The 230,686-nt window shown below is 54.2% G+C and carries 200 protein-coding genes, 8 tRNA genes and 1 other RNA gene (1 of these 209 cut by a window edge); 65 read left to right on the top strand and 144 right to left on the bottom strand.

What is annotated here, in order from left to right:
- Nucleotides 1–2,009, bottom strand: partial view of a tetratricopeptide repeat protein gene (locus RDV48_07940; GenBank protein ID MDQ7822707.1) — the 5' portion only. 340 nt of this gene lie to the left of the window's left edge; the window shows 2,009 of its 2,349 coding nt (coding positions 1–2,009); the start codon lies at nt 2,007–2,009; the stop codon falls past the left edge of the window.
- The gene (locus RDV48_07935; GenBank protein MDQ7822706.1) at nt 2,006–2,254 is read right to left on the bottom strand and encodes a S4 domain-containing protein; all 249 of its coding nucleotides are present in this window, start codon (nt 2,252–2,254) and stop codon (nt 2,006–2,008) included. Before RDV48_07935 ends, RDV48_07940 begins: the two co-directional genes overlap by 4 nt.
- Nucleotides 2,255–2,354: 100 nt before the next feature.
- Here RDV48_07935 and RDV48_07930 point away from each other — a divergent pair, with 100 nt between their 5' ends.
- Nucleotides 2,355–5,162: a fused MFS/spermidine synthase gene (locus tag RDV48_07930; GenBank protein ID MDQ7822705.1), complete on the top strand. Its 2,808-nt coding sequence runs from the start codon at nt 2,355–2,357 to the stop codon at nt 5,160–5,162.
- Nucleotides 5,163–5,167: 5 nt separating this feature from the next.
- On the opposite strand, the gene RDV48_07925 is transcribed toward RDV48_07930, so the two are convergent.
- The 23 genes from RDV48_07925 to RDV48_07815 all read right to left on the bottom strand — a co-directional run bounded on the left by RDV48_07925 (nt 5,168) and on the right by RDV48_07815 (nt 32,025).
- A complete protein-coding gene (locus RDV48_07925; GenBank protein ID MDQ7822704.1) occupies nt 5,168–7,519 on the bottom strand; it encodes a pilus assembly PilX N-terminal domain-containing protein in 2,352 nt (783 codons plus the stop codon).
- Nucleotides 7,520–7,548: 29 nt separating this feature from the next.
- On the bottom strand, nt 7,549–8,442 hold the full coding sequence (locus RDV48_07920) for a hypothetical protein (protein ID MDQ7822703.1): 894 nt from the start codon (nt 8,440–8,442) through the stop codon (nt 7,549–7,551).
- A gap of 27 nt (nt 8,443–8,469) precedes the next feature.
- Nucleotides 8,470–8,889 (bottom strand): prepilin-type N-terminal cleavage/methylation domain-containing protein, encoded by a 420-nt coding sequence (locus RDV48_07915; protein MDQ7822702.1) that lies wholly within the window; start codon nt 8,887–8,889, stop codon nt 8,470–8,472.
- Between the two features lie 60 nt (nt 8,890–8,949).
- Entirely contained in the window at nt 8,950–10,260 is a 1,311-nt protein-coding gene (locus RDV48_07910; protein MDQ7822701.1) for a thymidine phosphorylase, read from the bottom strand.
- Nucleotides 10,247–11,089 carry a purine-nucleoside phosphorylase gene (locus tag RDV48_07905; protein ID MDQ7822700.1) on the bottom strand — a complete coding sequence of 281 codons (843 nt, stop codon included), beginning with the start codon at nt 11,087–11,089 and terminating at the stop codon, nt 10,247–10,249. Before RDV48_07905 ends, RDV48_07910 begins: the two co-directional genes overlap by 14 nt.
- Nucleotides 11,090–11,138: 49 nt before the next feature.
- Nucleotides 11,139–12,317, bottom strand: coding sequence for a phosphopentomutase (locus RDV48_07900; GenBank protein ID MDQ7822699.1), 1,179 nt, complete (start codon nt 12,315–12,317; stop codon nt 11,139–11,141).
- Nucleotides 12,318–12,396: 79 nt separating this feature from the next.
- Entirely contained in the window at nt 12,397–13,632 is a 1,236-nt protein-coding gene (locus tag RDV48_07895; protein MDQ7822698.1) for an endonuclease Q family protein, read from the bottom strand.
- On the bottom strand, nt 13,632–14,132 hold the full coding sequence (gene nrdR, locus RDV48_07890) for a transcriptional regulator NrdR (protein ID MDQ7822697.1): 501 nt from the start codon (nt 14,130–14,132) through the stop codon (nt 13,632–13,634). Before nrdR ends, RDV48_07895 begins: the two co-directional genes overlap by 1 nt.
- Before the next feature lie 124 nt (nt 14,133–14,256).
- Nucleotides 14,257–15,405: a cell division protein FtsZ gene (gene ftsZ / locus RDV48_07885; GenBank protein MDQ7822696.1), complete on the bottom strand. Its 1,149-nt coding sequence runs from the start codon at nt 15,403–15,405 to the stop codon at nt 14,257–14,259.
- A gap of 56 nt (nt 15,406–15,461) precedes the next feature.
- Nucleotides 15,462–16,700, bottom strand: coding sequence for a cell division protein FtsA (gene ftsA, locus RDV48_07880; GenBank protein ID MDQ7822695.1), 1,239 nt, complete (start codon nt 16,698–16,700; stop codon nt 15,462–15,464).
- Between the two features lie 93 nt (nt 16,701–16,793).
- Nucleotides 16,794–17,144 (bottom strand): small basic family protein, encoded by a 351-nt coding sequence (locus RDV48_07875; protein ID MDQ7822694.1) that lies wholly within the window; start codon nt 17,142–17,144, stop codon nt 16,794–16,796.
- A gap of 3 nt (nt 17,145–17,147) precedes the next feature.
- On the bottom strand, nt 17,148–17,915 hold the full coding sequence (locus RDV48_07870; protein ID MDQ7822693.1) for a DUF881 domain-containing protein: 768 nt from the start codon (nt 17,913–17,915) through the stop codon (nt 17,148–17,150).
- Between the two features lie 64 nt (nt 17,916–17,979).
- Nucleotides 17,980–18,807: an FtsQ-type POTRA domain-containing protein gene (locus RDV48_07865; GenBank protein MDQ7822692.1), complete on the bottom strand. Its 828-nt coding sequence runs from the start codon at nt 18,805–18,807 to the stop codon at nt 17,980–17,982.
- Nucleotides 18,808–18,878: 71 nt separating this feature from the next.
- On the bottom strand, nt 18,879–20,300 hold the full coding sequence (gene murC / locus RDV48_07860) for a UDP-N-acetylmuramate--L-alanine ligase (protein ID MDQ7822691.1): 1,422 nt from the start codon (nt 20,298–20,300) through the stop codon (nt 18,879–18,881).
- Between the two features lie 41 nt (nt 20,301–20,341).
- The gene (murG, locus tag RDV48_07855) at nt 20,342–21,445 is read right to left on the bottom strand and encodes an undecaprenyldiphospho-muramoylpentapeptide beta-N-acetylglucosaminyltransferase (GenBank protein ID MDQ7822690.1); all 1,104 of its coding nucleotides are present in this window, start codon (nt 21,443–21,445) and stop codon (nt 20,342–20,344) included.
- 17 nt (nt 21,446–21,462) lie between these two features.
- Nucleotides 21,463–22,761, bottom strand: a complete 1,299-nt coding sequence (ftsW, locus tag RDV48_07850; protein MDQ7822689.1) for a putative lipid II flippase FtsW — start codon at nt 22,759–22,761, stop codon at nt 21,463–21,465.
- The gene (murD, locus tag RDV48_07845) at nt 22,758–24,125 is read right to left on the bottom strand and encodes a UDP-N-acetylmuramoyl-L-alanine--D-glutamate ligase (GenBank protein MDQ7822688.1); all 1,368 of its coding nucleotides are present in this window, start codon (nt 24,123–24,125) and stop codon (nt 22,758–22,760) included. The genes ftsW and murD overlap by 4 nt, the downstream gene beginning before the upstream one ends.
- A 15-nt stretch (nt 24,126–24,140) precedes the next feature.
- The gene (gene mraY / locus RDV48_07840; GenBank protein ID MDQ7822687.1) at nt 24,141–25,097 is read right to left on the bottom strand and encodes a phospho-N-acetylmuramoyl-pentapeptide-transferase; all 957 of its coding nucleotides are present in this window, start codon (nt 25,095–25,097) and stop codon (nt 24,141–24,143) included.
- Between the two features lie 16 nt (nt 25,098–25,113).
- Nucleotides 25,114–26,523, bottom strand: a complete 1,410-nt coding sequence (gene murF / locus RDV48_07835; GenBank protein ID MDQ7822686.1) for a UDP-N-acetylmuramoyl-tripeptide--D-alanyl-D-alanine ligase — start codon at nt 26,521–26,523, stop codon at nt 25,114–25,116.
- A 5-nt stretch (nt 26,524–26,528) separates the two neighbouring features.
- The gene (locus tag RDV48_07830) at nt 26,529–28,031 is read right to left on the bottom strand and encodes a UDP-N-acetylmuramoyl-L-alanyl-D-glutamate--2,6-diaminopimelate ligase (protein ID MDQ7822685.1); all 1,503 of its coding nucleotides are present in this window, start codon (nt 28,029–28,031) and stop codon (nt 26,529–26,531) included.
- A gap of 42 nt (nt 28,032–28,073) precedes the next feature.
- Nucleotides 28,074–29,816 carry a penicillin-binding transpeptidase domain-containing protein gene (locus RDV48_07825; GenBank protein MDQ7822684.1) on the bottom strand — a complete coding sequence of 581 codons (1,743 nt, stop codon included), beginning with the start codon at nt 29,814–29,816 and terminating at the stop codon, nt 28,074–28,076.
- Nucleotides 29,817–30,632: 816 nt separating this feature from the next.
- Nucleotides 30,633–31,586, bottom strand: coding sequence for a 16S rRNA (cytosine(1402)-N(4))-methyltransferase RsmH (gene rsmH / locus RDV48_07820; protein MDQ7822683.1), 954 nt, complete (start codon nt 31,584–31,586; stop codon nt 30,633–30,635).
- On the bottom strand, nt 31,576–32,025 hold the full coding sequence (locus RDV48_07815) for a division/cell wall cluster transcriptional repressor MraZ (protein ID MDQ7822682.1): 450 nt from the start codon (nt 32,023–32,025) through the stop codon (nt 31,576–31,578). Before RDV48_07815 ends, rsmH begins: the two co-directional genes overlap by 11 nt.
- 618 nt (nt 32,026–32,643) lie before the next feature.
- Between RDV48_07815 and RDV48_07810 the strand changes: the two genes are divergently transcribed.
- Genes RDV48_07810 through RDV48_07795 form a run of 4 tightly spaced genes read left to right on the top strand, consistent with a single transcriptional unit; the run spans nt 32,644 to nt 36,452 of the window.
- On the top strand, nt 32,644–33,822 hold the full coding sequence (locus tag RDV48_07810; protein MDQ7822681.1) for a sodium:calcium antiporter: 1,179 nt from the start codon (nt 32,644–32,646) through the stop codon (nt 33,820–33,822).
- Between the two features lie 37 nt (nt 33,823–33,859).
- Entirely contained in the window at nt 33,860–34,780 is a 921-nt protein-coding gene (gene nadA, locus RDV48_07805) for a quinolinate synthase NadA (protein MDQ7822680.1), read from the top strand.
- 29 nt (nt 34,781–34,809) lie between these two features.
- Nucleotides 34,810–35,652: a carboxylating nicotinate-nucleotide diphosphorylase gene (nadC, locus tag RDV48_07800; GenBank protein ID MDQ7822679.1), complete on the top strand. Its 843-nt coding sequence runs from the start codon at nt 34,810–34,812 to the stop codon at nt 35,650–35,652.
- Nucleotides 35,653–35,663: 11 nt separating this feature from the next.
- Nucleotides 35,664–36,452, top strand: a complete 789-nt coding sequence (locus RDV48_07795) for a biotin--[acetyl-CoA-carboxylase] ligase (GenBank protein MDQ7822678.1) — start codon at nt 35,664–35,666, stop codon at nt 36,450–36,452.
- Here RDV48_07795 and RDV48_07790 read toward each other — a convergent pair.
- The 20 genes from RDV48_07790 to RDV48_07695 form a co-directional block, all read right to left on the bottom strand.
- A complete protein-coding gene (locus RDV48_07790; GenBank protein MDQ7822677.1) occupies nt 36,439–37,458 on the bottom strand; it encodes an L-threonylcarbamoyladenylate synthase in 1,020 nt (339 codons plus the stop codon). The genes RDV48_07795 and RDV48_07790 overlap by 14 nt on opposite strands.
- 15 nt (nt 37,459–37,473) lie before the next feature.
- Nucleotides 37,474–38,550, bottom strand: a complete 1,077-nt coding sequence (ispG, locus tag RDV48_07785; protein MDQ7822676.1) for a flavodoxin-dependent (E)-4-hydroxy-3-methylbut-2-enyl-diphosphate synthase — start codon at nt 38,548–38,550, stop codon at nt 37,474–37,476.
- Nucleotides 38,551–38,590: 40 nt separating this feature from the next.
- Nucleotides 38,591–39,718, bottom strand: coding sequence for a M50 family metallopeptidase (locus tag RDV48_07780; protein MDQ7822675.1), 1,128 nt, complete (start codon nt 39,716–39,718; stop codon nt 38,591–38,593).
- Between the two features lie 63 nt (nt 39,719–39,781).
- Nucleotides 39,782–40,939, bottom strand: a complete 1,158-nt coding sequence (locus RDV48_07775; protein MDQ7822674.1) for a 1-deoxy-D-xylulose-5-phosphate reductoisomerase — start codon at nt 40,937–40,939, stop codon at nt 39,782–39,784.
- A 43-nt stretch (nt 40,940–40,982) separates the two neighbouring features.
- Nucleotides 40,983–41,813 carry a phosphatidate cytidylyltransferase gene (locus RDV48_07770; protein MDQ7822673.1) on the bottom strand — a complete coding sequence of 277 codons (831 nt, stop codon included), beginning with the start codon at nt 41,811–41,813 and terminating at the stop codon, nt 40,983–40,985.
- Nucleotides 41,814–41,820: 7 nt separating this feature from the next.
- Nucleotides 41,821–42,627 (bottom strand): isoprenyl transferase, encoded by an 807-nt coding sequence (locus tag RDV48_07765; protein ID MDQ7822672.1) that lies wholly within the window; start codon nt 42,625–42,627, stop codon nt 41,821–41,823.
- Nucleotides 42,628–42,816 carry a hypothetical protein gene (locus RDV48_07760; GenBank protein MDQ7822671.1) on the bottom strand — a complete coding sequence of 63 codons (189 nt, stop codon included), beginning with the start codon at nt 42,814–42,816 and terminating at the stop codon, nt 42,628–42,630.
- Nucleotides 42,813–43,370 (bottom strand): ribosome recycling factor, encoded by a 558-nt coding sequence (frr, locus tag RDV48_07755; GenBank protein MDQ7822670.1) that lies wholly within the window; start codon nt 43,368–43,370, stop codon nt 42,813–42,815. Before frr ends, RDV48_07760 begins: the two co-directional genes overlap by 4 nt.
- Before the next feature lie 5 nt (nt 43,371–43,375).
- The gene (gene pyrH, locus RDV48_07750; GenBank protein MDQ7822669.1) at nt 43,376–44,086 is read right to left on the bottom strand and encodes a UMP kinase; all 711 of its coding nucleotides are present in this window, start codon (nt 44,084–44,086) and stop codon (nt 43,376–43,378) included.
- A gap of 1 nt (nt 44,087) precedes the next feature.
- On the bottom strand, nt 44,088–44,681 hold the full coding sequence (gene tsf / locus RDV48_07745; protein MDQ7822668.1) for a translation elongation factor Ts: 594 nt from the start codon (nt 44,679–44,681) through the stop codon (nt 44,088–44,090).
- Nucleotides 44,682–44,731: 50 nt separating this feature from the next.
- A complete protein-coding gene (rpsB, locus tag RDV48_07740) occupies nt 44,732–45,532 on the bottom strand; it encodes a 30S ribosomal protein S2 (protein MDQ7822667.1) in 801 nt (266 codons plus the stop codon).
- 264 nt (nt 45,533–45,796) lie between these two features.
- Nucleotides 45,797–47,197, bottom strand: coding sequence for an ATP-dependent protease ATPase subunit HslU (hslU, locus tag RDV48_07735; GenBank protein MDQ7822666.1), 1,401 nt, complete (start codon nt 47,195–47,197; stop codon nt 45,797–45,799).
- Nucleotides 47,154–48,257 (bottom strand): hypothetical protein, encoded by a 1,104-nt coding sequence (locus RDV48_07730; GenBank protein MDQ7822665.1) that lies wholly within the window; start codon nt 48,255–48,257, stop codon nt 47,154–47,156. Before RDV48_07730 ends, hslU begins: the two co-directional genes overlap by 44 nt.
- Nucleotides 48,258–48,284: 27 nt before the next feature.
- Nucleotides 48,285–51,977, bottom strand: a complete 3,693-nt coding sequence (locus RDV48_07725; GenBank protein MDQ7822664.1) for a GAF domain-containing protein — start codon at nt 51,975–51,977, stop codon at nt 48,285–48,287.
- A gap of 14 nt (nt 51,978–51,991) precedes the next feature.
- On the bottom strand, nt 51,992–53,305 hold the full coding sequence (gene miaB, locus RDV48_07720) for a tRNA (N6-isopentenyl adenosine(37)-C2)-methylthiotransferase MiaB (protein ID MDQ7822663.1): 1,314 nt from the start codon (nt 53,303–53,305) through the stop codon (nt 51,992–51,994).
- Nucleotides 53,305–54,732, bottom strand: a complete 1,428-nt coding sequence (locus RDV48_07715; protein ID MDQ7822662.1) for a S41 family peptidase — start codon at nt 54,730–54,732, stop codon at nt 53,305–53,307. Before RDV48_07715 ends, miaB begins: the two co-directional genes overlap by 1 nt.
- 87 nt (nt 54,733–54,819) lie before the next feature.
- On the bottom strand, nt 54,820–55,047 hold the full coding sequence (locus RDV48_07710; GenBank protein ID MDQ7822661.1) for a hypothetical protein: 228 nt from the start codon (nt 55,045–55,047) through the stop codon (nt 54,820–54,822).
- 13 nt (nt 55,048–55,060) lie between these two features.
- Complete coding sequence (locus RDV48_07705) at nt 55,061–56,233, bottom strand: hypothetical protein (protein ID MDQ7822660.1); 1,173 nt, start codon at nt 56,231–56,233, stop codon at nt 55,061–55,063.
- Between the two features lie 67 nt (nt 56,234–56,300).
- A complete protein-coding gene (gene raiA, locus RDV48_07700) occupies nt 56,301–56,867 on the bottom strand; it encodes a ribosome-associated translation inhibitor RaiA (protein ID MDQ7822659.1) in 567 nt (188 codons plus the stop codon).
- A 267-nt stretch (nt 56,868–57,134) separates the two neighbouring features.
- The gene (locus RDV48_07695; protein ID MDQ7822658.1) at nt 57,135–58,088 is read right to left on the bottom strand and encodes a hypothetical protein; all 954 of its coding nucleotides are present in this window, start codon (nt 58,086–58,088) and stop codon (nt 57,135–57,137) included.
- Nucleotides 58,089–58,403: 315 nt separating this feature from the next.
- Here RDV48_07695 and RDV48_07690 point away from each other — a divergent pair, with 315 nt between their 5' ends.
- Nucleotides 58,404–59,186 (top strand): alkaline phosphatase family protein, encoded by a 783-nt coding sequence (locus RDV48_07690; GenBank protein ID MDQ7822657.1) that lies wholly within the window; start codon nt 58,404–58,406, stop codon nt 59,184–59,186.
- A gap of 7 nt (nt 59,187–59,193) precedes the next feature.
- Here RDV48_07690 and RDV48_07685 read toward each other — a convergent pair whose 3' ends face one another.
- The 4 genes from RDV48_07685 to RDV48_07670 form a co-directional block, all read right to left on the bottom strand.
- Nucleotides 59,194–60,606 carry a serine/threonine-protein kinase gene (locus RDV48_07685; GenBank protein MDQ7822656.1) on the bottom strand — a complete coding sequence of 471 codons (1,413 nt, stop codon included), beginning with the start codon at nt 60,604–60,606 and terminating at the stop codon, nt 59,194–59,196.
- 83 nt (nt 60,607–60,689) lie between these two features.
- The gene (locus tag RDV48_07680; GenBank protein MDQ7822655.1) at nt 60,690–62,198 is read right to left on the bottom strand and encodes a zf-HC2 domain-containing protein; all 1,509 of its coding nucleotides are present in this window, start codon (nt 62,196–62,198) and stop codon (nt 60,690–60,692) included.
- Nucleotides 62,199–62,261: 63 nt separating this feature from the next.
- The gene (locus RDV48_07675; protein ID MDQ7822654.1) at nt 62,262–62,867 is read right to left on the bottom strand and encodes an RNA polymerase sigma factor; all 606 of its coding nucleotides are present in this window, start codon (nt 62,865–62,867) and stop codon (nt 62,262–62,264) included.
- A gap of 92 nt (nt 62,868–62,959) precedes the next feature.
- Nucleotides 62,960–63,814, bottom strand: a complete 855-nt coding sequence (locus RDV48_07670) for a flavodoxin family protein (GenBank protein MDQ7822653.1) — start codon at nt 63,812–63,814, stop codon at nt 62,960–62,962.
- Between the two features lie 133 nt (nt 63,815–63,947).
- On the opposite strand from RDV48_07670, the gene RDV48_07665 reads away from it, so the two are divergent.
- Both RDV48_07665 and RDV48_07660 read left to right on the top strand, forming a co-directional pair.
- Nucleotides 63,948–64,805: a metallophosphoesterase gene (locus RDV48_07665; protein ID MDQ7822652.1), complete on the top strand. Its 858-nt coding sequence runs from the start codon at nt 63,948–63,950 to the stop codon at nt 64,803–64,805.
- A 201-nt stretch (nt 64,806–65,006) separates the two neighbouring features.
- Nucleotides 65,007–65,387 carry a hypothetical protein gene (locus RDV48_07660; protein MDQ7822651.1) on the top strand — a complete coding sequence of 127 codons (381 nt, stop codon included), beginning with the start codon at nt 65,007–65,009 and terminating at the stop codon, nt 65,385–65,387.
- Between the two features lie 77 nt (nt 65,388–65,464).
- Here RDV48_07660 and RDV48_07655 read toward each other — a convergent pair whose 3' ends face one another.
- From RDV48_07655 to RDV48_07645, 3 genes are read right to left on the bottom strand one after another with little or no spacing between them, the layout of a single operon-like run.
- A complete protein-coding gene (locus tag RDV48_07655) occupies nt 65,465–65,860 on the bottom strand; it encodes a secondary thiamine-phosphate synthase enzyme YjbQ (GenBank protein MDQ7822650.1) in 396 nt (131 codons plus the stop codon).
- A complete protein-coding gene (locus RDV48_07650; protein ID MDQ7822649.1) occupies nt 65,857–66,687 on the bottom strand; it encodes a metal ABC transporter permease in 831 nt (276 codons plus the stop codon). Before RDV48_07650 ends, RDV48_07655 begins: the two co-directional genes overlap by 4 nt.
- A complete protein-coding gene (locus RDV48_07645; GenBank protein MDQ7822648.1) occupies nt 66,684–67,466 on the bottom strand; it encodes a metal ABC transporter ATP-binding protein in 783 nt (260 codons plus the stop codon). Before RDV48_07645 ends, RDV48_07650 begins: the two co-directional genes overlap by 4 nt.
- 111 nt (nt 67,467–67,577) lie before the next feature.
- Here RDV48_07645 and RDV48_07640 point away from each other — a divergent pair, with 111 nt between their 5' ends.
- Nucleotides 67,578–68,774: an HRDC domain-containing protein gene (locus tag RDV48_07640; GenBank protein ID MDQ7822647.1), complete on the top strand. Its 1,197-nt coding sequence runs from the start codon at nt 67,578–67,580 to the stop codon at nt 68,772–68,774.
- The gene (locus tag RDV48_07635; GenBank protein MDQ7822646.1) at nt 68,771–70,513 is read left to right on the top strand and encodes a glycosyltransferase family 39 protein; all 1,743 of its coding nucleotides are present in this window, start codon (nt 68,771–68,773) and stop codon (nt 70,511–70,513) included. Before RDV48_07640 ends, RDV48_07635 begins: the two co-directional genes overlap by 4 nt.
- On the opposite strand, the gene RDV48_07630 is transcribed toward RDV48_07635, so the two are convergent.
- The 4 genes from RDV48_07630 to RDV48_07615 all read right to left on the bottom strand — a co-directional run bounded on the left by RDV48_07630 (nt 70,510) and on the right by RDV48_07615 (nt 75,081).
- The gene (locus RDV48_07630) at nt 70,510–71,610 is read right to left on the bottom strand and encodes a zinc ribbon domain-containing protein (protein MDQ7822645.1); all 1,101 of its coding nucleotides are present in this window, start codon (nt 71,608–71,610) and stop codon (nt 70,510–70,512) included. The genes RDV48_07635 and RDV48_07630 overlap by 4 nt on opposite strands.
- Before the next feature lie 111 nt (nt 71,611–71,721).
- Complete coding sequence (locus tag RDV48_07625; protein MDQ7822644.1) at nt 71,722–72,264, bottom strand: hypothetical protein; 543 nt, start codon at nt 72,262–72,264, stop codon at nt 71,722–71,724.
- Between the two features lie 190 nt (nt 72,265–72,454).
- The gene (locus RDV48_07620) at nt 72,455–73,750 is read right to left on the bottom strand and encodes a hypothetical protein (GenBank protein ID MDQ7822643.1); all 1,296 of its coding nucleotides are present in this window, start codon (nt 73,748–73,750) and stop codon (nt 72,455–72,457) included.
- Between the two features lie 38 nt (nt 73,751–73,788).
- On the bottom strand, nt 73,789–75,081 hold the full coding sequence (locus tag RDV48_07615) for a hypothetical protein (protein MDQ7822642.1): 1,293 nt from the start codon (nt 75,079–75,081) through the stop codon (nt 73,789–73,791).
- Nucleotides 75,082–75,249: 168 nt separating this feature from the next.
- Between RDV48_07615 and RDV48_07610 the strand changes: the two genes are divergently transcribed.
- From RDV48_07610 to RDV48_07595, 4 genes are read left to right on the top strand one after another with little or no spacing between them, the layout of a single operon-like run.
- Complete coding sequence (locus RDV48_07610) at nt 75,250–75,705, top strand: DUF2141 domain-containing protein (protein ID MDQ7822641.1); 456 nt, start codon at nt 75,250–75,252, stop codon at nt 75,703–75,705.
- Between the two features lie 54 nt (nt 75,706–75,759).
- Nucleotides 75,760–76,686 (top strand): ankyrin repeat domain-containing protein, encoded by a 927-nt coding sequence (locus tag RDV48_07605; protein MDQ7822640.1) that lies wholly within the window; start codon nt 75,760–75,762, stop codon nt 76,684–76,686.
- Nucleotides 76,687–76,738: 52 nt separating this feature from the next.
- On the top strand, nt 76,739–78,514 hold the full coding sequence (locus tag RDV48_07600) for a PocR ligand-binding domain-containing protein (GenBank protein ID MDQ7822639.1): 1,776 nt from the start codon (nt 76,739–76,741) through the stop codon (nt 78,512–78,514).
- Between the two features lie 15 nt (nt 78,515–78,529).
- A complete protein-coding gene (locus RDV48_07595) occupies nt 78,530–78,967 on the top strand; it encodes a response regulator (GenBank protein ID MDQ7822638.1) in 438 nt (145 codons plus the stop codon).
- Nucleotides 78,968–79,040: 73 nt separating this feature from the next.
- Here the strand turns inward: RDV48_07595 and RDV48_07590 are convergent, their stop codons facing one another.
- The 9 genes from RDV48_07590 to yqeC all read right to left on the bottom strand — a co-directional run bounded on the left by RDV48_07590 (nt 79,041) and on the right by yqeC (nt 90,842).
- Nucleotides 79,041–80,048 carry an ornithine carbamoyltransferase gene (locus tag RDV48_07590; protein MDQ7822637.1) on the bottom strand — a complete coding sequence of 336 codons (1,008 nt, stop codon included), beginning with the start codon at nt 80,046–80,048 and terminating at the stop codon, nt 79,041–79,043.
- Nucleotides 80,049–80,266: 218 nt separating this feature from the next.
- Nucleotides 80,267–80,614: a transfer-messenger RNA gene (gene ssrA / locus RDV48_07585) on the bottom strand.
- Between the two features lie 45 nt (nt 80,615–80,659).
- Nucleotides 80,660–83,236: a response regulator gene (locus RDV48_07580; protein ID MDQ7822636.1), complete on the bottom strand. Its 2,577-nt coding sequence runs from the start codon at nt 83,234–83,236 to the stop codon at nt 80,660–80,662.
- Nucleotides 83,237–83,333: 97 nt separating this feature from the next.
- On the bottom strand, nt 83,334–84,317 hold the full coding sequence (locus tag RDV48_07575; GenBank protein ID MDQ7822635.1) for a type II secretion system F family protein: 984 nt from the start codon (nt 84,315–84,317) through the stop codon (nt 83,334–83,336).
- 3 nt (nt 84,318–84,320) lie between these two features.
- Nucleotides 84,321–87,020 carry a pitrilysin family protein gene (locus tag RDV48_07570; GenBank protein ID MDQ7822634.1) on the bottom strand — a complete coding sequence of 900 codons (2,700 nt, stop codon included), beginning with the start codon at nt 87,018–87,020 and terminating at the stop codon, nt 84,321–84,323.
- A gap of 33 nt (nt 87,021–87,053) precedes the next feature.
- Nucleotides 87,054–88,607, bottom strand: a complete 1,554-nt coding sequence (locus tag RDV48_07565) for a 5'-nucleotidase C-terminal domain-containing protein (GenBank protein ID MDQ7822633.1) — start codon at nt 88,605–88,607, stop codon at nt 87,054–87,056.
- Nucleotides 88,604–89,410, bottom strand: a complete 807-nt coding sequence (gene yqeB, locus RDV48_07560) for a selenium-dependent molybdenum cofactor biosynthesis protein YqeB (protein ID MDQ7822632.1) — start codon at nt 89,408–89,410, stop codon at nt 88,604–88,606. Before yqeB ends, RDV48_07565 begins: the two co-directional genes overlap by 4 nt.
- Nucleotides 89,411–89,440: 30 nt before the next feature.
- Complete coding sequence (locus RDV48_07555; protein MDQ7822631.1) at nt 89,441–89,986, bottom strand: nucleotidyltransferase family protein; 546 nt, start codon at nt 89,984–89,986, stop codon at nt 89,441–89,443.
- The gene (gene yqeC / locus RDV48_07550; protein ID MDQ7822630.1) at nt 89,916–90,842 is read right to left on the bottom strand and encodes a selenium cofactor biosynthesis protein YqeC; all 927 of its coding nucleotides are present in this window, start codon (nt 90,840–90,842) and stop codon (nt 89,916–89,918) included. The genes RDV48_07555 and yqeC overlap by 71 nt, the downstream gene beginning before the upstream one ends.
- Nucleotides 90,843–91,048: 206 nt before the next feature.
- On the opposite strand from yqeC, the gene RDV48_07545 reads away from it, so the two are divergent.
- Both RDV48_07545 and RDV48_07540 read left to right on the top strand, forming a co-directional pair.
- On the top strand, nt 91,049–92,134 hold the full coding sequence (locus tag RDV48_07545; GenBank protein MDQ7822629.1) for a type IV pilus twitching motility protein PilT: 1,086 nt from the start codon (nt 91,049–91,051) through the stop codon (nt 92,132–92,134).
- 24 nt (nt 92,135–92,158) lie between these two features.
- Complete coding sequence (locus RDV48_07540) at nt 92,159–93,232, top strand: ATPase, T2SS/T4P/T4SS family (GenBank protein MDQ7822628.1); 1,074 nt, start codon at nt 92,159–92,161, stop codon at nt 93,230–93,232.
- On the opposite strand, the gene RDV48_07535 is transcribed toward RDV48_07540, so the two are convergent.
- A complete protein-coding gene (locus tag RDV48_07535; GenBank protein ID MDQ7822627.1) occupies nt 93,204–94,874 on the bottom strand; it encodes a glycosyltransferase family 39 protein in 1,671 nt (556 codons plus the stop codon). The genes RDV48_07540 and RDV48_07535 overlap by 29 nt on opposite strands.
- Before the next feature lie 267 nt (nt 94,875–95,141).
- On the opposite strand from RDV48_07535, the gene RDV48_07530 reads away from it, so the two are divergent.
- On the top strand, nt 95,142–96,527 hold the full coding sequence (locus RDV48_07530) for an HAD family hydrolase (GenBank protein MDQ7822626.1): 1,386 nt from the start codon (nt 95,142–95,144) through the stop codon (nt 96,525–96,527).
- A 4-nt stretch (nt 96,528–96,531) separates the two neighbouring features.
- On the opposite strand, the gene RDV48_07525 is transcribed toward RDV48_07530, so the two are convergent.
- The 16 genes from RDV48_07525 to RDV48_07450 form a co-directional block, all read right to left on the bottom strand.
- Nucleotides 96,532–97,791 carry a tetratricopeptide repeat protein gene (locus RDV48_07525; protein ID MDQ7822625.1) on the bottom strand — a complete coding sequence of 420 codons (1,260 nt, stop codon included), beginning with the start codon at nt 97,789–97,791 and terminating at the stop codon, nt 96,532–96,534.
- Between the two features lie 32 nt (nt 97,792–97,823).
- Nucleotides 97,824–98,087 (bottom strand): hypothetical protein, encoded by a 264-nt coding sequence (locus tag RDV48_07520; protein MDQ7822624.1) that lies wholly within the window; start codon nt 98,085–98,087, stop codon nt 97,824–97,826.
- Nucleotides 98,088–98,171: 84 nt separating this feature from the next.
- Nucleotides 98,172–100,832 (bottom strand): valine--tRNA ligase, encoded by a 2,661-nt coding sequence (locus RDV48_07515; protein MDQ7822623.1) that lies wholly within the window; start codon nt 100,830–100,832, stop codon nt 98,172–98,174.
- A gap of 1 nt (nt 100,833) precedes the next feature.
- The gene (locus RDV48_07510) at nt 100,834–102,384 is read right to left on the bottom strand and encodes an HD domain-containing protein (GenBank protein ID MDQ7822622.1); all 1,551 of its coding nucleotides are present in this window, start codon (nt 102,382–102,384) and stop codon (nt 100,834–100,836) included.
- On the bottom strand, nt 102,384–103,676 hold the full coding sequence (locus RDV48_07505; GenBank protein MDQ7822621.1) for an HD domain-containing protein: 1,293 nt from the start codon (nt 103,674–103,676) through the stop codon (nt 102,384–102,386). The genes RDV48_07510 and RDV48_07505 overlap by 1 nt, the downstream gene beginning before the upstream one ends.
- A gap of 44 nt (nt 103,677–103,720) precedes the next feature.
- Entirely contained in the window at nt 103,721–104,986 is a 1,266-nt protein-coding gene (clpX, locus tag RDV48_07500) for an ATP-dependent Clp protease ATP-binding subunit ClpX (GenBank protein MDQ7822620.1), read from the bottom strand.
- Nucleotides 104,987–105,162: 176 nt separating this feature from the next.
- Complete coding sequence (clpP, locus tag RDV48_07495) at nt 105,163–105,762, bottom strand: ATP-dependent Clp endopeptidase proteolytic subunit ClpP (protein ID MDQ7822619.1); 600 nt, start codon at nt 105,760–105,762, stop codon at nt 105,163–105,165.
- 57 nt (nt 105,763–105,819) lie between these two features.
- Nucleotides 105,820–107,178, bottom strand: a complete 1,359-nt coding sequence (tig, locus tag RDV48_07490) for a trigger factor (GenBank protein ID MDQ7822618.1) — start codon at nt 107,176–107,178, stop codon at nt 105,820–105,822.
- A gap of 208 nt (nt 107,179–107,386) precedes the next feature.
- Nucleotides 107,387–107,461: transfer RNA gene (locus tag RDV48_07485), tRNA-Gly, on the bottom strand.
- Between the two features lie 27 nt (nt 107,462–107,488).
- Nucleotides 107,489–107,572: transfer RNA gene (locus tag RDV48_07480), tRNA-Leu, on the bottom strand.
- An 83-nt stretch (nt 107,573–107,655) separates the two neighbouring features.
- A tRNA-Lys gene (locus RDV48_07475) sits at nt 107,656–107,728 on the bottom strand.
- A gap of 31 nt (nt 107,729–107,759) precedes the next feature.
- Nucleotides 107,760–107,831 (bottom strand) — tRNA-Lys (locus tag RDV48_07470).
- 18 nt (nt 107,832–107,849) lie between these two features.
- Nucleotides 107,850–107,922 (bottom strand) — tRNA-Arg (locus RDV48_07465).
- Between the two features lie 41 nt (nt 107,923–107,963).
- Nucleotides 107,964–108,037 (bottom strand) — tRNA-His (locus RDV48_07460).
- Nucleotides 108,038–108,082: 45 nt separating this feature from the next.
- A tRNA-Arg gene (locus tag RDV48_07455) sits at nt 108,083–108,155 on the bottom strand.
- A gap of 24 nt (nt 108,156–108,179) precedes the next feature.
- Nucleotides 108,180–108,253 (bottom strand) — tRNA-Pro (locus RDV48_07450).
- A 138-nt stretch (nt 108,254–108,391) separates the two neighbouring features.
- Between RDV48_07450 and hypA the strand changes: the two genes are divergently transcribed.
- On the top strand, nt 108,392–108,778 hold the full coding sequence (gene hypA / locus RDV48_07445; GenBank protein ID MDQ7822617.1) for a hydrogenase maturation nickel metallochaperone HypA: 387 nt from the start codon (nt 108,392–108,394) through the stop codon (nt 108,776–108,778).
- Complete coding sequence (gene hypB / locus RDV48_07440; protein ID MDQ7822616.1) at nt 108,768–109,439, top strand: hydrogenase nickel incorporation protein HypB; 672 nt, start codon at nt 108,768–108,770, stop codon at nt 109,437–109,439. Before hypA ends, hypB begins: the two co-directional genes overlap by 11 nt.
- Here hypB and RDV48_07435 read toward each other — a convergent pair.
- Together RDV48_07435 and RDV48_07430 are read right to left on the bottom strand one after the other, a co-directional pair.
- Nucleotides 109,428–111,296, bottom strand: coding sequence for a diguanylate cyclase (locus RDV48_07435; protein ID MDQ7822615.1), 1,869 nt, complete (start codon nt 111,294–111,296; stop codon nt 109,428–109,430). The genes hypB and RDV48_07435 overlap by 12 nt on opposite strands.
- 24 nt (nt 111,297–111,320) lie before the next feature.
- A complete protein-coding gene (locus RDV48_07430) occupies nt 111,321–111,962 on the bottom strand; it encodes a hypothetical protein (protein MDQ7822614.1) in 642 nt (213 codons plus the stop codon).
- 192 nt (nt 111,963–112,154) lie between these two features.
- On the opposite strand from RDV48_07430, the gene RDV48_07425 reads away from it, so the two are divergent.
- Nucleotides 112,155–113,252: a serine/threonine-protein kinase gene (locus tag RDV48_07425; GenBank protein ID MDQ7822613.1), complete on the top strand. Its 1,098-nt coding sequence runs from the start codon at nt 112,155–112,157 to the stop codon at nt 113,250–113,252.
- A 3-nt stretch (nt 113,253–113,255) separates the two neighbouring features.
- Here RDV48_07425 and RDV48_07420 read toward each other — a convergent pair whose 3' ends face one another.
- The 6 genes from RDV48_07420 to RDV48_07395 form a co-directional block, all read right to left on the bottom strand.
- Complete coding sequence (locus RDV48_07420) at nt 113,256–115,121, bottom strand: radical SAM protein (GenBank protein ID MDQ7822612.1); 1,866 nt, start codon at nt 115,119–115,121, stop codon at nt 113,256–113,258.
- On the bottom strand, nt 115,114–115,470 hold the full coding sequence (locus tag RDV48_07415) for a hypothetical protein (GenBank protein MDQ7822611.1): 357 nt from the start codon (nt 115,468–115,470) through the stop codon (nt 115,114–115,116). The genes RDV48_07420 and RDV48_07415 overlap by 8 nt, the downstream gene beginning before the upstream one ends.
- Before the next feature lie 147 nt (nt 115,471–115,617).
- The gene (locus RDV48_07410) at nt 115,618–116,598 is read right to left on the bottom strand and encodes a hypothetical protein (GenBank protein ID MDQ7822610.1); all 981 of its coding nucleotides are present in this window, start codon (nt 116,596–116,598) and stop codon (nt 115,618–115,620) included.
- A gap of 140 nt (nt 116,599–116,738) precedes the next feature.
- Entirely contained in the window at nt 116,739–117,770 is a 1,032-nt protein-coding gene (locus RDV48_07405) for a hypothetical protein (GenBank protein ID MDQ7822609.1), read from the bottom strand.
- Between the two features lie 48 nt (nt 117,771–117,818).
- Entirely contained in the window at nt 117,819–119,108 is a 1,290-nt protein-coding gene (locus tag RDV48_07400; GenBank protein ID MDQ7822608.1) for a type IV pilus twitching motility protein PilT, read from the bottom strand.
- Between the two features lie 23 nt (nt 119,109–119,131).
- The gene (locus RDV48_07395; protein ID MDQ7822607.1) at nt 119,132–120,217 is read right to left on the bottom strand and encodes a PilT/PilU family type 4a pilus ATPase; all 1,086 of its coding nucleotides are present in this window, start codon (nt 120,215–120,217) and stop codon (nt 119,132–119,134) included.
- A 112-nt stretch (nt 120,218–120,329) separates the two neighbouring features.
- Here RDV48_07395 and RDV48_07390 point away from each other — a divergent pair, with 112 nt between their 5' ends.
- From RDV48_07390 to murB, 3 genes are read left to right on the top strand one after another with little or no spacing between them, the layout of a single operon-like run.
- The gene (locus RDV48_07390) at nt 120,330–121,688 is read left to right on the top strand and encodes an Ig-like domain-containing protein (protein ID MDQ7822606.1); all 1,359 of its coding nucleotides are present in this window, start codon (nt 120,330–120,332) and stop codon (nt 121,686–121,688) included.
- Between the two features lie 10 nt (nt 121,689–121,698).
- The gene (locus RDV48_07385; GenBank protein ID MDQ7822605.1) at nt 121,699–122,064 is read left to right on the top strand and encodes a hypothetical protein; all 366 of its coding nucleotides are present in this window, start codon (nt 121,699–121,701) and stop codon (nt 122,062–122,064) included.
- Between the two features lie 14 nt (nt 122,065–122,078).
- Nucleotides 122,079–122,975 carry a UDP-N-acetylmuramate dehydrogenase gene (gene murB, locus RDV48_07380; GenBank protein ID MDQ7822604.1) on the top strand — a complete coding sequence of 299 codons (897 nt, stop codon included), beginning with the start codon at nt 122,079–122,081 and terminating at the stop codon, nt 122,973–122,975.
- On the opposite strand, the gene RDV48_07375 is transcribed toward murB, so the two are convergent.
- Complete coding sequence (locus RDV48_07375) at nt 122,968–124,509, bottom strand: transglutaminase-like domain-containing protein (GenBank protein ID MDQ7822603.1); 1,542 nt, start codon at nt 124,507–124,509, stop codon at nt 122,968–122,970. The genes murB and RDV48_07375 overlap by 8 nt on opposite strands.
- Before the next feature lie 17 nt (nt 124,510–124,526).
- A complete protein-coding gene (locus RDV48_07370) occupies nt 124,527–128,345 on the bottom strand; it encodes a hypothetical protein (protein MDQ7822602.1) in 3,819 nt (1,272 codons plus the stop codon).
- 343 nt (nt 128,346–128,688) lie between these two features.
- On the opposite strand from RDV48_07370, the gene RDV48_07365 reads away from it, so the two are divergent.
- Nucleotides 128,689–129,423, top strand: a complete 735-nt coding sequence (locus tag RDV48_07365; GenBank protein MDQ7822601.1) for a M48 family metalloprotease — start codon at nt 128,689–128,691, stop codon at nt 129,421–129,423.
- Here the strand turns inward: RDV48_07365 and RDV48_07360 are convergent.
- On the bottom strand, nt 129,417–130,646 hold the full coding sequence (locus tag RDV48_07360; protein ID MDQ7822600.1) for a tetratricopeptide repeat protein: 1,230 nt from the start codon (nt 130,644–130,646) through the stop codon (nt 129,417–129,419). The genes RDV48_07365 and RDV48_07360 overlap by 7 nt on opposite strands.
- Nucleotides 130,647–130,826: 180 nt before the next feature.
- Here RDV48_07360 and uvrB point away from each other — a divergent pair, with 180 nt between their 5' ends.
- The 3 genes from uvrB (at nt 130,827) to RDV48_07345 (ending at nt 135,719) form a co-directional block, all read left to right on the top strand.
- Nucleotides 130,827–132,887 (top strand): excinuclease ABC subunit UvrB, encoded by a 2,061-nt coding sequence (gene uvrB, locus RDV48_07355; GenBank protein ID MDQ7822599.1) that lies wholly within the window; start codon nt 130,827–130,829, stop codon nt 132,885–132,887.
- A 114-nt stretch (nt 132,888–133,001) separates the two neighbouring features.
- Entirely contained in the window at nt 133,002–134,450 is a 1,449-nt protein-coding gene (locus tag RDV48_07350; GenBank protein MDQ7822598.1) for a hypothetical protein, read from the top strand.
- A 66-nt stretch (nt 134,451–134,516) separates the two neighbouring features.
- Complete coding sequence (locus RDV48_07345) at nt 134,517–135,719, top strand: radical SAM protein (protein MDQ7822597.1); 1,203 nt, start codon at nt 134,517–134,519, stop codon at nt 135,717–135,719.
- Here the strand turns inward: RDV48_07345 and RDV48_07340 are convergent, their stop codons facing one another.
- Both RDV48_07340 and RDV48_07335 read right to left on the bottom strand, forming a co-directional pair.
- On the bottom strand, nt 135,720–137,621 hold the full coding sequence (locus RDV48_07340) for an N-acetylmuramoyl-L-alanine amidase (GenBank protein MDQ7822596.1): 1,902 nt from the start codon (nt 137,619–137,621) through the stop codon (nt 135,720–135,722).
- Nucleotides 137,622–137,732: 111 nt separating this feature from the next.
- Nucleotides 137,733–139,028 carry a PTS transporter subunit EIIC gene (locus tag RDV48_07335; GenBank protein ID MDQ7822595.1) on the bottom strand — a complete coding sequence of 432 codons (1,296 nt, stop codon included), beginning with the start codon at nt 139,026–139,028 and terminating at the stop codon, nt 137,733–137,735.
- A gap of 265 nt (nt 139,029–139,293) precedes the next feature.
- Here RDV48_07335 and RDV48_07330 point away from each other — a divergent pair, with 265 nt between their 5' ends.
- Both RDV48_07330 and RDV48_07325 read left to right on the top strand, forming a co-directional pair.
- Entirely contained in the window at nt 139,294–139,476 is a 183-nt protein-coding gene (locus RDV48_07330; GenBank protein MDQ7822594.1) for a hypothetical protein, read from the top strand.
- Nucleotides 139,477–139,549: 73 nt separating this feature from the next.
- The gene (locus tag RDV48_07325) at nt 139,550–140,686 is read left to right on the top strand and encodes a hypothetical protein (protein MDQ7822593.1); all 1,137 of its coding nucleotides are present in this window, start codon (nt 139,550–139,552) and stop codon (nt 140,684–140,686) included.
- On the opposite strand, the gene RDV48_07320 is transcribed toward RDV48_07325, so the two are convergent.
- A complete protein-coding gene (locus tag RDV48_07320; protein MDQ7822592.1) occupies nt 140,681–141,946 on the bottom strand; it encodes a radical SAM protein in 1,266 nt (421 codons plus the stop codon). The genes RDV48_07325 and RDV48_07320 overlap by 6 nt on opposite strands.
- An 83-nt stretch (nt 141,947–142,029) precedes the next feature.
- On the opposite strand from RDV48_07320, the gene RDV48_07315 reads away from it, so the two are divergent.
- Nucleotides 142,030–142,590, top strand: coding sequence for a YkgJ family cysteine cluster protein (locus tag RDV48_07315; protein ID MDQ7822591.1), 561 nt, complete (start codon nt 142,030–142,032; stop codon nt 142,588–142,590).
- 2 nt (nt 142,591–142,592) lie between these two features.
- Here the strand turns inward: RDV48_07315 and ftsY are convergent, their stop codons facing one another.
- Nucleotides 142,593–143,543: a signal recognition particle-docking protein FtsY gene (ftsY, locus tag RDV48_07310; GenBank protein MDQ7822590.1), complete on the bottom strand. Its 951-nt coding sequence runs from the start codon at nt 143,541–143,543 to the stop codon at nt 142,593–142,595.
- 40 nt (nt 143,544–143,583) lie between these two features.
- Nucleotides 143,584–145,812, bottom strand: coding sequence for a tetratricopeptide repeat protein (locus tag RDV48_07305; GenBank protein ID MDQ7822589.1), 2,229 nt, complete (start codon nt 145,810–145,812; stop codon nt 143,584–143,586).
- A gap of 188 nt (nt 145,813–146,000) precedes the next feature.
- On the opposite strand from RDV48_07305, the gene RDV48_07300 reads away from it, so the two are divergent.
- Both RDV48_07300 and RDV48_07295 read left to right on the top strand, forming a co-directional pair.
- Nucleotides 146,001–146,414, top strand: a complete 414-nt coding sequence (locus tag RDV48_07300) for a hypothetical protein (GenBank protein ID MDQ7822588.1) — start codon at nt 146,001–146,003, stop codon at nt 146,412–146,414.
- Nucleotides 146,415–146,436: 22 nt separating this feature from the next.
- Nucleotides 146,437–146,847 carry a hypothetical protein gene (locus RDV48_07295; protein MDQ7822587.1) on the top strand — a complete coding sequence of 137 codons (411 nt, stop codon included), beginning with the start codon at nt 146,437–146,439 and terminating at the stop codon, nt 146,845–146,847.
- 36 nt (nt 146,848–146,883) lie between these two features.
- Here RDV48_07295 and RDV48_07290 read toward each other — a convergent pair whose 3' ends face one another.
- The 7 genes from RDV48_07290 to RDV48_07260 all read right to left on the bottom strand — a co-directional run bounded on the left by RDV48_07290 (nt 146,884) and on the right by RDV48_07260 (nt 156,155).
- Nucleotides 146,884–147,576 (bottom strand): hypothetical protein, encoded by a 693-nt coding sequence (locus RDV48_07290; GenBank protein ID MDQ7822586.1) that lies wholly within the window; start codon nt 147,574–147,576, stop codon nt 146,884–146,886.
- Between the two features lie 23 nt (nt 147,577–147,599).
- The gene (locus tag RDV48_07285) at nt 147,600–148,118 is read right to left on the bottom strand and encodes a transcription termination/antitermination NusG family protein (GenBank protein MDQ7822585.1); all 519 of its coding nucleotides are present in this window, start codon (nt 148,116–148,118) and stop codon (nt 147,600–147,602) included.
- Nucleotides 148,119–148,130: 12 nt separating this feature from the next.
- Nucleotides 148,131–149,372 (bottom strand): nucleotide sugar dehydrogenase, encoded by a 1,242-nt coding sequence (locus RDV48_07280; GenBank protein MDQ7822584.1) that lies wholly within the window; start codon nt 149,370–149,372, stop codon nt 148,131–148,133.
- Between the two features lie 75 nt (nt 149,373–149,447).
- Entirely contained in the window at nt 149,448–149,597 is a 150-nt protein-coding gene (locus RDV48_07275; GenBank protein ID MDQ7822583.1) for a type II toxin-antitoxin system VapC family toxin, read from the bottom strand.
- A 188-nt stretch (nt 149,598–149,785) separates the two neighbouring features.
- Nucleotides 149,786–152,149, bottom strand: a complete 2,364-nt coding sequence (locus tag RDV48_07270) for an HNH endonuclease signature motif containing protein (GenBank protein ID MDQ7822582.1) — start codon at nt 152,147–152,149, stop codon at nt 149,786–149,788.
- Between the two features lie 283 nt (nt 152,150–152,432).
- Entirely contained in the window at nt 152,433–152,993 is a 561-nt protein-coding gene (locus RDV48_07265) for a Uma2 family endonuclease (protein ID MDQ7822581.1), read from the bottom strand.
- Between the two features lie 171 nt (nt 152,994–153,164).
- Nucleotides 153,165–156,155, bottom strand: coding sequence for an IPT/TIG domain-containing protein (locus tag RDV48_07260; protein MDQ7822580.1), 2,991 nt, complete (start codon nt 156,153–156,155; stop codon nt 153,165–153,167).
- A gap of 246 nt (nt 156,156–156,401) precedes the next feature.
- Here RDV48_07260 and RDV48_07255 point away from each other — a divergent pair, with 246 nt between their 5' ends.
- Entirely contained in the window at nt 156,402–156,734 is a 333-nt protein-coding gene (locus RDV48_07255) for a nucleotidyltransferase domain-containing protein (GenBank protein ID MDQ7822579.1), read from the top strand.
- Nucleotides 156,735–156,740: 6 nt separating this feature from the next.
- On the opposite strand, the gene RDV48_07250 is transcribed toward RDV48_07255, so the two are convergent.
- Entirely contained in the window at nt 156,741–159,437 is a 2,697-nt protein-coding gene (locus tag RDV48_07250) for a hypothetical protein (GenBank protein MDQ7822578.1), read from the bottom strand.
- 129 nt (nt 159,438–159,566) lie between these two features.
- Nucleotides 159,567–161,003, bottom strand: coding sequence for an exopolysaccharide biosynthesis polyprenyl glycosylphosphotransferase (locus RDV48_07245; protein MDQ7822577.1), 1,437 nt, complete (start codon nt 161,001–161,003; stop codon nt 159,567–159,569).
- Between the two features lie 136 nt (nt 161,004–161,139).
- Here RDV48_07245 and RDV48_07240 point away from each other — a divergent pair, with 136 nt between their 5' ends.
- Both RDV48_07240 and RDV48_07235 read left to right on the top strand, forming a co-directional pair.
- Nucleotides 161,140–161,415, top strand: a complete 276-nt coding sequence (locus RDV48_07240) for an AbrB/MazE/SpoVT family DNA-binding domain-containing protein (GenBank protein ID MDQ7822576.1) — start codon at nt 161,140–161,142, stop codon at nt 161,413–161,415.
- Nucleotides 161,400–161,675: a hypothetical protein gene (locus RDV48_07235; GenBank protein ID MDQ7822575.1), complete on the top strand. Its 276-nt coding sequence runs from the start codon at nt 161,400–161,402 to the stop codon at nt 161,673–161,675. Before RDV48_07240 ends, RDV48_07235 begins: the two co-directional genes overlap by 16 nt.
- Nucleotides 161,676–161,683: 8 nt before the next feature.
- Here the strand turns inward: RDV48_07235 and RDV48_07230 are convergent, their stop codons facing one another.
- From RDV48_07230 to RDV48_07215, 4 genes are all read right to left on the bottom strand, one after another.
- On the bottom strand, nt 161,684–162,922 hold the full coding sequence (locus RDV48_07230; protein MDQ7822574.1) for a glycosyltransferase family 4 protein: 1,239 nt from the start codon (nt 162,920–162,922) through the stop codon (nt 161,684–161,686).
- Complete coding sequence (locus RDV48_07225; GenBank protein MDQ7822573.1) at nt 162,894–164,558, bottom strand: alginate lyase family protein; 1,665 nt, start codon at nt 164,556–164,558, stop codon at nt 162,894–162,896. Before RDV48_07225 ends, RDV48_07230 begins: the two co-directional genes overlap by 29 nt.
- Nucleotides 164,555–166,660, bottom strand: coding sequence for a bi-domain-containing oxidoreductase (locus RDV48_07220; GenBank protein MDQ7822572.1), 2,106 nt, complete (start codon nt 166,658–166,660; stop codon nt 164,555–164,557). Before RDV48_07220 ends, RDV48_07225 begins: the two co-directional genes overlap by 4 nt.
- Nucleotides 166,661–166,741: 81 nt before the next feature.
- On the bottom strand, nt 166,742–167,845 hold the full coding sequence (locus RDV48_07215; protein ID MDQ7822571.1) for a radical SAM protein: 1,104 nt from the start codon (nt 167,843–167,845) through the stop codon (nt 166,742–166,744).
- A gap of 122 nt (nt 167,846–167,967) precedes the next feature.
- Here RDV48_07215 and RDV48_07210 point away from each other — a divergent pair, with 122 nt between their 5' ends.
- From RDV48_07210 to RDV48_07185, 6 genes are all read left to right on the top strand, one after another.
- Nucleotides 167,968–169,356: a hypothetical protein gene (locus tag RDV48_07210; GenBank protein MDQ7822570.1), complete on the top strand. Its 1,389-nt coding sequence runs from the start codon at nt 167,968–167,970 to the stop codon at nt 169,354–169,356.
- A 44-nt stretch (nt 169,357–169,400) separates the two neighbouring features.
- Nucleotides 169,401–169,856: a hypothetical protein gene (locus RDV48_07205; GenBank protein ID MDQ7822569.1), complete on the top strand. Its 456-nt coding sequence runs from the start codon at nt 169,401–169,403 to the stop codon at nt 169,854–169,856.
- A gap of 4 nt (nt 169,857–169,860) precedes the next feature.
- Nucleotides 169,861–170,457: a type II secretion system protein gene (locus RDV48_07200; GenBank protein ID MDQ7822568.1), complete on the top strand. Its 597-nt coding sequence runs from the start codon at nt 169,861–169,863 to the stop codon at nt 170,455–170,457.
- Nucleotides 170,458–170,492: 35 nt separating this feature from the next.
- Complete coding sequence (locus tag RDV48_07195; protein MDQ7822567.1) at nt 170,493–171,125, top strand: Uma2 family endonuclease; 633 nt, start codon at nt 170,493–170,495, stop codon at nt 171,123–171,125.
- Between the two features lie 87 nt (nt 171,126–171,212).
- Nucleotides 171,213–172,127 (top strand): phosphoglycerate dehydrogenase, encoded by a 915-nt coding sequence (locus RDV48_07190; protein MDQ7822566.1) that lies wholly within the window; start codon nt 171,213–171,215, stop codon nt 172,125–172,127.
- A complete protein-coding gene (locus RDV48_07185) occupies nt 172,124–172,786 on the top strand; it encodes an HAD hydrolase-like protein (protein ID MDQ7822565.1) in 663 nt (220 codons plus the stop codon). The genes RDV48_07190 and RDV48_07185 overlap by 4 nt, the downstream gene beginning before the upstream one ends.
- 152 nt (nt 172,787–172,938) lie before the next feature.
- Here RDV48_07185 and RDV48_07180 read toward each other — a convergent pair whose 3' ends face one another.
- Complete coding sequence (locus RDV48_07180) at nt 172,939–174,060, bottom strand: XRE family transcriptional regulator (GenBank protein ID MDQ7822564.1); 1,122 nt, start codon at nt 174,058–174,060, stop codon at nt 172,939–172,941.
- A 234-nt stretch (nt 174,061–174,294) separates the two neighbouring features.
- Between RDV48_07180 and RDV48_07175 the strand changes: the two genes are divergently transcribed.
- From RDV48_07175 to RDV48_07160, 4 genes are all read left to right on the top strand, one after another.
- The gene (locus RDV48_07175; protein ID MDQ7822563.1) at nt 174,295–175,824 is read left to right on the top strand and encodes a hypothetical protein; all 1,530 of its coding nucleotides are present in this window, start codon (nt 174,295–174,297) and stop codon (nt 175,822–175,824) included.
- A gap of 51 nt (nt 175,825–175,875) precedes the next feature.
- Nucleotides 175,876–176,250 (top strand): hypothetical protein, encoded by a 375-nt coding sequence (locus RDV48_07170; GenBank protein MDQ7822562.1) that lies wholly within the window; start codon nt 175,876–175,878, stop codon nt 176,248–176,250.
- A gap of 84 nt (nt 176,251–176,334) precedes the next feature.
- Entirely contained in the window at nt 176,335–176,703 is a 369-nt protein-coding gene (locus RDV48_07165; GenBank protein MDQ7822561.1) for a hypothetical protein, read from the top strand.
- Nucleotides 176,703–177,284: a hypothetical protein gene (locus tag RDV48_07160; GenBank protein MDQ7822560.1), complete on the top strand. Its 582-nt coding sequence runs from the start codon at nt 176,703–176,705 to the stop codon at nt 177,282–177,284. The genes RDV48_07165 and RDV48_07160 overlap by 1 nt, the downstream gene beginning before the upstream one ends.
- Before the next feature lie 216 nt (nt 177,285–177,500).
- On the opposite strand, the gene RDV48_07155 is transcribed toward RDV48_07160, so the two are convergent.
- Entirely contained in the window at nt 177,501–179,834 is a 2,334-nt protein-coding gene (locus RDV48_07155) for an HNH endonuclease signature motif containing protein (protein MDQ7822559.1), read from the bottom strand.
- A gap of 709 nt (nt 179,835–180,543) precedes the next feature.
- Between RDV48_07155 and RDV48_07150 the strand changes: the two genes are divergently transcribed.
- The 3 genes from RDV48_07150 (at nt 180,544) to RDV48_07140 (ending at nt 181,550) form a co-directional block, all read left to right on the top strand.
- Nucleotides 180,544–180,732 (top strand): hypothetical protein, encoded by a 189-nt coding sequence (locus tag RDV48_07150; GenBank protein ID MDQ7822558.1) that lies wholly within the window; start codon nt 180,544–180,546, stop codon nt 180,730–180,732.
- 263 nt (nt 180,733–180,995) lie between these two features.
- Nucleotides 180,996–181,253 carry a DUF4258 domain-containing protein gene (locus RDV48_07145; protein ID MDQ7822557.1) on the top strand — a complete coding sequence of 86 codons (258 nt, stop codon included), beginning with the start codon at nt 180,996–180,998 and terminating at the stop codon, nt 181,251–181,253.
- Nucleotides 181,254–181,316: 63 nt separating this feature from the next.
- Nucleotides 181,317–181,550, top strand: a complete 234-nt coding sequence (locus RDV48_07140; GenBank protein MDQ7822556.1) for a YgiT-type zinc finger protein — start codon at nt 181,317–181,319, stop codon at nt 181,548–181,550.
- Nucleotides 181,551–181,800: 250 nt separating this feature from the next.
- Here RDV48_07140 and RDV48_07135 read toward each other — a convergent pair whose 3' ends face one another.
- Nucleotides 181,801–182,589, bottom strand: a complete 789-nt coding sequence (locus RDV48_07135) for a hypothetical protein (protein ID MDQ7822555.1) — start codon at nt 182,587–182,589, stop codon at nt 181,801–181,803.
- Nucleotides 182,590–182,619: 30 nt separating this feature from the next.
- Here RDV48_07135 and RDV48_07130 point away from each other — a divergent pair, with 30 nt between their 5' ends.
- From RDV48_07130 to RDV48_07060, 15 genes are all read left to right on the top strand, one after another.
- Nucleotides 182,620–183,912: an ATP-binding protein gene (locus RDV48_07130; protein ID MDQ7822554.1), complete on the top strand. Its 1,293-nt coding sequence runs from the start codon at nt 182,620–182,622 to the stop codon at nt 183,910–183,912.
- A 160-nt stretch (nt 183,913–184,072) separates the two neighbouring features.
- Nucleotides 184,073–184,261 carry a hypothetical protein gene (locus RDV48_07125; GenBank protein ID MDQ7822553.1) on the top strand — a complete coding sequence of 63 codons (189 nt, stop codon included), beginning with the start codon at nt 184,073–184,075 and terminating at the stop codon, nt 184,259–184,261.
- 193 nt (nt 184,262–184,454) lie between these two features.
- Nucleotides 184,455–184,718: a hypothetical protein gene (locus RDV48_07120; GenBank protein ID MDQ7822552.1), complete on the top strand. Its 264-nt coding sequence runs from the start codon at nt 184,455–184,457 to the stop codon at nt 184,716–184,718.
- On the top strand, nt 184,715–185,122 hold the full coding sequence (locus RDV48_07115; GenBank protein MDQ7822551.1) for a PIN domain-containing protein: 408 nt from the start codon (nt 184,715–184,717) through the stop codon (nt 185,120–185,122). Before RDV48_07120 ends, RDV48_07115 begins: the two co-directional genes overlap by 4 nt.
- Before the next feature lie 351 nt (nt 185,123–185,473).
- Nucleotides 185,474–186,391, top strand: coding sequence for a cytosolic protein (locus tag RDV48_07110; protein ID MDQ7822550.1), 918 nt, complete (start codon nt 185,474–185,476; stop codon nt 186,389–186,391).
- 451 nt (nt 186,392–186,842) lie between these two features.
- Entirely contained in the window at nt 186,843–187,268 is a 426-nt protein-coding gene (locus RDV48_07105) for a helix-turn-helix transcriptional regulator (protein ID MDQ7822549.1), read from the top strand.
- A gap of 165 nt (nt 187,269–187,433) precedes the next feature.
- Nucleotides 187,434–187,655 carry a hypothetical protein gene (locus RDV48_07100; protein ID MDQ7822548.1) on the top strand — a complete coding sequence of 74 codons (222 nt, stop codon included), beginning with the start codon at nt 187,434–187,436 and terminating at the stop codon, nt 187,653–187,655.
- Nucleotides 187,656–187,690: 35 nt separating this feature from the next.
- A complete protein-coding gene (locus RDV48_07095) occupies nt 187,691–187,861 on the top strand; it encodes a hypothetical protein (GenBank protein MDQ7822547.1) in 171 nt (56 codons plus the stop codon).
- 543 nt (nt 187,862–188,404) lie between these two features.
- Nucleotides 188,405–189,241, top strand: coding sequence for an Rpn family recombination-promoting nuclease/putative transposase (locus RDV48_07090; protein ID MDQ7822546.1), 837 nt, complete (start codon nt 188,405–188,407; stop codon nt 189,239–189,241).
- 344 nt (nt 189,242–189,585) lie between these two features.
- Complete coding sequence (locus tag RDV48_07085) at nt 189,586–189,846, top strand: AbrB/MazE/SpoVT family DNA-binding domain-containing protein (protein MDQ7822545.1); 261 nt, start codon at nt 189,586–189,588, stop codon at nt 189,844–189,846.
- The gene (locus RDV48_07080) at nt 189,827–190,231 is read left to right on the top strand and encodes a PIN domain-containing protein (GenBank protein ID MDQ7822544.1); all 405 of its coding nucleotides are present in this window, start codon (nt 189,827–189,829) and stop codon (nt 190,229–190,231) included. Before RDV48_07085 ends, RDV48_07080 begins: the two co-directional genes overlap by 20 nt.
- A 125-nt stretch (nt 190,232–190,356) precedes the next feature.
- Entirely contained in the window at nt 190,357–191,310 is a 954-nt protein-coding gene (locus tag RDV48_07075) for an Rpn family recombination-promoting nuclease/putative transposase (GenBank protein ID MDQ7822543.1), read from the top strand.
- An 18-nt stretch (nt 191,311–191,328) separates the two neighbouring features.
- Nucleotides 191,329–191,547 (top strand): hypothetical protein, encoded by a 219-nt coding sequence (locus tag RDV48_07070; GenBank protein MDQ7822542.1) that lies wholly within the window; start codon nt 191,329–191,331, stop codon nt 191,545–191,547.
- A gap of 114 nt (nt 191,548–191,661) precedes the next feature.
- Nucleotides 191,662–192,420 carry a methyltransferase domain-containing protein gene (locus RDV48_07065; protein ID MDQ7822541.1) on the top strand — a complete coding sequence of 253 codons (759 nt, stop codon included), beginning with the start codon at nt 191,662–191,664 and terminating at the stop codon, nt 192,418–192,420.
- 260 nt (nt 192,421–192,680) lie between these two features.
- Nucleotides 192,681–194,339, top strand: a complete 1,659-nt coding sequence (locus RDV48_07060; protein ID MDQ7822540.1) for an IS1634 family transposase — start codon at nt 192,681–192,683, stop codon at nt 194,337–194,339.
- 27 nt (nt 194,340–194,366) lie between these two features.
- Here RDV48_07060 and RDV48_07055 read toward each other — a convergent pair whose 3' ends face one another.
- The gene (locus RDV48_07055) at nt 194,367–194,855 is read right to left on the bottom strand and encodes a GNAT family N-acetyltransferase (protein MDQ7822539.1); all 489 of its coding nucleotides are present in this window, start codon (nt 194,853–194,855) and stop codon (nt 194,367–194,369) included.
- Nucleotides 194,852–195,133, bottom strand: coding sequence for a hypothetical protein (locus RDV48_07050; GenBank protein ID MDQ7822538.1), 282 nt, complete (start codon nt 195,131–195,133; stop codon nt 194,852–194,854). Before RDV48_07050 ends, RDV48_07055 begins: the two co-directional genes overlap by 4 nt.
- A 144-nt stretch (nt 195,134–195,277) precedes the next feature.
- On the opposite strand from RDV48_07050, the gene RDV48_07045 reads away from it, so the two are divergent.
- Nucleotides 195,278–195,544, top strand: coding sequence for a sigma factor-like helix-turn-helix DNA-binding protein (locus RDV48_07045; GenBank protein MDQ7822537.1), 267 nt, complete (start codon nt 195,278–195,280; stop codon nt 195,542–195,544).
- A 39-nt stretch (nt 195,545–195,583) separates the two neighbouring features.
- Here the strand turns inward: RDV48_07045 and asnB are convergent, their stop codons facing one another.
- From asnB to RDV48_07020, 5 genes are all read right to left on the bottom strand, one after another.
- Complete coding sequence (asnB, locus tag RDV48_07040; GenBank protein ID MDQ7822536.1) at nt 195,584–197,485, bottom strand: asparagine synthase (glutamine-hydrolyzing); 1,902 nt, start codon at nt 197,483–197,485, stop codon at nt 195,584–195,586.
- A 64-nt stretch (nt 197,486–197,549) separates the two neighbouring features.
- Complete coding sequence (locus tag RDV48_07035; protein ID MDQ7822535.1) at nt 197,550–198,281, bottom strand: DUF4276 family protein; 732 nt, start codon at nt 198,279–198,281, stop codon at nt 197,550–197,552.
- Complete coding sequence (locus tag RDV48_07030) at nt 198,209–199,411, bottom strand: AAA family ATPase (GenBank protein MDQ7822534.1); 1,203 nt, start codon at nt 199,409–199,411, stop codon at nt 198,209–198,211. The genes RDV48_07035 and RDV48_07030 overlap by 73 nt, the downstream gene beginning before the upstream one ends.
- Nucleotides 199,412–199,540: 129 nt before the next feature.
- A complete protein-coding gene (locus tag RDV48_07025) occupies nt 199,541–200,986 on the bottom strand; it encodes a DUF3696 domain-containing protein (GenBank protein MDQ7822533.1) in 1,446 nt (481 codons plus the stop codon).
- Between the two features lie 79 nt (nt 200,987–201,065).
- The gene (locus tag RDV48_07020; protein ID MDQ7822532.1) at nt 201,066–202,214 is read right to left on the bottom strand and encodes a glycosyltransferase; all 1,149 of its coding nucleotides are present in this window, start codon (nt 202,212–202,214) and stop codon (nt 201,066–201,068) included.
- 219 nt (nt 202,215–202,433) lie between these two features.
- On the opposite strand from RDV48_07020, the gene RDV48_07015 reads away from it, so the two are divergent.
- Entirely contained in the window at nt 202,434–204,092 is a 1,659-nt protein-coding gene (locus RDV48_07015) for an IS1634 family transposase (protein MDQ7822531.1), read from the top strand.
- 202 nt (nt 204,093–204,294) lie between these two features.
- Here the strand turns inward: RDV48_07015 and RDV48_07010 are convergent, their stop codons facing one another.
- From RDV48_07010 to RDV48_06900, 23 genes are all read right to left on the bottom strand, one after another.
- Nucleotides 204,295–205,218 (bottom strand): class I SAM-dependent methyltransferase, encoded by a 924-nt coding sequence (locus tag RDV48_07010; GenBank protein ID MDQ7822530.1) that lies wholly within the window; start codon nt 205,216–205,218, stop codon nt 204,295–204,297.
- Nucleotides 205,219–205,248: 30 nt separating this feature from the next.
- Nucleotides 205,249–206,100 (bottom strand): hypothetical protein, encoded by an 852-nt coding sequence (locus RDV48_07005; protein ID MDQ7822529.1) that lies wholly within the window; start codon nt 206,098–206,100, stop codon nt 205,249–205,251.
- A 503-nt stretch (nt 206,101–206,603) separates the two neighbouring features.
- A complete protein-coding gene (locus tag RDV48_07000; GenBank protein MDQ7822528.1) occupies nt 206,604–208,721 on the bottom strand; it encodes a peptidoglycan bridge formation glycyltransferase FemA/FemB family protein in 2,118 nt (705 codons plus the stop codon).
- A 6-nt stretch (nt 208,722–208,727) separates the two neighbouring features.
- Nucleotides 208,728–209,606, bottom strand: coding sequence for a polysaccharide deacetylase family protein (locus RDV48_06995; GenBank protein MDQ7822527.1), 879 nt, complete (start codon nt 209,604–209,606; stop codon nt 208,728–208,730).
- 3 nt (nt 209,607–209,609) lie between these two features.
- Nucleotides 209,610–210,560 carry a glycosyltransferase gene (locus RDV48_06990; protein MDQ7822526.1) on the bottom strand — a complete coding sequence of 317 codons (951 nt, stop codon included), beginning with the start codon at nt 210,558–210,560 and terminating at the stop codon, nt 209,610–209,612.
- Entirely contained in the window at nt 210,553–212,448 is a 1,896-nt protein-coding gene (locus RDV48_06985) for a hypothetical protein (GenBank protein ID MDQ7822525.1), read from the bottom strand. Before RDV48_06985 ends, RDV48_06990 begins: the two co-directional genes overlap by 8 nt.
- Nucleotides 212,441–213,325 (bottom strand): NAD(P)-dependent oxidoreductase, encoded by an 885-nt coding sequence (locus RDV48_06980; protein MDQ7822524.1) that lies wholly within the window; start codon nt 213,323–213,325, stop codon nt 212,441–212,443. Before RDV48_06980 ends, RDV48_06985 begins: the two co-directional genes overlap by 8 nt.
- 59 nt (nt 213,326–213,384) lie before the next feature.
- On the bottom strand, nt 213,385–215,154 hold the full coding sequence (locus tag RDV48_06975) for an ABC transporter ATP-binding protein (GenBank protein MDQ7822523.1): 1,770 nt from the start codon (nt 215,152–215,154) through the stop codon (nt 213,385–213,387).
- A 273-nt stretch (nt 215,155–215,427) separates the two neighbouring features.
- Complete coding sequence (locus RDV48_06970; GenBank protein MDQ7822522.1) at nt 215,428–216,483, bottom strand: hypothetical protein; 1,056 nt, start codon at nt 216,481–216,483, stop codon at nt 215,428–215,430.
- Between the two features lie 75 nt (nt 216,484–216,558).
- A complete protein-coding gene (locus tag RDV48_06965; protein ID MDQ7822521.1) occupies nt 216,559–218,685 on the bottom strand; it encodes a DUF4910 domain-containing protein in 2,127 nt (708 codons plus the stop codon).
- Between the two features lie 88 nt (nt 218,686–218,773).
- The gene (locus RDV48_06960; GenBank protein ID MDQ7822520.1) at nt 218,774–219,043 is read right to left on the bottom strand and encodes a phosphopantetheine-binding protein; all 270 of its coding nucleotides are present in this window, start codon (nt 219,041–219,043) and stop codon (nt 218,774–218,776) included.
- 40 nt (nt 219,044–219,083) lie between these two features.
- On the bottom strand, nt 219,084–220,370 hold the full coding sequence (locus RDV48_06955) for a DUF4910 domain-containing protein (GenBank protein ID MDQ7822519.1): 1,287 nt from the start codon (nt 220,368–220,370) through the stop codon (nt 219,084–219,086).
- Nucleotides 220,371–220,385: 15 nt separating this feature from the next.
- The gene (locus RDV48_06950) at nt 220,386–221,138 is read right to left on the bottom strand and encodes an imidazole glycerol phosphate synthase cyclase subunit (protein MDQ7822518.1); all 753 of its coding nucleotides are present in this window, start codon (nt 221,136–221,138) and stop codon (nt 220,386–220,388) included.
- On the bottom strand, nt 221,125–221,754 hold the full coding sequence (gene hisH / locus RDV48_06945; protein ID MDQ7822517.1) for an imidazole glycerol phosphate synthase subunit HisH: 630 nt from the start codon (nt 221,752–221,754) through the stop codon (nt 221,125–221,127). Before hisH ends, RDV48_06950 begins: the two co-directional genes overlap by 14 nt.
- On the bottom strand, nt 221,738–222,880 hold the full coding sequence (locus RDV48_06940; protein ID MDQ7822516.1) for an N-acetyl sugar amidotransferase: 1,143 nt from the start codon (nt 222,878–222,880) through the stop codon (nt 221,738–221,740). Before RDV48_06940 ends, hisH begins: the two co-directional genes overlap by 17 nt.
- A gap of 57 nt (nt 222,881–222,937) precedes the next feature.
- Nucleotides 222,938–223,987, bottom strand: a complete 1,050-nt coding sequence (gene pseI / locus RDV48_06935; GenBank protein ID MDQ7822515.1) for a pseudaminic acid synthase — start codon at nt 223,985–223,987, stop codon at nt 222,938–222,940.
- Complete coding sequence (pseH, locus tag RDV48_06930; protein MDQ7822514.1) at nt 223,977–224,522, bottom strand: UDP-4-amino-4,6-dideoxy-N-acetyl-beta-L-altrosamine N-acetyltransferase; 546 nt, start codon at nt 224,520–224,522, stop codon at nt 223,977–223,979. The genes pseI and pseH overlap by 11 nt, the downstream gene beginning before the upstream one ends.
- Nucleotides 224,523–224,533: 11 nt before the next feature.
- Complete coding sequence (locus RDV48_06925) at nt 224,534–225,268, bottom strand: TIM barrel protein (GenBank protein MDQ7822513.1); 735 nt, start codon at nt 225,266–225,268, stop codon at nt 224,534–224,536.
- A 40-nt stretch (nt 225,269–225,308) separates the two neighbouring features.
- Nucleotides 225,309–226,160 (bottom strand): glycosyltransferase family protein, encoded by an 852-nt coding sequence (locus tag RDV48_06920; protein MDQ7822512.1) that lies wholly within the window; start codon nt 226,158–226,160, stop codon nt 225,309–225,311.
- Entirely contained in the window at nt 226,161–227,318 is a 1,158-nt protein-coding gene (gene pseC / locus RDV48_06915) for a UDP-4-amino-4,6-dideoxy-N-acetyl-beta-L-altrosamine transaminase (GenBank protein MDQ7822511.1), read from the bottom strand.
- A complete protein-coding gene (gene pseB / locus RDV48_06910) occupies nt 227,318–228,289 on the bottom strand; it encodes a UDP-N-acetylglucosamine 4,6-dehydratase (inverting) (GenBank protein ID MDQ7822510.1) in 972 nt (323 codons plus the stop codon). Before pseB ends, pseC begins: the two co-directional genes overlap by 1 nt.
- Before the next feature lie 13 nt (nt 228,290–228,302).
- Nucleotides 228,303–230,198 carry a hypothetical protein gene (locus RDV48_06905; protein MDQ7822509.1) on the bottom strand — a complete coding sequence of 632 codons (1,896 nt, stop codon included), beginning with the start codon at nt 230,196–230,198 and terminating at the stop codon, nt 228,303–228,305.
- A gap of 2 nt (nt 230,199–230,200) precedes the next feature.
- Nucleotides 230,201–230,509 (bottom strand): hypothetical protein, encoded by a 309-nt coding sequence (locus RDV48_06900; protein MDQ7822508.1) that lies wholly within the window; start codon nt 230,507–230,509, stop codon nt 230,201–230,203.
- Nucleotides 230,510–230,686 lie beyond the last annotated feature (177 nt).

Genomic DNA, 230,686 nt, shown 5'->3' with positions numbered 1-230,686 from the left:
GCTTTCTTCCCGTCATGGCGGGCCCTGATGGAGAGCATCCCCATGGAAGTATAGGCTTCGACACTGGGCACGTCACGGTACAGGCTCATGTAGGTGGCCATGAGCCTGTACGCTGCCCCATAACGCTCCTCCCGGGCATAGCATGCGCTCTGCCTGAGGAGAAGCAACGGATGATCGGGGAAAATCCACAGGGCAGCCGCAAGAAGCTTTGATGCCTCATTGTTTCTCCCGAGAGCCATGAGATAATCAGCCTTTCTTATGTACCCCCTTACATCATCGGGATCGGCCTCCCGCATCCTGTCCAGGAGGGCAAGGGCTTTCCCCGTGTCCTTTTGCTGCCAATAGAGCTGGGAAAGCATGTAAAGCAGGTGGCCGTTTTCCTGATAACAGGCAAGGAGCTCCTCAATGAGCCTTATCTGCTCGCTCCGGTCCCGGGGCGCCATATTGAGCACCTCGCCGCTTATCCAGTTGATCCGGTAATTCCTCACATCCCTGAGGGGAGAAGAACTCTTGATGAAAAGGCCTCCCGCTGACTCCACATAAACAAGCTTCCAGTCGCTCCCCGCGATGAGCTTCCGAAAGAGAGGGGAATCCCTGTCGATGAGGACCATATCAAAGGGATAGCTCTTTTCTATCAGGGAAAATTTCTCGCCGGCCACGGCCATGCCGTAGATGAAGAAGAAGGCGGGGTTGAAAAGTATGACCGGCCTCCCGTCGATGAAAACCTTCACCCGGGGATAAAGGGCATATTCAAGAAAATAGCCCTGGCTGTAAAGGTTGAATATATTCCCCCCGAGGCGGTGCGCCTCCATGAATTGCACTGCACCGTAAGAGAAGCGTGATTTCTTTACGGTGAAGCCGAGATCCCTGCTGGCAATGGCGCTTCGCGCCCAGAAGAAAGAGAAAAGGAAGGTACCTGCAATAAGAAAGGCCGCCAGCAGCGTCCTTGCCGCCCTCGTGTGGCCTTCATAACAGGAGCACCAGCACACCACAAGGGAAGGCGTGAGAAAGAGGGCAAAATCACTGACGAAGCGGCTGTGCATGATGAAAGCGGAAAAGCCGGCAATGAAAAGAAGCATGTCGGAAAGCCTCAGCCTCCCGGGGCGGGCGGAGGCGCCGATGACCCAGAGGAGCGTGAATAAAAGCACAAGGTTCTCCCTTCGCCTGAAAAACGAGAGGCCCATGTCGGAGGCATCAATGCTCAGGGTATAAGGAATCCACTCGGCAATCCTGCCCAGGGAAATCACCTCCTCGGCGCGGAAAAGGCCGATTATCCCATAGGTCCACTGCCACAGGGGGGAGATGAAGTTCACCAGAGCCACCACTATGAAAAGTATGAGAAGGCTGAAAGCCCTCGTTCCCCTCCTGAGAGGGCTCACAAGGGCCTCCCTTAAGGGAGTGCCGCTTCCCAGGGCATTGCGCGCCTCTCCCCCGTATTCCTCGATGAGAAAAACCGCCACGAGCAAGGGCCCTTCAATAAAGGATCCATGCATGTTCACCCAGAGCACCTGGAGAAAGGGGATACAAAGAAGAGCCCTGCGAAAGAGCCTTCCCGGAGGGAGGCCAAGCACATAAAGATAAAAAGCCACAAGGACCAGGCCGACCAGGTGAGGCCTTTCCACCACGCGGAGCGACACGACAAGGAATCCCAGCAGAAGAAGAGGGAGAAACACGGGCCAGAGCTCCCTGTCCCTGCCGCCGACCCTGTTTTTGCAGGCGAGGTAGAGAAAGAGCATCAGAAGACCGGCGCCAAGAATCTTGGCGATGACGATACCGGTGAAGCCGGCCAGCGAGTGCACATGGTACGCCGCGATCTGGAAAAGCCAGTAAATATTGGCCCAGGGCTTCCCCTGGAAGGTGAAGGTGAAAATGTCCCTGTCCATGAAGCCGAACTCCGTGAGAGCCTTCCCGGCGGCGATATGGCCGAAGATATCATAGTCCAGGATCTTCTTCGCCCCTGCAAAAAGCACAAAAAGAAAAAGCACTCCCCCGTAAAGGAGGCGTTTCATGGCACACCCTCCTCGAAAAGCATCAGGACTCCTTCATCGGGATACCTTTCCACCACGACTCCCTTCCCAATCTCCACCTCGAGAGAGGAGGAAGTGACCTTCTGCCCGTCCACTTTGACCATGCCCCTGGAGATGAGCTGGCGGGCCTCTCTCTTGCTGTCCGCCATTCCGGCGGCGACAAGAAGCCTCACGATCCATACCGAATCGCCAGGGGCTTCATCTCTGAAGATATGGACAGTACGCATAGAGAGAAGTTACCCCCCCGCGGCAAAAATCCCTCCTCGGGGCCGGTCATTGACGGAGCGTCATAAAAAGGCTATAGTGGATAAATGAGGTGACGCCCCAATGAGCCTGAGAGCCGGCCGTGGCATCGTGCTCTTCTTCTTCCTGTCGGGAGCCCTGGGCCTCGTGTACGAGGTGGTCTGGACACGCCTCCTTCTTCTCATTATAGGGAGCACCGTATATGCCGTCAGCACCGTCCTCACTGTCTTTATGACAGGCCTTGCCCTGGGGAGCTTCTTTGCGGGGAAGGCGGCCGACAGAAGCTCCAGGCCTCTTTTCATCTACGGCTGCATCGAGGGGATTCTGGGCATCTATATGCTCCTGCTGCCGGCAATCCTCGGGGCTGCCGAGAACCTCTACCTCCATGCCCTGCCTCCGCTGGCACAAGATGGTTTCCTTCCCCTGAGGATCCTTGTCTGCTTTATGGTGCTCCTTGTCCCCTCATCGCTTATGGGGGCCACCCTGCCTCTTGTGACCCGCTTTTTCACTGAGAAGAGAGAAAATATCGGCTTCACCGGGGGAACCCTCTACGCCCTCAATACGGCGGGAGCCGTGGCAGGAGCTTTTGCAGCAGGCTTTATCGCCATCCCGTACGGAGGCGTCCAGATGACGCTCACCGCAGCCGCCCTGGCAAACCTCCTCATATTTCTGGGAGTCATCATCCTCAGATTCCCGGCACAAGAGGCAGGAGAACATCAGGAAGAGCACTGTCCGGGAGATGAGGAGCGCCATGAACTGCCATGGCCTGCCCATGGCGCCTTCATGGCGGGGTTTGCCATCGCAGGCTTTACTTCCCTCATTTATGAGAATATCTGGACCAGGCTTCTGGGAATGATTTTCGGGAACACTGTCTACGGCATGAGCACCATGCTCACCGCATTTCTTGCAGGCATTGCCCTGGGAAGCGCCCTCATGGCGCGCTGCATTAAAAGGCTGAGAAGACCCTTTCTTGCCTTCGCCGTTCTAGAAGTGGCGGTGGGCTTTGCGGTCCTCGGGGGCTTTCCCCTTATCAACAGCCTCCCCTCCTTTTTTCTCTCCCTCTATCACCACACTCCCTCGGCATGGGCTCTCCATATGGCGTTGAAATTTCTGGGAGCGCTCCTCTTGATGCTTCCTCCCACGCTCTGCGCCGGTGCCGCCTTTCCCCTCGCGGCAGTCATTCATGGGAGGGAACCGAAGAGACTCGGCACTTCAATCGGCACGGTGTACGCGGTGAACACGGCGGGCGCAATCGCGGGAGCTTTTGCAGGAGGCTTTCTTATGATACCTTTGTGGGGCATTCAAAACGCCCTCATACTCACCTTGTCTCTCAACATACTCACAGGGCTTGCCCTCATCGCCATAAGCCCTGACACCCGGGAAAAACAGAAGGCGATCCTCATCGGCACCCTCACCCTTGCGGCGGCGCTGGGGACGCTTTTTCTTTCCGGCATCGACAGGGCAGTGTTCACCACGGGAGTGTATTATGCCCCTTACCGGATTTCCGCTCAACTGAGAGAGAGAAGGATCACCCTCAGCCAGTATGCGGCGGGACTGAAGTTCGCCTATTTCCGTGAGGGACGGGACGCCACCGTGGCAGTGATAAGAGAAGGAAAAGACCTCGTGCTGAAGGTGAACGGCAAGGTTGACGCCTCCACCTTCGAAGCGGACCTGAAAACACAGATTACAATAGGGCACCTGCCCCTCCTCCTTCACCGCCAGCCCCGGAAGGCCCTCCTGATAGGCATGGGAAGCGGCATTACCCTTGGCTCGGCCCTGACCCATCCCCTGGAGCGTCTCGACTGCCTTGAGATCTCCTCAGAGGTGGTGGAGGCTGCCCGGTGCTTCTCCGACTTCCATCATCACGCCCTTGATGACAGGCGCCTCAGGATAGTGGTAAATGACGGCAGAAACCACCTTCTTTCCACAGACGAACACTATGACGTCATCATTTCAGAGCCTTCGAATCCCTGGGTTTCCGGGGCATCATCGCTCTTCACCAGGGAGAGCTACGAGCTGATGCGCTCACGCCTCTCTCCGGGAGGAATAGCATGCCAGTGGGTCCAGGGCTATCACATGGAGCCCCGGCTCTTCAGGATGCTCGTGGCAACTTTCAGCACGGTCTTTCCCTCGTCGTCCCTCTGGGATCTCGGAGGGGATACCATCCTTATAGGATCCAATGAGGAGGTGCCTTTTGATTACTGCCGCATGAAAGAGTGCCTCCACAGCAGGGAGATTTCAGAAGACCTTGCAAGGATCGGCATAAAAAGCCCCCGCGACCTGTTTTTTCCCTATATTCTTGACGGGGAGTCCATGAAACGCTACCGCGAGGGCACGGCCCTCAATACCGATGACAGGCCCCAGGTGGAATTTTTTGCGCCCCGCACCCTCTATGTGAGCTTTCAGAAAGCCATACAGGCAGGGCTCCTTGCCGGGAGGAAGGAACCGCTTTTTATCCCGATGATCGTGACGGGCGGGCCCTGGGAGGAAGTGCCCCTCGCGGCAAAAAAGGAGAGCGGCATCACCGTTGAGCGCGAGGGATACCTTCAGTCTGTCGCCCTCGAGAGGTTCCGCAGAGAGGAAAAGCCCCTTTTTGAGCTCACCACGCTGAGGCCTGTCCTGGTGATGAAAAAAGAGGGAAAGACCATTGAAGTTTTTGCAGGCCCGGGACCATTCCCGGAAAAGGGAAAAAAAACCAAAAAAGAAGGCACCATATCCATGGGAGGCCACAAGGCCTCGTGGCGGCTGGAGGACTCTTCCGGAGAGCCGGTGCTCAGCCTCACCTGGCGCTGCCCCGCTGCCCGTCTCTACTTTCTTGCCGAGATAAGGGCCCCCGGCAGCGCCCCGGAAGCTCTCGAGGTGCTTTTGCACTCGATCTCATGCCACCGCTGAGCTCCCTACTGCGTCCACGTGCTCCAGAAGGCCCTCTTGGTGTTTATCCCCGAGAGGCCCTGGAAAAGGGTCTGCAGATAATCAGGGTCATAGGTGAAAGAGACATCCTTGGAATCGGCAATCGTGAGGTTTCCCCCCTGGGAGCCCGGTGGATTCGAGGACATGGGATCGGTCCCGTACGTCACCAGGAAGCCCTGCACTTTAAGAGCGCCGCCGCCGGAAGTGACGCGGAGGTCCCTCTCGCTCACGATGACCCCCTTGATGACGCAGTCAGAAAAGCTCAGGTCGCGGAAGCCGCTCTGCGTGAGCCTGTAATAGTGTGTTGACAGTCCCCAGGTGGACTCCGTATAGGCATCAGAGTAATTTTTCTGCAGGAAGCTCTTGACGAGCTCCTTGGCCTCGGTATCGCTGAACTCACAGGCCTTGAGGTAGTCAATGACCGATTTGCCGTTACAGTTATAAGAATTGCCGCTCGGCAGCGTAAAGCTGTAATTGCCGCCGGAAGTGAAGAAGTTGGGATCGGAGTTCATCTTGGTGTCAGAGAGCCACTTGGTGATGGTGGCCAGCGTGTCCTTGGTATTCCCGATGCCTATGTTATACTGCTGGTTGCAGTATTTCGAATAGGCCGCCCATGAGGTCTTGATGGCACTGTTGATGGCATCGGCTTCCACGTCGCCGCCCGATATCTCCTTGATGCGGATGTCGGACTTGCTGTACATGGCAAGGCCGCTCGCCGATCCGGGCTGAAGCTGGCTCTCTCCCTGGAACACGAGGTTCCCGCTCGAGAGAATGCTCCCCGACCCTGAAATCTCCCCCTCCACCACGATGCTCCCCTTCACGGAGCTGTCTCCGATGGTGATGAGGCTGGGCGAAACATCCTCGGTTTTGGTATCATCAACAAGGCCCACCTTGGGGCGAGTGGTGTCTGAAAAGGTGTAGCCGCCGGCCGCTGACGAGTAATTCGCCGCCAGGGTATAAAATCCATAGGCGTCGGCACCGTCGATCTGCGTAGAAGCTACTCCTACAGGGGCGTCGTTGATCTTGACCAGGTAATCTATCTTGCTCATCTTGGAGGACTCATACTCTCCTCCCTTGCTGTCGTTGTAAACAATAAGGTGCTTGGAATCACCGTTATAGATATTCACCCCGTTATACTGCCAGTTCGCGCTGTCATAATAAACAGGCGTGAGAGAGTTGTTGTTGAGCTTTTCAAAGAGCTGGGAATATTCCAGTTCGTTGGTCGTGGCGTTCACCGGGGGCTGGTAGGGGACATAGGCGAGATTATAGGTGCCCGGCGTGGTCTTGCTCTCAAGATACATGTAGGAGCCGGCGAGGAGGAAATCGTTCACCGAGGATTTCCAGGAATTGCCGCTCAGGTAGGAATTGGAAAACTTGTCCCAGTTGATGTCGCTCCTGATGGAGTTCATCCGCTCGGCCTGCGTGGTGCTGTTCACGCTCTGCGCCTTCACCCCGTAATTCCAAAAGGCGCTGTTGTAATAGTTGAGGCCGGCGGTCACCTGGCCCTTGTTCACGTAGGTGTTGTTGCAGGTGATGGAGGAGCCGCCGTCCACGCGGTAGATGTAATTGCCGCCGGAGACGGCGCTGTTCCCGATATGGACGTTCACGGTGTTCATGCTCCTCACGTTGACACCCTGGCCGTACTTGTCATTGACCCAGAACTTGTACTGGCTTCCCTGGAGGTCCACATCCAGGTCCTGCCCCACGATAAAGGCGCTGTCAATGACGGAGCTGAAATCCTTCTGCAGGAAAACCTCCACGTAGCGGGCCACGCTGCCGCACCGCCCCTCGACTATCACATGGGTATAGCCGGCAGGGACCTCCCGGAACGGCCTCCATGTCCCCCCCGTATAGGCATAGGAATAGTGTGATGACGTGAGGCCTGTGGTGAAATGGTTGGTGGAATAATACCTGATAAAGGGGCCGCTCACCTGGGAGGCATCATAGGGGACAGGCGACGAGGGAGCAGAGCTACCGGGGCCGAAGGCGATATAGAACTCGCTGCCCCCGTCTATGACCCCCTTGATCCCCGCGAAGCTGCCCGTGCTGATTTTTGTCACCACGAGCTTCCCGGTGCTGTCGCCGTCAGCATAGGGATAGGTTGCCGCATCATTGACATAGACTTCCTGGGTGGTCCAGTTCTTGTTGGTCCGGAGCATCCTCTGCGCGTAGGCGATGCCGCTCTCGGCCGCAAAGAAGGCATTTTCCCTGTCGCGGTAGCTGGCACCGAGCTTCATGGAATTTCTCCCCGTCACCACAAGAAGCGTGGCGATCATGATGATAAAGGAGAGAAGGAGCATCGTGGTGATGAGCACCACTCCCTGCCATTTCTTCTTCATCCGAACCGCCTCCTTGCCATGCGGGCGCGCTAGTTGCTTCCCGCAGAGCTCTCGTTGATATAGGGAACGACCTTGGAATTTATCTGGACTGACAAGGTGGGAGGAAACCCGTAAAGATCCTGGGCATTGTCCTTGACAGAGATTCCTGACTCAAGCACCTTGAAGCACCGGAGGGTGAACTGAAGCTCCGGGGCGCCAAGGCTCAAATCACCCCTGGCTGTTGAGGGATCACAGTAGTTCGTGGCGAATACAAGCACATTTCTTGCAAGGATATAACTGGATTTCACATAGGAGGCATAGGCCCCCTCGAGGGTGGAGACCGATGCGAGGCTGTCGGTGGGCGTCAGATGATTCTTCACGATTGTCGAGGTAAGAAAAGAGAGCTCATAGCCCTTGTGATCGGGGAGGTCTTCCTCCCAGTAAAGCTCTTTCTTGATAAGGAGCTTATGAGGACAGAAATACTGCGATGATGACGGCACATCAGGGCTGCAGGTGCCGCTTCCCGTATGGTCGCCCGAGCGAAGGCAATAGTAGAGTATCCAGCGGAAATATAGTGGGCTGACCGCGGTAGTATCCACATCAATGTCAGCTGTCTCATCGGAGTTTTTGGCTGCCGAGGCGAAGCAGATCCACGGCACATAGGCTCCCCCGCCGATGTCGGAAGTGCCGGCCGTGGCCGTGCTGATATTGGTTGCTCTCATCTCCCTGTTCATATCAAAGACAGCCCTTCTTATCTCGGTCTCCACGGCATACCGCGACTCCACGTTTCTCCAGCTCCTGGTGCCGAAGTTGATGATAGACAGCAGGATCAGGGTGAGAAAGCCGAAGATGGCTGTCGCTATTACGAGCTCCAATAGCGTCGTCCCTGCCTCAATCCTTGCTGCCTGGATCCTTTTTGTTCTCTCTGATGGCCTAGTGCACACGCCGCCTGTCCTTTTTCAACGACTCTTCTAGTCCTCATAAACGTACCGCACGATATCAGCGGCAAACATACCATAGCCCTGTGCGTAAAATTCGCCTGCACCGGTGTTGCTCCGCGCTCCCTTCTCCCACCAGTATATCCTGCATGAAACGCGGAGCAGCCTGCTGTCGGCATCTACGGGCTCGGAACGGATATTGTAGTAGAACGGCATCTTGTTTATTGTTTCTGTCTGGTTCACCTCTCCAGCCGATGAGACATTCCCATAGTTATTCCATAAATACTTGTTGAGGGCCATCTCGCCGATAGCCATGCCTGTCGTGAGGTCAACGCCCTTCTGGACCGAGTTAAAGAGGAAGGTGAATATGCCGATGATCAGGAGAAGGCACGTGGAGAGAATAAAGACTGCCACCATAAGCTCAATGATGCTGAAGCCCCTTTTCGCCGCCACGCCTTAAGCCCCCCCTTTCCCTTAATTATAGCAGAAAAAAACCTTCACTTACAAGGAAGCCTATGACCCAATGGTAGCAAGAATAAGGGGCGGCGCCTCCACTGGCTGATCTAGAACGATAAAGCATTCCAGAAGGGATTCCCTCACCTCCTCTATGCTCTTCTCCGAGGCTCCGTGGACTGTCACGATACTTTCACCGCTGGTAATTTTGTCGCCAATGCGCCTGTGGATGACAAGCCCCACGGAGGGATCGATTGAATCCTCTTTCCTGACCCTTCCCGCACCGAGATCGCGGGCAATGATCCCCATTTTCATCACCTCAATGGCACCCAGGTAACCTTCCTTCTGAGCAGGGATATCACGTATCACCCTGGCCCGGGGAAGCAGAGATGTATCGTCAAGTACGGCATCCTTTCCTCCCTGGGCTTTTATCACCTGTCTCATTTTTTCCAGGGCGGCACCCCGTTGCAGCAGATCGGCCGCGTGGCTCCTCGCTTCTTCAAGAGTGCTGTCCACGCCTGCCATCTGGAGCAGGTGGGCAGAAAGCTCAAGGGCCACCTCGCGGAGGGGCGAATCCCTGCGCCCCCCCTTCAGGATCTCTATGACTTCCTTTACCTCAAGGGCATTGCCGATATGGGAGTTAAGCGGCTGGTTCATGTCGGTAATGACGGCCCTGGTATGCTTTCCCGCGAGCGTCCCAATGTTCACCAGAGCCCGCGCAAGGGCCCTGGCATCGTCAAGGGTCGTCATAAAGGCGCCGCTTCCCACCTTCACATCCAGAAGGATGACGTCGGCGCCGGCGGCAAGCTTCTTGCTCATGATGCTCCCGGCGATAAGGGGGATGCTGTCCACGGTGGCAGTCACATCGCGGAGGGCATACATTTTCTTGTCGGCAGGAGCGAGATCCCCCGTGGGGCTTATGAGGGCTATGCCAATCTCCTTGACCTGACTGATAAACTCCTCCTCGGTGAGGCCCGTTCGAAAGCCCGGTATGGATTCCAGCTTGTCAAGAGTGCCGCCCGTATGGGCCAGGCCCCGCCCCGACATCTTCGCAAAGGGGATGCCTGCCGCCGAAATTATGGGGCCTATCAGGAGGGTCGTCGTGTCGCCCACGCCGCCCGTGCTGTGCTTGTCCACCTTCCTCCCGGGGATCGAGGCGAGATTGACCTTGTGGCCCGAATCGGTCATTGCCTGGGTAAGATCCTTGGTCTCGGCATCATCCATGCCCTTGAGACACACTGCCATGAGAAAGGCGCTCATCAGGTAATCAGGAATGTCGCCCTTTGAGAACCCCTGGATCATGGACTCTATCTCGCTGCAGGAAAGGCAGCCGCCTTCCTTTTTTTTCTTGATTATGTCATAAGGCTTCATTGCGGGCAACCTCCTTGATTTCCTTGAGGACTGACCTGATGAGGCTCTTGAAAACAGGCTTCACCATCTCGGCGGCCTGGAGCACCTCTTCATGATCGGCTCCCTTGCCGGGGATAAACACATTGGTGATGCAGGAGATGCCAAGCACGTTGAGGGAGGAATGGGCCGCCACTATCACCTCGGGCACAGTGGACATTCCCACGGCATCTCCCCCTATCTGACGCATGAACCGAAGCTCGGCAGGAGTCTCGTAATTGGGCCCGTGAAGGCCCACAAAGATTCCTTCACGGAGCTGGATCCCTATTTTGGATGCCACCTCTTTCGCCAGCTCCCTCAGCTCAGGCGTATAGGCGCGCGAGAGATCGGGAAACCGGGGCCCGAGCTCCGGATCGTTTGGTCCCACAAGGGGGCTAGTGCCGGTGAGATTGATATGATCGGCAATGAGCATGAGCTCCCCGGCGCGGAACTGAGGGTTTATCCCCCCCGCGGCATTGGTGACCACAAGGGTATGGACGCCGAGGGCCTTCATGAGACGTACTGAAAAGGTCACCTTTTCCATGGGGTACCCCTCGTAGAAGTGGGTTCTCCCCTTTTGGACCACTACAGGCCTTCCCTCAAGCGTGCCAAGGATCAGGATCCCTTCATGGCCAGCCACCGTTGAGACGGGGAAGTGGGGGATCTCCGCGTAGGGAATCTTGGCCACGGCCTCCACTTCATCGGCCAGCTCGCCAAGCCCCGAGCCGAGAATCATGCCGAATTGAGGGGAAAACCCGGTCCGGGACTTGATAAATGCAAGGCTTTCATTCACTCTCTTCCTAAGGTTCTCCATAATTCTGTTCCTTTCTGTCAATCTCGAAAATAGGGCCCCGGGAAATTCCTTATCGGCCCAGGAGACTGGCAAAGCTCACTCCCGCAAGATCCGACGGAATCCCGAAAAGCTCCAGAATGGTGGCGGAGATATCGGCAAAAGAATTCCTGGTGCCCAGGTGCTTTCCGGGCGAGAGCTTCTTTGAATACCAGAGAAGGGGCACATGCTCCCTCGTGTGATCGGATCCCTTAAAGGTGGGATCACAGCCGTGATCGGCAGTGATTATGAGGGCGTCATCATCGTCCATCGCCTCAACGATCCTGGGAAGAAAGGCATCCATATCCCTGATGGCCTGGGCATATCCCAGCGCATTCCTCCTGTGGCCGTAAAGCATGTCAAAGTCCACCAGGTTTGCAAATATGATGCCCTGTCCAGGCCTCTCCCTGAGGATCTTCTCGACGGTGACAAGGCCGTCGTGATTGTTGCCGGTATGAAGCGAATCGGTAAGGCCCTGGTGAGAGAAAATATCCTCAATCTTTCCCACGCCGAATACCTGCATTGACTGGTCCTTCAGCAGGTCAAGCAGGGTCTGCCCTGGGGGCTTCAGCGCAAAATCCTTCCTTCTTTCGGTCCTTTTAAAGGCCCCCGGTGATCCCATGAAGGGACGGGCTATCACGCGGCTCACAGGGTGGTCGCCCGTGAGGATCCGCCGGGCGATTTCACAGTAGCGGTATAGCTCATCGGGAGGGACCACTTCCTCGTGGGCGGCCACCTGGAACACGCTGTCGGCAGAAGTATAAATAATGAGCTTCCCTGTTTTCATATGCTCCTCTCCCAGGGAGGCGATTATCTCCGTTCCCGAAGCAGCGTAATTTCCCAGGGTCCCCCGGCCCGTTCCCTTTTCAAAAGCCTTGACGATCTCGGGCGGGAATCCGTCGGGGTAAGTGGGAAAGGCTTTTTCCGTGATGATGCCGCAGATCTCCCAGTGCCCCGTCGTGGTATCCTTGCCGTTGGAAAGCATAGGGAGCTCGGCGTAAAATGCCTCGGGGGCATCAGAAGGGGGAATTCCCTCAATCGGGTGGATATTTCCCAGCCCCATCCTCTGAAGATTCGGCACCGTGAGACCCCCCACGGCGCGGGCCAGGTTCCCGAGGGTGTCGCACCCTTCATCGCCATAGCGGTCGGCATCCGGCATGGCACCGCATCCCATGCTGTCGGCAACAACGATTACGGCTCTTCTCAGTTTCAAGGCGTCCTCCTTTGTGTCTTCTCGCTCCCCCCTCACCACGGCTCTTCAGCCACCCGTGAGAGGTTTTTTCCTTCAAGCCTCAGGTATCAAATGAAAAAGTGAGCTGCAGGGAATGGCTCTTTGCCCCCCTTACTTTTCCATAGTGGCCTCCGCCTCCGGAGACAAGCTCTTGAGAGCCTTCGCGGGCTCTCACTATATCGGCTGCAAGGGAGAGCCCCACCACCCTCACGAGTTCGCGCTTCTCCGCCGTATGGAGCACCGCCATCTCGCTCCCGAAATGCTCTATGAGCCGGGCCATCAGAGCGCTTTTAAGGCCGGGGACAAGCTCCAGGGGGATCTGGTGGTGATAGGGGGGGCGATGGTCTGGATGGCGTGGTTCCTGGAAATCGCCGATCTCCCGGGCCCTGTCAAGCACCCCTTTCGCGAAGGAGCCACCCCTGGCGCCGCAGAGGGGGCAGGAGAGTATAGGAGGAGGACCGGTGGCCACCTGCCGGCATGAGGTGCAGTAGCTGCGGTGGTATCTCCCCAGGCGGGGATCCAGGCCAAAATTTGCCACAAGGGACCTCCCCTGGACGCGGCGGAAGGCAAGCACCATTTCCTGGAAGGTAGGCGCCTCAATGGCCAGAATGTTGTATTCTCTCCCTATTCTGCCCGCCGAATGAGCATCAGAGTTGGAGAGAAAGCATACCTCAGCAAGCTCTTCAAGCATGTCTGCGATACTGGAGTCGGCAGAGAGGCCAAGCTCGATGGCAGCCACGCTCTCATGACCTTCCTCAGGGAAGAGCTCTGAGAGCCTGCGGCATGCCCTGCCATAGACGCTCTTATGAGGAGTAAAGGCATGGGCCGGCACGTGGATACCTCCCGTGGCTTTTATCACTGCATTGAGCTCCCGTGCAGGAATACCGCAGCTCTGGGAGGAGAGCTCAATGTTTTTGATATGGCGCCTCATCAGAGCGCTGAATTCCTTCATCTGCCGCAGGTAAGGGAAATAGGCGATATGATGGGAGACGCCGCCGCCATCCTCAACACACTCCACTTCCGCCCCCAGGATGACCGTCACCCGATCTCGGTGAATAAGGCCGCCTTCAGGGAGCTCGCAGACGACTCCCTTTCCTATGAGGCCATCGATGTCGGAGAGCACGCCCGGCGAGGCGCAGTCAACCACTCCCACCATGTCGATGCCCTTGCGGCGGTAACACTCCTCAATGAGAGCGGAAAAGGTGAGCTTCCGGGAGGCCGTCACCTTGACGGGCCTGCCTTCCGAGGTGCTCCCTATGTGGACATGAAAGTCTGCGAAATAGTGTTTCATCGGCATCAGGACCGGGTAGCCGCCTGTTCGCTCTCTCTCGGGCTCTCGGGAGCCTTCTTGGCAGTCAGGGTCCCCACAAGTTCCAGGAACCCCGTGATATCATCAAATTCCTTGTAGACTGACGCGAACCTCACGTAAGCCACGTGATCGAAATCCTTCAGATACTCCATGATCTGGTGACCTATGACTTCCGTCGAGACCTCCCTCTCCTGGGAGTTCTTTATCTCCCTCTCTATCTGCGATACAATCCTCTCTATCTCCTCCATGCCTATGGGACGCTTCTCACAGGCTTTCAGGATGCCGTTGAATATCTTGGACCGGTCAAAGCGCTCCCTGCGCTCATCCTTCTTGATGACAAAAAAGGCGGGGTCCTCAATGCGTTCATAGGTGGTAAACCTTGAACTGCATGAGAGACACTGCCTCCGCCTTCTTACCGTCGTATTGTCGTCAGTGACTCTGGAATCCAGGACCTTGCTCTCGAGGAAGGCACAATAAGGACATTTCATCTTTATCCTCCACTAGAGCTCTTATACTCATGAGCATTTCCGACGGCATCCTTATCACCTTGGATAGTTTATAAGGTGCGCCAGTACACATCTAGAGAAATCCAATTCACCGGGTCACTGGCCTTTATGTTCTGCGCCTCCTCAGGATCGCGGGAATCTCAAGCTCGTCAGCAGATCCCATCTGAGGCTTGAACTCTGCCCGCTCTCCCCTTATCTCCTGGCCTGCTTCGGGCTTTCTTTCTTCCCTGCCCATGGCGAAGCCTGTGGCAAGAACCGTTATCTTGATCTCATCCTGGAACTTCTCGTCAATCACCGCGCCGAATATGATCCGCGACTCGGGATCTACGGCATTGGCAATGATCTCTGCCGCCTCATTCACTTCAACAAGTGAAAGATTAGGACCGCCGGTGATATTGAAGAGCACTCCCTTGGCGCCGTCAATCGTGGTCTCCAGAAGAGGGCTTGAAATGGCGGCTTTTGCAGCCTCCTGGGCCCTGTGGTCGCCCGATCCTATTCCGATGCCCATGAGGGCTGAGCCGGAGTTCACCATGATGCTCTGTATGTCGGCGAAATCGACATTGATGAGGCCGGGAATGGTGATTATGTCCGAAATCCCCTGGACGCCGTGGCGGAGCACGTCATCGGCGACTCTGAAAGCTTCCACCAGCGATGTCTTCTTGTCCACCACGTGGAGAAGCCTGTCATTGGGTATCGTGATGAGGGTGTCCACTTTCTCGGTGAGCTCCTGGATCCCTCTCTCGGCGCTCTGCATACGCATCCTGCCTTCGAAAGTGAAGGGCTTGGTAACCACTGCCACCGAAAGTGCGCCCACCTCACGGGCGAGCTCTGCCACCACCGGTGAGGCGCCCGTTCCCGTGCCGCCTCCCATGCCCGTCGTGATAAAGACCATATCGGCTCCCTCGAGGCTCGCAAGGACCTCGCTCCGGTTCTCTTCAATGGCCTTTCTCCCGATCTCGGGATTCGCTCCGGCGCCAAGTCCTTTGGTGACGTTGCTGCCGATGTGGATGCGCTGATCGGCCTCGCAGAGAAAAAGGGCCTGGGCATCGGTGTTTATTGCAATAAACTCCACGCCCTTGAGCCCCACCTGAATCATGCGGTTCACGGCATTGCACCCCGCGCCGCCGACACCGACAACCTTTATCCCGGCAAACTGTTCAAGAGTGGTTTTCTTGTCCACTTTCTCCTTTGCCTGTGTAGTTCCTTTCCCTAGTGACTGCGCGAGCTTGTCAAGCCCCGCCGATGCTGTTTTCATATCCTGACCCTTTCCTCCATTCAAGACAGAACCTCCCCTCGTTGCACTATGATTTTTTAAAACACTTCATGAAGCCATTGCAGTACTTTCTGGAAGATGTCACCCACCTTGGACTGTGAGACACGCTCAATGCTCCTGCTCTTCTTCCTGGAGCCGTAAAGCACAAGACCCATTGCCATTGCGTAGGCAGGGTCCTTCATCACCTCCGGCATCATCGCCGAAACCGCCATCGGCCTGCCGATGCGCACGGGAAGCTGGAGCGCGTTCTGCGCAACACCGGCAATCCCTTCTATGGCAGCACATCCTCCCGTGAGGGTCACACCGGCGAGGTGGATACCGGACTTGGTCACCTTTCTTATTTCCTTCCTGAGCCATTCAAAGATATCCATGAGGCGGCCCTCGATGACTTCGGCGAGCTCCATGCGGGACACGCTTGGCGGATCGACAGAGCTGAGGGAGATTACCTCGATCTGCTCGTCCTCCTTCACAAGCTCCATGCTTGCACATCCCTTGCTCACCTTGATGCGCTCGGCCTCCTGCTGGGGAATTCTGAGCACGATCACGATATCGTAGGTGATATTCGAGCCGCCGATGGGAAGGATTGCGGTGTGCACCAGGCTGTTGTGCTTGAAAATCGCCACATCGGTGGTGCCCCCTCCGATATCCACCAGGACAATGCCCAGTTCTTTTTCTTCCTCGGAGAGCACCGAGAGGCCCGTAGGTATCGACCCCAAAACGATCCCGTTCTCTTCTATCTCAAGCCCTGCTCTCTGAACGCTCTTGTTGATATTCTCCAGAAAGGTCATCATCCCCATGATGATATGGGCATCAACCTCAAGGCGCATCCCTGACATTCCCACGGGGTTTTTCACGCCGTCTGTGCCGTCGATCATAAAGCTCCGGGGAATCACGTGGATGATCTCTCTGTCATTGGGTACGCCCACAAGCCTCGCCGCCTCTATGACACGGCGGATATCCCCTTCATTGATCTCCTTGTCAGAGCTCCCGATGGTGACCACGCCGTGGCTTCCCATCGAGGAGATGTATTCGCCCGTGACCCCGACATAGACGCAGTTGATGTGAAAACCGGCCATCTTCTCGGCCTCTGAGACCGCCGTCTCAATTGACTTCGCCGCCTCGTCTATGTCAACCACGGCGCCTTTTTTGAGTCCCTTCGAGGGACAGGCTCCCTTCCCGAGGATTTCAATGGACTGATCAGGAGCCACTTCACCGATCACGCAGCGGACATTGCTCGTACCAATATCAAGACCAACTACTATGTCGTGCTTTGCCACTCTCCATTCCTCCTGAAGCTAGAGAATTTCTCCATCGCTCATGAAATTTCCTGTTCCCGGGCACCGGTTATTACCGGCATCCGGGGCGGCGCTCTAGGCTGTTTCTCTCTTGCCGCCTGCGAGTATGTCCCTGCGGATATAGCCGAGATTGTTGAATACCCTTACGCCGAAAGTTATCACGGCGGCGAGATAGAGATCAATGCCCACGCGGTCGCCGATCCATGTGAGAAAAGCGGCCAGAAGGGCATTGGTGAGAAATCCCGACACAAAGATGTTCAGGTGGAACTTCTCTTCTATGCCCGCCCTCACGGCGCCCAGCACAGAGTCAATTCCCGCGATGAGAGAGACGGAGATATACTTGGAATAAGCATAAGGCGGGGAAAAATTGGGAGGCAGAATCGTGCCGATCACTACGCCCACAAAAAGGCCCATCAATATCCACATTGCTTATTCCACCTCTGACTTTACTTTTGCATAACGGAGCATAAGGCTCCCCTTGAACTCCGGCACATCGACGGTCTCGTACCTGTTTATCCTCAGGGTGACCCCATGCTGCATGGCGGGGGCCATATAATCCATAAAGCCTCCCGGAGTCCTCAGCGCCCCCTCCATGTCCTTGGAAGGGCCTATGGCAGCCACCTTGTAAGGCGCCGCGATGCGGACAGAGTTGATAAGCACCGTGGGGCCGACGCAGCGGATTGCCGTCGTGGTCACGATCCTTTGATCGTTTATCGAGACGGCCTCGGCACCCGAGGCCCACAGCTCATTGACAAGAGTGTCAAGATCCACATCGTGAATGATGAAATAGAAGGGATCATCCTTCGGGGAGGGACTCTTGGGGGAGTCATTGAGCTCCACCACTATCCCGGGCCCCTTGACCGGCAGAAAACCTGCTTCCATGCGGGCTGTCTCCAGCTGATTCTTCATTGCCTTGAGGACATCTTCCTCTTTCCCTGCGGCAGACTCAAACTCTTCAAGCCTTTTCTTCTTGTCGGTGAGATCGCTCTCCAGCTTGTTGCGCTGGCGTTCAAGCTCATTCACCATCTTGATGAGATCGGTCCTCTGGTTGTAAAGGGGGAACCCCTCCTTTTTCTGTAACCTGAAGAGGAGGGCCATCATGATTCCCAGGACCACGCAGGCAAAAGCAACGGGGATCTCCCACTGCTCCCTTGACCGTATTTTTTTCTCTCTCGCGCTCTGAGATTCTTTCTCCATAGGTTATTATGCCACAGTGAGCACCGTATACCAGTATTGGTTGCTCACTGTTCTTTCTCTGTGCCTATTCTCCTTCTTTTTTCTCATCGGGAGGGGAAGCGGGGCGCCTGAGCTTGACTACCGGCTCCTTGTAACGGAGGTCGATATATTCAAGCTGCTCAGCCTTTCCTTCCATCTGCGCGAGAATCTTGGAAAAAAGGTCCAGCTTATCCTTGACATTGTCGAGTGTGTCCAGCTTCCCCTCTATGACGTCTTTTCCGAGAGGGTAGCGAAAAGATATCTGGGAGTTCTCCTCGATGGTAAGATCGATAAGCTGCCGGTTCATCTCGGGAGTAAGCCATGTGTAGAATTTCAGGATCGTATCGACTTTGCCGCTGTCAATCCTTCCCCCCACCACCAGTTTCTCGTTTATCAGCATCCTGGGAAAGTCTTTTTTTCTGTCCCCCTCAAGGACACAGAGGACCACGCCGTCATCATCAATGGCATACCACTTTTCAGGCTCATCGGTGAAAGCCGATGCAGCCACCGGGGTGCGCTCCTTCACTTCAATTTTCACGCCGCCGGGAAGCACCTTGGCTATTTTCACGCTCTTCACCCAGAGAATCCTGGCCATCCTGTCATGGTAGGGCCTCTCATCAAAAATGAGAATCTGCGAGCCCCATGGGAACTGGGTCTCCTTCAGGATATCCTCGCCCGATATCCGCTCAATACCGGCCACCTCAATGGATTTGAGCTTGAAGAAATCAGAGGAGAGGAAAAGGAGCTGAGCGGCAAGGAAAATGAGCACAAGAAAAACCTTGCGGGCTGTCTGTCCTGTCCTGCCCCGCTTCCTGGGCTTCTCCTGGGGGCCTCCCCTCATGGAGCCGGGAGGTGTTTTTCTTATATCAACCATGGGCGTCTCTTTATAGAGTAAACTTTAATAGGGCTTCAACACAGGACGAAGGCAAGGCATGTCGCCGATTCTTACCCCGTGGCAGCATACTGAATATGCCTCATATTGAGCCTCTCGCAGAGCTTCTCCGCAACACGGCATATGTCTCCTGCCCCAAGAGTGATGACAAGATCGCCCGGTGCGGCGAACTGCGCAAGATAAGCAATCACCTCATCATTCTTCGGTATGGAAAGGACCTCCACATGAGGGGCTCTCTGCGCGATATACTCCGCAAGGGTTTCCCCCCTCATTCCCACTATAGGCTGCTCACCGGCAGAATAGATATCGGTGACAATGAGCACATCGGCGTCATTGAAAGCGCCGGAGAACTCATCAAAAAGGAAGCGGGTTCTAGAATAGCGATGAGGCTGAAAGACGGCAATGACACGCTTTCCCCACCCCGTCCTCGCGGCATGGAGGGCCGCCTTGATCTTTGAGGGGTTATGGGCATAGTCATCGACGACAAGTACGCCGGAAGCTTCCCCCAGTATCTGGAAACGGCGCTGCACCCCGGGAAAGGCGTGCAGTGCCTTCCGGATTCCCTCAAAGGAAAAGCCCAGCTCCAGGCCGATAGCTATGGCGGCAAGGGCGTTCTGAACATTGTGGCGTCCCGGCACCCTGAGATGCAGATTCCCAAGAAGCTTCCCCTTGAAGCTTATCTTCGAGGTGGAGCAGAACTCCGCAAGGGTGATTTCCTCGGCGCGGATATCGGCATCGGGGGAGAGCCCGTATGATATCTTTCTTCTTCCCACTGAAGGATAGAGGTTTCTCACGTTTTCATTGTCGATGCAGAGCACCACGTTCCCGTCCCCGGGGAGCCTTTCGATAAAGGCCTTGAAATTCTCTATAATTTTCTTCATCGTGAGGTCATAGTCATAATTACAGGCCACGTACGGCATGACATTGAGGTTCACGTCGGAGTCTATGCTGGTGATGACCGCCATCCTTGGGCTGAGGTGCAGAAAGGAGGCATCGCTCTCGTCGGCTTCGGCCACAAGATAAGGATCGTGGCCAAGCCTCGCGTTTGAGCCGATGTCATTCAGCTCTCCGCCGATGACCACCGTGGGATCAAGCCCGTTCTGCTCAAGGACCGCGGCAATCATCGAAGTGGTCGTGGTTTTCCCGTGAGTTCCCGCAACGGCGATTCCGTAGACACTCTGCATCAGAAAGCCCAGCATCTCGGCGCGCTGCACCACTTTAATCTGCCTCCTCCTGGCTTCGACAAGCTCCGGATTCTTCTCCGGAATGGCGGAAGAGACGACTACCACGTCAGCGCTTCCTATATTCTGGCCTGAATGGCCTATAAAGCATGATGCACCGAGATCTTCAAGCTTCCTCATCATCGATGACGGCCTGATATCAGAGCCTGTCACCCTGTATCCCTTTTCCAGGAGGACTCTGGCGATGCCGCTCATCCCGATACCGCCAATGCCTATAAAGTGAACTTGCCTCATGGAAAACTCCTTTCAAAGGCTCACGAGTCCAAGCGAAAATATTAAGCCTTCTGATTCGACAGAAAAATATCCAATACCTTCAAAATTTCATCTAAAGCTTCAGGTTTTCCCAGTGCTTTACTGCGCTCCGCCATCGAGCGCAATGCCTCAGGATCCCTCATGAGCTTCCCGAGAAGGGGGGAAAGCTCTTCTTTCACCTTGTCATCGGCAATCATGAAAGCCGCTCCCTGCTCTTCAAGCCAGCGCGCATTCTTTACCTGGTGGTCTTCCGCTGCATAAGGGTAGGGGATTATCAGTGCAGGAATTCCCCGCGCCGTCACTTCGGCAATGGTGGTGGCGCCGGCACGGCACACCACCAGGTCACAGGCCGCATAGGCATCGTGGATGGCGCCCAGAAATCCCATGGCCCGGTAAAAAAGTTTTGCACCCCTGAGCAACTCGGCGGCCCGTGACGAGACTTCCTCATAGTTTCTCTCACCGGTAAGATGGATAATGCTCCATTCCTGGCCTTTCCAGCCCTCCAGGGCTTTTAGAATTCCCTCATTGATGCTCTTTGCCCCCTGGCTTGCTCCTGTCACAAGGATACAGGGCCTCCCGGGAGGGATCTCAAGGCGCCGCCTTCCCTCCTCCCTGCTTACCTCGAGGATCTCCTCACGGACAGGATTTCCCGTAAGGTGTGCCTTCCCTGGAGGAAGATAACGCTCCGTCCCCTGGAAGCTCGTGCAGACTTTCCTGGCAAAACGGGCGAGGAAGCGGTTGGTTTTCCCCGGGATGGTATTCTGCTCCAGCAGCACTGCAGGGACCCTGCAGATATGAGCGGCCATGACAACGGGGGCGCTCACATATCCCCCCGTTCCTACCACAAGGCGCGGTTTTTCCCGCAGCAGCACCTCAATGGACTGCAGGAAGCCGAGGGAGGTTATGGCAAGTGCGGCCCCCGCCTTGAAGGGATTCGACGAGAGGCCCCTTGAAAGAATATATTCCAGGGGCAGTCCTTCCTGGGGAACGCGGGTAGCTTCAAGACCGTGGCGGGTGCCCAGGAAAAGTACTGAAAGCCCTTCATGCCTTTTTTTCAGGGCTTTGGCTACGGCGAGGGCGGGAAAAAGATGGCCTCCCGTCCCTCCCCCTGTCACAATGACCTTCATTCCGGCATTCACGCTCCTTACTGCGGAGCCTGGACTACTTCCTTCTCCTCCTGTACCGCGCTTTCAGGGACAGGAGGCAGCTCTTCGGCGATCTCACCTTCCGATGCCTCTCTCTCAGCGGCTTCGCTCACATGAGCCCCGGCTTCCTGCTCAGCTGCCGGCTCATGGCGGGGCAGCGCCTCCGTTTCCCCCCTGGCGGAGATGGGGACTCTGGCCGTGCGCCTGGGGCAGTATTGCGATATGTTTACGAGCAGTCCCATAAGGGTAAGGCACGTGAGGAGCGATGATCCTCCAAAGGATATGAAGGGCAGAGGGATTCCCGTGCAGGGGAGCATTCCTATCACGACTCCCATGTTCATGAAAGCCTGCAGGGCAATGACAAAAGTGCATCCCGCGGCCAGAAGCTTGAGATAGGGATGAGATGCCGCATAGGCGACCTTGAAGCCCCGGTAAAGAAGGGCCGCGAAAAGGATTACCACGGCGAGAGTTCCCAGCAGTCCCAGTTCCTCCCCGATGATTGCAAAGATAAAGTCCGTGTATTGTTCGGGAAGGTAGAAGAATTTCTGCCTGCTCTGCCCGAGGCCCAGCCCCCCGATTCCGCCTGAGCCCAGGGCAATGAGGGACTGGATGATATGGTATCCAGACCCGAGGGGGTCGGCCCAGGGGTTGATGAAGGAGAGAAAGCGCTTGACCCGGTAGCCTTCATCCAGAATCCTTATGCCCACCACCATGACGCCCGACACGGAGAGCGCCACAAGGTGCTTTAACTGGGCCCCTGCCATGAAGAGCATGCCCATCATCGTGGCGCCTATGACCAGGCTCGTGCCCAGGTCGGGCTCTTTCTCAATGAGCACGATAATGATTCCAGCAAAGCCGATCACGGGGAGAAGCCTGATAAATTCCGTAATTTTCTCATTTCTCCTGGAGAGGTAATCGGCAAGGTAGATCACAAAGAAAACTTTCGCTATTTCGGCTGGCTGGAAGGTGAAAGAGCCGAAGCCCATCCACCGCCGCGCTCCCATCGTTTCGTGGCCGATACCGGGGATAAGCACAAGAACAAGAAGGATTATTGAGAAAAAGACCCCTATGAGGCTCGCTCTCCTGAGCTTGAAGAGGTCAACCCTGCCTGCCGCAAAAAAGCATGCCGATCCCAGAAGAGCCCATATTATCTGGCGCTTCAGGTAGAAAAAGGGATCATTGTTGCACTCTTCAAGCACCGAAGAGGTGACTGAGCTTGCGCTGAAGACAATGATAACCCCCAGGATGAGCAGGGTGTAAGTGAGAAAGACGATAAGCAGATCCGGACTCTTCTTCAAGGGTACTCAACCTCCATTTTCTTGACTAGCTCTTGAAACAAATCCCCCCGGTGCTCTGCCGACGAGAACATGTCAAAGCTCGCGCATGCCGGCGAGAGAAGCACCACGTCGCCAGGTGATGAGGCTTCGAAAGCTTTCTTTACCGCTTCCGGGAACGAGGCTGAGCGGGTAATGCTCTTCATCCCCGCCATGGCGGAAGCCTCTGCTATCTTTTCGGCGCTTTCTCCTATCACCACCAGGTTTTTGACCCTCCGGGCTATCCTGCGCCCCAGGTCACTGAAATCCATGCTTTTATCCTTACCCCCTGCAATGAGGGTTATGGGCTCCGTAAAGCTTTCCAGGGCTGCCATGACGGCCCCGGGATTGGTCCCTTTGGAATCATCATAGAATTTCACCCCCCTTACGGTTGCAGTATATTCAAGACGATGAGAGAGCGGCGTGAATGCTCTCAAAGACGAAAGCACGCTGTCGCCGCTTATTCCTGCAATCATTGCCACCGTGAGCACTGCAAGGACATTAGAGAGATTGTGGCCTCCCTTGAGAGGCACCTCATCGCGGGAGAACAGCAGCTCTTCGACCCCGCCGCCGCGGAACCAGAGGGAGCCGTCCCTGCAGAAGGCCCCTCTCTCCACCTCGCCGCTGGTGCTGAAAAAATAGCGCTCTGCCCTCACTTCCCGGGCAATGTCACGGAGAGAGGCGTCATCGAAATTCAGCACGGCATAATCACCTGGGCCCTGGTTTTCAAAAAGCCGCGCCTTCGCCCTTACGTATTCGTTGAAGGTCCTGTGCCTGTCCTTGTGGTCATCGGTGATGTTCAGGATGACTCCTATCCGTGGGCGGAACTGTGCTATTGTCTCCAGCTGAAAGCTGCTCACCTCGGCCACAATCCAGGACACCTCGTCATGGGCTGCAACCTCGGCCGAGAGGGGAACCCCGATATTCCCCGCAAGAAGAGAGGAGACGCCCCCCTCCTTGAGAATCCGGTGAATGAGGCTCACTGTCGTTGACTTGCCATTGGTCCCTGTCACGGCGATCAGCGGGGCCTTTGCAAACTGCCAGGCCAGCTCAATCTCCCCGATGACGGGCACGCCTTGTTTCCTGGCTGCCTCCAGCACGGGGTGATAGATGGAGACGCCGGGGCTTATGACGATGAGATCCTTCCCTTCATAGACTTTTTCGGTGTTGCCGCCGTATTCAGCGACAATGCGGTCTTCCGGGAGGCCCTCAAGGAATCTCTCAAGCTCTTCCCTGGGCTTTGCATCGCTCACAAAGACAAGGGCACCCCTCCCGAGGAGCACTTCGGCCAGAGCCCTGCCGCTTCGCCCAAGGCCCATGATGCTTACCCTTTTCCCTGCGTAATCCATTATCATCCGTTCCTTTTACATTCTATAAATCCATACTCCAAGGGCCGCAAGCAGCGCCCCCGCTATCCAGAACCTGGTGGTCACCTGCACCTCGTGCCACCCTCCCAGGGCAAAATGATGGTGGATCGGGCTCATCCTGAAGACCCGCTTCCCCTTGGTCATCTTGAAATAAGTGACCTGTATCACCACAGAAAGGGCCTCCACGACGTACACTCCCCCCATGATGAAAAGAAAGAGCTCTGTTCCCGTGAGAATCGAGAGCGTTGCAAGGGCCCCTCCCAGTGCCAGGGAGCCCGTATCGCCCATGAATATCCTCGCGGGGAAACAGTTGAAGGCCAGAAAACCCAGAAGGGCGCCGCCAAGAGTGATGCAGCCGGCAAGAAGATCAAGGCGCTTCATGGCGAAGCAGAAATAGCTGTAACCCGCGAGGGTGACAATGACGCTCCCCGCTGCGAGGCCGTCCAGGCCGTCGGTGAGGTTTACGGCGTTGACACACCCCGTCATGACGGCGATGCAGAGAGGATAGATAAACCACCCCGTATCCACCCATCCCGCGAAGGGAACAAGTATCTTTCCGCCAAGAGGGGAATACTCCCTCATCAGCCAGGCGATACCAATACCGAGAAGAATATGGATGAAGAGCTTGTCCCTTGCCCTCAGGCCCAGGGAGCGCCCCTTTTTTATCTTGATGAAATCATCAAAAAATCCGGCGGCGCCGTTTATCACTATGAAGGCTGCAAATATTCCGTATTCCCAGGTGAGGGGATGAACCCAGAGAAGTGACATGATCACCACAAGAAGCACCACGAGCCCTCCCATGGTGGGAGTGCCGCTCTTGGAAGCGTGATCCTGGGGCCCTTCCGGCCGAATCTGCTGACCCCACTGGAGCTCCTTGACCTTCCTGATATAAAAGGGCAGCAAGCCCGCCGAGAGGAGGAAGCTCAGGAAAAAGACGCTTATCGCTCCTGCCATTGAAACTCCTCGGTTCTTAAGGACTGGCGCTCAGGGAGGATTTCTCATGGCCCCCCCGCCTCATGACATGTTCAACTATCTCTTCAAGCTTCATGAGCCTGGATGCCTTGACAAGCACGGCATCACCGCGTGACAGAATCCCTGCGAGCATCGCGCCGGCCTCATCCTTGCTCTCATACCAGAAACAGCGCCCCGAAGGCATTCCTGACCGGAGCGCCTCTTCATGGATGAGCTTCCCCAGGTCGCCGAGGGTCACGAGGTAGTCGATGCCTGCCTCTCTGACCATCCTTCCTGTGGCACGGTGTGCTTCTTCGGCTATCCCGCCAAGCTCGCGCATATCGCCGAGAACGGCAATCCTCCTCGTGACGCCGGGGAGAAGAGCCAGGGTCCTGATGGCATATTCCATTGAGCGGGGGCTCGCATTGTAGGTGTCATTTATCACGATGACGCCCTGGCCGGTGACCAGCTTCTCCATTCTCTTGCCCGTGATTTTTGAGCTGTTGAGAGCCTCCTGTATCTGGCCGGGAGGCACCTGGTGAAGAAGGCCGACGGCCACGGCCGCCATGGTGTTATAGACATTGTGGAGGCCAAGGAAAGGAATGCTGAATTCAAGCTCGCCGCCGCTAAAGGACGCCACTTTTACATTGAAGCCGCCGGAGCTCTGAGGCCTGCACTCAAGCATGCGCAGCGACGCCTTCTGGTCCTCGCCAAAGGAGTATTTGTTTCCAGGGAATTTCCCGGCAAGGTGGTCATACCAGCGGTCATCACGGTTGAGCACTGCCGCCCCATCGGGGGGAAGGGCAAGAAGAAGCTCCCCCTTCGCGTCTGCAATGGCTTCATAGGACCCGAGGAGCTCATAGTGAGCCTCGCCTATAATTGTAATGACGCCGACATGGGGCTTCACAATCCCGGCGAGCTGAGCTATCTGGCCCTTTCCCCTCATTGCAAGCTCTATCACCAGCATCTCGCTCTTTTCATCAAGCTGCATCACGGTATGGGGGACGCCTATCTCGTTATTGTAGTTCGCCTCAGTCCTGAGGGTGCGGTATCTTCTCGAGAGAACCTCATGGATGAGATCCTTGGTGGTGGTCTTTCCGTTGCTCCCCGTCACGGCCACGACGCGGACAGGAAATTTTTCCCTGTAGCAGGCGGCAATCCGGTGATAGGCAAGAAGGGTGTCTTCCACCGGTATTATCTTTCCCTGCCCATTGCCCTCCCCGGCCGGCTCCGATGAGAGAGCCGCCACGGCACCCTGCCCGAGGGCGCTCGCGATGAACCTGTGACCGTTGAAATTCTCTCCCGATATGGGGATGAAAAGCTCGCCAGGCCTTATGCTTCTAGAGTCCGTCGAGATTCCGACCACGTCGGCATCACTGAAGGCCCCATGGTCATTGCCGAGCATGGCAAGAAGTTCGTACAACCTCATTGGCTTCACTTTGCGCACTGCTCTCCTTTCTCGTCACGGGAGACGAGTTCTTTGAAGAATTCATGGACCACTTCGCCGTCATCAAAATGGATGGTCCGATCCCTGAAAATCTGGTAGTTTTCATGGCCTTTGCCGGCGATCACCACCGTGTCGCCGCGGCGCGCCATGCCCAGGGCCTTGAAGATGGCCTTCCTCCTGTCAGCTTCCTGCTCGTAGGATTTCCCTGCAAGCCTCACGCCCTCCTCGATATCGGCGATTATCATGCCGGGCTCCTCCGTGCGCGGGTTGTCAGAAGTGATGATAATCCTGTCTGAGAGGGTCGCGGCAATGCCTCCCATGAGGGGGCGCTTTGTCCTGTCCCTGTCACCGCCGCATCCGAAGACAGTGATGAGAGAGCCTGAGGTGATCTGCCTTGCGGTGGTGAGCACGTTCTCGAGGCCGTCGGGCGTGTGGGCATAGTCAACGATGACGGCGAATTCCTGGCCTGCCCTGATAAGCTCGAAACGGCCTTTTACACCGTGAAACTCCCTTGCCGCCGAAGCGAGCTCCGCGGGGGGCACGCCCAGCGATGAGGCTGCCGCAATGGCAGCCAGGGAGTTGGAGACATTGAATCCTCCCGAGACAGGGATCGTGACGGGAATGATACCCTCAGGCGCCATAAGCTGATAGCTGAGCCCTTCAAAAGTGACCTGGGGATCGCGGGCATGGTAGAGGGCTTTCTTATCGCGCACTCCATAGGTGAGAGCCGGCACCGAAAGATGCTCCGCTATGCGTTTCGAGGAAGGATCGTCAGCATTGAGGATCGCGGCCTGATCCTTCTCCCTTCCGTCGAGGGCGGTGAATATCTTGAGCTTGGCCTGGAAATACTCTTCCAGGTTCCTGTGAAAATCAAGGTGATCCTGCGTGAGGTTCGTGAACACAGCCCTGTCAAAAACGCAGCCCTCGACTCGGTGGAGCTCAAGGGCATGGGATGAGACCTCAAATACGGCGCACTCGCAGCCATGGTCCACCATGGAGGCAAGGGTTGCCTGGAGATCGAGGGACTCAGGAGTGGTCACTTTAGAGGTGGTCTTGAGGGAGCCTATCTTGGTGAATAGGGTGCCGATAAGGCCCGTTTTCACCCCGCACGCGGTGAGCATCATCTCAATGAGCGAAGTGGTGGTGGTCTTGCCGTTTGTGCCCGTCACTCCGATAATCTTGAGCTTCCTTGAAGGATGGCCGTAAAACTCGGCGCTCATGAGGGCAAGAGCCCTCCTGGAATGGGGCACGACGACTTTCACCACCCCATCGGGGAGCTCCATGGGCTTCTCCAGGCAGACAGTCTTTGCTCCTCTTGAAAGGGCATCGGCGATAAAGTCGTGGCCATCGGCCTTAAAGCCTTTAATACAGCAGAAAAGGCAGCCCGGAAAGGCCTGCCGCGAATCATAAGCTATCCCCGTCACATCGATTTCTCGAGACCCCACCACGTGTGAATCCGCGATGGAGTGCAGCAGTTCTTTCAGCTTCATCTGCAATGCTCCATGCACTCGCTCCCCGCCATCGAGGGGCTCCTATTGCTTTTTCGCTTCCTCATTCTTTCCGATCTCCTGAGGGAAACTCGGCGGGACTCCCAGGCGCCAGAGAGTCTCTTTGGCCACATCGGCAAATATCGGGGCCGCTACGACACCACCCCAGTAAATATCCGAGGGATGCTCCACCTTGACGAGAATGACAATCTTCGGATCCTCGGCGGGAACAAAGCCCACAAATGAGGCAACGTATTTGCCTGACACATAGTTTCCGTTTTCCACGACGTTGGCAGTGCCTGTCTTGCCTGCACAGAGATACCCTGGCACCTTTGCCCGCTTTCCCGTCCCTTTTTCCACGACATTCTGGAGAATCTCCTTCATCTTGAGGGTCGTCGCCGGCTTGATGGGTCTGGATTTCACCTCAGGCTTGAAATCCCTCACCACGTTTCCCTTGGAGTCAATGATCTGCTTTATAATGTGGGGCTTCATCTGTACGCCGTTGTTGGCAATGGCCTGCACGGCTGAGGTAAGCTGCACGGGGGTAATGGCGATCCCCTGCCCGAACGCCATGGTGGCGCAGTTTATCTCGGTCCAGTCCTTGAGGGGCAGCAGAAGTCCCTCGGTCTCGCCGGGAAGCTCAACTCCGGTGAGGGAGCCGAAACCGAATTTCCTGAGGTAGTTGAAGTAGGTCTTGCAGCCAATCTTGAGGCCGATGGCTGCAGAGCCGGTATTGAATGAATAGGTGATGATCTCCTTGATGTTTTCCGTGGCGCCGCCGCCAAAACCATCATTGGCATTCTGGAGCGTCCATCCTCCCACATCGATGGAACTGCCGCAGGGTATTTGATCCTCCATCTTGACCTTGCCGCTGTCCAGTGCAGATGCGGCAAGGATCACCTTGAATGTGGAGCCTGGCTCATAGGCATCGCAGACGCAGGCATTCCTGGTGAGCTTCATATAATCATTGCTTCTGGGATCGAAGGACCTCACATCGGGCTTTGTCGTAAGGGCGAGTATCTCGCCAGTCTTTGCATCCATGACTACGACAGAGCCTCTTTTTGCCCGGTGCGCCTTCACTGCCTTGTCAAGTATGCTCTCGGCTATATACTGGATACTTTCATCGATGGTGAGGACGATATTATAGCCGGGGATAGCCTGCACCATCGAGGTGACCCCGCCGGGAATGACTCTTCCGTCGCGGTCCATCTCAGTCTCCATGATGCCGGGTATTCCCTTGAGATATTTATCCAGAGAGGCTTCAATACCGTCAAGGCCTTGATCGTCAATTCCCGTGCATCCAAGGATGTGGAGGCCGAGATGCCCCTTGGGATAAAATCTTTTCCCGTTGGATTCCCTGAGAAGAAAAATTCCTTCGATCTTCAGTGCCATCACCCTCCGTGCCGCATCGTCAGTTACCTTCCTCTCTATCCATGCAAAGGTGGAAGGTATCGAGAGCCTGAGCTCAAGCTCCTTGCGGTCGCAGCCAAGGATGCCTGATATAAGAAGGGCAGCTTTCTTGTGATCTTTGATCTTGGAGGGATCGGCGGCAAGGGAGGGAAGGGAGATGCTGTTCGCCAGGGGCTCAAACTTCCTGTCCAGGATTGTGCCGCGCAGTGCAGGAATCTCAATTTTCCCTATGTGCTGGTTATCGGCCAGAGCCTTGTAACGGTCGCTCTGGAATGCCTGTATGGTGACAAGCCGGTAGGCGAGGCAGACAAAGAGCAGGGCTGTCATGTAGAAGAGAAGTACCAGTCTCTTTCTTACCTTGATATTCCATCCTATCACGAAAAACCTCCCTCTTGGCCTTCACACCCTGATCCCACCGGTGAGCCTTCGGTGACTCACGAAAGCTCGCTGCTGGGTACAGAGCCGGCCTGAATTTCATGCTCCATGAATGACGAACGAGGGTGAGTTCTTCACCCCCTTCGTGGGTAGCCTTTTATTCTGTTGAACGGTTTTGTGCTTTGGGAGACGGGGGAGCGATGTACCCTCCTTCGCATCCCCCGTCTTACCCTTTACTTGCTGTCCACGGTGGCCTCAGAGAATTGTTTCCAGCCACCTTTTTTCCAGATTAAGATTACCATTCGTAGTCCCCTCTCCGGATCGAAGGGTTTCCTGGTCTTTGGTCAAACGGCCCAGCTTAACCATGCCACCTTCTCTCTTCGATCCTGAATCTTCCTGGAATCAGTTTTTCGGAATCTTTTCTACCGCAACAACATCCTCCAAGGAAGTCCGGGCCACTGGCTGACGCATGTCGAGTACCAGTCTCACAGGGGGTTGTGACATTCCCAATTGGGTCCGAGCAATGGCTTCAATACGCTCCAGAGCATTAAGTCTATTGACTTCAAGCTTCAGTGACAACCGCGACCGTTCTAAAGTAGACTTTGTTTCCTTTAGCCGGCAAATTTTGTACTGGCAGCTTACGATCTGGGCGCACAGACAGAGATACATAATGAGCATGGCGGCCACTCCCACGAGACCTGCGACATACATTGACACCGTAAGCGTTGAGACACCACGGTTTCTGTCGGCCATTGTCCCATGGCATGACCCTCTCTTAACCCTATGTAATTGTTCGTTTTTGCGGGAGACGGCTAGCAATTACTTATTTACCTCCTTAATCTCTACCTTTACAGCCCTTAATTTCGCCGAACGGGCTCTTGGATTCCGTGCCACCTCCTGTGCTTTTGGCACAAGAGGCTTCCTCGTCAGTATGGACAGTCTCTTCTTTGGAAGACCCACCTCGTGTTCCGTGAAGGGCTCCGATACCTCTCTTGAGAGTTCCCGGAATTTTGTCTTCACCATACGGTCCTCCAGGGAGTGATAGGAGATGACCACTATCGTTCCTCCGGACCTTGTCACACGTATTGCTGCTTCGAGTCCCTCGTGTAAGCACTGCATTTCGCGGTTTACTGCAATCCTTAAGGCCATGAACACTTTCGTGGCAGGGTGCAGCGTTCTTTTTCGCCGCTCCCCAGGGACGCACGCTTCGACACAACGTGCCAGTTCCAGAGTCGTGTGTATGGGCTGGTGCCTGCGGATCGTTTCGATCCTTCGGGCAATCCTCCGCGCCCACCGTTCATTTCCATACTCCCAGAAGATCCTCTCCAACTCTTTTACCGAGAGCCTGTTGACCAGATCAGAGGCTGTGGTACCCAGTTGACTATTCATTCTCATATCTAGTCTCGCCTCTGCTCGGAAACTGAATCCCCTTGCGATACTGTCCAGTTGATGCGAGGACACTCCCAGGTCAAAAAGGACTCCATCCACCTCCTTTATCCTTTCGCGCTCGAGGATCTCTTCCAGCTGTGCAAAGTTTGCATGCACGATTCTCACGGTACTGATTCCATGGAATTTTCCGGTTATCTCCTCGACTGCCTCGGGGTCCTGATCAATCCCGACCAGCATGCCATCTGGTCCTAGAACTTCCAGGATTCTAAGTGAATGACCACCTCCTCCTATGGTGCAGTCTACATAAATCCCTCCCCGTCGGGGAGAGAGGTACGCCAGGACTTCGTCGGGCATCACCGGGACATGGAACGGGTTAGAGTCCATACTTTTCATAGACCTTTTGGGTCTGGTCTATGAAATTCTCCTGCTCTTCCTGTTCCTTCCATCTCTCGGTGCTCCAGACCTCAATGTGGTTGATGGCTCCTATCAGTGTCACCTTTGCATCCCTTATGCCAGCTATCTCCTTTAGCTTCTGAGGGATGAGCACCCTTCCCTGGTTCTCCATTACACAGGAAACGGCAGAGGAGACGAGGAGCCGCAGCCACTTCTGGCCCGCAACATCCGTTTGAGAGATTTTCGATGATACCTCATCGATAAGCTGATTGAACTCCGTCTCGGGCATGATCCAGATGCTGTCTGCATTGACACTCCGGAGCAGATAGAACTTGTCGCCGAGAGAAGTCCGAAATTTGGAGGGGATAATGAGGCGGCTTTTATCATCAAGGGTATGTTCGAATTCACCTGTGAATTTCGCCAAACCCACAATGCGCTACCTCCCTCCACATTACTCCACCTGATCTTCTCCTATGATACTACCATGGAGTCAACCCTGTCAATACCCCTCACGCCATGAATGCCGCGCCACCATGGATATTCATGATGGTCAACCACCATATCTTGACAAATCATGCCGGGATGGACTCTATATTTTGTACTGAAGGCAATTTCATGCATGCAGAATCTGCATGCGGTGCTATAATAATTTTCAATAAATTGGGCTGCACTATTTCCATATATTGCTCGGGTGGAGCAAAATGGAGTATGTCTGTGCCCCATATAATTTGATTTTATTTCAATAAACAAGCAAATCCACCATTAGTGCCGTTTTTCTGCTCAATGGCTCACTGATATCATAACTTTTGGTTGTTTAATGGCAATAAAGGCTTTAAATCCATTTATAATGAGGATTAATAAGGTTCTGCAGATCATGGAAGGCATGGCCGGAACAGGGGGACACGCCATGCTCGAGAAGGATAATTTTGTTCATGGAAAAAACCATGGGTCACAAGAAGGCTCAGGATTCTTGATGGCGAATCTTATCCCTCTGCGGCTGTCGCATTGCGGAAAATATGCGGAGCAGGCCTGGAGCACGAGGTGCCCTGTGATAAAAAAATGGTTCTGGATACTCTTTTTCATCGCACTTCCCTTCCCTTGGATTTATCTGAAACTGACGGGACTCGACGAGCACTCCCTCCTGGTGGCAATTCTCTCGGGAACAGCCATTGTGTCGGCATCTTTCATACTCTCCTGGATCGCGGAGGTGGCCCAGAAGGATATCCCCCAGGCCCTCGCAATTGCTGCAGTGGCCCTCATTGCCGTGCTGCCGGAATATGCCGTGGACATGTATTTTGCATGGATGGCAGGGAAGGATCTCCATTACTGTCCCTATGCCCTCGCCAACATGACCGGGAGCAACCGCCTCCTTATCGGTGCAGGGTGGGCTTTTGTGATGCTCATATACTATTTAAAGACAAGAAAAAAAGAGATCGAGCTCACCAGGGAGCACACCCTTGAAATCAGCTGCCTTCTCATTGCTTCCCTCTATGCCCTCATCATCCCCTTGAAAGGCAACCTGTCCCCCATAGATGCCGTCTTCTTCATACTTCTCTTCTGCTTTTATATCTACCATGCCACGCGCTGCAAAGTGGTGGAGCCAGAGATAAGCGGTCCCCAGGAAGCTCTCGCTGACCTTGCTGATACCCCGAGGAAGCTTTCCCTCGCCGCCCTTTTTCTCTATGCGGGCTTTACCATCTTCATATCTGCGGCGCCTTTTGCGGAAAGCCTCATCCACACGGGCAAGATTTACGGGATTGACGAGTTCATCCTGGTCCAGTGGGTTGCCCCCCTCGCTTCCGAGTCGCCGGAGTTCATCGTGGCGGCCCTCTTCGCCTTCAACGGCCACCCCACGGCAGGCTTCGGATGCCTGGTATCCTCAAAGGTGAACCAGTGGACTCTCCTTGTGGGGATGCTCCCGCTGGTCTTTGCCATTTCCGCAGGCCATCCCGGCGCCATGCCTCTTGATGCCCGGCAGAGCGAGGAGATACTCCTTACGACCGCGCAGTCACTCTTTGCAATCGCTATAATCCTGAATCTCAGGTTCAGCATCTGGGAGGCCCTCATCCTTTTCGTGCTCTTCACGACGCAGCTCTTTATCCCCCATCCTTTTATCCGCCATATTTACTCGATTGCCTACCTCGTCCTCGCCATACTGATGGTGGTGCTGGACCGCAGCAAAAGGGAGAGCCTCAAGTTCTTCGACCCCAGGGTCTGCGGGCGGTGAACAGGGAGTATCTCCGGAAGGACAGAATAGTATCTCTATGAACGATTCACCAGACGAAAAGCTCAAGGAAAATATCCTGGCCCTCAAGCATGAGCGGAACGCCATTATCCTGGCCCATCTCTACCAGCGCCCCGAGGTTCAGGATATTGCCGACCACGTGGAGGACTCGCTGGGGCTTTCCCGCATAGCAGCCTCCACCACGGCGGATACCATAGTATTCTGCGGAGTGCATTTCATGGCCGAGACGGCGTCGCTTCTCAACCCCAAAAAAGCGGTGCTCCTTCCCGATCCTGATGCAGGCTGTCCCATGGCCGACATGATAACCGTAGAAAAGCTGCGGGCATTTAAGGAAGAGCACCCTGGCGCCCCTGTAGTCTGCTACATCAACTCCTCTGCCGAGGTCAAGGCCTTAAGCGACATCTGCTGCACCTCATCAAACGCCGCCGATATCGTGGAGAGTCTTGAGAATGAAGAGCTCCTCTTCATCCCTGACCAGTCACTGGGCGCCTGGGTTGCCTCAAAAACCAGGAAAAAAATCCATCTCTACCCGGGGTACTGCCTTACCCACCATCGCCTTTTTCCCGAGGACATAGAAAAGATGAAAACGCTCCATCCCCGCGCAGCGGTGATGGGCCACCCGGAGTGCACCGGGGAAGTGCTCAGGCTCTGCGATTTCGTGGGGAGCACCTCGGCGATGCTCAAATACGCCGCCACCTCTCCCCATGATGAATTCCTCGTGGGAACCGAAAGCGGCATCCTGCACCGCCTCCGGAAAGACAACCCCGGCAGGCAGTTCCATCTCCTCAGTGACAGACTGATATGTCCCAACATGAAGCTCATCACCCTGGAGAAGATCCTCTGGGCACTCCGCGCCATGGAGCCCCGGATCACTGTCCGGGAAGAAGTGAGGGAAAAAGCCCTTTCCACGATAAAAAAAATGCTCAATGCAAAAAGATAAAGACCACTCTGAAAAAAGGAGCTCTCACCATGTTCTTGAACAGCCAGGTGAAAAAATTTCTCAAGCACTCACTTGACGAAGATCTCGGGAGCGGAGACATTACCTGCGAACTCCTGATACCGGCCTCAAGCCGCGCAAAGGCGGAGATCTATTCCAAGGCGCGGGGGGTTCTGGCCGGCGTTGAACTGCCGGGCATGCTCTTCAGGCTCCTCGATGAGCACTGCATCTATCTGCCCCAGAAAGAGGACGGAGCACTTCTCTCTCCCGGCCAGCTGATCGCTTCAGTGGAGGGGAGCGCCCGGGCCATCCTGAGCGGCGAGAGAACATCCCTTAATTTCCTCCAGCACCTCTCGGGCATTGCCACCATCACCAGGACCATCACGGATATGCTGGGGAATACCTCTCTCTCCATCCTGGATACGCGGAAGACCATTCCCGGAATGAGAAGCCTGGAAAAGTACGCCGTCCGCGCAGGAGGAGGGAAAAACCACCGCATGGGCCTCTATGACGGGATAATGATAAAGAACAACCACTTGAAGTTCTCCTCCCTTGCCGGGGCCGTGACCAGGGCAAAGAGAGGAGCACCGCCCCTTATGAAGGTGGAAGTGGAGGTGGAAACCCTCGAGCAGGTGAGAGAAGCTCTTGAGGCCGGGGCCGAGATGATAATGCTTGACAACATGGATACCGCCCTTATGAAGGAAGCCTGCGCCCTCATCGCGGGAAGGGCTCTGATAGAAATCTCAGGGAACATCACCGAGGAGCGGCTCCCGCAGCTGAGAGAGCTTGCCATAGACTTCATCTCCATGGGAAGGCTTACTCATTCAGTGAAAGCCCTGGACATCTCCCTCAGAATCACGGAAGTCACCCCTTAAGGAGTACCGCTATGACCAGCGACGGGACAGGCGCCATAAGCCCGGGGCCCGTGAGGTTCTGGGGTGAGCGGATCCATTACTTCAAGGAAGTCACCTCTACCAACCTCCTGGCAAAGGATTATGCCTCCCGCGGAGAAGGCCACGGCTCCGTAATCCAGGCGGAAGCGCAGACTCAAGGATTAGGGAGGAGAATGAGAAAGTGGCACTCTCCTCCGGGTGGTCTCTGGTTTTCCCTTATCCTGAGGCCCCAGAGCCCTCCCAAGGGCCTGGCGCTCCTCTTTTCTCTCTGGATAATCGAGTTTCTCGAGGCGCAGTTTTCTCTGGGACTCCACCTTTACTGGCCCAACGACATATACTGCGAGGGCCGGAAAATGGGGGGAATCCTGCTTGAGGCCACTCACAACGGCGGGGCTCCCCTGTGGATTATTGCAGGAATAGGGATAAACATCAACAACAGCGGGGCAGGCATTCCTGCAGAGTGCGGCGCCACGTCACTTTCCTCCCATACCGGGGCGGTCCATCCCCTGAGGCCCTTCCTTGAAGACCTCCTGGTGCATCTGGAGTGGAATTTCGAGACTGCCCTTAAGAGAGGTTTTCCGGCTTTTCGTGATGCCATTGAGGATCACTGCCCCCTCCTCAAAAACATGGTGGAGATCCAGGAAATAAAGGGGGCACGGAAGGTAAAGGCACTCGGAATAGGCGACGAGGGCCAGCTGGTGATAGAAAACCGGAGCAAAGAGCGGGAGGAGATCTGGTCCTGCGAGAGGGTGAGACTCCTTGAAGGGCCTACTCAACCTTGATGACTTCGCTTGCCATTCTCTCGAGGCGCTCCATGAGCGCCCAGCCTATCCCCTCGCGGGAGATGCCCTCAACGAGGACCACCTTGGTGTTCTCCTTTTCAAAGGAACGCAGGCATGAGAAAAAATTCTTCGCGATAACTTCCAGGTTGCCCCGGGGGCCCATGACTCTCGTGCAGGGCTCATTGCCGATATGGGCGGCGCTGTTCTCCGTGATAAGGAGCCCCACCTGGCTTCCCTGGGGAAGGTTGGCGATGAGGGTTTTCATTCTCCTCAGCACTTTTTCCGATTCGCCCTCCACGAGGATAATTTTCATATCCCTGGATATCTTGTCGGCCTTCGAAAACCTGTCATCATCGGAGAGCATGGGGGCATACCCCAGAACTTTGGTAATCTGCTCATGGGTGATGAAACCGCTCCGCGTCAGCCTGAAAGGGCTTGTGGTGACGTCAATGATGGTGGACTCTATGCCCAGAACCTCCTCATCACTTCCCGTGACAATGGCATCTATTATCCCCCCGAGCTCATCGATCACATGGGCTACCGTAGTCGGTGAAAAACGGCCGGAGACATTTGCGCTTGTGGCCACCACCGGTACTTCGGCCTTCCTGAAGAGGGCGGATGCGAGCGAATTCCTGGGCACTCTTACTCCCACTTTCCTTGAGCCTGCCGTGATGAGATCGGGAACATTTTCGGCCTTTTCAAGAAGGAGCATAAGGGGGCCGGGAAGGAACTTGCGTGCAAGGGCCTGAGCCTCCTCCGGCACAGATTTCACATAAGGAGTCACCATCTCGAAGGCGGGAAGATGAAAGGCCATGGGGTTGAAGAATGACCGCCCCTTGGCCTGGAATACCTGTTTCACGCTCTCCAGGTTCCCGGCACTGACGCCGAGGCCATAGACTGTCTCAGTAGGGAAGGCTACAAGCCCCCCTCCTCTCAGGATGGCCGCCGCTTCTTCCAGATCCTGGTCATTCTGGCCTCTGCGGATCTCAAATATTCTGGTATCCATAGGCACCTCGCAGGCTCATGGCCCGTTCTTTTCCGCCTGAAGACTTTCCAGTTCTTCCATGAGGGCGGCAATGAGATGATTCTCTTTCACCTTGCGCACGATTTTTCCTCCACGAAAGAGGGCTCCTTCCCCTTTCCCTCCGGCAATCCCTATATCGGCCTGTCGGGCTTCGCCGGGTCCGTTCACCACACACCCCATCACTGCTATCTTTACCTCCATGGGGGCCATGGCATGAAGGCGCTCTTCAAGATCCCTCACAAGGCGGGGAATGTCTATCTGTGTCCTGCCGCAGGTTGGGCACGAGACAATGGTGGCCCCCCGCTTCCTGAGCCCCAGCGCTTTCAGGATCTCATAGGCCACCTTCACCTCGTCGAGGGGGGTAGAGGTAAGGGAGACCCTTACCGTGTCGCCAATACCCCTCATAAGAAGTGACCCTATCCCCAGAGCCGATCTCACCAACCCCGCCATGGCGGCCCCGGCTTCAGTGACGCCGATATGAAAGGGATAGGGGGACCTTTGGGCCAGCAGTTCATGGACCTCGAGAAGGAGGGCGATGTCAAAACACTTCACCGAGATGACGATCTCGGTGAAGTCAAGGGCTTCAAGCCTTTTCACCTCCAGGAGGGCGCTTTCGGCAAGGGCTTCTGCCGTAATTCCCCCATGCTTCCTTATCAGGGCCTTCTCAAGAGAGCCCTCATTGACGCCTATCCTTATGGGGACCCCACGCTCACGGGCCCGCTTCACTATCCCGGCCAGATGCTCCTTGTGGGGGAAATTGCCGGGGTTCAGGCGGAGCTTGTGGACTCCCCGCTCGAGAGCCTCAAGGGCAAGGCGCCAGTCAAAATGGATATCGGCCACCACAGGGATGGACGAGCGGGATATGATTTCCCCCAGAGCCCTGGCCGCTTTCATATCCGGCACTGCCACCCTTACCAGCTCACAGCCTTCTGCGGCAAGACTGTGGATCTGGTCCAGAGTAGCCTCCACTTCGTGGGTGGGAGTCTTGGTCATTGACTGGACAAGCACCGGCGCCCCCCCGCCGATGGGTACGCCCCTCACATAGACCGTGCGGCTCTCTCTTCTTTTTTCCATGACGGAAGGTCCCCCTTCGCTCTCTCACGGCGCCTGGAGGTTACTTAAAGAAACTCACGCCCTGGATAATTCTGATTATGTCATTGTAGGTGAAAAAAAGCACCACCATGATGAGAATGATAAAGCCCACGAGGTGAACGTACCCCTCTTTCTCCTGGTTGAAAGGCTTGTTCCTGATGCCGCTGATGATGAGGATCAGGACCCTCGAGCCGTCAAGGGCAGGGAAGGGAATGAGGTTGAAACAGCCGATGAGGACATTTATCATGCCGAGAAAATAGAGGAGGAAGCTGAACCCCTTGCGGTACATCTCGAAGAACATCTGCCCTATCCCCACGGGTCCCGCCGAGCCCTCCGTCACTTCCTTGGCCTTCATCTTGCCCTTGAAGATGAGGTAGAAGGCATAGAAAGGGGCCACGGTAAAGCGAGCCATCTGGTCCACGCTGTCGGTGATGACGGTGCCGAAGGGCTTCCTCTCAAAACGCATGTCAATCGCCTTCGTATCAGGGGAAAAGCCGATGATGCCGATTTTTTCCTTGGTGCCGGGCATAAGGATCGTCGTGACGGTCCTGGTGAAGGTCATTTTCGAAGGCCCCTCGCCCCTCTCAATCTCAATGCTTATCTCCTTTTCCGGGTTCTTGTGGATGGTGTCAATCATCTCGTAGGCATCCTTCACCTTCTGCCCGTTGATGGCTACGATATAGTCGCCAGGCTCGAGACCGATCTTCTGGGCAGGCGACCCCTCGAGGATCTTGCCCACCTTGGGTTTCAGGTATATCTCTCCCACGCCGTATACAAGCCCGACCGTCAGGAAAATAAAAAGGGCGGTGATATAGTTCATGAGGGGGCCTGAAGCCACGATCTTCACCCGCTCCCAGACCGTCTTGTTCTGGAAGTTCCCCGTGTCTTCCGGGTTATCGCAGGGCGTATCCTCGCCCTCCATCCTCACATAGCCTCCCACGGGGAAAAGCCTGAGGGCATACTCCGTCTCCCCTCTTTTCCTGGAGAAAAGGCACGGCCCGAACCCGAGGGCAAACTCATGGACCTTCACTCCCACCCTTTTCGCCATGATGAAGTGACCCAGTTCATGAATGAATATGATAAAGCCGAAGCTCAATATCACCACAAGGAGGCCGACCCAGTTTGCAAGAAGCCAGTGGACTATCGTCACGTCATACACCCCTTTCAGGAATTACTACGATTGTAACAGAAAAACGGAAATTATGCAAATAGCCTAAGGGAGTTTTTTGGCCACGCCGAGGGCCTCCTGCCGGGCCTGCCTGTCGGCTTCGATGATATCCTCGAGGCCGGGCTCTCTCACCGGGGCATGCCTTTCCATGGTGCGCTCGATAATGACCGGGATATGGGTGAAAGAGATAAGGCCCTTGAGGAAAAGCTCCACGGCCACTTCATTTGCCCCGTTGAGCGCCACCGGGAGCGTGCCCCCCTCCCTGAGAGCGTCATAGGCAAGCGAGAGGCACCTGAAGTTCTTCAGGTCGGGCTCCTCAAAGGTGAGCTTCCCGATCTGGGCAAGGTTGAGCTTCTGCCACCTCATGGGCATTCCCTCGGGATAGCCCAGGGCATACTGAATGGGGAGCCTCATATCAGGCGGCGAGAGCTGCGCAAGCACCGAGCCGTCGCAGAACTCAACGAGGGAATGGATGATGCTCTGGGGATGGATCACCACCTCAATCTTTTCAATGGGCACGGAAAAAAGATGAAAGGCCTCAATGACTTCAAAGCCCTTGTTCATGAGCGTCGCGGAATCGACGGTGATCTTGCTCCCCATCATCCATGTGGGATGGGCAAGGGCCATTTCCCTTGTGACATTCCTGAGCTGCCTCGCGGTGAAGCCCCTGAACGGCCCGCCTGACGAGGTAAGCAGTATTCTTGCCACCTCGCGCCCCTGCGCCCGGAGGCACTGAAAAATGGCAGAATGCTCGCTGTCCACGGGGATGAGCGTCACTCCTCTTTCCCTGACCCTTTCCATCACAAGACTTCCTGCTGCTACGAGTGCCTCCTTGGTGGCAAGGGCAAGGGTATGACCTGCCTCTATGGCGGCAAGGGTGGGTCGGAGCCCCGCGATGCCCACGGCAGCCACAAGGACTACGTCATTTTCAGGGAGGCCCGCTATTCTTGCCACTCCCTCGTCGCCCGACGATATCCTTAGCGCCGAAAGCCCCGGGCATGCCACAAGGCGGGACCATGCCTCTCTCTCCACAATGGCTGCCTCGGGAGGGTGGAAGCGCTCAAGCTGGTCCCTGAGGGTCTGCCAGCTTTTCTGCGCGGCAAGGCCGGCCACGGCGAATTTTTCACTGAAGTGACCGATTACCTCGAGGGCCTGCCTGCCAATGGAGCCCGTTGAACCTATGATGCTGACCTTTTTTTGCATGAAACCCCGCTTCTTATCCGCAGGTCTCTTTGATAAGCCTCTCTCAGAGGAAATGCACGAAGTACTTGAAATAGAGGTACGCCACCGGAGAGGTGATGAAAAGGGAGTCAAACCTGTCCAGGATCCCCCCGTGGCCGGCCACGATGTCGCCCGAATCCTTCACGGAAACATCCCTCTTGAGCGTCGATTCCCACAGGTCGCCGAGCATGGCAAAGATGCTTATCACAATGCTCAGCACGATACAGTGAAAGAGGGGTATGCCGGAGAAAAATCCCCAGGTGCCCGAGAAAAGAAGGGCAATGATGATGCCTCCTATGGCGCCTTCTATGGTCTTGCCGGGGCTTATCGAGGGGCAGAGCTTGTGGCGCCCCAGGAACTTGCCCACGAAAAAGCTCCCGATATCGGTAAAGGAGGTGGCAAAGACAAGGAATACCACGTAGAGGGCGCCGCGCTCTATGTGGTATGGCCCCAGCATCGCCGGCTCATCCATTCCCCTCAGGTGGATGATGAAAGAGAAAAGCCACCCGATGTAAAGATATCCAAGAAGGGTGACGCCGGCATCGAGAAATGACGAGACATGGGATTCCTTGCGGAAGATAAAAATGAAGAGCGTATAGATTATCAGCACAGTGAGCACCACAAGGGACTTTTCCTCGTTGAGGAAAAAGGCGGTGAAATAGAGGATGATCCCGCAGAGAAGGCCCGTAATCTTGGATGGCCTTATCCCCTTGCGGTACGCAAGGTTATAGAACTCGTTAAGGCCAAGGATCCCGATGATGAGCACTTCAAGGGCCATTGCCCAGGTGCCCATCATCACCAGCAGAAAAGAGCCCACTATGAGAAAAGCGCCTACGATTATCCTCTTTAAAAACATCAGCCGTTCAAAGCCTCGATGAAGAAGTCTTGCAGGGGTGAGCCTGCACCGTCGAACCGCCGAACCGCCTCTCCCGTTTCTGGTAATCCAGTATCGCCGTAAGGAGCTCACGGGGGGTGAATTCCGGCCAGTAGCTTGAGGTGAACCAGAGCTCAGAATAGGCAATCTGCCAGAGCAGAAAATTGCTTACGCGCATCTCGCCGCTCGTTCTGATGAGCAGGTCTGGATCGGGAAGGCCCGCCGTGAGGAGATACCGTGAGAAGAGCTCCTCTGTGACTTCGGAAGCCCTTACGGCCCCAAGGGAGAGGTCCCTGGAAAGGGCAAGGGCTGCCTTCATGATCTCTGAGCGGGAGCCGTAGTTCACGGCAAGATTCAGCACAAGCCTGTCGTTGCCCCTCGTGAGCTCTTCCGTCTTGCTGAACTCGTCGCTGAGGGACGGCGGGAGTTCATCAATGTTTCCAATTATCCTGAACCTTACTCCGTTCTTCTGAAGATGGTTCCTTTCTTTCCTGCTGTAGTATTCAAAAAGGGAGAGAAGGACCCCTACCTCGTCTTCGGACCTTTTCCAGTTTTCACAGGAGAAGGCATAGGCCGTGAGCACGCCGATCCCGAGCTTCACGAATGTTTCCACGATTGTCTTGAAGACCTTCGCCCCTGCGCGGTGGCCCATGAGGGGGGGGAGGCTGCGGGATTTCGCCCATCGCCGGTTGCCATCCATGATGATGGCAATATGGCGGGGCATGGCGGTTCTGTCAAGCTTTTCCAGTAATGCCTCGAAAGAGAGCTCTCTGCCATGAAGCGTTTTCACTGCCATCTATTCGTAATCCTCATAGGCGACAAGCACCACGAGCCCCTCTTCTTCTTCGCGCTCTGCGATTATCCTGAGCCATCCCTTGCCGAATGCTGCCCTGGGGGGCTTTACCACGATTATTCTGTAGGGGTAAAGGGAGCGCTCGCGGAGCAGTTTCATGCCTTCAGTATAAGAAAAGCCGATAACGCTCAAATCTCCATTATCTCTCTCTCTTTATGGGAAGCCATCTCATCAAAATCCTTGATGTACTTGTCGGTGATCTTCTGCACTTTTTCCGTGGTCTTCCTTGCCTCGTCCTCAGAGGCGGTGCCGGCCTTTTCAAGCTTCTTCAGGTCGTCGTTCACCTCGCGCCTTATATTGCGGAGCGACACCTTTCCTTCCTCTGACTTCTTCTTGACGACCTTGACAAGGTCTTTCCTCCTCTCTTCGGTGAGGGGAGGGATGGCGAGGCGGATGGCATTGCCGTCATTGACGGGATGAATGCCTATATCGGATTTCAGGATTGCCTTTTCTATGGCACCAAGGAGAGTCTTGTCCCATGGCTGTATCACCATGCTCCTTGCATCGGGCACTGCAATGTTTGCAAGCTGGTTGAGCGGCATGGGCGAGCCGTAGGCATCGGCCTGGATCCTGTCAAGGAGCGCCGGCGTGGCCCTTCCCGTCCTGATGCCTGAAAGGTCCTTCTTGAACACCTCAATAGACTTCTGCATTTTTTCTTCCATCGTTTTCAACAGAGCCGGATCTATCACAATTATCCCTCCTTCACCAATGTGCCCATCTTTTCACCTGTGAGCAGCCTCTTCACGGAGCCGTACTCCCTGATGTTAAAGACATAAATGGGAAGCTTGTTGTCCATGCAGAGAGAGACAGCCGTCGAATCCATCACCTTGAGGCCCCTCTGGAGCACTTCCAGGTAGGTGACCTCTTCAAATTTTTCAGCATCATCATATTTATGGGGGTCCTTGTCATAGACCCCGTCAACAAGCGTCGCTTTAAGGATGGCCTGCGCACCGATCTCAAGCGCCCTGAGTGCTGCCGTAGTATCGGTGGTAAAATAGGGGTTTCCCGTGCCGCCGGCAAATATCACCACGCGGCCCTTCTCAAGGTGCCTGAGTGCCCTCCTCAGGATAAAGGGCTCTGCCACCTGCTTCATCTCAATGGCTGACTGGATTCTTGTCGTGACCCGGTTCTTCTCAAGGGCCTCCTGGAGTGCAAGAGCATTGATAACCGTGGCAATCATGCCTATGGTATCGGCAGTGGTGCGGGCCATGTCGCCTGCCTCCCTCCCGCGCCAGAAGTTTCCCCCGCCTATCACCACGGCGATTCTTACCCCCAGCTCCACCACGCCCTGCACTTCCCTGGCAATCTGCCCGATAGTGTCCTTGTCAAGGCCGAACCCTTTCGTGCCGCAGAAGGCCTCACCGCTGAGCTTTAACAGTATGGTGTGAAAACGAGATTCCATGCTACTCTCCAAGAACATACCTGACGAAGCGGTTTACCGAGATGTTTTCGCCGAGCTTTGCAATCACATCCTGGATAAGATCGGATATCTTCCTGTCCTCGTCACGGATATATGCCTGCTCAAGCAGGCATACAGTCCTGAAGAACTTTTCCAGCTTTCCTTCCACCACTCTTTCCAGGATGTTTGCGGGCTTGCCTTCGTCCTGAGCCACTTTCTTGATGACTTCCTTCTGCTTCTCAATGACATCCGGAGGGATCCTGTCCCGGGAGATGTACTGGGGCCCCTGGGCGGCTATCTGGAGAGCAATCTCCTTGGCCAGGTTACCGAAGAGCTCGTTTCGTGCCACGAAATCGGTCTCACAGTTTATCTCAAGTAAAACTCCTATCTTGTTCATGTGGACATAGGCTTCGATCTTGCCCTCCTTGGTGACTCTGTCCTTCTTCTTCTCAGCCTTCTCAATGCCTTTCTGCCTGAGTATCTCCTGGGCCTTTTCCATGTCGCCCCCTGCCTTCACCAGGGCGTTGCGGCACTCCATGACTCCTGCCCCGCTCTTTTCCCGTAATTCCTTTACTGCTTCAGTTGATATCGCTGTCATTGCTTCTCCTCCTTATATGAATGGAACCTGCCGTCGGCTTCCAGGCGCTCCTATGCCACCGGCTCTTCCTCTGGTGTCACTATCTGGGCTTCCGATGAAGCCACTTCCCCGGGCTCTCCCTCTGCCGAGGGCTCGGCCCCCTCTTCCTCCTGTACTCTCAAGGCTTCAATCTCGGCCTTTGCTTCCATCACCGCGTCGGCGATCTTGCTGCACAGCAGCTTTACCGCCCTGATAGCATCATCATTACCTGGTATGGGATAATCTATCTCATCAGGATCACAGTTCGTGTCCACGATTCCCACGATGGGAATTTTAAGCTTTCTTGCCTCGGCCACTGCAATCCGCTCTTTCCTCGGGTCAATAATGAAGAGAGCGCCGGGGGGATCTTCCATATGCTTGATGCCGCCAAGAAATTTCTCAAGCTTCTTCATCTCGTCCATCTTTCGCTTGACTTCTTTCTTCGGGAGCACCTCGAAGAGGCCTTCCTCTCTCTCCCTCTCAAGCTCCTTGAGCCTGTTGATCCTGTTCTTTATGGTCTTGAAATTGGTAAGCATGCCCCCCAGCCAGCGCTGGTTCACGAAAAACATGCCGCACCGCGAGGCATCCTCAAAAACGGCCTCCTGGGCCTGCTTCTTTGTCCCCACGAAGAGAATGGACTTCCCTCCCTTGATCACTTCCTGGATAAAATTGTAGGCCTCCTTGACCTTTACCACCGTCTTCTGGAGATCGATGATGTAGATGCCGTTGCGCTCGGTAAAGATATACCGGGCCATCTTGGGATTCCATCGCCTTGTCTGGTGCCCGAAGTGCACCCCTGCCTCAAGCAGTTGCTTCATTGAAATAATTGCCATTTTTTTCTCCTCTTTTCTGGTTTTGGTGCCTCCGCTCCGTCCCCCCGTGCCGCCCCGGGGAAGTGCTCCCAAGGGACCCGGACACGTATCAGAAGCGTGTGAAATTACCCCCTGCCGCTCCTTCAGGAAGAATGGCATCAAGGGATTTTAGACTGTCATTACCTCCCTGCTCTTCTCACCTCCTTCCTCATGGGCTCTCTCTTTATTCCTGCAGTGTTGCTTGAATAAACGTCACTATTTCTCCCTGGCGGCGAAAAATCCTCTCTACAGGATATACCTGCTCAGATCCTTGTCTTTCACTATGTCCTGAAGCTCATGGCGGACATACTCGCCGTCAATGGAGATTTTATCTCCCCCGTGCTCTGACGCGCTGAAGCTCAGGTTTTCCAGGAGCTTCTCCATGATCGTGTGAAGCCTTCTCGCGCCTATGTTCTCCGTCTGCTCGTTCACCTGCTCCGAGAGCCTGGCGATTTCATCGATTCCTTCATTGGTAAAGTCCACTTCCACGCCCTCTGTCAACAGGAGCTCCCTGTACTGCCTCACGAGGGCGTTCCTGGGCTCCGTGAGAATCTTGACAAAATCCTCTCTCGTGAGGCTCTTGAGCTCAACCCTTATGGGGAAACGGCCCTGGAGCTCCGGGATCAGATCGGAGGGCTTGCTCACGTGAAAAGCTCCCGCCGCGATAAACAGGATGTGATCGGTCTTCACTGGCCCATACTTGGTGTTCACCGTTGAGCCTTCCACGATGGGGAGAATATCGCGCTGCACCCCCTCCCTTGAGACATCGGGGCCGTATCCCTTCTCTCTTCCCGCGATCTTGTCAAGCTCGTCGAGGAAGATTATGCCGTGGCGCTCGACCTTCGAGATGGCCTCCCTCTTCACCTCTTCCATGTCAATGAGCCTCTGCGCCTCCTCAAAGGCAAGGATCTTCTTGGCGTCGGCCACCGTGACCGTCCTTTTCTTTTTCCGCTTGGGCAGGAGGCCCCCCAGGATGTCCTGGAAATTCACCCCCATCTCTTCCATGCCCGAGCCGGAAAAGACCTCTATCACCGAGGGAATGCCTTCCTCAATCTCTATCTCTATGGTCACCTCGTCAAGCTCCCCCGATTCGAGGCGGTCCTTGAGGCTGCCTCTCTCTTGTTCGAACTCTTCGCCGCGGTCTTCTGCCTGGTGGGTGTTCTGACCGGGCGAAGGGATGCCCATGCCGCCGAGAAGCACCGAGAGAGGCGACGTGCCTTGCTCCTTTTTAAAGCGCGGCTTCATGATGTTGAGAATCCTCTCCGTAGCGAGCTCTTTCGCCCTCTCTTCAACAGCAAGCCGCCGCTCTCTTTCTACCATGCGCACCGAAGCCTCGACAAGGTCCCGTATCATAGATTCCACATCGCGTCCCACATATCCGACCTCGGTGTACTTGGTCGCCTCAATCTTGATGAAGGGGGCCTGCGTAAGGCGGGCAAGCCTCCTCGCAATCTCCGTTTTCCCTACGCCCGTGGGCCCTATCATGAGGATATTCTTGGGTATCACTTCATCTCTCAGGTCTTCAGGGAGCCTTTCCCTCCTGTAGCGGTTTCTCAGCGCAATGGCCACCGACCGCTTCGCTTCCTGCTGGCCTATGATGAACTTATCGAGTTCCTCCACTATTATCCGGGGTGTCAATTCTTCCACGACCCTGTTCCTCCTTGCTCCGGTTAAAGAGAATCTTTTTTATCTCCTTTTTCTCCAGTAAGACTTTCGCCCCGCTCGGCGTCATGAACTGGAGCCCCCCCTTGAGGGAGAGAAAGCCCTTCAGCTTCTTGTCTTTTTTGGTAATCATGGTGTCAAGCCCGGAAGCCTCCCCAATCTCAATTGAGCTGATGTCACCTACCAGGCACTTGACGCTCTTGTCAGGCGCCTCCATGGTGATGTCGCCTTCCAGCACTTTGCCCCACACGGTCCGCCCGTCGGCAAGAACGAGGACATCAACTTCCTTGAGGGCTGCTCCCTCTTTCTTCTCCACAAGGAGCTCGTCGGTAATCCTGGACTGCTCGTCGGTGATGCGGGGGATGGGGAATCCTGCCGAATACTCCAGCAGGTTCGCCTGGAAACGGGCGCCGTCAACCTGATCAGGCCAGAGAAGGGGCTTGAGGATGACACGACCTTTCCCTTCTTCCCTGATTGCCGATATGGCGGCAGGCTTTATCAGCTCTGTCTTGAGAAGGGCCTTGACGGCTCCCCCTGAGTTCACGGCGCTGTAATTTCCCTCGCTTACCTTCATCACAAAAACCACGGCTCCCGTCACCCCCGACAGCACGGGGTGCTCGCCGAAAGGCTGGCCCAGTATGGCGATTCCCGGATGCTTCCTGCCTCCGTATTCACCGTCCATCTTCTTGCTCATTGCCGCAGCCGTGATGGGCAGCTCCTCCATCCCGAAATATTTTGCAAGGCGGGAGTCATAAAACCATACGGTGCCCCCCTCGTCGCGGACCCATTTCATGAGCACATCACCGAGCTCGGCCGTCATTTTCTCGGGCATGACCTGGATCACCAGTATCTTTGCCATGGCGGGCTCTCTGGCAAGGCGGCTGATATCGGCCACGTTCCTGTCCATGACCACGAAGACGCCGCACTCCTTCTGGGAGTGGAGCTTTTTCTTCAGCGAGTCAGGAAGCTGGGCCCATGCCCTTCCGGCGGAAAAGAGTGCCAGCACCATCAGTATGCCGAGCAGTGTCGTGCCTCTTTTAATCATTTCATTCCTCTGCCTCCGTAAGTGATTTTATGCCACGGGAAGGGTGAAAAAGAACCGCGAGCCCTTTCCCTGGGTGCTCTCAACCCATACCTTCCCGCCCTGGGCCTCGGCAAGAATCTTGGTGATGTAAAGGCCCAGGCCTGTCCCGGCAATCCTCCTGGTCATCGAGCTGTCAACGCGGTGGTAGCGCTCAAAGACATTCTGAAGCTCATGCTCGGGGATGCCAATGCCCTCATCTTCAGCACAGACCCTTACAAAGCCGTCGTCAACGGCAAGACTGAGAGCGACATGCCCTCCCTGGGGAGAATACTTGATTGCATTGCTCACAAGATTGTTCAGAATCTGCTCGACCTGGTCAATGTCGGCACGGACATAAGGCATGTTCTGGCCGCCGTCAATAGTGATGGCATGCTTGGAAGTATTCATCTGGTAAAGATCCTTGACCTTCTTCAGAAGGATCAGCACGTTGAAATTCTCAGAACGGGTGATAAGCTTTCCCACTTCCATCTTGGTGAGGTTCAGAAGGTTCTCAAGGAGCCTGGTGAGCCTGTCAATCTCAGAGTTTATTATCATGAAAAACTCTTTCTGCGTATCCTTGTCAAATTTTCCCCCATGCTTGATGAGGGTCATGGCATAGCCCTTGATGGCGGCAAGGGGCGTCCTGAGGTCATGGGCCACGCTCGCAATGAAATCAGACTTCATCTGCTGGAGCATCTTCTCTTCCGTCACATCGCGGAATACTATCACCTCGCCGGTGAGATCGCTCTCCACGGAGAGAAGCGAGTGGGTGGCTTCTATGTACTTTTCCTCGCCGTTCTTCGTGACTATGCTCCCCTTGTTCTTGATGCCCCTGGACATGGACTCTTCAGACCTCAGCATCTGGATGAGGGGGCAGTTTGACTCGCACTGGTCGATTCCCGAGTGATCCTTGCCATGGAATAAATCGGGGCAGGATTTCCCGATCATTTCCTCTTCACTCCAGCCCGAGATGGTGAGGGCGGCTTCGTTACAGGCCGTTATCTCCCTCTTCCAGTTGAGGGTTATCACGCCGTCGCCCATACTGTTCAGAATAGCCTGCATCTTGTTCTTCTCCAGGATGGCATTGCTGTAGAGAGTGATATTCTGGATGCCCAGGGCCATCTGGTCTGCAAGGAAAAGGAGCAGCTTCTTTTCTTCGGCACGGTATTGATAGGAACGGTAATTGCCGAGCATGATCACGCCGGCGATTCCCTCCTGCATCTCCAGAGGGGCCACTATGATCGACTCTATCTGCATCCTGGAGAGAAAGGAGACTTCTTCGGGAACTGTCGGATAGGCGAAGACCTTTTTTCCCTTGAGCACTTTCTCGAATATCCCTGAAAGGGCGCCGCTGTGCCAGTTCATCTTGAACTCATGGCTCAGGCCATGGGCAGCTCTGAGCATGAGGTGCGTGCTTCCCTCGACCATGATCACGCAGCAGAACTCCTGCCCCATCAATTCGGCAGCGAGCTTCACCGTGCGGTCGAGCTTCTCCTGGACCGGGTCTCCCGAGATGATGGAGGTGATGATCTGGTGGATGGAGGAGAGCTCTCTCGCCCTGGTGGTGCTCTCCTGGTAGAGGCGCGCGTTTTCAATGGCGCCTGAAATCTGGTGCGTGAGGGCCGAGATCATGTGGAGCTCGTCGTCCCTGAGCTTGCCCCCGCCGCAGGTGAGGGTAAGAACGCCCATGGTCTTCTCCTTGGCCACCAGAGGCCAGATATACATGGCCTTCACCCTGGGGTCAACGCCGATGTCCCTGAGAGAGGCCAGCTCCTCCTGCTCCTCGAGAAAGAGGGGCTTTTTCTTCTGGAGGAGGCTCCGCATGACTTTGGGAGGGATATCCTCTATGCGGATCTCGAAAAAGCGCTCCTGGGCCTTCTTCATCCCCCTGCTCGCGGCGAGCTCAAAGACGCCTTTCTCTTCGTTTGAGAGGAACAGGTAGATGGCTCCCAGAGGGGTGCTCAGGATCTTCATGAGCTTCCTGAGGGCTTCGTCCAGAATGGTGTTCAAGTCCAGGGTGCTTGCAATGGTCTTTGAGATCTCGTAGAGCGTGGAAAGCTGGTTGTTTGCCTGCTGGAGCTGCCCGAGGGACTCACTCAGGCTCACATTGGCCGATTCAAGCTCCTCGCCTTTCTTCATAAGCTGGACCCGGTTCTTTTCGAGCAGATCGTTCTTATCGCGCATCTGGCTGATATAGTCCCTGATCTTCTCGGCGAGCTGGGCATTCTCTATGGCAAGCGCAGCCCTTGATGATATCATGACAAGGGTCTTGATGTCATCGTCAGAGAAAGCCCTTTCCCGGTGCTTGGTGCCTACGTTGATAACGCCGAGCTTCTTGTTTTTCACCATGAGGGGAACGCAGAGGAGCGATTTGAGCTCTTTCTGGCCGTCGGGCGAGGGGATGAAAACGGGGTCGTTGCTGGTGTCCCTTATACTGTAAGGCTTTCCATGCTTTATGACCCATCCCGCCACGCCTTCCCCCACTTTCATGCGGGGGACGCCGAAGGGCTTCCCGTCCTGGCTCCACGAGGCTCTCACATAAATCTCCGATTCGTCTTCCGTGAGCAGCATGATCTGCACTCTTTCCGCTTCAAGCAGGCGCGCCACGGTTTTGATTATCATGTCAAGGGCATCCTGGATATGGGCCGTCGTGTCCATGATATTTGATACCCGGTAAAGGGAGGCAAGCGCTTCAAGGCGCTTTTCATATCTGCCTGCGCTGAGGTACTTGTGGAGAACAGAGGAGATGTGAAGACCAAGGATGCGGTAGAACCCTTCACGGTTGTGGCCCATGAACTCCTCGGAGGGCATCTCAAGATACATGGTGCCCAGGACTTCCTCGGGGACCCGCAGGGGGACACAGACAGAGGGGCGCATTTTGACAAGCTTCTTGTGCTTGCAGGAGACCTTGTGGGGCATGATGATCACGGGCGCCATGGTCTTTATGGCAGTGCACTTATCCAGATGAGGCATTGAACAGAGGCGCTCCCTCTCTTTCCTGGGGGCATCCCTCAGTTCTATTATGCATTCGCTCACCGCCAGCATCTTGGCCACTGCCCTTTCGAGGTGGCGCACGAACTCGTCCCTGGACTTCACCTCGGCGGTGAAATCCATGATCTTCGTAATGGTCTCGTACTCCCTGGTCTGCCGGTCCTTTTCCTTGAACTCGAGCGCTCTCTTGATGCTCTGGGCGCTTTTCGAGCATACGATCGAGAAGAGCTGGATCATTCTCTCGTCAAACTTGTCGGGTTCCTCGGAGATGATGCTCACGACGCCGAGGAAGTCGCCCCTGAGGATCAAGGGCATGGCCATCAGGGACTCTTTGCTGCCGTCAGTCTTGAGGAGCCTGCCCACCCGGTGATCTGAGGCGATATCAGTGATCACAAGAGGCGCGCGCTCTTTGGCGACCCACCCTTCCACGCCATCGCCGTAGGGAAGGCTGTGCGTTTTAAAGCTCATCATGCCGAGGCCGGAGTATGCCTCAAGCTCAAGGCGGCCGGCATCGGGGTAGAAGACCATAAGGTAGCAGGAAGGCACATCCATTGTCTCGGCAATTATCCTGGTAATCTCCGGGAGCATGGCAGCAGAATCAAGAGTGGAGAGAATGTTCAGGTACTCCTCGGTGATGAGATATACCTTTTTTCTCAACTCGAGCTCTTTGTATTCTCTGAGCTTGCCTGCATCATCAGGGGTTGATGCCATGGTGTGCGCCCCTTTTAGAGTTTTTCTCCCATGAATCCCCATGTATAGGCTTTTTTGAGCTTAACCTGCACTATTTCGCCAATCAAATCGGGAGTTCCTTCAAAATTTACCACCTTATTTCTCCTCGTTCTCCCGGTAAGGACCGATTTTTTTTTCCTGGAGATGCTCTCCACAAGCACTTCCTCATGGGCTCCCTCATGGGTCATGTTTTTGAGGAGAGAGATATCATTCTGCTTCCCTACAAGCTCATGGAGCCTTTCCATCCTCACCGGCGGGGGAACGGCATCCTTCATTTTCACTGCAGCGGTCCCCTCCCTTTCTGAATAGGCGAACATAAAGGCGCTGTCAAAGGCCATTTCCTCAACAAAGGCAAGAGTGTTCCTGAAATGCCCCTCCTCCTCGCCGGGGAATCCCACGATGATATCGGTGGTGAGGCTGAGGCCGGGAATGGCCCCGCGCAGGCTCGCCACGAGGTCTCTGTACATAGCGGTTGTATAGGTTCTTCCCATACGCCTCAGGACCTTGTCATCGCCTGACTGCAGGGGGAGGTGGAGGACCTCGCATACCTTGTCCAAAGACGCGAGCTTTTCTATGAGACCGGCGGAAAAATTTGCCGGGTGAGGCGAGGTGAAGCGTATTCGGGAAAGGCCCTCCAGGCGGTTCACTTCCTCGAGCAGGCCTGCAAAGCCTATGCCTGAAGGGAGATCACTGCCGTATGCATTCACATTCTGCCCCAAGAGCGTCACTTCCTTGCCCCCCGCGGCGGCAAACTCCTTGACCTCCCCTATTATTGCAGAGGGCTCGCGGCTTGTCATGGCACCCCTCACCCTCGGAACAATGCAGAAGGTGCAGTGGCAGTTGCACCCCTCACTGACAGGTATCCAGGCGGAGAAAGCATTCGAGCGCAGGGGGCGGAGGGACTCGAAATCCATCGCCCTCATCTCGCAGGCATTGTAGCGCAATCCCGTCGTTCTCACGTAATCTATGGCCTGGGGAAGCCTGTCAAGATTTCGCGTGCCGAGGACCACGTCCACGTGGGCAAAGCGCCTGAGAAGCGATTCACCATCCTTCTGCGCCAGGCACCCCGTCACGATAATGAGGGGGTCCAGGATGCCTCCCTTGAGGCGCTTGTAATGGCCAAGCCTCCCATAGACCTTCTCATCGGCGTTGTTTCTCACAGAGCAGGTGTTGAGCACGATGAGGTGCGCCTCTTCGGCTGCCCCGGCGGGAGCATACCCCATGGAGTGGAGGAGCGCCGCAAGCACTTCCGAGTCATATTCATTTTTCTGGCAGCCATAGGTCTTGAGGTAATAGCGCAGCCCATCCATCAAAGGTTCTGTCCCTGCTTTTTATCCAGATAGAGCACTGCGCTCCGGAGCTGGGTGTCATCCTTTCTTCCCACCTGCTTGGGCTCCATCGTGACGGTCACGTCGGGGGCGATACCCTTTTTGTCAATATTGCGCCCCTTGGGAGTATAGTAATGAGCCGTCGTGATCTTGAAGGCGCCGCCGCCCGGAATTGGGAGAATCTGCTGCACCGATCCCTTTCCGTAAGTCTTGGTGCCCATGAGAATGCCCAGGCCGTCATCCTGGATGGCTCCCGCCGTTATCTCCGAGGCGCTCGCAGAGAATTTGTTGACCAGGACCAGAAGCGGCAGGGAAACGCGCTGTGAGCCGTCAGAGCGGTAGGCGTTCTTCGCCCCGGTCCTTCCCATCACGGAGACCACTACTCCTCCCGGCTCGACAAACTTGCTGCACACCTTCACCGCCGCGTCAATATAGCCTCCCCCGTTATTGCGCAGGTCCACGATAAGGCCTTTCACCTTTTTCTCCTCAAGCTTGTTGAGGGCTTTGGCAAACTCATCTCCCGTGTCCTCGCCGAAGGTCCTGATCCTGATATAGCCGTATTTTCCCTGGAGCACCTTGCAAGAGACGGAGTGGATCTTGATATTTTCCCTCTGGAGGGAGAATTTCAGAAGCTGCTTCACTCCCGGCCTCTTGATGGTGAGCACCACGGTCGTGCCGATAGGTCCCCGCATTTTGCTCACCGCCATGTCAAGTGCCATGCCCTTTGTGCTCACGCCGTCGACAAAAACAATGGCATCCTGGGACTGAAGGCCTGCCTTGAAGGCCGGCGTCCCCTCAATGGGCTCAAATACCGTGAGAGCGTTGTTGTGCTCCTTGTCGAGCTCGACATAGATGCCTATTCCGCCGAACGAGACAGACTGCATCTGCTCCATAAGCGTGGTATATTCCTTGGGAGTCATGATAATGGTGTAAGGGTCGTTGAGGCCAAGAAGGATTCCCTGGATGGCGGCATACCAGAGCAGGTCATTGTTCATCGGGGGGCTGAACTTCTCTATCTCCTTCTCAAGTGAATTGAAGCTTGTCACCTTGAAAGATGTGGAGGGAGCTGCCTTTGCAGTCTTTAAAAGCCTGTTCACCTCTTTTTCGCAGCTCTTCTGGAGCACGGCGTCTTCAACGGCCACGACATACTGAGTCTTGAGATACATATATGCCGTCTTGAAGAGCCTGAAATCGGGAGAAAAACCGAGCTTCGAGGGATCCTTGAGATACCGCTCATAGGAGGGAAGGAGCAGTTCCTCTTTTTCATCCTTCTCCACTTTCTCACCCACCAGCATCGGCAGGGGATGAGAAGCCGCCGCCGGGAGGGGAGAGAAGCACAAGGCAATAAGCATCACTGCCAGAAGTGCCATCGGGAGAGCCTGTCGGAAAACCTGCTTGAATAAATACATAGTCTCACCTTTCTTTTCAGTTAGTGCGCTCAGTTGCTGCCCGTCAGCGACAGGCAGCACTGTTGGAATACCTGCCCTGCTGCCGAGCTATGCAAGGGCCGTTGTATCAATCACGCCGCCGCCGGAGCAGCCGCTGCACATGAGAAAGCCTTTCCCTTCACATTCTCCACAGGGAATATACTTCTTTCCCCTGCATTCGGGGCAGCTTTCATCTCCCTCTCCACGGCAGCGGAAGCATACCATGATTCCCTCGCCGCCACAGGCTCCGCAGGGCGCGTGTCCCTTCCCTTTACAGTAATTACAGATCACCTGCATAATAAATTCCTCCTCATCGGACCTTTCCTTTTTCGCGCAAAATTTTCGCAAGGATCCACAGACCTCCCGTGATGAGGGAATGTCCTCCGAGAAGGATGGGCATGGAGGCATTCCCTGCCTGGAAGGTAAACTCTCTCACAAAATCATCCCTGATGGCGCCGTATTCTCCCAGGTCAGACAGATAACGGTCTTCCTTTGCCACCTTTCTGCCCCCATGGGCGAAGAGCACACGGCTGTCCAGTATGGCTCCATCGGCAACAGAAGAAATAGCGCTGAAGAACCTCTCAGCGCCGCCATCTTCAATAAAACTGCCCAGAAGAGAGCGCACTTCACCGCGCTCAATGCGCCCTCTCGCCTTCATTCCCCTCTCCTCGGAAAAAAACCGGATCCGGCACTTTGCAGAGGCCTCAAGCTCCATGATGGTCCGGGGGTTGATTCTCCCTGCCACAATGAGCTCTGCTTCCTTGTTCTCAAGCAGGGAGAGTATCTTCTCTATGGTGCCCTTTACGGGAAGCTCACTTCCCGCCGCCTGGCCGACTCTCTCTCCGGAAAAGGGATAAAGCGAGAGCATTGCCACGTCAACTGGCGTATCTATGTCAAAAAGGGTGCCAAGCGTTTGCGGCAGGGGCCTGCAGGGAAGCCTCCCCTCTTCACTGAGAAGGTAGGCAAGCAGATTGTCCATTCTGGGCATTCTTATGGACTGTACGATCTGTGCAGGAAAAAAGGCCACGAAGTCTGATGAAAAGAAATTGTTGGTACAGAACATGGGAGCGCCCTCAGAGAGCGCGTGACAGATTGTTAAAATCTCCCCGTCTTCAAGAAAAAGCCCCGCTCCCCCGCCAAGATAAAAGATTTTCTCCATGCCGTGGGCCTCAATAATCTCCGTGAGCAGTCTGCCAAAATGGAATTCCCCCCTCACCTCGAAGGGGTGGACAGTGACAGGGAGTCCTTCCATGGAACGGGCAAGTCCGCCGTCATTTGTGGCAAGAATCATGGGCCCCACGGCGCTGCAGCGCATGAATTTCGCAAAATTATCATAAATGGCGGCATGCCTGGCTTTTCTTACCAGGGCTTCCCTTGAGCCACCCCCCGGGGGCGTGCCTTCAAGAATGACAAGAGATACTGGAGAGGCTCCCATGGCCCTTATCGGCTCTCTTTCCTCAAGCTCTTCCCTACTCAAGAACAAATCAGCCACAGTTCCTTATTCTGTCACCCCATCTGTGGCTGAAAGAGAAAATCGGTCAAGGGGGCACTCACCCTATGACAGGGTCCACCATGCCATAGCCCTTGGGACGCTTGTAGACCACATTTACCCTTGAATTTTCCGAATTCACGAAGACAAAAAAACCGTGACCGAGGGATTCCATCTCCATTATGGCCTCTTTCACATCCATGGGCTTGGGATTGAATCTCCTTATGACCTGAATCTCCTCATTGAGGCTTTCTTCGGTGAACTCTTCCCTTTCATCCATCACCACCGGGGGAGTTTCAGGCTTGGCAATCTCGAATTCTCCTGCCGTCCCTGCGGCACGGGGCTTTCTTATCTGTTTCTCCTTCTGGCGCTTTATCTGTTTCTCCAGTTTGCTTTCCACGTTGTCAATCGAGGCGTACATATCACCTGTGCGCCCTTCGGCTCTCATTACGTAGCCGCTCGTGTGGATCATAACCTCTACAATATGCCAGTTACGCTCGGTGCTGAAGGTAATATCGGCAGAAAGTATGGAATCTGAAAACTTCAGGACCTTTGCAAGGCGCTTCTCGGCATACTGCCTGAGCGCATCAGTCACTTCCACGTTTTTTCCCTTGACCGTGAGCTGCATGAATCATTCCCTCTCTTTCAGAATTAAATCGCACGCGCCAAAAAACCACCTCATCTACTGCCTGCCGCAACGTCTGTAACCGGCAGGACGCTGCAGATTGCTTCTCCTGGCAGTAAAGGCGGTTTTCACTTACAAGCTTAAAATAACATAATATCACGACAAATGTCAATATTCACAGTCAGGTCCTGTCAGGGGCTGAGGCCGCTCCCCACCAAGAGAAAAGACCGGGATGACCCGGTCTTTGAGCTGCTCCTTCAGCGATAATTCCTATCCTGACTGAGGCTGGGTTTTGAGAGGCGGCGAAACCCCGGGAATCGCAGGGGGACCCGTGGAGTTCTGTGCCGCGGGTGCGCCGAGGGGGCCCGCCACTCCCGGTTTCTGGTCCCCATGACTGCCGGTGAAAAGGTTTTTCACCGCTACCGCCTTGTTCTTGATAAAATTCCCCACTTTTTTTGCTACGGAAGCCAGGGCGTGGCGGGATGCAAAGAGGAGAGCGCCCAGCTGCACCACCATTGCGGCGATTGCCACCGCGGGGCCTCCGCCCATGCCTGCCGCTGCGGTGAGAGCGCTCCCAAGGGTGGACATCCCTCCGGTGATGATATTGTCCTTGGCTATTTTTATCAGGTCATCAATCTTGACATTCTGCATTTCCTGTCCGCCGTCTGCCGTGGGTACGGGAACGTGAATATATTCCTGCCCTCTCGCCTTGAGGCCCTCGTAATAGCCCTTCATATCAAAGGCCTTTTTCACGCCATCGGCGCCTGCAAGCGTTCCTGCCACGCCGCCGGCGATGGCCGCCGGCCCTGCCCAGGCGGCCGGTGCCGAGCCCATGAGGTTCATCAGCCCGAAGGAGCCGCCTACCGTGGCAAGCCGCGAAATTAAATCTTTCCCTTTCGCCACTTTGAGACCCGCCGAAGAGTCGGCAATCTCTGGCTTGGTTCCCGGAGGGAGCGCCTGATCCTTGACCTGCGTCACGAGATCCGTGATCTCCTGCTGATTGGTGACTACGGCGCCCTTGGGAATAAACTGCACGTCATAGCCGTCTATCGGTTTCTTGCCGTCGGGACCGGCGACGAGCATGTTTTTCGGGATGATTACGGGCACGTTGAGCTGAACTACATCCGCCTGCTCAAGATGAGCTTCCTCCTGTGGCGCGGCGGCAGCTGGCCCTCTTTCCGGTATTTGAGGCATCGAAGGTCCGCCAACTTGTGATATTGACATAGGCATCCTTCCTTTCAGGGCATTCTCTGCAGAGCACAAGGCATCAGACGGTAAAAGGCGATATCTCTGCTCTCTTATTTTACAATGATTTCCTCTTTTTAGCAAGCTGAAGGGCTTCCCATGAGGCGCTCTCATCTTCCGTGGAGGAGAGGACAGAAACCCCGATGGAATGAGCCTGGCTCCTTACCGGGCCGAAAGGCTCCCCTCGAGGCGCTCATGTTAAAAAAATGTTAAAAGATGGACACCGTTGCAGGAGAAGGGGATGCCCGCCAAGGAATATGTCAATGGGCCCTCAAGAGATGCCCTCCGGAGGAAATGATGCTCCCGCGCCCCATGAAGGATATTGCCCCGACGATGTGCAGGATTGCAGGGATAAGGCTCCCTTCAGGCTGTGAAGGCACTGCCATTGAGCCCGTGGTGGAGGAAATAGGCCGCCCTTCGAGCCTCTGCCTCCTGGTGATTGATTCCCTGGGCATGGCGCTCTGGAAGCGCCTGGAGGCGGCCGCTCCCCATCTGACCTCCATGGCCTCCCGGGGGCTTGTGGTGCTTGAAGCAGAGCCCCCTCCCACCACCGCCGTCAATCTCGCCACCATGGCCACCGGGGTGCAGGCTTCCTCACACCGGGTGAAAAAGAAAGAAGACCCGCTCCTCGCTGAAACAATTTTTGATGTCATGCAGAAATGCGCCCTTAAGACAGCCCTCGCGTCTCAGAGAGAAGGCGTCCTGGCAGCGCTCTTCACGGGGAAGACCACATGGCAGTGGTGCCCTTCATCACTCCGTGATGAAGCGGTTCTTGAGCTTGTATTGAAAGAGATGAAAGCCCGGAGGCCCGATTTCCTCTGGATGCATTTCGTTGAAGTTGACAGGGCCGCCCACCGCCATGGCCCCGAAAGCCCCGAGTGCGAGGAAGCCCTTGCATCGACTGACCGGCTTCTCGGTGAACTGACGGCAGGCCTTGCTGCTTTTTCCTGCGCGCTCCTTGTCGCCGCCGACCATGGCCACCATGGGGTCCCCGAGGGGGCTCAGAAGGGAATTCACGACGGATCGGATCCCCATGACATGGCGGTGCCTCTCGTGTGGAGAAAAGCGCCCACGTAAAAGGCCTTCAGGGAGCAAGCTTCTCGATCTGCAAGGGCTCATCTATGAAAATTGAGGGGACTTCCTTGCCTCCCAGCCACACAGGCTGTATAGTGCCTTTCACCCTTATATGCCTTCCCTTGTATTCATTGGTGAAATAGCCCTCCGGATCATTGCGGCAGCCGAATTTGTCATATTTCTCCTGGTAGATGATCACGGCGAAGTCCTTCTCAAAGCTCATGTTGAAGTGGAGATATATGTTGTTGTTGGAGGTGAGAAAGACCTTCACAACGATCCCCTCCACAATCTTCTCCTTGCCGTAATATGCGCGGGCTTCAGTCCAGCTCACAATCTTCTGGGCCCGGGGCCAGTGCATGATTCCAAGGATCAGAAGGGAGACAATGGCTCCAATCAGCACGCCGACAAGCAAGGTCACCGTTTTCCTCTTCAAGTCGCCTTCGCGGAGGAGCTCGGCGGTGTCAATGAACTTTACCTCAATTTTCTGGGAGTCGGCATGCGTTGCTCTGACCTTCTTCGCTTCTTCAAGCGACATGGTATCCTGGACCACCACTGCCCTGCTGTCATGGCTCTCGTCTTCGATAGGATCGCTTCTGCGGAGGGCAAAACGCATCTCGGCAATGGACTGGAAGCGCTCGTCAGGATTCATGGCGAGCGCGCGGTGAACTACTGCGTCAAAGGCGTCCGAAATCCTGGCATTGAGGGATTTCACCCCGGGAAAGTCAAAAGGCTCTCTGTCAATGCACTTCCCGTTGGTGAGGATGAAATGGAGGGTTGCGCCAAGAGTGTAGATGTCTGAGCGCTGATCTGTCTGAGCGCCTCCATAGTGCTCCGGCGACGCCGTAATCATGGAGCCCATGTGATCGGTATCCTGGGTCTTCCCCTCTTTGAAGGTCCTCGCGATGCCGAAATCAATGAGCTTGATCTTCCCGGTCTTCTCGAGCATGATGTTTTTGGGCTTCAGGTCGCGATAAATGACAGGGGGCTTCTGGCAGTGAAGAAACTCAAAGATGTCCATGAGCTGAAGAGCCCAGTCCCTCACCACTGACTCCGAGAGATAGATGTCGGAGCCGATGGGGACTTTCCTGTCAAGGCTCATCCCCTCGATATACTCCATCACCAGATAACAGAAGCCGTCCTCATCGAAAAGGTCAAAGACCTTCACTATGCCAGGGTGGTCAAGGCGCTCAAGCATTGACCTCTCCTGCGTGAGGGACATCACCTTCTTCGCATCTATGGCTTCCACTTCTTTGATAATATAGCGCTCAGCATCCCTGTAAGCGAGATATATGATTCCCATCCCGCCCGTGGTAAGATACCTTGTACGGTACGTTCCCTTCAGTACCGTATTTTCCATCAGCACCATCACGGGGAGGCCGTCTTTTTCCTTTTTCCCGTCAGGGGCCGGCACGCGAAAGCCCATAGCACTCTCTCCAGTCTGGTATGCTCTGGAGTATACAGTTCTCTGTCGGAGGATTCTGCCCTCCTTGAGGGCCGGGGATTTTCCTAGTAGGTGACGGCATGCTCCTCTATCTTGAGGGTATCTCTCTCGCGCTTGAGGCTGAGGCGCTCAGCCACGCCTCTGGCCACCTTTTCCCTGAGGGAGCGTGAGAGTTCTTCCGTGGAGCGGATGGAGACTTCTATTTTCTTTACCGCGAAGGCTTCTTCATTCTCGGCAGGAATGACCTTGACGGAGATGAGGGCTTCATTCTTTCCGCAGAGCTGATCAAGATATGCCTGGCCCCTGAGGGTGAGCTCATGCTCGAGCTTTTCCCGCTCACCGGCCCTTGCCATGCTCCTGTCATGTCCTGCAATGGCCCCTTGAGGTGCCTGAGGCTTCTGTCCCTCCATTCCCTGCATGGGGGCGGCCATGCCTCCTCCCATACCGCCGGGACCCGTCATTCCTCTCCCACCGCCGCTGCCACGGTTACCACCGCAAGCACCGCCGCCGGGGCCCATCATGCCGCCGCCGCCTGACTCTCTGGGGCCTCCATAACCATCACCGGCCGCGCACTGTTCAGAGGACCGGTCCAGCTTTTCATCGCGGGCTTTCTCTTCCTTGGCCCTCTCAGACATAAGCTTGTCGTGCTCCTCGGTCATCGTCGCCGGCGGGGCAGGCTGCTGCTTATTGGCAATAACGGCGCCCGGGCCTGCTGAAGGCTCGTTCTGCCCCGGCGCGGACCCGTAAAACCACTTGCCCTTATCAGGCAGAGCAGCCGGCTGGCTGACGGACTGCTTGCGGGCACCGGCCGACGCGCTCACCACCAGCGAGCGCTCCTTGGTAAGCGCTTCACCTTCTATGAGGCCCTCCACGGGTTCCTTCTCCTTCAGAGCATCGTGACGGGAAGAGCTCTTTTTTGAAGCCGCCGATGACTGGGGCGCCTGGCCCCTTTCCTCATTACGGAAAACCATGGCGGTCTGCTGCGGAGCAACAAGCGGCGAGATCTCCGCTGATTTCCTGAGCATCATGTCATTGAAAAGAACGTGGAGCACACCAACAAGCAGCAGGACCGCTGCAAGAGCCGATAAAATCGAGTAGCGGGGTTTTGCGGCAAAAAATGCCGCGATGCGCTGGAAAATCCCGCTTTGTTTCGGGGGGCCATAAAGCCTGGCCACCGCCTCCCTGAGGGGAGCCGGCAGGGAGACTTTGTAAGCCGGGCTTTTCTCTTCATCGCCGAGGGAGGCCACCTCTTTCAGGAGACTCACGGCCTTCTGGCAATCGCCGCACTTCTCCACGTGAGAGGTAATGGAAGCCCTGTCGCCTGCCGCAAGCCCCCCGGGATTCTCTACGAAATCCACCAGAAGGCCCTCATCAGGACATGGTGCCATCCTGCTCTGCGGGAAGCGGGCTCCCTCTCTGATGAGGCCGATGTGCTCGCCAAGAAAAGCCGCCTCCTCGCGGCAGGATTCACACTCTTCCATATGGCGTGCTATTTCACCGCTTTCCTCCGCGGAGAGCTGCTCCTCGACATAAAGCACCAGTTTTTCTGACAGTTCGGGCTTCTTACAGGTCATGGACTCCCGCCTCCTCCAGGCTCTTTCCTTCCTTCACATGGTCGCATCTCCCCGGAAAAAATTTCATGGGAACCCTACTTTTTTTTCAGTGACCTTTCTCAGCTTGAGAAGGCAGCGCTTCAGCCTTGAACAGAGTGTCCCCAGAGGAATGGCAAGCTCTTCGCAGATCTCCTCATATGATTTGTCCTGGAAAAACCGGAGCCTTATCACGGACTGGCACTCGTCGGAGAGCCCGGGGATCGCCGCAAGCACGGTCTCCACCCCTTCCTTCTTCATATAGGCCTCTTCAGGCGTAGGCCCCCCCTCAACGGCCACCACCTGCGGCTCATCAAAGGAGGTGCGCTCCGAATCCAGGGAGACGCTCCTGTCCTCTTTTCCCCTTTTCTTGGCAAGCTTCTTCCTGAGGAGCGACACACACTTGTTCTTCGAGAGGTGGGTGAGAAAAGTGGAAATCTGCGCTTCGCCACGGTAATGGGGAAGGGATCGCACGAGCTCCATGAAGACTTCCTGCACGACATCCTCAGCCTCTGCGGGGCCGAATCCCCACTTCGGCCATGACACGATATGCCTGACCCTTGAGTAATGAAGCCTGTAAAGGACCTCCCAGGCCTTCTGATCACCTTCAATGCACTGTTTTACGAGTTCCTGCTCTGACAGATTCTTCTCCATGAGACACTCCCTGTGAGGGCTTGCTGAGTGATATTTGAGAAATGCCGGGGAAAATCCTCCAGATGGTGCGCATTTTCACTTTCCGCAGGGAACTACGAGGGTCGCGCGAAACAATGGTCCATCTGGCGGTACGCCTTTCTCGCCCCGAGAATATCCCGGCTCCTTGAGCGGAACCCCCTCTCGGTGCCTTTTATCCACCCTTCTATATGCCTCTCCATTGAGAGAGGCGACCATCGAGAGGGACTGTCCATGGAGGGATTAAAATGCATACGGCCATCTTTCTCGTCGTAAGTGCCCTGAAGGGCGCAGAGCGGGCATTCGGCAACATCCCTGCTCCTTATGAGAAAGAAGGTGCCCTTGCAGAGGGGGCAGTGCATTGCCTCACGGGGCGGGGGGCTCAAGGCTTTCCCGTCAAGAAGCTCTCCCATCAAGGCAGCCCTCTCCATGACAGCGCGGTGCAGAAGGACCTCTCCAGGGCCGGGAGCATAGGCCGCAAAGGAATCCAGGAGCTCCATGCCGAGGGCAAGAGGCACCATATTGAGGAGCGGCAGCGAGAAGGGCTCCCAGTCTCTCACGCCCGCCACGGCAACCGTGGCAGCCCTCTTGCCCGCAAGAGAGCTGCGGACCCTTGTGCTCATCATGAAGAGCCTGTCCGTCATCAGCTTGAGCACCCCTGCCGGCGCCAGCACATAGGTAGGTGCGCCGAGGATCACTGCCCCGGCGTCAAGAAGGCTCTCAAGGAGGAAAGCCATGTCATCATTGATATGGCAGGGAGCACCTTTGAAAATACAGGCCATGCATCCCTCGCATGGGTGGAGCGCCATGTCGGTGAGCCTTATCAGAGTGACCTTGTCACCCCTTTCATGGGCTTTTTTCAAGGCCTCTTTGACAAGAATCTCGGTGTTTCCCAGTTTTCGTGCCGAGCCTATTATTCCCAGGTAATTCATACCGGTCACCCCTCAGTTCCCTCGGGACGGGAATCATATGCCATGGCGCTCTATTCTCCATGGCGGCTTCCCGCTCCTGGATGCCGCACCCTGCTCTTGATGACCGTGGTATAATAGGGAAAAGGGAGGTGCCATGGCACTGTGCAAGGCCTTCACCAGGAAAAAAATCGTGAAAGGGATTCTTGCCTTCACCGCTCTTCTCATTGCGGGAGCTGTTTTTATCACCTGTGTCGAGCCCTTCAGCCTGCAGATCACCCGTCATGAGCTCATCTGGGAGCAGCTCCCCGAGGGCCTTGAGGGCCTTACCTTTACCCATCTCACCGACTTTCACCATGGGAAGGTCATACCACTCGGCTATATAAAAAAATGCGTGGCCCGCTCCAATGCTCTCTCGCCCGACCTGGTGTTTCTCACCGGTGACTATGTATCAAGGGCCCCGGAGTATATCGCGCCTTGCATCGAAGCCCTCAGCTCACTGAAAAGCCGCTACGGTGTTTTTGCCGTCCCGGGAAACCATGATTACTGGACCGATATCGCTACCACCAGAAAGGAATTTGCACGCACGGGCATCCATCTCCTCGTGAACCGGAGCGACACCGTCACCATAAAGGGAGCTTCTCTTGCCGTCATAGGCCTCGATGACCTGTGGGCCGGCATCCCCGATATGAAAACGGCGGCAGCGGGAGTGAGCGGTCCAGAGAAAAAAATCCTGCTGATGCATAATCCTGATCTCTTTGAAGAGTATGCCCCCCTGGGCTTTGACCTCATTCTCTCAGGCCACACCCATGGAGGCCAGGTGAACATCCCCTTCATCGGCCCCCCGATAACGCCCTCCCGTTTCGGCGCCCGGTATGCGGCAGGTCTTTACCGGAAAGACAAAAGCACACTCTATGTCAACAGGGGCATCGGCATGGTATCCCCTCCCATCCGTTTCTTCTGCAGACCGGAACTGGCTTTTTTCACCATCAGAGGAAAGCCTGCCTCGCGGTAAGGCTCTTACTGTCTCGCCCAAAACTCCGCCACTCCCCGCAAAGAAGGCCGGAATTTCCCGCCGTGACAGGTGTTCAGCCATCTTTGTCCGGATATTAACAATTTGGGATTAAAAGTTAACTCCAGGGAAAAGACATCACGCCATGATTTTTGCTATACTTAACATCGTGAACCTAAGGAGAATGAAGAAAGGGGTATCGCAATGAACCTCAACAAAATAGGATTCTGGGCCGTATCGATGACCGCATTCCTGGTGAGCTTTATCACGGCTCTTGACCATCTCTCGAGCCAGGGGCTCCTCCCCCAGTCGTCAAAATGCGCGGTCATCACGTGGAGCATCATACTCCTCTCGATAGGAATCACGATAAAGCTCCTCTCGGTGAGCGAGAGGATCAACACCCAGCTCCAGGAGATGAAAGAGGAGCTTGCGAGCTCCCAGTGGCAGCTCAATGCCCTCTACCTTGAGCAGGCCCAGCAGGACAGCCTTATCACGCCGGCTGTCAATACGCGCTTCCAGAAAGCCGCATCAGGCGGCAAGGTAATCCCCTTCCCTGCAAGGGCGGCAGGAAGCCGGGGCTTCTAGCGCAGGATCGCCATCCACGACAAAAAGGCATCACTGATGCCTTTTTTATTTTCCCCGGAGTCTGGCGGCACCCAGGCTCAAGAGGCGACAAACGTAAGGAAGACCTTTCTTGTCCGGGGGCCATCAAACTCGCAGAAGAAGACTCCCTGCCAGGTCCCCAGGACCAGATCGCCATCGCTGATAAGAAGCGTCTCTGAAGACCCGAAAAGGCTGGCCTTGATATGGGAGTCCGAATTCCCCTCACTGTGGCGATAGTAATTGGATTTGGGCACCGCCTTGTCAAGGTGGGAAATGAGGTCCTCCACGACGGCAGGGTCGGCGCTCTCATTGATGGTGACCGCTGCCGTGGTATGGGGCACAAAAACCACGCAAATCCCCTCCTGTATCCCTGATTTCTGTACCTCGCTCCTTATCCATCCTGTGATATTGATAAGCTCCGTCCTGTGATGGGTCGTGACAGAATGATATTTCATGAGTCCTCCTTTTTTCTCTGCCCTTTTATTCTTCTCGGCGAAACAATGGTCGCCGCAAAAAACATGGCGGTGGCAAGTATTACAATAGTTGCTCCTGAAGCAGTATTGAGCATGCAGGACAGAACAAGGCCTCCCACCGAAGCGCTGACGCCAAAAACAACCGAGAGAACCATCATGAGCCTGAAATCATCGGCAAGCTGATATGCCGTTGCTGCAGGGGTGATGATGAGAGCCGATACAAGCACAATCCCCACGACCTTGATGGAAGCGACAATAGTAAGGGCGGTGATGGCAAGGAGAAGAAAGTAGAGCCTTTTCTGCGGAATCCCCACCACTTCCGCCATTTCGGCATCAAAGGAGATGAATTCAAGCTCCTTGAAAAAGAACCCTACAAGGGCTATGACAAGACCCCCTATCACGAGGGTAATGGCAATATCCTCACCTGTCACGGCCAGAATGCTCCCGAAGAGATAGCCGAAAAGATCGACATTATACCCCTTGGTGAGGCCGATGAAAAGGATTCCCGCTGCCATGGTGGCCGAGAAAAAAATCCCGACGGCCGTGTCCTCCTTGAGCTCCCCCTTCCTTGCCACGACCCCTATGGCAAGGGCTGTGGCCACACAAAAGACCACGGCCGCAAGAACGGGATTCACTCCTAAAAGGAATCCCAGGGCCACCCCTCCAAAGGAGGCGTGGGAAATGCCGGCTCCGATAAAGGACATCCCGCGGAGCACGATATAGACCCCTATGACGGCACAGAGGGCGCCTATGATGGTTCCCGCGAGCAGGGCGCGCTGCATGAAGGTATAGTGGAGCATTTCACTCATCGGCGCTCCTCCACTACCATGTGGGGGACTTTCCCATGGTGGAAGAATACGGCGTCACAGCCGTACATGTCCTCAAGGGTGTGGGAGGTAAGGACATCCTCCGGTTTCCCGTGCATGATGAGCCTCCTGTTGAGGCACGCCACGCCATCAACAAAGTTTGCCACCACTCCCACGTCATGAGAGACGAGAAGTATCGTCATCTTTTCACTATGGAGCGTGCTCAGAAGCTCATAGAGGTTGAAGGTGGTCACCTGGTCCACGCCGCTGGTAGGCTCGTCAAGAAAAAGGATGGTGGGCTCGTTAGCCAGGGCTCTTGCAATAAAGACACGCTGGAGCTGCCCCCCCGAAAGCCTTGAAAGGGGAACCCTGGCGAGGGGGGCAATTCCCACCTTTTCCATCGTTTCCCTTACTATTTCCCGGTCCTCTCTGCCCGGCCTCCTGAAGAGGCCGATCCTTCCATAGCGGCCCATGAGCACCGCGTCCTCCACGCGCACAGGAAACCTCAGGTCAACAGAGACGATCTGTGGCACATAGGCAAGATTGTGGCGGAGCGCTCCCAGGTGGCGCGGCTCACGACCCAGCACCTCGATGGTCCCCGACGTGGGCTCCATAAGGCCGAGTATCAGCCTGAGCAGCGTTGACTTCCCCGCGCCGTTGGGACCGATAATGGCAAGAAAGCTCCCTGCCTGGATATCCATGGTGATATGCTCAAGGATAGACCTGCCCTTGATTGAAAGGTCCACGTCGCGCAGTCTGATAACCGTGCTGCCATTTTCCATAACATTCCTTATTGTAGCACACCTTTCCCCCCGGCGCAATAATTCCTCAGTGCTTTACAACTCTCTGAAAACATGTTACTATTTCGGAAAACACTCTCCCTTGCAGCATATATGTCATCTATTGAAGAGCCAGTGCCCGAGTGCACTTACATCACCACCAAGACCGGTCTTGAGGCCGTGGAGCGTTCCCTGGAAAAAGCTGAGAGCGCGGCGCTTGATACGGAAGCCGACAGCCTTCACCATTACCATCAGAAGGTCTGCCTTATTCAGCTCAACGTGGAGGGCTCCATATTCATTGTCGATCCGCTCGCCAGCATTGATCTGTCGGAATTCTTCACGTTGCTCTCGCAAAAGCGCCTGATACTCCATGGCGCTGACTATGATCTCAGAATTCTCCGCAGGGACTTTGGTTTCTCACCGGCACAGGTCTTTGACACCATGCTGGCCCTGCAGCTTCTCGGCTACGAAAACCTCGGCCTCGCCTCGCTTGTGGAGCATCACTGCGGAGTGCGCCTCTCCAAGAGCGGCCAGAAGCTCGACTGGTCAAAGCGCCCCCTTTCACCAAGAATGCTCCTTTATGCAGGAAACGACGTGCGGTATCTTCCAGAGCTCTCGGCAAAGCTTGAGCAGGAGCTCAGGGTGGCCGGGCGCCGCCAATGGCACCGGGAGTGCTGTGAGCACCTCCTCTCCATATCGTTCCCTCCTGCACGGGATCCGGAAAAAGCCTGGCGTATCAAGGGCTCCTCGGCCCTCTCCGGCAGGGAGAAAGCCATGGTGAAAACGCTGTGGTTCTGGAGAGAGCACGAGGCGAGCAGGGCCGACGTGCCCTGCTTTAAAATTCTTAACGACGAGCAGTTACTTGCCCTGGCCCTCTGGGCTGCAGGTGTCGAATCCTCATCACCGGGCGGCTACCCCCTTCTTCCGCGATCGCTGAAAAGCCCCAGAAGGCTCACCTCTCTGGAAGAGGCAATAAGGAAAGCGAAAGCCCTCTCACCCCGCGAATGGCCCCGGCCTCTCAAGAAAAAGCATGGAATCCAGAGAAACGTGGACGGCGAGAGCCTCGGAAGGCTGAAAGAGGTCCGTGACACCATTGCCCTGAGCTTCGAGCTTACACCTTCAATACTTGCTCCTCAGAGAGCCCTCTCACTGATTGCTTCAGAAAAGCCCTCCACGCGCGAGGAAATGAGCAGGATCAGCGGCCTGCTTGACTGGCAGGTGGAGATTCTCTACGAGGAGTTCCACAGGGCCCTGACGGGCGAGGGGAGGAAAGAGCGGAGAGCTCCCAGAACCACCGGGAAAAGGACATGAGAAAGGCTGTTGCCCTTGCGCTGCTGCTGGCGGGAGTGCTCTATCTTACCACCTGTGCCGGTATCCTTCTCTTTACCAGAGGCGGCTCCTGGCATGGCGGCCCCTTCACGATAAAGATTCACCACCTCTGGGTGCCCATCGAGCTGGCGGTGCTCCTTGCCGCTCTGGCTGTCACTGTCCTTATCGGGCCCTTCAGGAAAGGCTTCAGGGAGGAATGGAAAAGGGCCCTTGGGAGGTTCAGGGCCGGGGAGGGCCCCTCGTTCACCATTTTCAAAGGGAAAAGAATCATTGTGCTCTTATTCCTGCTCATGGCCCTGGGAGTGAGAGCCTACAAGCTGGATGTCCTTCCTCTGGAATTTCATAAAGCGCGGCAGTACAACAATGCGCTTATCGCCAGATCGCTCTACTGCGGCCTCTGCCCTCCCGGCATGGAGCCCTGGAAAAAAAACTTTTTCCGCGTCAATGAATTCTTCATTGAGCCTCCCCTGATGGAGCTCCTGGCTGTGGGCGGATATTTCGTGCTGGGGGGGGAGCACCTCGCGCTCCCCGGGCTTCTCAGCGCCCTGCTGTGGCTTGCGGGAAGCTGGTTCCTTTACAGGTCAATTGAAAGACTCGCCGCCAGGGCCGGAGCCCTGGCGGGAACCGCCTATTACCTCTTTCTGCCTTTTGCCATCCGGTCAAGCCGCTGTTTCATGCCCGATCCACTCATGACGGTGCTGGTTATCATTTTTATCTATTATCTCACCATGTACCTCGAATCAGGGAGCAGGAGAAGCCTGCTCCTCGCCACCCTGTGGGCCTCCCTGGCCGTCTTTGCAAAATGCGTCTGCATTTTCACGGTAAGCGCCGCTTTTGCCGCGGTGCTGCTCTTCAGGGAAAGAAAAGCCCTGGCCGACCTGGTGAAGCCGCTTGTCCTCTTCACGGCAGGCGTCACGCTCCCTCTGGTGCTCTACGGGACCGTGTTTCTGGGAGAGAGCGCAAAAGGGAAATTCTTCGGGCGCTTCTTCCCGGCTCTCATTGCAAAGCCCTCTTTTTACATCCAGTGGTTCCAGATGCTCGAGCTGGTAGTGGGAATACCTTTTATCGCCGCAGGGCTTCTGGCCCTGTTCATTGCAGGAAGGGGGCCAAGGGCACTCCTCGGAGGGCTTATCGGGGGATACGGGCTCACATGCCTCTTTTTCAGCTACCACTCAATCACCCATGACTACTACCACATGCTGGCCATTCCCCTCATTGCCCTTGCACTCGGCCAGGTCACGGGGTTTCTTTTTACCTATCTTTCTGAGCTTCTCGCGCCGCGCACATTACACACGCTTGCTGCGGCACTGCTTATAGTCCTTATCGGGGCTGGAACACTCGAAGGGGCATCATCGGCCTCGAGAGCCGAAGGGGCGAGAAGAGTGGCCATGTACGAGAGAATCGGCGAGATGGTGAACCACAGCAGGAACACCATCATCCTGGACAGCTCCTACGGGCTCCCCCTTAAATTTCATGGATGGATTGAGGGCACGGCCTGGCCGACCTCCCAGGACTTTGTGTATATGGCCCTTGAGAAGACCGCTCCCGCCTCTGTGAAGGACTTCCTTTTCATGCTTATTGAGAGAGAGCACGCCGATTACTTCATCATCACATCCCCCGGGGAGCTTGAAAAACAGAAAGGCCTCAGGGAGCTCATCGAAAAAACCTGCTCCGCCGAGACCATTACCGATTCATTTCTCATTTACCGGATAAGGCGCTAGTCTTCCTCCTCACCGAGCACAGTCTCCTCGCGGGTGAACTGCTCAATATGCTCTTCACCGGACACTTCCATATTTTTCATCATGGCCGCTCCCTGGGAGAGCATCTCGCCGAAACGGGTCTGGGCGGTGAGTATATGCTGTCCGCCGTTCATCACAGCGGTCCAGCCGTCAAAAAGATACTTGGGAACCCTGCGATCGGTGAACCTGATGAGCTGGTCAAGGCCGCCCAGCACCTCGTCAATGCCGTCGATCAGCACCCTGCCTACCTCGGCAACGCTGTCCTTGAGGGACTGATCAATGCCGAGCTGGGGGAGCTGTTTGCCAAGGATTATCTCCACCTGGGGCTTCACCAGCGAGAAAAGATCAACCACTTCCTGCACATGGGCCACGAAGACCTCATCAGGGACCTCACCGGCCTTCACTTTTTCCAGTTCCTCATAGATGGCCATGAAGACCGTGGGGATCGATACATTCCCCGAGAGAAGGTCCTTGGCCTGCTTTGTGGATTCCCCGGGCGAGAGCGGCACCTGGTACCCCCCCCCGATGACGCGGAATTCCATGCCGCACTTCTGGCAGTATTTTACCTCGGGAGGATTTTTGGTGCCGCACTGGAGGCAGCTTTTCTTGGAAATCTCGGCATTGAGAGCGCCGAATTGCTCATAGGAGCTGTAGAGCACGTCCGTTGCCTCCTGGCATGCCTTGATCCCTTCATCGAGATGAAATTCCTTGCCGTCCTTGAAAAAGAGGTCCATGTCCTCAAGAGCTTCCTTATGCCTGACAAGGGCCTTCTGCGCCTTTTCCACGGCGCCCTTGAAAAGGAGAGACTCTTCAGGATAGGCGGCCATCTGCTCCATGCTTGCCATGAGAGGGGTAAGGCGCATCTTCATGAGGTTTATCTGCCGGGAAACCTCATCGGCGTTCCCTTTCCCCTCCTTCAGCAGCAGGCGGGCCCTGATGAGATCGGAAAGAAAAGGGGATCGTGAAAGGGGCGGCCCCACTTCCACCACTTCGGCCTCCTGGGGGCTTCCCTCGACCCAGGTGCTTCTCAGGCTCTGCAGAAATGATGCGCCTTCTTGTGATTCTTTCTTCTCCGCCATAAAAAACGATTTCCCCCCCTCGCCTTCGGAGAGGGGAGGAAATCTTTAACCTCCTGTATTCACTTTTTCCTTACGTCACGCTGCATTATCCCTTATACGATGGGCAAGAAACTAGGCATACTGTTGGTTATAACCAACTCCAAGGAAATTCCCCAGGTCATTCTGGCAGTGATGGCACTTGTCACCAAAGGGCGGGGGTGGGCCTTGATGCTCATACTGCCCAGGCTGTCCCTGCTGAACGTACTGAGGCGCTCCGCCGCCGCCGGTTGAGGCTGCCGCAGCCGCTCCGCCGGGGCCTGCCGAAGCTGCCGCCGAAGCGCCGCCCGGGCCTCCCGCAGAGGCTGCCGCCGAGGCGCCGTGAGGGCCTGCCGAAGCAACCGCCGAAGCACCCTGGTTGTGCTGCTGATTCTGCTGATTCTGCTGAGGCTGCTGCTGCTGCTGGTTGGGATTCTGCCCCTGCATCACCTTCATCATCATCATCATGATCATCATCATCAGCTGCATCATCTGCTGCATCTGCTGCGGGCCACCCATCTGGCCCATCTGCTGCTGCTGGCCTATGCCATATGGGCTCATCATGGAATTAGTCTGGTCACCGCCAAACATGCTCTGAGGCGTAAGCGCGTTCATTGATCCCCAAAAATTGATTCCCATCGTTTTTTCTCCTTTCATATAGGTTCCCTCTTCGGGAACTGATTCCCTTCTTCTCTACTTACATTATCCCATTTTTTGCCTGTCAGTTAAGTGACCGACTTGTAAAAATTGTAAAAATCATGTAAATATTTTTTTTCATGATGTTTACAATTCTCTCCATGACAATTATCGCAGAAACTGCAAGGGAGAGTCACGGCACCACTTCCTCCACGTAAGAGGCTGTCGAAGATGCCGGCACGGTGGCATAGCCTGCTGATGCCGTAATTTCAGTGGAGGTGAACTGGCCATTGCCGTCAGGCACCACAGGGGTCACGCGCACCCGCGGGGCAGAAGTCGGAATCATGGCTTGAGCCGCTGCCGCGGCCCATAGAATATATACCGTGCGGTTATTCGCCACAAACCTTACGCAGGTAATGCCTGTACCGGCGCTGAAGAGGCCGCTCTCAGTGAAGTTGTCCACTTTTTCTATCAGCTTCCCGCAGGCATAAAAGGAGGGGCGCTTTGTGCCGGACAGATCGAGAAGGGCCGCCCACTGCAGCTTGGCTGGCTGGGTGCTCAAAGCCTGGAGCTCCGTCACGATGATGGTTTTGATGTTGCTGTTCGCAAGCGCATAGGCGTAAGATTTTATCAGCATGTTTGCCTGTTCCGTAAAGGTGGGCTGCGGAGAGGTGTTATACTCGACGCTCATATCGGCCTCGGTGATGTACACAGGCTTTGAAAGAAGATTTCTCGAGGCAAGGTACGCCTGGAGGCTGTCCATCTCGAGAAGGTACTGGTAGTCATGGTAGCTGATGGCATCAAAGTAAGGAGTGCCGCCATTCTGGACCAGCCTGTCAAAGGTCTTGTTATTGTTCCCCACCGGCGGCTGGCTGAGCGCCCCTGCAAAAAGCCTTGCGCCGGGCGAGGCGCTCTTCACGGCGGCAAAGCACTTCTCCATGAAATCAAGGTACATGGCGTCGGTGAAACCGCTCCAGCGGGTGCTCTGCGTGTCAATCTCGTTGCATATCTCAAAATCCTGGAGGGGATAGAGGAGTCCAGGCATGTCATTGACTCCGTCGCCGTCGTAACGCTCCACTATAGTGCCGAGGGCGCTCGAGAAGGTGCTGGATGAGACCCAGGTGCTTCCCGTCCTGTTGGGATCGATAATGAAGTAAGTAAGGATGGAATAGGCCTGGTTGGCCGTCACCTGGCTGTCCAGGAAGTCAAAGGTGAAAGACCCTGAGGGAAAGATGGAGATAGCAACCCGCTTCCTGTGCACGCCAAGGGCGACAAGGCTCTGGAAGTCACTGCTTTCAGGGCCGCCGCATCCAAATTTTGACGTGCCCGACCACACCGGCGGTGTGGGTGTCACTGTAGGCGACGCCTGAGGAGAATAAGAGGAATAATAGCCGCCTGCGGCACTTCCGCCGCCTCCGCCGCCTCCGCAGCCCGGCAGAATGAGGGCAAGCGCAAGGAGCAGGAGCAGGCAGAGGCTTCTTTTCATCATGGTATCCTTTCTTTGCTGGCGGCTTCACGGAGCATCGGTCATAACCCCGGGTTATTGTATTCCAGGGAATCGGGAACGACAAATCCACTATCCCTTCCATTATACCACAGCAGGCACTCACTGTCACCGCGTGCATTCCATGGGATGCAGTAAAGCCTTACCAGCGACGACGGCATTGAGGAAAGAGACGATACCGAGACCCAGTACCCCTGGGAGGAGCCTGTCATGGAAGAGATCTGCTCCTTTTCGGAAACACCGGGATTGAGAGTCACCGACAAGCCTGAGGCCAGATCCTGGCACACGACGCGGTATCCTCCCCGCGCCTCATAATTATCAGCTCTTGCAATCCTTTCCTTCAGATAGACAAGTGAGGTCCCGTCAGGAGAAAAGAGGGGCCATGGATTGAGAACAGGACCCTGATCGATGACCTTCGCCTTCCCCGTGAGGGTATTGACAAGAAAAAGGGCTCCATCCCTCTCGCCATAACAAAGGTATTCTCCATTGGGAGAAAAAACCGGCTGCACCGGGTCATCGGGAAGCTTCACGCCGCTGCGGATCGCCGAGGCGGCAAAATCAAAGAGCTTGCAGCCCTGGGGCCTTGTCTCCATGACGGCAAGCGAATCATTGGGGGCAACAGTGACGAAAAGGGAACCCTTCACAAGGGGGGTAAGCTTCAGTTCCTTCCTGTACGGCATTTTATAAAGCATGCCATTGAGAAAGACAAAGAGCAGGTCGCTGGTGAAGTGGCCGTATACTCTCAGGCCAAGGGAGAGATCGCCTTTCATGATGAACTTCTCCCATACTATCTTTCTGGCCCCCACGTCATAGAGGACGAGAGAGGCCTCCCCCTCGTAGCGCTCCTCTGCCACCACCATGTTCCTGACCCTGAAGCAGAGAAGAAACTTTCCATCCTTTGAGACTCTGAAGCTGTTGCCTGTGGAGACTACTTTCCCCTCCGGCGTCATATAGGCATGTGAGCCCGGGAACAGCTCCTTGAGGCCGGTCATCGCCCCGCTTTCAAGGTTCAGAATAAAAGCCGTGAGCTTCCAGGTCTTCTCATCGATCTTGTAGAGGAGGACCTTCCCTTTGCCCACATTGCGCGGGGCCTGTTCCTGGCCAAGATAACTCTGTGACGTCACCCCTGCCTGGGAGGTGGGAAGAGTGACCAGAAGCCTTCCCGGGCTGCCGGGATTTTCCACGACAATGACTTCTGTCTTTGCCTTTCCAGGCCTGAGGACCACAAGAGGATTTCCGTAGACCGGGGATGCCCCCGGAGCAATCAGAAAAAGCAAGGCAAGAGCCATAAGGATTCCGCTCTTTCCGTTCACCATGACCACTCCTTTCACTGCGGGAGCCCTGAGGTCCCTCCTTCTTTATTCCTGACAAATCATTGAATCCCTTTTGCCGCAGCCCCGTGCATGGAGAGGTTATGAAGGAGAGAAGGATTTTGTAAAGAAAAGATATCTGACGGTGAAAAGAAATCGAGGCGAGGTGATTCCATGAGAATGCGAGGCGGAGCTATCTTCATGCTCATTTTCCTTCTCTGCCTGGCAACCCTGGCAGCCCTGGCGGCCGACAGGCAGGAGGGCAGCATCACTATCAACGCAGAGGGTTTCCGGAACGACAAGGGAGAGATGAAAGGTGCGCTTTTTTCATCGGCCGACGGCTTCCCTTACGAAAGCGGCAAGGCACTCAAGACCTTTTCGGCTCCCATATCGGAAGGGCATGCCACCGCAACCATTGATGCAATCCCCTATGGCACCTATGCGATAAGCCTTTATCATGATGACGACTCAAGCGGCAAGCTCGAGCGCGGCGCCTGGGGAAAACCCAAAAAGGGCATCGGGATATCGAACAACCCCCCCAAGCGCAACCGCGCGCCCCGCTTCGACGAAGGGCAGTTTACCCTGGGGGAGCCCCGGAAGAGCCTCCCGATCACCATGATATATTACTAGGGCAGCGCTCCGGGTGACGACGCCCTGCAGGTACGCCAGGAAAGCAGGTAATATATGAAATTTATTCTGGTTATCCTTCTCTGCATGATGGGGATCCTCAATGCATCCTGCGCACCGCCCCCCACCACGGGCACTCCTTCGCCGCCTCCCTCCCCCGTGAGTGCCGTAACGCCTGCTGATGCCCCCCCCCAGGCATCCCCTGATATGGCCGCGGTCATGAGAGATGCAGTCGCGAAAAATGACCTGGAAACACTCAAGAGCCTCCTTGCCCGGGACAAGCGCTGCGCCTCCGCAAAAAACGCCTTTGGCTGGACGGCCCTCCACGAGGCTGCCCTATCGAACAATGTGGAGGCGGCAAGGCTTCTGCTGGAGGCAGGCTCTCCCCTTGAGGGAGCCTGCAGGGGGGGAGACACTCCCCTTCTCACGGCGACCACGGCAGGCCACAGAGAGGTCAGCGCGCTCCTCATGGAAGGAGGCGCCAATATCAAGGCGAAAAACGACAAGGGCTACACGGCTCTCCATAACGCCACCCACATGCTGGACAGCTCTCTCGTTGAATCACTTATCTCCAGGGGTGCCGATACAAGGGCTTTCACCAAGAAAGGTCTAACCCCCCTTCATGATGCGGCATACCACGGCAATGTGGCTGCCGTCAGAGTGCTTCTTGCAGAAGGCTCGCCCATAGATGAGGAAGACGGCTACGGATGGACAGCCCTCCACTGGGCTGCCCATGACGGCCACAATGACGTGGTAAAGGTGCTTGTCGAAAAAGGAGCAAAGCTCAACCTCAAGGACAGGTCAGGCTGGACAGCGCTCCATAAGGCCGCCTACGCGGGAAACGTGGAAGTCGTGGAATTGCTTGCCACTTCAGGTGCAGAGATTAACCCGAAGGACAAGAAAGGAAAGACGCCCCTCTTCTATGCCGCAAAAAAAGGGAACAAGGAGGCGGCGGCTCTCCTTAAAGCCAAGGGGGGCAGATAGGCCGTTTTGTTGCAGGGCTGAAGACGTCATGCTATAATGGAACATAGCAGCGATGCTCCGCGACTGGAATAACGAAAGTGAGGGAAGCGTGGGCGAAGATCCGCCGGTTTATTCCATAAAAGAGATCATCAATCTGGAGAAGCTCCGGGAGATTTTTGAAGCCTTCTCAAAAGCCACAGGATTCACTACGGGATTTGTCTCCTATCCAGGGCAGGAGCTTCTCATCTCCACAGGATGGCGGGATATCTGCACGAAATTTCACCGCACCACCCATGAATCCCTCAGGCACTGCAAAGACAGCAACATGGAGCTCACCGAGAAGCTCAAGAATCTTAAGGAAACCAATATTCTTCCCTGCGGGAACGGCCTCGTTGACGGCGCGACACCTCTCATCGTGAACGGAATCCACCTTGCAAGCCTTGCGACGGGGCAGGTTTTTTTCGAGAAGCCAGACATTGAATGGTTCAATGAGCACGGGAAGGCTCTGGGCTATGATATGGAGAGGTATCTCAGGGCCGTCGATGAAGTCCCCGTGGTCTCTGAAAATCAGTTCAGGGAAGTCCTTGCCTTTCTGTCGGAGCTGGCGTCTTTTATCGTGGAATACGGGATCGCGAACCTGCGCCTCAAGGAATATACCATAAAGCTTGAAAAGGAGATCACGGAGCGCCTCAGAGCAGAAGAAGCCCTTAAGGAGAGCCAGTCAAGATTCATCTCCCTCTTCACTTCGATGAATGAAGGGGTGGCTCTCCACAGGATTATCCAGAACGAGGAGGGCATCCCTGTTGATTACAGGATTCTCGTGGTCAATCCCGCTTTTGAGAGAATCACCGGCATCCCGAAAGAGGAAGCCGTGGGAAAATATGCTTCAGAGCTCTACGGGACTGGCAATCCCCCCTACCTCAATGAGTACAGCAAAGCTGCTCTCACCGGTGAGCCTGCCTCTATGGAAGTCTTCTTCGAGCCCTTGGGAAAACATTTCAGGATATCGGTGTCATCGCCCGAAAAAGGCATTTTCGCCACCATTTTTGAGGACATCACCAGGAGAAAGAAGGAGCAGGACGAGCTCAGGAGGCTCAATGACGAGCTGGAAAAGATGGTGGAAGAGCGCACCGAAGAGCTTATGCTTGTCAACAGGGAACTTGAGTCCTTTTCCTATGCGGTTTCCCATGATCTGAGGTCACCTCTGAGAAGCATCGACGGGTTTGCCACCATACTCCTTGAGGAATACCGCGACAGGCTTGATGAAACGGGGAAAGACTACTTTCTGCGGATACAGAAAGCGAGCAAGAGCATGGGCCAGATCATCGAGGACCTTCTCTCCCTCTCACGGGTCACCCGCGGCACTCCCCTGTTAAATACCGTGTATCTGAGCGACCTTGTCAAAACCATTGCAGAGGAGCTTAAAAAAAAGGATCCCCACCGTCATGCACAGTTCATCATTGAAAAGGATCTCACTGCACAAGGTGATCACCGCCTTTTTCCCATTGCCATAGAAAATCTTCTGGATAACGCGTGGAAATTCACCGAAAAAAAGCCCGAAGCGCTCATAGAATTCGGGAAAACCCTCAAGGACGGGAAAACCACCTATTTCATAAGAGATAACGGCGCCGGATTTGACCAGTCGCAGGCCCACAGGCTCTTTAACCCCTTTCAGAGGCTCCATTCCCAGGATGAATACAAGGGAAGCGGCGTGGGGCTCTCGACAGTGAAGCGAGTCATCCAGCGCCACGGCGGGCGCATATGGGCCGAAGGAAAAACCGGCGAGGGAGCGGTATTTTATTTTACCCTCAACGAAAAGCACGAAGCACTCAACAAGGCACATCAATGAAGAAAGGGTGAACTCATGAAGTACGGCAGCATTCTGATTGTCGAAGACAACAGCGATGACGAGTACCTCACCGTGCGGACCCTCAAAAAGCACAACCCTTCGAGGGATCTCATCGTAGCCCGTGACGGCGAAGAGGCCATGGACTATATCTTCGGCACGGGGAAATATGAAACCAGTGACAGCCGCACCCTTCCTCACCTTGTGCTGCTTGACCTGAAACTGCCCCGTACCGACGGGTTTGAGGTCCTCAGAAAAATCAGGCGCGACGACAGGACCAGGCTTCTCCCCGTCGTGGTGCTCTCATCTTCCGGTGAGGAAGATGACATACTGAGGAGCTATGAGCTCGGAGCGAACAGCTACATTGAAAAGCCCACGGACTTCAGCCGCTTTGAAGAGATCATCATGTCTCTTGCAACGTACTGGTGCTGCCTTAATATAGCCCCTCTTTTATGATATCTCCCGGCGCCCCGCAGAGGCAAAAAAAGGGCGGAATTTCTTCCGCCCTTTTTTTTCATAGAAGCTGTGCTTAGCGCATCGTGAGCGCCATGATGGCTTTCTGCACATGGAGACGGTTTTCAGCCTCATCATTGACGATTGAGAGAACGGGATCATCAATAAGCGCGTCGGTGACTTCCTGTCCACGCTTGGCAGGCAGGCAATGCATGTATTTGGCGCGCTTGCTTGCATTCTCGAAATGCTTGTGTGAAATACACCAGTCTTGCTTGAACTTATCCCTGTTCTTCTCATGGAGCTCGGGATTTCTCGCCCATGATTTGCAGTAGATGATATCGGCGCCCTGGCAGGCCTTCCAGATATCATGCTCCACCGTGACGGACCCGCCCGATTCCTGGGCAGCTTTCTTGGCAAAATTGAAATATTCAGGATCAATGTCATAACCCTCTATATCAGGGTAAGCAAGCACGATATTCATCCCGAGAATTCCTGCGGCAGCTGCCATGGTCTGCGGCACTCCTGCTGACTTTGCCCGCTCGTCATAAGCCCAGCCCATGACTATCTTCTTGGACTTGTAGCTGTCGCCGAACTTCTCTTTCATCGTCATGATGTCAGCCATGATCTGGCAGGGGTGCTCCTTGTCATCAAGGGCATTGATGATGGGAATAGTGGCATATTCAGCAATAGCCCGCAGCACATTCCTCGCATCTCCATATTCATAAGTGTCGGTACCCATCTGTGTCTTCAGGTTATAGAGGCGGATCATGAAGCCTTCGATGAACCGGCTCACCATCTCGGCCGTATCTCTCCATGATTCCTTGTTCTTGAGCTGGAGCTGATCCGGTGAATAATACTGGGCATGGCCGCCGAGCTGGGTCATGCCTGTTTCAAAGGAAATCCTGGTCCTCGTTGAAGGGGATGCAAAGAGCATTCCCAGTGTTTTGCCTGCAAGCAGGGGGTGAGGTTCGCCGACAGCCACGCGTCTCTTCAGATCGAAGGCAAGCTCGAATATGGTCTCAAGCTCTTCCTGTTTGAAGTCCATGATGCTGATGAAGTCCCTTCCCTTGAGATTTGTTTTCATTCTCTGTCCTCCTTATTGATTATTTGTGATTTTGCAGGCTGCCCTGCAATTAAAAAATCGTCTGATAAGAGGTAAAGGTGTGAGCTTTGCCCTTGATCTCCCTTAGGTTATACACAAAAGCCCTACATTCCTCTCTGAGGTGCACAGAATGCCATGGTATTTCTGACAGGAACCATGGGCGAAAAAAAGAGCCCCTTTCCGGGGCTTCTTTTTTTTCATGATGGAGGTGGCGGGAATTGAACCCGCGTCCGAAAAGATCCCCACAGAAGCTTCTACGCGTGTAGCCTGTGTTTTGTTTTTCGGGACGTACGCCTCCCCCAGGCAGGATGCGCAAATCCCAATCCTCTTTTTTGGTTCCCCCGCGTGCCAGGGGCCTTCACGCAGAGTATCCGGCTGTTTTGACGCCCAGTCTGACCCCGCCGGCAAGGCCAGGTGGACGTAACCACACTAGGCGGCTAAAGCGTATTCGTTGTTGTTGTGTATTCGTTTCCGCTCGTTTAACGAGAGCACGGAACTCGACGCGCCACTTCTGCCAGAATGCTCCCCGTCGAAGCCAAGTCACCCCCTTTTCGCCTTCCATTATACCACGGAACCCTTGCGGATAGCAAGAATCATCCCTTCAGGTCAAGATAGAGGGCCATGAGCTCCGTCGAAGGGGAGATATTGAGCTCCCTCTTCAGGATCTGGGTGCAGAACTGGTACTGCTTGATGGCAAGCTCTTTCTGGCCGAGGGCCTGGTAGCACTTCATCACCATCATATGGATATCCTGGCGGCAGCTGTCATGGGTGAGGATCTTCTGGCTGTAGTCGAGGGAGACCTCGTATTTCTTCACCTTGAAGAAATGGTTTGCAAGCCTCACCAGGACGTCAATATACATTTTCCTGATGTTTTCCCGGTATTCGATGGCCCAGTCAGAGAAGTAGCCCTCAAGAAACTCCCCTACATAGAGTGCTTCCGATTTCTGGAGCTGGGCAATGCCCGCCTCCTCCTTGCCCTCGTCAAGGTAACGGGACCCGAGCTTATAGAACTGCTCGAACTCCTTGAGATCGATGTAGTGCTCCGCCTCGGTGTTGAAGCGGTAGAACTCCTTTTCGTGAAGGATATAGTTCACCTTCTGATCGCCGACGAACTGCTGAAAAAGCTGCCTTATCTGGTAGAGGGCCGTATGAAGGCTCTGGCGGGACTTCTTGGGAGGAGAGTCGGGCCAGAAGGCATAGAGAAGCTTCTCTTCCGGCACGTCCTCGTTCCACCGTGAGAGAAGATAGGCCAGCACATATTTGGATTTCTTGGTCTTCCACTCCTCGTCCTTGATGAGGCTGTCGCCGCTTGCGAGCCTGAACTTCCCGAGGCAGTAGCTCCTCAGCACGGGGATCACAGGCTTGCCGGAAATGTTGGAGAGGGCCGTCTGAGCCTGCTCGCGGACCTTTGCCGCGGGGTCATCGAGCATCTGGCGCAGAAGAGCCTGAGCCTGCCCGGTGGCAACCTTTTCCAGAATCTCGATGAGAAGCACTCTGTTTGACTCAACGGGTGACTGCACAAGGCTCTCCAGCTCCTTGGTGGTCTGCTGGCCCAGGGTGACCACCAGCTCCATCACGGCTTCCTTTTCCACCTCGAGCATCAGGGCGTTTATCAGAAGGGGAAAGGCACGCTTCCTTTCGATAAGAAGGGTGTCATAGTCATTATAGTGCTTCACAAGGCTTATAAGGCTCCGGAGGGATGTGGCAAACTTGGCCCTGAACTCCGTGGAGCGCCCCGCATTCTGCGAATATATGCCGGCAAGGTAGAGATCGGCCAGGGTCATCTTCTGGTGATCCTCCCAGAGTTCGAAGGTCTCCCGGGCCCCCCTGAATTTCTCTTCGGCCTCGGCCCAGCGGCCCTCCTCGCCAAGGACGAGCCCGAAGGTGCAGAAGGCCGATCCTTTCGAGAGCTTTCCCATCTTCTCGGCAAGGGAGATATTTTTCTCTGCAAGGCCCCGGGCCCTTGTAAGCTCACCCATTTCAAGGGAGAGGCGGGCAATGCCGTCAGCGGCCTCAAAGCTGAGGATGTCAGCCATGTCCTCCTCCATCTGCAGGCTTTCCTCGTAAGCCTGGAGCGCTATCTTGTGCTGCCCGAGCTCCCTGAAGGTATGGGCCAGGTTGATGAGGGTCTTGCGCCGCTTCTGGCGGGAGAGCTCCTCTTCACGCTCCCGTTCCTCGTCGGCGGGATCTATCTCGCCCCTCTCTTCGAGGCCCTCGGCCTCCACGAGGGGGGTCAGGGCTTCGACCACGCGGGGATCAAACTGCGTGCCTCCATGGCGGGAGATTTCCGCCAGGGCCTCGGCGGGAGAGAGGGGATCGCGGTGCGGCCTCGCTGAGATGAGGGCGTCGTAGGCTTCCGCGACGGCTATTATTCTCGATTCAATGGGGATATCGTCGCCTTTCAGCGCTGCAGGGTAGCCTTTGCCGTCATAACGCTCATGGTGATGGAAGAGAATCATCACTATCTCCTGGAGGCCCGGCACCACTGCAAGAATCTCCCGTGCAGCCTGGGGATGGCGCTGCACCGTGGCAAGCTCCTCCGCCGAAAGGTTCCCCTTCTTATGGAGAATCGACTGCTTCACCTCTATCTGGCCCAGATCGTGAAGGAGCGCCGCCGTCTCCAGGATCAAGGTCCTCTCCCTCGGATAGCCCATTTTTTTGAAAATCTGGAGCGAAAGTGTTGCGACTCTCTTTGAGTGCCCGCTGTAGTAAGGATCCCTCTCCTCAAGAAAGAAGGCAATCTTTTTCATTGTCGCAAGGAGCTCGTCCCTTGTGCGGCCCTCTTCACCGGCCGGGGTGCCTTTATGGAGGGTCTCTATGCTTTTTCTCACGCTTTTCAGGAATTCCTGGGCGTCAAAAGGCTTATACAGGTAATCATCAACGCCGAGCTTGATGGCCCTCACAGGATCTTCCTCGCTTGCATAGCCGGTCATGATGATGCTCCGGAGCTCCGGCTGGGATTTGCGAAGCGCCGCCAGGGTCTCCAGGCCGTCCATCCCGGCCATCCTTATATCACAGATGAGAAGGTCAAAGGAGCTCTCCTTGATCTTCTCGATGGCCTCAAAACCATTGGCTGCGGCAATCACGTCAAAGCCTTCATCCTCCAGCACCACGGTGACCGTATCCCTCATCGAGGGATCATCATCAACTACCAGAATCTTTGCATTCACCGGCGAACCTCCTCATCTTGTCAACATAATGCCACCCATCAACTTCTTCGTGCCTGCCCTCAGCCCCTTCTCGCAGGCACCTATCCACTCAGGAACATCACCTGATACGGTAGAACATGTCAAATATTTTCATATACTGCCTGATAACGACATACCCCACGTAGCCGCCGGCCATGAGCAGCACCAGCACCGGGAGTATCACAAAAAACCTCTTCATTGTGTGGTCAAGCTGCTCGTCAAGGATATCGGCACTCTTCAGCAGCATCGTCGCCATCGTGCCGGTCTCCTCCCCTGTGGCAATGAGCTGGAGCGCCAGGGGCGGGAAAAGGCCCGACTGCCTGAAAGCCTGGGAGAGCGGCGTCCCCCTGTCAATGGCGGGGGCGATCTTCCTGAACCGGCCCGCCAGGAGCATGTTCCCGCAGGCAGACGAGGCGGCGGTGACGCACTGGTTCACGTTGATCCCCGATTCATAGAGGTTTGCAAAAGCCCGTGCAAAGCGGGCCACGGCAAATTTTTTTATCACGCCTCCGACGAGAGGGGTGAACACAAACACCGAATCACAAAAGCTCCTGAAAGCCCTGGAAGAGGCAAGCACGGTATGGAGCACCGCAAGGGACGCCACAAGGGCATAAAAAGGGACAAGGACCGTGAGGATCACGCGGAAATAGGTGGAAGCCTCGCCGGTGAAGAGGTAGAACAGCGGCGGAAGGAGAACGCTCCCGTGAAAGATGAGAAGCGGGTAGATCATGCTGCTCATGAAGCTCATCCTGAAGGCCTGCACCTTTTCAAGGAAGAAGGCCAGCTCCCTCAGTTTTTGATCCAGGAACCCTCCCGTTTCACCGACCCGCACCATGGCGATCACAAAGTCATCCCTTATGCCGGGGAGCTCTGAGAGGCCGTCAGAGAGCCTCCCTCCCTTGGCGACAAAATCAGCCATGGCAAGGGCAAAGCGCCGCTGGCCCCGGGAGAGGGCATTGGTGCCGATTGTCTCGAGAGACTTCACGATCGGCACGCCTGCTTTCAGCATGGTGGCCATCTGGGTGAAAAAGGAGATCTGGTCCTTCAGGGAAAGATGCAGCACTTGTTACTCCTTGGAAGTTCCTGCCATGACCGTGACACTCCGGTCAAGATGAATGTACTCTCTCGCCACCTTCATGAGGTCCCGGGCACTAATGGTTCCGTAAAGCCGGGGAAGGCGCTCGACATAATCGGCGCCAAGACCGAAATATTCAATATCGGCAAGCACCTCGGCCATCCTGCTGTTTGTCTTGAGTGCGACGGCGAAACCGTTCACCAGAGTGCTTCTCGCCTCCTGGAGCTCCCTGTCGCCGACAGGCTTGTTCTGCATTTCCTCAATGACCTTTTTGACCGCCCCAAGGGATGGGGCAACATTTTTTTCATGGGTCCCATACATGACCAGCCATGGCGCCCTGCCGGTGCCCTCAACCTGGAAGCTGAAGACACCGTATACCAGGCCGCGCTTTCCCCTCAGCTCCTTCCCAAGGCGGCTTGTGAGCGTATTGCCGCCCAGGATGGCATTGAGAAGCTCAAAGGCGTAATAGTCAGGGGAGCGGCGGGCCAGGCCGATGCTCCCCAGCACCACTGAGACCTGGGATTTTCCCTTCATGGGAATCACTTTTGTCCGGGATGCGGCAGGATCTGCCACGGAAGGAATTGAGAGGGGCGGTGCCTCTCCGGCTGCGTTCCAGCTTCCCCAGTGCTTTTCCACAAGCGCCTTCGCCTCGCCCGGAGTCACGTCTCCTACGAGAATAATGACAGTCCTGTCGGGGCGGTACCAGGTCCTGTGGAAAGCTTCAAGATCCTCCCTGGTGATATTCCTGAGGGTCTCCTTGTATCCCTTTACATTGGCGCGGTAAGGATGGCCCTCAGGGTAAAGCAGCTCGCGGAAGGCGATCTGGGCCTGGGACTGAGGGTTGTCGGCCTGCTTTTCAAGCTGAGCCTCCACCTCATGGCGCACTTTCTCGAATTCCTCCGCGGGAAATAAGGGAGCCGACACCTCAAGGGAAAGCAGCTCCACTGTCCTGGCCAGGTGCTCCTTGAGGGTCCAGGCAGAGATCCTTGTCACCTCACGCTCTCCCTGAAAGGAGATGCTTATACCTTTGAGGTCGGTCTCATCAGCAATCTCGTGGAAGGTGCCCGAAGCCCCCCCCCTCTCGAGCATTGAAGCTGTGAGGTACGAGAGCCCTTCCTTCCCGGAAGGATCGGCAATGCTGCCGGTCCGGATGTAGCCGCCTAAGGTCACCGTGGGAATGGCATGGTTCTCCTTCACGATGAGAACGAGTCCATTGGGGAGCACCACGCGGGAGAAGGGAAATTTTCCCTTTGATTCCGTGTGCTTTCCGCTGCCCTCCAGGGCCTTCCCCTGGCCTGAGCTCTTCTCGAGGGGAGTGTGTGCCGCATAGCGAAGATGTTTTTTCCCTTCCCGGGAAGTCCCGTCCTGGCCGCCGATATTACCCCGGGCGCAGTAGAGACCGGAGGACCTCAGGGCGGGATCAAGGTAGCGCAGAGCTGCCTTTTTCACTTCCGGCTCACTCACGCGCTTTACCCCCTCGAGAAAATCGTCAAAGTACCGGTACGTATAGATTGCCTCGTACCATGCAAGGTATTCCGCCTGGGTGGTCGTGCTCTCCCGTGCCCGGTAAAAAGAAGCTTTTACGCCGTTCACCGCTTTTTCAAGCTCCCGGGGCCTGAGAGGCTCATTCTGAAAGCGCTCCAGCGCATCAAGAATGGCCTTTTCCACTTCCTCAGGGGACTTCCCGGGAGCTACCGCTGCCACTATCGAGTACATGCCGGGATCGACGTTTTCCCAGAGGGAAGCGCCCACGCTTGAGGCAAGCCCGCGCTCCACAAGAGCCCTGTAAAGCCGTGAGCTCTTCCCCCCCGCGAGGATCGCGTCAACGACGGCAAGGGCATGCATATCCCCGCTCTTTACCGGGGGAGCGGGAAAGGCCAGCTCCACATAGGAGGTCGTCCCCTCCTTTTTGACAGTCACGCGCTTCTCCCCCATGGACCGAGGCTCTGTGGCGCGGACTCTGGGCACCAGAGGCCCTGGAGGGAGGCTCCCGAAATGACGCTCCACGAGAGCCTGGGCCTCTTTCGCCTTCACGTCTCCCACAATGGTGAGCACCGCGTTGCGAGGCGAATAGTAGGTTCTGTAATAGGCCGTCACATCATCCTTGGTAAGGCCTGCCACGTCGCTCTTGAAGCCGCCTACGGGCCACATATAGGGATGAGCCTCAAAGTGGAGGGCCTGCACCTCGTTCCCCAGGATCTCCAGGGGCGAGTTCTCGTCTCCCTCCAGTTCTGAGAGCACCACCGTCTTCTCCTTGACAAGGGCTTTGCCGTCGATGATGGTGCCGGTCATCCTGTCGGCCTCGATGGCGAGCGCCGTCGGGAGTCCATGGACGGGGAGCGTCTCATAATAGCCTGTCACATCGTAGGTGGTGAAGGCATTGTATTCGGCACCCAGCACATCAAGGATCCTGGTGATGGTCCCCTCGGGATAGTGCCTGGTCCCCCTGAACAGCATATGCTCCAGCAGGTGAGAGATCCCCGTGGTGCCAAGTTTCTCGTTGCGCGATCCCACGCGGTACATCACAAAGAGCGCAGCCACAGGCGCAGAGTGATCCTCTCTCACAATAACGGTCAGGCCGTTCCTGAGGGTCGCTTTCACCGTCTTCTCAGCAGCGGGGGCGCCCCGGGCGGCATCACCAAGGAACAGCAGAATGAGAGAGAGCACGAGCACTCTGACAGCATGTTTCATTGGATGTTCCCCTTTCTTTCCCTCATTGCGGTGCTACTTCACTATCCTCACGCGGTTTCCCTGAGGGGCCGTGATGGTTTTGTGCCTCTTCACATACTCCTCGAGGACATCCCGTGCCACCCCTCCGAAGGTAAAGTTCCTGCCCTCCTTGAGGCCCTCGAAATCGCCGGTGGTATAATAGAGAAAATCAACGGTGGCAAAACGGTACTTCTTCTCTTTCACCAGAGGGGAGCCGCCGATGACAGGATCAATGACCCTCTCGCCCTTCTCCTTATTCCTGTCGTAAGTGAAGGTCATGCCCGAAACCTGCACATACTTGGGATTGGTGATGAAAAACTCTATGGCGTCAAGGATCTGTTTTCCTGTAAGCTCCAGGGTCACGATGTAATTGTCAAAGGGAAGGACGGTAAATATGGCTCCCCTGGTCACAATGCCCTTGTAAATAGGGGCCCTTACGCCTTCCGTATTGTAAAGCACCACGTCGGCGCCGTATTTTTCCCTCACCGCGTCAGTGACCACGTTCCCAAGGACTGTATCTCCATATCCCTTGGGTGCCACATTGAGGAGATCGACCTCGGCGCGCCCCACCACTTTCTCCATGAGTGGCTTTACCTTCACATAATAGGGCTCGAGGAGCTTCTGCACCGAGGGATCAGGGATGATTTCCTTGTCAATGACGGCGTTCAGCGCGTGATCAGTAGTCCATGAGAGCATTCTGCCCGTATCTCTGTCAACGGTGAAATGGAACTCGCCCAGGTATTTCCCGTTATAGCCTGCCTGCACGATAGGGATGTTGTTCACCACCTCGGTGCTGGCCAGGGCCGTGTGGCTGTGCCCGCCTACGATGAAGGAGATGCCCTCGAGCTTCGGCGCGAGCTGCCTGTCCACTTCAATTCCCAGGTGGGAGAGGATTCCCACGACCTTCACGCCCTGGTCCCGGAGGGCTTTCGCATACATTGCCACCGGCTCCTCAGGCGGGATAAACTGAAGCCCCTCGATATTGAGAGGGTTGCACATCCGCGGCGTCGAGGGGCTCACAAGGCCGATGATCCCTATTTTCATCCCCGAGCGCGTCACCACGACATAAGGCTGCGTCCTGGGAAGGGGCCTGCCATTGGCTTTCTGCACGAGATTGGCGCATACCACGGGAAACCTGAGGCGGCTGAGCTGCTCATCAAGCTTTTTCATTCCCCAGTCGAACTCGTGGTTTCCCAGGGCCATGGCATCGTAGCCCAGGTAATTCATGTACTTGGCCACGGGCTGCCCGAAAAATATATTGGAGATGGGAGTGCCCTGGGAAATGTCGCCGGCGTCAAGGAGGATGACCTTCCCCGGATTTTTCTTTCTCAGCTCCTTGACCCTGGTGGCGATAAAGGCCGCGCCGCCCACCTTGCTCTGCTGGGAAAGGCGCCTGTCCTCAAGAGGCAGAAGGCTTCCATGGAAATCGTTGGTATGGAGGATCACGAAGCTCACAGGCCTCTCTGCCCGGGCCCTGCCGGCAGAGGCACCCATGAAAACCAGGAGCGCCAGGATAAGAAGCCTGGCTGAGATATGGTGCATAGTGTGACTTGTCTGCGAATCTTTCATAATAACCTCCTGTCATTGATAATAGTCCACTGAAAATGCGAGAAAATCGCCTCCAGCACGCTCCCCCCTATGGCACGGGCCTTGTCGGAGATGAGGCTTACGTCCACATCGAAGCGGCCGTCAAGGTCTCCAAGTTTTTCCCCCCTTCTCACCGCAAGTCCTTCTTTCAGGAGCCCCCTCACCACGCCGTCAAAAGAGGCTTGAAGCCCTTCCTTCCCCACGCGGGCAAGCTCATCACCGGCGCTCACCCTGTCTCCTATGGCGACGCAGGGCTTGAAAATACCGTCACAGGGCGCCCGGAGCACGCGCTCTGCAGCCCTTCCCTCGAGCTCACCGGGAACTCCCGTGTCGGCGATTGCCTTCCCCTTCCGGTATTCCCTTCCAAGCATCATTCCGCGCTGTGTCTCAATGACCACGTGGGCATCCCTCCCTGCCTCTATCTCAGGCCCTATCCCGATAACCAGGGGGGCATCGCCGAGAGACATCGAGGGCTTTTTCTTGAGCATCCTTCCGTCTATGAGGATGGAGGGCCTGAGCTCCCCGAGGGCCAATCCCCCGGGATCGACGATCACCGGGATATGGGAGCGCCTGGCTTTCAGGGGAAGCTTTTCAAGGCGCGCCGTGACGCCCTCCACAGTCCACTCACCCGCATAGACCGCCTCCGCGAAGCTCACGGTCCTTCTCACCATCCTTGGCTCCGGAAGCTCCAGAATCACCGGCCTGAAGCGGCACATGAAAAGCCGGTGGGCCACGCCGGTTGCCAGGTCACCGCCGCCCCTCATGACCACAAGGGGAGTCCCCATCGGTATCGCCTCCTTCTCGGGAAATTGTGGTTATCCCTGCCCTTTCAGGCATAAATCCCCTTCCGTATCAATGTCAATGAGCACTCCCCTGTCAGAGGTCACATATTCCACCAGCAGCTCACCATGCCTTTCAATCACTGAAATCCCCCCCCTGTCGCCTTCCAGCGCGGCAAGAGAGGGATAGAGGGACCTGGAGAAAAGGACCGGGTGCCCCCTCACCCCTTCATGGAGGGGGACAAGGAGGGAGCTCTCTGACTTTCTCCAGAAGCCTATCATCCCGTTGATGGTGGCCACCTCAATAAAGGGCTTATCAGCCAGAGCGACAAGGACCGCGGCGGAACGGGGTGAAAGGCTCGCCATACCGCACCTTATTGAGCTTCCCATCCCCTCACGGTACTCCCTGTTCACCACTACCTTTGTCTTGCCAGCACAGAGCCCAAGGCTTTCCCTGATGGATTCCTGGTGGTGGCCCAGCACGAGAATCACCTCGCCGGCCTCTGAAGCCTCATACTTTGTGAGGGCCTGGGAAACCATGGGCCTTCCCTCTATGGGGACAAGCTGCTTGGGTCTGCCCATCCGCCTGCTCTCTCCGGCGGCAAGAAGGATCACCGAGATAAGGCTGCTCTTTTGTTCCATTGGATGCCTGCTCCCTGCCATCTGGATTCATGAAGCACCAGGAGCCCCCCGGCGGATCGCTGCCGAACAGGGGGCCTCTGAAAAATACCGCTACCGGGGGTCGCAGGGAGCGCACTTCTTCTCTCAGGGCCTCGGCCCCTGCAAGCTCCTGCCTGGTGCTGATTTTATTCAAGATGAGCACCCTTTTTCCCTGGGAAGCCCTCTCAAGGTAACCGCCATTCCCGAGAAGGAGACGGCCGAGAAGGGGCAGATCGATACATGACGACCCTGACGCGAGGCTCCTGACAATCTCCGGCCTGTGGACCGTCCTGTGGCTCACTTCCCTGCCAAGGACATCAAGAGCCATGACCACCAGAACCGTTGTCTCAATCCCTGAAAGAACCGGCTCGTGATCCCTGTAACCTTTCAGGGATTTTCCCCTGCTCCCGTCAGCTTCCGAGATAAGGGCGTCAAGGCCCGGAAGAGCTGCAAGTGCCGCCATGGTGGGAGGCGGAACTCCCTGGAGCTTCCCCTCTTTCTCACAGAGGCCTAAGGAAATATGGCCATAACGGGCCAGAAGGCCCTGAAGAAATGCCTCCAGGTCTGCGGGGGCCCTGTCAAGGGTCACCACATAAGGCGACTGCTCCTCCGAAGGGTACCATATCCTCGTCGTAGTCGTCGTGATGACCTTTTTCCCCGAACGCTGAAGCTCCCGGGCAAGCTGAAACATGAGATGAGTTTTCCCCCCGCTCCCGGTGAGGGCAATTGTCTCTTTTGAATGCAGCTCTAGGATATCGGCAAAGCTCTTTGATGGCATGGCGAAACAGCCTTTCCTGCTGAGATTCTGCCTGCCGGGGGAGCGCTCCTTTTTCCTGTGCCGCTCTTCTCAGGGTCGCCGGGCTCCTCTTCCTCGGCCGGCCTGAAATGATAAAATCTTCCGCGGCAAAAAAAAGGTAAAGAGTGGCGGGTATAGAAAAAGAATGATTATTCTCTGTAGAAGCTTTATCATTAAGGAGTGGGATCATGGAGCTTGATGATGAAATAACGCAAGAAATGACCATAGAAGACCTCCTCCACATCATGGTGGAAAGAGGCGCATCGGATCTCCATCTCAAGACAGGGAGCGCCCCCATGATCAGGGTTGACGGAGAGCTTACGCCCGTCACTTACGAGGTGCTCACTCCCGACGTGGTGAGAAGGATGATTGAGAGCATTCTCTCTGATGAGCAGAAAGCACGTTTTGTCGCGGAGAAGGAGCTGGACCTCGCTTACAGCGTCCCGGGTCTTTCACGCTTCAGGATAAATGTCTATCTCCAGCGGGGCACATGGGGCACGGCCGTGAGAGTCATCCCTTCAAGGCCCTTCACCATCGATGAGCTCAAGCTCCCACCGCTCTTGAAGGATCTTGCCATGAAGCCCCGCGGCCTCATTCTTGTCACGGGTCCCACGGGAAGCGGCAAATCAACGACCCTTGCCTCCATGATCAATCACATCAACGAGAACCGCCGGTGCCATATCGTATCGGTAGAGGATCCCATCGAGTTTCTCCACAAGGACAAGAACAGCGTCATCAGCCAGCGCGAGGTGGGCGCCGACACCCACTCTTTCTCCCATGCCCTGCGCCATGTGCTGAGGCAGGACCCCGATGTGATTCTCATCGGCGAAATGCGAGACCTTGAAACCACACAAATCTGTATTACCGCTGCAGAGACGGGCCATTGCGTCTTCGCCACCCTGCACACAAGCAGTGCACCTACCACTGTAGATCGCGTCATCGACATTTTCCCGCCCCATCAGCAGCAGCAGATCAGGATGCAGCTCTCAGTGACCATCGAGGGCATCCTCTGCCAGACCCTCCTGCCCAAGGCAAAGGGAAGCGGCCGCGTCATGGCCATGGAAATCATGCCTGTCACGCCGGCGGTGAGAAACATCATCCGCGAAGGGAAAAGCCACCAGATACCCAACATCATCCAGTCAGGCGCCCAGTACGGGATGCAGTCCCTGGACATGGCCCTCAGGAACCTTTACCTCCAGGGGCTTGTCACTTTTGAGGACGCCCTGGCCAAGGCCGCCGTGCCTGAGGAATTTGCCCGCCTTGTAGGACGCTAGAAAAGCGAGAAAGGGAGAAAGAGCATGCTTACCCATGAGGATCTCTTCAGGCTTATGATGGAGAAACGGGTCCTTGAGGCCCACCTGGTACCGGGAAGCCCGATCATGCTGAGAGATAAGACAGGCGATCTCTCGCCTACCGATGCCAATATCCTGAGCCCCGGCGATACCAAGAAATTCGTCAGCGACATGATGAATGACAATCAGAAGAATGAATTCATCCAGAAGAACGAGATTGACTTTGCCATCAGTGTCCCCGGCCTTTCACGGTACAGCATCAGCATTTTCATGCAGCGCAACTCCATCTCCGCCATAATAAAGACTGTCCCGCCCGCGCCGCCCACCTTCGAGGAGCTGGGACTCCCCGATGTCTTCAAGAGCATCTCCACCAGGGTCCAGAGAGGCCTCGTGGTCATCTGCGGACCCAAGGGGAGCGGCAAATCCCACACCCTCGCCGCGATGATAAACTACATCATCGAGAACAGGAGCTGCAAGATAGTCACCCTGGAGAACCCCATCAAGTTTCTCTTCAAGAACAAAAAGGGGATTATCTGCCAGAGAGAGGTCGGCATCGACGTGAAAAACCCTCTGGACGCTCTCGACTCCATTCAGCATCTTGGCGCCGATATCATCATCGTGAACGAGATCTCCTCCTACGAGACCGCAAGCCGCATCCTCACCCTCGCGGCAGGCGGCTACCTTGTCTTTGTCACCGCCATAGCACCTTCCGTTCAGGTGATCCTCGAGACCATCATAGACCTCTACCCGGCGAATCTCCATGATCAATGCAAGACCTACCTGGCAGTGGGCTTCGAAGCCGGCGTCTCCCAGGTGCTCTGCAAGAAGGTGTCAGGCGACGGCGTGATACCCGCCTTTGAAATCTGTATCGCCACGCCGCCTGTCAAAGTGTTCCTCAAGGAGGGCAAGATTCCCAATATTTACCAGATTATGGCCTCATCGGGAAGGGAAGCCGGCATGACCACCCAGGAGCATACCCTCAGGTCGATGATCAAGAAAAACATCATCACCCAGGAAGAAGCCTTCTCCAGGGCAGTGCGGCCCGAGGAGCTCAGGAAAATCCTGGCGCTCCCCTTCTAGGAAGACGCCGGCATGCCTTGCAGGTGATGGTCCCCTTGAAGCTTCTGCAGAAGGTAAGGTAAAATATCTTCACCGTCTTCCCATGTTTCTTCATCTCCAGGGCCTCACTTGAGGTGACGGACTCGAAGTTCTGCGAGAAGAGCTCCACCATGTTCTCCCGCTCGTAAGTGGGAAACCTGTCCACATAGATGGCATCCATCCCCTCGAGCCCGCGATAGTTCTCCCATTTCTGGTATTCCCTTCCCTGGAGGTTCCATGGCGAGTAGATGTGCACATAGTCCCCCATGTAATAGGTGAGAGCGCTTGAAAGGCTGTAATTGTCCGTCATGATGAATACCTTCTCAGGCCCTCCCCTGGCCTTCTGGAGCTCCCTGAGATGCCCTGCAAGATCCTCGTAAGCGTACATCTCAATCAGGCCGTTTCCGCGGTCCTGCGCTTCCCCTACCGGTGATGTCTTTGCACAGAGGGCCATGAGGCTCTTCGGGGAGAGAGCGCAGAAATAGAGGAGCCCCGTAAGAGCGAGAAGGACGGCACACATCAGCATGATAAAGCCTTTCCCCACATATTTCATGACGCCCGGCGCCTGCCTTGTAAAAATCTCCTCGACGAGAAGCGCTGCGCTTATGGTCGCGGTAAGGGCACCGGCAATGGGCCAATACATCTCCACATGCTCAAACATGCTCACAGAGAAGAAAAACAGAAAGATGGGGAGCGAAAAGGAAGCGCAGAAAAGATGGTCATCTCTTCCCTCGCGCACTCCCGCGAGAAGTGAGCGGAAAAGGGCAAAGAGGGAGAAGAAGAAAAAGAAAGGCGACAGGGAAAAGGCCTGCATCAGCAGGAAATTAGCAAAAGAGGCGGGATCGGGCGAGAGGGGAAAATGGTGGCGGGCCACCAGCTGAAAATCAAAGTTCTCCCAGTGATGGAGGGAATTCCAGATAAGAAAGGGGGAGAATAGCAGCAGGGCACCTGCCATGGAAAGATAGAACCCCTTGCGGGCAAGCTGCGGCCGGTGCCTTTTTGAGAGAAAGAGAAAGAGGAGGAGTGACAGGGGAAGAAAAAATGCCATGAGCTTTGAGAGGAGGGCACCTCCAAGGGCAAGGCCCGAGAGAAACCAGTCGGTGCTGTTCCCCGAAGCGAGGGCCCGCACTAACAGAAAAAGATAAAGGCTCCAGAAAAAAATGAGGGGCCCGTTGGGCGTGACCATCGTTGAATCAATGGCAAGATAGGGGATGAGGAGAAAAAAAAGCCCTGCCAGAAAGGCGGTCTTGTCGCTGCCCGTGAGATGGCGGGCGGTGAAATAGAAGAAGAGCGAGTAAAGAAAGGCTGCGCCCACTGAGCTCATGCGGATCATAAGGACTTCCCGGCTTCCCATCATGGTGGAGAGGGCGATAAACCAGGCAATCATCGGGGGGTGATCATAATAGCCCGAGGCCGGTATCTTGGACCAGAGGTAATAATAGGCTTCGTCTCCCGACAGCGGAAGCCTCATCGCGCAGGCCATCCTCAGGGCTGTAAAGAGGGCCACAAGCACGACAAAGATGACGGGATAGGGATTCCTCGCAATCCTCTCCTTCCATGAAGTAAAGAGCTGGAACACCTTCCTGGCCATCATCGTGTGAAAGACTAGAGAAAAAAACCTCACCCTACCCTCCGCGGCAGAAATCCGCCAGACCATCAGGATCGCCCTGTGCGGAACAATAAATTCGGCATGCGCAGGGTAAAACCTCTCAAAGCAGGAACTCCAGGGGGAGAGAGGGATGCCCGGCGGTTTCGAATGGTGAATCCCGGGATTACAGGAACTTTCCCCGAACACGTCAAATTTCAGGAGGAAAGGGAGTTCCCGCGCTGACTGCAGGTCAAAAAGGCCCGCAGGGCGCGGTCATGAAGAGAGACAGGTGACAAGGCCAGAGTGATTATTGATATCCACGTGCTCATAGGGGATTTGGATCGGGAAGCGGCGCAAATTTCCCGCGAGGCCATAGGAGAGGCCAAGATATCGGGGCTTGACGGCCTTGTCCTGGTGGCAGGCCCCTCGCCCCTCCCGGAAGGGTTTCTCTCGGCCCTCAGGGCCGATGTCTCAGGCCTTCCTCTCGTGGTCCTTGGAGGGAGGCAGATCGAGAGCCATGAGGGAGCCCTCCTGGTGCTGGGCTGCAATGAGCCCCTCACCGGCTCCCCTTCAGCTATTGAGATCTCGCGCAAAGTCCATTCCTGCGGTGGCGCCGTCGTACTCTGCCGGGGACCCAGGGAGCACTTCCAGGGAGCCCAGGCACCGGACCTTCTCTCGCACCTCTCGCCCTTTGACGGCATAGAGGTTTTCCATGACTCGCTCCGGGGTGAGTCACTGAGGGAAAACCTGGAACTGGCTCACCAGGCGAGCCTCTGCGCCGTTGCAGGAAGCGCCTCTTCCATCCCCGGGCGCTATGCCACCAAATTCTCTGTCCCCATAAGCTCGGAAGCGGACCTGGTGAAAGCCCTCAAGGCAAGACAGGCCCGTCCCTGCGTGCTGGAAGGGAGGGATGTGGATCCCCGCGGCGGAAACAGGGAAAAAATCGCATGGAGCATCCCGAAAGCCCACCTGATGAAATGCAGGGGCCTTCTCTTTGACCTCTACGGAACCCTCGTGGACCTCAAGAGCTTTGAATCCATGGACGAATTCAACAAGATGGCGCAGTGGCTCAACATAGAAGGCATCGGCGTCTCCGGCGAGGATCTCTATGATTTTTACCATAGAAGGGCTAAGGAGCTCTATGCCTCCGCCATTCAAAGAATGTCATTCCCTGAGGTTGATATTCTCAGGGTTTTCCGCGAGGCGCTCCACTTTTTTTCAGGCCGCGACCTCGGCCGCGAGTTCGCCAGGAAAGCGGCGCTTGTATTCAGGGCGCTCACCATAAGAAGCATGAGGCTTTATCCCCACACGAGGAGGATCCTCAGGGAGCTCAGGAGGAGAGGATACAGGATGGGCATCATCACCAACGCGCAGGCGGCCTTTACGGTGCCCGAGGTTGAGGATCTTCATCTTGCAGGCTTTTTTGACTTCATCATTCTCTCTTCAGAGGCGGGCTGCAGCAAACCGGAGCGCCAGATCTACGAGATCGCCCTCAGGAAGCTCGAGATCCCCCCTGCCGAAACGGCCATGATCGGCGACGATCTCCACGGCGACATCCACGCCGCCAAAATTGCCGGCCTCAGGACCGTCTATCTCAAGACCAACGTGGGAACCTCGTCTTTTCCCGTTGAGCCCGATGTGACCCTCACCAACGGAGATCTGAGAAACCTTCTGCGCCTCTTTCCCTGATCCCCTATTTCTCCTTCGAGAGCGCCTTTATGCGCTTCTGCACCTCCGCGGAGTCCTGGGAGCGGGGATTTTCATCGAGGTACTTCTGATAGAGGGCGGCGGCCTTTCTGTTGTCGCCCCTCAGTTCATAAAGGTGGGCAAGGTTGTAACAGGCAGCGCTGTTTTCGGGGTCGGCCACCAGGGCTTTCTTGAATGCCTCGAGGGCTTCATCATACTGTGCAAGCTTTTCCAGCGCCACCCCGAGATTGTTGAGGGCCAGAATATTCTCCGGCTCTGCCAGCAGCACTGCCCTGAACTCCTCACGGGCTTCCCGGTATCTTTTCTGCCGGTAGTAAAGGATACCCAGGTTTATCCGCGCCGCATGGAATGAGGGGTTGCGCTCAAGCGCGCCGTCAAAGCTCACCAGGGCCTCCTGGTACCTGCCCGCCTGGAGGGCAAGGGTGCCCAGGGCATTCAGCACCCTCTCATCGCCGCTTTTTATCTTCCTGAGCTCCTGTTCTGCCTCATTGAAGCTCCCCATCAGAGAGAGCAGCACCCCCAGGTTATAGCGGGCCTTCCAGTTCTCCGGATCGGCGATAAGGGCCTGCCTTACGGCATCATGGGCCTGCTCAAGGGATTTCCGGGTGAGGTACACGATGGCGGTATTGTTGAAAGCCGGGCTGAAATCGGGGGAATCCTCCACTACGCCCGAGAGAATCTTGAGGGCCTTTCCATGATCGCCTTTTCTCATCGCGATAAGGGCAAGGTTTACCCGCGGAGCGGGAAGCAAAGGGGCCATGGAAAAGGCCTTCGTGCATTCCGCTTCCGCCTCGTCAAGCCTGCCCATCGCCAGGTAAAGGGCGCCGAGGTTGTTATAGCCGCCGGGCTCATCATAGGAGATCTCAAGAACTCTTTTGAAAAGCTTTTCCGCTTCCCGGCGGTTTCCAAGCTCCGCAAGGACAATGGCCCGGTCCGCCAGGGCTGCCCTGTTCTCGGGTTCGACTTCCAGGAGCTTCATGAAGGCCTCATCGGCTTTTTGAAGGTCACCGCTCCCCATCAGGAGAAGGCCCAGGCCGAAGAGAGCGCCTGCATGACGTGGTGAGCGGGAAAGGAGCTGCCGGTAGCGGCCTGCAGCCTCCTGGAGCTTTCCTGCCCGCTGGAGAGCCTGTCCTTCAAGGAAAAGGGTCTCATCATCGGGAGCCCCCTGGCCCCAGGCAGGAGAAAAAGCCAAAAACAAGAGGGCACAGAAAAAAATACCGCAGAGATAACGAGCTTTGTATTTCATCGTGCCCTCAGAAAATCAGTCTCCCGGGAAGCCTATTTGGTAAGCTTTTCAACATATTTCTCAAAGGCGAGAAGGGCTCTCCAGAAAATATACGTGCCGAATCCATAGGCCCCAATCTGCACCAAGGTAAGGATCACTTCCAAGAAAGACAAGATTCCAAAACCGCCGCCGCCACCGCCGCCGGGCCCGCGCATTCCTCCCATTCCTCCGCCTGGCATATAATCACACCCTTTCTTTGATAATCCCTCCCTAATTCGCCTTTTGTGCACTATTTCCTTCTCTACCCCGACAATCAAAAGAGCCTCATGGAGGCTCTCGACATCAATAAACGCAGCACACTCGCTGTTTTGATTTAAAAGAGGCACCGGTGCGGGGAAAAATTACGCAAGTGCCTTGAGCATGGCGAGGCGCTCCATGAGTTTTTCTCGCTGGCCCATGGCAAGGGCCTCGCGGGCCTTTTCAGCATCGACGACATGCTCCGGGGCATTCTTCACAAAAGCCTCATTGGCAAGCTTTCGGCGGACTCCCTCGAGGTCTCTGCCCACTTTTTCAGCCTCTTTCTCCATGCGCTCGATCTGCTTCGCTATGTCGTCAATCTCCTCGCCGGGCAGCACTATCTGGTGCACGTCCACAATGGTCGTGACGGCTTTCCCGGGAAGCTTCTCCCTTGCATCAACAATGACAAGCTTCTCCAGGACCCCCAGGTTTTCAATGAGGGCCCGCTCGGCGTCAAAAAGGCGGGCACACTCACCGGAATCGGTGTGCAGGTATATGACTGTTTTCTTTCGGGGAGGGAGGGCGACGTCGCTTCTCAGGCTTCTTATCCCCCTCACGGCGTCAAAAAGCATGGTGATATTCTTTTCAGCACCCTCATCTATGAGAGCACCATCGGCATCAGGCCAGGACGCACAGGATATGCTCCCCTCGCGGCCCGGGAAAAGGCTCCAGAGCTCCTCGGTGATGAAAGGCATGAGAGGATGGAGAAGCCTTAAAAAGCGGCTGAATACATAGTCAAATATGGTGACAATCCTCTCCCTCTCGATCTCGGCAGCGCCCTCGTTGAGCAAGGGCTTCACTATCTCGATATACCAGTCACAGAAGTCGTCCCAGAAAAAATCATAGAGCATCATGCTGATGGCATCGAAGGAATAGCCCTCAAAGGCTTCCCCGGCGCTTGCCACCACCTTGTTCATGCGGCTCAGAATCCACCGGTCAGCAAGGCTCAGGGAGAAATCCCCCGGCTTTTTTGAGGGGAGGCTCTCAGGATAATGGGAGAGGCAGAAACGGGCGGCGTTCCATATCTTGTTGGCAAAATTCCTGCTCATCTGGATGCGCTCGTCGGTGTACACGATATCCTGCCCCTGGCTTGTCATGTAGATGAGGCCGAAGCGCGTGGCGTCGGTGCCGTACTTATCGATGAGTTCAAGGGGATCGACGCCGGTTCCCAGCGACTTGCTCATTCTCCTGCGGTCCTTGCCCAGGATGGTGGCATGGATATAGACGTCACGGAAGGGGACCTCTCCCCTGAATTCAAGCCCCATCATGATCATGCGGGCCACCCAGAGGAAAATGATGTCGCGGGCGGTGACCAGCACATTCGTGGGGTAGAAGAATTTCAGGTCATCGGTTTCCTGAGGCCACCCCATGGTGGAGAGAGGCCAGAGGCCCGAAGAGAACCAGGTATCGAGCACATCGGTTTCCTGCTCGAGGCGATGGCCATGGCACGAGGGGCATTCCACGGGATCTGACAGGAAGGCATCTCTATGGCTGCAGTCGCTGCAGGTCCACACGGGAATCCTGTGTCCCCACCACAATTGCCTCGAGATGCACCAGTCCCTGATATTCTCCATCCAGTAGCGGTAAATGGCGGAGTACTTCTCAGGTATGAAGCGCACCCTTCCCTGCTTTTCCGCTTCTATGGCCGGCGCGGCAAGCTCCTTCATCTTCACGAACCACTGCCACGAGAGGTACGGCTCTATGACGGTATGGCAGCGGTAACAGTGGCCCACTGAATGGGTATAGTCTTCAATCTTTTCAATGAAGCCCCCTCCCTCGAGGTCTTCCAGGATCTTCTCCCTGCAGCGGAAACGGTCAAGGCCCTCATAGGCCCCTCCCGCCTCTTCATTCATTATCCCCTTTTCATTGATGACCACAATGAGCGGCAGGCCATGGGCCTGTCCCACCTCGAAATCAACGGGGTCGTGGGCCGGCGTAATCTTGAGGGCGCCGGTGCCGAAGGCGGGGTCCACGGCTCTGTCGGAAATGACGGGCAGCTTTCTTCCCACGAGAGGGAGGACCACTTCCTTCCCGGCAAGAGCGTGATAGCGCTCATCTTCCGGGTGAACACAGACTGCCGTGTCTGCAAGAATGGTTTCGGGCCTCGTGGTGGCTATTACGACTCCCTGTGAGCCTTCAGGAGCATTGTACCGGAGGTAATAAAGCTTGGAAGCCTTCTCCTCATGCTCCACCTCAAGATCGGAGAGAGCCGTAAGGCAGCGGGGGCACCAGTTGATGAGGCGCTGCCCCTTGTAGATGAGGCCCTTCTGGTAAAGCCTCACGAAGGCTTCCCTTACCGCCCGGGAACACACCTCGTCCAGGGTAAAGCGCTCTCTTGTCCAGTCACAGGAGACACCGAGCCGCTTGAGCTGCATGATGATGGTGCTGCCGTATTCATCTTTCCATTTCCACACGCGCTTTACAAACTCTTCCCTGCCCAGGTCATACCTGGTGAGCTTTTCAGAGGCGAGCTGCTTTTCCACCTTGTTCTGGGTGGCGATACCGGCATGATCGGTGCCGGGGATCCAGAGCGCCTCAAAGCCCATCATCTTCTTGCCACGGATAAGGATGTCCTGGATCGTGTTGTCCAGGGCATGGCCCAGGTGGAGCGATCCGGTGATGTTGGGCGGAGGGATTACGATTGAATAGGGCTTTTTGCGGGAGCTGCTGTCGGCCCTGAAGAGGTTATCGCTGACCCATTTTTCGTACCATCTGTTTTCCACATCTGCGGGCTGGTAGACTTTTTCAAGACTGAGCTTCTTCACCTTACTCCATTCCTTTTATCGAATTGATGTCCAGCACCTTCGGTGCTTTCTGCGCCGCTTTCTCGGGGTTCTGCGGTCCTCCCACGTAGGAGAGGTCGCTCATGCTCATCTCAAGCTCCACCTTCTGCTTGGCAAGCTTTCTGCTCATCATCTTGAGGAAGGCATCGATGACCTTTGGCTCAAATTGCGTGCCAATACACTCATCTTTCATCTTCTTGAGAGCCACCTCGGGGGACATCCCTTTTCTGTATGGCCTGTCGCTTGTCATTGCATCGTAGGTATCGGCGACACCTATAATCTGGGCGCCGAGGGGGATAGCTTCTCCCTTGAGCCCATGGGGATAGCCTTTCCCGTCCCATCGCTCATGATGGTGAAGGACCAGGTCCAGCACCTCTTTTTCAAGGGACCCGATACCGGTGAGAATTCTCACCGAAGCATTGGTGTGGTCTTTCATGATGGCCCATTCATCAGGCTCAAGGGCCTTATCTTTCCTGAGGATGCTGTCAGGCGTGGCGATTTTTCCCACATCATGGAGCGTGGCAGCCTTCTTGATAATCTTCACCTGATCCTCGGTGAGCGCCATGGCGATGGCAAGGTTCTCGGAAAATTCACGGACACGCTCGACGTGGCCATGGGTATACTCGTCCCTTCCCTCGAGAGCCTGTGCAAGGCCCAGGATGGTCTCGTCATAGCTTCGCTCCACCTGCTCGATGTACTCGATGTTCTTGATGGAGATGGCGACCTCTATCGAAATGAGGCTTAAAAACTCCTCCATGTCCTCGGTATAATCGGTACCCATGACGAAATTGGCGAGGCCGATGAGGCCGAAGGGCTTGGGGTCATTATGGGTCTTGAGAGGCACGCAGATGAGGTTCTTGATCTTTTCATGGGTCCCCGCGAGGGCCGTCATAAGCTTGTCCTGGTTGTCCTTGCCGAGCCTTATGGGCGTTCCCCTCGTCACGACCTCGTAGAAAAGCTCCGACATCTCGAAGACCTTCATGGTGATCTCGGTGAGAATGCCGTCGTAGTGCTTCACTTTCAGAAAGTTATTTTCAAGCCTCATCAGAAAGGCTGCCTGGGAGTTGATTTCCAGGCGCGTCTTGCTCACGATATCCTGGTAGAGGGCCTGGAGCTCTTTCTGAGTCGCGATGTCATGGGCTATATGGCGGATGGTGTTGTTTTTCTGCCGCTCCTGCTGGTACGCCTCCTGAATTTTCTTTCTTTCTTCGCCCTGGCTCCTGATGATGCTGTAAGCCTCCTCAAGGGTCTTGGGCACCTGCCAGGAGATGCCGGAGCTCTCTATCTGCTTATCCTTGACCGCTGAGACTGTCATCTCAAGGGGAGCTTCCTCGTCATTCTTCTTCCCGATCCGCAGCTTTTTCCTGAATTCCGTCTCCATCATTGAGGGGATGACGATAATATAGACAAGGGCGAGAAACAGCCCTGCATAGACCAGTATTTCAGCGGGAAGAATCTTCTTGATCATGAGCACCAGTGCCGCAACAAAAGCAAGCACGGTGGTTATCTGAAGGATCCTCACAATTGGTGCCATTACATCTTCGCCTCTTTCGGCTGGCTTTTGGTTTCTGCGGAGAACATATGGATGAATTCCCTGTACATGTCGGGATTGAAATGCTTCTTGTTCATCTCGTTCATTATCTCGATGGCCTCTTCATGGGTATAGCGGGTGCGGTAGGGCCTGTCTGTAGTGAGGGCGTCGTACACATCGGCTATGGTGATAATCTGGGCCTCGATGGGAATCTTGTCCCCCGCTATCTTGCGGGGATAGCCGGTGCCGTCAAACTTCTCATGGTGGTGGAGTATCCCGGGGATGCAGTCGCGGAGAAAGCTGAGAGGCTCAAGCATCCTCGCCCCTATTTCCGAGTGGTCCTTGATCTGGGCATATTCCTCGTCATTGAGCTTCCCCGGCTTGTTCAGGATGGCGTCAGGGATGCCGATCTTACCAATGTCATGGAGCGAGGCCGCAAGGCCCAGGCGATCGACAAATCTCTTGTCAATCTGGGGGATGAGCCCTCTTCCGAGCTTTCGGGCAAGCTTCTGGGAAAATTCCTTGACCCGCTCGGAATGGCCCTGGGTGTATTTGTCCCTCTTTTCCAGGAAGATGGCGATGGCCACCGTCGTATTGATGTAAGTCTTCTCCAGCTCCTTGTCAAGGTTCATGTTGTGGATGTAAAAGGCATATACCCCGTTCACCGTGGCGAAAAGCATCTTCTCATGCTCCGAGAACTCTTCCGGCTTGCGCTTGTTCATCACCAGCAGCACGCCCATAAGCTCATTGCCGGGTTTGAAGGGATAGAGAAGGACTTCACTGATGTTTTCCTGGAGGCTCTTGAAAAATTTCATCTGCGAGGCGCTCTGTTTCTCGTGAAGAAACACAGGCTGGTTTTTCTCCTTGAGCCACCTGATAAAGGCATCAGGCACCTTGAGCCTCTCGATAAGGTCTGCAGGGAAGCCTGCTGAGCCGCTCAGGACAAAGTCCTCGCCCTCGCGGAGAAAGATGGCCGAATAGTCGGCACCTGAATTATTGATGATAAAGCTTGCGAGGATGCTGTATATCTCGTCGGGCTCCTTGCCCTTCACGGAGAGGAGGGTGGAAAAGAGGCTGTTGAGGACCTCCTTGCTCTTGGCGCTGGGGGGCTCCTGAAACGAGGCTGAAGGCTGCGGGACAGGCGGCTCCCCGTCTTTCGCCGGCTGCGGAGAGGGCTTTTTCCTCCCGCCTTTCATCTTCTCGAGCGTGGCGCCTATATAGAAGCCGAGCACGGTGAATAGAAACACAATTATCCCGAGGACGGCAAGTATCTGTGGCGTGAGACTTTTGGGCATGGCACTCCCGCTTTTCCTTAGTTATTCCCCCCACCGGCTCTGCACTAGGAAGCTTCTTTCTGCACGTCTCCGACATAATAGAGGGAGGGCTGGGCATGGCCCTCGACGACCTCGGGATTGATGATGCATTTTTTCACTTCGGTGCATGAAGGAATCTCATACATGATATCCAGCATAATCTCTTCTATGATGCTGCGCAGGGCTCTTGCCCCGGTCTTGCGCTTCTGGGCTTCCTTGGCGATGGAGGTGATACCCTCCTTGGTGAATATGAGCTCCACGTTATCCATGCTGAATATTTTCTGGTACTGCTTCACAAGGGCATTCTTGGGCTCAACGAGAATTCTCTGGAGCATATCGGCGTCAAGAGGGTGGAGGGTCACCACGATGGGAAGGCGCCCCACGAACTCGGGGATAAGGCCGAATTTCAGCAGATCCTCCGGCATGACCTGCGACAGAATATCGCCGATTCTCTTTTCGCGCTTTGTCTGAATTGACGCCCTGAAACCCAGGGACTGCTCCTTGACCCTTGACTCAATGATTTTTTCCAGATCCTCAAAAGCCCCGCCGCAGATAAAGAGCACGTTCGTGGTGTCTATCTGGATAAACTCCTGGTGAGGATGCTTGCGGCCTCCCTGGGGAGGCACGTTGGCCACGGTCCCTTCCAGAATCTTGAGCAGGGCCTGCTGCACTCCCTCTCCCGAGACATCGCGGGTAATGGAGGGATTCTCGCTCTTGCGGGCTATCTTGTCAACCTCATCAATATAGACGATCCCCTGCTGCGCCTTTTTCACGTCATAGTCAGCGGCCTGGATGAGCTTGAGAAGTATGTTCTCCACGTCCTCTCCCACGTAGCCGGCCTCGGTAAGGGAGGTGGCATCGGCAATGGCAAGGGGCACGTTGAGGATCTTTGCAAGCGTCTGGGCAAGGTAGGTTTTTCCACATCCGGTGGGACCTATCAGAAGTATGTTGCTCTTCTGGATTTCCACGTCATCGCAGTTCTGGTTGCTCATGAGGTGGATCCTCTTGTAATGGTTATACACAGCCACGGAGAGGGTCTTCTTCGCCTTCTCCTGGCCTATGACATACTGGTTCAGGATATTATTGATCTCCTTGGGCTTGGGAAGGTTGATGAAGCGGAGCGAGTCCTCGCCGTGATGGGAGAGCTCCTCCTCGATAATCTCATTGCAGAGCTCGATGCACTCATCGCAGATATAGACACCGGGCCCGGCGATAAGCTTTCTCACCTGCTCCTGGTTCTTCCCGCAGAAGGAGCACTTAAGCTGTCCCCTGTCATCGCCAAAACGAAACATTTACTGCCTCCTTGCTCCCCTGCCGCATGAGCCGGCGCCACAGGCACTCCTGTGAGGTCCTGTAAAAGGAAAATGAATAAATCCCTTCCGTGCGCTGCCGCACAGAGAGATCCCAGAAGGAAATACTGCTTTGATCTCTCTTCTAAATTGTACCACAAAAAGGCACCCCGAGACAACTACCGGGCTTCCTTGGTGATGACCTTGTCGATAATCCCGTACCCCACGGCCTCATCGGCTGACATATAGTAATCTCTCTCGGTATCATGGATCACTTTCTCAAGAGGCTGCCCCGTGTGCATGGCGATTATCTTGTTAAGGGTCTCTTTTGTCTTGATAATCTCTTTCGCATGAATGTCTACATCGGTGGCCTGCCCGCCGATTCCCTTCACCCAGGGCTGATGGATGAGGATACGCGAGTAGGGAAGGGAAAAGCGCTTCCCTTTCGCGCCGCCGCAGAGAAGGAGCGCTGCAGCACTGGCGCCCATGCCGATGCAGATAGTGGAGACATCTGGCTTTATCACCTGCATGCAGTCATAAATCGCGAGCCCTGCCGTGGTTGATCCGCCAGGGCTGTTGATATAGAGGTCTATGTCCTTGTCGGCGTCCTCCTGCTCCAGGTAAAGAAGCTGGGCGATCACCAAGTTCGCCAGGTGATCGTCTATGGCGTCGCCGAGAAAGACAATCCTGTTCTTAAGAAGCCTCGAATAGATATCATAGGCACGCTCGCCGCGGGCAGTCTGCTCGACCACCATAGGGACAAGGTGCTGTGACCGGATATCAGGAACCACTGTGAACTCCCCTTTCTATTAAAGCATCGTTGCTAAATCCCGGCCTTATTCTGAAGCAAGGGCTTCCACGGCCTTTTCCTCTTCCGGCCCGCCTTTTTCCTTCCGGAGAGGCACGTAAGAGATGACGGCATTCGCCACCAGGAACTCCATGGCTTTCTTCTTGAGCATCGCGTACTTGAGGCCTGCAAGCCTGCCTTCCTTTTGTAAATTTTCTTTCAGTGCGCCAAAATCCTGCTTCAGCTCTCCGGCGATTTCCTTTACCTTTGCCTCTACCTCCTCGTCGGAAACGGCAATGTTTTCCTTCTTTGCCACAGCCTCAAGGGCTATTTCAAGCTTTCCAATGCGCTCGGCCTGAGGCTTGAGGCTCTCAAGGTAACTCACCACCTCGCTCTGGTTCTTTCTCACATAGTCTTCAAAAGAGAGGCCCTTGGCGGCGAAGTTTCTGCGCATGTCATCGAGCATCATCTGCTGCTCATAGGCCACAAGCGAGGGAGGAAGGGAAATTGCCACTTTTCCCAGGAGCTTTTCCGCTATGGAGTCCTCCACCTGAGCCCTGGTCTGCTCATCGACCTTTTTCACAAGCTTCTCCTTGATATCATTTCTGAGCTCTTCAAGGGTCTGGAACCTGGAAACCTCTTTTGCAAAGTCATCATTGAGGTCGCTCAGTACCTTTTTCTTGATGCCGTGCAGCTTGAAGTGGAAGTCTACGGGTTTTCCCTTCAGATCGGAGGGATAGTCCTCAGGAAAGGCCATGGAAAAAGTCTTTTCTTCACCCTTTTTCAGGCCCCTGAGGTGATCGATGAAGCCGGGAATGAACATGTCCTCGCGGATCTCCATCTGGTAGTTGGTGGCGCTTCCCTTGTCCACAGGCCTGCCTTCCGAAATGCTCTCGAAATCGACAATGGCCATGTCGCCTGCGTCCAGTCCTCTGTCCTCTCCAATGTCCTCGAAGCGGGCTGCATTTTCCTGCATGATATGGATGGTTTTTTCGACATCCTCGTCCTTCACCTCAGGCTTTTCCTGCTCAATCTCGAGGCCCTTGTAGCCCTCCAGGTCAACCTCAGGTTTCACCTCGATGAGGGCAGTGAACTTGAAATCCTTTCCCTTTTCGAGCTCCTTGATTTCTATGGAAGGCTCCGCGAGAGGAGTGAGCTGCTCTTTCTCTATCGCATCCTGGAGCGCTTTGGGCAAAAGCAGATCACGGACCTGCTGCATGATAAGGTCACGGCTTATCTGGCGCTCGGCCAGTTTCAGGGGGGCTTTCCCTTTCCTGAAGCCCGGCACCACCACGTGCCTCACCGCCTCTTTTACCGTCTTTTCAAAGGCACGGTCTACTTCCGCTGCCTCGACGGCAATTTCAAAAGTATACGTGGAATTCTCGCCCTTCTTCACCTCTACGCTCATAACCTCACTCCTTGCCTTGTAATAATCGTATTTTCACCGACATCTCATCAGGCCAGAGAACATCCCGGCGCATGCCTCGCTGCTGAGTGCATCTCCCGCACACCGGCGAAGAGTATCCCCCAGAAAAAGAAACGCGCCCCCACTAGCCGGTCCGCGCCTTCTTTTTGATGAACATTCCCCATAGAGACTGGTTGTCCGGAGAATCGTGTGGAGCGGAAGAAGGGATTCGAACCCTCGACCCCCGCCTTGGCAAGGCGATGCTCTACCGCTGAGCTACTTCCGCATATGTCTCATCTCAGACTCTTTCACATGGGCGAGAAGGGACTTGAACCCCCACGGCCGCGAGGCCACAAGATCCTAAGTCTTGCGCGTCTGCCAGTTCCGCCACTCGCCCGTGACGCTTAATCCGGCACGATCTCTTATACTATTCAAGAGAGGGAGAAAATTTCCTTTCATCCCTCCCTGATTCCCGAGGGATGGGCCATGAGGGGCTCGAACCCCCGACCCGCTGATTAAGAGTCAGCTGCTCTACCAACTGAGCTAATGGCCCGTATTTTGCTGCATGACCGGTCGTGAGTGCGTGGGCCGTGCTGGGATCGAACCAGCGACACCCTGATTAAAAGTCAGGTGCTCTACCACTGAGCTAACGGCCCGGTGCCTGGTTTTCCCGGCGCGCCCGGAGGGACTTGAACCCCCAACACACGGATCCGAAGTCCGTTGCTCTATCCATTGAGCTACGAGCGCACACCACCGGAAAGATGCGCTCTGCGCCCTCACACGTTCAGGGTGAGTGATGGGATTTGAACCCACGGCCCCTGGTTCCACAGACCAGTGCTCTAAACCACTGAGCTACACTCACCGTCTCTGTCAAAGACCATCTATTTCAACACTCTTTTACCCAAGGCGCGGCCAAAGGGACTCGAACCCCTGACCCGCTGCTTAGAAGGCAGCTGCTCTATCCTCTGAGCTATGGCCGCACGCATTTAACCGGACTCTAAAAGTCGGGGCGAGAGGATTTGAACCTCCGACCCCCTGGTCCCAAACCAGATGCGCTACCAAGCTGCGCTACGCCCCGAACACCATTAGGTTTACCATAGTATAACCCGAATAAAAGGGTTTGTCAATATGAAGGATTTTTCCTTTCAAGCGAGAACTTCCAAATCCCCCGGCGGTGCAGCACCGCCCATTTTATAAAAAAAGGATGCCTAGAGGGGTGCATGAACTTTCAATCATCATGACCATGACTGATATAATAAGGGAAAAGCTCGCGGCGGAGTATGGCGAAAAAGAGGTTCCCGTGGAGAAGGTGGCCATGGCCGTGGGCAAGCTTTCCACCGTCGTGCCCGATGCTCTTCAGTTCGCCTTCGAGACCATGAAAAAGGGGACCATTTTCGAGAATGCCGAGCTCCTTATCAGGGAGATCCCCATTTCCTGCCTCTGCCGGGCCTGCTCTTCGTCATTTGAGATAGAGGAGCCTTCATTTCACTGCCCCCGCTGCGCAAGCCCCGATATCGGCATCACGGGGGGGAGAGAGCTCTTTATTGATTCCGTAGAGGTGTCTGAGACCATGTCTGAAAGGAGTACCCGCAATGGAAGTTAAGGTCCTTCAGGATATAATGAAGGCGAACGATTCACTTGCCGAGGAAAACGCGTCGCTCTTCAAGGCAAGGAGAATATTCGCCGTCAACATGATGAGCTCACCGGGATCAGGGAAGACCACGATCCTGGAGCGCACCCTCTCGCTCCTGGCGGGGACCACGAAGGTGGCCGTGATAGAGGGCGACGTGAAAACGACCCTTGACGCCGAGAGGCTTGCAAAATATCAGGTCCCCGTGGTGCAGATCCATACGGAGCTTTTCGGGAGCACATGCCACCTTGACGCCAACATGGTCATGAGGGCCTTCAGGAGCCTTCCCGGAGACGAGCCCTTCCGGCTTCTCTTCGTGGAAAACGTGGGGAACCTCGTGTGCCCCGCCGGCTTCAAGCTCGGAACCGACAGGAATGTCGTCGTGCTCTCGGTGACCGAAGGGGAAGACAAGCCACTCAAGTACCCCGCCATGTTCAGGAACAGCGATCTGCTCCTCATCAACAAGGTGGACCTGCTCCCGCACCTTGAGTTTTCCATGGATGCTCTGTTTGCAGCCGTGAAAGAGATTAATGCCGCCATAAAGATAATCACCCTCTCGGCAAAAACTGGCGAGGGCTTCGACGGGTGGACCGCCTGGCTCGCCGAGGGGATGAGCGCCAAGTCACTCCCCTAGGGAGCTGTCAAAGCCTGCCATGTCGGCGAGCTCTTCGGCGGTGATCTCCTCAAAGGCGCAGGTCCTGTTGCGGCCCGCTCTCTTTGCCTTATAGAGCGCGCAGTCGGCATACTTCATCAGGAGCTGAAAGTCCCCCGCATCATCAGGGAACGTGGCAATGCCAAGGCTCACGGTGTTTTTCACAAGAAAGCTCTCATACTCGTGGGATGTGGCCTCAATCATCTTCCTGAGGCGCTCGCAGAACCCCCTGGCCCCTTCAAGCGAGGTCTCGGGAAGGGCGAAGCAGAACTCGTCGCCGCCATAGCGCCCTATGAAATCGATGGACCGGACCGATTTTCTGAAAATCCTGCTCACCGCCACGAGGATCATATCACCTTCCTGGTGGCCGTATCGGTCATTCACCTCCTTGAAATGGTCGATATCGACCATCACGAGAGAGAGCTTGTGATTGTACCTCTTGGAACGCCGCACCTCGTCCTCGAGCTTCTGCATGAAATGGCGTTTTATAAAGAGACCGGTAAGGCCGTCGGAGACTGCGAGCTCGAAGAGGCGGGCGTTATTGATGGCCACGGCGGCCTGGTTGGCAAGGGCCATGCTCATGCCAAGATCATCTTCAGTAAAGTCCGAGGAATCCTTCTTGTTGGAGATATTGATCACGCCGATGCATTCTTCATAGACTTTGAGAGGCACGCAGAGAATGTTTTCTATGCGCATCGAAGGGTCCCGGGACTCGATGAAGCGGGGATCGTTTCTGGCATCATTGATGATGAGGGGATCGCCCGTGACAAAGACCCTTCCCGCCACTCCTTCGCCCTTTTTGATCCGTGTGCACTGGATTTCGCCGCTCAGGATCTTTTCCTCGATATCAGGATCAACGCCCCTTACCACGCGGATCACCATCTCATCGGTCTTTTCATCGTAAAGCATGAGGGAGCCGCGCTGGCTCTCCGCAATGGCAATGGCCCTGTCAAGGATGAGGGCCAGGAGCCTGGTGAGGCTGTCAACAAAATTCAGGGCTTTCCCCACGTCATAGAGGATGGAGAGGTTCTTCATCTGCTTTTCAAGGCGCTTTGTGGCGTCCTCGAGCTTCTTCAGCAGAAAGGCATTTTCGAGAGCCACGGCGGCCTGAGAGGAGAGAAGGGAAAGGAAAGCGCTGTCAACATCGCTGAGCGAGGGCGCGTCAATGGTCAGGATCCCCACGACATTTTCCTTGGCCCTCAGGGGGATCCAGAATGCCGATTCAATGCCTGAAAGGGCGTTTTCCTTGAAGATGCCGGGAAAACGGAGCTCTCCGTCCACGTTCCTGACTGAGAAGGGCTCACCGTTCGCAACGAGACGCCAGAAGAACCCCTCCCTTCCCCGGTAGCGGAACTTCTCAGCCTCTCCCGCCCCGTATCCCTGTGAAAAAGCCACCTTGTAGATCGCTTCCTCTTCATCAAGGACAAAGAGGCAGCACTTCTTTACTTTCACGCGCTCCACGACGACAGAGAGAAATATCTCGGCAAGGACCTTCACCTGATGATGGGCCACAAGGACTTTATTGGCCTGGGCGATGGTGAAAAGGTCAAAGACCCGCTCGTCAAGCTGCCTGCTACGCAAGCCCGCATGGCTGAGCTTCTCCCTGAGCTCCCTGTTCTCATTGACAAGCTCCTCGAGCTTTTTCCTGAGGGTGCCGTAATCCTCTGCCGCAATGAGCGCCAGGAGCTCCTGAGGGGAATCTCTCTCCGGCACTTTGAAATCCTCGGGTCCCGGAGCATACTCATCATGCTGGAGCCAGAGCCCTCCTCCCGAGGTGATGTTCAAAAGGGAAAAGAGCCCGTCATTCCCGGTGTCTGAATGGTCATCAGGGTGTTTCATGGTGCTCACTCCCTTTTCAGACCCCTAGTGATCAAAAATGGATCGTGCAGGCTGAGTAAAAACACTGGGAGCGGGTGACGAGTTGAATATGGAGCGCTGGCTGTTGCTCGGGTCCAGGATGCTTGCGGGTCTGGTGGCAGTCGTCACGGTGCTGGTAGTGAGGGTGGGATTATTATTGTAATAATAATAGGGGTAATTGTTATAGTAATAGCCGGAGCTGTAAATACCGTAAGGAGCGCTGTCATAGTATGAATAGGGTGCCTGAGTGGACTGGGTCTGCGCCTGCTTCGGGCTCTCGCTCTCCTTGAGGGGAGCCTGCCTGGGAGCCGCGGCAAAATCCCCGGTGATGGCCGTGGAGCGGTCGCTGCCGTAGCCCGACCAGACAAAAGCTCTGTACGAGCCCGCCGGAAGGTATATTGAGGTGTACGGCCCGGGCCGGTCATCATAAAAGACTCTCCCGATGCCATCGACAATCCTGAGCCTGTTCACCGAGGGATCGACAGAGGTGAGGTTCAGGTACGGTGAGGCGCTGGTGCTCGTCACCGTCGCCTGGGCTCCCTGGACCTGGGAGTTCGACGAGAGGAACACATCGGCTCCCCACGAGGGCATGCCGCATGCCACCGCAAAAAGGAGGGCCAGAACGCCCTGATAAATTGTTGTTTTCATGGATCCACCCCCTGATTCCTGATAAACCCACAGTCTTCTCATTGTATAGTATACCTCATTTTCCCAAAAAATCCAGTGGAAGGCGTACATATTTTCCGCCGGGGCAGAAAGACCTCTCACCGGCTCACAAGGAGGATAAATGGCATGACCGATGAATAGAAGTGTGAGAAAGGGGCCTTTACACCACCTGCCATGAAAGAGAGCTACGCCGGCCGCGTCATCAAGGACCGTTACAGGATCATCAGGGAACTCTCATCGAGCGAAGAAGACGATGTGCTCCTTGCCGAGGACGTCATCGGGGGAAAAATAGTCTCGATGAGAATAATCCCTTACAATTACCAGGATGCCGAGGCGATCAGGGAAGCAGAGACCATGTTCCAGAACCAGCTTGACGTCCTCTGCCGCCTCGAGCACAAGGGGCTTCCCATGATTCTCGAGGGCTTCACCGAAAAGATGAAGATGTGCATCGTCACCGAGCACCACGAAGGCCGGTCGCTCGAGCAGATGCTCATGGTGGTGAAGCAGTTTTCCCAGGAAGATGTGCAGAAATGGGCTCTTGAGATCCTGCGCGTTATCGATTACCTTCACTCCCGGTACCCGCCCGTCATCTTCAGGGACCTCAAGCCCGAGAATATCCTGATTAAGAATGACGGCACCGTTGAGCTCATCAACTTCGGCCTTGCGAGAACCTACAAGCCTTTCAAGACACAGGACACCGTGGTGAGGGGCTCAAAGGGCTATGCAGCCCCTGAGCAGTATGGGGGGAGAGGGCAGACCGATGCAAAGGCCGATATTTACTCCTTCGGCGTCACTGTCCACCGCATGCTCACAGGGCACGATCCCTCCAAGTCTCCTTTCAACCTCCCCCCCCTTTCGTCACTGCGCAGCGACCTGTGGCCAGGGTGGCAGTCCATCATCTCGAAAGCAACGGAGCTTAAAAGCGAGAACCGATATAAAACGGCGAGAGACCTCCTCAGGGATATCCAGGGCCTCACGGAGCAGCATTCCGAAAACGGGGGCCGTCCTGCCGCAGAACAGAAAAACGGGCCCGACCCCCTGCCGGTACCGCAGAGCTTGCCTTTCACAGGCAGGCCGGCGGTAAGAGCTGAAAAACCGCAGAAGAGCACCGCTCCGGTTATGGCCAGGGGAATCTTCCTGGTAATCGCCCTGATCGTGATACTCTGCCTCGCTCTCCTCTTGAAGCCCCTGACGACGGCGCTTGCCGCAGCCTTTCTCGCCGCCATAGCGCTGGGCGCGGGAGGGTACTTTCTCTTTTTCAGGAAGCGATAGCTTTCAGGGCATGAAGGCCTCCCTCTGGACTGCCTGCCTTTCCTCGCCCGTCAGCGTATGGGAGAGGAGGAAGGGGAGGCCGCAATGCCTCAGGTAAAGGAAAAGAACCTCGCGGTAGCGGAGGTACATCCAGAGGGGCTCGCCGTATTTTTCCGCGCAGGCATACTTGCATATCTCGGCGACCTTCATGATATCAAGGGGCGCCATGCCCGAAGTGGATTCGTAGGCGAGGCTCGTTGACAGCTCCATGTCGTCATGGATGACATGGATAAGGCCCCGGAGCATGCTCTTCTCACGGAGCTTTGAATGCTTGCCCAGTGTGAAGATGCTTCTCCCGTAGGAATGGATGATATCGGTATGGTCCCTTATGAGCGAAATGGTCTCGGCGGCTTCCGCCTCGGTCTCCGTGGGGAAGCCGAAGAAAATGTAGGCAAAATTCCATATGCCCGCCGCCGCTGAGCGCCTCAGAATCTCAAGCCGCTTATCAAAATGGACGCCCTTGTTCACAAGGTCCATTATCCTCCTGCAGCCTGACTCGACTCCCCAGAGTATCATCAGAAGCCCGCTCTCCCTGAAAAGCCTGAGGCGCCCTTCAGTAAAAGCCTCCTCAGTGCGCCCGTTTGAGAACCAGGCGATATCGAGCTTCTCCGCCAGAAGCCTTTTCGAGAATTCCTCCATGTACTGGGGAAGAATGGACTCGTCGATGAACTCGAAATGGGTGATGCCAAAACGGTGTCTGAGGAGCCTGACCTCCGCCATGAGGCGGTCGGGGGCTTTCACATCGGGCGTGATGCCAAAGTCCGTGTCGCAGAAAGTGCATTTCTGCCAGTAGCACCCCTTGCTTGACTGCACCGAGATGACCGGGTCGGGCACAAAATAATCCCCCATGGGCAGCCCCACCAGGTCCTGCATGTGAAGCTCATTGAGGGATAAAGGCGCTCCGCGGGGGGTGGCCCTTGGCTCTTCTCCGTCAATGTACACAAGGGATGGCACTGCGGAAAGCAGAGGAGCACCATGGGACTTTTCAAGCTCATCGATAAGCTTACAAAGAGGCCTTTCTCCCTCACCGAGGACGACGGCATCTGCAAAAAGGGTGAAGAACTCTCGGTGGGCCGAGAGGACCTCGCTGAGCCTGGTAAAATAGTTGCCCCCGAGGGCCAGAAAGGTGCCCGGGGGCTTGCGCTTCATCAGCATCGATGCAAGGGTGAGGCCGGGGAAAAGCTGCGTGGGAGAGTTGATTGAGATGCCGATAAGGCGGGCTTCGAGGCCCAGGAGCCTTGTCGCCTCCCTGGAGAGAAAGCGGTAAAAGAGGTTCTCATCCTTATCAGTGGTAAAATTAATAAGGCCCTGCATCGTGAGGGGGAACAGGGGGGTGAAAAAGTCATTGAACTTTATCCGGGCGGGGAAATAGGGAAGCGACACCACTTCGAGGGCCTTGTCCACGGCGATGAAGGCCTTCACAAGTTCAAAGGGTCGGTAAAACCTCTCTCTCTCGTCAAATACCGAGATTGCATCGGGGAGTGCCATCAGAAGGTGATGGTACTCCTCCATCCGCCCTTCGAGGTACCGGTCTATCTCCAGGAAGCGGGCGCTCTCGAAGCAGGCCTTTTCACCTCTCTCGCCGCGGGCGACGCCCATGGCAAGCTTCTCATTCAGGTATTCATGGACATTCTCCGCTTTTGCCATCGAATAGGTAAGGTATTCCGGGGTGAGAACATGGCGGTAAAAGCCGATATTCAGGTCCTCCACCAGCACGTCATGTCCCTCGCCCCTGAGGTGCCCCGCGAGCTGGCAGAGTGAGAAGTGGGGGTTGAGAGGAATCCACTGCGGGACAAAGACAAGGAGCGACCGGAGTATTTTGCTATCCATTTGAATCCACTATGTTATCAATTATTGACGAGAGTAAGGAAGTCCCCATGTCCAGGGCCTGCCCCCGGGAACGGGAGCCGTCGTCGCCGCTCCCGCCGGCCGGCAAAGGCCTGTCATGGGAAGCGGAAGATGCGGCACCAAGAAGATAGATATTCTCACTGACGTAGCAGGCCATCTCCTCCAGGAGCGGGATCATCTTGTCCTGATAGATGGCCCGAATCTCCCTGATGATCTGATCCTGATGTCTCATGGAGGCCTCTATGAGGTCGTCATCGCCGTATATGTCGAAATCCAGCAGGAGATCCTTGAGCTCCTTGATGCGATAGGCATACCGCTCATATACGTCCATCCTGTGCAAGATCTCTTCTGGTGAAAACTCCATAGATGCCTTCCCGAAAAGGCTTTCCTGGAGCGGTCAGGCGCTCTGTGAAAGCCATAAAAAAAGGAGAGATGTCCCGAATCTCTCCTTCATTATATATGATTTTCACAAAGGGGGTCAAGCAGGAGGGGCACTTCGCTCCTTGAGCCTCGACACCACAAGGGCGGCATTGAAAAGCTGCCCGGCGAAGGCGCCGGCATACTGGATCTTCTGGGCAAGATCCTGGCGCATCGGCGCATTCACCCCATACTGCTTCAGGGTGTCATCAAGGAGCTCCCGCTCATAAAGCTCCTGGGCTTTGGGGCCCTTGTAGCCCCTTTCTCCAAGCTGCCTGTCTATCTGCTCAAACTGCGAGGAAAGATCGCCTCCCTGAGAGGCGCCACCGGCCTCGCCGGCACCGTCAGCTTCCTGGATTCCCTGGAAGCCGCCGGCGAGAAGATCGGTGTCGCACTCAAGTCCGCCGTCCTCTCCCTCATGGGCATAACGCTTTATCGTGAGCTCCTGCACCTTGGCCTGGAGCGTATCCAGGTTCAGGCCGAATTTCTGCTCAATCTTGTCAAGGGCCTTGGTGAAATCACCGTCTTCAAGGCCAAGGGCGTTGTTGCCGCTTGAGTCAATGAAGACGTCGCCGTTGGCGAAGCGGATGGCGGGCTTCCCGTCGATGGTGGTTTCATAGCAGTCAAAGCCCTGCTCTTTGAGGTCCTTGCAGAGGTCTCCCGCCTTGATGTCCATCTGGTTGTGCTCGGCGCATATCTTGGCTATCGCCACCACCTCGTCGGCATCGGTGATCTTGGAGCCTCCCTTGCTTATATAAGTCTCCTGGCCTCCAGGATCAATGCCTTCATCCTTCCCTGCGGCCGCGGCCTGCTGCTGGGAAGCCTGGGGGCCGTCATGGACCTGATCACCCTGGGACTGCTGCCCCATGCCGCCCTCCTGGCGGTTGTCCTCCTTGCGGCTCTGCCCCTCCTGGTTGTCCTGGCGGGGCTGGCGCTCCTCGATATCGGTCACCTTCTTGTCCCTGTCCCGCTCTTCCTTTCTCACTGAGTCGCCGGGGAGATTGAGCTGCCGGTATTTTTGCGCATCTGATATTCCTTCCATGGTGCACCCCCTGAAAAAATAACGATACGAGGCCTCGCCTCATGCTCTTTATCGCGGCCTTCAATGAAATCCCCGTGAAAAGGCCGTGAAAAAAACCTGAAATTCCCGAAAAATTTGTTAAGGATTGGTAACAATGGTGTTCACGAGGGGCCGCCAAGCTCGCCAAGCTTGTAGAGGGCAATGCCGTTTTCCTGGTCAATCTCCAGGACCTTTTCGTAAAGGGCCCTTGCCTTTTCAATGTTCCCCTTTGAAGCATAGTGCTCGGCGCTTGTAAGGAATGAGCCCGCGGCGCTCCTTATGTCGCCCCCGCCACAGGCCAGATCGCCCAGCAGTTCATGGATATCCGCCGCCTCCGGCTCAATTGCCGTAATCACGCCGTACAGGGCCGCTGCCTCTTCAAGAAGACCTTCTTTTTTCTTCGCCTCGGCTTTTTCCCGGAGCATGAGCACCTCATCAAATTCAAGGGACAGGAGCCCTTTCAGGGGCACTCCCTCGCCGACCTGGCCGGCCAGGAAGGAGAGGTGCTCGAGAGTGGTCTTCCCCGGCTCGGCTGAAAACCTTGCCGAGGCTTTAAGGGCAGTCTTCGCGTCCTTGATGAAGCCCTTTTTCAGGCATTCAACGGCCAGGTGGTGGTAAAAGCGCATTGCCTGGGCGGGGTGCTTCACCTCGACGAGGATATCGGCGATCTCATGGGCGATTGCCACGTCACGGGTGTTCATCTCATAGGCGTTCTGCATGAAAAGGAGGGCCTCCTCAAGCATGCCCGAGACCCTGAAAGTTCTCCCCCAGTGCAGGAACTGCGACAGCGCATCTTCCTGCCGGCCGATCTCCCTGGTGATGTCGGCAATCATGAGCCTGGAAAAATAGTGATCGGGCTTGATCCTCACTATCTGCTCAAGGATGGCTATGGCCTCGGAATACATTTTCTGCGAGAGAAAATACTGCGCCTGCCATGAGAGGTGATCAATAAGGGAGGAGATGTCGCCGCGGAGGGCGTAACATTCCCTGATTCCCTCGAAAGCCCGCTTCTGCCCTGGGGAAGCCTCAATGACCTTCCTGAAGTGGCCCAGGGCCTTTTCCCAGTCCTGATCCACAAAGGCTCTCTCACCTTCCATAAGGTGATGCTGAAAGGAAGCCTCGCCGGAGGCTTGTGGGTTATCCTGCTGATCCACAGGAGCCACCTCCTGCCAAAAGGTAAAGTGATGATCCCCTTCCCGGTGCTAAAAGGTAATGCCGGCCCTCTCAAAGAGCTTGATATCGTTCACCTTCGACCGCACTTCCTCTTTCCTGATTATCCCCTTCCTGATGAGATCGATGAAGGCCTGGTCAAGAGACTGCATCCCCACGTCGGCACCGGTCTGAATGATGCTCGATATCTGGTGCGTTTTTCCATCCCTGATGAGGCTTGAGAGCCCCTTGGTGGCAATCAGCACTTCCACGGCGGGGTAACGGCCCTCCAGGTCCTTGCGCTTCACGAGCTGCTGGGCAATGACGGCTTTGAGGGTCTGGGAGAGCACAAGGCGGATCTGTTCCTGCTGCTTGAGGGGGAATGAGTCGATTATCCTGTCCACCGACTTTGCCGCATCGATGGTATGAAGGGTCGAGAGCACAAGAAGGCCCATCTCCGCAGCTTTCAGGGCCAGATCCATCGTTTCCATGTCTCTCATCTCTCCGACAAGTATCACGTCGGGATCTTCCCTTATCGAGGCGCGGAGGGCATCGGCAAAAGAGTTGGCATGGACGCCGAGCTCCCTGTGGGTGATAAGGCACTTGTTGTTGATATGCACATATTCAAGGGGGTCCTCGATGGTGATGATATGGGCGTTCCTGTTCCTGTTAAGATAGTTGAGCATCGCGGCAAGGGTGGTGGTCTTGCCGGATCCCGTGGGGCCTGTGACAAGAACAAGCCCTCTTTTGAACTCCACGATGTTTTTCACCACCGGGGGCAGGTTCAGGTCTTCAATATCCCTGGGGACCAGGGGGATCATGCGGAACACGGCGCCTATCCCGCGGTGATGGGCATAATAGTTTATCCGGTAGCGGGCGAAGCGCGGCACCTCGATGGCGAAGTCAATGTCGCCGGCCTCGTTGAATTTCATATACTGGTCCTCGTTGAGGAGCGGGATGAGGATGGTCTCCAGGTCCTCGTTGCTTATCACGGGAAGATTGCTGATGAAAATATCGCCGTTGACCCTGAATATGGGAGAAACTCCGGGCGTGAGGTGCAGATCGGAGGCGTTATTGTCGCCCATGGCTTTGAAGAGCGCCGCAAGAGTCACGCGGTGGGCCGTGGGGCGCGAGATGAGATCCATGGTCACCATCTCGGGCAGATACGGCGAGATTGCAGAGCCTTTTTCGTCGCCCCCGAGAGAGGCCCCCTGGATCTTCCCGGGCTGCTGGCCCTGAAGCTTCGCGGCCCCGTTGGGAGAAAACCTCACATCGGCGGCAGGGCGGCCCTGCTCTGTGCCCTTGTTGAGGGACTGCTCATATTCATAACGCGGATCTTTCATGGCACTCAGGCATTCCTTGCTTTTTAATAGCCCATCTTCCCCGTCTTCTTGAGATAGGGCTCAAAGTTCTTCTTTTCCACGGCGTACTCATAGGCTGTCTCGGCCTCTATCTTACCCTCCTGGAGAAGCTTCAGGATCTCATCGTCCATCATCTGCATCCCCTGGGCCCTCCCGGTCTGGATAATGGTGGAAAGCTGGTGGGTCTTGCCCTCCCTGATGGTGTTGCAGACAGGCCTCGTGGCCAGCAGGATCTCGACGGCGGGGATGAGGCCCCACCCGTCGGCCCTCGTGAGGAGCTGCTGCCCGATGACGCCGCGGAGTGAATCGGAGAGCATTGCCCGCACCTGCTGCTGCTGGTCAACATTGAAGGAGTCAATGATCCTGTCAATGGTTTTCACGGCGCCGGCAGTGTGCATCGTGCCAAAGACGCAGTGCCCCGTTTCGGCGGCAATTATGGCCATCTGTATCGTCTCCAGGTCCCGCATCTCGCCCACCACTATGATGTCGGGGTCCTCCCTTATGGCAGCCCTGAGGGCCGCCGCAAAGGAGCGGGTATGGAGGCCCACCTGGCGCTGGTTGATGAGGCACTGCTTGATGGGGATGACAAACTCCACGGGGTCCTCTATGGTGATGATGTGGAGCCGGTGCCTGGAGTTTATCATGTCCAGGATGCTCGAGAGCGTCGTGGTTTTCCCGCTCCCCGCCGAGCCGGTGATGAGGATGAGCCCTTCAGGGACGGTGGTAAAGACCTCGAGGGCCTTGGGCAGGTTCAGCTCGCCGAGAGAGGGGATCTTGGAGGGAATCACCCTGAACACGCCGTCCACGCCGTAGCGCTGGTAATAGACGTTTGCGCGGAAGCGCTGGGAGTTTCCCGCAATGGAGATCTCAAAGGCGAAATCGATGTTCTTCTTGGAGGCGAGCTCATATTTCTGCTCCTCAGTGAGGATCCCGCTTATCATCGCCGAGACCTCCTGGGGGGAGCTCACGCGGTTGTCAAGCTTTACCAGCTTGCCGTAGAGCCTCATGATGGGAGGGGACTGGGAGCAGAGATGGAGATCCGAGCCTCCCCGGCCTATCACTTCCTTTAAAAGATCTTCCAGCCTGTACATCCTAGGTCCTTGTTCTTTGCATACTCTCCTTTCTATTCTCGTAAGACCCTCTTTATCCTTCATTCCATGCGCACCCTTGACAGGGAGCCTTCCATGCTGTACAACATATACCATGAGGCCATTTTTCTTTCTTGCGCTCTTTCTGCTGTTCACAGCCCTGCCTGCATCGGCGCAGTTCTTCAACATCACGAGCTCCTCGCCCCGGCATGGCTCCATCGATGTGCCCCTGGACGTCTCGCTCTTTGTCAATTTCAACCACCAGATCAGGGTGCAGAGCATTCGGAAGGACATCCTTTTCGAGGGAACGACGGGGAAAGCGGTCCCCACCGAGGTGACTTACTCCGACACCGAGGAGACCATTTATATCCACCCCAAGATCCCCCTCAAGCCGGGCACCTACTATGTGATATACCTCCAGGATGTCCAGGCGACAAGCTCGTCAATCCTCCACCATGATCACAACACGATAGGCTTCACCACCAGGGGGGGGCACCTTCAGGTGGCTACCTATGTGTCGCCTGCCGAACTCACCCTCCCTCCGGGTGGCGTCAAGGACGTGACCTATACCTTCATTGAGACTGGAGGAGGCCTCGCGGAGCTCATGCAGAGCATCCTGGTCTATGAGGACTCGGGAGGAAGGCTGCTCTCCAAGTCAAGCGAGACCATGAAGCTCATCATCGGAGGAAACAAGACCACCAAGTTTCCCTCTTCCATCGCCATCCCCCAGGATGTGGGCACCATGATGAAGGGGCAGACCATCATGGTGAGAAGGACCTTCGTGGGGCTCGACCATGATGCCAACAAGATTGAGCTGAGGACCGGGGCCAGGGTGACCATCACGGATCCCACGGCCCCCTCGATCCGCATCAACGAGGTGGCCATAAAGGCCCCTGAATACGGGATGATGATCCCCAAAGGCTCCATCATCTCAGCGGAAGGACGCATCAGGGGGATAGGGAGCGGCGACATCCACGGCTCCTTCATCCTGAACGGGAAGCCTCTCTCCTTCTTCGTGGCAAAGATGCAGAACGGCGAGATGGTGAAGGTCCTCGCATCTGAAAAGGCCTTCGCCGAGACGGAGGGAAAGAATACCCTCTCGATGCAGCTCATCTCTCCTGAAAAAAGAGTCTCCGAAGAGGTGGACTACTTTGTCGCCACTTCGCCTTCGGCCCTTCCGATCCTTATCAAGCCTGCCGATGCCTCATCATTTACCCTGCCGGGAGGGACCCCTCCCTTGTTCAGGTGGTCATCAAACCCGTCGGCTGTCGCTTATTTCATCGCCATTGGAAAAAACAGGACTTTCGCCAAGGAAGACTGGATTAAATGCGAGACCAATTCCTACACTCCTGACTGGGTAAAATGGGGAAACCTGGGCTCGGGCTCCTTTTACTGGGCCGTCAAGCCCATCTTTTACAACAGCCAGGAAGGAAAGGAATCAAGCCCCTTTACCTTCACCATCACCAAGAAATGAGGCTTAACGAGTGGAAGAGAGAGAAAAAAAAGAATATGACCGCATTGTGAAAAATGATAAGAACTGGCGCCTCCTCAACGAGGTGGGCGGAAAGGCGGCCCTCTGCTTCAGCCTGCTCTTCATGGCCATGGGAGTATATCTCATCGTGCAGCGGCTTCCCATCAGCACACCGGGCTCTGAAGAGGTCACGCAGATATTCCTGCTCTGGTGCGTCACCTTTATCCTCCTTGCATTCTCGACATTCCTCACAGGGACCACGATTCTCTCCTACTGCAAGGATATCTCCCTGCTCCTGAGCCTCTGCGGCGAGCGCAGCGAGCGCGTCGATCCGGGGCAGTCCCCCGGCGAGAGCTCCGCCTCTCCAGGTGAGAGGTAATGAAGGGCCGGGAATTGTCCAGAGATGTCGCCCTCGCCCCTTATACCACGTACGGCATTGGGGGCAGAGCCGATTATTTCTGGGAGGCGCCCTCACTTGACTCGCTGAAAAAAGGCCTGCACTTTGCAGGGGACGAGGGGATCCCCCTCTTTCTGCTGGGAGGGGGAAGCAACGTGCTCTTTGCCGACGAGGGGATAAGGGGGATGGTGCTCAGAAATGCCGCCTCCGGTCTTGTGTTCCGGGGGAGCACCGTCATGGCCGATTCAGGGCTCCCGCTTGAGTGCCTTCTCAAGGAGGCTCGCGCCTTATCGCTTGGAGGCCTGGAGTTCCTGGCGGGAATACCGGGAACGGTGGGCGGCGCTCTCTACGGGAATGCCGGTGCTTACGGAAGAAGCATCTCCGAAACCCTGGTGAAGGCCACACTCATCGACGCCGGCGGAATAGAGAGAGAGGTGGGCCCCGATTACTTTGAATTCCGCTACCGCCACAGCTCCCTCAAGCACACCAGGGAGATCATCCTCACGGCCACGCTCGAGCTCAGAGAGCGCGACAGTGACTCCATAGGCCGTGAGATGGAAGCCATCATGGCAGAGCGCAGGGAGAAGCACCCCTGGCATCATGGCTCCTGCGGCTGCTTCTTCAAGAATGTCGCCACCGATGACCCGGGAGGGAGGAAGCTCGCGGCCGGAAAGCTCCTTGACAGCGTGGGCGCCAGAGGCCTCGCCAGGGGCAGGGCCCTCGTCTATGAAAAGCACTGCAACTTCCTGATAAACGCCGGCGGCGCCACGGCCCGCGACATCCTCTCCCTGGCGGCGCTGCTGAAGGAAAAAGTGAGAGAAGCCCACCACATCACTCTTGAAGAGGAAGTGCAGATAATCGGCGAGAGACCGCCCTGGGAGCGCTCTATTTAACCGTGAACTTGGTGCCCTTGGGCCGGGGCTCTTCCCTGTATTCCACAAGGGAGCACTGGGGCTTGAAGGTGTAAGGATCCCACATGCCGCCGGTCCAGAGGGTGAGGTGGTTTGCCGAGAAATACTCCACCTGCCCCATGGCCACATCGAAAGGCACCCATCCCGCCTCTTCTCCAAGATAGGCTTCGGCCCAGAGATAGTTCCCCGCGATATTCTCGGAGACCAGGAGCCCCCCGGCGGACCGGGCGGGGATCCCTGCGCTCCTTAAAAGGGCTATGAAAAGCCTCGTTCTTGGGACCCAGTCGCCCTTCATGGCGATGAGCGTGGCCTTGGCAGAGCCTCCCGTGTAGGCAAATGCCACCTGTTCATAGACCCAGGCGCCAAGGCGCCCGGTGGCCTCGCCGACCGTCGCCGCGCCCTTCACGATATCGCGGGCCTTTGCCGCAACAAGGCTGTCATCGGATTCCACCAGAAACTCAGGCTGGCAGTATTGCTTGACAAGGTCCTGTGAATACTCGCAGGGGAAAGCCTTCCGGGGAAGAGTCTTCAGGGATATGCTCCGGGAGGAGAGGGTCCCCTGGAGCACGCCGTCCTGGAAAGCTCCCTCAAAGCTCTGGCAGCTTCTCGCCAGCTTCTCCTTCCCTGTGGCCTCGCCAAGCACCTTCAGGGCGATTTTGGCCCGGAGCGATGCGCAGTTTTTCACATCGAAGGGGATCGATAAGGCAAATGCCGCTCCTATGTCGGGCGGGGTGAGAACGCGGCGGGCCTTTTCCTTCACATAGCTATAATTGAGAGAGGGCGACTCCATCCTGAGGATGGTGCCTCCCTTGTCAGGTGCGATGAAAAGCCGGTGGGCATTTTCACACCCTTCGGACTTTTCTTTCACGCGGTAGACCATAGCCTGCCTTCCCCCAAGCGTCTCTGTGCCCTCCCTGGTGAAGAGAAGCTCCACGTGAGCGAAGGCTCCTGCTGCGAGGCCCTTCACGGCAAGCGTTTCACTTTCCAGCAGCTTTTTCTGCCTCACCAGCAGCGTGAGAAGGGCCACGTTGAAGGTGCCTCCCGAGGGGCTCGAAAGGTCGGTGATAAAGGGGACTTCTTCATAAGGGAGCTTCCGTTCCACCGTTGCCCCTTCCGTGGCGCGCCTCACCTCGGCGGCTCTCTCTCCGAAGCGCATCACTGTCTCTTCCTTGACGAAGGGCGAAGAGTTCTTTATGGTGTACTCCATGGGCCTGCACGTGTCCGCTGCAAGGGTCGCCCGGAGCTCCTGGGAAAACTCTATTCTCTGGTCAATCCTCACAAGGGCTGAGGTCGAGGAATCCACCGCCACCCGCAGCAGGGGCTTTGCCCCCGGGGTGCTCTCTTCCGTTATCGTATAGCGGCTCTGCCCCGCCAGTTCCTTCCCGTAATAGACGGCGTATTCCCCTTCTTCGGGAGAGAGGGTGCCCGGGCCGATTCCTGAGGCAGAAAGATCCCGCGGCGCCGCCGCAAAGAAAAGAACCGCGAGGGCCGCTCCGTAAAACAGTATTTTTTTCATGATGCCATCCTTTCATGTCAATAGGTTCCCGCTCTGAAGAGATTCCAGATTACCGAGGGGCTCACGTGGAGCTTCGTGTCGGTGGCATGGGGCTTCACCACGGGGTTCTTCGGTGTCCCCTCGAGGGTAAAGTAATAGCTCACCTCCACGTTGGCCTGCGAGATACCCACCTGGAGCTTGGGCTTCTTGTCCAGGTCAAGCCTCCCCTTCATTCCGTCACTGTTGCCTGAAAGCCTGAGGGTCCCGTCGCCGAGTTCCTTGCCTTGATAGACCAGGTTCAGCACCCTCCCGTCATAGCTGAAATCGGGCTTCTTCAGGGGTCCCGACAGGGAGAGGGCGCCCTGAAGGTTTCCCTGGATATCGGGCATGGTTCCTCCGAGCCTGTCCACCAGCATCGGGATGGAATTCCCCTCAATCTTCCCGTTCAGCATCAGAGACTGTTTCTCCGGCGACACGTTCCCGGCAAGAAAGAGCGGACCGTCCTCGAAATGCACCCTTAAGGCCGAGATGAAAAAAAGCCCTTTTTTCTCCTCGCCTTCGAGGGTGAGGCGGGGAAGCTTCTTGCCGTCCCACTTGAGGCTCTCGCTCGAGACCACGACCTTCCGGGACTTTTCCTTGCCCTCGTTTATGCGCACCTCGACGGCGGCCTTCCCCGAGAGCCTGTCGTCCTTGAGGGGGAAGAAGCCTGAAGACTTCAGATCCATTTCAGGGAACTTCACCACGGCGCTCAAGGCGCCGCCCGCCGATTCACCCTCCACCGATGCCTCGCTGCCTTCAAGCCTGCAGGAGCCGGAAAAAGCAAGCCCGCCGCCCTGGCTTTCACGGAAAGTGAACCGCGGCGACGCCACGGCCATTTCCTGGAGCCTCCCCGAGGGGGCGGAGATGGTGCCCGCAAGCTTCTCGCCGTCATGGGAGAGGGAGATTTCAGGTTTGGCAAACTGCAGGGACTCAAGGGAGAATTTTTCCGGCTCGATAGTGAAATCCCATCCTTTGTCCTTCACCACACCGCTGAAAAGGGTCTTTCCCAGCACCTCATGGAGGGCCTCGCCCCTGACGGTGAGGGCCTCCTTGTCGCGCCGCGAGAAAGAGAGCCTCATCTCTTTCCATCCTTCGCCAAGAAGCCTGGAAAGCTCGCCCTTCCCTTTTCCCATCAGAGAGGCAAGGCATACCGACGGCGCCTGGGGGGTGAACTCCCCCGAGAGGGTCGGGCCCCCGAGGGTAAAGCGGACTTTTCCCCCTCCGAGGGCAAGATCCTGGAATCCCAGGCCTGTGGCGGTTCCCTCAAAAGCCATCTCGGGCTTTTCCAGGGGTCCGCTCATCGAGAGGGTGCCGGTGATCTTGCCTGCAATGGCCGCGGGAGCATTGGCGGCCGGCGGGCTCTGGGGGGGGGAGGCCGACGAAGGGCCGAGCATATCGGAGAGCTCGGCAAGGTCATAGTCCTTAAGAGCCGCCTTGAGGGCCGCCCGGTTATTCTTAAGCGAGAGGGTGCCGGTAAAGTCAAGAGGGGATTTCCTGCCCATGAGCCTGAGAAGCGAAAACTCCAGGACCTCATCCTTCACGGTAAAAAGGCTTGACAGGGGAGGGAGCTTTCTCCCCCCTGCCACAAGGCTGTCCGAAGCCAGCTTCACAAGGGTCCTCAGGCTCTCCTTGTCCTTCCGGCAGATGATCTCCACCTTTGCCCTGCCCTCGAGGGGGGCCTTCTCATGGCCTGTGGAAAAGGCGCCGAGAGGGAAGGAGTCATGGGAGAACCTCACTTCCTGCGACGCGCGGGAGAGGAGCCCCGAGAGCTCCATGACCTGCCCATGCCACGCCATACTCCCTCCAAGGGTGGTATGGCCTGCCACTTCCTGGGAGAAGGTTATCTTGGGATCCCGGAAGAGCTCTTTGCCTGTTTTGATCTCTTCGGCCTCAAGCTCGCCCCTGAAGGATCCCTTGGCCTGGTGGACCACAAGCCTCGCCGCTCTGAGCTCCATATCCTGGTAAGAGCATTTCTTTGTGGCAAAAGAGAGATCAGCCTTGTCCTTGTCCAGGGTGCCTTCAAGCTGCAGGGGCTCTTGACAGGCAACGGTTCCTTTGAGGGCAAGAGGCTTCTCGCCACCTCCTTCAAAGGAGAGGGAGATATTCTTGAAGGCCATGCCGGCAAGGGCTCCCTTTCCGGCCTCAAGAGTTCCTTTCATGGAGGTCTTGTCCCCCTCAAGGGCCAGGTTCATGGTATCGGCATCAAGCTTTACATACCCGCTGAAAGGCACGGGCGAAAAGGCCTCAACCAGGGAGGGGGAGATGGCGGGAAGGCTGAGGTGGAGCCTCTTTTTCTCGTCGCGGGTGAGGGTGCCCGAGAGGGCAAGATGCTCTTTCCCGAGGGCAAGGGCCAGGTCCGAGAACCGAACGGTGGTGCCTTTGATGATCAGGGAGCCTTGAAGTGCCACCTTCCCTATCATCTTCTCTCCCACCGTGAGGGAGGGGACCTCGGCAGAGCCCTCAAAGACGGTATTGTCAATGGTGCCCTCGAGCACGCCTTTTACCGTCCCCCCCGGCGCGACCTTCAGGGACTTCAGCTCTTCAAGGGGCTTCTTGAGGTTCAGCTCCCGGCAGCCCACGGTAAGCCTGAAACGGTCCTTTTTGAGGGTCCCGGCCAGCGTGAGGTTCCCCACTTCGGTCTTCATCGTGGTGTTCTTCAGGATCACCCCCTGGGGGGTGAGGCAGTAGCCTCCTTCAAGGCGCTCGAAGGAGGTGGAGGAGAAGAGGGTGCCCTCCTTCATCAGAAAGGTGCCTTCGGAAGTGACCTTGGCCGGCGTGAGCTCGACAGAGAGAGAGCCCGAGACATTCCCCCTGAGGGGGATCCTGTCCCAGATGCGTCGTACCTCTTCGAGGGATATGTCCAGGAAATCGCCTTTGATGCGGAGCGACGACGCGCTTTTCACCTGGCGCAGCTCGCCGCTCCCCTTGAATCCGCCCCCGAAAAGCTTTACCGTGCACTGGGGAATCTCGGTCTTCTCGGCGCTCTGGACAAACTGGGAGGTTATTCCCGCCACCTCCACCTTTCCCAGCTTTGCCCTGTCGATGGAAATGGAGCCTTTCCACAGGGGCTGGCCGGTGCCGCTCATCGATGCCGTGATTTCGGCTTTCCCTTCGAGGGGGAGGTCCTTCCTCCCTATCCGCTCCCCTATCTTCTCGAGGCCCATGGCATGGATCGCCACCTGAACCTCGCGGTGAGCCCCGGGGCCGGCAATGCCCGAGACTTCCCAGCTCTCCACAAGGTCCTCGGCCTTGCCCCGGAAACGGAACTCAAGCCCCCCTTTCTTCACCGAGGCCTTGCCCCGCATTTCCCTGAAAAAGAGGGGATATGCCTCGGCTCCGACAGTCATGTCCAGGGAGCCCGATCTCACCGACAGGGGAGGCATGGCTTCAAGAGCCCCTTCCTTGCCATACCGGGCGGCGAACCAGTCTATGAGACGCGGGGTGAGCGTGAGGGTCGGTTCAATGAGATCGATGCGGTCGGCGCTTTCAAGAGAGGGATTCGCGAGAACTTTCCACGGCTGGAAACGGATCACCACCTCGGGGATCACCAGGAACTCTCCCTCCTCGTTGAGCTCAGCCGGCTGATTCACTCTCACCCCTTTGAGCACAAGCTTTCCTGTATAGCTTGTCGTGACTTTTTTTATTTCCACAGGCGCGCCGAGCTTCTGTTGCAGAAAGGAGGCAATCAGGCGGGGATCATTGAAGGTCTTCAGCACGGAGCTCGCCATGAGATAGAGAGCAGCACAGCCGGCAAGCGCAATAAGTATTATGATAATGAAAATACGCTTCCGCCTCAGCCTGATGCCTTCCAGAATCATAGTAACGCAGCTCCGATAGAGAATATTCCAGAAATCACGGGAGCCTCCCTGGTGAAATTATAGGTGAAGGCCGGTGAAAAGTCAAACTTTTGTCCTCCTGTTAACGATTTCTCCCAAGGCTCTACAAAATATACCAGCAAGAAGCGCAGGTAATTCCCTTTTGATGAGGAAAAAGGTATGCATGAGCCTGCCCCGCCCTGGAATAAAATCTTCTCAAGCCATGTAATTCTGGTGACCGTCACCTTCTGGGTGGGGTGATCGACGGGGTGGCCTCTCTTCCCGCAGTGAATCCAGGGGACTGACGGCGCATCATAGTCAGTAGCATAAACCGGGGGTGATACCGATGAGACACAGCCTGCCCTTACTCGCACTCATTATCGCGCTATTCGTCATTGCCGCCATGCCGGCCTCTGCAGGGATCTCCGAAAGTGAGGAGACCACCATCGGAAAGCAGGGCGCCGCGCAGCTCGAGGCCAAATTCGGCCTCTACGCAGATGCTGCCCAGGTCCTGCGGCTTGAAAACCTTGGGAAAAAGATTATCCCCGTCACCGAGAGGCGGGGCCTTGGCTACACCTTCAAGATCCTGAACACCGACAACGTGAACGCACTGGCGCTCCCGGGAGGCTTCGTCTATGTGACCAAGGGCCTCCTTCCCCTCGTCACCGAGGAGGAGCTCGGCTTCGTGCTGGGCCACGAGATAGCCCATGTCTCCAAAAGGCACAGCATCCACCAGCTTGAGAAGCAGATGTGGACCGACATAGGCCTTGTCACCCTCGCGGCAGTCCTCAACAAGGGGCAGATCAGCCAGGGAAGCGCGACGACCATCCAGGCCGCGAGCCTTATCATCAACAGCCAGTATAGCCGCGATGATGAAAGAGAGGCCGATGTGGCCTCCTGCGTCTACATGGTGGCGGGCCTTGGCTTCAATCCGAGAGCCGGTGCGAGCTTCATGAGGAAAATGAAAAAAGCCGGCGGCGGCGAGCTGCCGGGCTTTGTCAACTCCCTTATAGGCTCTCATCCCCTCACGGACGAGCGCATCAAGGTGATTGAGGAGGAAGCGTCCAGGATGGGTTACTGACCCTGCATGGTAAAGCCTGCATACTTCCTGCTCTCTTTGTCCATCAAGAAGGAGAGGATGAAGAAGAGCAGCATCCCGATAAAGAGGCCTATCTTCACCGGCGTCATTATGGCTGCCGGGATGTAGGCCCTGGCGATCTGTTCGAGGCCGGCGGCGAGAAATACCCCCAGGAAGCAGAGCACCGCCATGGCCACGAAGACCTGGTAAAGGCTCTTGAAGAGCTTACCCCTTCTTTCCATGTGGATCTTGGTGACAGAGTCAATCTCCTCTTCCTCGTCGGCAACATTTTCATCAATGGGGATATCACCTATGAGGCGATCGTCCTCAATGCTCTTGAACTCCTCGGGCGTTGCCCCCCGGGAAATCCATATGGGAACGACTATGAAGAGAGCGAAGTAAAAGATAAGGGCAAGGGTATAGAGCTTCGTATAATCTGACCCCGAGAAGCAGAGCACGATAAGGGCCACAAAAATCAGGATGTTGAAAAGCATCACCAGGGGCGAGAGGATGAAGGCGCTGTAATTCCACAGCATGCGGTACATGCGGTCATTCTTTACCTTGAACACCGTGGCGCTGAGGCGCTGGGCCTCTGAATCCCTGTGGTTTCTCGAGAGGGCCCTGTCAAACTCGGCAAGGGCCTCATCGTAGTGGCCCCATTCAAAGTAGACCTTCCCCAGGTCGGTAAAGGTGGCGCTGTCTGAGGAATCGGCAGGGAGCGGCGGGCGGTACTGGATGGTAGCGAGCTCGGTTTTCCATTCATGGGCCTTCGCGCTCGCCACAATCACCTTGACCCGCTCGTCATTGGGGCGCTTCTCAATGAGCTTCTTTGCGAGGGCTGACGCCTCTTCAAACATCTTCTGGTGGATAAGGAACACGCCGTAGTTCAGGTTGAAGCCCAGGTTATCCTCCATCTTCAGGGCCTCCTGGAAGCGCTTTTCAGCCTCGTCGGCATCGCCGCTCGACCAGAGGATCAAGGCCAGCAGGAAGACATGGTGAGGATTTCCCTGCTCCTGGTTTATTGCCTGGGTAATGGCATACTGGGCATCCTTGAAGTTTCCCATGGACCTGAGGGCAAAGGCATTCAGATGGTGGGCAATGGGATAATGGGCCCTTATCCCGAGCGCCTCCTTCGCTTTTGATGACGCCTCGGGATATTTTTTAAGCTGTATGGCAGCATAAGCCCTCAGGCACAGCTGCTGGGGAAGATCTTTTTCCGTGCTCATGGCATCCTCGGTTCTGCGAAGTGATCTTTGATCTGTCATGGGTATTCTCATATTATCGGTAAAATCCTCTCATGGCGCAGGATCCCGGAGCCTCTCCCGGCAGCCTGCCCCGCCTGAAGAGGCAGGCACTTGAAGGAGTAGGCACCGCCCGGGGAGAACTGAAAGGGCCGGGAGGTCCCCATGGCAGTTTTTTCCCTGGTGAGTCCCTACCCCCCCCGGGGCGACCAGCCCCAGGCCATTGAAAAGCTTGCAAGGGGCCTTGAGGAAGGGGCGCTCCACCAGACCCTTCTCGGCGTCACCGGCTCGGGGAAGACCTTCACGATGGCAAATGTCATTGCCCGCTGGGGAAGGCCCACCCTGGTCATATCCCACAACAAGACCCTGGCGGCGCAGCTTGCCAGCGAGTTCCGGGAGTTCTTCCCCCACAACGCCGTCGAGTACTTCGTGAGCTACTACGATTACTACCAGCCCGAGGCCTACATCCCCTCCTCAGATACCTATATTGAGAAGGACAGCTCCATCAACGACGAGATAGACCGCCTGCGCCACTCGGCGACACAGGCGGTGCTTGAGCGCAGGGACGTCATCATCGTGGCAAGCGTTTCATGCATCTACGGCCTGGGCTCTCCCCAGGACTACATGGCCATGACGCTCACCATGCACAAGGGCGAGGAGCTCACCAGGAGCCATATCCTGGAGCGCCTCGTGGAGATGCACTTTACCCGCAACCCCATGACCCTCAACAGGGGCGAGTTCAGAATGAGAGGCGAGGTCCTGGAGGTCCTCCCCGCCGATGACGAGGAAGCGCTCCGCGTCACCTTCTGGGGCGACGAAATCGAGGAGATCGTGCGCTTCAACCCCCTCACGGGCGAAACGACGCGCGCGCCGGAAAAGGTGGTGATCTACCCGGCAAAGCACTTCGTCACTCCCTGGGAGCGCCTGGAGAAAGCCTGCCATGCCATAGAGCATGAGCTTGAGGAGCAGGTGCGCTTTTTCACTTCCAGGGGAAAGCCCCTGGAGGCCGAGAGGATCGAGATGCGGACCCGCTATGACCTGGAGCTCCTCAGGGAGCTCGGCTACTGCCAGGGCGTTGAAAACTATTCTCGCTTCCTCACGGGAAGATCGGAAGGCGAGCCCCCCTTCACCCTTATCGACTACTTCCCGCAAGAATTCCTTGTCATCATTGACGAGTCCCACGTGACGATACCGCAGCTGCGCGGGATGCACCGCGGCGACCGCTCCCGGAAAGAGACCCTTATCACGCACGGCTTCAGGCTTCCCTCGGCCTTTGACAACAGGCCCCTCACTTTCGAGGAGTTCCAGCGGAAGACCGGGCAGGTCGTGTATGTCTCGGCGACGCCGGCGCCTTATGAGCTCTCGGTAAGCTCGGCCGTCGTGGAGCAGATTATAAGGCCCACCGGCCTTGTAGACCCGGAGGTGATCCTGAAGCCCGCAAAAGACCAGGTCCTGGACCTCATCAGTGAAGTGAGGGCAAGGGTCAGCAACAACGAGCGCGTGCTGGTGACGACCCTCACCAAGAAAATGGCCGAAGACCTTGCAGAGCATATGGCGGAGCAGGACATCAAGGTGCGCTACCTCCACTCGGAGATTGACACCCTTGAGCGCATCGCGATCCTCAGGGACCTGCGCCTGGGGATCTTTGACTGCCTGGTGGGAGTCAACCTTTTAAGAGAAGGCCTCGATCTGCCCGAAGTCTCCCTGGTGGCGGTCCTTGACGCCGACAAGGAGGGGTTTCTCCGTTCCGAGGTCTCGCTGATTCAGACCATCGGCCGGGCGGCAAGAAACATAAGCGGCACGGTGATCCTTTATGCCGACGATTACACCGACTCGATGGACAGGGCAGTCGGGGAGACCCGGAGAAGAAGGGCCATCCAGCTCAGCTACAATGAGGAGCACCATATCATCCCTGAAACGATCCGCAAGGCGGTGAGAGACATACTTGAAGGCCTGGCCGTTGCCGAGGCAAAGCCTTCTTATGCCCGCACGGGGGAGAAGGGGACGCTGGGCTACGAGGACCTGGAGCTCCTGGTGAGGGATCTTGAGAAGCTCATGAGGACGGCGGCAAAGAGCCTGGAGTTTGAGAAGGCTGCCGCCTATCGCGACGAGATGCTCACCGTGAAACATGAGCTCACGCTGAGGAAAGAGAGCGCCCTTATCGGGCCGGCGGCAGTCCCCGGCGCCGCTCTCAAGGGAAAAAGAAAGCGCAGGGGAAGCCTGTGAATTTCCTGGGGATAATGTGGATAAATTATGAATGCCATTCAACCCCGGTGTTTCGGGAAAAAGTGGGCGGGAAAGGCTCTGTGACAGGAATAAAAAATAGAGGGAAAATCGGCGGTGAGGGGAAAAACTGTAGGCATGTATTCAAAAATAGTGACAGAATTAAATGTCAGAGAAATGGTGAACCCCGCTGAAAGAGGTTTCATAAGGCCTGCAAAAAGGCTCGTCATTGCAGCACTGCTCATCATGGCGGCCTGCGTGGCCTTGTTCCTCTGGAAAGGAAAGGCTCACCTTTCCGAGGGAAAGCTTCTTGTCTTTACCAGGGAGAGCACCACCTATTTCAATCCTCTTTTTTCGCCGGACGGGAAGGGGATCGCCTTCCTGGAGGCCGAAGCGGCCTCGGCAGGTGATCCGGCGGCGCCCCGTGGGACCAGGGTATGGACAGGCACGGTGAAAAAGGCGGGGAGCAAAGCGGTGCCTCTCCCGATGAAAGGCCTCGAGGGGGCAGCCATCACCTCCTATGACCGGGAAAAGCAGCTCGTGGTCTATGAAAAGACCGAATACCGCAGCTTTTTGAAATCAGCGGGAAACTGTGATATAGGCCTGGGAAGCTGCCAGGAGCCGAAAGCACCTGAAAAAGCGGGCGCCCCCGCATGCGAAAGCCCTGACAGAAAGAGAAGAGCGGCAGTGGAAAAATCCCCCCCCTCCCAGGGACCGGCAAAGCTCGTCCTTGAGGAGGAAGGGAAAGAGAGGGCCACCCTCATGGAGGCCCTCGCGGAAAAAGACAGCTTCAACGGCCTCGCCTGGCAGGGCGACAATTTCTTCTTCCAGTATCACACCCTTTCGGGATTGCTCTACCACAACGAGCTCTGGTGGTATTCCTGCTCCTCCCAGAAGCTCACCAGGCTTTCCGAGGACTGCTTCAATGCCGTGGCTTCACCGGGCGGCGATAAGATCGCGTACCTGGTGCCCCAGGACAGGGAATCTCCCGCGGAAAGCCCCAGGAAGGCTTGCTGGCAGCTCGTAGTGAAGGACCTGGGTGATGAAAAGCCGAAGCTCCTCTCCGAAGAGCGCTCCGATGAAGAGCTCTTTCTCTATGGATGGGCTCCTGACGGAGAAAGCCTCCTGGTCCAGAAGGGCTCGTCACTCCTCTGCCACAGGCCCCGCTCCGGGGAGTCGAAGCCCCTCGTCGCCGCTGACGAGGGACTCTGGTGGGGGCTGCCGCTTTCGCCCTATTACCTGGCGTGGTCTCCCGACTCCTCAAGAATCGCCCTTCTCTGCTACACCATCAACAAGGACCGGGGAACCTACACTGAAGCGCTCTTCGTCATCGATGCGGCCACAGGCCGGAAAAAGGCGGTCCACGAGCATGAGCTCAGGTCCCTCAAATTCGCGGGACCCGTCCCGGGAGGCTTTCACCGGCGCGTAGTCTGGTCACCTGACGGCACCTCACTTCTCTTTGAGGGAAAGAGGAACGACGTCTCGACGGATATCCTGCTGGCCTCTCCCGACGGCAGGGGGAGCAAAAACCTCACAGGCTCCATGAGAGCATTCTTTTTCCGCTAGCAGCAAGAGGGCGCCGCGGCCGGGGCGTCGAAACAAGGGATAAAACCCGAAGAAAGAAGGAGATCCATGGAGGTACTGAAAGAGAAGACAAGAGCCCTCTGCAGCGAGTGCTATGAAGAGGTTGACGGGCGCATCATCGAGGAGGGGGGAGAGGCCGTCATAGAAAAATTCTGCCCCACCCACGGCACCACCAGGGGGGTCATTGAAAAAGACGCCTCTTTTATGAAGAAAATCCTCTCGGCGCCGCGGCGCGACGATCCCAATCCCTTTCCTTACCGCTGCCTGATGATCAATGCCACCCATGCCTGCAACCTGAAGTGCCACCTCTGTTATCTCCCCGAGCGTGATACTGCCCTCGATCTCTCTCTTGAAGAGATCAAAGAGTCAATTGATGCCTATCCCGGTTATTCCATAGCCTTCTCAGGAGGAGAGCCCACCCTTTACCCCCATCTCCCCGAGCTGATACGCTATACCTTTGAAAAGAAAAAAATACCGGCCGTGATCACGAACGGCGTGAAGCTTGCCGATTACCGTTATGTGAAGGAGCTCAGGGAAGCGGGGCTCACGCTCCTTAATTTCTCTTTTAACGGCCTCAAGGAGGAAGCCTACCTGGGCATCGAAGGCACAAAGCTCCTCGACATCAAGCTCCGGGCCCTGGAAAATGTAAGAAAGGTCGGGGGCATCTATACGCAGGTCTCCTTCACCATGGCGCGGGGCGTCAATGACGACCAGTTCGGCGAGGTTATCAAATACGCCCTGAAGAACAACGATTTCATTTACCAGATAAGGGCCCGCGTCGCCGCGGGCATAGGGAGGCGCCTTGGCGAGAAGGACATCTATCTCTCCGATTTCCTGAAGCTCCTGGCTGAAGAGACGGCGATCCCCTGCGAGCTTTTTGTCGATCACTGGGTGTCGCAGGACTGGTTCCCCAACCCCTTCATGTGCTCCATTGAATATTTCGAATTCCTCAGGAGCCCCGCGGTGGCGAAAGCCCTGGGATTTGACGGGAATGCGGAGCATCTCGAGGCGTATCTTTCAAAATTTGTCGGCGAGGAGAACGCGGTCCGGGTGCTCCGCCACAAGCCCGAGGACTACCGGCCGCCGGTGACGCGGCCCACCTTCCTTTTCGTGCTCTTTTCCTGGCCCGACAAGCACATTCTTGACTACGAGGAGATAAAGGGGCTTAACCTGGACATCCTCACGAGGGATAAAAAAGTAGTGAATTACTGGGACGGGCTTATCCGGAACGAGAAGCTCAACTTTCTCTGATCAGCGCTTCTCCCTTGCGGCTCCCTCGCTCCCGCCGGCACCGTCGTGCCTTATTCCCGATATTGCGTTCCGCTTCGCTTTCCTTGCAAACCGGGTCCCCATGAACTCGTCGAGGGCCTGGGCGAGGGCCTTTGCCACGAGCTCCCTGAAGCTCCTGTCGGCAAGCTTCTGCGCATCGGCGGAGTTGCTCATGAAGGCCGTCTCTACAAGCACTGCAGGCATGCGGGCGTGGTTGATCACATAAAAGGTGTCACGGCAGAGCCCGCGGTCCTTGAGGCCCAGCGCCGGTCCCAGGATGCCTCCAAGGCTCTTTGCGAGGGCATAGTCAGCCTCCTTGCACCAGTGTATCGACGAGCCATGAAGGGCCGACGAGGTCGAGGCGTTGCAGTGAATGCTTATGAAGGCATCGGCGCCGTTCACGTTCCCCACGTCGGAGCGGGCCTGGAGCTCGAGCCTGTCAGGTGAATAGGCCCACGTGACATCCCTGTCGGAGCTTCTTGTGAGGATCACTTTCCATCCCTTTTCCTCGAGGACCGCCGCAAGAGTCCTCGCCATGTCAAGGGTGAGATCCTTCTCCTTGAGGCCCATAGCGCCGTTGCAGGCGCCGGGGTCACAGCCGCCATGGCCCGGGTCAATCACGATGGTCCCGCACACCTCAGGCGCCGAAGTGCAGCCTTTCCCTTCCAGGGCCGAGGGGCCCGGCGCCGCGGCGCGCCTCAGGCGCACCCTGACCATATAGGGATCCTCCTCGTCAGCCTCAATGGCGAAGGTCACATCCTGCGCGAGGGAGAGGGCAAGGCGGCTCGTGCCATAGCCTGTGGAATAGGACGAGAGCGAGCTCTGCCGGATAAAAGCCCTGTCTTCCGAGGCCGGGAGGGATGCCTTGGCCGTGATGAGCGGGAAATCAACAAGGAGCATTCTCCTTTCGGGGAAATAGCGCCAGAAGTACTGGAGGGGGCCCGAGGCGGAGATCCTGAAAGATGCCTCGCCTGCCCCCGGCTCAAAGACCGCCTTTTCAATCGTCTCGGCCTTGTACCCTGCCGAAAGGGGAAAGGCGGGCATGAGCTCAAGGGTGAGGTCACCCGAAGCGGCCCGCGAGAGAAGGCGGCCGTCCCAGTGTTTCGGGAACTTCACGGTGACTTTTACCCCCCCGGGGAGAGTCTCGGGGATCACGGTGAAGTCGCCTATCGCCTCCTGATAGCCCGAAGCGGTGAACCGCGTGGCAGGGAAAAGGATCGTCACCTGGGAGAGATCTTCCGCCAGGACGGAGTATTTTACGGGTACAGAGGTATGGAGGAGGAGCTTCCTTGCGCCGTCATCCTCCTTGACGCTTACCTCGTCGAGGGAGGGAACAAGGCGTGCCGACGCCTGGCCGGTGCCGTCGGAGGAGAAGCTCACCACGTTAAGGCCCAGGTAGCCGGCAAAATCCGCCATGGGAAGCCATGTGACCCCGTCCTTCCTGAGATAGCCCCGTGGAGCCGACAGGTGAAGCTCCTTGAACTTCGCCCGCGAGGAGTCGCTCCCGAAGAAAATATCCCTCCCCGAGGAGCTGATGAAAAGGATGTCCCCTTTCCCTGACCATGAGGCAAAGGCGCCGATGGCTTTCAGAAAGCGCTCTGTGCCCTTGTCCTCGAGAGGAATATAGAGGGAGTCGGGGATCCTGTCGGCACTCCCCGTGCCCATGGAGGCAACGCCGGGGAGAACTCTCAGGGAGAATGAGCCTGAAGGGAGGATGATGAGAAGCGACGGCCCCGTTTCAGGAGCGGCCGCTTCGGACTCAAGGACCTGTGATTCGGGAGTCGTGACCCAGGGCTCCTCTTCCTTTTCCGCTATGGCCGCCAAGGGCATGACCAGCGATACCATCACGACACAAAGAAGAAGAAACCGCAAGAATCTCTTCACTGCAACCTCCCGAAACAGAACCTCTTTCCAGGCCATAAGGCAATTATCAGCAATATCTTAAAAACTATACCACACATGGGATCACTTTGTAAATACCCCGCGTGCGGCAGATTATTCCGATGAGAGCTTCTTCTCGTAAGCCCTGAGGAAGGGGAGCCATATGAGGGCGCTCACCATGACGTTCACCGCAAGCAGCACCAGTGCCCTCGGGTCCTGGGTGCAGAGGGGCGCCCCTAAAAAGGCCGGCAATACCCACGGCACCTCGATGAAAGGCCTCCCCACAAGGCCCGACGAGAAGGCAAGGAAGGAGATGATCCCCACGGTAATGGGAGCGGCCACGAAGGGGATGGCGAGAAGAGGGTTCGCCACGACGGGCAGGCCGAAGAGCACGGGCTCGTTGACGTTGAAGAGCGTGGGGACGAGGCCGACCTTCCCGATGCGCTTCATGTGGGAATTCCTGCTGAACAGGAGCAGAAAAGGCACGGGAAGAGTAGTTCCTGCGCCTCCTGCCCAGATAAACCACTGGTAAAAGGGATAGGCCGTGATGACAGGGAGGGGGGTGCCCGCCATGTGAGCCTCGGTGTTCATCAGAAGAAACTTCTGCCAGAGCGCGAAAAAGACCCCGTTGATCACCGATATGCCGTGGAGCCCCGCCACGCCAAGAACATGGAGAAAGAAATTCACCACCACGACGCACCCCACCGTGTCGCCCATCTTCTCGAGGGGCATCATCGCATTGATGAGGCTGTGATAAATATCTATGTTGGCCGTATACACGACAGCCCAGATGGCCGTGACCACCACCAGCAGGGGGAGAAAGCTCGCAAAGGCTTCCGCGACGGCAGAGGGGATGGAGAGCCCCTGCTTTTCTTCCTCACTGGCCTCTTTCTTGGGAAAGACTTTCTCCCAGAGATAGATGACGCCCCTTGAGAGCTCCACGGTAAAAAGCCCGCAGAGGATCCCGAGAAAGAGGCCCTCGCCGCCGAGCTGTTTCAGGGGAATTATCCATTCGGGCTTTCCCCCCTCGACGAGCGGCACCCTTGAGGGCTTTATGGTGATCATGAGGGCCACGACGGCTCCAAGGCCCTGGGGGAGCACGGGCATCCTGTAGTGCCCCGCCAGTGACGCGGCAATGGTGAAAGCCACATAGACAGAGAGCATGCCCATGGTGAAACGGAAGGGGATGAGGATCGTGGGGCACATGGAGGAATACCACTGTCCCGCCTCGGACTGGGCCAGCGCGGGAAAATACTGGCTTATCACGTCTTTCTGCGATCCCAGCAGAAGGAAGGTGCTCCCCACGAGGATAAGAGGCACGACGGCTATCATTCCGTCCCTGAGGGCGAGGAGATGCCGCTGTTTCGCAAGCACCGAGAGGCCTTCAAGCGCCCTGTCCCATGCTTTCATGGGGGCTCCCCTTTCCCTCCGTTGGAGGTTATTTCTGCAAAAGGCTTTTCAGATTCTTGCAGAGCCGGCGGAAATCCTCCCGCCGCGGCTTCCCCCCATGAGAATTTTTTCACCAGAAGGATTTTTCCGGCGGACGCCTAATAAGGTGAATGCGGGATACGGTATACTATACTGGCTTTCAGTATAATATGCGCGTATTTCTTGTTTTTCAATGAACTGCAGGTCACCAGAGCACTACTTGCCCGCGCGAAAGGAGCCGTTGCCGATGATAGAGACTGCCCTCACCTGCCCCACGTGTAAGGCGCCGTACGACGAGTTCTGGACGGAAGGACTCACCGAAAGGGGATTCCTTTACTGCCACCATTGTCACAGCATCCTCCATATTGAGCACCTCGAGAAGCGCATCGATGAGTACATCGTGCCCCTGTCGGGTCTCTGGAAAAACTAGCACAGTGGACAAGTGACCGGTTTTGTGTATAATAGTAATCGTGTGATCTTTTCGATGCAAGTGAGAATTATACATGGCATACCGGTACTCTGAGAGCCAGTACAAGCGCATAGTCATCACGGGATTTGTCTTCCTGACGACGGGCACCCTTGCGCTGATCCTCTTCTCCCTGAATATCCTCAAGCAGAGCCCTGCTCTCCACCTGCTCCTCATGGCGCTGGGAATCTTCTTCATCTTCGCCCTCGGGGTGCCCAGGGTCATCCAGGGCTTCAAGCAGCGCCTCATCAGCTACGAAATCGACCACGGCGGCTTCAGGATTGTCCACCCCCAGGGCATCAAGACCACCATCAAGTGGGAAGACATCACGGGCTTCAACGAGACCCGGCACTCCATAAAGATTATCACCATCCGGGGCCAGGAGGAGATATTCAAGAACCTTGAGGAGTATCCTGAATTCTACGAGACCTTCCAGAGGTTTTCCAAGAGGCTTGTCCAGAAGGAAGGATCCCAGGAGGGCGGAAAGGCACCTGAGGAGGAGAAGTCCTCGGCCAAATCCCCGCCTGCGCCCCGCCAGCCGGTGAAGCCACAGGGCTGGAAGCCTCCCCAGCGCAAGGAAGAGGCCCCGGCGGCACCACCGCCGAAACCGGCGCCCAAGCCGCCGCCGGAGCTTCCCAAGGTGAGCACGGCCCAGCGCTCTTCACAGAGCCTTATTGAAGAGCTTGTTCCGCAGAAGCCTGCGAAAGCGTCAGCGCCCAGGCCGGTGGCACCTCTCGCCGACGACAAGGGCAGAGGCGATTTTGAATTCTCCGATTTTCTCGGCAAGGGGGGGACCCAGGCTCCGGTCCGCGAGAATTTCGAGACCGCGAGGATTCCGCAGTCCGGGGCTTCCCAGACGCCTTCCCCGGGGGACTTTGGCTTCTCCGATTTTCTCGGCAAAGGGGGGACCCAGGCTCCCCCGGCCGGTGCCCTGGAAACCACGAAGATTCGGCAGACCAAGCCTCAGGCACCGCCTCCAGAGCCGCCGCAGAGAGAAAACCTGGGAGATCTGATGCAGCCTCCCGCCTCGTACAGGGAAATCTTTGAGAAGTCCTCCCATTCCCCTCTCAAGGAATCTGCAGCAGCCGCCGAGGGAGAATCCCAGGAGATAAGTATTCCCACCGTGGAAGAAATGCTCTATGCCTTTGCAAAGCGGCTGAAAAGCATCTCATGAGAGCTCGATAAAACCCCGGCGGGCCAGAAAGAGAGTGAAGGCCATTCCCTCTTCACCAAACCGGGCCCTTATCTCGGCAAGGCTCTTCTCCCCCCCGTAAGAGGCCACAAGAGGCCTCGCCCCGGCAAGCACCGGCACCACCTCGCCGCCATGGATGAGGGCATAGCCGAATGACTCCTTTCTTGTCTTGAAAAGAGCCCGGGGGCGTGATTCCAGGTCATGACCCGTCACCGGGAGGGCCATGGGGGCAACGGGCCCTTGTGCCAGGGGCTCCTCCATGAGGGTGTCGCACCGGACCTGGAAGCGCTCCCTCACGGCCCTGCAGCCCCCAAGACAGAGGAAACGCATGGCACAGGGGGCGCAGGGTCCTGGATATTCGCCGGCCCAGGCTGACATGGCCTTACGCCTCCAGAGAGCGGTAAGGGGCTTTTCCACCAGCGATCCGAATGAATGCTCCGAGAAAGAGCAGGGTCTTATCTGTCCCAGGGGATCAAGGGTGCAGCGGGTGATGCCCGAGAGGCAGTGGGTGCCGCCGGCATGAAAACAGGAGGGAATGCAGCCCTCCAGCATGACCGGAAGGTGCCTGCCGGCAAGCTCGCCTATAAAGCGGAGCAGCACCTGGAGGTCATCGCGGTACATGCTTATCCCGTTGCGGATAGGGCCGATATAGCGCTGAAAGGTATGGGAGCGGGAGCCCATCGCAAAGACAGACTTCACGATATCCTTGCCATAATGCTTGGCAAAATCACCCATCACCCCGGCAGTGTGAAAAACAAGCCCTGAACGGGCCGCCATCTCAAGGGAGGCTTTCATCTCCTCATATGACCTGATGCCCGTGAAGAAGTCATGGGTCCCCTCGTTATGGCCATGGACAGAAAAGGTGATCCCTTTCAGCTGTGTGCATTTCTTCAAGGCCGCAAGCACCTTTCCCGGATGCTCCCAGAGGCCCGAGGTGTAAAGCATGAAGGGCACTTTCTCCCGCTCAAGCGAGGCGGTGATCTCCTGAAAATCCGGGTGGAGCACCGGCTCTCCGCCCGTGAGGTGCACCTCGCCCACGTAAGGGGCAAGCTTCTTTATCATGGCATGCCAGGCGCTGCCGGGAAGGATATCCCTCACGGCGCTTCTCACCTCTCTGGGGCAGCCGGGGCAGCGTGCCCTGCAGGCATAGGTCAGCTCAAGCCTCGCGAGGACCGGCGCTTTGAGGCGGGCGTGCCTTACCAGGGAGCCTGCCTGTTCTTCAGGCGCGGTGTTTTTTTTCATGGCTACCTCCTTGTCCTCTCCAGAGGGAGTAAGGCCGGCGGGGGAGAATATAGCCATGAGACCACTTCTTCAAGGAGTTCGCCATGGAGCACCTTTTTCCCCAGCTTAGGGCCTTTTTTGACGAGTTTCACAGGGAGGTGAAGAGCCTCGGCCTCGAGGAGGCCGACTGCGGCGACTGCGGCCGCTGCTGCACCTCGCCCCCCTTCCTGATGACCACCTCTGACCTGGAGTATGCCCTTGTGCAGCAGTACCTCCACGAGCAGAGGCTCCCCTACAGGGTTCACTTCCGCCCCCTTGCGGGCGATGCCCTTGATGAGCGCGAGAGCTTTCTCAACTGGACATGCCCCTTTTACACGCGCTCCTCCGGATGCGCCGTCTATCCGGTGCGCCCCTTTGCCTGCCGCATCTTCGGGCCCCTCTCCCAGGAGCCCGAAACCTTCGAGGGATGCGCTTTCACAAAGCCCCGTGTCTATTCCATCCCGCCCGAGATTCCCCTCTGGGGCCGGTACGCCTCGATCCTTCGCCAGTACGATTTCAGGAGAGGCTATATCTTCCCCGACCAGGTGCTCTTCAATGCCCCGGCCCTTGAGCTCCTCTCCGGCTTCAGGGTGCCCTGGTCCCGCTGGAGGTCACTCCCCCTCTGAGCTCAGCTTTTCTCAGGCGCCTCAAAGAGTGCCTCAAGGAAGTCCTGGGGGCTGAATTCCCTTATGTCCTCGAGGCGCTCCCCCAGGCCGATGAACTTCACGGGAATCTCAAGCTCATCGGCTATCCCTATCACGATGCCTCCCTTGGCGGTGCCGTCAAGCTTCGCGAGGAAGATGCCTGTCACGTCGCTCATCTCCATGAAGGTGCGGGCCTGGAGGAAGGCGTTCTGCCCCGCCGTGGCGTCAAGGACCAGCAGCGTCTCATGGGGCGCGCCGGGCACCTCGCGGCTTGTGACCCTCTTCACCTTCCTGAGCTCTTCCATCAGGTTGGACTTGGAGTGAAGCCTCCCCGCCGTATCGATTATAAGGTAATCGACGTCACGGGCCTTGGCGGCAGAAAGGGCGTCATAGCAGACTGCAGCAGGGTCTGCGCCCTCCTTGTGCTTGATAAGGTCAACGCCGACGCGGCCCGCCCATATCTGGAGCTGGTCAATAGCGGCAGCCCTGAAGGTGTCGGCGGCAGCGAGCAGCACCTTGCGGCCTTCGCTTTTCAGCTTGTGGGCAAGCTTGGCGATGCTGGTGGTTTTTCCCGTGCCGTTCACCCCTACGACCAGCACTACCGTGGGCTTCTCGGCGCACTCGATAAGGGCTCCTCCCTTCCCCTGGAGGATGGTGGCAAGATCCCCCTTGAGGGCCTCCATGAGCTCCGAGGGCTCCTTGATGCGCTTTGCCTTCTCCTTGAGGCCTTCAATGATCTTTTCAGTAGTGGTCACGCCCACGTCGGCCGAGATCAGGATCTCCTCGAGCTCCTCCCAGAACTGGTCATCGATTTTCTTGAAGAGGGAAAAGAGATTCTTCATCCGGCCCACGAGGTGCTCCCGCGTCTTGTTGAGGCCCTCCTTGAGCTGGGTGAAAAGATTTTTCGGCGAAAACTTGTTGAGCTTGTCGAGCATGAAAATTCCTCCTGTTGCCCCGCGGCGCACCTTCCAGCCCTCAGGCCCGGGGTGAGCGGCGCTCGGGGTTATAATCGCTGTCGCGTTTCTGGGTAATGTCCACCAGGAGCGGCTCCAGGGTAGGCACAATCTCGATGAAGGCGTCCACTATCCCCTCGGCGAACTCGGTGCCCCTCCCCTTGGTGATGATGCCGAGGGCCTGCTCGGCTGAATAAGCTTTCCGGTAGGGCCTGTTCGTCACAAGGGCGTCATAGACATCGGCAATGCAGATGATCATGGCGCCGAAGGGGATGCTCTCGCCGAAAAGGCCGTCAGGATAGCCTCTCCCGTTGTATTTCTCGTGGTGGTGGCGCACGAGGGGGATGACCTGCCACGGGAAGTTGATGTCCTTGAGAATCTTCTCCCCCTCGAGGGGGTGCTTTCTCATGTAAGCCATCTCCTCGTCGGTGAGGGCTGCCTCCTTGCGCACGATATAGTCGGGAATGGCTATCTTGCCCACGTCGTGGAGGAGGCCCCCAATCTCGATATCCTCGATGTAAGACGCGGGGATGAGCTCGGAATCAATGTTCCTGATATGGATGGCCAGGGTCTTGGCAATGCGCGAGACGCGGGCCGAGTGGAAGCGCGTGTAGGGATCGCGGGCATCGATGGCGTTGGCGAGGGCCTTCACCGTCTCGCGGTATACCTCGCGGATCTGGATATAACGGCGCTCAAGCTCCTGGCCCTGCTGGGCATGCTCAATCCCGATGGCCGCAAGAAGCTGCAGCGTGCCGAAGAGGGCCAGCTCTGCCTCCGAGGAGGGCATGAGCTCCGTGGCCTTCTCAAACTCCCTGACGGCGAGCTCGAACTCCTTGTTCTTGGAGTAGCTCGCTCCCAGGCAGAAATGGGCATAGGCGCTGTTGGGGTTTGACTCCACCGAGCGCTGGTACTCCCGTGCAGCCTCGGCAATCTTGCCCGTCTTGAAAAGGGAGAGGCCGAGGTAGTAATGGGAGAAGGCGTCCTTGGGATTCTCCTCGAGGACTTTCTGGAACTCGCAGATGGCCTGCTCGAGGTCGCCGGTCCTGAAAAGGGCCTTGCCGAGGGCGTTGCGGAACTTGTTGTCGTTGGGATTGAGCTGAAGACCCCTCTTGTACATCTCGATGGCCCGATCAAGCTCGCCCATGTTGAAGAGCACCTCGCCGAGGGCATAGATGGCGAAGTCATGGTTGGGGATGAGGTTGAGGGCCTTACGGAACTCCAGCACCGCTTCCTCGAATTTTTTCTGCTGCGAGTAAATGGAGCCCACGTAGTAGTATATGTCGCCGTCGGTGGGATCAAGCTCGGAGGCCCTCTGGAAATAGTTGACGGCCTCGTCCATCTTTCCCAGCGATTTCTTGAGCTCGCCGAGCTTGAACGCGGCCTCCTTGAGGCGGGGATTGGAGCGGATGGCAAGCTCGTATTCCTTGGCTGCCTCGTCCATCCTGTACTGCTTGTGATAGGCCTTGCCCAGCTCAAGGTGGGCGTCGGCAAAATTAGGCTTGTAGTCAAGGGTCAGCTTGAATGCCTTCTCAGCCTGGGGGAAGAGCCCCTGGGCGGAGAATGAGATGCCGAGCTGAAAATTGGCCTTGAGATACCTCGGCCGGTACTGGATGGCTTTCTGGTATGACAGGACGGCCTGCTGGATCTTCCCGAGGCGGTAGTTGGCCATGCCCAGATGGTAGCACACATTGGGAGACTGGGGCCTGAGAGTGAGCTCGATGCTGTAGGCCTTGAAGGCATTGGCAAAATCGCCTTTCTCGGCAAAGGAGAGGCCCAGAAAATAATGGGCCATCTCAAACTTGTCGTTGCTCGTCACGGCCTTGATATACTGGCTGATGGACTTGTCAATCATCCTGAGGCAGTAGTAGATAAAGCCCAGGGTGAAATGCTTGTACGGCGAGTCGGCTTCCGAGGCGTCATAGCGTTCCCAGGCTTTCACGGCGATGGTCAGGTTCACCATGGAGGCCATGTCAATCTCGTGGAAGCGGAAATCGCCGTCTTCATCGACGATCTTCTGCCACTCTTTCACCGCGTACTCGTAGGCGAAGTTCCGCGAGAACACCACGGCCAGCTCGTAGCGGGCATTGATGAGGTTGGGGTTTACCGTGAGGGCTTTTTCCAGGTAATAGATCGCGCCGTTGAGATCGTCATTCTCTATGTAGTGCCTTCCGAGCTGGAAAAGGGCCTCATGATTGCTTGGCTCATCGGCAACGATGCGCTCCAGCTTCTTGATGGTCTGCTCGTTTCTCATCAATTCCCTCCGGGCCTTCAAGGGCTCCTTTGAAAGGGAGGCCCTTCATTTCCCGCAAATAGTGCCACAAGGGGTATTCTCCTTCGCACTGAAGCTTTCCTTTTAGGCCGGTTCTTCCACCCTCTTCTCCGGAAGGGCTTGAAGGCCCTGGCGTGGAATATCTCATGGGAGCACTGAGGGGGCACGCTATGACAGGAATTTTTGACAAGGCAGACATTACCGTCACCTCACCTTTCCAGGTGAACATGGGAGATGAGATTCCCTGCGAGGTGACCGTCACGCCCCAGTGCCAGGCGAAGCTCAGGAAGATAGAGGTAGGGCTCTTCTGCAAGGAGACGGGCATCTCGCGGGGCACCTCCGACAGCTATTACCGCAAGGACGTTTACACCGACAACAGGGAAGCCATAGGGGAGACAACCCTCATGCCGGGCATCCCGGTCACCATCAAGGAGGCCTTCTCCCTTCCCACCCTTTCGGCGCCCACTTACAACGGCAAAAACCACATGGTGAACTGGGAGCTCCGCGTGCGCCTCGACGTGCCCTGGTGGCCCGATACCCGTTACACCAAGGAGATCATAGTCTCGAACGTGGTGGCGAAGTGACTCAGCGACAAGGGAGGCATCCATGGCCGGCAGCTATGAGCTGAGAGTAAAAATCGATGAGAAATACCATCGCCTCGGCGACATCGAGGTGTCAGGCACGCCCTGCGGCGGGAGCTTCGAGGGAGATATCGTGCTTATTCCCTCTGAAGACGTGAACTGCCGGGGGCTGTGGCTCGAAATCGGCTACAAGGAGGGCGGCATGGGGACGCCCCATGACCAGCAGATGGTCCAGGAGATGTTCTTCCACGGGAACCTTATAAGGAACAACCCCGTGGAGAAGCACTTCGCCTTCAAGGTCCCCCGCGAGGGACCGGTGACCTACAAGGGCTCCTACGCGAAGTTTGAGTGGTATGTGAGGGTGCGCATCGACATCCCCTTCTGGTTTGACAAGCGCGAGGAGCGCGAGTTTACCGTGCTTCCGCGCCTCAAGTAAGGCCTTTCCCCGGCTCAAGCCACACCTTTTTCCCGCTCAAGCAGGTTTTTCCCCCCAGAGCGCGGCATGGGCCGTTGCCGCATGGCATGCCTCGATGACGGGAGGAATGGGGTCCCAGGTGAAGATCTCGTAGAGATGGGCTCTCCAGGTCCTCAGGTTCCCCGCGGCGCACCTGAGAAGAGCCTCTTTTCCGCCCTCCGAGAGCTCATGGCGCTCATGGCGCTCCCGGAAAGCCTCCACAAGAACGGCAAACAGCTCGCCGGTCCTTGAGAGAGCCCCCTGTTCCGTGCTCCAGGTGCTGAGAGGCATCTTGAGAACAGGACCGAGATCGCCATGGCTTGAGAAAGCGGTAAAAAGACTCCGGGACAGGCGGGGAGCGAGGAGTTCCTCAAGATTCTGCGGCACCAGCCGCCAGGCCTCGTCAATAAGAAGGACGGGCACCTCGAGAATGCTCTGCCCGGACAGCGCCTCGCCTTCATGATCTATATGAAAATACATGACCTCGACACCCTTCTGCAGAAAATAGCGCCTTATCTGGAGGAGGGCCGATGACTTCCCCGATCCCTCAGGGCCCACGAGCTGGAGGGGCTGAGGATCTCCCCCCTCAATGAGGGTGAGAAGCTCTCCTCCCGGGGGGAACAGGGCAAGAAGCTCCCTCTCGCTGAGCTCCTGGAAAGGATTCCTTGCGAAGCCCTTCTTCTGGTATAGATGAGGTCCGTACTCCAGCATTGCGGGAAAGGCCCTTTCAGCCTTCAGGAGAGGCGGTCGAGCAGCACTGAATCAAGCTCCACGGGCGTCTGGTGGGACATGAAGTCCAGGAAGACCCGCACGCGGTCCTTGGCGGGGATTGTCCTGTCTACCACGCCGATGAGGCCCTTGAAGGGGCCGTGGCGCACGGCAACGGAGTCTCCCTCCCGGAACTCGCGCTCCACCTTGGGCACCCCCGGGCCTCCCTCGCCGATGCGCCACCTGATGAGGTTGATGGCCTCGTCGGGCACCTGCACGGGGCTCAGGCCCGAGCAGAGGACGCGCTTCACCCCGGGGACCCAGCGGATGGCGATCAGGACGTCAACAGGCGATTTCTCCCCTTCGCCTTCGCCGGTGCTCACGAAAAGGTAGCCCGGGAAGAGGGGCTCCACGGTGAGGACGCGCTTCCCGCCGCGGCGGCGCGACGTCTCGAACCTGGGCAGAAAGACTTCCACGCCCTTCTCCTCGATGCTCTGCTTCGCAAGGTTTTCGTTGCGGGGCTTCGTGTTGACGGCAAACCACATGAGACTCACCTTCTAATGGCAGATGAAGCCGGCGGCCTCCCACTCGGCGCGGTCCAGGAACTGCTTCACGTCCAGCAGGCGCTTCTCCCTCACAAGGGGCGCCACGACGCGGGGGTTGATGAAGCGGAAGTCCCTGTGCCCCACAAGGAGCACGATAAGGGAGGCGTCTTTTACGGACTCCTCAAGCGTGGCCACCTCTATTTCGGGAGCGTTGCGCACGTATGGGTCAAAAAGGCCCGCACTGAAGCCTCCTTCCCTTAAAAGGCGGGCCACTTCAAGCGAAGGGCTCTCGCGGAGGTCGTCCACGTCGGCCTTGTAGGTGAGGCCCCAGAGGGCCACCTTGGCCTTCTCGGGCACCCGGGCAATGATACGGTCCACGACGAAGGCCGGCATCCCGTCGTTGACGGCCCTGGCGGCCCTGATAAGGCGGGCCTCGTTGGGGACGCACTCGGCGATAAACCAGGGGTCCACGGCGATGCAGTGGCCTCCCACGCCGGGGCCGGGGTCCAGGATGCGCACGCGGGGATGGTGGTTCGCCAGCGAAATGACCTCTCTCGCGTTGATTCCCAGCACCGCGCTGATGCGGGAGAGCTCGTTGGCAAAGGCGACATTGACATCGCGGAAGCTGTTCTCCACGAGCTTCACCATCTCTGCCGTCACTAAATCGGTAAGCAGGATCTTCCCGCGCACGAAGGCGCGGTAAAGAGCCTCGGCGCGCCGCGCCGCCTCAGCGGTAATGCCGCCGATGACCCGGTCATTCTCCACCAGCTCAAGGAGAATTTTCCCCGGGATCACGCGCTCAGGGCAGTGGACCACGTCAAAATCCACGCCTGCCTTGAGGCCCGGGCGCTCAATGAGGGGGATGACGGTCTTTTCCGTGGTCCGGGGTGGGATCGTGGACTCCACTATCACCATGTTCCCTTTGGCAAGGCATGGGGCGATCATGGAGGAGGCTTCCTCAACAAAGGAGAGATCTGCGCGCTTTTCAGCGGTAAGAGGCGTGGGCACGGCGATGATAAAGACATCGGAAGGCTCAGGCCGCTCCGATACGCGGAGCGCCCCTGAGCCCACGGCGGCCTGGATCACCGTGCGAAGGCCCGGCTCGGCGATGTGGACTCCCCCCTTGGCCACCTGGCTCACCACGGCGGAATTCACGTCCACACCCAGCACGGGCATGCCGTTCACGGCGAACATCCCCGCCGTGGGGAGGCCGATATACCCTAGTCCCAGTATGCAGATGCGCGGAAGTGCCATGGAAGCTCCTTGTCAATCGTTGAGAGCGCAGCCTTTGCCGTGGTGTGATGATTCGGGGCCAGGAGGGGAAATCCTTCAGGTGATTTCTTCCCCGCTGAGGAGCTGAAGGCCTTCAATCCTGCTGAAATGGCTCACGTTCCGCGTATAGAGGGGCCTGTGATGGCAGAGGCAGGCTCCCGCGATAAGAAGGTCATGACCTGCGATACTCATTCCCTTTGTCAACATTCGAAGGCGCCCCATGCCGGCCCGTTATCACGCTGTATCGAGAGGCCAGGGGAATTCTCCCGGCACACAGGATTTTGTCTGTGTCCCGATGCACCTGTAGGGACAAAATCCAATGTGTGCTGAAGAGGAGAATGTCCCCTGGCCTCCTGGCACAGTCCGGCAACTCAGTTTCACCGGGATTTCATATGCTAACGGACTCTGCCGCCACGGGGGAAGATGAAGGTGAGACCGTGAGGAGCCTTGCCCCTGATGACAAGGTGCCCCTCGTGGAGGCACCGCAGGTGGTGGGCCCTGCAGAGGGTGATGAGATTGCCCTCGGTGGTGGGGCCGCCGTGGGAGCGGAACCTGATATGATGGCCGTGCAGATTGCGCCGGCACCGGCAGCCGGGAGCCTGGCACTGGTAGTGGTCGCGGGCAAGCACGCGGCTGTGGAGGTCTTTTTTCTCTGGGTGGTCCCAGGCGGCAAGGAAGGCATCAAGGAGGGCCTCTACGAAGAGAGCGAGCTCCTCTCCGCCCCAGAGCCTCACCGCGTGATTCCAGAGGGGGATGAGGTCCCGCTTCAAAAAGAAGCGGATAAGGGCCCCTCTGTCCGGAGGGTTTGATCCGAAGGTCCCTTCTTTCGGGTGCTCTCCCGAGAGGATCGAGAGAATCCCGGGGAGCTCGGGGTGCTCCCCGCCCGCGGTGACCTCCCAGATGACGGCGGGTGGCTCCCCCCACGGAACACATGAGCCTCCTTCCACAGTTTTTTGCTGTGCACAAATCTGTACTCCGGCATCCAAACCCATATCCCCATTGGTTTCCGTGGCATTTGAAGCCAGGGCGGGGAGCCTCTTGACGGACCTTCCCGTGACGGCCACTTCGAAGGCCTCGGGAGCGATGTCCCACTTTTTGTGAACCGCCCTCTTCGCGAAGCGGAGAAACCCCTCGACCGCCTGGATGAGGGTGGCCACCGGGATCTCCTGGGCGTAGTCAAGCCACGCCCCCTGGACGCGGGTCCCCTCATTGAAGACCTTGGCAAGATGCCGCGCCTGCTCGGGCGTGAGCTTCCCCACCTTGACGAGGTCGAGCATATCCGGATACTCCAAATAGCTCCTTTCTAATGAGATTAAGGAATATGCCGTGCTGCGGGACATCCCGAGGCGCTCCCTGGTGTAATGGCCCAGGGAGAGGAAGAGCATATCCTTATAGAGGCCGAAATTGTTGAGAGTCCGCAGGAGCCTCCCCTGGTAAAAAGAGAGGGAGTGGCGGAGCGCCACCATCGACCTCAGCCGTGCGAGCGCTTCGAAAGGATCGGCGGCAGGAGGCGCAGAGCCACCGGGAGCCTGGAGCTCCTTGGGAAGCTCCACCGTGACGGGCTTCCAGGGGAGGTACTCCCACAGGTGCGACACCTCTTCAAGATCCTTGTGGACCTGGCGGGCAAGCTCCTTGTCCCGCTCGCCGAAGGAGGCCTCGTCATCGAGGGAGCCGATGGCACCCGCCAGGGCGCCAAGGAGAAGGGTCTTCTCCTCGATGGCGGGATCGGCTCCGTTCTCCCTTGTGTCGGAAGCATCAAGGCTATTCCGAGAGTATGCCCCCTCACCGTGGTTGGCGCAGTCGCCATGGGAAGCCTCAATGCCCTGGGAGCCTTTCTCCTGCGCGCAGCAGAGAGAAAGCTCCCCGGTGTGATGAGCGCCTGGCTTCCCTGTCCCGGAATCCGAATCCTCCGGTGCCTGCGTCGCTGTGCCAGGACACCCGAGACCCACAAGCGGCGCCGAAGCGACAAACTCCGCAAGAAGGGCCTCTACGAACGAATCCGAGGGAAGCTCCGCCTCCTCGATCCTGCGGAAGACCTCGATGGCTCGATCCCACTTTGCGGCAACGGAAAAAGGAACCCCCACAGTCACCGCGAGGCTCCCTGCGTCCTCTTCATCGTCATCGCCGGCGACAAAGGAATCGATGCCGGCCTCCCCGGCACCCGACTTGAATTTCTTCACCTCCTCTTCAATTTCTCTTATGGTGGAGTGCATGGCTCTTGAGAGCCACTCCGCCTCGGTCTCAGGCGTCACGACCTGGAAAAGATGCCGCAGTGCGCTTTTGCGCAGAAGCCCCTGTTCAAGAGCCTCCCTGATGAGGGGGAGCTTCTGAAGGGCCTTCGCATTCCTCATCAGCTCATAACCGCTCCTGGATGAGAGGCCCAGCTCCTCGCGTGCAAAGTCGCCGACACGCACATAGCCGAGCTTCTCGAGCTTCCCGTGTAGAGAAAGAAGTGCCTCCCCGATGAGAAGATCGAGCCTGACCCCGGCGGAAGAGAGGCACCAGAGGTTCCAGTCCAGGACCTCCCCGGTGAGATCCCTGAAGATATGCCGGCTGTCAGCCCGTGAGAGCACCTCGTCGGCGCCGTACGTGACCAGCGGGAGGCCGGTGGCAGCCTTGAAAACCTGCCCGCCCTCCATGACGGCCTCGTATCCGGGATACTCGCGGATCGCCCCGGCAGATGCCTCAGCAGCCTGGGTGGCCTGAGCAGCCTCTCGGTGTGGGGCCTCCCTGAGTTGAGATCCCGCCGGCGTATTCACGATAGTCCTCCTTTCATCAGTTATCTATATGCTGCGGGATACCCATGTATCCCTTATCTTATTATAACCTATTAAACATGGAAAGTCAAAAGTTAAGATCGCTAAAATGCTTGTATTTATTGGGTTTCAATGCCATCACCACATGGCCCGTAAGGGGATAGAAAGGCCTGTTTTGAGATTTTTTCCGACAAAACCGCTGAAGGCCTCTCCAACGCAGAGAAAAGGGGCCTGCCGGCAGGGAAAAGGATGGGGAGCGGAAATGGATGGGCAAAGAAAAATATTTTCAGACCCACACGCGGGAGAGGTCGAGGGAAAGGCCGGGGAAAAGGCGGGGCCTGAAGGGCTCGTCGCCATTGATCTGCGCTACAAGGGTGTAACCCTCACCGGAAAGGGCATACTCTTCCAACACCTTTGTATCAGGGTCCAGCATCCAGTACCACTCGATCCGGTATTTCGCATAGATGCGGAACTTGAAGACCCGGTCATTGCGCATTGATGACGGGGAGAGGATCTCTATCACGAGGTCTGGAGGGCCCTCGATGCCCCGCTCGCTCTCAAGGGAGGCGCGCTCTTTTGACAGATAGAGGAGATCGGGCTGCATCACCGTGCGGTTGTCAAGAATGACATCAAGGGGTGCATAATAAAAACTGCCTTCCTCTAAGTGCTCAATATAAGTGCTCAATATTGAAAAAAGCCTGCCTGAGAGCTTTTGATGTTTCGTTCCGGGCCCAGGCGTCATATAAAGCTCTCCTTCCATTATCTCGTAGCGGTTCCTGTCATCAGGGAAGGCAGCGTAATCTTCATAGGTGAGAGGAGGCCTCTCGGGTCGGACCAGGTCTGCCATGATGTATCACCTCACCTCGATTGTAGCACAGGCCGGGGGATTCCGCAATCAGCGGGGCTTCTCTTTCCCGTCGCCTTTCCCCCCCCTGGCATTGAGGAGCTTTGTCATTTCGGGATAAAGAAAAGGCAGGAGATTTCTCCCCTGCCTCGGTTTTCCCTAAGGAGTCATATTCTATCGATATATATTGCTATATATGGCAGGAACTCCTGCATCACGCCATACGGGAAGCCTCTGGGGGCCTGATCCAGCCCCTATGTAAAGCTGTGTGAGGGCATTCCCCGTGTTGCCGTCAACAAGCTGCTGCGCTGCCCACGTATTGGTTGAAGCGGTGTAATTACGCGTCACCACTCTATTGCTCTGAACAAATCCGCACATTCCATAGGCACCAGAGGGGTCAAAGCCAATGAAGGGGATTGTAGTCGCGGCAGTGCCATCATCAAGCTGCGTCTCTGTCCAGGCGGCGACATAGCGGTTCACAAAGGTTCTCCCTGCACCAGAGACATAGACTGCATAGACATAGCCGCTTGAATCCATGGCGACATAGGGCGATCCTGCGGCGGCATTGAGTACTGTCGCCGCTCCGCCAGCCTGCCAAGCGCCTGCAGTATAGCGGTTGCAATAGACCGCGCCTAATTCTACAAAGACAGCAGCTGCAGTCCCGCCTGATTGCACTGCTAATGCAGGAGCACTGGCAGCATTCACACCACCGCTCAGCACTGCTGGTGCACCCCATGAGCCGATGATCCAGCCACCTGCCGCCGTGTATTTGCGTGCATTCAACTGGGCAAATGTATTACCTGCATCATTTTCCAGGAATGTGCATATCCCGTTGTTGCTCCCGTCAAAACCAATCATCGGCGTCGCTTCACCATCTCTTGCATCACCGCTGTCAAGTCGGAGAGCGCCGGCATTCCATCCACCTCCTGACGGCCAGTAGCGGGCGGTAATCTGCAATTCTGCAACAATAGTTTCACGGAATACACATATCGCATTATTACTCGCATCAAAGGCAATCTTGGGCGTTGCCACCGCTGCCGCGCCAGCAGTCTCCAGATCAGTGCTCGCCGTCCATACAAGCGTTGCAGGATCATAGGTATATGATTTGATTACTGTCCCCCCGCGCACGAAAACCGCAATGGCTTTCCCATTTGAGTCCATGGCAAAATCAGGACTTGTGCAATTTGCTCCACCGGCGTCTATGCGGACCGCAGCGGCCCACCCTCCCGTGGCGGAGAACCGCATGCTGTAGATACCGGTATTTGCTCCGTCATGCTTTTGATAGACAAGGAGTGCATCTCCTCCATTAGTGGTCCGCCGGTCAAAGAGCACTTTGGGTGAGTCTATTCCCCCTGCCGCGGAATCGCGCAGAGATGCCGCTCCCCATGCATAGGTCCTCGTATAAGCCACCGATGCCGTACCAAGTGCTGTTGTTACCGTAACATTCCCTGTGGGAGGGCAGTTATAGGGCACCGTGCAGGAAATACCGGTGGAAGTCCACGAACCGTAAGCGAGTGCTGCAATACCGCCGAAGGTAACCGTACCGACACCCTGAGTTCCGCCAAAATTGGTACCGCTGAGAGTACAAAGACCTCCACCTGCAAGAGTCTGCGCACCGCTTGTAATAGTCGGTGCCGCCGCAGTGGTGAGCGTGATGGGATAGGTGTTGGTATTAGTACCTGAGATAGTAGCATAGACACTATAAGTTCCTGCCGCAAGTGCTACAGGGACTGTGAACTGGACGCTTGTTCCTGTCGTGCCCCAAGAAATAATCCCGGCGCCCGTTGTACTTACTGTCACAGTGCTTGTTCCTTGAGTGGTTCCCAGATTTGTCCCCACAATGGTGAGGGTCTGACCTTGACCTGCCGTCGCAGTGGAGGGAGTAATATAGCTTATTGTTGGCGCAGAAGCGGAAACCACACTGATATTATAGGAACTTGAGTTGGTTCCACCTGCCGTCACATAGACTGCCGCTGCACCAACTGCATATGTTGTGGGAATTGTTCCTACAACTTGTGTAGCTGTCCAGGAGTTAACAGCGATCTGCGTCGAGCCCACGGTAATAGTGCCCTGTGTCGTCGTGAAGCCCGTTCCCGTAATCGTTATCTGGGCGCCCTGGTTCACCGTTCCCGGCACAATGCTCGTGATGACCGGCGTTCCCGAGGTGATGGTGATAGTATACCCATTGCTGTAAGCGCCGTTTACATTTATATAGACATTCACCGAGCCCTGAGATGAAGTCAACGGGATGTTGCATATGACCTGCGTGTCTCCCCATGAAGAGACCGTTGACTGGGTCACCGACGTGGACCCTGAAAATACGACGTAATTGGTGCCCTGGCTGCTCCCGAAGCCTGACCCGGTGATGATGACCTGCCCGCCGAGGCCCTGCGTGGTGGGCGACACGGAAGTGATCGCCGGCCCTGAAGAGGAGACAACGGTGATGTTGTAAAGATTGCTGTTCCCGCCCGCATCGGTGTGAACATAGATCTGGTAGGTCCCTGCTGTGGCGCCGGAAGGTATCGTAATGGTGAGCTGCGTGTTGCTCCACGAGACCACAGTGCCCACTGTATCACCATTGACCGCGGCTACATAGCTCCCCGTGGCCTGGGTGGCCGCAAAGTTGGTGCCGGTGATCACGACGTTCTGGCCGGCATTGACCGTCGAGGGGCTGATTGATGAAATGGTCGGCGGGTTTGTCCCCTGGGTGGGGGTGATGGTGTTCGTGCCTGGAGAAGCCGACGAGGTAGAGCTTACCGCCTGGCCCGACACAATGATGGTCACTATGATGGTGTACTGGCGGCCCGCCACAAGCTCAGGCGTGAGACAGTTAATCCTGTCGGAGCCCCAGTAAAGATAGACTGTTGCATAGAGAGGGCTGCTTGCCGTCGTGTTGTCCACGAAGGTCACGTAACTCTTCGAGGTGTCCACGCGCCCTCCCCGGGTGCCAAAGTTGGATCCCCTGATCACGCACTCCTGGCCCGGCGTGAGGGTCGAGGTGCCTGATGTGTTGGTCACGCTTGAAACAACCGGCGTCGTGGAAGAGCTCCCTCCTCCTCCCCAGTATCCGCCGCCGGCATCGCCGCTTCCTCCGCCGCAGCCCGCCATGGCAAAGGCCATGAAAGCCGCCACACAGAGCACCGCCAATAACTTCCCTGTCTTCATGCCTGAACATCCTCCTTAAAGAAAGAATTTAGTTACCCCGGATAAGCCGTGCGTCCCGGAAGCACTCCATCAATAAGAGCGGTTTTGGCGAAGAATAAGCGAGGAAAACCTGGCCCCCCCGACGCGCACCTCTACAAAATCCCATGAGGAATTCTCCCTGAAAGGCCCCTTTCCTGCCCTCACCGGAAATCTCTTTGCCCGCGAAAAAAAGTATGGTATGATAGGAGAAAGGAGACACTTCAGGCAATGACCGCAAAAAACGCTTCTCTTGACCAGGCGCTTCACAAGCTCCTTCTCTCATTAAAAGAAAAAACAAGGGAAGTGCTGGGCGACCGCCTTGCGGCGATGGTGCTCTCCGGCTCCCGGGCCCGGGGAGACAGCGAGCCCGACTCCGATATCGACGTGCTCATCGTCCATCGCGGCGGGATATCCCGCGAGGAGAAAGCGCGCCTCGTCGAGGAGTGCTGCGCGCTCTGCGAGGACAAGGTGGTGGTATTCACCTATTCCACCGAGGAAGCCTGGCATACCTGGTGCACTCCATTCCTTGAAAACGTGAGAAGGGAGGGCATAGAGCTGTGACAGCCCTCAGATGGCAATCTCCTCGGTCTTGGTCTCGTCAAGCTTCCCCTTGACATAATCATAGCCCATCTCGCCCAGGGAGAGGACCCCTGCAGCAATGAGGAGAGGCGGGTATGCGAGGCCCGCGAAGGTGAGGGCGGCCACGGTGCCGTCAATGGCGGCGCGGCCCCATTCGCCATCGGCCATGTGGAGCACCGCCGTGCCCGAAGAGATGAAGCCGCTCGCTATGTTGCCCTTCGTGGCAAGGGATGCGGCGGCGCCCGACTCCAGGAGCGCCGTAGCCTTGGTGCCTACCGACGTTCCCGGCAGAGTTTTGGAAAGAAGCTTTGCCACAGTGGGCGCCGAAGAGAAAGGCTGGCATGCCAGGCCTCCCGCGCTGAGAAGATCCTGGCCTTCAATGCTTGAAGAGAGGCTGCTGCTGAGCGAGTGCCCCCCGGCCACCCTCTTAAGAGCCCCCACGAAAGCCTGGGAGTCCTTGGTGCCTTCCATGCCTTCAATAGCATCTTTATAAGGCGAGTTTTCACCAAAGAGACCGTCAAGAGACGAGAGGGGATCGCCTGGGTTTACAAGGAGCCGGCCTCCACCGGGGGCCTCCTTGCCGTTCACAAGCACCTTTCCGTCCCTGGTCACCTCTATCGATGACGAGCCCGATTCATTCTTAATTGACAAAGGCTTCTCTGATGAAGGATCGGTCGTATAGGAGAGCGAGTCTTCTACGCGGCGGGGGGGATCGTCATAGCTCGCGCCATAGTCCCTCACAAGCTCAAGGCTCTTCACATGGCCCACCGACAGCCCCGTCCCTTCGGCGCTGTAGCGGTGGGAATCGTAGCTTGACTGATCCTCTCCCGTATTGGGATTCTTTGACCATGAGGTCGTATAGTCGTGATAAAGGGGGGCATTTCCCCCGCGCTCAAGGGTGCGGCGCTCCTCCGGGGTGAGATTGGCCCTGTCAAGAGTGGCGGCTTCACGGCCCTGCTCGCTGTGGGCCACCTGCTTTTCTCCCATCCAGGTGTCGTCGGTCATGCGGAAAGTTCCGTCGGTGCTGCGGTCAAGCTTTACCACGTGGTTGTAATCGGAGCCCTCGATGACCTCCTGGGTGGCCACGTCAAGCCCGTTGTCAGTGACGGCGCGGTAGTTCCAGTGGACCATGCCGTCGCTGTCCTGGAAGCGCGTCACGGTCTTGCCGTCCTTCTGGGGACTGGCATAGTCGCCCATCTCCACGAGCTCGGTCCTGTCATCACCGGGGCTCTGCGTGACGGTGACACGGACATCGAGAGGGTCGTCATGGCTTTTGCCGAGCCATTCATCGGCATCGCCCTTCGAGTCGAGTATCCCGCGGCCTTTATCCCTGAGATGATCGGGAGGGGACTTCTCCGAGATTACCCCATCCACATCAGGCGTGAAGGTCTTCCCGCCCACCTTTGCGCTTATCAGGGAGGCGTCTGCATCATAAGTCCTTGCGGCTTCGTTCTGCTCAAGCTCTTCCCTCGTGAAGCCCCGCACGTCGGTAGTGGTGGCAAGCTCGCCGTTCTGGAGGTTCCATGAGTTCGCCTCCGAGAAGAGCACCTCTTTCCCGTCTTCACGCTTTCCCGCCATGCGGAGATCTGAAGCCTGGGCGCTCTCGGTGACCATCTGGCCTGTGGCAGCCTTCGAGGACTTTTCGGTATAGGAGACAAAGAGGCCCGATTTCTCCTTGTCCACGGTGATGGGGCCGCCGGCGTCAAATTTCGCCTCGTCAAGATACACCTGCTGCTGGTAACTTTTTGAGCGCGACGTCACCTCTTCCGGCGGATTCTTTGAAGGGTTGATGACAGTAGTCTCCGTCTCCGTCACCTGGGTGGGGCCTCGCTCGGCGCCCTCGGGAGGGACCATGAGCTCATCGGCAGGCTTGTCCACGTATTCACCGGGAGGCGAAGGGGGACGGATCACCGGCACATCGGAGGGAGGAGGGCCGGGGAGAGGCGACACGGGCTGCATCGGGCGGCCGCTCGCCTCTTCCAGTGATTTGGGAGTCTCATAGGTATGGGAGGAAGTCCTTTCTTTTACCCCGTCAGGTCTCTCAATCTCCACGACCTCCCATGACTCGCCGTCGGGCCTGGTGCGCATTTCGCGGCGCTCTTTCACCCCGTCAGGGCGCTCGGCCGTCGTCACCGAGGAGGTGCTGCCGTCGGCAGCCTTTGTCTCTTTGACGGAATAATTGACGCCGTCCTTCTTGAAGTCGCGGTCTGTCACCTCAGCGCCAGCGCTGTTCTTTGAGACGTCCACGGTATATTTCACGCCGTCCTGGGTGTAGGTATAGACTTTGTGGGGGGTGCCGTTTTCCGTGCGGCTCTCGGTGGTATATTCCACCCCCTCGGGGACAGGGGGCGCTTCCACGGCATCGGGACCGTCGCGGCGGGCCCTGGCATTTCTCACGGCCTCGCCGAGCGCCTGCTGAAATGCGGGGCTTCTTTCGGCATTTCTTCTCCCGGCCTCGCCGGAAGCCGGTGAAGCCGGCTCAGGAGCCTCCCCGCTGGCCTCGCGGCTCGGGGTAAAGGTTGACTTCTTCTCCTCGTAAGCTTCCCGGGCCTTATCTGCGCCGGGAGCTTCATCCTTGCCTGCAGGCTCTTTTACCGCAGCCTGCGAGGCTTTTCCTGAAGCCTCGGTCCTTTTTTTCGGGGGCGCTGATGCTACCGCTTCAACCTTGTCCTCTGAGGGCGCCATATCTTGTCTCCTCTCTGCTCTCTGGAAAAGTACACAGTATGCTACTTCCCATGCTATCACCTCATCTCACCAAAAGGAAATGAATTATCACTGAAAAAAACCTGATTTCCTTGCCGCCATGTAAAATGATTATAATAAAGCGGGAGCCTTCCCCTCGCGGCTGTCGTAGCCCAGGTGGAAGAACTTCTTCAGGGTCTTCAGGATGATAATCACGTCAAGGAAAAGGGACACGTGAGAGACATAGAAGAGGTCATACTCCAGCTTGACGAGCTGGCTCTCGTCGGAGTTGGGGTACTCCACCTGGTTCACCTGGGCCCACCCCGAGATGCCGGGCTTCACCGACAGGCGGAGGTAATAGAGAGGCGTCATGGCCGCATATTTGTCCACGAAGACCTCCTCGATGGGGCGGGGCCCGATGAGGGAGAGGTCTCCCCAGAGGACATTGAAAAGCTGGGGGAACTCGTCAAAGCCGAACTTGCGGATGAGCCATCCCGTGCGGGTCACGCGCTCATCGCCCGGCTGGGTGAAAAGGGGCCCTTTTTTCGCTGTATGGCGCATGGTGCGGAGCTTGAAAAGGCGCAGGGTCCTCCCGAACTGCCCCACGCGCTCGGGGCGGAAGAAGAGGGGGCCAGGCGATTCTATGGCGATGAGGATAGCTGACAGGGCGACAAAGGGGAACGATATGATGATGCCAAAGAGCGAGAGGCACACATCAACGAGGCGCTTCACATTAAGGTAATAGGCGGGGAGAGGGAAGCGCTCGGCAAGCACTGCCACCGTGGAATCCTCGGTGCTTACGACAGGTATTCTCCCCGTGATGAGGGAGTAGAAGGTAAGGGCATCAAAAACCTGGACGCCCCGCGACTTCAGGAAGAGAAGCTTTGCGCGGAACAGGGGGAGCGCCTTCAGAGAAAACACCACCACATTGATATCCCACTCCTTCATGACCTCTTCGATATCATTGCAGGGGCCCATCATGAGGGCCTCGCCGTCGGTGTCCTTCCAGCAGAGGGCCTGCGCCCCGGAAGTGTCGGGGATGAGGGCTGCCGTGCGGTACTCCATCATCGGGTCATCGCGGATGGCCTTCACCAGTGCCCAGTTGAGGGCATCATCACCGAGAAGCATGACGACGGTGCGCACCTGGGCCTTCATTACCGTGCGGTAAAAGATGAGCCTCCAGGCATAGATTGCGATGATGATGAGGGGGATGTGGGTCACCAGCACCTTCCTGAGGTTGGGCACCTTCTGGAAGAAGTAGAAGAGCATGGTGAGCCCCCCGACAGCGAGGAGCACCGCCAGGATGATGCGGACGAGCCTGCCCTGGGAGAGAGAGACGCTCCTCACGTTATAGAGGTCGAAGACATAGAAGACTGCCAGGTGGGCAAGGACCGCTATGGCTACGGGGATCCAGAGCCCTCTCGCAAGCCCCGCGAAGAGGTCGGCCCAGGAAAACCTGAACCAGGGGAGGTACATGAAGATAATGGAGGCAAGGATGATAACGGTGTCAACGGCCACAAGCAGATACTGCCTGCGCACGAAGGGATTTCTTGTGACGATGGAGCCCACGGCATCTCACCTCTTTTCGCAGCCACCCCATTGTAACCCAAGGGATGCCTTTCGTCAACACCGGGGTGATCGCTTTGACTTTCCAGTAAGAATGTAGTATAGTAAAACTGTAATACTTTACAAAGGGGTGATTTTCATGGGCGAGACCGTGAAGGTGAGCATGAAATACCAGGTCACCATCCCCGAAGAGGTGCGGAAAAAGATACCCCTGGAGATCGGGTCGCGCGTCAAGGTCTTCGCCCGCGATGACGAGATCGTGATAAAGCCTGTCGTGGAGGTGCCAAGGGAGCAGGCATGGTTCTGGGAAGCCTCATGGCTTGAGAAGGAGAAAAGCGCCACTGAAGATGAAAAAGCCGGCAGGACAAAGTCCTTCGACGACGTGGAAGAAGCCCTCAGATGGCTAAAAAGCTGAAAATCTCACGAACCTTCAAAGAATGCTACCAAAAGCTCCCCCGAGAGATCCGGAAAAAAGTGGACAAGCATCTCCGCTTCCTCAGGGAGAACCCGATCCATCCCTCGCTGAGGCTCCACCTGATTGAGCGCACAGGGTCCATCTGGGAGGGATATGTTGATGCCTCATACCGCTTCACCTTCGAGATCCGGGAAGATCACTATTACCTGAGAGCCGTGGGCGCCCATAAAATCATTGATATCGAGGCAAGAAGGGGCTGACAGGCTGTTTATCTGCCCAGGACCTCCCTTATCTTCTCATCGAGAAGGTCCGCCATCTTTTCCCTTGTATAAGACTGCGCCACTTCCCGGGCATTTCCCGATGCCCTGAGCGAGAAAGCCTCATGCTCCTCTTTCACTTTCCTTATGGCCTCAGAGAGCGACGGCGGATCGTCGGGGATAAAGGCAAGATTTCCCCCGGTGCGCGACAGGATCTCGGCGCCTTCGCCCTTGATGCCGTAAATGACAGGCTTTCCCGCGCACATGTAGTCAAAGACTTTCGAAGGGATTGTTCTCGCCATCGTCTCGTCCGAGAGGAGGGGAAGGACAAGCGCCGAAGCCTGCGCCATCTCCCTGAAAGCCTCGGCCTTGCCGACAGGCCCCTCAATCGCGAAGCGCTTCAAGCCCCTCTCTAAAGCCATGGCCTCGAGCTTCCTTCGCTCCACGCCATCTCCGATAAGGCGGAAGTCGATGCCGGAATGCCCCTCCTTCTCCAGCAGCGCCGCCGCTTCGACCACCACCTCAAGATTCTGGCAGCGCCCGAAGTTCCCCACATAGGAGACCGTGAAATCCCGGGAGCTCGCTTCAGGCTCCTTTCCTGCCTCCGGGAGATATGAGGACGGCACCCCGTTGTACATGACGAAGAGCTTTTCACTGCCCGGGGCGCCCATAATCCCGCCGATGCGCTCTGCCATGGGCCTTGACACGGCCGATATCTTCACGGCGCCCCCGTAGAGCAAGCGCTCGGCCACTTTCGCCCCCCTGAAAAGAATGCCCGACTGAGAGAGCTGCCCTGCCGACACGGCTGACTCGGGCCAGAGATCCCGCACGTCAAGGAAGAACTTCGCCCCCTTGAGGCGCGCGGTGAGAAGGCCCGCCCACCCCGCAAAGAGGGGCGGGCTCGTGGCTAAAACCACCGAGGGGCGGCCTTTGAGCCTGAGAGCCGCCATGAGGGCGTTCATCATGAATGACGAATAATGAGCGATATAGTTCCACTTGCCTTTCCCGGAATAGGGCACAAGGGGCACCCTGATCACTTTCACGGCGCCGTCATCAAGGGGAGCGGCACTTTCCCCCTCGGCTATCCCGCGGTGCGGGCGCGCCGTGATGACCGTCACCTCATATCCCTTCCCTGCGAGCAAATCGGCAGTCTCCTTGATGCGGAATGCGGCAGCCGTCACATCAGGGTGGTAATACTGGGTCACTATGAGGAGAGAGGTCTCACGACCACTCGATGAGGCACTGCACACTGTTCACTCCTTTTGCCGCGACGGCCTTGATGGGCACCCTGCTGCCGAACTCGGGGAAATACGAGGCATCTTTCACCTCAAGCCCCCCTTTTGAGGTGATGGTAAACTTCTTCCCGGCGCACTCGGCCTTCACCGCTTGAGAGGAACATTCCAGAATGCTTACCAAAGGGCCGAGATGCAGCGCTGAGACAAAGTCCTTTCCAGGCGGAGAGACAAGAGAATCCTCCAGGGAGATGGCGGTATCCCTGAGGGAAACTTCGCGGCGGAAGATGTGGCCGTGATAGTCGTGGAGCACCGCGGAAATAAGAACGGCGCCGTCCTGCTCTTCAAGATATTTCTCCATGACCCGCGCGCGGCGCCCTATCCCGAAGGAGGCAAAGCACTCCGACTGCTCAAGGCCCTCGCCATGGGGCACGTTATGGGCTTCCGTGCCCCGGCAGTATGTGCGGATATCGCTGTCCTGGTATGAGCCGCAGCCCGTGTCCACCATGGCGCGCTCGCCATGGAGGGAAAGCTCGAAGGAAAGGGCGTCACAGTGGGAGTGGCCCGGCTGGTGCGAGGGGCGGGGGCCCTGGCACTTCATTACGAAGTAATGGCCATCACCCCATCGGCGCAGGGCATACCCCGAGTCGGGAAGGAGAAGGGCGCAGGGAGCGTCTGAAGGCGAAAATCCAGGGAAGGAAAAGCGATAGCCGTTGAAGGCGGCGTCGCCGAAAAGGGCTATCTTCCCGTCGGGGTGCATAAGGTGCGAAAGCCATGCCTTCATCTTCTCAAAGGCGGAGCGCGAGGCCTCGACAAGCTTTTCAATGAGGGCCCCGTGCTCCCTGAGGGCAGGATGCCCGCCAGCCAGGGCGGCGCTCCCCGAAGCGATGACCGATGAGGTGCCTTCCATCACCACCTGGTGATACATGGGTGAGAGCTCATAATGGGCGCCGTCCGGGAGCACCTGGGAGGCCAGGGCCTCCATGAGTCCCCGGCAGGAAAAGAGAAGCCATTTTTCAAGCTCTCTTTCCGCCCGCTCCCGCGAGGGAAACTGCTTATCCATGAGAAAGAGGGAGCCAAGGAAAAGGGCCCGGTAATTCTCAAAGAGGTGGTTGGCCCCGATATGGTATTCCACGTCGCAGAAAAGCCTCAGCCCCTGCCGGTAAAGAGACTCTGCCATCACCGCCGTGACGGCCTCATAAGGGGCAGGCGCTCCACGGTGCCCCTCAATCCACTGAACCCACCGGGCCATCCTCCGGGAGATCACGTAAGGCTCCCACGGCTCGGCGCCTTCGTCAGCATTGCAGAATATCCAGTCCACGATGAGAAGAAGGGCATCCTCACAAGGGAAGGCCCCTGCAAGAAACTCAAAGGCATTGAGCTGATAGCGGAAAAGCTTCTCCGAGGCGCCGTCATCCCAGAATGACGGCGACGGATAGCCAATGCTCCTGTTCAGAAGAGAGACCTTCACCGTGCTCCCGGCGCGGCTCCCCTCCTCGCGAAGCCTGAGGGCTTCTTCGGGAAGGGACGGCTTCTCACCCCCCGTGACGCGCACAAAGCGGCGCTTCATGCCATGAAGGACCCGTCCCGCCATCTGGCCGGGCCGGTAGTAGCGGAAAGAGGAAAGAAGCGCCGGGATATCTTCAACCCTCATAAGCCTGCGGCACGGAAAGTGGCATCTGTCACTTCCACGAGCTCCTCAAAGGGTATGGGTGAAGGGAGGCCCTTCTCGACGGCCTCCACAAAGGCCCTCGCGCAGCCGCCGTGCCCCTTGTCCTGGGCCATGGGCTTCTCCCTGGAAAAGCCTTTCACGCCGAAGCCCGCGAGGCTCCTGAAATTGTCAAGCACCAGCACGGCGCCGCCGCATATCACCTCGAGGCGCTCCTTGGGAAAGCTCTTATGGCCTGCCGTGAGGTAGTGGAGAAAGCCCTGGGAGCCGTTTGTGCAGCGCAGGAAGAGCGATACCGTGCCCGGAGCGGCAGAGGCACCTCCGGGGAAAGACTGCACCTCCGCAAGGGGTGAGCCGGCACAGAACCTTATAAGATCGATGAAGTGGCATCCCTCGCCGATAAGGCGCCCGCCGCCGGCCTCGCCGTCAAGGGTCCAGTGATCGGCGGGAAGGCTCCCGGCGTTCACCGTCATCACGAATGTCCCGGGCTCCCTGAAGCCCGAGAGGATCTCACGAAGCCTCACGGTAAGGGGGGCGAAGCGCCTGTTGAAGCCTACCATGAGCAAGGGCTTCTCTGCGAGGGAGCGGTAAGTCTCATCAAGGGCCTCAAGCTCTTCGCGCTTTATACAGAGCGGCTTCTCCACAAAGACATGCTTTCCCGCCCTGAGGGCCTCCATGACCAGTGCCCCATGGCTGTCATGCTGCGTGGCTATCACGACTGCGTTTATCTCGCTGTCATCGAGAAGGGCCCGGTGGTCAGTGGTCACCGCCTCAAAGCCGAACTTCCTGCCGGCATGGTACCCCGACATTCCCCCGGCGCTCGCAATGATTTTGAGACGCGCGCCTGTCTCCCTGAAGGCGGGGATAAGCGTTGACGAGGCAAAGCTCCCGGCGCCGATAAATCCTATCACCGGCGCTGCAGCCTTCCCTGAAGCCTGGGATACGCCAAGAGGCACCACCTTCAGCGCGGTGTCAACAGGGGCATCATAGTCAAGCATGATGCCAAGCATATCGGTACCTCCCGAGACATTTTCATAGGCATCGAGGGCGCTCCCGAAAGGAGAGCGCGCCGTCACGAGGCTCTCCGTCACGAGCTTTTTCTCCTTCATGAGCTGCAGGACCGCCTCAAAGTTGCGCTGCTCGGTCCAGCGCACGAAGCCTATGGGGTAATCAAGACCCTTCTTCTCATAGGGCGCCTGGTAGCGCCCGGGCCCGTAGGAGCAGGAGACCTGGAAGGAAATCTCCTTCCTGTAAAAATCATCGCGGGAAAGGGCAAGGCCCACGACGCCCACAAGAATGACCCGCCCGCGGGGACGGCACATCCGGGGCGCCATGTGGATCGGGTCATTGCTCTTGGTGGAGGCGGTAATAATGACGCCGTCAACCCCGTAGCCCGATGAAAAGGCGTGGGCGATCCCCACGGCATCGAGGCTTTCGGTGAGGGCATAGGCCTCAGCGCCAAAGCGCCGCGCGTGGTCAGCCTTCTTCTCATCAGGGTCAAAGCCCAGGACCCGACAGCCGTGGGCTCCCAGGATCTGGCAGGTCAGGAGGCCTATGAGGCCGAGCCCCATTACCGCCACGGACTCGCCGAGGGTCGGGCTTATAAGGCGCACCCCCTGGAGGGCAATGGCGGCAATCACGGTGAAAGCGGCCGTATCGTCGTCAACGCCGGGAGGGATAAGGGCGCAGAGAGTGGCCGGCACCGAGACAATCTCGCCATGGGGGCCGTTCGAGATGACGCGGTCTCCCGCCCTGAAGCCCTCGACACCGCTCCCCGCGGCAATGACCTCGCCTGCCTGGGAATAGCCCAGCGTGATGGGCTGATCCAGTTTGCTCTGCACAGCCTGCACCGTGGGCAAGATGCCGTCGGTCTTAATCTTCTCGAGGACCTGGCGCACCCTGTCAGGCTGCTGTCGGGCCTTCTCTATCCACCCCGCCCTTCCGAAATCAAGGAGCATCCGCTCGGTGCCGAGGGAGATGACGCTCCGCCTTGTCCTTATGAGGAGATGGCCCGCCCGGGCCTGCGGCACCGGGAGCTCGGCGAGCTCAAGCGCGCCTGTCCTGAGGCTCTGAAATAACTGCTTCACTGCACCCTCCTCCTTCTCAATTCAAGACCCTCATTCCATCTCCTGCCGGCCGGCAGCGCGGCTTATGATAGCCCCCTCACCCTACGTCATCGTTGACGAGTTGATGAACATGGTGCAGTTCTTCCGGCATTTCCCCGAGAGGGCCTGGGCCCTGAAGGCGTCGCGCTTCTTCCTGACCTCGCCGGGATCATCATCAATGACATTCCCTATACAGGAGTCCTCGTGCTCGCCGCAGCAGATGCGCAGGTTCCCCTTGAAATCGACCCACTGGGAGAAAAAAGGGATGGAGCAGCTCCCCCTCGCCGATGAATCGCCGGCCTCGCTGATGGTGCCCTTTTCCAGAATCTCCCGCGGCACGATGACGGTAATGCCCTTACGTGAGAGCTCGTGGACCTTTTCCCTGATATGTGAGGCAAAAGACGCGATCTCTGCGGGCGCAAGGCGAGAGAGACGCTCTTTTGCGATCTCCCCGGGGTTGTTGTTGTGGCGCTCATCAACCTTGAAAGAGCGAAACTGCACAGTGGAGGCGCCATACTCCTCGACGAAGGCCATCGCCTCATCAAAGCGCAGCAGGTTTGTCTTCATAAGGATGGTGTTGACGCGGAGGCGCGGGAATGCCGAGTTTCTCGAGCGTTTCAGCTCCCTGAGCCTGGCGAGCTTTTCCGTGACGGCATCAAAATTCGAGCGGAACATGATGCGGTGATAGTCATCGCGGGCAAATCCGTTCATCGAGATGACAAGCTCATCGACAGGCCTCTCCACCATGAATTTCATTATAGTGTCGTCAAGGAGAAGGCCGTTGGTGGCAAAGGAGACAAAGGGGATGCCCCGGTCCTTCGCCGACGCGATATAGTCTATGAAACCTGGCGTCATGAGGGGCTCATAAGAGCACGAGAGGTACAGGAGCCTCGCGGCGGGACCGACTCTTTCCAGGAGAGCATTGAAGCGGGGAAGGGGCATCATATGCTCTTCTGTGCATTTCTGAGGCCTGTTCTCGCACATGATGCATTCGATATTGCAGACGTCGTTGGTATCCATCCGCAGGACATTCTTGCGCATCCCCAGGGCCTCGGCCGCCTGCAGCACCCCTGCCCTGAGCCTGTCGCTTCCCAGCAGATCATAAAGTTTTTTTAAGTGCCTCACCTCGGCCATACCTGTACCCCGCGCCATCTGCACTCGCCCCATGTACTCCCCATTTTGCCGGGGGAATGCCAAAAACCTTTTTTACCGCCGAACCTTTGCATAAGCGCCGTTTTCTGCTATAATCTTATATGTAAAAGGAACTCCTTCACGGGAGGTGATTTTCCGTGTACCGTACGGATACTAACCGGGGCATTGCCCTTATCCTCGTGCTGGTGGTCCTCATTGTTGTCGTCATCTTTTCCGTTGCCCTCATCGGGCTCTCCACCATGCAGTCGCGGTACTCCCTCAGGCGCGGCAACGAGGTCATCACCAGGCAGTCGGCCCAGGCGGGAATCCAGGAGGCATACCTGATCCTCAGGGATATTTATGACTGGGGCAAGATAGAAGCGGCCATGACGATGGAAGAAAAAGAGGACCGGGAAAACAAGCATGATGATGATGACGGGGGCGGCCACGGCCATAGAGACTTTTCCGTGGTGCCGGACGGCGGGTCAATCCCGCCCCTTCTCATCAACGACAGCTATTTCCCCCAGAACGGCACCTATTTCACCACCACCGTCGATGCCACGGACTTCTTTTCATGCGCCGTCACTTCAACAGGCTATTTCAAGAGGAATAATTCCCTCGGCGACGATCCGTCAAACCGCCTCTGGGAAAAAGCGATAAAAGTCATCTTCAACAAGAACGCCTTCAAGTACGCCCTCAACTCGATGATAAGCTCCGAGCTTTACACCGTGCCCGACCTCAAGCCCTACTATTCTGTTATGAACACCGAGATTTACGACCTGTACGCGCCGGGCGTCAGCGCTTACAGCATCGCCATCAGCAAGTCAAAGTTCTACGGGACCCTCGGCTTCGGCAACAAGGATTCGATGCTTGTCACGAGAGACCTCGATCCCCTCAACGAAAGCGGGAACCGCATCAGGACGCTCTCCGCTGAAGCCACCGACCTGCAGCGATTCGAGACTGTCAGTATTCACCAGGACCCCGATCTGCCGCTGGATGTGGCGACGAAGAAAAAAAGAAAGCTCAGGTGCTATGACCCGCCGCTGTACAAGAGGCAGGGCGAGCTGATCTTCGATGAGACCGAGCATCTCGGTGACTTTTACCTTGCCCACGGTGAATATGAAGACCTCATCATCAAAAACTCCCACAAGATTACCCTCAGGGAAGGGTTTTACAAGGCAAGGAACCTGGTCCTCGGCGACCTCTATCACCCCACGGATATCACGATCATTCCCGATGAGCACAATGAGACACCCGCCTTTATCTTTGTCGAGGACGAGATTACCATAGGACAGGGCGTCAATATAAACTTCGACGGCGACCCCGGGAAAATAGTCATCATCGCCATGAAGCCTTCCTGCAAGACGTTCCTCTCGGAGTGCCGCTTCTGCGGCTACATCGGGGGCGCCTCATGGGTGCTCCTCTACAAGGCGCAGATCCAGGGCGCCATCGAGGGAAACCAGCTCACCTGCTTCAGCTCGGATATCCGCTATGGGAAAACCAAGGACAAGGCCACTATCGTGAGCTGGGAGGAAGTGCGCAAGTGAGGCCTGGGAAGCGAAGCACCCCATGGGGATTCACTCTCTTCGAAATGATGGTAGCACTCCTCCTGCTGGCGCTCCTTATTTTTTCCATCGGGGTCCTGATCCCTTTCTCGCAGCTCCATATGAGACAGACCACTCACCGCGACATGGCTTACACTTATGCCGACATCCTTCTCAACACCGTCTGCGGCATGAACAGCGGCGACATCGTGCCGGGAACCACCTTCAGCGGGCAGCCGGCCCATTCAGGGCCCTCCCAGTTCCCGCCCTGGCCCTACCCATCAGTCACCCATGTGAGCGAATATCCCTCCACTGACACCGCGAAATCCCTCACCCACACCACGGAGTATTTTTTCACCGTCACCGCCGCCCAGGAATCGCCAATCAAGCCGAAAGTCTACGTGGTGACCGTAAATGTCTCCTGGCGGGAGCATGGGGCCAAGGAATCCGAGGCCCAGGAAAAGACCATCACCGTGTCGTCGAAAGTCACCAGGAAGGAATGAGGCAATGAGGAATAAGGGAGCCCGTGGCCTCTCGCTTGCGGAGATCATCGTCGCGATGGCGCTGCTTGGCTTTCTCATCAGCATCTCATCCTACATCTTCGTCTCGGCCTGGCGGCGCTACCACGTCTCCAATGCCCTCCAGGACGTCCAGTTCAACGCGGTCAGGGGAGTGGACCTCTTTTCCCTTGACCTCACCGAGACGAGCTTTTCCAATGTCAGCACCACAAGACCCAATACATGGACCTTCCCGTCAGCCCGGGACCTCAGCGGGATCTTTCACAGCACCGAGACAGGCCCTCTCTGGTCGAGCTGGTATATCTACCACCTTGTGCCTGACGGGCAGAGGAAAGCCGCGGACGGCTCGTCCCTCTACTTCCTTGCGAGGACCCAGGTTGAGGGTGACCTCTACGCGACCTTCAGCGTCGATACAGAGATTGCCAGGAAGCCCTATCGGGTGATGGCGAGAAACGTGAAGCGCGTCCAGGTGGAGGTCTTGCCCCTCACGACCTATTACAAGATCCGCATGGAGACAGAGAACGACATAAGGGGAAAGCCCTGCACCTTCAACGCCCAGCGCGACGTGGTGGTCCACTCGCCATGACGCCTTCCTGCCATGAATTTCTGAAAGGAGCCCCCATGAGCCTTCCCGCAGAGAACACCAAAGAGAAATTCACTTACGGCGACTATTACTCCTGGGATGACGGGCTCCGCTGGGAGCTTATCGACGGCGTTCCTTTCAATATGACGCCTGCCCCCGGCGTGCCCCACCAGCGAATGCTCATCGAGCTTGCCAGGCAATTTGCCACTTACTTTCTGCAAAAAGAATGCCAGGTCTTCATCGCCCCTCTCGATGTGAGAATCCCCCTTCACGACGAGCGCGACGAGGATATCACCACGGTGGTGCAGCCCGATCTCATCGTAGTATGCGATAAGGAAAAAATCGATGAAAGAGGCGTGCGGGGGGCCCCGGACCTCGTCATAGAAATACAGTCCCCTTCCACGGCGCGAAGAGATCTCAAGGAGAAGCTCGCCCTTTACGAGCGCTCTGGAGTAAAGGAATACTGGATAGTCCAGCCTTCGGAGAAGCTCGTGATGGTCTTCATCCAGAAGGAAAAAGAAGGCTTCTCGAAGCCTTCTGTCTATGCCCCTGAAGAAAAGGCCCCTGTGGGCATCACAGACGGCGGGTTTGAGGTTGAGCTTGCCATGGTCTTCAGCGAGCCCTCTGAAAAGGGCGAAAGCCTCCCCGAAAAGACTGAAGCTCCCCTTTAAAGAGGAATGACCGCTCCCTCCGGCAAATAATTCTTCCACCGGGAAGCACAAGGCAGGCTGCGCAGCGCGCAGAGACGAGGAGGGGCCATGGAAAAGATAGTTATCACCACCACCACCTTCGGTGAGTACGATGAGACGCCGCTTGAGCTCTTAAGCGGTTTCGAGGTGATAAAGAACCCCTACAGGAGGAAGCTGAGCTCCGTCGAGGCCGTGGAGCTCGCCCGCGACGCCGTGGGCATCCTGGCGGGCACGGAAAAGCTTGACGCAAAGGCCATCACGTCGCTCCCGAAGCTCAAGGTCATCTCAAGGGTAGGCACGGGCCTTGACAGCGTGGACTGCACCGCCGCCGAGCGCTGCGGCATCAGGGTCTTTAACACCCCCGACGCCCCCACCCTCGCCGTGGCAGAGCTCACCGTGGCTCTCATGCTCAACCTCATGAGGAAGATATCATTCATGGACCGCAGGCTCAGGGAGGGCAAGTGGGAGAAGTGCATGGGGAACCTTCTTTACGGCAGGAACGTGGGGATTGTGGGCTTTGGCAAGATAGGGAAAAAAGTGGCGGAGCTTCTCATGGCTTTCGGCTGCAAGATATCGTACGCGGACCCCTGCGTGGACGATGAAAAGGCCTGCACATGCCTCCCCCTCGAAGAGGTCCTCGCCTCGTCAGACATAGTCACCCTCCATGCCGATTCAAAAGAGAGGATCCTCGGCGAGAAGGAGCTCCGGCTTATGAAGGCAGGCGCGCTGCTCCTCAACCTGTCACGGGGAGAGGCGGTGAACTATGGAGCCCTGGCGGCGCTCCTTAAGGAAGGGCACCTCGCAGGGGCAGCCCTTGACGTGTTCCCCGACGAGCCTTACACAGGGCCCCTCAAGGAGCTCGAGCAGGTGATCCTCACGCCTCACATCGGCTCATACGCCATGGAGTGCCGCGTCCAGATGGAGATTGCGGCGGTGAAGAACCTCCTGGAAGGCCTTGGAGCCCGGAAAAAGGTGAAGCCGTGATCCGCGCCGTCATCTTCGATTTTGACGGCGTCATCCTGGAATCGGCGGAGATAAAGACCGAAGCCTTCCGCGATCTGTCAGGCGACCTCTGCCCGGAGCACGCGGAGCATATTGTCACCTACCACAAGGAAAATGTGGGGATCTCACGATATGTGAAGTTCCGCTATATCTACGAAAAGCTTCTCAAGAAGCCTTACACAGAAGAGATTGAAAAGACCCTGGGGGAGAGGTTTGCCGTCTTTGTCAAGGAGAAGGTCTTCACGGCGCCCTTCGTGCCCGGCGCCCTTGAGTTCCTGGAGCGCTTCCACGGGAAGTATGCCTTCTTCGTGGCCTCGGGAACGCCTGAAGAAGAGCTTCAGATGATAGTAAGGGAGCGGGGGCTCCAGAAGTATTTCCTCGAGGTCGCCGGCTCGCCGGCAAAGAAGCCCGCCCTTATAAGGAGCATCCTGGAGCGTCACCACTACCAACCCGACGAGGTAGTCTTCATAGGAGACGGCGACAGCGACCGCCGCGCCGCCCTTGAGACCGGCATCCCCTTCATCGCAAGGCTCACCACTGAGTGCAGTGACGACCTGAGGAGCCATCCCCACACGCTCGATGACCTCACTGGACTGGGAGAGGCTCTCGAGGGCCTGAACGCCGGGGCTGGGAGCCTGTAGCCTTCACATCCGAAGAAAAGAGGCGCCTCACCTGGATCAAGCCTTACCGGAAAGGCCCCGAAAGCATTGAGGACGTGCTGAACAACCCCTATATCGTGGAGTAGCGCGCCGCACAGAGGCGGGAAAAAGGAATTCCCATGCAAGGGCTCCCCTTACTGCTCAAAGCCGGCTCTGTCAAGATCTGGGAAGTCATCCTGGAGAAGCTCGGAGAGCTCCTCAAAGACCCACTCCGCCTCAAGCTCGTGCCTCGTCTCTTCCACGGGCTCCCCGAGATACTCCAGGGCCTGCTGCCTGGTAATCAGCCCCTCCACGACGGCCTGGAAGAGCAGAAGCTTATAGCGACGGGGCTCCTCCCTTCCGATCTCGCAGGGCTCCTTTTTCTTCCACCCGCGCCTGCTCATTGCAGTAAAAAGCCCCTGCGCCATGGTCCTGCTGATCACCGCCAGGTCCGCGGCCCGGTATACCAGGGCCTGCATGCTTATTCCATATTTCTGCTTCAGAATCTTCAGCTCATAGAAGCTCAACCGCGAGCGCCTTACCCCGAGCTCCCTCAGGGCGGCCTCCCGCGGGACGAGAAACGCCCCCGCAAAGCGGTGGCAGGCCTTTTCTCTGTCTATGTCCACAGCGGTATCAAGTACAAGGTGGCCAAGCTCATGAAGCATGCTGAAGCGCTGACGGTCACCGGGGAGCCTGCTGCTTATCACGATCACCGGGGCCTCCCTGGCATTTACCCAGCCGCCCCTCGCCCTGCACGAGAACCCGTCAACCCCTTCAGGCGCATCAGAGACAAAAACCTTGATCCCATGCTCCTCCATTATGGAGGCGACACTTTCCAGCGGCGCCGCACCGAGATTCCAGTGCTGGCGGAGCGAATCGGCCCTCAGCTCGACATCCTCGAGGCTCCTGACCTCCCTTGTGACCGCCGGGGGCAAGCTGAAGAACGCCGAGCGGGCAACGCCGAAAATATGCTCAAGATCAAGCATTCTCTCGAGGCTCTGACGGAGCGCGAAGGTGATTCTCTCACCCTCCCTCCGGGACAGGGTGCCCCGCTTCCTGAAAGAGGGCTCCGAGAGGGCGATCTTGAGAGGGCAATGAAAAAAATCCGCATCCACCGAGAGCACGCGGGCAAGCTTCTCCAGAGAGGCGGGCGCAGGCGACATGAGATCCCTCTCATACTTGGAGAGCGCCATCGCCGAGATCTCCGCCCTGGCGGCAAGCTCCCGGAGGCTCAGCCCCGCGGCTCTCCTCGCCTGCAGCAGGCGTGCTCCGATCATGGGCAGTCTCCCTTTGCACTGATGTGGTTACAGTATAGCATATACTTCCGGCAAAAATAATCATGGAAGTGCTTCGATCCGGTAAAAACCATTTCTCTTTGTGCCAGAAGCGGTAATAACGATCTTAATGCATTGGTGACAGCCCATGGGCATCGTTTTGGTTTTCAATATTGTGTTTACTTTTTATTTTATTATATGCTATAATGTAAACAATATATGAAAGGAGGAACAGGTATGGGAGTGTTTATCCAGCTTTACTGCATACCCGGAAAGATTGACAGGGGCGCCTGGGCGAAGGCCTATGACGAGTCGCTGAAGATACTGCAGGGCTATCCCGGCATCCCTCTCATCGGCATCAAGGAAGAGGACCTGGGCTTCTGCACCAGGATAAGCTTCACGCGGCATCTTGAATCAGGCACCGATGCCCTTGGGCGCTCATGGCATGTAGTGGGAGACTTAAAGAGCGGGGAAACGGCAGAATCCTTTGTGCTGCATCGCGATCTCGACTTCTACAGGAAAGACCGGTCAGGAGCCGGGACGGGAGACGATATTCTGAAAGCCGTCGGCTGCGATGAAGAAGGCTACAGGACTGTTTTTGACGACAAAACCCAGGGGTACCCCTACCATTATCCCATGCTCACCGTCGCCATCCTGTTTGAGAGCCTCTTTTCGCCTTATGCCATGGCTTCGGGTGACATCAGCAGAGCGCAAGCCCTCGCCGTGATAAAAGAGGCCGGGAAGCTCACGGATGTCCTCCTCTCACCTCCCGTGTGCACTGATGCAGAAAGGCTCATAGAGAGGCTCAGGCCCCATTGCGAAGGCTCACGTCTCATCGATATCTGCGAGCGCCTCTTCCGCGGCGATGACAGGGACCTCTGGAAGGCTCTCGCGGCTCATATCGACAAAGAATTTCTCGCCGCATACACCAAAAACACCCTCAAGAGCTTTTTGCCCTCCCAGAGAGGCGCCACAAAAGCCTTAACCCTCTACCTGAATGCCACCGGGGATGTGGCGGGCCTCTGCAGGCTGGCCTGCCTGGACCGCGACGGGCCCCGCTATGACCCCCTGAAGTTCGCCGAAGCCCTTGCCGGCACATGGGTCACCATCGAACCCGAACAATACGCCTTTCTCAGGGCCTTGAGAAAACCGGACCACATTGCGCCCACTATTGATTATCTGATGGCGTCGATGATGATGAACATGCAGCTGAAGGACCAGGACATCGAATTTCACATGGAACAGGCACGGCTTATTGAGCTTCTGCAGCAGAGCTTCCCTGCCCTGGAATCGCCGATTGCCACAAGGGTGAAGAAGGCCACAGACAGGGAGGAGAAGATACTGAAGGCGGCACAGAGGGATTTCAGAAAGCTTGAGCAGGAGAGAGAGAAAAATCCCGCCCGGAAGCCTGAGAGCTCCCCGCAAGACGATGAAGAGAAGCTCGTGCCTCTCCTCGCGGAGCTTCTTGTGCCTTTTTGGGACAGATGCATGGAATCTTATGGCAGGACGAAGAAGCATTCCAGAGACAAATGCTGGAAGGTGCTTGTCGGCCGGGCCGTTGACTCGGGAATACTTGTCAGCGAGCAGGCCTGGGAATGGATTGACAGGGAGCAGGACCGTCAGATCCTGTTCTTCCTGTTCTGCATGGCCATCAAGCCCTCCGACAATGAAGAAATAAGCAGAATGAGAAGACTGGTCTTTGAGTACCGCAGCATCAGCGCCGCCCTGAAAGCCGGTACCGGCGGAAAAGCCCCGGAAAGCCGCTGACAGTCTCACCAGCCTGATTCCCACGGACTGAGAGCCGAGGAGGGGATAGAGATGGCATTGAAGGCGAACAGGAAATCACATGCCGACCGCGATGCGCTGAATATGCGGCATTTCCATGAGAAAGCGGAGCTTATGGAGGCGACAAAGCTTGCTCTTGCCCGGGAAGAAGGTATGGCCGAGGGCATTATGGAGGGCTATAAAGAGGGCTTTGCTCAGGGCTTCGCTGAGGTCATGGCTCAGCATATCGCGAAGGGCATCGAGAAAGGCTTTGAAGAGGGCGTAACCCGGGCCAGGGCCGACACAGCCACCCGCATGAAAGACCTCGGCTTCGACAGGGAGACCATCAAGAAGGCCACCGCCCTCTCCGACGCCGACCTTGACCGGCTCGGAATAATATCGCGGGAGGCCCCTTCCTCTTTTAGCTGAAGAGCCACAAAGCCCGTGAAAATCTGATGTGAGCGCCTCAAGGAGGAGGCTTGACATTATGTAGCAAAATGCTACAATAAGAGTATGGGACAGCCAGTGAGAATCTCCGATAAGCTTATATTGGAAGCCCGGCTGGCCGCTGAAATCGAGGATCGCTCCATCGCCGGCCAGATTGAATTCTGGGCCCATCTGGGACAGGCTCTTGAGCCTCTGCTCTATGGAGCGCAGGTAATGGCGCTCCGACGCGCTGGACGCCTCAGGCCTCTCTCCCAATGCATAGATTCCGTCGATAGCGAAGAGGGCCGCCGCAGAGTCCGGGATTACCTGCAGCACCTGCCTTATCCTCATTACGAGCAGGCACCAGGCAGACCCGGCCTGATCGTCCGGATAGAAGAGGACGGCAGCCGCACCGTAGGAAAGTTTGTCAACCGGCAGTTCCTCCCCGCGGACTGATGGAGCTCCCCGAGCTGGATAACCGGCCCGTCATCGTCGCCATCGCAGGTCCCAATGGCGCGGGCAAATCAACATTTTTTCACTCCCATATCGCGCCGGCCGCCCTCAGGTTCATCGATCCCGATGCGCTCGCAAGAGAATTGGGCACCGATGCCTACACTGCGGCAAAAATGGCTGATGCCCTGAGGCGCCGGCTTCTCTGTGCGGGAGAGAGCTTTGCCTTTGAGACAGTCTTTTCAGATCCGGCAGGCGAGAAACTGAAATTCCTGAAAGAGGCGTCAAAAGCAGGACATACTGTCGTGCTGTGCTTTATCGGCCTGGCCGATCCCGACCTTTCCGAAACCCGTGTCGCCATGAGGGTTTCGCAGGGCGGGCATGAGGTGCCCTCCGAAAAGCTGCGCTCGTGTTTTCCCCGCACCTTGGCGAACCTCAAAGCGGCACTCAGCGAACTTCCACTCGTATATGTATTCGACAACAGCGACCTCGGCAGGCCATTTCGAAGTATCTCGATATTCAGGGAGGGGCAGCAGATTTTCGCGGACCCCTCTCCTCCTTTGTGGTTCACGAGATTACTGGAGTAGTGGTTACGGATATCATTAAAGCCACCCTGCTTTGACAATAGACAAGGACCATCCATTCTTTTATCTTGTATGCGCTATTCAGGGTGAGAATGGCAACAATTTTATAATACAAGGCAACAGAATAGAGTCCCGATCTTCCCGAGCCCTTTCTGGATAACCGGCTCGTCATCGTCGCCATCGCAGGTCCCCACGGTGGCGGGCAGGTCAGCATCTGAATCACCTGCCCCGGGGGAAGATGAAGGTGAGGCTGTGAGGAGCCGTGCCCCTGATGATGAGGTGGCCCTCGTGGAGGCACCGAAGGTGGTGGGCCATGCAGAGGGTGAGGAGATTGCCCTCGGTCGTGGGGCCGCCATGGGAGCGGTATTTGATGTGGTGCGCGTTGAGATTGCGCCGGCACCGGCAGCCGGGAGCCTGGCACTGGTAGTGGTCCCGGGCGAGGACGCGGCTGTGGAGGTCCCTTTTTTCGGGGTGGTCCCATGCGGAGAGGAATGCGTCAAGGAGGGCCTCGATGAAGAGGGCAAGGTCCTCTCCGCCCCAGAGCCTCACGGCGTGGTTCCAGAGAGGGATGAGATCCCTTTTCAGGAAGAAGCGGATGAGGGCCTGGGGGTTTGACCCGAAGGTTCCGTCTTTGTGGGGGTCCCCCGAGAGTATCGAGAGAATCTCAGGGAGCTCAGGGTGCTCACCGCCTTCGGTGACCTTCCAGATGACGGCGGGGACCCCGGAATTACCTCCTCCTTCCATGGTTTTTTGCTGTGCACAAAGTTGGATTCCGATATCCAAACCCTCGTCTCCACTGGGTTCCGTGGCATTTGAAGGAGGGGCGGGGACCCTCTTGACGGATCTCCCCGTGACGGCCACCTCGAAGGCCTCGGGAGCGATGTCCCATTTCTTGTGGACAGCCCTCTTCGCGAAGCGGAGGAATCCCTCGACGGCCAGCATGAGGGTGGCCACCGGAACCTCCTGGGCGTAAGAGAGCCACGCCCCCTGGACCCTGGTCCCCTCATTGAAGACCTTTGAAAGAAGGCGCGCCTGCTCGGGGGTGAGCTTCCCCGCCTGCACGAGGTCCAGCATATCGGGATATTCCAGATACCACCTTTCTAATTTGATTAAGGAATATGCGGCGCTGCGGGACATCCCGAGGCGCTCCCTGGTGTAGTGGCCCAGGGAGAGGAAGAGCATGTCCTTGTAGAGGCCGAAATTGTTGAGAGTCCGCAGGAGCCTCCCCTGGTAGAAGGAGAGGGAGTGGCGCAGGGAAGCCATCTTCCGGAGGCGGGCGACCGTCTCGAAGGGATCGGCGGGAGGACGCACAAGGGTGCTGTCGGGAGTGACGGCGGTATCGGCATCAGGCCTGTGGTTCCCGGGAGCCTGAAACTCCGAAGGAAGCTCCACCGTGACAGGTTTCCAGGGCAAAAACTCCCAGAGGTGCGACACCTCTTCGAGATCCTTGTGGACCTGGCGGGCAAGCTCCTTGTCCCGCTCGCCGAAGGAGGCCTCGTCATCGAGGGAGCCGATGGCACCCGCCAGGGCGCCAAGGAGAAGGGCTTTCTTCTCGATGGCGGGATCGGTTCCGTTCTCCTTGGTGCCGGAAGCATCAAGGCTATTCCGAGAGTATGCCCCCTCGCCGTGGGTGACGCAGGCTCCCTGGGAGTCTTTCCCCTGCGAGCGGCAGAGAGAAGCTCCCGCGGCCTCCCGAGCCTCAGGCTTCCCTGTCCCGGAATCGGAATCCTCCGGAGACTGCACCGTTGTGCCAGGATCCCCGATACCCCCGAGCGGCGCCGAAGCGGCGAACTCCGCAAGAAGGGCCTCCACGAAGCTCTCCGAAGGGAGCTCCGCCTCCTCGATCCTGCGGAAGACCTCGAGGGCCCGATCCCATTTCGCGGCAACGGAAAAAGGAACCCGCGCGCTTACCGCGAGGCTCCCTGTGTCCTCCTCGTAATCACTCCTGGCGACGAAGGCATTGATGCCGCTCCCCTCGGGGCCGCCTTCAGCATCCCCCGAACCATCCCTTGTGCCGGCCTCCCCGGCGCCGGCTTTAAAATTCTTCACCTCCTCTTCAAGTTCTCTTATGGTGGAATACATGGCCTTGGAGAGCCACTCCGCCTCGGTCTCGGGCGTCACTACCTGGAAAAGATGCCGCAGCGCGCTCTTGCGGAGGTGCCCCTTTTCAAGAGCTTCCCTGATGAGGGGGAGCTTCTGAAGGGCCTTCGCGTTCCGCATCAGCTCATAGCCGCTCCTGGACGAGATCCCCAGCTCCTCGCGGACAAAGTCGGACACTCTCACATAGCCGAGCTTCTCGAGCTTCCCGTTGAGAGAGAGAAGGGCCTCGCCTATGAGGATATCAAGCTTCGTGCCGGCATGGGAGAGGCACCAGAGGTTCCAGTCCAGGACCTCCGCGGTGAGATCGCGAAAGATATGGCGACAATTCGAGCGCGAGAGCACCTCGTCGGCGCCGTACGTGACCAGCGGGAGGCCGGGAAGTGCCCTGAAGACCTGCCCGCCCTCCATGACGGCCTCGTAGCCAGGATACTCGCGGATCACGCCGGTATTCACAATAGTCCTCCTTTCATGATTTTTGGCAGATTTTTTAGATACTTTTGTATCCCTTATAATATTATACAAGATTAATAATAACAAGTCAAAGTGTCAGTCTGCAGAAAAGCTTATCATTGTTGATGTTCGAGCCCATCACCAGATGCCTCCCCAATGACAGGAAAGCACCAAAGTGCGATTTTTCCGCCATAAGCCCCGAAAAATGCAGCCAGCGCAGAAAAAAGAGGGCGGGCGGCGGCGCAAAGGAGGGGAGAAGACAGAGGCATAAAAATTTGCAGAAATTTTTCTCAAGAAAAACGGCCATGTCTTTGACGGCTGGCTCCCTCACACCCCAAAATCCCGTCATAATATGTATGTGCAAGAAGCCCTTCCGTTGTGCCCGGGATTATGCCACCGGCCCGGGAAGGTTATCCACCGCTGCAGGTCCCTAGATACGCCTTCATAAGTGATGGATATTTCATGTTGAGGTGAGAGGCTTTTCAGATCTCAGGGCATGATCCGGAGATCTCCCCCGAGAGATACTCCTGTGCACAAATCTGTACTTTGGCGGCCAAACCCTCTCATTACCAGGTTTCATGGCCTTTGAACATGAAGGGGACCCTCCTGACGGATCTTCCCGTGACAGCCACCTCTTCACGGAAATGTCTTACCAGAGCCCCTTGAGATAGAGTATAATGAAGACATGAAAAGATATGAGAAGGAGAAGAATATGGCGTACGTAACTTCCGCAGAGAGAATCGGAAGAAAGCAGGGCCGCAAGGAAGGCCTGCTGAAAGGCAGGCTTGAAGGAAAGCTTGAAACCGCGGCAAACATGTTCAGGGAAGGCTTCAGCAAAGAGACGGTGAAGAAGCTCACGGGCCTCACGGACAAGGAGCTGGACCGCATCACGACAGAGTAACCGGTACCCAGGCTTCCTCAAAGCGCCGGCACTGAAAAACAAGGTGGCCTGCATGCCCTTCAATTCATAGTTCTCCCCCGAGAGCCCCTTCGGCGGCTTCACCGACAGAGACGGCACCGTCATCTTCTCCACCGATGAAGGTATCTCCTCGAGCAGAGCTCGACAGTGAAGGGCTGCGGCTGAGCCGGGAGCCTCCCGCATTTTGAAATTTGAGAGGAAATGTGGTAGTATTGAGAGAGAAGAGGCCGCCGGGCGGAGGGTTGATGGAAGACAGCACCTTCTTTGAGACAATAAAAGCGCACTTTGCCGAGCAAAATTTCTACCTCACCGCTCATGCCAGGAAAGAAGCTGAAACAGATACCCTCACCATAATCGAGATATGGGAAGCCCTGATAAGCGGGGAAATGATAGAAGATTACCCCGATGATCCCAGGGGCCACAGCTGCTTTTCCTTGGATCCTCAAAAAGCGGCAGAGCAATTCATATATGCTGCGGTTTCAAAGGAGGAAAAGCCTGTGTAATCACGGTGTATATTCCCTGCCCCGCCGAATGGATTGAGTGCAGAAAAAGGAGGAAATAGCATCATGACGCCCCTCTGCAGATGCGAAAGCGAATTTGTTGAGAAAAAGACCACTCTTCATAAACAATGGAATGGTGAATGGCATATCATTGAAGATGTTCCCGTCTTCGTCTGCCCTCAATGCGGAGAGGAATACTATGACGGCAGGGTGCTGATGAACATAGAGCGGATGCTTGCCGATAAGGACCATATCGAAAAAGTGATATCCGTGCCGGTCATGAGGTACAAAGTGGCCTGACGAAATCCGTACAGCATCATACCTGCAGAGAAAGGCGAAGAAACAGTCAAAGAGAGGATTGCCGAGATTTTCCGTCTTCTTGATCCCTATATTCACGCTCCACTGAGAAGATTCCTGAGAGCTTCATGAAATACCTCATCTGTTATGACAATATCGATTGCACCTTCATAAGCGCGGTGTAAAAGCTCACCTGCCCCTCCCGCAGGAGAAATCACCGCAGAAAAAAGGCAGTCTGCATCAAAAAAGAACCTCATTTCTTATTCCAGTCTTTCTGCAGTCTCTCCGCCAGGCCATTAAACAATGCTCTCTGCTCTTCTATCGGCAGTTTTTTCATCGCCTCAAGCTTCTCTTTGAGCTCCGGGGGTAACCGGTCCGCTTCTTTCCATTCATCGATTTCCTCGTCACGGTAAATCCTGATTCCTTGTTCATCGGGGAGTTTACCGAGGAGTCTCTTTATTTTCTCTGCCTGTTCAGGAGCGAGAGGCCCTTTCACTTGAAGAGCGAAATCAAGGAAATGAGCCTGCTGTTCCCTTTCAAGAAAATCAGTCAAAGCCTTTTCGCTGGCTCCCGCCAGAGAGGTATTATGGAGCCTGGCCCAGCTCTGCATGTGGTCAATGAGAAGAGGATTTATGCTTGTGGTGAATCGTTTCTTTGTGGCCCACTTCTCGCCTCTCGATGAACGACAGGCAGGGCACATACAATTCTCCCTGTGAGTGACAGGTTTCAGTGCCATGATGGTGCCTCCTATATGAAGTATGGTATCTATATAATATTTTAAGTATTGAAGTAAATAGATGTCAAGAGGAAGGCAAATAAGAACCCCGTGCCATTGAAGCCACCCATATCCCGAGAGCCGCTTCGGCGGCTTTGTATCCCAGCCACTTCGCTCACTCATTCTAAACGATCCTTCTGAGATCCACCTATTGATTTTGTCCTTAGTGCCCACCACCAGAATCCATTGAATGTTGACAAAAAATATGCTATTATTTATTAAAGGCTTGATAGATATTTTAAAATCGCCATGAAACCTTATATCCAAAGGGATTTAGAACCCATTGTTCTTGAAAGAATGGAAACCGGCCTCATCACCGCCGTCATCGGCGCCAGGCAGGTAGGCAAGACTACTATGCTTCTCAAGCTGCAGGAGCTGATTGCCGCCAAAGGGCCGGTCGCCGGAGCCATGATTTTTTATTTCACTTTTGACGATCCCCTTCTGAGGGCTGAGCTCTACCGGGATGCGAAGCACCTGGAGAGGGAGATAGAGAGAAGAACAGGGATGCCGTTTCCTGGCGACAAGCCGGTCTTGATAATTATTGATGAGGTGCAGAAGGTCCCTCTCATATTTGATTGGCTCAAGCTCGTTTATGACAGGCATTGTGAAAACCTCAGGCTGGTACTTTCAGGCTCATCGTCACCGGAGCTGAGATTGGGCTCCGCCGAAAGCCTGGCCGGCAGGATTACCTTTCTCAGGCTTTTCCCGCTGTCATTACGGGAGATCATTAAATCAGCATGGGGGCTCGCCCTTCCCCCGCCATTGTGGGACATTCTGGGCGGGACTCACCCTATGAAAGATTTTATCTCCCGCCAGTCCCTTCTCTACAGCCACAAAGCGGAGCTTGAAAATCTTCTTGAACGGATACTTCTTGAAGGCTGCCTCCCCGCGGTATATGCGGCAGATACGCCGGCAGAGAAGCTCCTGCGCCTCCAGAGCATGATAGAAACCTATCTGGAGCGCGATATTCGCGCGATGCAGGAGATCGGGGATCTGAACAGTTACGTGAGCGTCCTGAAAACGATCTCATACGAGATCGGCTCTCTCCTCAACCTGAGCTCTCTGTCTTCCGATCTCGGTATTGCCTATAATACTCTCAAGAAGTATATCTCCATTCTGGAAGACACCTTTGTGCTGAATATTCTTGCCCCGATGGTCCCGCGGGTAAGAAAAAGATCTGTCAAGAGCAGCAAAGTGTATTTCTTCGATGTCGGGATAGCCAATATGCTTGTAAAACGAACGGAGCGGGAGCATATTCACGGCCCCGTGGGGGGATTTCTTTTTGAGAACATCATGCTGAAATCCTTTGAGGCTGAAAACAGGAATCGTCTTGCCAGAAAGAATTGTTATTTCTGGAGGGATTACGACGGGCATGAAATAGATCTGGTGGTCTCGGCAGGAGCTCACCTATTTCCCGTAGAGATAGACTACGGGAAAAATCTGCCGAGAGAAAAACTGAGAAATTTCAAAGCTTTCTTCGAGCAGTTCCCCGAGTCGCTCTATGGTATCTTTCTCTACCGCGGCGAGCTCAAGGAGGAGCAACTGGGAGAGAGGAAGATCTTTCTCATTCCCTGGTGGCTCTGGTGGTAGCCACCCCGTCCTGGCAGCCCTCCATAGATTGTTAAGCCCTTCAATGTTGAGGTGAGAGGCTTTGAAGAGCGCCTTTTCATCTACCGCTGCCGGCATCTCTTTGAGTTTCCGTCGGTAAAGCTGCAGGATTATACCGAAAAGATATGAGAAGGAGAAGAACATGGCTTACGTGACCTCGGCAGAGAGAATCGGGAGAAAGCTGGGCCGCAAGGAAGGCAGGCTGAAAGGCAGGCTGGAAGGCAAGCTTGAAACCGCCGCACACATGTTCAAGGAGGGCTTCAGCAGAGAGACGGTGAAGAAGCTCACGGGATTCACGGATAAGGAGCTGGACAGCCTCACGACAGAGTAACCGGCGCCCCGCCCGGGCTTTCTCAAAGGGCCGGCACTGAAAAAAAGTGGCCTGCTTGCCCTTCAAATGAAATTCTCCCCCGAGAGCCGCTTCGGCGGCTTCACTGACAGAGATGGCACCGTCGCACCTTCTTAAAAGATAATCGATTGACACCATTACATTATGATGTTATTATGTACATGAGGTGATACCCATGGAGAAAGTGAGAACCCAGATACAACTGGAGCGCCGTCAATATGAGCGGCTCAAGGAAGAGGCATTCAGGAACAACCAGTCTCTCTCGCAGACAATAAGGTCAATGATAGACCGGGGCTTCGAGGCGGAGGCCGGGAAGCGCACAAAAGACACTGCCACTGCCTTTTCCTTCATCGGGTGCATCTCGGATGATAAGAAAGATGTGGCAGAGTGCCATGATGCCTACCTGGATGAAGCACTCGGGGGGAAACTGAGAAAATGAGACTTTTCGTGGATACCTCGGCGTTCTACGCCCTTGCCTCTCAAAATGATGCCTTCCATCAGAAAGCAAAAACCCATCTGAAAAAGCTTATTACAGGCCATGAGTTCATCACTACTTCTTATATCGTTGCAGAGACCCTCGCACTTCTCCAGAACCGCGGAGGAAAGAGTGCCGCCCTGCACTTTCTTGATTCCCTGAACAGGGGGAAGTGGGTAGAAATACTATGGATAAGCGAAAAGCTTCACCTCGAGGGCTGCCGGCTCTTCCTAAAAAATACCGCTGAAGTAAGCTTTGTTGACTGTGTGAGCTTCGCCGCAATGCATCATCATTCGATAAAATATTTCTTCGGCTTCGACGAGCACTTTGAAAAAGCCGGCTTCATCAGCACTGTTTCAGGAGAATGAGCATAAAGGAGACCAAGGAGCCTCACGAAACAATATTCTACCCCGGGAGCCCCTTCGGCCAGGCAGAAGTGCACCGCCAGCAGTTACCCCCGAGAGATACTCCTGTGCACAAATCTGTACTTTGGCGGCCAAACCCTCTCATTACAAGGTTCCATGGCCTTTGAACATGAAGGGCACCCTCCTGACGGATCTTCCCGTGACAACAGCCACCTCCTCATAAAAATGTTTACAATTCCTCCCTCAATTGTTACCTTCCGATCATCTCCCGGCAATGCCTTTATCCTATACTGAGAAGAGGACCTGCAATCTTGTCCCGCTGCAAAGGCAGTGTTATAATAGAGAGGTGGCACCATGGCGCGCTCGAGAGGTGATGATGGCTGGAAGCTCGTGCTGCAGAATTATTTCAGGGATTTTCTGGAGTTCTTCTTCCCGGAAATCTCACGGGATACCCAGCCTGACCGCTACGAGTTTGTTGACGGGGAGCTGCAGAGCCTTGCAAGGCGGGTCGGCATAGGAAAAAGAATTACCGACAAGCTGGTAAAGGTCTATCTCAGCAATGGCAGCGAGAGATGGCTGCTCGTGCATATCGAGATCCAGGGCAAAGAGGAAAGAGGCTTTGAAGAGCGCCTTTTCATCTACAGCTACCGGATCTATGACCGGCATCGCCGTGGTGTTGCGACACTGGCGGTGCTTGCCGATGGCAGGAGGGACTACAGGCCGGCCTGTTTTGAAATGCAGAACTGGGGCTGCCGGCATCTCTTTGAGTTTCCGTCGGTAAAGCTGCTGGATTATGCCGAAAAGATTCAGGAACTTGAGGAAAGCAGGAACGTATTCGCGATTGTGGTCCTTGCCCATCTGAGATTTCTGGCGACCATGCACAACAAGAGGGAGAGGCTGTTCTGGAAGAGCGCCCTGGTAAAAAGTCTCGATGAGAAAGGATTTGATCATGATGCCCGCGCCGTGCTCTATATCTTTATCGACTGGCTCCTGGTCTTACCAGAGCCCCTTGAGATAGAGTATAATGAAGACATGAAAAGATATGAGAAGGAGAAGAACATGGCTTACGTGACCTCGGCAGAGAGAATCGGGAGAAAGCAGGGCCGCAAGGAAGGCAGGCTTGAAGGCAAGCTGGAAGGCAAGCTTGAAGGCAGGCTTGAAGGCAAGCTGGAAACCGCCTCAAACATGTTCAAGGAGGGCTTCAACAGAGAGACGGTGAAGAAGCTCACGGGCCTCACGGACAAGGAACTGGACAGCCTCACGACAGAGTAACCGGTACCCCGGGCTTCCTCAAAGCGCCGGCACTAAAAGAGAAGATGGCCTGTTGATCCCTGGGGCCAGAGCTGCCTTGTCCTTGGAGCCTCAAAAAGCGGCAGAGCAATTCATATCTGCTGCGGTTGCAAATTCCGGCGCGAATGAACAGCGTGACCGTTTAAGGTTGAACACCCTGACCGCGCCGCATTGAACAGTCCTCCCGCGCCCATTGAACACCTTATAAACCATGCACAGCAGCCGTGGCCGTCGTGCGCGGTGACCGGCAGGATCATGCACCTGGTTTTCATATTGAATACAACCAATTTGTTGGCCATGTCTTTACACAACAAATATGATGTGCTAAACTATAGCAGAAAGGAGATCAGCGATGATCCCTGATTTTACTGACAAAGGCAGAAAAATGGCCACCCCAAAGGCATCATAGCAATCGACCTCGGAGGTGAGTTTCATGATAAGAAATAAAAAGCAGCTTTCTACCGCGAGGATGCAGCTCACCCATATGGAGCAGGCCCGCGCGCAGAGTCAGGGAGAAAGCACTGCCGGCAGGCTCGGTCCAGAAATTTTCAAGGCGATGATAGCCGGTATGGATGCGCAGATTGAGGAGCTCAGACAGGAGATAGCAGAGTATGAGCGGCTTGAAAGAGAACCGGCAATCCTGGTGCGAAGCCTGGAAGACCTCCCTGAAGCGCTCATAAAGGCAAGGATCGCAAGAAGACTTACCCAGAAAGAGCTTGCTGCGATGCTGAGGCTTAAGCCTCAGCAGATCCAGCGTTATGAAAGCACAAGGTATCAGAGCGCTTCTCTGCGAAGAGTGCTTCAGGTGGGAGAGGCTCTCGGGGTGAGGCTTGATGGCGAGCTGCGCGCCACACGGTAAAGAAGAGTGCGCACCGTCACCTGATCCTGCCGGCGCAGCCATTTTTTGAAATTCAGCGGAAAATGTGCTACTATTGAGAGAGAGGCTGCAGCAGAGAGCACAAGCGCGGCTCTCACTGCCGGGGCCACAGGGATTGAAGCAGAAAGCAATAGATAAGGTTATGCCATGAACAGCGAATTACCCGCAAGAGAGGAAATCCCGGAGCATTTCACCTCCGAGCAGCTTATCGTGTCCCAGATATTCCTGATAGAGCGGGCCGATGAGGAGACCGTCAAAGAGAGGATCGCGGAGATTTTCCGTCTTCTTGATCCCCATATTCACGCTCCACTGAGAAGATTCCTGACGTATGGCTCAACAGGAAGCTGGAGAAAGCCGGCATTCATATAGATTTCTCACTCATTAATGACACGGAGGTGCTTCCCATGCTGGAAACAAATATGACGCGGTACAGGGAAAAACTCCTGAAGGAAGGCGTTGAGAAGGGCAGGGCAGAAGTGGCGGCAAGGATGAAGGAGCTCGGCCTCGACAGGGAGCTTATAAAGAAGGCCACCGGCCTCTCCGACAAAGGGCTGGACAGCCTCACAACAGACTAACCGGAACCCTGGGCGTCTTCAAAGCGCCGGCACTAAAGGAAAAGTGGCCTTCAGGCACCAAGGCATGTCGATAACCCCCGGAGCATGCCGCCGGCCCTGGAGGGTTATCCGCAGGCCGACAGGCTCCCCGGGCCTTTGGTCTTTCAGAGTACTTAAAGTCAAGGTCCAGGGTTACACTTATTGGAAAAAAGCAGCGTGACCGTCTAAGGCGGTAAAGAAGCCAGCGGGCCTCGTTACAAAGATCTGGACGGCTTCATCACAAAGTAACCGGTGCCCCTCAGACCGCCTCCTCTCCAGAGAGATGTTCCTGTGCACAAATCTGTACTATGGCGGCCAATCCCTCTTATGACAAGATAACAGGGTCTTCGGACATAGAGAAACCTATGCTTCCCCATAATCCCCCCCTGCATGTAAATGATCGTGATAAAATGATCCATAGAGGCAGATTTTGATCCTGAAAAAATGATCCACCCAGAATGACCTCTAACTTTGCCTTGAGAAATGCTGGGCAAGGAGGAGGAGAAAGGGTGATCGAACTTATGGATTACTTCAAAATCAGGGAAGCACATCATCTTCAAGTCCGTCTTCGGCAGAGACTCGAGCGGGCCGATCCTGGCGGCATGCCTGAACAGCATTCCAGGCGTTACGGGAGAAGAACCCATAAGGGATATTGAGATCCTGAACCCCTTCCGCTATGGCGAAAAGCTCAAGGACAGGGTCGGGATCCTTGACATCGCAGCAAAAGACAGCACAGGCCGCCTCTATCATATTGAGACCCAGGCCGACCATGACAGGATGTTCGTGCAGAGAGTGTCGTGGTACCACGCGAGGATCCATGGGGAGCAGCTCTCCCAGGGCGATGATTTCTCCCTTTTGAGGAAAACCACGTCGGTCCTGGTGACGGTCCAGGCGCTTTTCCCGGACGGTGAAAGAGTCCACAGCAGGTTTGGCAGCCGTGAGTGGGACGACGGCTTCGTTCTCAATGACCTGAGGGAGCTTCATTTCCTGGAGCTTCCGAAGTTTCATGGCGATGATGTGAAGCGCCTATCGTGCTCCCTGGACAGGTGGCTTCACCTTTTGAAATTCGGCGTGAAATATGCTACTATTGAGGTGGAAGTTCCTGCGGAGCTTTTATCAGAGGAGGGGATGGAGATGGCGTTGAATGCCTACAGGAAGTCGCTTGCCGACCGCGAGGTGCTGAACATGCTGCATTTCCGTGAGAAAGCGGAGCTTATGGAGGCGACAAAGCTTGCCCTTGCCCGGGAAGAAGGCAGGGCAGAGGTGGCGGCCAGGATGAAGGAGCTCGGCCTCGACAGGGAGCTCATAAAGAAGGCCACCGGCCTCTCCGACAAAGAGCTGGACAGCCTCACAACAGAGTAACCGGAACCCTGGGCGTCTTCAAAGCGCCGGCACTAAAGGAAAAGTGGCCTTCAGGCCCTTCCAATCCCAATTCTGCCCCGAGAGCCGCTTCGGCGGCGTACTTGCCCGAGGCACAGCATGGGAAAAAATGTCCCCTGATCACCTGCCTGACTGTGTTGTACAACTCACCTGATATAAAATTCTGCATATGCAAAAATATATGCGGAACATATGAGATATTTCTCTCAGTGCCCGTGGAGAGTAAACCTGAAAAGGCTTTTTGAGCTCATAATCAGCACTTACCGAAGCCACTTGACTTTTATCACAGATTGCCTTACAATTATTTATAGTAAGGAGGATAGCGTATGCCCTATGTAAAAGTAACTGCGAAACGGCAAGTGACATTCTCTAAAGCTATTTTTGAAAAAATGGGAATCCAGCAAGGCGATCTGCTTGAAGTAAATATAAGGAACAATGAGGTCATAGAGCTTAAAGCAGCTCCTAAAACTCTGAGAAATCTGAGAGGAAGCGCGAAAGTGACTGCACCTCAGGATTTTAAAAAAATCAGGGAATATGTGCTGGACGAAGTAGCAGAGGAGGCCGGGCTTGAAGGAACGGATCATTGACACCAATATCATTCTCAGGTATCTGACCGATGATATCGAAGAACAGGCAAAAAAATGCGAAAATCTTTTCAGAAGAGTCTCAGAAGGAAAAGAGACAATAGAGCTACCCCTGCTGGTAATAGCTGAAGTGGTGTGGACGATGACCAGGTATTATAAACAGCCCAGAAAGGAAGTGGTGGAAAATCTGAGCATAATGCTCACTACCCCGTGTATAAAAGTGAGGGACAAGAAACTTGTTCTTGATGCACTGGAATTATATATTGACAAAAACGTGAGCTTCACCGACGCATATCTTGCAACAGCCTGCATTTACGCTCAAAAAGGAATCTATTCCTTTGACGAAGATTTCGATAATATCGGCATTGACAGAAGCGAGCCATTTTAACTGAGTGCATGAGCTTCTTTCTCTTCCGAGAGTAAAAGTATATGCGCGGGCTGTCCGGGAGAAACTGTGTGAAGCTCGGCAACACCGGCAGATAAAAACACGCCCCTCTGAGAAGACAAGGACCATTGACCACCTCTTCCCTGCTCTGCTACAATAAAGACATGGATACCGAAAAATTTCACGACCGCGGCTACAAGGCGCTCTTTTCACACCCCCGGCTGGTGGAGGAGCTGATTCGCTCCTTTGTCAAAGAGGATTTTGTCGAGGACATTGACTTCTCTACGATCTCAAGGTCATTCACATCCTTTGTCACGGAAGAATTCAAAGAGCGGGAAACTGATATCATCTGGCAGGTGAAAGCAAAAGAGAGCACTCTCTATTTTTACCTGCTCATAGAGTTTCAGTCCACCGTTGATCGTTATATGATACTTCGCCTTCTCTCTTACACAGCTCTGTTCTATCTCGAGCTTATCAAGGATGAGAAAGTGAAAAATCGGGGGCGCCTGCCCGCCGTGTTCCCTCTGCTTCTATACAGTGGCAATGATCCCTGGGATGCGCCGATGTCGGTGGCGGAGCTGATAGAGCTCCCCGCCCGTTTCCCCGGGGCCTTGCTGCCTTCATTCAGCTGCCACAAGATTGTAGAACGCGATTTTCCCCCGGAGGCTCTGAAAGAGATGGACAACATCGTGTCGCGGCTTTTTCTTATAGAGACGGCCGAAACATCAGACCTCACGGAAGTGATAGCAGAGGCAGTGGAGTTCCTGAAGAAGTCTGTTGACCCGGAGCTCCAGCGGACCTTTGGTCTGTGGATCAGGAAGCTTTTTAAAAAAAGGACCAACAGAGATATTGAGATCGATCTGACCACAATGAGCGGACAGGAGGTAAGGACCATGCTGGAAACAAATCTGCAGCGCTTTGAAGAAGAAGCCATGAAGCGCGGAGAGCAGAAGGGCCGGCTTGAAGGCCGGCTTGAGACTGCCGTGAACATGTTCAATGCCGGCTTCGACAGGGAGACGGTGAAAAAGCTCACAGGCCTCATTGACAAGGAATTGGAAAGCATTGAATCATCGCGTCAGTGATATTGAGAAGTCCTGTCAATGAGCGGACAGGAGGTAAGGACCATGCTGGAAACAAATCTGCAGCGCTTTGAAGAAGAAGCCATGATGAAAGGCCGGCAGGAGGGAAGACTGGAAGGCAAACAGGAAGAGAGATCAAAAGTGGCAGCCCGTCTCAAGAGCCTGGGTTTAAACAGGGAGACCATCAAGAAAGCCACCGCCCTCTCCGATACAGAACTGGACAGCATTGAGAGAGAGTAGCCGCAGCCAGGGCCTGCTCGAAAAAGTCATCTCCGTGCCGGTGATGAGGTATAAAGTGGCCTGACCCGGCTCTTATCAGCATCACATCTGCAGAGAAAGGCGAAGAAACACCCCGTGCCCTTTGAAACCGACTTCTACCCCGAGAGCCGCTTCGGCGGCTTCACCGATATTGATGGCACCGTCATCTTTTACACCCGAGTCAACTCCCTCCTCGATGAAAACGCAGTGGTGATAGACTATGGCTGCGGGAGGGGAGCCTATGGAGAAGACCCGGTGAAGGCAAGAAGAGCCCTGCGAATCCTGAAAGGCAAAGCGAAAAGGGTCATGGGCCTCGATGTGAGCGAGCAAGGCTCACAAAACCCTTATTTAGACGAGTTCCACCAGATAAGCCCCAGCAAAGCCCCATGGCCTATCAGCGATAACGAAGCAGACTTGTGTATTTGCGACTCGGTGCTCGAGCACATGGAAAACCCCGAGTACTTCTTCAATGAAGCCTCACGGACTTTGAAAGCGGGAGGGCACCTCTGCATAAGGACACCAAACAGGTGGAGCTATATCGGCATTGCCTCAAGACTCCTCCCCAACAGGTATCATGCAAAGGTGGCAGCAAAGGTTCAGGAGGGAAGAAAAGAAGAGGATGTGTTCCCCACGCTCTACCGTTGCAACAGTATGGGGGCTCTTAAAAAAATGCTGAAAAAAAAGGGGTTTGAAGGGGTAGTGTATGGTTACGAGGCAGAGCCTCAGTATATGGCCTTTTCAAAAGCAGCGTACTTCCTGGGCACCCTCCATCAGAAGTACGCCCCCTCGTGTCTCAAGCTCGCCCTCTTCGCCTTCGCGAAGAAAATCACCGGCGACGGGCAAAATGGAGGGTAACTTTTTATAATTCTTTTATCTTTTTTAGATCAAGCACCATATTCATCAGAGCTCTGCCCTTATATTCACTGCTTTGGTTCTCCACAAAGCCGAATTTCCTGTAAAACGCATCTTCGACAGTGAAATCCAATTTTGAAAATCAAAACCGCATAACCATGCGAAAATTTTCTTGCAAATTGCAAAATTTTCGAAAAATGTAGTGCCAATAAATTACACAACATATTGACAATTGTGATGGAATTTGTTAATATGTGAGTGCTATGTTTATACGAGTGAAGAAAGTGACCAGCGGAAGAAAACAATACGACTACCTCCAGATCTGTGAAACCAGCAGAGAGGACAAGAAAGTGCGCCAGAAGGTAATCGCCACCCTGGGCACAATGGATGAGCTCGTCCCCAGCGGACAGCTTGACCGCTTTGTGGAAAGTATGGCGAAGTTCAGCCAGAACCTGCAGGTCCTCAACCTTCACCAGGAGGGCGCTCTCTCTGCGGAATGGTCGAAATCGTGGGGTCCTTCTCTCATATTCAGAAGGCTGTGGGAACAGCTTCAGATACCAGAAATCATCAAGGCCGCTCTCACAGAAAGAGCATTTCAGTTTGATGTGGAGAAGACGCTTTTTGCCATCGCGCTTCAGCGCCTTGTGAAACCGGGAAGCGATCTCCTCGGGAGCTCGTGGGTGAAGCGTGCCATCTATGGCGAAGGACTTGAGAATATCGGGCTCCAGCACTTTTACCGCGCGCTTGGCTTCCTTGCGGGGAAGAAAGAATACGTGGAGGATCAGCTTTTTGAGCGCCGGCGCCATATGCTCATCAACGAAGTGGATATCGTATTCTTCGACACAAGCACGCTCTACTTCGAAGGGAAAGGCCCGAAGAACTTTGCAAAGAGAGGGTTTTCCAAAGATGGCCACGCACAGGACAACCAGATAGTCTTTGGAGTGGTAATGAGCCGCGAGGGCACCCCTCTTTCCTGTATGTGGTGGCCAGGCAACACTGCTGATGTGGAAACCATACGCGATGTGGCATCTTCCCTGAAAAAACGATTTTACGTAAAAGACGTGGTGCTGGTGTGTGACCGGGGTATGGTGAGTGCGAAAAACCTCAAGCGATTCACGGCACTCGGCTTCAAGTATATCGTCGGGATGAAGATGAGAAAGACCAGACACGTCAAAACGAAAGTGATGGGCAAACGTGGGAGATACCTCGAAGTCCGGGAAAATCTCCGAGTAAAAGAGGTGTCCTATCGGCATCAGCGCTATGTCCTCTGCTACAACCCCCAGGAAGCCGAACGCGACAAAAAGAAGCGGGAGGCCATTCTTGATGATCTCCGGGAGAAGCTGGCAGGTGGCGAAGCAAGAAGCCTCATAGGCAACAAGGGCTATCGCGCATATCTCTCTGTCGAGAGGGAAGCGTTGCATATCGATGAGTTGAAGGTACAGCGGGAAGCGAGGTATGACGGGAAATATGTGCTTCGCACGAATACCGATCTTCCCAAAGAGAAAGTTGCCCTCACCTACAAGGGCCTTCAGGATGTAGAAGCGCTTTTCAGGGATCTCAAGGATATTCTTGAGGCCCGCCCTTTCTTTCACCGGAAAGAAGATATGGTGAAGGCACATCTTTTCAGCTGCTTCCTGGCGCTTCAGCTTATGGTAGAGCTGAAAAAGAGACTGGAGTCGGAGTCGGTGAGTATTCCCTGGAAGGAGATAATTCTCAGGCTTGAGCAGATTTCCGCAGTGAAGGTCAACGTGGGGGACAGTGAATTTCTGCTGCGCACGGAGTTTCCTCCTGGTGTGAACGACATATTCCGGGCGGCAGGCGTCCGCCCCCCTCCCCGGGCTCAGCTCATTTCTCCTCAGAAAGCCTGTTCTCATAAGATTTCTGGGGAATCTCCGGGGTATACCCAATTGAAGCTTGTGTAGTGGCAATGAATTATATTCAACGCTCAATCACGCATGAACTAAGGCTTTCAAAAAAGTGACTGTCGAAGATGCGTAAAAATCGACCGATTGCGCTTTGGAATCTACGAAAACAAAGCGAAAGCCTACTATATCGGAGAGCCGATACGCGATAGAATAGACATGCATCATCATAGCCCTTCCGATGCCGTTACCTCGGTATTCTTCGTGAACTCCCATTCTTGCCAGCAGCAAGGCCGGAATCCTTATTTTCACCCCTGGACCGAAGATCTCTTCTCTGTTCTCATGCGACAGGCTTATCCCTCCCATGGACAAGGCGAAATACCCGGCGATAATATCTTTATGAAGGGCAAGAGCGACCCTTGTCAATCCTTGCTTATGGTAAAAAAGGGCATATTCTTTCAGGAAGCTCTCGATCTCCTTTGAGTCTGAAGTTTCTGCGCACTTGAAAGCTCCAAGATCTCGGGCTGGAGATATTTGTTCAAATTCCAGCTCTTCCAGGTTAAATGAAACACTCATTGAGGCTTTCGTATGGGGTGCTTCTGGGCATATTCATCGGCCTTTTTCATAAAATCCTGAAGTTCAGGATCGAGCCCGGCATCTTCCATCCTATTCAATAATGCGGTTGACTCTTCTTTCCCCAGTTCCACTTCAAACCTGAAGGGGGGGGATGCAAGGCACCCGAGAAGTTTTCTAAGCTTCTCTTCGGCATCTCTATCATCCCTGGCCCCGAGCTTCTTCTTAAGAGACTCCAGAGCTTTCAGCGCCTTCTTGCCTTTGTTCTTTACCAAGGTCATGCTATTTCACCTTTCCGGCACAGACTTCTCTTTCTGTCTTTATTATATCAGAGTTTTTCCCTTTTTAAAGGAAAAACTCTGAATCCCCGCCATTACAGCACTTTTGCTATTGACAACATTACGAGATAGCGATATCTTTTGAGTATGAGTAAAGAGCCTTCGCACATACTGAGTCTCACCGAGCTGATAGACTGCGTGAACTCCACACTTGACCGGCTCGACTTTATCGAGCTTGTAGTTCTGAGATATTACCTTTTTGAAGAGCTGAGACTTTCCGAGATCTCTGAGAGATTAAAGATCCCCGTGTCTCAAGTGAAGAAAATTCTGGCGAAGAGCTTTGCCATTCTGAGATCGCATATAGGGGAGAAGTACTCACGGGAGGATATCATCTCCCTGTTGGAGTCTTTTTAAGCGCATCTACGTCGAATCAAAGCGCTTCACTCTGGTGATTCACCGGTCCAGAAAGAGACGGCACCATAATTCTATGCATATCAGCGAGAAGATAGTATAGGCTCCGTCAATGCGCCCCTCCCTTGTCTCTTTAAGAAGCCTGGATACACCAGTATAATCAAAGAGATCCCTTTTCTGAAGTGAGCTCTCTGAGAGATACCCGTCAATATAAAAGGAGAGGCCCTCCTTCATCCAGAGGCGCACAGGGGCGAAAAAGCCTGACTTGGGACGGTAGATGACTTCAGGGGGAAGGACACCTTCCATAGCCTTTTTAAAAATCCACTTCCCTGTCCTTCCGTGCTGCTTGAAACGCACAGGGAGCGAGGCGGCAAAAGAAACAAGCTCAGGGTCCAGTAGCGGCACCCGCACTTCAACGCCTGAAGCCATGCTCATCTTGTCGGTATAGTTCAGGTTGTGATCGGCAAGAAAGTGCTTCCCCTCGAGATAGAGCATCCTGTTGAGAGGCGCAATGCCTGGAGGAAGAGCTGCCAGGCTTGCAAGAAGCGGCTCCGAGGGGTCAACCCTTCCAAGGGAATTCCTCACGTCGGCACTCAGGATACGGGAAGCTACAGAGGGAGCAGTCCAGTAGAAGTAGCTCACGAGGCGCTCATCATCATCAAGATGGGCATACTCGAGAGCCTTTATGCAGCGGCGCTTGAGAGGGCCGCGGAGAGGAAGGGCCCCGGGAAGGGCACGGAGGCCATACCTTAAGGCGGAAGGAAGCCTCCTCCAGTAACGCTCCTGCATCAGGGCAAAGTGGCGGCGGTATCCCGTGAAGATGTCATCGCCTCCCGCACCGGAGAGGACCACCTTGATGCCATGCTGTCTCGCAAGCTCGCTGATAAAGAGAACATGGAGCGCCGCAGGGTCCGCCTGGGGCTCGTCGAGGTGCCAGATCATTTCTTCAAGGCGCGAGAGCATAGAGCTTTCAACTTTCACTACGTTGAGGCTGACTCCCAGCTCCCCGGCTACTTTTTTTGCATAGGGAAGGTCGTCGGCAAAGCCCTCCTTCTCCATCTCGCCTTCATTACAGGCGATGGTAAAGCACTGAATGGGCTTATCCCTGATGAAGCGCCTCGCCATGGCCACGACGGCGCTTGAGTCAAGACCGCCTGACAGGAAAGCGCCTACAGGCACATCGGAGACGAGCTGCCGCTCCACTGCCTGCGAAACAAGCTCCCTGCATTTTTGCACAGCGGAAGCCTCATCAAGAGGCTTCACCCTTTGCTGATAGGGCAGGTCATAAAACTGCCACTTCTTCTCGACTTTCCCCTCTTTCACCAGAAGCCCATGGCCGGGCTCAAGCTTTTTCACCGCAGCAAGAAGAGTCCTGGGCGCCGGGCACCAGAGGTAGGTGAGGTAAGAGATGAGGGCTTCATAGTCGAGAGCGCGTGAAAGCGAGGGCTCGGCAAGAAGGGCCTTTATCTCACTTGCGAAGAGAAAGCCCAACTCTGTCTCGGCATAATAGAGGGGTTTAACACCCACCCCGTCACGGGCGAGGAAAAGCCGCTTTTTTTCACGGTCCCAGAGGGCAAAGGCAAATATGCCATTGAGCTTTTTGAGCATATCCTCGCCATCACGGAGATAAAGGGCAAGAAGCACTTCGGTATCGGAGTGGCTTCTGAAGGGATACCCTCCTGTAAGAAGCTCCGTGCGAAGCTCCCGGTAATTATAGAGCTCGCCATTATAGATGATGACGGCCTTCCCGTCAGTGCTCTCCATGGGCTGGTGCCCTGCAGGGGAAAGATCAATAATTGAGAGGCGCCTGTGGGCAAACCCGAGTCCTGCCTCCCTGTCATAAAGCTCGCCGCAGTCATCAGGCCCCCGGTGGGCGATACGGGCGCTCATTCTCTCAAGGAGCGAGGGCTCAAAGCCCCCGAGAAATCCCGCTATCCCGCACATGGAACACTCCTTCCACAAGAGCTTGTCTTATGCAACTGAGGTATGAACGTATCACCGGCGCAGATTATTGAACAATCCCCGCCTTTCTCAAGACCCCGTTCATAAAAACCTTCAGACTGTGAGATCTGTTCCGCTCCAGATCAACATGGGGCGCGATGTTCCTTGCCCATTCGCACTTCATTTCACCTATGCGGGGGTATCCTTCTCTTTTGAGGGCACTGGAGCCTCCTGGATAGAGCGCATCTGCAAGCCTCTCCCATGTATTTTCCACTGCATCCGGCATGCAGCCCTCTATGGCATTCAGCCTGGCATCAGGATAGGCTTCCTTTACCGCATCGGGATCACCAAGATACCATGCCTCAATTTCTTCTATGGCAAACCTGAAGAGGGTATCGGGCCTGGGCACACACTCGTCAAGGAGCGCGACGAGCTCCCTCTTGAATGCCCTGCAGTCCCTCTGATCGAGATCAACCACGACAACCACAACTGCATTGTATGTTGATAAGCTTTTTCCATAGCCCCTCAGAATACCGGGGAGGCGACTGAGAAGTATTCGCTTTCTGGGATCTGAGCCGTGGCGGAGGTTTCGCGGAATGCTTCCAAGCCCCTTATACGAGTGGATGGTATAGGTATGGCCTGTTGCTTCCGGAGTGAGGATCTTCTTAAGAAGCGCCTCAAGGGCGATGGCCCCTGACCGGTCTTCGACGAGCACTTCGAAATGCATCAGGCCCTCGCGTCGAAATAGTCCGAGTACCAAAGCCCTCCAAGAGGCAGGCCCTCGCTCACGAGGCTGCATACCAGGGGGTCATCGGCAGCCCTTTTTATCCGGGCAAAGCCATCGAGGCCCTTTTCCAGTATCCATGTCTCTTCAGGCCTGAGCGCATTGATGAAATAGGGCTGATGGGTGGTGACAAGAATCTGGGGAGGGTTGTTTTTCCCCGTGGTATGGGCCCTGAACTCCGCCGCGAGCACCTCGAGAAGCTTGTGATAAAGTCCGTTCTCGGGCTCCTCGATGCCTATGAAGGGAGGGGGCTGGGGATCTTCGAGCATGAGCATGTAGGCAAGGAGCTTGAGCGTTCCGTCAGACATCTGGTTCGCGTAGAAGGGATCCTTGAAGCCTTTCTCATTAAAGCACAGCAGAAGCCTTCCGTCATCGGAGCGCTTTGTCTTGATGGAATCAACGCCCGGTATCTTACCTGCAACACGGTGCAGCAGATCTCCAAACCTTTCTTTGTGTTCTTTTTCCATATACTGCACTACATTTCCCAGGTTATCGCCGCGGGCGTTAAGACGCCTCTGCGGGCCTGCCTTGGGAAGACCCTTCGCGGCATCGGGGATAAAATAGCTCAGGTACCAGCCTTTAAGGAAATCTCTGAAGCGGGAGATGCGGGGATGATCCTTGATTACCCCGTAAACCGCTATACCAAGCTGGCTTTTGTCGGTAAGACTCACCTCCACCTTCTCGCCGGCAAAAACCTCCTCGCCGGTCCAGGCGAAACCCTTCCCTTCATTCAGCGAGAAAAAGGTGCTGGATGAGTTGTTGCCGCTCTGCCTGAGGCACTCCTCCAGGACGTAAGGCCTGTCTTTTTCGTCGGCTGCAATTGACAGCTCATAAGTAATCGGCTGGCTCTCGGGAGTTTCCCGGTAGCAGAGCTCGAACCTTATAGAGCCTTCTACTCCTGAAGATACAAGGCGCTCAAAGCCGCCCCTGCTGCGAAGGCTGCAGGCTTCCTCGACTCCTGAGGCAAGCGAGTCTGAGAGAAATCCGAAGGTATCGAAAAGCGTGCTTTTCCCCGTGCCGTTCTTCCCTATCACCGCAAGAAAGGGGGTAAGAGGCGGCTCATGTGAGTGCTCATCAAGCCTCCCCATCGTGATTTTCTTAAGCACGCGGAAATTCTCTATCCTGAATCCCTCAATGAGCGCCAGAGCTTTTCACCTCCTCCTTCTTATTATCAGCCTTAAGCGCGTTTCCAGCTTCAATATTACGTTTTCCTATGGCGGTTTCCTCTTGCCCACTCGTCTCCAAATTTCACATTGTATACAGCTTCAACATAGTCACGGCAGAGGAATTTCACCGTGATTCCCGCCGAGGAGAGCGCATCTTTCCATCCCCACCACTTGCTGTCTGTCGCTTCGAGGATTGGCGGCCCTGGCCTGCTCTGCGACATCCCCCATCTCATCACCGAAGAAATGCTCCGGCCAGTTGAGAATGGTACCGAATTCATCAATCCTGAGCGGATCAAGATGCGGTGGGGCTCCTGATACATCAGCGAAATATGCCCGGACTTTCCCGCTCTCCACCGTGCCTTCAGCGACTCTTCTCTGGAGACGCCTGAGAAAATGCTCGGAGTGTGTCTCCATAACGAGCTGAATATTCCTTTCAACCTTATCTTCGCGGGAGCTTATCACCTCAATCATCACATCGGCCAGGGCAGACTGGGCGGAAGGATGAAGATGGAGCTCCGGCTGCTCCATGATGATAATGGAGCCACGGGGCGCATAAAAGCACTGCACAAGCACAGGAAGCACCTGGGATATTCCGAAACCCACATCGGGAAGCTCGACGGTGTCTCCAGCCCCTCCCGTGCTTATCTTCACCTCGTATTCCTGCCTCTTTTTCGATATGGAGGAAACTTTGAAGCTCTTAATAAGGCCCATGTCCTTGAGCTTCTCGGCAATGACCTGCTCAAATGCCTTTTCCGGACCGTTCTTTCCAATCCCTATCCAGCGGTTTTTCGCTGAAAGGATCGCCGAAACGGTATGTTCCCCGTTAAAGCCCACTCCTTCAGGCTCATTCCCCGCCCAGGTATAGAGGCGCTCCGCCCTGGTCCTCAGGGGGCCGAGGTAAAATATTGAACGAAAGAGCTTTTCCTGAAGCAGGTTAAGCTCCTGGACGAATTCCGCATTGAGGAAGGAGGCCGCCACTTCGTCGGGAAAACCGTAGAACCTGACCGGCGGCCCCATTTTGCCGGAGCGCCCTTCTTTGGGCTGCAAGATATATTCGCTGGCCTTCACCTCATATCCATCATCGGAATAGGGAAGGCGCTCCATGCCTATTGCCAATACTTTTGATCCGTCATCACGCTGAAGATTATAGTGAAAACGCTCCACAAAGATCGATGAGTGCTTCTGCTCGTTGATGCCCACTGATGCCTCGAAGGAAAGCCGGTCTCCATGGTGCTGTTTCCCTGAAAAAGAGTCCTTGATGGCAAGGCCTTCCGGGAGATCCCAGAGGTACTCAAAGGAAATTCTTTGTGAAGGGTCCCTGCGATAGACCATCTGCTGGAATGTGCCGGGCTGCACCGCTGATTTCCTGTCACCCGGGGAAAGCACCATTTTCCTGTCAGCAGACTCGGCCGTCTGCTTGAGCATCATAAGGAACTGCCCGATGCTCGACTTTCCCGAGCTGTTGACACCGAAAAGCAGGGTGAGGGGCGCCAGTTCGAGAGCGCCGGTGTCCTGCCATCCTTTGAAATTTAGAATTCTCAGTGTGCGGAGCATCTCTCACCACCCCTGTTCGTCTGGTACTCTGGATATTTCATGAAAGCCTGCTATTATCCTTCTCCTGCGATACAGCACCTCATTTATGCTCCCTGCCTGAAGCCGCCTCTTTCAATATCTTGACAGTCTTTTCCGCAGTGACATCCCATGAAAACTCCATTGAGCGGAGCTGCGCCTTATCCGCCAAGGCAGTCCTCTCTTCTTCATCAAGCGTGAGGGCTCTTTCCAGCACCTCCGAGAGGCACCCCGTATCCCCCGCAGGATAATAAAGGGCGTTATCCTGAAAAAACTCCGGCATGGGGGGGTTCTCCGTGGAGATGATGAGGCACCCGTGGGCCATCGCCTCGAGGGCGATGTTGGGGCAGGCCTCGAAGCGGCTCATCATCAGAAAGGATTGGCAATTCTTATAACACCAGGCCATCTCATCGCTCGTGAGCCTCCCTGCCCACAGGACCCGGGAGGAAATACCCTGAGTTTCAGCATACTGCATGAGTTTTTTCCGGTAACCTTCCATGTCACGGCGCGCTTCGCCGGCAATGACAAGATTCAAAGTGGAAAGATCACCAGCAGCATTGTCCGCAAAGACCCCGAGTATGTCATCGAGCCCCCTGAAAGGAGCAATAGAGCCGGCAGTGAAAAGGAACCTCCCTTTCCATTCAGGAGGGATGGCCAGGGGCTTCTTTTCGCTCCCTCCGGGATGAGCTTCAACACCGAAATAGATCAATGAAAGCTTCTCCTCAGGGACCTGCCACTTCTTTTGAATAAGCTCACCGGCATATCCAGAGATGACGATGACATGGTCAGCCTTTTGCACAGCCACTCCTGTCTCAAAACGCTCTGCGGCATACACCAGGCTCTGTCCGAGGTGCCTGTCGTGAAGGCGCGACACGAGAGGCCAGGTGTTCTGCACCATCACCACGGTGGGAACCCTATTATATCGGATATAGCGGGCAAGGGGGACAAAGACGACATCGGGGGAAAAGTCATCGAGGGCTTTTCGAAGCGATGGCTCGGGCCTGTGGCGCATAACCTGGAAGGGAAGGCAGTCGATGCAATGGAGCTTCGGCAGACTCTCCAGGCTTTCGTGAATATCTAGGCCCGGTGGTGAGGTGCACAGCACCCCCTCTACGTCAGGATGACGGGCAAGCCGCGGGATGACAGAGAGGAGGTACTTGCGGTACCCACCGCTTATCCCGCCGCGGGTCTTGTTAAGGACGGCTATTTTCAACGCTTGATTTTATTATATTTTTATAATTGCTCAAACGCATCTTCGACAGTGAAATCCAATTTTGACGCATCTTCGACAGTGAAATCCAATTTTGAAAATCAAAACCGCATAACCATGCGAAAATTTTCTTGCAAATTGCAAAATTTTCGAAAAATGTAGTGCCAATAAATTACACAACATATTGACAATTGTGATGGAATTTGTTAATATGTGAGTGCTATGTTTATACGAGTGAAGAAAGTGACCAGCGGAAGAAAACAATACGACTACCTCCAGATCTGTGAAACCAGCAGAGAGGACAAGAAAGTGCGCCAGAAGGTAATCGCCACCCTGGGCACAATGGATGAGCTCGTCCCCAGCGGACAGCTTGACCGCTTTGTGGAAAGTATGGCGAAGTTCAGCCAGAACCTGCAGGTCCTCAACCTTCACCAGGAGGGCGCTCTCTCTGCGGAATGGTCGAAATCGTGGGGTCCTTCTCTCATATTCAGAAGGCTGTGGGAACAGCTTCAGATACCAGAAATCATCAAGGCCGCTCTCACAGAAAGAGCATTTCAGTTTGATGTGGAGAAGACGCTTTTTGCCATCGCGCTTCAGCGCCTTGTGAAACCGGGAAGCGATCTCCTCGGGAGCTCGTGGGTGAAGCGTGCCATCTATGGCGAAGGACTTGAGAATATCGGGCTCCAGCACTTTTACCGCGCGCTTGGCTTCCTTGCGGGGAAGAAAGAATACGTGGAGGATCAGCTTTTTGAGCGCCGGCGCCATATGCTCATCAACGAAGTGGATATCGTATTCTTCGACACAAGCACGCTCTACTTCGAAGGGAAAGGCCCGAAGAACTTTGCAAAGAGAGGGTTTTCCAAAGATGGCCACGCACAGGACAACCAGATAGTCTTTGGAGTGGTAATGAGCCGCGAGGGCACCCCTCTTTCCTGTATGTGGTGGCCAGGCAACACTGCTGATGTGGAAACCATACGCGATGTGGCATCTTCCCTGAAAAAACGATTTTACGTAAAAGACGTGGTGCTGGTGTGTGACCGGGGTATGGTGAGTGCGAAAAACCTCAAGCGATTCACGGCACTCGGCTTCAAGTATATCGTCGGGATGAAGATGAGAAAGACCAGACACGTCAAAACGAAAGTGATGGGCAAACGTGGGAGATACCTCGAAGTCCGGGAAAATCTCCGAGTAAAAGAGGTGTCCTATCGGCATCAGCGCTATGTCCTCTGCTACAACCCCCAGGAAGCCGAACGCGACAAAAAGAAGCGGGAGGCCATTCTTGATGATCTCCGGGAGAAGCTGGCAGGTGGCGAAGCAAGAAGCCTCATAGGCAACAAGGGCTATCGCGCATATCTCTCTGTCGAGAGGGAAGCGTTGCATATCGATGAGTTGAAGGTACAGCGGGAAGCGAGGTATGACGGGAAATATGTGCTTCGCACGAATACCGATCTTCCCAAAGAGAAAGTTGCCCTCACCTACAAGGGCCTTCAGGATGTAGAAGCGCTTTTCAGGGATCTCAAGGATATTCTTGAGGCCCGCCCTTTCTTTCACCGGAAAGAAGATATGGTGAAGGCACATCTTTTCAGCTGCTTCCTGGCGCTTCAGCTTATGGTAGAGCTGAAAAAGAGACTGGAGTCGGAGTCGGTGAGTATTCCCTGGAAGGAGATAATTCTCAGGCTTGAGCAGATTTCCGCAGTGAAGGTCAACGTGGGGGACAGTGAATTTCTGCTGCGCACGGAGTTTCCTCCTGGTGTGAACGACATATTCCGGGCGGCAGGCGTCCGCCCCCCTCCCCGGGCTCAGCTCATTTCTCCTCAGAAAGCCTGTTCTCATAAGATTTCTGGGGAATCTCCGGGGTATACCCAATTGAAGCTTGTGTAGTGGCAATGAATTATATTCAACGCTCAATCACGCATGAACTAAGGCTTTCAAAAAAGTGACTGTCGAAGATGCGTCAAATGATGATTTTATGACTTTCGAAAAGCACTATGTTATAGATAACAAGAAGCTTCCGCATGATTATGAGGTTTTCGTTTTTATCTTGATTTTGTTGTCGAATTTACTTCAAACATAAGTTCAATCATTATTTCATAGTGCCCCATATTTCAATTTGACGCGCACAAAGATATCCGAGAAATGTGGAACAAATCAAGTCATCAATAATGCCTACCAGATTATTTTTTGATATCAACCGCAATTCTGGGTGAAAGAGGCCTTCTGAATAACTTTTCTTCACTGAGAATAAGTTATTAAATTCTTCTTCAACTTCTCTGTCATAACGCTGGAAAAACATTCCACTGCTCAGTATTCCCTTTTTATGGTATTTCCTTCTCAAGATACTATAAATAAGTTCAATAAGAGGGACGCTTCGAATCCAGGCAATATAGAATCTGCAGAGAGGCTTCCCTATCCTTTTCATCTCATTCAAAGTTCTTTTTCGTTTATCTTGTGGCAAATGCTGCATTACCTGAACACTCCAGATAAAATCTGCCATATGAGATATGATAGGAAGATGCAAAATGTCACTCTGAAGACACAAAACATTTGGATACCTATCAAAAGGCATTAACTTCCTGGCGACCAGAAGGTTATTAAGAGAGAAGTCCACAAGAAGAAACCTGAACCGGGAGTTTTCTCGAGCCGCTTCGACCCAATGCCAGCCAAAACCGCAGCCGAGATCAATCAAAAGCGATTCATCTCCCGATGAATGCTTAAGCATCCGCATTATAGAATTCACTTTTTTTTTCATCACAAAATTTGAATGATGATTCTTCGCCTCATCCACGGCATTGTCAACATCTGATTCCAAGAAAGTCATCGCTACATTATCCCTTATAGCATGCTCCAGTTCCTGCCCATTACTCGTTTCGATTGTTCTTTTCACCTTCATAATTCCATCTGAATACCCGATTACCGATAATTCACTATCCTGTTCTTTTTGAAAAAGCTTCTGCCATAATATTTCAGTTTCTTCTGAACCGGCACTTGACATCCCATCAGACTTCATTTCAGAATTCTTGCCTCCATAATCAACCTATTATCGCTCTTTCAACGATATTGCATCATGATAAAACTGAATGATGCCCAGACTAAAGAAAAACAATGGATAGATTGATTTTCTTAAAAGGACTGGGCTATGCAACATTGTTAACAAAAGCATTGAAAGAACTATACCTGCGAACAGCGTGATATAATAATCATCTCCATTGAGTCGGCTCAGGCACTTCCCCCATTGCCACATTGAGATGAAGCAGAGAGAATAGAATATCATTGCCCCAATCAAACCATACTGCCCCATAATTTGAAGAACATAAAAATCTTCGCAAGAAAAATAATGGGAATTTATAAGACTGGTCATGCCTACTCCGAAAGGAAAAGCCCAGGGATAATGGCAGAAATTGGAGATAAACCGTTCTACTTCAATAAAGAATAATTTCACAATATTCATATTTGGTCCGGTATCGTATTTTCCCTGAGTAATAAGTAAAACATAGTTATTAACAAGATAATCTTTGACAGACGGATAATATAGAGAAAGACTCACACACCAGACCAATAAAATCAAAATCGACAAAATAAATAGCGCCACAAGGTTTCTGATCTTTTCCTTTAATTGTGATTTTTTATACACTGCAACAATCATCACAAATAACGCTATTAAGGTAAGAGCCAATGCGATTCTCCCTCCAGAAACAAATAAGGCAAGAAAATTCAAAATTATAAGTAGTAAGGCAGGCTTCCAATCTCTTATAAAATATATAATCACGCTGGCAAGTAAACCAATTCCGATATAAAGAGCTGAAGCGTGTAAATGCTCCAGTATTCCGGAAGGGCGCATTTTATAGCTCATATAATGCCCTATTTCCCCTCCGCTTCCTAAATTTTGCATGTATTCATAACTCCTCATCTGATAGGGAGGAATTACTCCGCATATTCTTAAGCTGAAATTCTCATAAAGTAGTTCCGTTGACACGATAGATGAGGTTATACAGAGAATAAAAATGATTGATATTAAATCCCGAGGACTCAATTCTCTCGATACATATACATAGATGAGCATAGTTATGAAATATCGCGTGGCAATGCTCATCGCGGAGACGAAGCCAACAAAATAGACTTCTACTGGAATGGAGATAAAAGTCACTCCTGCGATAAAGAGAAGAGATTTATCCACAAAGGTAAGTTTTCTATGTGTACTCACATTTTTATATTTGTTAATTATATTGACAAGAGGAAGCAAAAGGAACAGAGAAGGGAGTAATGCCATATATTTATTCATAGTAATTACCTGAATAACATAGATGAATGGAATTATTACGAAATACAGCTTTATACATAATGCAGTGAGATTGTTGTCTGTGAAAATCTTTGATTTGATGATATTCATAACATTCAGAAACCTATATATTCTCCAGCCAACTTATACTCCATACCTCCAACGCCACGCTTGAATCTTGTGATATGGGGTGTGGATTTTTCATCCAGTCCACCTAAATCAAGCCATTTGCATCCTCTTCGTTTCATTTCTACTATTGCATTCCATAAGAGATAATTATTGGCGTGAATTGCGCGACCTTCTGGTCCATTCCATCCTAAAAGGTAAGTGCATGTGAGCCCATGCTTTATCATTACAATACCCGCAGCAGGTAAATTATTATTCAAAGCAATCAACATTACGAAATCATCTTTTTGGACCATCTTTTCCCGCAGACTTCTTAATAGTTCATCAGATGGTCCTTGATAGCGTTTCTCCTTCATGAGGATATTATGGTTTGTCAACAGCCATTCAAAGTCTTCAGAGGAATAACTTATTTTAAGAACAATGCCTGATCTCTCGGATGCGGCAAGCTGGTTCCGCCATTTTCCTTTTAAAGAGGAGCGAAGCTCTTTTTCCTCTCTACTGAGGTCAAGAAGCGAGGAATGCCATACATTTTCTCTTAATCGTATATAATTTAGAAGCGTTAACATAACTCCACTTTCGGGTTCATCATAAAGTTCGGGCACTATGAGAAGAAAAGCTCCTTTAAAGACTGGCCACTTCTTTAATACCATAAATACGCCATAAAGATCAAAATGAGTAATATTTGCATCGATCATAAGTGGCCCCCGGTTTATCCTTATTAAGGTGCCGATTAAGGGTATTTTTTTCTGCAAAGCCTGGAAAATTGCAATGCTTTGTTTTCCTCTCTTGATAATACCTCGGAGAACTTTCCATTTCTCACATTCTGCCTTTGCCTCACCATAAGCCCAACTTTGCGTAAGGCTTGTATGCTCCATCCCTTCGAGAAAAGAATTCCATTCCTCCTGAGATACTTCATAATTGTCAATACTATATTCATTATGAAATGATCCAATTTTATGTTTTACAATTCTCCCATAAGAGTTAAGATAATCCTGCATTGATACTGTCTGATGGACAGGAAAGGTGACTACGGTATTGCGAAGCATTAGTGCGACACGATGAAAATCTGGCTCTGACTTTACTTGGCAAGGCAAATAGGGCCAGAATTGGACAATGCCTCCACTTCGATTGATTGCTTCAAATTTTATTTTTGCTGCTTTCTTATCGGGACACACAAATGGAGAAATATAAGGAATCAATTCCGAAGAAGGGTTCATTACAAAAAGGGGCTTCACATTGTCTTCAATATTAAGTATAGCATCAATAACCCTTTTGTTAAGCCTTCTTTTCTCTGCCATCTCTGACAGACGTCCAGCGTAACGTTTCAGTAATTTTTTACTGATAATGCTTATGGCCGGTGTTATGGGGAATGCCTCAATCTGTGCATCATCATCAAAGGTTTGAGCTTTTCTGAGCGCTCCCGCAAGAGCCGCTGGCAACATTTTTTGAATTCCGCGCTTTATAAGCCACTTCAATGGAGACGGTGATGATATCGAGAGCATATTTATTGTTCTTTTCATTATTTCAAGCGCCATGGTGATATCCTGGTTAACGAAGTATTGTGACTTTGAACAGAGCAAGAGAAGGGAGCCATCAGGCAGTGCCAGATTTTTGTAGAGACTGTAGAAAACAAAATCACCTGTCATCCCAATCCCCTGTGTGGGAAGCATGACATGAGCACAGTCTTCAACAAGGAGTGCCCCTGATAAATCACAGAATGCCCTTGCTTCCTTACTCTCTGATGGATGGCCAAAATAATGGACCAGAATAAAAATATCAGGCTTTGCAGTAATTTTCTTACATGCATCCCAATCAGGGTGCAGCCTTTCATTAATTGGATAAAAGAACACCTGTTGCGTTTTTTGGAAAACAGCCCATAAAGGCTCAACACAGAAGTAATCTGGGAACCAGACGATAGGTTCTTTCTTTTTATTGTATTCCTCCCACCAGAGTATTATGGCATGAAGAGCCCAGGCTGACCTGGAAAACCAATATGGATAATCACCCTTCTTTCGCCAAGGAGAAGAAAGAGTTTGATCATCTCCAGTTGATGTAAATACCAAAGAGAGGAAATCACTCCATTCCGGCAAAGGTGCTGCTGTCAGCATAAACAGTTATGTTTCAATTGTTTCCCCCATGGAATCTAAATACTTTCTCTTATGAGAATAATACCATGAAAGTCCCCCATCTATTATAAAGCGCATATAGGGTGCAGAGTCCTCAATAGAAAGAGATTCTCTTCTCAGTAAATATCTTACAATCTTAGGATGATTTTCGCCCCTTACTCCAGAAAATGCATAGAGATAGTGCTTTTGAGCACATAGCGCTGCTTCCGTATTGATACTTTTAAAGTCCCCAAATGGATACGCAAAATTCTTTATCTCCACGCCAAGTTTCTTATGCAAAATTGCTCTCGAACCAACGATTTCTTCTTCCAATTCACTAGCGCGAGTGATTTCAGAAAGACGCCGATGTGATTTTGTGTGAGATCCTATCGTATGTCCATTTTCAAGAAGTATTTCAAGATCGGACCATGAAAGCGGTGAAAGATAATCCGGAATATCCTCTGATGATATTTTTCCCTCAAATATTTTTTGTGCAACAAATTCTTTTTGATCATTTCTTGCATTACAATCAAGAAAATCTGTTGTCACAAAAAACAGGGCTTTAATTCCCAGGGGATCAAGGATCTGTTCGGCGATACTCCTGTTTGACTTGAAACCATCATCGAAAGTGAGCAAAATGTTTTCACCATGAATGGGAATCAATCCACTCATCATTTGCTCAAACTCAACAATATCAATGAAATTATAAATTCTATGCGCCAACGTAATATGAGATCTAAATGTATCATGGAAATGCGGCGGGATATCGTGATAAAGAAGGACTTTAAGAAATCCTTTGGGCCCGGCAGAAAAAAGATGAAATTTTTTCCTTATGAAGCGGGGTATGAAATAAAAAAAGCCAAGCAAATTTCGCATCCTTGGCATCATTATTTACCTGACTTTATTATATGAATATAGTTGAAGGATGCCTGCATAAGGCTTCCACCACAAAGGTGATTCATTTATCGCCTCTCTGTAATATTTCCGAGCACGTTCATGGTCACCAGCATGAAAAAAAGCACGAGCCAGCGTGTAAAGATATTCCCTGGAAATCTTGTCTGCCATCTTTTTCAGAAAATGAGAAGAATAAACACCCTCTTCTTTCAGGGCATTCAAGTGTCGCTGCCTTACATTATAACCGAACCTGCTATGGGCTTCAATTTTGGAAGTTAACGCACCTGGAATCCGGTAGTACTCACCAAGAACTTCTGGAAAATTGGCGAAAGATGCTCCTTCTTTTGCGAGTTTCAGCCACAGATCGTAATCTTCACATCCATGAAGAAAATCCACTTCCTCTGAAAATCCTCCCGACTTCTTTAACAACTCAGACCTCACTATAGTCGCTGAAGGCGAGAGACGGTTTCCATTAAACAATAGATCCTCATAATATGGTTTTTTTAGCATCCCATAGTTCAATACTCTTTTCTTACCGTCATAACTCACCTCGACCTCATTATGGCAGATTATATCAATATGAGGATTATTCAACAAAAAACCGCCGATTATACATAATTTGTGGGGATACCATATGTCATCGGCATCTAAAAAAGCCAGAAAATCTCCTTTTGCTTCTGAAATCGCCGTATTTCTGGCACCGCCCAACCCTTTATTCTGCTGGTTCAGCAGAACGGCAGGAAATGAGTCATAACTTTCCAGATACTCTTTGACTATTTTCTCTGTGCCATCTGTTGAACCATCATTTGTAATTATCACCTCATAGTTATTGTAAGATTGAAAGCGCACAGAATCGAGCGCTTTTTCAATAAAAGATGCCGCATTGAAAGCAGGTATAATTACGCTGAACTTTATTGAATTATACTGTGATATTATACCTTTAGGCACTTTGCCTGCCGATTCTTTCTATGATTACCTGACTTATTCGCTCACTTTCTTTACCATCTCCAAGATAAAAACACTTTCTTAAAACTTCTGCTCTCAATTCCTTTGATGGAGAATATTGTTCCGGAGAGATCTGGAATTCTTTTATTGCCTTCTCCAATGCAGCGACAGAAGTAAAAAAAGGTATCCCGCCAATATCCCTGAACACTGATGAATTGTATGTTTTAGAGCGCCATTGCCATACTGGTTTGCCTCTTATTAATGCTTCTTCTGCAACAGATGAGTTTGAAAAGAGGATCAGATCGGCCTTCTTCACGTCCTCTTCCAGGTTGTCATCTGTTATTGAAATACGTTTTCTGAACTCCACAAACTGAGGATGTTGATCCAGATGCGCGAAGGGATGATTTCTAAGATGCACTTTTATCATATCAATATTAGATGTTGCCAAGCATACTGCTTCCAGGAGTTCAATATCTGCATCTCTGTCAAGAGATGCGACAATCAGGAGCCTTATGCTTTCATTCTCTCCTGTTTTATTCTCAAAAGGGGTGGTTTTTATATTTTCATATCGTGATGAACCAGTGAGGAAAACACGCTCCTCGGGAAAGCCATTCGAAATAAATACCTCTTTACCCAAATCTCCCATAACAAAAACACCATGAGGACTTGGGATAGGACAATCATCGGGACTGCCATGATATTCTCTCTCCGGATCAATGATACCAAAGACTTTTTCTCTGCTGTAACTTGCGTGCTGCATTGCATAATTCAGCACTGGTACAGCAGAACTCTGGGCTCCCAAATAAAAAGCACGGGAATAGGGGTAAAGCTCAAGAAAACTCATGGTGATTTTGGGAGCATACTTTTTGAATGCTCTACTGGCGGCAAGAAAAACCATTTCAAGACGAGGTAATGTACCGTTAATAAAGCCATAGTAAAGAGGTTCTCTTAATAATGGATAATAATCAAGACCATTATAAATAAAAAGCTCTCTGAATGAGAGGTCTTGACAATATTTCAAATAACAAAACAATGATGAGAAATCCGTTAAAGCTCTTAAGCAATCTATAAGACTCAAGAAATTTTGAAGCAGAATTACCTTATCATTATTATTTAGAAATTCAATAAGAGGCTCTAATTTCTTTCCTCTAATTACTGGTTCAACACGGGGATCAAGCCAGATAAACCATCCCGTTCTGAGTCCTTTTGCTAAAAGCACCTCTGGCAGTGAGCGAAAGAAACGATCCTCTATGCCACCACCTTTTTTCTCCCTTACACTCCAATCAAGAAAACCAGAAAAAACAACATCCAAGATCTTTTCATTACAATGAATTTTACGGGTGCGATGCTTATAGTACAGAAAGAGGAAAAATTCCTTCACTCTGCTCAATAAGCCTCTGAGAAAAATGTAAGCTATGCCATGCTGCCGATATATTCTTATGCCATCAACGGGAAATCTGCTTCTAAGGACCTTAAAAACCTGCTCGGAGCATTCATAAAGGAAGACTTTTTTATAATTCTTTGCCTTAATTACAGATTGTAATATTGCAATTTCGATAATATGGTTAAAAGTCTTGTCTGATTCGCAATCTCTGTGGGACACTTTGTGAAACCACCATTTTGAATAACCATTGGTGCCTCTCAAAGCTTGCCTTAATGTTATATTCCCTCTCTCCTTGATCGGTGTTGCACCTAAGCCTGCGATCAGTTCCAAATAAGCCCTTATAGCCTCATCTTTTACCTTTATTGCGATATCACGAGCATTAATAATATTTCCCCTGAATTTTTTTTGAAGCTCGATTTCCTTTTTAGGAGAAAGAAAACTTAGTATTGTGGAATCTTCATCAGGCAGTCGGCGAGGGAGCTGCCAATATGCATATAATTCATCCATTTTCTTGATTATGAATTATTCTATCCATTTCTTGGATGCACTCAAGAAGTCCCTGCCCCATGTCAAGGTATCTATCACTTACCAGCTTGTGACCTATTCTGGGGCTATAGGAATATGGAGTATAGATATAATGATTAAAGTTTTCTTTGTTATCATAGTCAATTTTTATTTCTTTATTCAATATCTCACCTATCATTTTCAGCATATCACTGAGTTTCATTGCATGATAGCCCGATATGATAACATGTGAATCTTCAAACTGCTTATCCAATACATCAAGGCTCAAGCGGGCTGCGTCTTTAACATATATATACTCACGGACTTCATCGCCTGTACCTGTGCACTTAATTCTCCCTTTCTCCAGAGCCTGCTTAAGATAACGGAAAATACTGTTCTTATGATCCGCTCTCTGCCCATAAAGAGTGCCATACCTCAGGATGGTAAAATTCAACCCAAATCTGCGACGGTATTCTTCAATATAGAGCTCTGATGCCTGTTTACTACAACGATAAAATCCACCTTTCTGACTATAAACATATATGGTGCTTGCATATATATATCGCTTTATGCTCGCGAGTCTCGAAGCTTCAAGTATATTGGCATTCCCCACAATATTCAAATGAATTGTATCCAGCGGTTTAGTGGTTGCATCGTCAAGGTCCGCTATCCCGGCAAAATTATATACATAATCGGAGCCTTTCACCGCAGAGAGTACTTTTTCAAAATCCAGAATGTCACCAACTTGCATAAGTTGGCCTTCTCTCAAATAAGGTGATTCTTTTACATCATATATTACTACCGATTGCCCAGAGTCAGTAAGCGCATCAGCGACATGACTCCCTAAAAAACCTGAACCCCCAAAAACAACCATCTTCATCGCTTAGTCCTCACTATCCCTAATTGGACTTTTCAAGACATTCCCTGAATTTTCAGCAATTATTCCACCATTCCCTGAACCTTAGCCAGTTCATGGAACACGCCTGTCCCGACGCACAGATCTTCAAAGGTGCCCTCTTCAACGATTTTTCCCTCATCAAGCACATAGATATAATCTGCGTTGACCACTGTCGAGAGCCGGTGGGCGACCACCACCACCGTCGTCTCATGGGCGATTTTTTCTATGGCTTCCTGGATGAGCTTCTCTGAGATGCTGTCCAGCGAGCTTGTCGCTTCGTCAAGAATAAGGAGCTCAGGACGCCTGATGATCGCCCTTGCGAGAGCTATACGCTGCCGCTGCCCGCCCGAGATGCATACTCCCCTGTCGCCGACAACAGTATCAAGACCTTGGGGCAATCCGTTGAGAAACTCGTCAACATTGGCCATCCTGCAGGCATATTCAACATCGGCGTCATTGACTGCCTCGGACGACCACTGCAGGTTCTCACGGAGCGTCATGTTGAAGAGGATGCTCTCCTGGGGAACATACCCTATTCTTTTCCGTAATGAGAGGACTGCAAAATCCAATATATTTCTGCCGTCAACGAGAATCTCACCCGTATCGGCGTCATAGAACCTCATCAGCATATCGATGAGAGTAGATTTCCCCGCGCCGCTTTTCCCTACAAAGGCAATCATTTTCCCCCTGGGGATGGTCACATTGATACCGTCAAGCACCTTCATGCCCCCCGGGTAACTGAAGCCCACCTCCCGGAGCACGATAGAATCATTGAAACTCGTAAAGGCTTCCTTTCCCGTGGACTGCCTCTCTTTGAGAGCGGCATCCCGCAGTGCGTTTATCTGGTCATATGAGGGAATGATATTGAGGATGACATTCTTTATCCCGATTATCTGGCCGAACTGAGGGATGGCAAGGTAAAAGGCATAGAGAATCACCGTGAGATCCGAGAGGACTATCCTGAAGACACTTTGAGAGAGGGCTACGGCCACCAGAATTATTCCAATCGCGAGGGGCTGAAATACTATCGGGGTTCCTGCGTGCATAATCTGGGACTTCATTTCCGCTGCCACATAGCCGTGGATTGCCTTTTCAAGATTTTCCACCCCTCTCCTCTGGCCACCAAAGCCTATCACAATCTTTGCTGCGGCCAGATTCTCCTGGATGATCTCAAAGGTCCTGTTGGACATCTCGATATAGGTCTGACCAAGCCGGTAGGTAATCTTCCCCAGATATGAAAAGGGGATTGCCAGGAGTATTCCCGGCACCATGACGGCGAGGGAAAGCTTCCAGGAAAGAAAAAGGGCTACGATGAAATAAAAAAGAACCTGGACGATCTTCACAATCACCATTGCCATGTGGGCAAAATAGTCGCCCACCTTGAAGCATTCCTTAATGATGGTATTACCCAGCATGCCCTGCTTGCGGGAGGCGAAAAAATGCCACCGTGCGTTGAAAAAGATCTCATAGGTTGAGCACACCAGGTCTCTCACGAGGGCGAATTTTATCTTCATTACAGAGGCATAAACCATAACATAGATCAAAGCTCTCAGGAAGGCGAAGCATATCATCAGCAAGATGACGCTGCATAAACCGGAGGGAAGCTTGAGGCTTTTTAGCGTCTTGACAAGAAATAAGGTGATTGCGCTTGCCCCGGAGAGATCCGGCCTGGTGATAAAATCCACCACCGGGGCGATTGACAGAATAGCCCCCATCTCGGCAAGGTTCAGAAGCGCCATCAGCACCACCGTCAGGATAAACTGACGGGGATACTTATTCGCGATGTCAAGAATGAATAACGAAACTCTCATAGAATTTAGTGAACTCAATTATAGAATCCACCAACCACCGAATTCTGTTTTTAAGTTCGAAGAAAATATGCACAAATTTGAGCAGTGCTTATGAGCATTGCCGAATCAGTAACTTCAGGACACGAAAAACTTACGACTCAACTTATCACTACCATAAAGGATATCTATCATCTGGAGGAATACCTTCACCAGTACGATCCTTTCTCTTGTTAGCAAAGTGCAAATAGATTATGATTAAACATAATATTAAAATGCTTAACACAACATATATCATCAGCCGAGTATTTCCTCCTTAATAATATCCGCAACAATCCTGTTCCCTTCGTCGGTAAGATGAGCACGATCAACAAAGAGCCATTTTTCATCGATGTTATGTTTTTTTAATGCCTCATTCATATCAAAAAATCTAATATTATTAGTATTACATATATTTTCGATATTTAATTTGAGCCATTCATATCTTTCATTCCCCATTTTATGTGAAATAATTTTCCAGTGGTTGGCGGGATGTCTGTCCAGTTCTTCAAAAATCTTTTTTTCTTCCAAACAAAAGTTTTCTTTTACCCAATTTGCCATTGGTTGAAGTATATATATTAAATCGAATTTTAGAGCTTCAGACATTAATTTCCAATTTGCAAGATCCTTTTCCCAAGAGAAAAAAATCTTCTGTTTTTCCTCTTCATGATTCGAGATTGTTTCAAAATAAGAAACGTTTGATTGAACCTTCTTTTCTGGCAGTCTCCTATTTTTGATTAAATATATTATATCTTGCAAACCAATCCTTTGATAGTCTATTGTGTCTTTAAGAAAAGGAGAGAGCATCCTCTTCAACACTCTTCTCCTTGGAGAAAGATTTGAACTGAGATTCATTGAATTATTGTAGTGGTTCCAAAAAAAAAATGAACCAAATTCTTTAGAATATTCATTTGACAAGTAAAAAAGAATTAGATTATTTAAGCCACTAAACAACAAGACTTTATTTATCCTATTAATGTGCTTATGAGTTAACATGAACATAATAAATTCTTGCGTTGAGCCGAAAGCCCTGCCACCATAGTTAAGCCAAAGCATGCCAGTGGAATTATTAAGCAAAGAAGGAATTGTTGTCTTATCTGATGTGGCACCTATTCCAAAAGCGGTAGAACCACCTACCAATAGAGAGAAAGATTCTTCAGACCCTGTTTCAAAATCCTTTATTACCTCTCCTGATTTTATTGAAAACCTAAATCCATAAGAGTCAGTATTTACTATCGGCGACCTATAATTAGGGGTATGAAAATACATCACATAAGGAAGCCATAAATGACCAAGAGAATCATATTCTTTCATCTGGGGAGTTAGTTCATATCGTAATTGCATATTTCGTATCAAGAATAATGTCTATGAGAAATCAAACAGCAGTGATTATTCTTTCTTTTTTATCAAATTATTCAATAAAAGAAGATTCATTATCTCTATTACTTTATTAATAGGCTCTTTACTCAAAGCGGCTATCTCTACCAAAGAATTCTCGCCGTTTATCAAACTTATGATTTTCAATGTGACGGCAACTTCCTTTTCCCGATCATCAAGAGGATGATAACTCAGGAACTTATGCAAGCAAGGATACCCTTTATATAAAGGAATTGGAATATAGTTCTTCTCCCAAATCTCAATGACTTTCAAAATGAAATGCCTGGCCTTTTCCATTTGGGTTTGTGCTGTTATGCGGGAAATATCTCCATTGGAATCAGAATCTGTCTTAGGAATGCAAGAATCTTTCTTGGCAGGTATTGCAGAGATCGATACCATTGGCACATTCACTGCATAAGAATTAAATATCCTTGCATCATTAAGTGTCAAATCACCTGTGTCCAGATTCATGAATAACGGTTCAAATTCCCTCATGGCAAGTAAACAGCACTTATCAAATTGTGTGTCACCGCGTTTTGAAAGAGACAGAGAAATATCGCCATCATCACAAAGAGCCTCAACACAGATACCTCCTATCATTCTGTTAATCAGATGCTCATTGTGAGATAAAAACGCAATGGGACCATAAAAGGCAGGGATTACTAACAATCTATAAGAAAAGTTCAAATCGGACCGCTTGCACAACTCCTCAAATACTTCGAGAAGAACAGCAACTCCCGCAAGACCGTCATTCACCCAAAAACTATTGTCCAGATGACAACAGAACACTATATTATCGTCCCTCTTTCCTTTTGCAAGCACCTCTCCAATCTTCAAAGAACCGTAACTGAATGAAGTATCAATTGAAATCTGATAGGTATCATCTAATAACTTCGATTTCAAATCTTCAGAACACCAAATGGCCCAATCTCGTGCGAAGATGAGAGAATCATATGGGTTTGATTGAAATGAAACTAGGGAGTTATACAAATGCTTAGAAAGTTCATCTCTTGTCACTATTCCCTTATAGGGCTGAGAATATGGAACTACATTCAAAAAACTGCCAACCCCATAATCCGGTTCTTTTCCGTCGATTGTCTTTATGAAGACTCCATTGCAGGTCCATTTTTCCGGAATAATCCATGTCCAGCATTCTTCGCCTGTGCAATACTCATGAATCTTGATAGATAGTATTCGAGCGACTGCATCCAACGCAACATCGTACCCTTCAGAGACTATATCACGCCTGAGTTGGGACAGAATCTCTGTTATTTGGAACATTGATGCAGTTTCAGGAATTCTGATTTCTGCTTTGTGTGAGGTCACTCGCTCATCTTCACGTCTGATTAGTTCTTGTACCGAACAAGAAGGGCCCTTAGCAGTGAGCCAAGGGTCCTTTTTCATATGTTTGAAGCCATATTCAAAGTATGATTGCGCTTCGATACATAACACTTCTCCTCTCCCCACACTCGCAATACTGACTAATCCTTCATCACGAGCCATTTTTTCAAGACGCGAGCCATCGGGTGAGCAGTTGTCCTGCAATATTGCGGCAAAATACTCCCATGTCTCATAGCGAGTCTCTCCCTTTTCTTTTACAAATCCTGAGAACAATTTCTTAAAACGAAAGGGAACCTCGGCACTCTCTTCTATGTGATGGCGAAATGTTGCATAGTTGAGTCCCACACCCACAGTGCAGATCTTTGCTCCCGCAGCCCTCATTTTATGAAAAAGACTTCCCTTTCCATAACAACTCCTGGAAATATCTTTAAGCAACGATTCAGCCATTGGGCCAATTCCTGCCGTTGAGAGCATCGGATCTGCAGATCTTGTCACACCAGGCATCTTTCTGAACATTTCCGTGAATTCTCCAATTGCAGAAGGGGTATTCTGAACATCAAAGATTTCACCCTTTCCGATGGAATACGTATATACGGGGACCAGAATGGTTCCCTGCTCACCGATTGCTTCACGCAGTGTTTGAATGAGTAAAAGAGATGCAATATCAATTTTTGGGCCTTCTTGAGGAAAACCTAATCTCCCAAGACTCACCTGTACATTTATAGTGTCGCCTTTTTCTATTCCTACATCTTGGAAGGCCCTTATGAGATCGGATTTATTATAATGCCAATTCTGCATATTATTTCCTGGGAGAAAGCCAAAATTTTGGAGATAAAAAGTTCCCTGCTACAAAATTCAACAAGAACAATGGAGAGCCAATGCTTTTTTAGGAATGATTTTCACTCTTCTGAATATGGCTTTCTATAAGCTTGATTAATCCCCCGGGAGTTTGAAAATCATCGGATTGCATATCTTCAGGTGTGAAATGGATATTAAACTGCTCTTCAAAGGTCATTATCATATTTACAATCCCGAAAGAATCCACTACACCTTCCTCGAGGTAATTACATTTCAATTTCTCCAGCTCAGTGGCTCCTTTTAAATCAATTGAACCATTCTGTCTAAAATATGTTAGTACTGATTCTTGAATATCCATCGATGTGCTCCATGCAAATAGATATTAATAACCTCTTAATTTATGCGGGTTCTAGCAGTCCTTTGTGGTAGAGCTCTTCGCAGAGCTCCTGCAATAATTTAATGCTTTCTCCAGACTTTTCCGCAATAGCGAATAGATCGTTTTCTCCATCGGCAAGGTTGAGGAGCCACATCATCGCCCTTACCTTCCCTTCGCAGGCCTTATCATTCCCCAGTGACGGATAAAGACCTCTTCTGCCCAATTGAGGCTCACCATAGCGCACCTTATTGACCCATGTTCTATTAGATTCTAATGCACGCACTATATCATAATATACTGATATTGACTCAATCATGGAATCAAAATCAACAAAGCTCTTGTCATCTTTTGAGGTATGATATTCTGGATAGCATGAGTACATGGATCTCATCAGTGATCCTACCGGCAGATTGAAGCCAGGCGAACAATATTGTCTCTCTTCACTGCCATTACCTGGATCAAACGGGACAATTATGTGACAATCTTTATCCCCCAATACCAGGCGGGCGGCTCTATCGGCAAGAGTATTTTCTTGACGAGACTGTTTATAGGTGAAATTTCCACGATCTCCCACACATGTTACTATATAGCCTGCCATCAAGTGCCTGACCAAATGAGCACCTCTCATGCTCAAGTAGCATAAAGTACCTATAGTCTCAGGAACAATAACAAATCTATATGTATAGAGACGGTCTTTAATTCTTCGCACTCTGTCGTAAAGAAATGACAGAACCAGTGGACCTGACAATTCATTGTTTGCCAATGAAGGATGACAGAGATACGAAGAAAACAGCACCTCCTTCTTTGTCTTGCCTGGGAGAATTGCTTCCCCTATTTCTACGTGACCAGGGGAGAGGCGTGAATCTATCTTGACAAAATAATCCCCGTCAGGAAGCCTTTGATATTCATTATGAGAGATGCAGAACCCCCAGTATTCTTTATAATAAGAGGTGATATAAGGAATTGCATCGGGACGATCCGGCAGACTGTGAAGGTGGTCACGGAGCTTGCTTAACGGCAAAACTCCTTTAAACGGGACCGAATACGACACAAGATGCAGATTGTTCTTTTCAATATCTGCATACTTTCTTCTTTGTAAATCCATAAAATAAGCTTCTCTCACATACCATTCCCTGGGAACAATCCAGTCAAGCACCTTTGAGCCGGTTTTGAACTTAAAGCGCTTGAAAGGTACAATTTCCGACAAAATATCTAATGAGTTTCTGAATTCCGGTCCTGCCAGACTTCTGAATTTCGGCCAAAGTCTGTCAAAATAGGATTCCAGAAGATTTTTTAATTTTTCACTCATGATATATGCTTCTTGTCATAATCTGACAGGTATGGAGGCTTCTGCCATGGCTCTCTTACAAATTCTTGGAGTAATACTTGTGAAATGAAATATGCTTGATGCCGCTACGGCTGATGCACCCGCTTTGATGGCATCAGCGCAATCAGAAGGTTTTGAGGCACCACCTGCGGCAATAACGGGAATGCTGGAAAGACTTGAAACCAAGTTGATTAATTGCAAATCATAGCCTTTCATTGTTCCATCCAGGTCAACATTATTAAGCAATATCTCACCAGCCTTGTATTCACTGACCAGCCTCAAGAACTCAGTAAGTGACCAGTTTACATCCTTGTGGGCATGAGAGTAAACAATATAATCGTTATTACAGTTCTTTTTGACATCTATTGATACCGTGATACATTGACTACCAAAGACGGAGACCGCTTCCTTCAAAAATTCCATGTTTTCCAGGAGAATGCTGTTCAAAGAAACCTTATCAGCGCCGGCTCTCAAAGCCTTTTCTATATCTTCGCAGTTCCTCAGTCCCCCCCCAATAGTAATGGGCATAAAGCAATCTTCTACAACCGCATTTATTGTATCAACATCCAAACCTCTTCCTTGTTTAGAAGCATCAATGTCAAGAAATACTATTTCATCAACTTTACGGTTTTCATAAATATTGGCAATAACCACAGGATTTCCAAGATTTCTTCTTGTGGTGAATTGTATAGTCTTCACTACGGCATAATCCACAAGCAAAACGATAGGAATGACTCTATTTCTCAGCATAAAAGCTTCCCTCACAAAAATTGGAGAGGACTTTTAATCCAACCTTCTGACTCTTTTCCACATGAAACTGTGTGCCAAAGATATGCCCTTTCTGCAGAGCAGATACGAAATCAAGACCATAATGGGTATAACCCAGTTCTATATGTTCCTGATCATCGGGGATAAACTCATAACTATGGGTAAAATAGAAGCATGAACTCTGCTCCACCGACTTGAATATCTTTATTTTGCCTGAATTCACATCATTCCAGCCGATGTGAGGGATCCGAAGGCCCATTCTTGAAGCACGATGAAAAATCACTTTCCCTTTCACCAGGTCCAGACCTTCCACCCTGCTACCTTCCTCTCCATAGCTCGCAAAGAGCTGCATGCCAAGGCATATTCCCAGGATGGGAATTCCACGCTCAGACACCAAATTTTTTATGACGGAGTCAAGTCCCATTTCCTTCATTCTCTTCATTGCCTCGGAAAAGTTACCTACACCCGGTAATATCAGCTTATCTGATTTCTCGATAAATGAATCTTCATTTGAGACCCCATGTTCTACTTTTAAATGCCTCAGAGCGCGGCTTACGCTATTTATATTTCCTATCTTTAAATCAATAACCGTAATCAATTTTTATCAGTTCTCCATTTTTGTCACGTTTGAATGATCCATCACTGTTTCTCACAAAAATCTTTCTATGCGTAAACCTGGTGAGCGTTCTGAAAAAATCTTCCTCCGAACAATTAATAAATCTCAAAAAATCCGGCATATATTTCCTTGGTATTTTCCCCTCATATTCTCTCACCATTTTCAATGCCTTCTGCCGTTCAAGTCTCCCGCTTCTTATTTCAATGCACATTTGATCCGTGGCTCTCCCGTAGCCATATTTTATGAACTTCATATAATCATGGAGACCCGCTATCCACTTGCAATCAAGATTTTCATAATCATAATACGCTCCCTCCACCGGACCGTCAGGATTGGCATTCCATCCAAGAGCCGACATTTTTTTGACATGGTCATTGGCATTCCATTTTGTATAGTACCCCAGGAAGAGACCTGTTACCCCTACTTCTCTCAATTCAGCATCTGAAGGGTATTCAAAAACAAGCAGGTCTTTCTTTTCAAACTCTTCTTCCTCATACAGGTCGGATATCCTGTAACCCAACATCTGAAACTGCTCCAGCCAATTACGATCCAGGTAGTTGCTCTCTCTTTTCGAGGCAGGGCCTCCATAATCAAACTGAGGATTTTCACCCCATATTATCAGAGGGATTCTGTATTGAACAGCAACTCTCACCGGTGCAGTAAAAATCCCTATATGTTCAGGCCAGCAACAATCTCCGAGATCAAAGAAACCCTTCCGGACCATCTGCCTGTATATTTTCCTGTTCGCTCCTACCTGAATGATATCAAAACCCAAATCACGAAGAAATAAGACATTTTTGAGCCCGATGTCCGTCATTTCACAGGGGATAAAGTTTACAAGGAGAGGATTCATACCGAACATATATTTCATCGTATATGCCTGATGGCAGCTGTCTTTCCCGCCACTAACGGGAATGATACAATCCCACCAGGTTCCCTCACGATTTCTGTACTTACTCAGGATTTCTTCGAATTCTCTCTTTCTCTGCTCCCAGTCAATTTCTGTACTTCTCTTCTTCCAGGATCGGCAGGCATCACAAACTCCCGCTTCATCAAAAACCTGCTCAGGCCTTGTATCAGGCATGATGCATTTTGTGCAATATCTCATTCTATCTTTCTCCTGCGTTGAGCTTTTGTGGAGTTTTCTGATGCTTTCGGGAAACGGCTACTTGTCTATCATTTCCCATTGTAAAGGTGTCCCTGCACTGAGCGCACCATGCGATTTCCTTCCGAGCACTGAATCAAGATATCTTGGGTGCAGACCGAATCCTGGCCGGATAGAGCGAATGTTTTCCTCTGTGAAGACATCACCGCATTGTATATCCTGCACCACAAAAAGAGAACGTGCAAACTCCCTTGATTTCATGGTGCTTTCAGTGAGGTCATAGCTTACTTTACCCATTGCCTTCTCAGCTTCTTTAATAGAGCTTACCATCGCTCTGAATTCATGCGGTTCCATTGAAAAGGAAGCATCAGGCGTCTTGAGACTCCTATCCAGAATAAAATGCTTTTCTACGATTTTTGCTCCAAGTGCAATTGAGGCAATTGCCACTGAATAGCCCATGGTATGGTCTGAAAGCCCGATAACGGCATTGAAAGTATTCAATAAATCGGGGATCGTTTTCAAATTGATTTCATCAAATGGCGCCGGATAGGCCGATGTGCATTTTAACAATGCAATGTGCAGGTTTCCCTGACTTCTGCAGACATTCACGGCCTCCTCTATCTCCGATAAATTGGCTATACCTGTTGAGAGTATTATTGGCTTGCCCTTTGATGCAATATATCTTATCAATGGGATATCTGTTATCTCAAAAGATGCCACCTTATAAGCAGGAAAATTCAAATCCTCCAGAAAATCAACAGCAGCCTTATCAAAGGGAGCAGAGAAACAGACAAGACCAAGCTCTTCGGCAGCGGTTTTCAGTTTTGAATGCCATTCCCATGGAGTATAAGCTTCCTCGTACAGGTCATAGAGAGTCTTCCCATCCCAAATAGTCCCCTGCCTGATCCTGAAAAAGTCTTTTTCACTTTTTAGTGTCATGCTCTCTGGCGTGTATGTCTGTAATTTGACCGCATCAGCGCCGGATTCCTTGATTGCCTTTATGGTGTTGATTGCTATTTCCAGATTTTTTGCATGGTTTGAAGACAATTCAGCAACTATGAAACAAGAATTATCATCTCCGATAGTCTGTCCTGCCATCTTAAAGGCCATTGTCTATTTCCTTTTGAGTAATTCCCATAATTATCACATTTTTCCATCCATTATCCATAAAAACAAATTCTTTCAGTGTTCCCTCTACGATAAAGCCATTCTTCCTGTAAAACTCCAAGGCTCTCAGATTGTCTTCAATCACTTCCAGCTTCAATGTATGAAGACAAGCGATTTGAAATGCAAGACGGAAGACCATCCGAATGAGTATTGTGCCTATTCCTTTTTTGTCTGGATCTGAGTATATTCCAATATACGCATTCTTATGAAGCTTGTTTATTTTGTTAAGTGATATTACCCCGATATAACCGCTTTCTCTTGTCCATACCAGCCAATAATGCATATGGTCAGAGGATTTCAAGCCGGCCAGGAATTCAAGATGCTCCTTCATTGATATGATCTCACTATTATACATCCATTTCCTAATGACCTCGTTATTTCTCCAGTTCAGCACCATCTCTCTTTCCTGTACTTTAAGATGAATAAAATTGATGAGGCTCACCTCTTCGAATTCAAAGCTCTTTCTTAAATTGATCATGGGACTCACTATCAGGCCTTTACATCAGATCCTGAACAATTGCAGATTCTCATCAAATATTCCACATCCTCCATTGTATCATCAAGGGATATTTCAGATTCTCTTTTTGTTTCAATGGTAATTCTTGAGTCTTGAGGAATTGTCTTTAATATTCTCTCTATTGGAAAATCGCCCTCTCCAAAATGCTTGTGCTGATCAGTCACTCCCTGAAAATCACCGTCAGTTAAATGATACATCACTGGTCTTAATTCCAGGAATTTATTAAAATACTCCCACGGATCCACTTTTCTGAAATTTGCAGAATATATTGCATGTCCGATATCAAGACAGAAAGCGCAGCCCGTGTTATCCATAACCAATTTAATATCTTCGGGAGAATTCCCATTGCATGTCAATTCATCAACAATGGCACGGTAAGGCTTATTCTCTATGAGTATTCGTTGATCATTAATATCTTTGAGCTGAGCAATTGTCTCCTGAATATCTCCTCCCACACCCGGGTGAAATATTATTTCATCAGCTTTTAACATATCAGCGAATTCCATGACTTCTCTGATCATTGCAAAATTTGATTGCCGATCTGAATACTGTGACAGATTCAGGCCACTCATGTAATGGGGAGCATGAATCACAAAGGGAGCCTTTATGTTTCTCCACAGTGTAATGCATTTCCCGAATGAACCCGGCACAACAAAAAGCTCAATATAGCTGAAATAATCAGCGGCAAAAAGTTTCTGCGCTTCCATAACATAATTCTCATTGGTTGACCAGAGCTTAAGGCCGAACCTATGCATATTTTCCCACTTGCTCTATGATAAATTTCCTGGCTTTTTTCAGACCGTTCCGCTCCATAAGATCCAAAGCCTCTTTATACTCTTCTTCAATTGAAGAGGTCAAGCTTTTTTGATTAATCCTTTTATTGATCAGGGAAAGCCAGGGTTTCTTTTCAAACAGATCTATAATATCTGCTGTTCTGAAAAGAGTTGCTTCATCATACAGATAATCATAAACTGCACATAAAAGCGCGTAATCCTCTTCAGTATCAAGAGTCACTCTGATTGATGGATTATTTATCCTTCCTTCTGCTTCCAGGTTCATGACATGAAACTGCTCTGGATGGCTCCTGTAAATATAAGGAGTCACATGTTCCTGTTCAAAATCTTCACTTGCATTTTTGTAAGCTTTCTCCAAAGCACTAAAAGATATTACTTCAGCATCAAGCCCCCGGGGGAAAGTTCTTTTCAGGGTGTTACTGGTGTAATCCATTCCCCGCCTTACGTGATTTTGAATGAGCTCATCAATGATCATTGGGTCAATGCAGGGGCAATCTGCAGTAATTCTTATTATATCAGTCAATTCACAGGAAGACGCTGCAAGATAAAACCTCGACAGGACGTGCTCTTCGCTGCCTCTGAAACTCAGTACATTCTCGTTTTGAACCAGTCTTATCACTTCATCATCTTCTTGCCGGCATGATGTCGCAACAATAATTACCTTTGCACCCTTCACTCTTTTTACTCTTCTAATCACCTGCTCAAGCACAGTTATTCCGCTTCCATCGGGTAAATACCTGAAAATCTTACCTGGGCACCTTGAAGATAAAGCTCTCGCCTGAATAATAATTCCTCTGTTGCTCATTTATCTCAATACCTGCAGGACGTTCTGTATGACATAATCCACTTCGGCATCAGTCATTTTAGGGAAGAGCGGAATTGTAAGCGCCCGGCTGTAATAATTCTCCGATACGGGATAGTCACCACGCTTGTAGCCGTATTTATTCCTGTAATAAGGCTGAAGATGAACCGGAATATAATGAACTTGTGTGCCAACTGAACGTTTCAACAATTCATCCATTACATCTTTTCTTCTTTTGTTCAATCTCTCAAAATCTATCTGGAGAACAAAAAGATGATAGGCCGAGAAAGAATCATCTGCTTCAACGGGAATCCTTACAAAGTCCAATTCTTGAAACACACTATTATATTTTTCAACAATTTCTCTTCTTCTCAGAATAAAGCTCTTCAATTTCTTCATCTGCGACAATCCCAATGCAGCCTGAATATCTGTAAGACGGAAATTATGACCAAGATCCTGCATCTCATAGTACCAGGGGCCATCAGAATCCTCCCTGTACTGAAATTTATCAGATTCCTTCGTTATACCGTGATTCCTGAATAATAGCAGTCTTTGATAAAACTCCCTATCATTGGTAAGAACTGCACCGCCCTCGCCTGTGGCGATTGCTTTCACCGGATGAAAGCTGAATACTGCAAAATTTGAATATTTGCAGGCTCCTATGGGAGAGTTTCTATATATTGAGCCCAATGCATGAGCCGCATCCTCTATGACCATCAAGTTATTCTTTTTCGCAATAAAATCAATCTTTTCCATATCGCAGGGATTTCCCGCAAAATGAACCGGCATTATGGCTTTTGTATGAGTAGTGAGCCTTTTTTCTATTTCTGCCGGATTTATATTTAATGTTTCTCCCTCAATATCAGCAAACACGGGCTTTCCGCCACAGTAAAGCACACTATTTGCAGTTGCCACAAAAGTATTTGGTGAGGTGATGACCTCATCTTCTTTCCCTATACCTGCCGCATAACAAGCACCATGCAGAGCTGCCGTTCCATGTGAAAAGGCGACTGCATAGTGTGCTCCAGCAAACTCACATAATGCTCTTTCGAATTCTTCGATACGGGGTCCCTGAGTAAGCCAATCAGATCTGAGCACAGCCAGGACCACATCAATGTCTGATGGGTCAACGGAATGGTGGCCGTAAGGAATGAGTCTCATTATTCGCTTATCATTTTCTGCAGTTCATCCTTGGAAAGCCACCAATCATTCTTGTCACTTTCATAACAGAACCCCTCTGGCAGCTCTTTGCCTCCTGTGATCTTATCTCTGTTCCACCAGGTATGTTCAGGCTCAATTATGAAGCAATCGTCAAACACCAATGAATGACGGGCTTCATCTGCGGTAAGCAGGCTTTCATGAATTTTTTCTCCGGGCCTTATCCCCACAAAGTCTATTTCACAATCAGGTGCAATTGCTTCAGCCAGGTCCATAATTCTCATACTTGGCACTTTGGGAATAAACACTTCACCTCCGTGCATGATGGAAACGCTTTTTATGACAAATTCAACTCCCTGCTCCAGAGTAATCCAGAACCTTGTCATCTCCTTATGAGTGATCGTTATCTTTCCTGTATTCTTCTGCTCCAGAAATAAAGGGATTACGCTTCCCCTGCTCCCGACAACATTTCCATAACGAATACAGGACATTCTTGTCTGCCTTTTTCCTCCGACATAAGCATTTGCAGCAATAAGCAATTTTTCCATGCACATTTTTGTCGCACCATACAAATTCACGGGGCTTACAGCTTTATCGGTGCTTATGGCAGCCACCTTTGGTATGTTGTGATCAATAGCGCACTCAATAATGTTCTGAGCTCCTAAAATATTGGTCTTTACCGCTTCGATAGGGTTATATTCACAAAAAGGCACCTGCTTTAATGCTGCAGCGTGAATTACCATATCGACGCCATCCATTGCCCTGTCGAGTCTGTCTTTGTCTCTCACGTCGCCTATGAAGAACCGAACTTGTGATTCGTTGCCATATAGCTTCATCATTTCCCATTGTTTGAGCTCATCCCTGCTATAGACACGAATCACCATTGGGTTGTGTCTTTTCAGCGCCATTTCAACGAACTTCTGACCGAATGATCCAGTACCCCCCGTCAGTAAGATAACCTTGTCGTCTAACATATTTGTTTTCTCCTCAACAATCCTTGTTTCTATCTTTCTTCTCTAAGAAATTAATTATATGTCTTCTTATTGTTTCTTTCACCTTCCCATGATAACAATTACTATAATAGGCTTTTAATCTCTCGATTCTTTTCGAGTCGAGGTACACCCCCTCAATAAAATATTTCACATTGTTTCTCAAAACCTCATAATCTTTTACAATGATTGGCAGGTCTTCATAGGTAAAATAAGTCTCCATATAATCGGTGGCTTCATAAAATATGACTTTTCTGCCGGCAGCAAGAAGTTCATCACACAGTGAGGTATGACAAGCTATCGTCAAGTCCGCCTTTTCTCCAATATAGTATGGATTGTATTTATCAAGATCCGTCTCTATCTCCATATTGGGAAGCCCTTCTATTTTTTCCACAATGTCTGCTATATAATGGCTTTTATAGGATTCTATCTCTTTTCCCTTTATTACTATATACAAATCTGGAAATTCAACGGAAAGCTTTATCAGGTCATTGTAGAACTGGCGCATCTGGGAGACTTTCTGGTGCGGGAACGATATATCTTCAACATCATCTCTTGGAAGAAAATAGTCAAGCGCAAGTACCAATCGGTATTTTTTCTTTATCTCATCATATTTCGAATCGCTAATGTGTTCTTTCTCATATAAGAAAAGATTATCAGCTCTTGGAAGCCCTGTATAAATAAAGTCACCAATATATGAGTGCTTACACCCTTTTTCCTTGACAACCGGACCAGCGGCAAAATAGCAATCTACGACAAATCGTGTATTGGGCATAAAAGCCATAATAAATCTCTCCTGCACTGCACATACATGGATTCTGAGAAGCGCAAGAGCCAATGAGAGGGCAGGGGGGAAAAGAAAATCATAGCCAACCATTACCAGTTTCAGATTTTTAAATCTGCTCAGAACAGAAAGAAAACATTGAACCCTGAAAAAAGTAAGCACAAAAAGGAAAATCAGCTCAAGCCCCCACCGAAAAGTTTCCCTTATAAGGGAAAATGGTTTTTGCATCAAAAACATCATGCTCTGCAAGTAACATTTCTTATTGCTATAACCGATCTCGACCAAATCAACGACGGGAATTTTAAAATCCCTGTAATACTGAAGCGCTCTGCCAATATAGTCCTCATTGATTTCATTTATTGATACATGGAGGATTTTTGATTTATGCAGTTCTGAAGATTCATCATCACTATAAAATTGATCTTTCACAAACAGATTGCCATAATAGATCCCCTGATGAGGGAAAAAGGCCACCTTGTAGGCAGGAAAATCTAACGGCTTTCCTTCTGTTGTTTCTAATGACTTGTTATTTGTTATGGCTCCTTTCTTATTCATCCTGAACAGAAGCTTCAATATTGACGATAAATCCTTTAAAACAAAGTATGACAAGGGGATCACATTAAATATAATTTTGTGGTTGGCATGAGGCTTCAACATGTTTGCTGCAATTTCATAGGTTATTATTATTGCATTGTCATAATGACCATTTTCAGTGAGGTATTCTGCAGCCGCATATTGCTGAGACAGGTTTTCAAGATATTCATATATGATCTTTTTCCACATTACTTCCGCTTTTTTCATCAGCACAGCATCATTTAGAAAATCTTTATTCAATATTTTAAAAAACTGCGATTCGAAAAATCTGTTATAGATTATCTCTGTGAAACTATCGGCTATGAAATAATACTTCTGATGCTCATAGTTGCTCTTGTAATATTTCTTTATCCATTTTATATTGTTCTTTTCCAGACGCTCAACTACGGCCTTGGTGTCTTTGAATTCCCTGCTAATCTCCGTATAGTAGATATCTTTTTTGGCAAGTTTCTGGGCAAGAATGAAAGTGAAATATGAATAAGGGGTGAGAAGAGGAAAAATCAAGGCACTGCTCATAATCAGTTCTTCTGTGCCACTACCCACATATGAGACGAAAGCCGGTTCTTCGATAGAAATCTTTGAAAAGAATCTATAGCCTCATCCTTTGCCTCAGTTAAAATATACTTCATAAAGGGATTGGCCAGTAAGTCTGTTTCGTTTTCCTTTATCTTGTTTCTTACAATATTAACATCAAGTCTCCCCGGAGTAAGAGTCTCAATGATGCTAAAACCGCATCTTTGCAGCAAATGGCAGAGTGAATCAATGTTAAAATAGTTAAGATGCTCCGGGCCGCCAATATTATCGGATAGCCTGCCAAGCAAGAGCAAATCAAATCCTTTTATATTTGGTGTTGTGCAAATAAGCAGGCCATTTTTTCGCAGAGACCTGTGGCTGAACAGAATAAAATCTTTTGGCCAAAACAGGTGTTCAATCAGTTCTATATTAGTAACACGAGTTACGCAGCCAATTTCAAAAGTATATTGTAATCGGGAGGCAATGAATCA

This window comes from Candidatus Eremiobacterota bacterium (assembly GCA_031082125.1).
Lineage (GTDB): Bacteria > Vulcanimicrobiota > CADAWZ01 > CADAWZ01 > Ess09-12 > Ess09-12.
The sequence above is the reverse complement of the archived record's forward strand: the minus strand, read 5'-3'. Positions and strand labels throughout refer to the sequence as shown.

Excerpts from the sequence above, each read along its gene's own strand:
- RDV48_07935 (MDQ7822706.1), bottom strand. The coding sequence starts at position 2,254 with ATGCGTACTGTCCATATCTTCAGAGATGAAGCCCCTGGCGATTCGGTA.
- RDV48_07930 (MDQ7822705.1), top strand. The coding sequence starts at position 2,355 with ATGAGCCTGAGAGCCGGCCGTGGCATCGTGCTCTTCTTCTTCCTGTCG.
- RDV48_07925 (MDQ7822704.1), bottom strand. The coding sequence starts at position 7,519 with ATGAAGAAGAAATGGCAGGGAGTGGTGCTCATCACCACGATGCTCCTT.
- RDV48_07910 (MDQ7822701.1), bottom strand. The coding sequence starts at position 10,260 with ATGAAGCCTTATGACATAATCAAGAAAAAAAAGGAAGGCGGCTGCCTT.
- RDV48_07905 (MDQ7822700.1), bottom strand. The coding sequence starts at position 11,089 with ATGGAGAACCTTAGGAAGAGAGTGAATGAAAGCCTTGCATTTATCAAG.
- RDV48_07895 (MDQ7822698.1), bottom strand. The coding sequence starts at position 13,632 with ATGCCGATGAAACACTATTTCGCAGACTTTCATGTCCACATAGGGAGC.
- nrdR (MDQ7822697.1), bottom strand. The coding sequence starts at position 14,132 with ATGAAATGTCCTTATTGTGCCTTCCTCGAGAGCAAGGTCCTGGATTCC.
- ftsZ (MDQ7822696.1), bottom strand. The coding sequence starts at position 15,405 with ATGAAAACAGCATCGGCGGGGCTTGACAAGCTCGCGCAGTCACTAGGG.
- RDV48_07875 (MDQ7822694.1), bottom strand. The coding sequence starts at position 17,144 with ATGTGGATATTGATGGGCCTTTTTGTGGGCGTAGTGATCGGCACGATT.
- RDV48_07870 (MDQ7822693.1), bottom strand. The coding sequence starts at position 17,915 with ATGGAGAAAGAATCTCAGAGCGCGAGAGAGAAAAAAATACGGTCAAGG.
- RDV48_07865 (MDQ7822692.1), bottom strand. The coding sequence starts at position 18,807 with ATGGTTGATATAAGAAAAACACCTCCCGGCTCCATGAGGGGAGGCCCC.
- murC (MDQ7822691.1), bottom strand. The coding sequence starts at position 20,300 with ATGAGGCAAGTTCACTTTATAGGCATTGGCGGTATCGGGATGAGCGGC.
- murG (MDQ7822690.1), bottom strand. The coding sequence starts at position 21,445 with ATGAAGGTCATTGTGACAGGGGGAGGGACGGGAGGCCATCTTTTTCCC.
- murD (MDQ7822688.1), bottom strand. The coding sequence starts at position 24,125 with ATGGATTACGCAGGGAAAAGGGTAAGCATCATGGGCCTTGGGCGAAGC.
- mraY (MDQ7822687.1), bottom strand. The coding sequence starts at position 25,097 with ATGGCAGGAGCGATAAGCGTCTTTTTCCTGAGCTTCCTCCTCTCGGCG.
- murF (MDQ7822686.1), bottom strand. The coding sequence starts at position 26,523 with ATGAGGTTGTACGAACTTCTTGCCATGCTCGGCAATGACCATGGGGCC.
- RDV48_07830 (MDQ7822685.1), bottom strand. The coding sequence starts at position 28,031 with ATGAAGCTGAAAGAACTGCTGCACTCCATCGCGGATTCACACGTGGTG.
- rsmH (MDQ7822683.1), bottom strand. The coding sequence starts at position 31,586 with ATGGACTCTAACCCGTTCCATGTCCCGGTGATGCCCGACGAAGTCCTG.
- nadA (MDQ7822680.1), top strand. The coding sequence starts at position 33,860 with ATGAACGATTCACCAGACGAAAAGCTCAAGGAAAATATCCTGGCCCTC.
- nadC (MDQ7822679.1), top strand. The coding sequence starts at position 34,810 with ATGTTCTTGAACAGCCAGGTGAAAAAATTTCTCAAGCACTCACTTGAC.
- RDV48_07795 (MDQ7822678.1), top strand. The coding sequence starts at position 35,664 with ATGACCAGCGACGGGACAGGCGCCATAAGCCCGGGGCCCGTGAGGTTC.
- RDV48_07790 (MDQ7822677.1), bottom strand. The coding sequence starts at position 37,458 with ATGGATACCAGAATATTTGAGATCCGCAGAGGCCAGAATGACCAGGAT.
- ispG (MDQ7822676.1), bottom strand. The coding sequence starts at position 38,550 with ATGGAAAAAAGAAGAGAGAGCCGCACGGTCTATGTGAGGGGCGTACCC.
- RDV48_07775 (MDQ7822674.1), bottom strand. The coding sequence starts at position 40,939 with ATGCAAAAAAAGGTCAGCATCATAGGTTCAACGGGCTCCATTGGCAGG.
- RDV48_07770 (MDQ7822673.1), bottom strand. The coding sequence starts at position 41,813 with ATGTTTTTAAAGAGGATAATCGTAGGCGCTTTTCTCATAGTGGGCTCT.
- RDV48_07765 (MDQ7822672.1), bottom strand. The coding sequence starts at position 42,627 with ATGGCAGTGAAAACGCTTCATGGCAGAGAGCTCTCTTTCGAGGCATTA.
- pyrH (MDQ7822669.1), bottom strand. The coding sequence starts at position 44,086 with ATGGAATCTCGTTTTCACACCATACTGTTAAAGCTCAGCGGTGAGGCC.
- tsf (MDQ7822668.1), bottom strand. The coding sequence starts at position 44,681 with ATGACAGCGATATCAACTGAAGCAGTAAAGGAATTACGGGAAAAGAGC.
- rpsB (MDQ7822667.1), bottom strand. The coding sequence starts at position 45,532 with ATGGCAATTATTTCAATGAAGCAACTGCTTGAGGCAGGGGTGCACTTC.
- RDV48_07730 (MDQ7822665.1), bottom strand. The coding sequence starts at position 48,257 with ATGATTAAAAGAGGCACGACACTGCTCGGCATACTGATGGTGCTGGCA.
- RDV48_07725 (MDQ7822664.1), bottom strand. The coding sequence starts at position 51,977 with ATGGCATCAACCCCTGATGATGCAGGCAAGCTCAGAGAATACAAAGAG.
- miaB (MDQ7822663.1), bottom strand. The coding sequence starts at position 53,305 with ATGGATGGGCTGCGCTATTACCTCAAGACCTATGGCTGCCAGAAAAAT.
- RDV48_07715 (MDQ7822662.1), bottom strand. The coding sequence starts at position 54,732 with ATGTATTTATTCAAGCAGGTTTTCCGACAGGCTCTCCCGATGGCACTT.
- RDV48_07710 (MDQ7822661.1), bottom strand. The coding sequence starts at position 55,047 with ATGCAGGTGATCTGTAATTACTGTAAAGGGAAGGGACACGCGCCCTGC.
- raiA (MDQ7822659.1), bottom strand. The coding sequence starts at position 56,867 with ATGCAGCTCACGGTCAAGGGAAAAAACGTGGAAGTGACTGATGCGCTC.
- RDV48_07695 (MDQ7822658.1), bottom strand. The coding sequence starts at position 58,088 with ATGTCAATATCACAAGTTGGCGGACCTTCGATGCCTCAAATACCGGAA.
- RDV48_07690 (MDQ7822657.1), top strand. The coding sequence starts at position 58,404 with ATGATGCTCCCGCGCCCCATGAAGGATATTGCCCCGACGATGTGCAGG.
- RDV48_07685 (MDQ7822656.1), bottom strand. The coding sequence starts at position 60,606 with ATGGGCTTTCGCGTGCCGGCCCCTGACGGGAAAAAGGAAAAAGACGGC.
- RDV48_07680 (MDQ7822655.1), bottom strand. The coding sequence starts at position 62,198 with ATGACCTGTAAGAAGCCCGAACTGTCAGAAAAACTGGTGCTTTATGTC.
- RDV48_07675 (MDQ7822654.1), bottom strand. The coding sequence starts at position 62,867 with ATGGAGAAGAATCTGTCAGAGCAGGAACTCGTAAAACAGTGCATTGAA.
- RDV48_07670 (MDQ7822653.1), bottom strand. The coding sequence starts at position 63,814 with ATGAATTACCTGGGAATAATAGGCTCGGCACGAAAACTGGGAAACACC.
- RDV48_07665 (MDQ7822652.1), top strand. The coding sequence starts at position 63,948 with ATGGCACTGTGCAAGGCCTTCACCAGGAAAAAAATCGTGAAAGGGATT.
- RDV48_07660 (MDQ7822651.1), top strand. The coding sequence starts at position 65,007 with ATGAACCTCAACAAAATAGGATTCTGGGCCGTATCGATGACCGCATTC.
- RDV48_07655 (MDQ7822650.1), bottom strand. The coding sequence starts at position 65,860 with ATGAAATATCATTCTGTCACGACCCATCACAGGACGGAGCTTATCAAT.
- RDV48_07650 (MDQ7822649.1), bottom strand. The coding sequence starts at position 66,687 with ATGAGTGAAATGCTCCACTATACCTTCATGCAGCGCGCCCTGCTCGCG.
- RDV48_07645 (MDQ7822648.1), bottom strand. The coding sequence starts at position 67,466 with ATGGAAAATGGCAGCACGGTTATCAGACTGCGCGACGTGGACCTTTCA.
- RDV48_07640 (MDQ7822647.1), top strand. The coding sequence starts at position 67,578 with ATGTCATCTATTGAAGAGCCAGTGCCCGAGTGCACTTACATCACCACC.
- RDV48_07635 (MDQ7822646.1), top strand. The coding sequence starts at position 68,771 with ATGAGAAAGGCTGTTGCCCTTGCGCTGCTGCTGGCGGGAGTGCTCTAT.
- RDV48_07630 (MDQ7822645.1), bottom strand. The coding sequence starts at position 71,610 with ATGGCGGAGAAGAAAGAATCACAAGAAGGCGCATCATTTCTGCAGAGC.
- RDV48_07625 (MDQ7822644.1), bottom strand. The coding sequence starts at position 72,264 with ATGGGAATCAATTTTTGGGGATCAATGAACGCGCTTACGCCTCAGAGC.
- RDV48_07620 (MDQ7822643.1), bottom strand. The coding sequence starts at position 73,750 with ATGATGAAAAGAAGCCTCTGCCTGCTCCTGCTCCTTGCGCTTGCCCTC.
- RDV48_07615 (MDQ7822642.1), bottom strand. The coding sequence starts at position 75,081 with ATGGTGAACGGAAAGAGCGGAATCCTTATGGCTCTTGCCTTGCTTTTT.
- RDV48_07610 (MDQ7822641.1), top strand. The coding sequence starts at position 75,250 with ATGAGAATGCGAGGCGGAGCTATCTTCATGCTCATTTTCCTTCTCTGC.
- RDV48_07605 (MDQ7822640.1), top strand. The coding sequence starts at position 75,760 with ATGAAATTTATTCTGGTTATCCTTCTCTGCATGATGGGGATCCTCAAT.
- RDV48_07600 (MDQ7822639.1), top strand. The coding sequence starts at position 76,739 with ATGCTCCGCGACTGGAATAACGAAAGTGAGGGAAGCGTGGGCGAAGAT.
- RDV48_07595 (MDQ7822638.1), top strand. The coding sequence starts at position 78,530 with ATGAAGTACGGCAGCATTCTGATTGTCGAAGACAACAGCGATGACGAG.
- RDV48_07590 (MDQ7822637.1), bottom strand. The coding sequence starts at position 80,048 with ATGAAAACAAATCTCAAGGGAAGGGACTTCATCAGCATCATGGACTTC.
- RDV48_07570 (MDQ7822634.1), bottom strand. The coding sequence starts at position 87,020 with ATGAAACATGCTGTCAGAGTGCTCGTGCTCTCTCTCATTCTGCTGTTC.
- RDV48_07565 (MDQ7822633.1), bottom strand. The coding sequence starts at position 88,607 with ATGAAAGATTCGCAGACAAGTCACACTATGCACCATATCTCAGCCAGG.
- yqeB (MDQ7822632.1), bottom strand. The coding sequence starts at position 89,410 with ATGGGGACTCCCCTTGTGGTCATGAGGGGCGGCGGTGACCTGGCAACC.
- RDV48_07555 (MDQ7822631.1), bottom strand. The coding sequence starts at position 89,986 with ATGGGCAGACCCAAGCAGCTTGTCCCCATAGAGGGAAGGCCCATGGTT.
- yqeC (MDQ7822630.1), bottom strand. The coding sequence starts at position 90,842 with ATGCCATCAAAGAGCTTTGCCGATATCCTAGAGCTGCATTCAAAAGAG.
- RDV48_07545 (MDQ7822629.1), top strand. The coding sequence starts at position 91,049 with ATGGAGCTTGATGATGAAATAACGCAAGAAATGACCATAGAAGACCTC.
- RDV48_07540 (MDQ7822628.1), top strand. The coding sequence starts at position 92,159 with ATGCTTACCCATGAGGATCTCTTCAGGCTTATGATGGAGAAACGGGTC.
- RDV48_07525 (MDQ7822625.1), bottom strand. The coding sequence starts at position 97,791 with ATGAAATACAAAGCTCGTTATCTCTGCGGTATTTTTTTCTGTGCCCTC.
- RDV48_07510 (MDQ7822622.1), bottom strand. The coding sequence starts at position 102,384 with ATGGCACCAATTGTGAGGATCCTTCAGATAACCACCGTGCTTGCTTTT.
- RDV48_07505 (MDQ7822621.1), bottom strand. The coding sequence starts at position 103,676 with ATGCCCAAAAGTCTCACGCCACAGATACTTGCCGTCCTCGGGATAATT.
- clpX (MDQ7822620.1), bottom strand. The coding sequence starts at position 104,986 with ATGTTTCGTTTTGGCGATGACAGGGGACAGCTTAAGTGCTCCTTCTGC.
- tig (MDQ7822618.1), bottom strand. The coding sequence starts at position 107,178 with ATGAGCGTAGAGGTGAAGAAGGGCGAGAATTCCACGTATACTTTTGAA.
- hypB (MDQ7822616.1), top strand. The coding sequence starts at position 108,768 with ATGGAAGTTAAGGTCCTTCAGGATATAATGAAGGCGAACGATTCACTT.
- RDV48_07435 (MDQ7822615.1), bottom strand. The coding sequence starts at position 111,296 with ATGAAACACCCTGATGACCATTCAGACACCGGGAATGACGGGCTCTTT.
- RDV48_07430 (MDQ7822614.1), bottom strand. The coding sequence starts at position 111,962 with ATGAAAACAACAATTTATCAGGGCGTTCTGGCCCTCCTTTTTGCGGTG.
- RDV48_07425 (MDQ7822613.1), top strand. The coding sequence starts at position 112,155 with ATGAAAGAGAGCTACGCCGGCCGCGTCATCAAGGACCGTTACAGGATC.
- RDV48_07420 (MDQ7822612.1), bottom strand. The coding sequence starts at position 115,121 with ATGGATAGCAAAATACTCCGGTCGCTCCTTGTCTTTGTCCCGCAGTGG.
- RDV48_07415 (MDQ7822611.1), bottom strand. The coding sequence starts at position 115,470 with ATGGACGTATATGAGCGGTATGCCTATCGCATCAAGGAGCTCAAGGAT.
- RDV48_07410 (MDQ7822610.1), bottom strand. The coding sequence starts at position 116,598 with ATGGAAGGAATATCAGATGCGCAAAAATACCGGCAGCTCAATCTCCCC.
- RDV48_07400 (MDQ7822608.1), bottom strand. The coding sequence starts at position 119,108 with ATGAAAGATCCGCGTTATGAATATGAGCAGTCCCTCAACAAGGGCACA.
- RDV48_07395 (MDQ7822607.1), bottom strand. The coding sequence starts at position 120,217 with ATGTACAGGCTGGAAGATCTTTTAAAGGAAGTGATAGGCCGGGGAGGC.
- RDV48_07390 (MDQ7822606.1), top strand. The coding sequence starts at position 120,330 with ATGAGGCCATTTTTCTTTCTTGCGCTCTTTCTGCTGTTCACAGCCCTG.
- RDV48_07375 (MDQ7822603.1), bottom strand. The coding sequence starts at position 124,509 with ATGAAAAAAATACTGTTTTACGGAGCGGCCCTCGCGGTTCTTTTCTTT.
- RDV48_07370 (MDQ7822602.1), bottom strand. The coding sequence starts at position 128,345 with ATGATTCTGGAAGGCATCAGGCTGAGGCGGAAGCGTATTTTCATTATC.
- RDV48_07365 (MDQ7822601.1), top strand. The coding sequence starts at position 128,689 with ATGAGACACAGCCTGCCCTTACTCGCACTCATTATCGCGCTATTCGTC.
- RDV48_07360 (MDQ7822600.1), bottom strand. The coding sequence starts at position 130,646 with ATGAGCACGGAAAAAGATCTTCCCCAGCAGCTGTGCCTGAGGGCTTAT.
- uvrB (MDQ7822599.1), top strand. The coding sequence starts at position 130,827 with ATGGCAGTTTTTTCCCTGGTGAGTCCCTACCCCCCCCGGGGCGACCAG.
- RDV48_07345 (MDQ7822597.1), top strand. The coding sequence starts at position 134,517 with ATGGAGGTACTGAAAGAGAAGACAAGAGCCCTCTGCAGCGAGTGCTAT.
- RDV48_07335 (MDQ7822595.1), bottom strand. The coding sequence starts at position 139,028 with ATGAAAGCATGGGACAGGGCGCTTGAAGGCCTCTCGGTGCTTGCGAAA.
- RDV48_07330 (MDQ7822594.1), top strand. The coding sequence starts at position 139,294 with ATGATAGAGACTGCCCTCACCTGCCCCACGTGTAAGGCGCCGTACGAC.
- RDV48_07325 (MDQ7822593.1), top strand. The coding sequence starts at position 139,550 with ATGGCATACCGGTACTCTGAGAGCCAGTACAAGCGCATAGTCATCACG.
- RDV48_07320 (MDQ7822592.1), bottom strand. The coding sequence starts at position 141,946 with ATGAAAAAAAACACCGCGCCTGAAGAACAGGCAGGCTCCCTGGTAAGG.
- RDV48_07315 (MDQ7822591.1), top strand. The coding sequence starts at position 142,030 with ATGGAGCACCTTTTTCCCCAGCTTAGGGCCTTTTTTGACGAGTTTCAC.
- ftsY (MDQ7822590.1), bottom strand. The coding sequence starts at position 143,543 with ATGCTCGACAAGCTCAACAAGTTTTCGCCGAAAAATCTTTTCACCCAG.
- RDV48_07305 (MDQ7822589.1), bottom strand. The coding sequence starts at position 145,812 with ATGAGAAACGAGCAGACCATCAAGAAGCTGGAGCGCATCGTTGCCGAT.
- RDV48_07300 (MDQ7822588.1), top strand. The coding sequence starts at position 146,001 with ATGACAGGAATTTTTGACAAGGCAGACATTACCGTCACCTCACCTTTC.
- RDV48_07295 (MDQ7822587.1), top strand. The coding sequence starts at position 146,437 with ATGGCCGGCAGCTATGAGCTGAGAGTAAAAATCGATGAGAAATACCAT.
- RDV48_07290 (MDQ7822586.1), bottom strand. The coding sequence starts at position 147,576 with ATGCTGGAGTACGGACCTCATCTATACCAGAAGAAGGGCTTCGCAAGG.
- RDV48_07285 (MDQ7822585.1), bottom strand. The coding sequence starts at position 148,118 with ATGTGGTTTGCCGTCAACACGAAGCCCCGCAACGAAAACCTTGCGAAG.
- RDV48_07280 (MDQ7822584.1), bottom strand. The coding sequence starts at position 149,372 with ATGGCACTTCCGCGCATCTGCATACTGGGACTAGGGTATATCGGCCTC.
- RDV48_07275 (MDQ7822583.1), bottom strand. The coding sequence starts at position 149,597 with ATGTTGACAAAGGGAATGAGTATCGCAGGTCATGACCTTCTTATCGCG.
- RDV48_07265 (MDQ7822581.1), bottom strand. The coding sequence starts at position 152,993 with ATGGCAGACCTGGTCCGACCCGAGAGGCCTCCTCTCACCTATGAAGAT.
- RDV48_07260 (MDQ7822580.1), bottom strand. The coding sequence starts at position 156,155 with ATGAAGACAGGGAAGTTATTGGCGGTGCTCTGTGTGGCGGCTTTCATG.
- RDV48_07255 (MDQ7822579.1), top strand. The coding sequence starts at position 156,402 with ATGACCGCAAAAAACGCTTCTCTTGACCAGGCGCTTCACAAGCTCCTT.
- RDV48_07250 (MDQ7822578.1), bottom strand. The coding sequence starts at position 159,437 with ATGGCGCCCTCAGAGGACAAGGTTGAAGCGGTAGCATCAGCGCCCCCG.
- RDV48_07240 (MDQ7822576.1), top strand. The coding sequence starts at position 161,140 with ATGGGCGAGACCGTGAAGGTGAGCATGAAATACCAGGTCACCATCCCC.
- RDV48_07235 (MDQ7822575.1), top strand. The coding sequence starts at position 161,400 with ATGGCTAAAAAGCTGAAAATCTCACGAACCTTCAAAGAATGCTACCAA.
- RDV48_07225 (MDQ7822573.1), bottom strand. The coding sequence starts at position 164,558 with ATGAGGGTTGAAGATATCCCGGCGCTTCTTTCCTCTTTCCGCTACTAC.
- RDV48_07215 (MDQ7822571.1), bottom strand. The coding sequence starts at position 167,845 with ATGGGGCGAGTGCAGATGGCGCGGGGTACAGGTATGGCCGAGGTGAGG.
- RDV48_07205 (MDQ7822569.1), top strand. The coding sequence starts at position 169,401 with ATGATGGTAGCACTCCTCCTGCTGGCGCTCCTTATTTTTTCCATCGGG.
- RDV48_07200 (MDQ7822568.1), top strand. The coding sequence starts at position 169,861 with ATGAGGAATAAGGGAGCCCGTGGCCTCTCGCTTGCGGAGATCATCGTC.
- RDV48_07195 (MDQ7822567.1), top strand. The coding sequence starts at position 170,493 with ATGAGCCTTCCCGCAGAGAACACCAAAGAGAAATTCACTTACGGCGAC.
- RDV48_07190 (MDQ7822566.1), top strand. The coding sequence starts at position 171,213 with ATGGAAAAGATAGTTATCACCACCACCACCTTCGGTGAGTACGATGAG.
- RDV48_07180 (MDQ7822564.1), bottom strand. The coding sequence starts at position 174,060 with ATGATCGGAGCACGCCTGCTGCAGGCGAGGAGAGCCGCGGGGCTGAGC.
- RDV48_07175 (MDQ7822563.1), top strand. The coding sequence starts at position 174,295 with ATGGGAGTGTTTATCCAGCTTTACTGCATACCCGGAAAGATTGACAGG.
- RDV48_07170 (MDQ7822562.1), top strand. The coding sequence starts at position 175,876 with ATGGCATTGAAGGCGAACAGGAAATCACATGCCGACCGCGATGCGCTG.
- RDV48_07165 (MDQ7822561.1), top strand. The coding sequence starts at position 176,335 with ATGGGACAGCCAGTGAGAATCTCCGATAAGCTTATATTGGAAGCCCGG.
- RDV48_07160 (MDQ7822560.1), top strand. The coding sequence starts at position 176,703 with ATGGAGCTCCCCGAGCTGGATAACCGGCCCGTCATCGTCGCCATCGCA.
- RDV48_07150 (MDQ7822558.1), top strand. The coding sequence starts at position 180,544 with ATGGCGTACGTAACTTCCGCAGAGAGAATCGGAAGAAAGCAGGGCCGC.
- RDV48_07145 (MDQ7822557.1), top strand. The coding sequence starts at position 180,996 with ATGGAAGACAGCACCTTCTTTGAGACAATAAAAGCGCACTTTGCCGAG.
- RDV48_07140 (MDQ7822556.1), top strand. The coding sequence starts at position 181,317 with ATGACGCCCCTCTGCAGATGCGAAAGCGAATTTGTTGAGAAAAAGACC.
- RDV48_07130 (MDQ7822554.1), top strand. The coding sequence starts at position 182,620 with ATGGAAACCGGCCTCATCACCGCCGTCATCGGCGCCAGGCAGGTAGGC.
- RDV48_07125 (MDQ7822553.1), top strand. The coding sequence starts at position 184,073 with ATGGCTTACGTGACCTCGGCAGAGAGAATCGGGAGAAAGCTGGGCCGC.
- RDV48_07120 (MDQ7822552.1), top strand. The coding sequence starts at position 184,455 with ATGGAGAAAGTGAGAACCCAGATACAACTGGAGCGCCGTCAATATGAG.
- RDV48_07115 (MDQ7822551.1), top strand. The coding sequence starts at position 184,715 with ATGAGACTTTTCGTGGATACCTCGGCGTTCTACGCCCTTGCCTCTCAA.
- RDV48_07110 (MDQ7822550.1), top strand. The coding sequence starts at position 185,474 with ATGGCGCGCTCGAGAGGTGATGATGGCTGGAAGCTCGTGCTGCAGAAT.
- RDV48_07105 (MDQ7822549.1), top strand. The coding sequence starts at position 186,843 with ATGATAAGAAATAAAAAGCAGCTTTCTACCGCGAGGATGCAGCTCACC.
- RDV48_07100 (MDQ7822548.1), top strand. The coding sequence starts at position 187,434 with ATGAACAGCGAATTACCCGCAAGAGAGGAAATCCCGGAGCATTTCACC.
- RDV48_07095 (MDQ7822547.1), top strand. The coding sequence starts at position 187,691 with ATGCTGGAAACAAATATGACGCGGTACAGGGAAAAACTCCTGAAGGAA.
- RDV48_07085 (MDQ7822545.1), top strand. The coding sequence starts at position 189,586 with ATGCCCTATGTAAAAGTAACTGCGAAACGGCAAGTGACATTCTCTAAA.
- RDV48_07070 (MDQ7822542.1), top strand. The coding sequence starts at position 191,329 with ATGAGCGGACAGGAGGTAAGGACCATGCTGGAAACAAATCTGCAGCGC.
- RDV48_07060 (MDQ7822540.1), top strand. The coding sequence starts at position 192,681 with ATGTTTATACGAGTGAAGAAAGTGACCAGCGGAAGAAAACAATACGAC.
- RDV48_07055 (MDQ7822539.1), bottom strand. The coding sequence starts at position 194,855 with ATGAGTGTTTCATTTAACCTGGAAGAGCTGGAATTTGAACAAATATCT.
- RDV48_07050 (MDQ7822538.1), bottom strand. The coding sequence starts at position 195,133 with ATGACCTTGGTAAAGAACAAAGGCAAGAAGGCGCTGAAAGCTCTGGAG.
- RDV48_07045 (MDQ7822537.1), top strand. The coding sequence starts at position 195,278 with ATGAGTAAAGAGCCTTCGCACATACTGAGTCTCACCGAGCTGATAGAC.
- asnB (MDQ7822536.1), bottom strand. The coding sequence starts at position 197,485 with ATGTGCGGGATAGCGGGATTTCTCGGGGGCTTTGAGCCCTCGCTCCTT.
- RDV48_07035 (MDQ7822535.1), bottom strand. The coding sequence starts at position 198,281 with ATGCAGCCTCGTGAGCGAGGGCCTGCCTCTTGGAGGGCTTTGGTACTC.
- RDV48_07025 (MDQ7822533.1), bottom strand. The coding sequence starts at position 200,986 with ATGCTCCGCACACTGAGAATTCTAAATTTCAAAGGATGGCAGGACACC.
- RDV48_07015 (MDQ7822531.1), top strand. The coding sequence starts at position 202,434 with ATGTTTATACGAGTGAAGAAAGTGACCAGCGGAAGAAAACAATACGAC.
- RDV48_07010 (MDQ7822530.1), bottom strand. The coding sequence starts at position 205,218 with ATGAAGTCTGATGGGATGTCAAGTGCCGGTTCAGAAGAAACTGAAATA.
- RDV48_07005 (MDQ7822529.1), bottom strand. The coding sequence starts at position 206,100 with ATGCAAAATTTAGGAAGCGGAGGGGAAATAGGGCATTATATGAGCTAT.
- RDV48_07000 (MDQ7822528.1), bottom strand. The coding sequence starts at position 208,721 with ATGCTGACAGCAGCACCTTTGCCGGAATGGAGTGATTTCCTCTCTTTG.
- RDV48_06995 (MDQ7822527.1), bottom strand. The coding sequence starts at position 209,606 with ATGATGCCAAGGATGCGAAATTTGCTTGGCTTTTTTTATTTCATACCC.
- RDV48_06985 (MDQ7822525.1), bottom strand. The coding sequence starts at position 212,448 with ATGGATGAATTATATGCATATTGGCAGCTCCCTCGCCGACTGCCTGAT.
- RDV48_06980 (MDQ7822524.1), bottom strand. The coding sequence starts at position 213,325 with ATGAAGATGGTTGTTTTTGGGGGTTCAGGTTTTTTAGGGAGTCATGTC.
- RDV48_06975 (MDQ7822523.1), bottom strand. The coding sequence starts at position 215,154 with ATGAGAGTTTCGTTATTCATTCTTGACATCGCGAATAAGTATCCCCGT.
- RDV48_06970 (MDQ7822522.1), bottom strand. The coding sequence starts at position 216,483 with ATGAAAGAATATGATTCTCTTGGTCATTTATGGCTTCCTTATGTGATG.
- RDV48_06965 (MDQ7822521.1), bottom strand. The coding sequence starts at position 218,685 with ATGCAGAATTGGCATTATAATAAATCCGATCTCATAAGGGCCTTCCAA.
- RDV48_06960 (MDQ7822520.1), bottom strand. The coding sequence starts at position 219,043 with ATGGATATTCAAGAATCAGTACTAACATATTTTAGACAGAATGGTTCA.
- RDV48_06955 (MDQ7822519.1), bottom strand. The coding sequence starts at position 220,370 with ATGAGTGAAAAATTAAAAAATCTTCTGGAATCCTATTTTGACAGACTT.
- RDV48_06950 (MDQ7822518.1), bottom strand. The coding sequence starts at position 221,138 with ATGCTGAGAAATAGAGTCATTCCTATCGTTTTGCTTGTGGATTATGCC.
- RDV48_06940 (MDQ7822516.1), bottom strand. The coding sequence starts at position 222,880 with ATGAGATATTGCACAAAATGCATCATGCCTGATACAAGGCCTGAGCAG.
- pseI (MDQ7822515.1), bottom strand. The coding sequence starts at position 223,987 with ATGGCCTTTAAGATGGCAGGACAGACTATCGGAGATGATAATTCTTGT.
- pseH (MDQ7822514.1), bottom strand. The coding sequence starts at position 224,522 with ATGATCAATTTAAGAAAGAGCTTTGAATTCGAAGAGGTGAGCCTCATC.
- RDV48_06925 (MDQ7822513.1), bottom strand. The coding sequence starts at position 225,268 with ATGGAAGCGCAGAAACTTTTTGCCGCTGATTATTTCAGCTATATTGAG.
- RDV48_06920 (MDQ7822512.1), bottom strand. The coding sequence starts at position 226,160 with ATGAGCAACAGAGGAATTATTATTCAGGCGAGAGCTTTATCTTCAAGG.
- pseC (MDQ7822511.1), bottom strand. The coding sequence starts at position 227,318 with ATGAGACTCATTCCTTACGGCCACCATTCCGTTGACCCATCAGACATT.
- pseB (MDQ7822510.1), bottom strand. The coding sequence starts at position 228,289 with ATGTTAGACGACAAGGTTATCTTACTGACGGGGGGTACTGGATCATTC.
- RDV48_06905 (MDQ7822509.1), bottom strand. The coding sequence starts at position 230,198 with ATGAGCAGTGCCTTGATTTTTCCTCTTCTCACCCCTTATTCATATTTC.